This is a genomic window from Acidovorax sp. T1, from assembly GCF_002176815.1.
Classification (GTDB): domain Bacteria; phylum Pseudomonadota; class Gammaproteobacteria; order Burkholderiales; family Burkholderiaceae_C; genus Acidovorax.
The window spans coordinates 112,504-337,259 of the sequence record NZ_CP021648.1 but is presented as its reverse complement, the minus strand read 5'-3'; the positions used below and the strand labels follow the sequence as shown (position 1 = coordinate 337,259).

The 224,756-nt window shown below is 64.2% G+C and carries 217 protein-coding genes, 1 tRNA gene, 4 pseudogenes, 1 riboswitch and 1 other annotated feature (2 of these 224 only partly in view); of the genes and pseudogenes, 82 read left to right on the top strand and 140 right to left on the bottom strand.

Annotated features, from left to right (window positions below):
• From CCX87_RS01585 to istA (CCX87_RS01540), 10 genes and pseudogenes are all read right to left on the bottom strand, one after another.
• Nucleotides 1-1,020 carry the 5' portion of a TRAP transporter large permease gene (locus tag CCX87_RS01585; RefSeq protein WP_087743240.1) on the bottom strand. It extends 300 nt beyond the left edge of the window, so the window shows 1,020 of its 1,320 coding nt (coding positions 1-1,020); the start codon lies at nt 1,018-1,020; the stop codon falls past the left edge of the window.
• A 12-nt stretch (nt 1,021-1,032) separates the two neighbouring features.
• Nucleotides 1,033-1,578, bottom strand: a complete 546-nt coding sequence (locus tag CCX87_RS01580; RefSeq protein ID WP_157667090.1) for a TRAP transporter small permease — start codon at nt 1,576-1,578, stop codon at nt 1,033-1,035.
• A gap of 8 nt (nt 1,579-1,586) precedes the next feature.
• The gene (gene dctP, locus CCX87_RS01575; RefSeq protein WP_087743237.1) at nt 1,587-2,567 is read right to left on the bottom strand and encodes a TRAP transporter substrate-binding protein DctP; all 981 of its coding nucleotides are present in this window, start codon (nt 2,565-2,567) and stop codon (nt 1,587-1,589) included.
• A 44-nt stretch (nt 2,568-2,611) separates the two neighbouring features.
• Complete coding sequence (locus CCX87_RS01570; protein ID WP_087743234.1) at nt 2,612-4,129, bottom strand: AMP-binding protein; 1,518 nt, start codon at nt 4,127-4,129, stop codon at nt 2,612-2,614.
• Between the two features lie 11 nt (nt 4,130-4,140).
• Nucleotides 4,141-4,950: an enoyl-CoA hydratase/isomerase family protein gene (locus CCX87_RS01565; protein WP_087743232.1), complete on the bottom strand. Its 810-nt coding sequence runs from the start codon at nt 4,948-4,950 to the stop codon at nt 4,141-4,143.
• Between the two features lie 457 nt (nt 4,951-5,407).
• A pseudogene (locus tag CCX87_RS01560) lies at nt 5,408-5,819 on the bottom strand (5-carboxymethyl-2-hydroxymuconate isomerase).
• Between the two features lie 10 nt (nt 5,820-5,829).
• On the bottom strand, nt 5,830-6,693 hold the full coding sequence (hpaD, locus tag CCX87_RS01555) for a 3,4-dihydroxyphenylacetate 2,3-dioxygenase (protein WP_087743230.1): 864 nt from the start codon (nt 6,691-6,693) through the stop codon (nt 5,830-5,832).
• Nucleotides 6,694-6,697: 4 nt separating this feature from the next.
• Nucleotides 6,698-7,003: pseudogene (locus tag CCX87_RS01550) on the bottom strand (aldehyde dehydrogenase family protein); the annotation flags it as partial.
• Between the two features lie 359 nt (nt 7,004-7,362).
• Nucleotides 7,363-8,127, bottom strand: coding sequence for an IS21-like element helper ATPase IstB (istB, locus tag CCX87_RS01545; RefSeq protein ID WP_056269326.1), 765 nt, complete (start codon nt 8,125-8,127; stop codon nt 7,363-7,365).
• Nucleotides 8,124-9,749 (bottom strand): IS21 family transposase, encoded by a 1,626-nt coding sequence (istA, locus tag CCX87_RS01540; RefSeq protein ID WP_087743226.1) that lies wholly within the window; start codon nt 9,747-9,749, stop codon nt 8,124-8,126. Before istA (CCX87_RS01540) ends, istB (CCX87_RS01545) begins: the two co-directional genes overlap by 4 nt.
• Nucleotides 9,750-9,781: 32 nt before the next feature.
• On the opposite strand from istA (CCX87_RS01540), the gene CCX87_RS01535 reads away from it, so the two are divergent.
• Entirely contained in the window at nt 9,782-12,769 is a 2,988-nt protein-coding gene (locus CCX87_RS01535) for a Tn3-like element IS1071 family transposase (protein ID WP_232476456.1), read from the top strand.
• 165 nt (nt 12,770-12,934) lie between these two features.
• The gene (locus tag CCX87_RS01530; RefSeq protein ID WP_087748115.1) at nt 12,935-13,888 is read left to right on the top strand and encodes a TauD/TfdA dioxygenase family protein; all 954 of its coding nucleotides are present in this window, start codon (nt 12,935-12,937) and stop codon (nt 13,886-13,888) included.
• Nucleotides 13,889-13,965: 77 nt separating this feature from the next.
• Here the strand turns inward: CCX87_RS01530 and pobA are convergent, their stop codons facing one another.
• Nucleotides 13,966-15,141, bottom strand: a complete 1,176-nt coding sequence (pobA, locus tag CCX87_RS01525) for a 4-hydroxybenzoate 3-monooxygenase (protein WP_087743224.1) — start codon at nt 15,139-15,141, stop codon at nt 13,966-13,968.
• A gap of 129 nt (nt 15,142-15,270) precedes the next feature.
• Here pobA and CCX87_RS01520 point away from each other — a divergent pair, with 129 nt between their 5' ends.
• Complete coding sequence (locus tag CCX87_RS01520; protein WP_087748114.1) at nt 15,271-16,071, top strand: IclR family transcriptional regulator domain-containing protein; 801 nt, start codon at nt 15,271-15,273, stop codon at nt 16,069-16,071.
• Nucleotides 16,072-16,086: 15 nt separating this feature from the next.
• Here the strand turns inward: CCX87_RS01520 and CCX87_RS01515 are convergent, their stop codons facing one another.
• Complete coding sequence (locus CCX87_RS01515; RefSeq protein ID WP_087743221.1) at nt 16,087-16,995, bottom strand: LysR family transcriptional regulator; 909 nt, start codon at nt 16,993-16,995, stop codon at nt 16,087-16,089.
• A 165-nt stretch (nt 16,996-17,160) separates the two neighbouring features.
• Between CCX87_RS01515 and CCX87_RS01510 the strand changes: the two genes are divergently transcribed.
• Entirely contained in the window at nt 17,161-18,162 is a 1,002-nt protein-coding gene (locus CCX87_RS01510) for a Bug family tripartite tricarboxylate transporter substrate binding protein (protein ID WP_087743219.1), read from the top strand.
• An 88-nt stretch (nt 18,163-18,250) separates the two neighbouring features.
• On the opposite strand, the gene CCX87_RS01505 is transcribed toward CCX87_RS01510, so the two are convergent.
• The 10 genes from CCX87_RS01505 to CCX87_RS01460 all read right to left on the bottom strand — a co-directional run bounded on the left by CCX87_RS01505 (nt 18,251) and on the right by CCX87_RS01460 (nt 27,902).
• A complete protein-coding gene (locus CCX87_RS01505; RefSeq protein ID WP_087743217.1) occupies nt 18,251-19,264 on the bottom strand; it encodes an aldo/keto reductase in 1,014 nt (337 codons plus the stop codon).
• A gap of 89 nt (nt 19,265-19,353) precedes the next feature.
• Nucleotides 19,354-20,313, bottom strand: coding sequence for a Gfo/Idh/MocA family oxidoreductase (locus tag CCX87_RS01500; protein WP_087743215.1), 960 nt, complete (start codon nt 20,311-20,313; stop codon nt 19,354-19,356).
• Entirely contained in the window at nt 20,310-21,176 is an 867-nt protein-coding gene (locus CCX87_RS01495; RefSeq protein ID WP_087743213.1) for a class III extradiol dioxygenase subunit beta, read from the bottom strand. Before CCX87_RS01495 ends, CCX87_RS01500 begins: the two co-directional genes overlap by 4 nt.
• Nucleotides 21,177-21,620: a protocatechuate 4,5-dioxygenase subunit alpha gene (gene ligA / locus CCX87_RS01490; RefSeq protein WP_087743211.1), complete on the bottom strand. Its 444-nt coding sequence runs from the start codon at nt 21,618-21,620 to the stop codon at nt 21,177-21,179.
• 2 nt (nt 21,621-21,622) lie between these two features.
• A complete protein-coding gene (locus CCX87_RS01485; protein ID WP_087743210.1) occupies nt 21,623-22,540 on the bottom strand; it encodes an amidohydrolase family protein in 918 nt (305 codons plus the stop codon).
• A 13-nt stretch (nt 22,541-22,553) separates the two neighbouring features.
• Complete coding sequence (gene ligK / locus CCX87_RS01480) at nt 22,554-23,237, bottom strand: 4-carboxy-4-hydroxy-2-oxoadipate aldolase/oxaloacetate decarboxylase (protein ID WP_087743208.1); 684 nt, start codon at nt 23,235-23,237, stop codon at nt 22,554-22,556.
• Nucleotides 23,238-23,266: 29 nt separating this feature from the next.
• Nucleotides 23,267-24,295, bottom strand: a complete 1,029-nt coding sequence (locus tag CCX87_RS01475; protein ID WP_087743206.1) for an amidohydrolase family protein — start codon at nt 24,293-24,295, stop codon at nt 23,267-23,269.
• A gap of 30 nt (nt 24,296-24,325) precedes the next feature.
• The gene (locus tag CCX87_RS01470) at nt 24,326-25,702 is read right to left on the bottom strand and encodes an MFS transporter (protein ID WP_087743204.1); all 1,377 of its coding nucleotides are present in this window, start codon (nt 25,700-25,702) and stop codon (nt 24,326-24,328) included.
• A 72-nt stretch (nt 25,703-25,774) separates the two neighbouring features.
• Complete coding sequence (locus CCX87_RS01465) at nt 25,775-26,893, bottom strand: 4-oxalomesaconate tautomerase (protein ID WP_087743202.1); 1,119 nt, start codon at nt 26,891-26,893, stop codon at nt 25,775-25,777.
• A gap of 85 nt (nt 26,894-26,978) precedes the next feature.
• Nucleotides 26,979-27,902, bottom strand: coding sequence for a LysR family transcriptional regulator (locus tag CCX87_RS01460; RefSeq protein ID WP_087743200.1), 924 nt, complete (start codon nt 27,900-27,902; stop codon nt 26,979-26,981).
• A gap of 75 nt (nt 27,903-27,977) precedes the next feature.
• On the opposite strand from CCX87_RS01460, the gene CCX87_RS01455 reads away from it, so the two are divergent.
• From CCX87_RS01455 to CCX87_RS01440, 4 genes are all read left to right on the top strand, one after another.
• Entirely contained in the window at nt 27,978-28,856 is an 879-nt protein-coding gene (locus CCX87_RS01455) for an HpcH/HpaI aldolase/citrate lyase family protein (RefSeq protein ID WP_087743198.1), read from the top strand.
• 51 nt (nt 28,857-28,907) lie between these two features.
• Nucleotides 28,908-29,903 carry a tripartite tricarboxylate transporter substrate binding protein gene (locus tag CCX87_RS01450; protein WP_087743197.1) on the top strand — a complete coding sequence of 332 codons (996 nt, stop codon included), beginning with the start codon at nt 28,908-28,910 and terminating at the stop codon, nt 29,901-29,903.
• 90 nt (nt 29,904-29,993) lie between these two features.
• On the top strand, nt 29,994-31,166 hold the full coding sequence (locus CCX87_RS01445) for a CoA transferase (protein ID WP_087743195.1): 1,173 nt from the start codon (nt 29,994-29,996) through the stop codon (nt 31,164-31,166).
• An 87-nt stretch (nt 31,167-31,253) separates the two neighbouring features.
• A complete protein-coding gene (locus tag CCX87_RS01440) occupies nt 31,254-31,943 on the top strand; it encodes a hypothetical protein (protein ID WP_087743194.1) in 690 nt (229 codons plus the stop codon).
• 1 nt (nt 31,944) lies between these two features.
• Here the strand turns inward: CCX87_RS01440 and CCX87_RS01435 are convergent, their stop codons facing one another.
• Nucleotides 31,945-32,850 (bottom strand): LysR family transcriptional regulator, encoded by a 906-nt coding sequence (locus CCX87_RS01435; protein ID WP_087743192.1) that lies wholly within the window; start codon nt 32,848-32,850, stop codon nt 31,945-31,947.
• 122 nt (nt 32,851-32,972) lie between these two features.
• Between CCX87_RS01435 and CCX87_RS01430 the strand changes: the two genes are divergently transcribed.
• A complete protein-coding gene (locus CCX87_RS01430; RefSeq protein ID WP_087743191.1) occupies nt 32,973-33,839 on the top strand; it encodes a pirin family protein in 867 nt (288 codons plus the stop codon).
• 86 nt (nt 33,840-33,925) lie between these two features.
• Nucleotides 33,926-34,102: pseudogene (locus tag CCX87_RS01425) on the top strand (hydrolase); the annotation flags it as partial.
• Between the two features lie 198 nt (nt 34,103-34,300).
• On the opposite strand, the gene CCX87_RS01420 reads toward CCX87_RS01425, so the two are convergent.
• From CCX87_RS01420 to CCX87_RS01400, 5 genes are all read right to left on the bottom strand, one after another.
• Nucleotides 34,301-35,860, bottom strand: coding sequence for a transposase (locus CCX87_RS01420; protein ID WP_087743189.1), 1,560 nt, complete (start codon nt 35,858-35,860; stop codon nt 34,301-34,303).
• 108 nt (nt 35,861-35,968) lie between these two features.
• Nucleotides 35,969-37,816 (bottom strand): dihydrolipoyl dehydrogenase, encoded by a 1,848-nt coding sequence (lpdA, locus tag CCX87_RS01415; protein WP_087748113.1) that lies wholly within the window; start codon nt 37,814-37,816, stop codon nt 35,969-35,971.
• A gap of 13 nt (nt 37,817-37,829) precedes the next feature.
• Nucleotides 37,830-39,662, bottom strand: a complete 1,833-nt coding sequence (locus CCX87_RS21195; RefSeq protein ID WP_087743187.1) for a 2-oxo acid dehydrogenase subunit E2 — start codon at nt 39,660-39,662, stop codon at nt 37,830-37,832.
• 67 nt (nt 39,663-39,729) lie between these two features.
• Entirely contained in the window at nt 39,730-40,803 is a 1,074-nt protein-coding gene (locus tag CCX87_RS01405) for a homocysteine S-methyltransferase family protein (RefSeq protein WP_087743186.1), read from the bottom strand.
• Nucleotides 40,804-40,827: 24 nt separating this feature from the next.
• Nucleotides 40,828-41,757 carry a LysR family transcriptional regulator gene (locus CCX87_RS01400; protein ID WP_198314747.1) on the bottom strand — a complete coding sequence of 310 codons (930 nt, stop codon included), beginning with the start codon at nt 41,755-41,757 and terminating at the stop codon, nt 40,828-40,830.
• Between the two features lie 144 nt (nt 41,758-41,901).
• Here CCX87_RS01400 and CCX87_RS01395 point away from each other — a divergent pair, with 144 nt between their 5' ends.
• From CCX87_RS01395 to dld, 4 genes are all read left to right on the top strand, one after another.
• Nucleotides 41,902-43,038, top strand: coding sequence for an iron-containing alcohol dehydrogenase (locus tag CCX87_RS01395; protein ID WP_087743179.1), 1,137 nt, complete (start codon nt 41,902-41,904; stop codon nt 43,036-43,038).
• Nucleotides 43,039-43,127: 89 nt separating this feature from the next.
• A complete protein-coding gene (locus CCX87_RS01390; RefSeq protein ID WP_231940735.1) occupies nt 43,128-44,171 on the top strand; it encodes a tripartite tricarboxylate transporter substrate binding protein in 1,044 nt (347 codons plus the stop codon).
• A 227-nt stretch (nt 44,172-44,398) separates the two neighbouring features.
• Nucleotides 44,399-45,997, top strand: a complete 1,599-nt coding sequence (locus CCX87_RS01385) for an aldehyde dehydrogenase (NADP(+)) (RefSeq protein ID WP_087743177.1) — start codon at nt 44,399-44,401, stop codon at nt 45,995-45,997.
• On the top strand, nt 45,895-47,163 hold the full coding sequence (gene dld, locus CCX87_RS01380; RefSeq protein WP_335622374.1) for a D-lactate dehydrogenase: 1,269 nt from the start codon (nt 45,895-45,897) through the stop codon (nt 47,161-47,163). Before CCX87_RS01385 ends, dld begins: the two co-directional genes overlap by 103 nt.
• A 31-nt stretch (nt 47,164-47,194) precedes the next feature.
• Here the strand turns inward: dld and CCX87_RS01375 are convergent.
• Nucleotides 47,195-48,429 (bottom strand): IS3 family transposase gene (locus tag CCX87_RS01375; RefSeq protein WP_369825307.1). Its coding sequence is split into 2 segments (ribosomal slippage): nt 47,195-48,144 and nt 48,144-48,429, totalling 1,236 coding nucleotides; the frame shifts between segments, so codons are not numbered across the junction.
• Nucleotides 48,038-48,154 (bottom strand) — a sequence feature (AL1L pseudoknot). It overlaps the preceding gene by 117 nt.
• A gap of 118 nt (nt 48,430-48,547) precedes the next feature.
• On the opposite strand from CCX87_RS01375, the gene CCX87_RS01370 reads away from it, so the two are divergent.
• Nucleotides 48,548-49,324, top strand: coding sequence for a hypothetical protein (locus CCX87_RS01370; protein ID WP_143218386.1), 777 nt, complete (start codon nt 48,548-48,550; stop codon nt 49,322-49,324).
• Between the two features lie 47 nt (nt 49,325-49,371).
• Here CCX87_RS01370 and CCX87_RS21045 read toward each other — a convergent pair whose 3' ends face one another.
• The 7 genes from CCX87_RS21045 to CCX87_RS21190 form a co-directional block, all read right to left on the bottom strand.
• The gene (locus CCX87_RS21045; protein WP_198314746.1) at nt 49,372-49,749 is read right to left on the bottom strand and encodes a type II toxin-antitoxin system HicB family antitoxin; all 378 of its coding nucleotides are present in this window, start codon (nt 49,747-49,749) and stop codon (nt 49,372-49,374) included.
• A gap of 346 nt (nt 49,750-50,095) precedes the next feature.
• A complete protein-coding gene (locus CCX87_RS01360; RefSeq protein ID WP_232476455.1) occupies nt 50,096-50,467 on the bottom strand; it encodes a hypothetical protein in 372 nt (123 codons plus the stop codon).
• Between the two features lie 61 nt (nt 50,468-50,528).
• Nucleotides 50,529-51,203 (bottom strand): hypothetical protein, encoded by a 675-nt coding sequence (locus CCX87_RS01355; RefSeq protein WP_232476454.1) that lies wholly within the window; start codon nt 51,201-51,203, stop codon nt 50,529-50,531.
• A gap of 13 nt (nt 51,204-51,216) precedes the next feature.
• The gene (locus tag CCX87_RS20625) at nt 51,217-51,471 is read right to left on the bottom strand and encodes a hypothetical protein (protein ID WP_139285380.1); all 255 of its coding nucleotides are present in this window, start codon (nt 51,469-51,471) and stop codon (nt 51,217-51,219) included.
• Nucleotides 51,472-51,492: 21 nt separating this feature from the next.
• Complete coding sequence (locus tag CCX87_RS01350; RefSeq protein WP_139285381.1) at nt 51,493-52,110, bottom strand: hypothetical protein; 618 nt, start codon at nt 52,108-52,110, stop codon at nt 51,493-51,495.
• Between the two features lie 122 nt (nt 52,111-52,232).
• On the bottom strand, nt 52,233-53,504 hold the full coding sequence (locus CCX87_RS01345; protein WP_087743170.1) for a site-specific integrase: 1,272 nt from the start codon (nt 53,502-53,504) through the stop codon (nt 52,233-52,235).
• Nucleotides 53,497-53,736, bottom strand: coding sequence for a hypothetical protein (locus CCX87_RS21190; RefSeq protein WP_026437435.1), 240 nt, complete (start codon nt 53,734-53,736; stop codon nt 53,497-53,499). The genes CCX87_RS01345 and CCX87_RS21190 overlap by 8 nt, the downstream gene beginning before the upstream one ends.
• A 148-nt stretch (nt 53,737-53,884) precedes the next feature.
• Here CCX87_RS21190 and CCX87_RS01335 point away from each other — a divergent pair, with 148 nt between their 5' ends.
• The 10 genes from CCX87_RS01335 (at nt 53,885) to CCX87_RS01290 (ending at nt 66,568) form a co-directional block, all read left to right on the top strand.
• Nucleotides 53,885-54,106 (top strand): helix-turn-helix domain-containing protein, encoded by a 222-nt coding sequence (locus CCX87_RS01335; protein ID WP_087748112.1) that lies wholly within the window; start codon nt 53,885-53,887, stop codon nt 54,104-54,106.
• A gap of 62 nt (nt 54,107-54,168) precedes the next feature.
• Entirely contained in the window at nt 54,169-55,914 is a 1,746-nt protein-coding gene (locus tag CCX87_RS01330) for a type I restriction-modification system subunit M (RefSeq protein ID WP_087743168.1), read from the top strand.
• Nucleotides 55,911-56,930 carry a PDDEXK nuclease domain-containing protein gene (locus tag CCX87_RS01325; protein WP_087743166.1) on the top strand — a complete coding sequence of 340 codons (1,020 nt, stop codon included), beginning with the start codon at nt 55,911-55,913 and terminating at the stop codon, nt 56,928-56,930. Before CCX87_RS01330 ends, CCX87_RS01325 begins: the two co-directional genes overlap by 4 nt.
• A complete protein-coding gene (locus CCX87_RS01320; RefSeq protein ID WP_087743163.1) occupies nt 56,927-58,321 on the top strand; it encodes a restriction endonuclease subunit S in 1,395 nt (464 codons plus the stop codon). The genes CCX87_RS01325 and CCX87_RS01320 overlap by 4 nt, the downstream gene beginning before the upstream one ends.
• A gap of 362 nt (nt 58,322-58,683) precedes the next feature.
• Entirely contained in the window at nt 58,684-58,983 is a 300-nt protein-coding gene (locus CCX87_RS01315; RefSeq protein ID WP_143218385.1) for a hypothetical protein, read from the top strand.
• Complete coding sequence (locus CCX87_RS01310; protein WP_087743159.1) at nt 58,980-59,510, top strand: DUF6036 family nucleotidyltransferase; 531 nt, start codon at nt 58,980-58,982, stop codon at nt 59,508-59,510. Before CCX87_RS01315 ends, CCX87_RS01310 begins: the two co-directional genes overlap by 4 nt.
• An 83-nt stretch (nt 59,511-59,593) precedes the next feature.
• Nucleotides 59,594-62,758, top strand: a complete 3,165-nt coding sequence (locus tag CCX87_RS01305) for a type I restriction endonuclease subunit R (RefSeq protein WP_087743157.1) — start codon at nt 59,594-59,596, stop codon at nt 62,756-62,758.
• A 383-nt stretch (nt 62,759-63,141) separates the two neighbouring features.
• Complete coding sequence (locus CCX87_RS01300; RefSeq protein WP_087743154.1) at nt 63,142-64,218, top strand: ABC-three component system protein; 1,077 nt, start codon at nt 63,142-63,144, stop codon at nt 64,216-64,218.
• Entirely contained in the window at nt 64,215-64,709 is a 495-nt protein-coding gene (locus CCX87_RS01295; protein ID WP_087743152.1) for an ABC-three component system middle component 2, read from the top strand. The genes CCX87_RS01300 and CCX87_RS01295 overlap by 4 nt, the downstream gene beginning before the upstream one ends.
• Nucleotides 64,700-66,568, top strand: coding sequence for a hypothetical protein (locus CCX87_RS01290; protein ID WP_198314745.1), 1,869 nt, complete (start codon nt 64,700-64,702; stop codon nt 66,566-66,568). The genes CCX87_RS01295 and CCX87_RS01290 overlap by 10 nt, the downstream gene beginning before the upstream one ends.
• Before the next feature lie 507 nt (nt 66,569-67,075).
• Here CCX87_RS01290 and CCX87_RS01285 read toward each other — a convergent pair.
• Nucleotides 67,076-67,151: transfer RNA gene (locus tag CCX87_RS01285), tRNA-Arg, on the bottom strand.
• Between the two features lie 323 nt (nt 67,152-67,474).
• Here CCX87_RS01285 and CCX87_RS01280 point away from each other — a divergent pair.
• The gene (locus CCX87_RS01280; RefSeq protein ID WP_087743150.1) at nt 67,475-68,299 is read left to right on the top strand and encodes a c-type cytochrome; all 825 of its coding nucleotides are present in this window, start codon (nt 67,475-67,477) and stop codon (nt 68,297-68,299) included.
• A gap of 97 nt (nt 68,300-68,396) precedes the next feature.
• Here CCX87_RS01280 and CCX87_RS01275 read toward each other — a convergent pair whose 3' ends face one another.
• Genes CCX87_RS01275 through CCX87_RS20620 form a run of 4 tightly spaced genes read right to left on the bottom strand, consistent with a single transcriptional unit; the run spans nt 68,397 to nt 70,619 of the window.
• On the bottom strand, nt 68,397-68,927 hold the full coding sequence (locus tag CCX87_RS01275; protein ID WP_087743148.1) for a DUF2946 family protein: 531 nt from the start codon (nt 68,925-68,927) through the stop codon (nt 68,397-68,399).
• On the bottom strand, nt 68,920-69,984 hold the full coding sequence (locus CCX87_RS01270; protein WP_198314744.1) for a YheT family hydrolase: 1,065 nt from the start codon (nt 69,982-69,984) through the stop codon (nt 68,920-68,922). The genes CCX87_RS01275 and CCX87_RS01270 overlap by 8 nt, the downstream gene beginning before the upstream one ends.
• Nucleotides 69,985-70,014: 30 nt before the next feature.
• Nucleotides 70,015-70,464 carry a YybH family protein gene (locus CCX87_RS01265; protein WP_087743146.1) on the bottom strand — a complete coding sequence of 150 codons (450 nt, stop codon included), beginning with the start codon at nt 70,462-70,464 and terminating at the stop codon, nt 70,015-70,017.
• On the bottom strand, nt 70,461-70,619 hold the full coding sequence (locus CCX87_RS20620) for a hypothetical protein (protein ID WP_157667089.1): 159 nt from the start codon (nt 70,617-70,619) through the stop codon (nt 70,461-70,463). The genes CCX87_RS01265 and CCX87_RS20620 overlap by 4 nt, the downstream gene beginning before the upstream one ends.
• Here CCX87_RS20620 and CCX87_RS01260 point away from each other — a divergent pair.
• Genes CCX87_RS01260 through CCX87_RS01250 form a run of 3 tightly spaced genes read left to right on the top strand, consistent with a single transcriptional unit; the run spans nt 70,618 to nt 72,653 of the window.
• On the top strand, nt 70,618-71,211 hold the full coding sequence (locus CCX87_RS01260) for a LemA family protein (protein ID WP_087743144.1): 594 nt from the start codon (nt 70,618-70,620) through the stop codon (nt 71,209-71,211). The genes CCX87_RS20620 and CCX87_RS01260 overlap by 2 nt on opposite strands.
• A gap of 15 nt (nt 71,212-71,226) precedes the next feature.
• Complete coding sequence (locus CCX87_RS01255; RefSeq protein WP_087748110.1) at nt 71,227-72,126, top strand: TPM domain-containing protein; 900 nt, start codon at nt 71,227-71,229, stop codon at nt 72,124-72,126.
• Between the two features lie 2 nt (nt 72,127-72,128).
• Nucleotides 72,129-72,653 carry a TPM domain-containing protein gene (locus tag CCX87_RS01250; RefSeq protein WP_087743142.1) on the top strand — a complete coding sequence of 175 codons (525 nt, stop codon included), beginning with the start codon at nt 72,129-72,131 and terminating at the stop codon, nt 72,651-72,653.
• Between the two features lie 257 nt (nt 72,654-72,910).
• Here the strand turns inward: CCX87_RS01250 and CCX87_RS21610 are convergent.
• From CCX87_RS21610 to CCX87_RS01190, 13 genes and pseudogenes are all read right to left on the bottom strand, one after another.
• Nucleotides 72,911-73,042, bottom strand: a pseudogene (locus tag CCX87_RS21610) (group II intron maturase-specific domain-containing protein); the annotation flags it as partial.
• Nucleotides 73,043-73,122: 80 nt separating this feature from the next.
• On the bottom strand, nt 73,123-73,887 hold the full coding sequence (istB, locus tag CCX87_RS01240; protein WP_060983853.1) for an IS21-like element helper ATPase IstB: 765 nt from the start codon (nt 73,885-73,887) through the stop codon (nt 73,123-73,125).
• Nucleotides 73,884-75,524, bottom strand: coding sequence for an IS21 family transposase (gene istA, locus CCX87_RS01235; protein ID WP_087743140.1), 1,641 nt, complete (start codon nt 75,522-75,524; stop codon nt 73,884-73,886). The genes istB (CCX87_RS01240) and istA (CCX87_RS01235) overlap by 4 nt, the downstream gene beginning before the upstream one ends.
• 213 nt (nt 75,525-75,737) lie before the next feature.
• Nucleotides 75,738-75,953 (bottom strand): hypothetical protein, encoded by a 216-nt coding sequence (locus tag CCX87_RS20615; RefSeq protein WP_143218409.1) that lies wholly within the window; start codon nt 75,951-75,953, stop codon nt 75,738-75,740.
• 494 nt (nt 75,954-76,447) lie between these two features.
• Entirely contained in the window at nt 76,448-76,864 is a 417-nt protein-coding gene (locus tag CCX87_RS01230; RefSeq protein WP_087748109.1) for a F0F1 ATP synthase subunit epsilon, read from the bottom strand.
• Nucleotides 76,865-76,939: 75 nt separating this feature from the next.
• Complete coding sequence (gene atpD / locus CCX87_RS01225) at nt 76,940-78,370, bottom strand: F0F1 ATP synthase subunit beta (RefSeq protein ID WP_087743138.1); 1,431 nt, start codon at nt 78,368-78,370, stop codon at nt 76,940-76,942.
• 35 nt (nt 78,371-78,405) lie between these two features.
• Nucleotides 78,406-79,272, bottom strand: coding sequence for a F0F1 ATP synthase subunit gamma (gene atpG, locus CCX87_RS01220; protein WP_087743137.1), 867 nt, complete (start codon nt 79,270-79,272; stop codon nt 78,406-78,408).
• An 18-nt stretch (nt 79,273-79,290) separates the two neighbouring features.
• Nucleotides 79,291-80,844, bottom strand: a complete 1,554-nt coding sequence (gene atpA, locus CCX87_RS01215; protein WP_087743135.1) for a F0F1 ATP synthase subunit alpha — start codon at nt 80,842-80,844, stop codon at nt 79,291-79,293.
• Nucleotides 80,845-80,886: 42 nt separating this feature from the next.
• Nucleotides 80,887-81,429, bottom strand: a complete 543-nt coding sequence (locus CCX87_RS01210; protein WP_087743133.1) for a F0F1 ATP synthase subunit delta — start codon at nt 81,427-81,429, stop codon at nt 80,887-80,889.
• Nucleotides 81,430-81,438: 9 nt separating this feature from the next.
• A complete protein-coding gene (locus CCX87_RS01205; RefSeq protein ID WP_024813794.1) occupies nt 81,439-81,909 on the bottom strand; it encodes a F0F1 ATP synthase subunit B in 471 nt (156 codons plus the stop codon).
• A 34-nt stretch (nt 81,910-81,943) separates the two neighbouring features.
• On the bottom strand, nt 81,944-82,213 hold the full coding sequence (gene atpE, locus CCX87_RS01200) for a F0F1 ATP synthase subunit C (RefSeq protein ID WP_007847749.1): 270 nt from the start codon (nt 82,211-82,213) through the stop codon (nt 81,944-81,946).
• 56 nt (nt 82,214-82,269) lie between these two features.
• On the bottom strand, nt 82,270-83,148 hold the full coding sequence (atpB, locus tag CCX87_RS01195) for a F0F1 ATP synthase subunit A (protein WP_087743131.1): 879 nt from the start codon (nt 83,146-83,148) through the stop codon (nt 82,270-82,272).
• A 19-nt stretch (nt 83,149-83,167) separates the two neighbouring features.
• Complete coding sequence (locus CCX87_RS01190; protein WP_087743128.1) at nt 83,168-83,641, bottom strand: ATP synthase subunit I; 474 nt, start codon at nt 83,639-83,641, stop codon at nt 83,168-83,170.
• 273 nt (nt 83,642-83,914) lie between these two features.
• Here CCX87_RS01190 and CCX87_RS01185 point away from each other — a divergent pair, with 273 nt between their 5' ends.
• The 4 genes from CCX87_RS01185 (at nt 83,915) to CCX87_RS01170 (ending at nt 86,866) form a co-directional block, all read left to right on the top strand.
• Nucleotides 83,915-84,232, top strand: a complete 318-nt coding sequence (locus tag CCX87_RS01185) for a YbeD family protein (RefSeq protein ID WP_087743123.1) — start codon at nt 83,915-83,917, stop codon at nt 84,230-84,232.
• Between the two features lie 3 nt (nt 84,233-84,235).
• Nucleotides 84,236-84,931: a lipoyl(octanoyl) transferase LipB gene (lipB, locus tag CCX87_RS01180; RefSeq protein ID WP_087743119.1), complete on the top strand. Its 696-nt coding sequence runs from the start codon at nt 84,236-84,238 to the stop codon at nt 84,929-84,931.
• A gap of 24 nt (nt 84,932-84,955) precedes the next feature.
• Nucleotides 84,956-85,936, top strand: a complete 981-nt coding sequence (lipA, locus tag CCX87_RS01175; protein WP_087743117.1) for a lipoyl synthase — start codon at nt 84,956-84,958, stop codon at nt 85,934-85,936.
• Between the two features lie 96 nt (nt 85,937-86,032).
• A complete protein-coding gene (locus CCX87_RS01170) occupies nt 86,033-86,866 on the top strand; it encodes a DMT family transporter (protein ID WP_087743116.1) in 834 nt (277 codons plus the stop codon).
• Nucleotides 86,867-86,935: 69 nt separating this feature from the next.
• Here the strand turns inward: CCX87_RS01170 and ptsP are convergent, their stop codons facing one another.
• From ptsP to CCX87_RS01150, 4 genes are all read right to left on the bottom strand, one after another.
• The gene (gene ptsP / locus CCX87_RS01165; RefSeq protein ID WP_087743114.1) at nt 86,936-88,693 is read right to left on the bottom strand and encodes a phosphoenolpyruvate--protein phosphotransferase; all 1,758 of its coding nucleotides are present in this window, start codon (nt 88,691-88,693) and stop codon (nt 86,936-86,938) included.
• Between the two features lie 98 nt (nt 88,694-88,791).
• Nucleotides 88,792-89,061 (bottom strand): HPr family phosphocarrier protein, encoded by a 270-nt coding sequence (locus CCX87_RS01160; protein ID WP_087743112.1) that lies wholly within the window; start codon nt 89,059-89,061, stop codon nt 88,792-88,794.
• Nucleotides 89,030-89,479 carry a PTS sugar transporter subunit IIA gene (locus tag CCX87_RS01155; RefSeq protein WP_087743110.1) on the bottom strand — a complete coding sequence of 150 codons (450 nt, stop codon included), beginning with the start codon at nt 89,477-89,479 and terminating at the stop codon, nt 89,030-89,032. The genes CCX87_RS01160 and CCX87_RS01155 overlap by 32 nt, the downstream gene beginning before the upstream one ends.
• Before the next feature lie 84 nt (nt 89,480-89,563).
• Nucleotides 89,564-90,091 (bottom strand): hypothetical protein, encoded by a 528-nt coding sequence (locus CCX87_RS01150; protein WP_087743107.1) that lies wholly within the window; start codon nt 90,089-90,091, stop codon nt 89,564-89,566.
• Between the two features lie 171 nt (nt 90,092-90,262).
• On the opposite strand from CCX87_RS01150, the gene CCX87_RS01145 reads away from it, so the two are divergent.
• Nucleotides 90,263-90,766: a peroxiredoxin family protein gene (locus CCX87_RS01145; protein WP_087743105.1), complete on the top strand. Its 504-nt coding sequence runs from the start codon at nt 90,263-90,265 to the stop codon at nt 90,764-90,766.
• A gap of 172 nt (nt 90,767-90,938) precedes the next feature.
• Nucleotides 90,939-91,430 (top strand): GNAT family N-acetyltransferase, encoded by a 492-nt coding sequence (locus CCX87_RS01140; protein ID WP_087743103.1) that lies wholly within the window; start codon nt 90,939-90,941, stop codon nt 91,428-91,430.
• 62 nt (nt 91,431-91,492) lie between these two features.
• Here CCX87_RS01140 and CCX87_RS01135 read toward each other — a convergent pair whose 3' ends face one another.
• From CCX87_RS01135 to CCX87_RS01035, 21 genes are all read right to left on the bottom strand, one after another.
• Nucleotides 91,493-91,999 (bottom strand): peroxiredoxin, encoded by a 507-nt coding sequence (locus tag CCX87_RS01135; RefSeq protein WP_087748108.1) that lies wholly within the window; start codon nt 91,997-91,999, stop codon nt 91,493-91,495.
• Nucleotides 92,000-92,115: 116 nt separating this feature from the next.
• Entirely contained in the window at nt 92,116-92,385 is a 270-nt protein-coding gene (gene rpsQ, locus CCX87_RS01130) for a 30S ribosomal protein S17 (RefSeq protein ID WP_086926311.1), read from the bottom strand.
• A gap of 9 nt (nt 92,386-92,394) precedes the next feature.
• The gene (rpmC, locus tag CCX87_RS01125) at nt 92,395-92,589 is read right to left on the bottom strand and encodes a 50S ribosomal protein L29 (protein WP_024813779.1); all 195 of its coding nucleotides are present in this window, start codon (nt 92,587-92,589) and stop codon (nt 92,395-92,397) included.
• A 16-nt stretch (nt 92,590-92,605) separates the two neighbouring features.
• Complete coding sequence (gene rplP / locus CCX87_RS01120) at nt 92,606-93,022, bottom strand: 50S ribosomal protein L16 (protein ID WP_005796975.1); 417 nt, start codon at nt 93,020-93,022, stop codon at nt 92,606-92,608.
• A gap of 2 nt (nt 93,023-93,024) precedes the next feature.
• Entirely contained in the window at nt 93,025-93,906 is an 882-nt protein-coding gene (gene rpsC, locus CCX87_RS01115) for a 30S ribosomal protein S3 (RefSeq protein WP_086911060.1), read from the bottom strand.
• Nucleotides 93,907-93,920: 14 nt separating this feature from the next.
• Nucleotides 93,921-94,253 carry a 50S ribosomal protein L22 gene (rplV, locus tag CCX87_RS01110; protein WP_005796970.1) on the bottom strand — a complete coding sequence of 111 codons (333 nt, stop codon included), beginning with the start codon at nt 94,251-94,253 and terminating at the stop codon, nt 93,921-93,923.
• Nucleotides 94,254-94,262: 9 nt separating this feature from the next.
• Complete coding sequence (gene rpsS / locus CCX87_RS01105; RefSeq protein ID WP_005796963.1) at nt 94,263-94,541, bottom strand: 30S ribosomal protein S19; 279 nt, start codon at nt 94,539-94,541, stop codon at nt 94,263-94,265.
• Nucleotides 94,542-94,551: 10 nt separating this feature from the next.
• Nucleotides 94,552-95,376 (bottom strand): 50S ribosomal protein L2, encoded by an 825-nt coding sequence (rplB, locus tag CCX87_RS01100; RefSeq protein ID WP_026437400.1) that lies wholly within the window; start codon nt 95,374-95,376, stop codon nt 94,552-94,554.
• A 2-nt stretch (nt 95,377-95,378) separates the two neighbouring features.
• Complete coding sequence (gene rplW, locus CCX87_RS01095; protein ID WP_007847815.1) at nt 95,379-95,693, bottom strand: 50S ribosomal protein L23; 315 nt, start codon at nt 95,691-95,693, stop codon at nt 95,379-95,381.
• Nucleotides 95,690-96,310 carry a 50S ribosomal protein L4 gene (rplD, locus tag CCX87_RS01090; protein ID WP_008906425.1) on the bottom strand — a complete coding sequence of 207 codons (621 nt, stop codon included), beginning with the start codon at nt 96,308-96,310 and terminating at the stop codon, nt 95,690-95,692. The genes rplW and rplD overlap by 4 nt, the downstream gene beginning before the upstream one ends.
• Nucleotides 96,310-96,984: a 50S ribosomal protein L3 gene (gene rplC, locus CCX87_RS01085; protein ID WP_007847818.1), complete on the bottom strand. Its 675-nt coding sequence runs from the start codon at nt 96,982-96,984 to the stop codon at nt 96,310-96,312. The genes rplD and rplC overlap by 1 nt, the downstream gene beginning before the upstream one ends.
• A gap of 225 nt (nt 96,985-97,209) precedes the next feature.
• A complete protein-coding gene (gene rpsJ / locus CCX87_RS01080) occupies nt 97,210-97,521 on the bottom strand; it encodes a 30S ribosomal protein S10 (RefSeq protein WP_005796953.1) in 312 nt (103 codons plus the stop codon).
• Nucleotides 97,522-97,547: 26 nt separating this feature from the next.
• Complete coding sequence (gene tuf / locus CCX87_RS01075; protein WP_024813773.1) at nt 97,548-98,738, bottom strand: elongation factor Tu; 1,191 nt, start codon at nt 98,736-98,738, stop codon at nt 97,548-97,550.
• 274 nt (nt 98,739-99,012) lie between these two features.
• Complete coding sequence (gene fusA / locus CCX87_RS01070; RefSeq protein ID WP_087743102.1) at nt 99,013-101,115, bottom strand: elongation factor G; 2,103 nt, start codon at nt 101,113-101,115, stop codon at nt 99,013-99,015.
• Between the two features lie 151 nt (nt 101,116-101,266).
• The gene (rpsG, locus tag CCX87_RS01065) at nt 101,267-101,740 is read right to left on the bottom strand and encodes a 30S ribosomal protein S7 (RefSeq protein ID WP_005798541.1); all 474 of its coding nucleotides are present in this window, start codon (nt 101,738-101,740) and stop codon (nt 101,267-101,269) included.
• 164 nt (nt 101,741-101,904) lie between these two features.
• Nucleotides 101,905-102,282, bottom strand: coding sequence for a 30S ribosomal protein S12 (rpsL, locus tag CCX87_RS01060; protein WP_024813771.1), 378 nt, complete (start codon nt 102,280-102,282; stop codon nt 101,905-101,907).
• A gap of 234 nt (nt 102,283-102,516) precedes the next feature.
• Nucleotides 102,517-103,686 (bottom strand): D-alanyl-D-alanine carboxypeptidase family protein, encoded by a 1,170-nt coding sequence (locus tag CCX87_RS01055; protein ID WP_087743100.1) that lies wholly within the window; start codon nt 103,684-103,686, stop codon nt 102,517-102,519.
• Between the two features lie 112 nt (nt 103,687-103,798).
• Nucleotides 103,799-104,440 carry an alpha/beta hydrolase gene (locus CCX87_RS01050; RefSeq protein ID WP_087743098.1) on the bottom strand — a complete coding sequence of 214 codons (642 nt, stop codon included), beginning with the start codon at nt 104,438-104,440 and terminating at the stop codon, nt 103,799-103,801.
• Nucleotides 104,441-104,524: 84 nt separating this feature from the next.
• Nucleotides 104,525-104,884: a (2Fe-2S) ferredoxin domain-containing protein gene (locus CCX87_RS01045; RefSeq protein WP_087743096.1), complete on the bottom strand. Its 360-nt coding sequence runs from the start codon at nt 104,882-104,884 to the stop codon at nt 104,525-104,527.
• A gap of 9 nt (nt 104,885-104,893) precedes the next feature.
• A complete protein-coding gene (locus CCX87_RS01040) occupies nt 104,894-105,991 on the bottom strand; it encodes a VanZ family protein (protein ID WP_087743094.1) in 1,098 nt (365 codons plus the stop codon).
• Nucleotides 105,992-106,010: 19 nt separating this feature from the next.
• A complete protein-coding gene (locus tag CCX87_RS01035; protein ID WP_087743092.1) occupies nt 106,011-106,439 on the bottom strand; it encodes a CopD family protein in 429 nt (142 codons plus the stop codon).
• Between the two features lie 110 nt (nt 106,440-106,549).
• Here CCX87_RS01035 and hemB point away from each other — a divergent pair, with 110 nt between their 5' ends.
• Nucleotides 106,550-107,557, top strand: coding sequence for a porphobilinogen synthase (hemB, locus tag CCX87_RS01030; protein WP_087743089.1), 1,008 nt, complete (start codon nt 106,550-106,552; stop codon nt 107,555-107,557).
• Nucleotides 107,558-107,618: 61 nt separating this feature from the next.
• Nucleotides 107,619-108,755 (top strand): magnesium transporter CorA family protein, encoded by a 1,137-nt coding sequence (locus tag CCX87_RS01025; RefSeq protein WP_087743087.1) that lies wholly within the window; start codon nt 107,619-107,621, stop codon nt 108,753-108,755.
• Between the two features lie 69 nt (nt 108,756-108,824).
• Here CCX87_RS01025 and CCX87_RS01020 read toward each other — a convergent pair whose 3' ends face one another.
• The gene (locus CCX87_RS01020) at nt 108,825-109,514 is read right to left on the bottom strand and encodes a dienelactone hydrolase family protein (RefSeq protein WP_087743086.1); all 690 of its coding nucleotides are present in this window, start codon (nt 109,512-109,514) and stop codon (nt 108,825-108,827) included.
• A gap of 200 nt (nt 109,515-109,714) precedes the next feature.
• On the opposite strand from CCX87_RS01020, the gene CCX87_RS01015 reads away from it, so the two are divergent.
• Entirely contained in the window at nt 109,715-110,350 is a 636-nt protein-coding gene (locus CCX87_RS01015) for a MarC family protein (RefSeq protein WP_087743084.1), read from the top strand.
• Here CCX87_RS01015 and trhA read toward each other — a convergent pair whose 3' ends face one another.
• Genes trhA through CCX87_RS21465 form a run of 3 tightly spaced genes read right to left on the bottom strand, consistent with a single transcriptional unit; the run spans nt 110,351 to nt 111,264 of the window.
• Entirely contained in the window at nt 110,351-110,989 is a 639-nt protein-coding gene (gene trhA / locus CCX87_RS01010) for a PAQR family membrane homeostasis protein TrhA (RefSeq protein ID WP_087743082.1), read from the bottom strand. It abuts the gene before it with no gap.
• Between the two features lie 7 nt (nt 110,990-110,996).
• On the bottom strand, nt 110,997-111,167 hold the full coding sequence (locus CCX87_RS21040) for a hypothetical protein (protein WP_198314742.1): 171 nt from the start codon (nt 111,165-111,167) through the stop codon (nt 110,997-110,999).
• On the bottom strand, nt 111,130-111,264 hold the full coding sequence (locus tag CCX87_RS21465) for a hypothetical protein (protein ID WP_255378701.1): 135 nt from the start codon (nt 111,262-111,264) through the stop codon (nt 111,130-111,132). The genes CCX87_RS21040 and CCX87_RS21465 overlap by 38 nt, the downstream gene beginning before the upstream one ends.
• Nucleotides 111,265-111,429: 165 nt before the next feature.
• Between CCX87_RS21465 and CCX87_RS01005 the strand changes: the two genes are divergently transcribed.
• Both CCX87_RS01005 and CCX87_RS01000 read left to right on the top strand, forming a co-directional pair.
• On the top strand, nt 111,430-112,443 hold the full coding sequence (locus CCX87_RS01005; RefSeq protein ID WP_232476452.1) for a M14 family zinc carboxypeptidase: 1,014 nt from the start codon (nt 111,430-111,432) through the stop codon (nt 112,441-112,443).
• Between the two features lie 8 nt (nt 112,444-112,451).
• Entirely contained in the window at nt 112,452-113,219 is a 768-nt protein-coding gene (locus CCX87_RS01000) for an alpha/beta fold hydrolase (protein WP_087743078.1), read from the top strand.
• Nucleotides 113,220-113,457: 238 nt separating this feature from the next.
• On the opposite strand, the gene CCX87_RS00995 is transcribed toward CCX87_RS01000, so the two are convergent.
• The 7 genes from CCX87_RS00995 to CCX87_RS00965 all read right to left on the bottom strand — a co-directional run bounded on the left by CCX87_RS00995 (nt 113,458) and on the right by CCX87_RS00965 (nt 119,600).
• Complete coding sequence (locus CCX87_RS00995; RefSeq protein ID WP_087743076.1) at nt 113,458-114,516, bottom strand: GGDEF domain-containing protein; 1,059 nt, start codon at nt 114,514-114,516, stop codon at nt 113,458-113,460.
• 155 nt (nt 114,517-114,671) lie between these two features.
• Nucleotides 114,672-115,250 carry a hypothetical protein gene (locus tag CCX87_RS00990; protein ID WP_087743074.1) on the bottom strand — a complete coding sequence of 193 codons (579 nt, stop codon included), beginning with the start codon at nt 115,248-115,250 and terminating at the stop codon, nt 114,672-114,674.
• A gap of 114 nt (nt 115,251-115,364) precedes the next feature.
• The gene (locus tag CCX87_RS00985; RefSeq protein ID WP_087743072.1) at nt 115,365-115,583 is read right to left on the bottom strand and encodes a CsbD family protein; all 219 of its coding nucleotides are present in this window, start codon (nt 115,581-115,583) and stop codon (nt 115,365-115,367) included.
• A 256-nt stretch (nt 115,584-115,839) separates the two neighbouring features.
• Complete coding sequence (locus tag CCX87_RS00980; protein ID WP_087748107.1) at nt 115,840-116,508, bottom strand: ABC-type transport auxiliary lipoprotein family protein; 669 nt, start codon at nt 116,506-116,508, stop codon at nt 115,840-115,842.
• Between the two features lie 11 nt (nt 116,509-116,519).
• The gene (locus tag CCX87_RS00975) at nt 116,520-117,497 is read right to left on the bottom strand and encodes an MlaD family protein (protein ID WP_087743070.1); all 978 of its coding nucleotides are present in this window, start codon (nt 117,495-117,497) and stop codon (nt 116,520-116,522) included.
• Nucleotides 117,497-118,336 (bottom strand): ABC transporter ATP-binding protein, encoded by an 840-nt coding sequence (locus CCX87_RS00970; protein WP_087743068.1) that lies wholly within the window; start codon nt 118,334-118,336, stop codon nt 117,497-117,499. Before CCX87_RS00970 ends, CCX87_RS00975 begins: the two co-directional genes overlap by 1 nt.
• Nucleotides 118,337-118,478: 142 nt before the next feature.
• Complete coding sequence (locus CCX87_RS00965; protein WP_087743066.1) at nt 118,479-119,600, bottom strand: MlaE family ABC transporter permease; 1,122 nt, start codon at nt 119,598-119,600, stop codon at nt 118,479-118,481.
• Nucleotides 119,601-119,872: 272 nt separating this feature from the next.
• Here CCX87_RS00965 and CCX87_RS00960 point away from each other — a divergent pair, with 272 nt between their 5' ends.
• Nucleotides 119,873-121,552 (top strand): GMC family oxidoreductase, encoded by a 1,680-nt coding sequence (locus CCX87_RS00960; protein WP_087748106.1) that lies wholly within the window; start codon nt 119,873-119,875, stop codon nt 121,550-121,552.
• A gap of 85 nt (nt 121,553-121,637) precedes the next feature.
• On the opposite strand, the gene CCX87_RS00955 is transcribed toward CCX87_RS00960, so the two are convergent.
• From CCX87_RS00955 to CCX87_RS00940, 3 genes are all read right to left on the bottom strand, one after another.
• On the bottom strand, nt 121,638-121,973 hold the full coding sequence (locus CCX87_RS00955; RefSeq protein WP_087743065.1) for a hypothetical protein: 336 nt from the start codon (nt 121,971-121,973) through the stop codon (nt 121,638-121,640).
• Between the two features lie 12 nt (nt 121,974-121,985).
• Nucleotides 121,986-123,368: an ammonium transporter gene (locus CCX87_RS00950; RefSeq protein ID WP_087743063.1), complete on the bottom strand. Its 1,383-nt coding sequence runs from the start codon at nt 123,366-123,368 to the stop codon at nt 121,986-121,988.
• Between the two features lie 563 nt (nt 123,369-123,931).
• Nucleotides 123,932-124,840, bottom strand: a complete 909-nt coding sequence (locus tag CCX87_RS00940) for an SDR family oxidoreductase (protein ID WP_198314741.1) — start codon at nt 124,838-124,840, stop codon at nt 123,932-123,934.
• A gap of 509 nt (nt 124,841-125,349) precedes the next feature.
• On the opposite strand from CCX87_RS00940, the gene CCX87_RS00935 reads away from it, so the two are divergent.
• Nucleotides 125,350-125,682, top strand: a complete 333-nt coding sequence (locus CCX87_RS00935) for a quaternary ammonium compound efflux SMR transporter QacF (protein WP_043876060.1) — start codon at nt 125,350-125,352, stop codon at nt 125,680-125,682.
• A 163-nt stretch (nt 125,683-125,845) separates the two neighbouring features.
• Here CCX87_RS00935 and CCX87_RS00930 read toward each other — a convergent pair whose 3' ends face one another.
• The 3 genes from CCX87_RS00930 to istA (CCX87_RS00920) form a co-directional block, all read right to left on the bottom strand.
• On the bottom strand, nt 125,846-126,469 hold the full coding sequence (locus CCX87_RS00930) for a recombinase family protein (protein ID WP_011222094.1): 624 nt from the start codon (nt 126,467-126,469) through the stop codon (nt 125,846-125,848).
• Nucleotides 126,470-126,931: 462 nt separating this feature from the next.
• Nucleotides 126,932-127,696 (bottom strand): IS21-like element helper ATPase IstB, encoded by a 765-nt coding sequence (gene istB, locus CCX87_RS00925; protein WP_056269326.1) that lies wholly within the window; start codon nt 127,694-127,696, stop codon nt 126,932-126,934.
• A complete protein-coding gene (gene istA / locus CCX87_RS00920; RefSeq protein ID WP_087743060.1) occupies nt 127,693-129,327 on the bottom strand; it encodes an IS21 family transposase in 1,635 nt (544 codons plus the stop codon). Before istA (CCX87_RS00920) ends, istB (CCX87_RS00925) begins: the two co-directional genes overlap by 4 nt.
• A gap of 380 nt (nt 129,328-129,707) precedes the next feature.
• Between istA (CCX87_RS00920) and CCX87_RS00915 the strand changes: the two genes are divergently transcribed.
• The 5 genes from CCX87_RS00915 to CCX87_RS00895 all read left to right on the top strand — a co-directional run bounded on the left by CCX87_RS00915 (nt 129,708) and on the right by CCX87_RS00895 (nt 133,996).
• Nucleotides 129,708-130,466: a sulfite exporter TauE/SafE family protein gene (locus CCX87_RS00915; RefSeq protein ID WP_087743058.1), complete on the top strand. Its 759-nt coding sequence runs from the start codon at nt 129,708-129,710 to the stop codon at nt 130,464-130,466.
• Nucleotides 130,467-130,646: 180 nt separating this feature from the next.
• Nucleotides 130,647-131,408 carry an ABC transporter substrate-binding protein gene (locus CCX87_RS00910; protein WP_086913873.1) on the top strand — a complete coding sequence of 254 codons (762 nt, stop codon included), beginning with the start codon at nt 130,647-130,649 and terminating at the stop codon, nt 131,406-131,408.
• A 27-nt stretch (nt 131,409-131,435) separates the two neighbouring features.
• A complete protein-coding gene (locus tag CCX87_RS00905) occupies nt 131,436-132,218 on the top strand; it encodes an amino acid ABC transporter permease (protein WP_087743056.1) in 783 nt (260 codons plus the stop codon).
• Nucleotides 132,215-132,958 (top strand): amino acid ABC transporter ATP-binding protein, encoded by a 744-nt coding sequence (locus tag CCX87_RS00900; RefSeq protein WP_087743054.1) that lies wholly within the window; start codon nt 132,215-132,217, stop codon nt 132,956-132,958. Before CCX87_RS00905 ends, CCX87_RS00900 begins: the two co-directional genes overlap by 4 nt.
• A gap of 141 nt (nt 132,959-133,099) precedes the next feature.
• Nucleotides 133,100-133,996, top strand: a complete 897-nt coding sequence (locus CCX87_RS00895) for a DMT family transporter (protein ID WP_087743052.1) — start codon at nt 133,100-133,102, stop codon at nt 133,994-133,996.
• Nucleotides 133,997-134,091: 95 nt separating this feature from the next.
• On the opposite strand, the gene mrdA is transcribed toward CCX87_RS00895, so the two are convergent.
• From mrdA to CCX87_RS00875, 4 genes are all read right to left on the bottom strand, one after another.
• Nucleotides 134,092-136,032, bottom strand: coding sequence for a penicillin-binding protein 2 (gene mrdA, locus CCX87_RS00890; protein ID WP_087748105.1), 1,941 nt, complete (start codon nt 136,030-136,032; stop codon nt 134,092-134,094).
• Nucleotides 136,033-136,143: 111 nt separating this feature from the next.
• A complete protein-coding gene (gene mreD / locus CCX87_RS00885) occupies nt 136,144-136,662 on the bottom strand; it encodes a rod shape-determining protein MreD (protein WP_087743050.1) in 519 nt (172 codons plus the stop codon).
• Nucleotides 136,663-136,699: 37 nt separating this feature from the next.
• Complete coding sequence (gene mreC, locus CCX87_RS00880; protein WP_087743048.1) at nt 136,700-137,620, bottom strand: rod shape-determining protein MreC; 921 nt, start codon at nt 137,618-137,620, stop codon at nt 136,700-136,702.
• Between the two features lie 133 nt (nt 137,621-137,753).
• Nucleotides 137,754-138,797 carry a rod shape-determining protein gene (locus CCX87_RS00875; protein WP_005798130.1) on the bottom strand — a complete coding sequence of 348 codons (1,044 nt, stop codon included), beginning with the start codon at nt 138,795-138,797 and terminating at the stop codon, nt 137,754-137,756.
• 216 nt (nt 138,798-139,013) lie between these two features.
• On the opposite strand from CCX87_RS00875, the gene gatC reads away from it, so the two are divergent.
• Genes gatC through gatB form a run of 3 tightly spaced genes read left to right on the top strand, consistent with a single transcriptional unit; the run spans nt 139,014 to nt 142,300 of the window.
• Nucleotides 139,014-139,313, top strand: coding sequence for an Asp-tRNA(Asn)/Glu-tRNA(Gln) amidotransferase subunit GatC (gatC, locus tag CCX87_RS00870; RefSeq protein ID WP_087743046.1), 300 nt, complete (start codon nt 139,014-139,016; stop codon nt 139,311-139,313).
• 7 nt (nt 139,314-139,320) lie between these two features.
• Entirely contained in the window at nt 139,321-140,823 is a 1,503-nt protein-coding gene (gene gatA / locus CCX87_RS00865; protein ID WP_087743044.1) for an Asp-tRNA(Asn)/Glu-tRNA(Gln) amidotransferase subunit GatA, read from the top strand.
• Between the two features lies 1 nt (nt 140,824).
• Nucleotides 140,825-142,300, top strand: coding sequence for an Asp-tRNA(Asn)/Glu-tRNA(Gln) amidotransferase subunit GatB (gene gatB, locus CCX87_RS00860; RefSeq protein ID WP_087743042.1), 1,476 nt, complete (start codon nt 140,825-140,827; stop codon nt 142,298-142,300).
• Between the two features lie 32 nt (nt 142,301-142,332).
• On the opposite strand, the gene CCX87_RS00855 is transcribed toward gatB, so the two are convergent.
• Nucleotides 142,333-143,019 carry a DUF4124 domain-containing protein gene (locus CCX87_RS00855; protein ID WP_369825300.1) on the bottom strand — a complete coding sequence of 229 codons (687 nt, stop codon included), beginning with the start codon at nt 143,017-143,019 and terminating at the stop codon, nt 142,333-142,335.
• On the bottom strand, nt 143,016-143,723 hold the full coding sequence (gene pyrE / locus CCX87_RS00850; protein ID WP_087743039.1) for an orotate phosphoribosyltransferase: 708 nt from the start codon (nt 143,721-143,723) through the stop codon (nt 143,016-143,018). The genes CCX87_RS00855 and pyrE overlap by 4 nt, the downstream gene beginning before the upstream one ends.
• Before the next feature lie 9 nt (nt 143,724-143,732).
• Here pyrE and CCX87_RS00845 point away from each other — a divergent pair, with 9 nt between their 5' ends.
• The 4 genes from CCX87_RS00845 to CCX87_RS00830 all read left to right on the top strand — a co-directional run bounded on the left by CCX87_RS00845 (nt 143,733) and on the right by CCX87_RS00830 (nt 148,675).
• Entirely contained in the window at nt 143,733-144,536 is an 804-nt protein-coding gene (locus CCX87_RS00845; RefSeq protein WP_087743036.1) for an exodeoxyribonuclease III, read from the top strand.
• A 22-nt stretch (nt 144,537-144,558) separates the two neighbouring features.
• Nucleotides 144,559-146,505: a GspE/PulE family protein gene (locus tag CCX87_RS00840; RefSeq protein ID WP_232476451.1), complete on the top strand. Its 1,947-nt coding sequence runs from the start codon at nt 144,559-144,561 to the stop codon at nt 146,503-146,505.
• Nucleotides 146,506-146,789: 284 nt separating this feature from the next.
• Nucleotides 146,790-147,428, top strand: coding sequence for an MBL fold metallo-hydrolase (locus CCX87_RS00835; RefSeq protein WP_087743031.1), 639 nt, complete (start codon nt 146,790-146,792; stop codon nt 147,426-147,428).
• 185 nt (nt 147,429-147,613) lie between these two features.
• The gene (locus CCX87_RS00830; protein WP_087743028.1) at nt 147,614-148,675 is read left to right on the top strand and encodes a GGDEF domain-containing protein; all 1,062 of its coding nucleotides are present in this window, start codon (nt 147,614-147,616) and stop codon (nt 148,673-148,675) included.
• Nucleotides 148,676-148,783: 108 nt separating this feature from the next.
• On the opposite strand, the gene CCX87_RS00825 is transcribed toward CCX87_RS00830, so the two are convergent.
• Entirely contained in the window at nt 148,784-149,653 is an 870-nt protein-coding gene (locus CCX87_RS00825; RefSeq protein ID WP_087743026.1) for a M48 family metallopeptidase, read from the bottom strand.
• 33 nt (nt 149,654-149,686) lie between these two features.
• Here CCX87_RS00825 and CCX87_RS00820 point away from each other — a divergent pair, with 33 nt between their 5' ends.
• The 4 genes from CCX87_RS00820 to CCX87_RS00805 all read left to right on the top strand — a co-directional run bounded on the left by CCX87_RS00820 (nt 149,687) and on the right by CCX87_RS00805 (nt 154,580).
• Nucleotides 149,687-151,093, top strand: a complete 1,407-nt coding sequence (locus CCX87_RS00820) for an AmpG family muropeptide MFS transporter (RefSeq protein WP_369825301.1) — start codon at nt 149,687-149,689, stop codon at nt 151,091-151,093.
• 152 nt (nt 151,094-151,245) lie between these two features.
• Nucleotides 151,246-151,968, top strand: a complete 723-nt coding sequence (locus CCX87_RS00815; protein WP_086911008.1) for a response regulator transcription factor — start codon at nt 151,246-151,248, stop codon at nt 151,966-151,968.
• 206 nt (nt 151,969-152,174) lie between these two features.
• Entirely contained in the window at nt 152,175-153,413 is a 1,239-nt protein-coding gene (locus tag CCX87_RS00810; protein ID WP_087743025.1) for a HAMP domain-containing sensor histidine kinase, read from the top strand.
• Between the two features lie 171 nt (nt 153,414-153,584).
• Nucleotides 153,585-154,580 (top strand): NAD(P)H-dependent flavin oxidoreductase, encoded by a 996-nt coding sequence (locus tag CCX87_RS00805; RefSeq protein ID WP_087748103.1) that lies wholly within the window; start codon nt 153,585-153,587, stop codon nt 154,578-154,580.
• A gap of 106 nt (nt 154,581-154,686) precedes the next feature.
• On the opposite strand, the gene CCX87_RS00800 is transcribed toward CCX87_RS00805, so the two are convergent.
• The 7 genes from CCX87_RS00800 to radA all read right to left on the bottom strand — a co-directional run bounded on the left by CCX87_RS00800 (nt 154,687) and on the right by radA (nt 160,844).
• On the bottom strand, nt 154,687-155,661 hold the full coding sequence (locus CCX87_RS00800) for a glycosyltransferase (RefSeq protein WP_087743023.1): 975 nt from the start codon (nt 155,659-155,661) through the stop codon (nt 154,687-154,689).
• A 14-nt stretch (nt 155,662-155,675) separates the two neighbouring features.
• Complete coding sequence (locus tag CCX87_RS00795; RefSeq protein ID WP_087743022.1) at nt 155,676-156,929, bottom strand: O-antigen ligase family protein; 1,254 nt, start codon at nt 156,927-156,929, stop codon at nt 155,676-155,678.
• The gene (locus CCX87_RS00790; protein WP_087748102.1) at nt 156,929-157,744 is read right to left on the bottom strand and encodes a glycosyltransferase family 2 protein; all 816 of its coding nucleotides are present in this window, start codon (nt 157,742-157,744) and stop codon (nt 156,929-156,931) included. Before CCX87_RS00790 ends, CCX87_RS00795 begins: the two co-directional genes overlap by 1 nt.
• 3 nt (nt 157,745-157,747) lie before the next feature.
• Entirely contained in the window at nt 157,748-157,954 is a 207-nt protein-coding gene (locus tag CCX87_RS00785) for a zinc-finger domain-containing protein (protein WP_087743020.1), read from the bottom strand.
• A 2-nt stretch (nt 157,955-157,956) separates the two neighbouring features.
• Nucleotides 157,957-158,907 (bottom strand): branched-chain amino acid transaminase, encoded by a 951-nt coding sequence (locus tag CCX87_RS00780; RefSeq protein ID WP_087743017.1) that lies wholly within the window; start codon nt 158,905-158,907, stop codon nt 157,957-157,959.
• A 43-nt stretch (nt 158,908-158,950) separates the two neighbouring features.
• Nucleotides 158,951-159,385: a glycerate kinase gene (locus CCX87_RS00775; protein ID WP_086911002.1), complete on the bottom strand. Its 435-nt coding sequence runs from the start codon at nt 159,383-159,385 to the stop codon at nt 158,951-158,953.
• A gap of 79 nt (nt 159,386-159,464) precedes the next feature.
• The gene (gene radA / locus CCX87_RS00770; protein ID WP_087743016.1) at nt 159,465-160,844 is read right to left on the bottom strand and encodes a DNA repair protein RadA; all 1,380 of its coding nucleotides are present in this window, start codon (nt 160,842-160,844) and stop codon (nt 159,465-159,467) included.
• 115 nt (nt 160,845-160,959) lie between these two features.
• Here radA and hpaI point away from each other — a divergent pair, with 115 nt between their 5' ends.
• Both hpaI and CCX87_RS00760 read left to right on the top strand, forming a co-directional pair.
• Complete coding sequence (gene hpaI / locus CCX87_RS00765) at nt 160,960-161,790, top strand: 4-hydroxy-2-oxoheptanedioate aldolase (RefSeq protein ID WP_087743014.1); 831 nt, start codon at nt 160,960-160,962, stop codon at nt 161,788-161,790.
• 198 nt (nt 161,791-161,988) lie between these two features.
• Nucleotides 161,989-162,612 (top strand): glutathione S-transferase family protein, encoded by a 624-nt coding sequence (locus CCX87_RS00760; protein WP_087743011.1) that lies wholly within the window; start codon nt 161,989-161,991, stop codon nt 162,610-162,612.
• A 73-nt stretch (nt 162,613-162,685) separates the two neighbouring features.
• Here the strand turns inward: CCX87_RS00760 and CCX87_RS00755 are convergent, their stop codons facing one another.
• The 3 genes from CCX87_RS00755 to CCX87_RS00745 form a co-directional block, all read right to left on the bottom strand.
• The gene (locus CCX87_RS00755; RefSeq protein ID WP_087743008.1) at nt 162,686-164,266 is read right to left on the bottom strand and encodes an ABC transporter substrate-binding protein; all 1,581 of its coding nucleotides are present in this window, start codon (nt 164,264-164,266) and stop codon (nt 162,686-162,688) included.
• Between the two features lie 147 nt (nt 164,267-164,413).
• Complete coding sequence (locus CCX87_RS00750; RefSeq protein WP_087743006.1) at nt 164,414-165,325, bottom strand: lytic transglycosylase domain-containing protein; 912 nt, start codon at nt 165,323-165,325, stop codon at nt 164,414-164,416.
• A 105-nt stretch (nt 165,326-165,430) separates the two neighbouring features.
• Complete coding sequence (locus CCX87_RS00745) at nt 165,431-166,243, bottom strand: siderophore-interacting protein (protein ID WP_087743004.1); 813 nt, start codon at nt 166,241-166,243, stop codon at nt 165,431-165,433.
• A 73-nt stretch (nt 166,244-166,316) separates the two neighbouring features.
• Here CCX87_RS00745 and CCX87_RS00740 point away from each other — a divergent pair, with 73 nt between their 5' ends.
• Entirely contained in the window at nt 166,317-166,796 is a 480-nt protein-coding gene (locus CCX87_RS00740) for a MarR family winged helix-turn-helix transcriptional regulator (RefSeq protein ID WP_087743002.1), read from the top strand.
• Nucleotides 166,797-167,057: 261 nt separating this feature from the next.
• On the opposite strand, the gene alr is transcribed toward CCX87_RS00740, so the two are convergent.
• Nucleotides 167,058-168,173, bottom strand: coding sequence for an alanine racemase (gene alr / locus CCX87_RS00735; protein ID WP_087743001.1), 1,116 nt, complete (start codon nt 168,171-168,173; stop codon nt 167,058-167,060).
• A gap of 179 nt (nt 168,174-168,352) precedes the next feature.
• Here alr and lplT point away from each other — a divergent pair, with 179 nt between their 5' ends.
• The 3 genes from lplT (at nt 168,353) to CCX87_RS00720 (ending at nt 171,177) form a co-directional block, all read left to right on the top strand.
• Nucleotides 168,353-169,657, top strand: coding sequence for a lysophospholipid transporter LplT (gene lplT, locus CCX87_RS00730; RefSeq protein WP_087743000.1), 1,305 nt, complete (start codon nt 168,353-168,355; stop codon nt 169,655-169,657).
• 56 nt (nt 169,658-169,713) lie between these two features.
• Nucleotides 169,714-170,610: a DMT family transporter gene (locus CCX87_RS00725; protein ID WP_087742999.1), complete on the top strand. Its 897-nt coding sequence runs from the start codon at nt 169,714-169,716 to the stop codon at nt 170,608-170,610.
• A gap of 72 nt (nt 170,611-170,682) precedes the next feature.
• Nucleotides 170,683-171,177, top strand: a complete 495-nt coding sequence (locus CCX87_RS00720; protein ID WP_087742998.1) for a glutathione peroxidase — start codon at nt 170,683-170,685, stop codon at nt 171,175-171,177.
• A 10-nt stretch (nt 171,178-171,187) separates the two neighbouring features.
• Here the strand turns inward: CCX87_RS00720 and CCX87_RS00715 are convergent, their stop codons facing one another.
• Nucleotides 171,188-172,051 (bottom strand): ProQ/FINO family protein, encoded by an 864-nt coding sequence (locus tag CCX87_RS00715; protein WP_087742997.1) that lies wholly within the window; start codon nt 172,049-172,051, stop codon nt 171,188-171,190.
• Between the two features lie 249 nt (nt 172,052-172,300).
• Between CCX87_RS00715 and CCX87_RS00710 the strand changes: the two genes are divergently transcribed.
• A complete protein-coding gene (locus CCX87_RS00710) occupies nt 172,301-172,921 on the top strand; it encodes a phosphoribosyltransferase (protein WP_087748101.1) in 621 nt (206 codons plus the stop codon).
• 24 nt (nt 172,922-172,945) lie between these two features.
• Here CCX87_RS00710 and glcF read toward each other — a convergent pair whose 3' ends face one another.
• From glcF to CCX87_RS00680, 6 genes are all read right to left on the bottom strand, one after another.
• Nucleotides 172,946-174,199 (bottom strand): glycolate oxidase subunit GlcF, encoded by a 1,254-nt coding sequence (glcF, locus tag CCX87_RS00705; protein WP_087742996.1) that lies wholly within the window; start codon nt 174,197-174,199, stop codon nt 172,946-172,948.
• Nucleotides 174,200-174,235: 36 nt separating this feature from the next.
• Entirely contained in the window at nt 174,236-175,021 is a 786-nt protein-coding gene (locus tag CCX87_RS00700; protein WP_087742995.1) for a YoaK family protein, read from the bottom strand.
• Nucleotides 175,022-175,091: 70 nt separating this feature from the next.
• Entirely contained in the window at nt 175,092-176,213 is a 1,122-nt protein-coding gene (gene glcE / locus CCX87_RS00695) for a glycolate oxidase subunit GlcE (protein ID WP_198314740.1), read from the bottom strand.
• A 212-nt stretch (nt 176,214-176,425) separates the two neighbouring features.
• The gene (amt, locus tag CCX87_RS00690) at nt 176,426-177,865 is read right to left on the bottom strand and encodes an ammonium transporter (protein WP_087742994.1); all 1,440 of its coding nucleotides are present in this window, start codon (nt 177,863-177,865) and stop codon (nt 176,426-176,428) included.
• A gap of 42 nt (nt 177,866-177,907) precedes the next feature.
• Nucleotides 177,908-178,246 carry a P-II family nitrogen regulator gene (gene glnK / locus CCX87_RS00685; RefSeq protein WP_086910987.1) on the bottom strand — a complete coding sequence of 113 codons (339 nt, stop codon included), beginning with the start codon at nt 178,244-178,246 and terminating at the stop codon, nt 177,908-177,910.
• A gap of 46 nt (nt 178,247-178,292) precedes the next feature.
• Nucleotides 178,293-179,024, bottom strand: coding sequence for a TorF family putative porin (locus tag CCX87_RS00680; RefSeq protein ID WP_087742993.1), 732 nt, complete (start codon nt 179,022-179,024; stop codon nt 178,293-178,295).
• Between the two features lie 210 nt (nt 179,025-179,234).
• On the opposite strand from CCX87_RS00680, the gene CCX87_RS00675 reads away from it, so the two are divergent.
• Nucleotides 179,235-180,785 (top strand): YifB family Mg chelatase-like AAA ATPase, encoded by a 1,551-nt coding sequence (locus tag CCX87_RS00675; RefSeq protein WP_087742992.1) that lies wholly within the window; start codon nt 179,235-179,237, stop codon nt 180,783-180,785.
• 134 nt (nt 180,786-180,919) lie between these two features.
• Here the strand turns inward: CCX87_RS00675 and CCX87_RS00670 are convergent, their stop codons facing one another.
• From CCX87_RS00670 to CCX87_RS00660, 3 genes are read right to left on the bottom strand one after another with little or no spacing between them, the layout of a single operon-like run.
• Nucleotides 180,920-182,428, bottom strand: a complete 1,509-nt coding sequence (locus CCX87_RS00670) for an ATP-binding cassette domain-containing protein (RefSeq protein ID WP_087742991.1) — start codon at nt 182,426-182,428, stop codon at nt 180,920-180,922.
• A complete protein-coding gene (locus tag CCX87_RS00665) occupies nt 182,425-184,320 on the bottom strand; it encodes an ABC transporter permease (protein ID WP_087742990.1) in 1,896 nt (631 codons plus the stop codon). Before CCX87_RS00665 ends, CCX87_RS00670 begins: the two co-directional genes overlap by 4 nt.
• 39 nt (nt 184,321-184,359) lie before the next feature.
• Nucleotides 184,360-185,565: an ABC transporter substrate-binding protein gene (locus tag CCX87_RS00660; protein ID WP_087742989.1), complete on the bottom strand. Its 1,206-nt coding sequence runs from the start codon at nt 185,563-185,565 to the stop codon at nt 184,360-184,362.
• Nucleotides 185,566-185,750: 185 nt separating this feature from the next.
• On the opposite strand from CCX87_RS00660, the gene CCX87_RS00655 reads away from it, so the two are divergent.
• The 4 genes from CCX87_RS00655 to CCX87_RS00640 all read left to right on the top strand — a co-directional run bounded on the left by CCX87_RS00655 (nt 185,751) and on the right by CCX87_RS00640 (nt 190,044).
• Nucleotides 185,751-186,524: a ferredoxin--NADP reductase gene (locus CCX87_RS00655; protein ID WP_087742988.1), complete on the top strand. Its 774-nt coding sequence runs from the start codon at nt 185,751-185,753 to the stop codon at nt 186,522-186,524.
• Between the two features lie 191 nt (nt 186,525-186,715).
• The gene (locus tag CCX87_RS00650; RefSeq protein ID WP_087742987.1) at nt 186,716-187,267 is read left to right on the top strand and encodes a shikimate kinase; all 552 of its coding nucleotides are present in this window, start codon (nt 186,716-186,718) and stop codon (nt 187,265-187,267) included.
• A 470-nt stretch (nt 187,268-187,737) separates the two neighbouring features.
• Nucleotides 187,738-188,832, top strand: a complete 1,095-nt coding sequence (locus CCX87_RS00645) for a porin (protein WP_087742986.1) — start codon at nt 187,738-187,740, stop codon at nt 188,830-188,832.
• 177 nt (nt 188,833-189,009) lie between these two features.
• The gene (locus CCX87_RS00640; RefSeq protein ID WP_087742985.1) at nt 189,010-190,044 is read left to right on the top strand and encodes a zinc-binding dehydrogenase; all 1,035 of its coding nucleotides are present in this window, start codon (nt 189,010-189,012) and stop codon (nt 190,042-190,044) included.
• A 764-nt stretch (nt 190,045-190,808) separates the two neighbouring features.
• On the opposite strand, the gene metH is transcribed toward CCX87_RS00640, so the two are convergent.
• From metH to urtA, 9 genes are all read right to left on the bottom strand, one after another.
• Nucleotides 190,809-193,523, bottom strand: coding sequence for a methionine synthase (gene metH / locus CCX87_RS00635; protein ID WP_369825313.1), 2,715 nt, complete (start codon nt 193,521-193,523; stop codon nt 190,809-190,811).
• 53 nt (nt 193,524-193,576) lie between these two features.
• Nucleotides 193,577-193,680: riboswitch (S-adenosyl-L-homocysteine riboswitch) on the bottom strand.
• 146 nt (nt 193,681-193,826) lie between these two features.
• Entirely contained in the window at nt 193,827-194,864 is a 1,038-nt protein-coding gene (locus CCX87_RS00630) for an aliphatic amidase (protein WP_087742983.1), read from the bottom strand.
• Between the two features lie 40 nt (nt 194,865-194,904).
• On the bottom strand, nt 194,905-195,267 hold the full coding sequence (locus CCX87_RS00625; RefSeq protein WP_087742982.1) for an FmdB family zinc ribbon protein: 363 nt from the start codon (nt 195,265-195,267) through the stop codon (nt 194,905-194,907).
• Nucleotides 195,268-195,311: 44 nt separating this feature from the next.
• Entirely contained in the window at nt 195,312-196,541 is a 1,230-nt protein-coding gene (gene fmdA / locus CCX87_RS00620; protein WP_087742981.1) for a formamidase, read from the bottom strand.
• A gap of 220 nt (nt 196,542-196,761) precedes the next feature.
• Nucleotides 196,762-197,451 carry an urea ABC transporter ATP-binding subunit UrtE gene (gene urtE, locus CCX87_RS00615; RefSeq protein WP_087742980.1) on the bottom strand — a complete coding sequence of 230 codons (690 nt, stop codon included), beginning with the start codon at nt 197,449-197,451 and terminating at the stop codon, nt 196,762-196,764.
• 40 nt (nt 197,452-197,491) lie between these two features.
• Nucleotides 197,492-198,235 carry an urea ABC transporter ATP-binding protein UrtD gene (gene urtD / locus CCX87_RS00610; RefSeq protein WP_087742979.1) on the bottom strand — a complete coding sequence of 248 codons (744 nt, stop codon included), beginning with the start codon at nt 198,233-198,235 and terminating at the stop codon, nt 197,492-197,494.
• Between the two features lie 19 nt (nt 198,236-198,254).
• Nucleotides 198,255-199,466 (bottom strand): urea ABC transporter permease subunit UrtC, encoded by a 1,212-nt coding sequence (gene urtC / locus CCX87_RS00605; RefSeq protein ID WP_087742978.1) that lies wholly within the window; start codon nt 199,464-199,466, stop codon nt 198,255-198,257.
• Between the two features lie 46 nt (nt 199,467-199,512).
• Nucleotides 199,513-200,427: an urea ABC transporter permease subunit UrtB gene (gene urtB, locus CCX87_RS00600; protein WP_087742977.1), complete on the bottom strand. Its 915-nt coding sequence runs from the start codon at nt 200,425-200,427 to the stop codon at nt 199,513-199,515.
• Nucleotides 200,428-200,556: 129 nt separating this feature from the next.
• Entirely contained in the window at nt 200,557-201,822 is a 1,266-nt protein-coding gene (urtA, locus tag CCX87_RS00595; protein WP_087742976.1) for an urea ABC transporter substrate-binding protein, read from the bottom strand.
• A gap of 260 nt (nt 201,823-202,082) precedes the next feature.
• On the opposite strand from urtA, the gene CCX87_RS00590 reads away from it, so the two are divergent.
• Nucleotides 202,083-205,523: a hybrid sensor histidine kinase/response regulator gene (locus CCX87_RS00590; RefSeq protein ID WP_087742975.1), complete on the top strand. Its 3,441-nt coding sequence runs from the start codon at nt 202,083-202,085 to the stop codon at nt 205,521-205,523.
• Complete coding sequence (locus CCX87_RS00585) at nt 205,520-206,467, top strand: response regulator transcription factor (protein WP_232476450.1); 948 nt, start codon at nt 205,520-205,522, stop codon at nt 206,465-206,467. The genes CCX87_RS00590 and CCX87_RS00585 overlap by 4 nt, the downstream gene beginning before the upstream one ends.
• A gap of 75 nt (nt 206,468-206,542) precedes the next feature.
• Here the strand turns inward: CCX87_RS00585 and CCX87_RS00580 are convergent, their stop codons facing one another.
• Nucleotides 206,543-206,992, bottom strand: coding sequence for a PACE efflux transporter (locus CCX87_RS00580; RefSeq protein ID WP_143218394.1), 450 nt, complete (start codon nt 206,990-206,992; stop codon nt 206,543-206,545).
• Between the two features lie 121 nt (nt 206,993-207,113).
• Here CCX87_RS00580 and CCX87_RS00575 point away from each other — a divergent pair, with 121 nt between their 5' ends.
• The 8 genes from CCX87_RS00575 (at nt 207,114) to CCX87_RS00540 (ending at nt 215,902) form a co-directional block, all read left to right on the top strand.
• Complete coding sequence (locus tag CCX87_RS00575) at nt 207,114-208,052, top strand: LysR family transcriptional regulator (protein ID WP_087742973.1); 939 nt, start codon at nt 207,114-207,116, stop codon at nt 208,050-208,052.
• A gap of 162 nt (nt 208,053-208,214) precedes the next feature.
• Nucleotides 208,215-209,081, top strand: a complete 867-nt coding sequence (locus tag CCX87_RS00570) for a PPK2 family polyphosphate kinase (protein WP_087748098.1) — start codon at nt 208,215-208,217, stop codon at nt 209,079-209,081.
• A gap of 197 nt (nt 209,082-209,278) precedes the next feature.
• Entirely contained in the window at nt 209,279-210,586 is a 1,308-nt protein-coding gene (locus CCX87_RS00565) for a Glu/Leu/Phe/Val family dehydrogenase (RefSeq protein ID WP_087742972.1), read from the top strand.
• Nucleotides 210,587-210,803: 217 nt separating this feature from the next.
• Nucleotides 210,804-211,751: a Bug family tripartite tricarboxylate transporter substrate binding protein gene (locus CCX87_RS00560; RefSeq protein WP_087742971.1), complete on the top strand. Its 948-nt coding sequence runs from the start codon at nt 210,804-210,806 to the stop codon at nt 211,749-211,751.
• A gap of 55 nt (nt 211,752-211,806) precedes the next feature.
• Nucleotides 211,807-213,372 (top strand): class I adenylate-forming enzyme family protein, encoded by a 1,566-nt coding sequence (locus CCX87_RS00555; RefSeq protein ID WP_087742970.1) that lies wholly within the window; start codon nt 211,807-211,809, stop codon nt 213,370-213,372.
• Between the two features lie 264 nt (nt 213,373-213,636).
• On the top strand, nt 213,637-214,101 hold the full coding sequence (locus CCX87_RS00550) for a PaaI family thioesterase (protein WP_087742969.1): 465 nt from the start codon (nt 213,637-213,639) through the stop codon (nt 214,099-214,101).
• Between the two features lie 4 nt (nt 214,102-214,105).
• Nucleotides 214,106-214,735: an IclR family transcriptional regulator domain-containing protein gene (locus CCX87_RS00545; RefSeq protein ID WP_232476449.1), complete on the top strand. Its 630-nt coding sequence runs from the start codon at nt 214,106-214,108 to the stop codon at nt 214,733-214,735.
• A gap of 45 nt (nt 214,736-214,780) precedes the next feature.
• Nucleotides 214,781-215,902, top strand: coding sequence for a CaiB/BaiF CoA transferase family protein (locus CCX87_RS00540; protein WP_087742968.1), 1,122 nt, complete (start codon nt 214,781-214,783; stop codon nt 215,900-215,902).
• A gap of 191 nt (nt 215,903-216,093) precedes the next feature.
• Here the strand turns inward: CCX87_RS00540 and CCX87_RS00535 are convergent, their stop codons facing one another.
• The 6 genes from CCX87_RS00535 to CCX87_RS00510 form a co-directional block, all read right to left on the bottom strand.
• Nucleotides 216,094-216,963, bottom strand: a complete 870-nt coding sequence (locus CCX87_RS00535) for an HpcH/HpaI aldolase/citrate lyase family protein (protein ID WP_087742967.1) — start codon at nt 216,961-216,963, stop codon at nt 216,094-216,096.
• Nucleotides 216,964-216,974: 11 nt separating this feature from the next.
• On the bottom strand, nt 216,975-217,982 hold the full coding sequence (locus CCX87_RS00530; RefSeq protein WP_087742966.1) for a tripartite tricarboxylate transporter substrate binding protein BugD: 1,008 nt from the start codon (nt 217,980-217,982) through the stop codon (nt 216,975-216,977).
• 62 nt (nt 217,983-218,044) lie between these two features.
• Complete coding sequence (locus tag CCX87_RS00525) at nt 218,045-219,412, bottom strand: MmgE/PrpD family protein (RefSeq protein ID WP_087742965.1); 1,368 nt, start codon at nt 219,410-219,412, stop codon at nt 218,045-218,047.
• A gap of 50 nt (nt 219,413-219,462) precedes the next feature.
• Entirely contained in the window at nt 219,463-220,656 is a 1,194-nt protein-coding gene (locus CCX87_RS00520) for a CaiB/BaiF CoA transferase family protein (RefSeq protein WP_087742964.1), read from the bottom strand.
• A gap of 161 nt (nt 220,657-220,817) precedes the next feature.
• On the bottom strand, nt 220,818-221,978 hold the full coding sequence (locus tag CCX87_RS00515; RefSeq protein ID WP_087748097.1) for an acyl-CoA dehydrogenase family protein: 1,161 nt from the start codon (nt 221,976-221,978) through the stop codon (nt 220,818-220,820).
• 71 nt (nt 221,979-222,049) lie between these two features.
• Nucleotides 222,050-222,955, bottom strand: coding sequence for an FAS1-like dehydratase domain-containing protein (locus CCX87_RS00510; RefSeq protein ID WP_087742963.1), 906 nt, complete (start codon nt 222,953-222,955; stop codon nt 222,050-222,052).
• A gap of 195 nt (nt 222,956-223,150) precedes the next feature.
• Here CCX87_RS00510 and CCX87_RS00505 point away from each other — a divergent pair, with 195 nt between their 5' ends.
• On the top strand, nt 223,151-224,068 hold the full coding sequence (locus CCX87_RS00505) for an SDR family NAD(P)-dependent oxidoreductase (RefSeq protein WP_087742962.1): 918 nt from the start codon (nt 223,151-223,153) through the stop codon (nt 224,066-224,068).
• Nucleotides 224,069-224,084: 16 nt separating this feature from the next.
• Nucleotides 224,085-224,756: the 5' portion of a MaoC family dehydratase gene (locus CCX87_RS00500; RefSeq protein ID WP_087742961.1), read on the top strand. The gene runs 222 nt beyond the window's last position; 672 of the gene's 894 nt are visible here — the first part of the coding sequence; it begins with the start codon at nt 224,085-224,087; the stop codon falls past the right edge of the window.

The following is a 224,756-nucleotide window of genomic DNA, read 5'->3' as shown; positions in this document are numbered from 1 at the left end:
AACGAACAGCCCAAGGAAGATCAGAATAGCCAACATGATTGCGACCACACCGGCGGGCGGTAGCCCTGAGGACTGAACAAGATCGACGATACCGTTGGTGGCACCGGAAAAGCTCAACACCTGTGAGAAGGTCGTAGCCGCCACGATGATGAACAAGATCATGCCCGAGATCGCGACTGTGCCTTGAAGAGCTTGGACGAGCGACTGCCACCGCAACGCCCGGTACATCAGGGTGATCGCTAGCGTGGCAGCGCAGCCGATAGCCGCGGCCTCTGTCGGGGTTGCTACACCTCCAGAGATGACGGCGACGATGGCCACAAAGATGAGGCTCAGCGGCAGCACGTAGACGACCAGCTCGCGCCAGCGCTCCCACCCACGGAGCACCACCAGCTCCTCTCGGGGCGCTGACTCTGGGCGCAACTTGGCTGAAGCCACGATGTAGGCAACGAACGAAATGGCTAGCAGCAAGCCCGGCAAGACCCCGCCAATCAGCAGCTTCGATATCGAGATGCCCGCCAAGCTGCCTAGCAACACAGCCAGAGCTGACGGCGGAATCAGCATGTCAACACCGCCGATCGCAATTATCGGCCCCATGCCGAGTTTTGGCTCATAGCCCCTGGCTAGCATCATGGGAAGCATGAGGCTCCCAAGCATCGCGGTGGTCGCAATCGTGGAACCTGAAATGGCTGAAAAGAAGGTTCCAGCGACGACGGCTATGACTGCGAGTCTCCCTGGAAGGCGAGGGATAACCTTGTCGATACCATCGATTGCTCTCTGTGCCAACCCCGTATGGAACAGGAGTTCGCCCATCAGAATAAAAAGAGGAATCGGCGTGAGGGAGAAACTGGCGACAGCCACCAATCCGTTCCGGACGAGCTGCCCCAGTGCGCTATCACCTCCGAGAAAAAGCCAGGCGCCCACCACATTGATGGCAAAGAACGAGTAGGCGACCGGCAGCCCCAAGAAGAGAAGAACCGTAGTCCCACCCAGAAGCAGCCATGCTGCCAATTGCCAGTTCATTTATTGTTCTCCTCAAGCGGCCGAAGTGGCCTCTTCTCTCATCTGGCGCTCACCTTGAACTAGGCGTCGCATACGCAGCAGAAACTCGATTGTCAGAAGCGCGAGTGAGATCGGCATTGGAATGTACAGCCACCACTCCGGAAACATCATCTCGCGCATCACCATCGCAGACTGAGAATAGCTTTGCACCAGGACGTGCACAGAGGATGTCAAGAACAGCCCACTAATTGCCGCACCACAGGCATCCACGGCCCACTCCAGAAGCCATGCCGCTCTGGGCGGCATGGCCCTAAGAACTAGGTCTACCCGAATGTGCTGCCCCTTGCGCAGCAGGAGCGGGGCTGCTAGGAAGGTAATCGCGTAAAGCGAGTACTCTGCCACCGCACTGGCTGAAGTCAGCCCCGATCGCATCGTGGCGCGCAGGGTCACATCAGCACAGATGACGAGCACCATGAGCAGCACGAGACCGCATGCAACTGCAGCGAGAATTTCCTCGGCTCTGCACGTCCAGCCATCGACACGGCTCAGCGCCTCACCGCGCACGGAGATCGGGGCCATCGCTGACTTCATTGGGTGGAAGCCAAATAGCGACGCAGAAGCGGACCATTCTCCGGTGCGCGCGCAATGATGCCCTTCCAACCTTCGTCGTATGCACGACGTACAAACTCTCGACCTTCTTCACCCTCGAACCGAATCACCTGAATGCCCGCGTCAGCCTGCTTCTTTTCTTCGCGGGCATTGATCGTCTTGTAATCCTCATTGAGCCCTTCGGCGTACGCGAGTGCTGGGTCAAGCACGGCTCGTTGCGCTGACGTCAGCCGCTTATACGAGTCGAGATTCATGATGATGCTGGTCTCGGTGTTATAGAACCCCGGCTCAACGCGGTACTTGGTCTTCTCATGCCAACCGAGGTCAAAGATGCTGTAGATCGGCCAGCCATACCCTTCCACTACTCCACGCTCGAGGGCCGTGTAGATTTCACCCGGGGCCACGTTGACGACCTGCACGCCTAGCGCCGACAGAAAGTCACGGTAAAGCGGAGAGATCCGGATCTTCATGCCCGCAAGCTCCGATGGCTTGCTGATCTTTTTGTTGAGGAAAAGGTGGTAGGGCGAGTACGCGTAGATCATCGCCAAGTACTGCATGTTTCCCTTTGCGTTCCAGATGCGGTTGATCGCATCGAAGCCCCCACTGCGGCGCAGCTCCTGAGGCGTAACTTGCATCAGCTTCAGAGCGTCAGCTTCAGGGAACAGATTTGCGTAGTAGCCGCCATGGCAGTTTGCGATATCGACAACGCCGCTCTTGACAGCATTACCCACTTCAAAAGTCGGGATCGCACGAGGACCACCCACATAGTTGATGCGCAGCACGCCCTTGCCGGTAGAGTTGACCCGCTCGATGAACTTCTCGAAGTGAATCGATTGAGAAGTCTTCTCGGGGAAAGCACTAACGGCCCGCAGAACCAACTCTTGTGCCCTTACAGGCAGCGCGGCCGAGGCAACACTTGCGGCGGCGGCGATAGAAAACTGGCGACGATGAATACGCATCTGTTGTCTCCTTGGTGATGTGATAGCGCTAGGTGCGCAGACGGCTAACTTGACACCTGCTGCACCAGCTGGCGCCGCAGTACCTTGTTCAATGCATTCTTCGGTAGCTGATCCAAGATGAAGTAGCGCTTGGGCCGCTTGAAATCAGCAAGCTCACTGGAGCGGCAGAAGGCGTCGAGCGCATCTTCGGATAAGGTCTCTCCAGGCCGAGGGACCACACAGGCGGTCACAGACTGCCCCCACCGCTGGTCTGCGAGGCCAATCACGACTACCTCAGCCACGCCAGGTGCGGCTCCGAGCACGCGCTCGATTTCGGACGGGTGAATGTTCTCGCCGCCGGAGATGATCATGTCGTCCACCCGACCGAGGATTCGAACGGTACCTTCAGGTGTCCACACGGCAGCGTCGCTGGTCCTATACCAGCCGTCCTGCAGCTTTTCCGCAGTGGCTTGGGGCTGATTCAAGTAACCGACGAAGGCTGAATCAGAGGCGGCCACGATCAACTCCCCCTCTTCTCCGTTCGCCATCACCTCGTCGACACCGCCGCCGACACGAACGATCCGCACTTCCGAGAAGAACCCAGGCACCATTTCGGTACCCGTCTTCGGCTGTCGCATGTAGAGCGAGTTCATCGCCTCAGTGGTGCCATAGATGTTCACTTTCTCGCCGGGCAGATGCTGGTGAACGGCCTCGAGCACGGCATCGGGCATAGTCGCACCCGCAAAAGTGATGTGGCGCAACGAATCCAGTTTGAGGCTCGAGCCAGCCTGCGCTGCTGCGGCAGCCAACGCATCGAGGTGCGTCGGCGTCGCGAATAGCGATGTGACCAGCTCCTGCTGCACGAGCTGGAGCGCATCCACGGGTCGGAATTCCTCTACTACGACATAGGTGCCATCGAGAGCGAGTGCGGCGACCAGGACCGCGAAGAAGCCCACCACGTGGTAGAGCGGCATCAGACCCAGCACCACATTGTGCTGTCCATGACGCAGTCCGACCTGCGTCGACATGAACAGCACTCGACTTTCCGCAGCTCGCTGCGGAATGATCGCGGCCTTAGGCAGGCCAGTGGTTCCCGAGGTATAGAAGATGAACGCCGGCTGCGCTGGCTCGCGCTGCGGATCCTCAATCGGCGGACCATAGGAGTCGCAAGGCTCCCCATCTCGTACCAAGTCGCCGAGAAAAATGATCTGCGCTCTGCTGCCGCTCTGGAAAATGGTATCCGCGACCTGCTGGCCGACAGCTATGACGGCAGCCGCCATTTCCCCGCGCTTGATCAGCTCGGCAAGTTCAGCGGACTTCAAACGCGGATTGAGAAGCGCAGGAACTGCGCCGAGCCGATGCAACGCGAGGATTGCAATGACCACGTCGGCGGAGTTGGGGGCGACCACCGCGACCCTCTGCTGCGGCCGAAGCCCGTCTGCATGCAGGCGGGCGGCCACAGCTTCCACCCGCGTCTGTAGCTCTGCGTGCGTTAGACGGAGCCCACGTGCCGGGTCCGCCAACGCACAGTGATCTGGCGCGCGGGTGGCTGCCCGGCGGAGCAACTCATTGACTGTCTGCATCCGCCGCTCCTTCAAAAGCCCGAGGGCAACTCGACCTGCGCGCGATCAGCCTTATCGCCGTCCAGGAATCGCTTGAGCCGCGGCATGAAGTGCGGATGGGTCACAGACGAGATCACGTTCTGAATCTCAAACTCCGTGCATTCCTCGACCGGCTGCATCCAGCCGGCGTGGAACCGCTCCTTGGCCATCACCTGCAGGTGCGTGGGCACCGATGCGAGTTCGCGAGCAGCCTTCCACGCGATGTCTCGGAATTGCGCCTGGGGATAGACGCGATTGACGATGCCCCAGTCGCAGGCCTCCGACGGCTGCAGCGTCCGGTTGGTCAGCATGAGCTCCATTGCTCTGCGCATACCAACTGCGCGCGTGAGGCTGTAGCTCGTCGCCGTGTCATTTCCAATGCCAATGCTGTGCCAGGCGCACACGAATTTGGCGTTATCTGAGCAGATGGCCATATCGCTGGCCAGCAGCACGCCCAGACCGCCGCCGGCTGCGACGCCATTAACGGCCGCCAACACCGGCCTCTTCACACGAATGATCTTGTGGATCATCTGGTGCCACCAGAGGGCAGCGACTCGGAAGTGGTCACGGATGCCGGCGACACCGTTGTCGAGCGGAATCTCGCGCAGGTAGAAGCCAGCGCAGAACGCGTCAGCAGCGCCGGTAATCATCACCGCTCCCACGTTGTCGTCTTCCTCGGCTCGATTCAGCGCGTCGGTGATCTCTTGCATCGCCTTGACCGACAGCGCATTCCGATGGCGCGGCAGGTTGATCGTGATTTCCGCGACGCCGTCCTGAACGCGGTGACCGATGGCTTCGTACATGTGAAATGCTCCTTGTGACGAGTAGTGGAGGCGAACTATAGCGGCCAAAATTCGATTAGTCAATAGATTTTCTATGGACCTATTGATTTCCCTCGTGCGCCCGCATGCTGGCCCAGGGCAGATCCGAGGGCCAGCAGCACCTGGATTGGGGCATTTACCGAGGCGAACTCCTCTTGGATTTGATAGTCGAAGGACCGACAGCAGCAGCAGGCTCGGCAGAAGAAGCAGCGGAAGACCAGCACACGGCGAAGCGCGAAGCCTCCCCGCCGGCTCGATCTACAGGTGAGCAAGACCGCAGACGCTGCCAGATTTCGAGGGCCTTCTTGGAGTCAGAAAACTCTCGCGGATATGGAGTCCCTGGACAGTTCGCACGGTCTTGAGACTAGCTGCGCGCGCGATTTCTCGCTCTATCGCAGTTCGGCGGCGCGCTGCTCGATGAGGTCCTCGTCCTGCATATTCAGTTCTCGTTGGTGAGGTGGGAATGCAGCGTGCTGTGCTTACCGTCATACACCTGGCCGGGGCGTTCGCCCACTTGTACGCTCAGGCCAATCAGGCGGCGCTCGAACGCTGGCGCGAGGCAGGCCTTGGTGCGCTCCAAGATGGTTTCGCCCGCTAGCTTCTTGACCGCATCGCTGCGCCCGGTGCTCATCTGCAGGTTCGTTTAGTTGAGGGCGTAGTCGCCCTCGGCGTCCGCCACCGCGTGATCCGCGGCGGGGTATGCCAGCACGCGCGTGCCGCCGGTCGGGAACCACCTGCCTGCCGCCCTCGTCATTCGCGCCGAGCATGCAGGCGGCCAGCTGCCGGCACAGGGCCAACATGCCGGTATCGAGCTCGACGTTCGGCGTGTAGAGGATCACTAGGTGCGGCATGGGGTGCACCTCAGGCCGGCAGCGGCGTGACCGGGAAGATTGCGTTGATCTGGCCGGTGCCCGAGCTGCCGAAGTAGGGCGTGACGATCTCCACCGGCGCGCGGTAGCGGTCCCAGCCCAGCAGGCCCAGCAGCATGGCGGTGTCGTGCATGCCGCCTTCGCCCCAGCACTTGTCGGCGTACATCGGCAGCATGCCCACGAACGTCTTCCAGTCGCCGGACTTCCACAGGTCCACCACGCGCTGGTCCACCTGCTCCAGGAACGGGTCGTACACCTTGTGCATGAAATCGGGCGCGCGGCCGTTATCGGCGAAGTGGTGCGACAGCGAACCGCTGGCGAACACGGCCACCGTGCCGTGGTGGCGCTCCTCGATGGCCTTGCGCACCGCCAGCCCGAAGCGGCCGGATTCGTGCAGGTCGTGCCAGTCGCACCAGCCGCTGACGCTGACCACCTTGTAGTGCTGGTCGCCGTTCATGTAACGCATGGGCACCAGCGTGCCGTACTCCAGCTCCAGCGTGGTGTCGGAGTGGGCGCGGCTCTTGACTCCCATTTCGTTGGCGACGTCGGCGATCAGGTGCCCGAGCCCGGGATTGCCCGGGTACGAGAAAGGCAAGTTCTTGATGAAGTGCGGCAGCTCGTTGCTGGTGTACACGCCTTCGAACCTCGGCCCGCAGTTGATGTGGTACTCGCTGTTCACCTGCCAGTGCACGTCGAACACCACGATGGTGTCCACGCCCAGCTCCCGGCAGCGGCGGTCAATCTCCTTGTGCCCGTTGATCGCCGCCTCCCGGCATCCCTGGTTGGGTCCCGGGAACTCCGAGAGGTACATCGACGGCACGTGCGTGATCTTGGCCGCCAGCGCGAGCTTGCCCATGTCTTTAGGTCCCCCAGTGCGGAATGTGGTGCGAACCCAGGCATACCGCGATGTTCTTGGGCTCCAGGAACACCTCGTAGCTCCAGGTGCCGCCTTCGCGATTGGTGCCGGAGGCCTTGGCGCGGCCGAACGGCTGGCGCAGGTCGCGCAGCTTTTGGCTGTTGACGATGCACATGCCGGCCTCCGGTGCTGCGGCTAATCGGTGCGCGCGGCCGATGTTCTCGATCCACACGTAACGGCACAAGCCGCAGGCGATGTCGTTGGCGACGCAGATGGCGTCGGCCTCGTTCTCGAACGGGACCAGCAGGGCTCCCCGCAGGAGCTCATGGCGGGAAATTTGCTCTCGCCGGTAAATTGCATCGGCGCGGGAGGGGGCTGCTTCGTCCTTGTGCATGTGGGATCCAGTTAAGGGGTCCCCTCGTTTTCAGTGCAATAAGTGACGGTACGCAAAGCTAGCACTGGCGCGGGGGTGGTCTGGGTAGATCGTTGATTTCATTGACTTTCCTGTTCGCTTTGTAAACGGGTATGGTGGCCTCCCACTTTTGAGGTTCACGATGCAGGGTTGGCACACAACGTTTTTGGGGATGCGTGGGCTCCCCCGCCCCCGATGGCCAGGTCAAATTCCCCCACCCTTGGCCACCCCAAATTCCCCCAGGCAGGACGGTCGGATTATGACGACTCGGGTGTGATGGCGATGCGTGCAGCGGCCTCCTTGAGGCGGTAGCTCTTGCCCTCGAACTCCAGCATCGCGCAGCGGTGCATGAGGCGATCCAGGATGGTGCTGGCCATGGTGGCGTCGCCGAGGTATTTGCCCCAGTCCTGCACCACGCGGTTGGACGTGATGAGAACAGCGCGGCGCAGCTTGTAGCGCTGGTGCACGATGGCCTGTAGGACTTCAGCGGCATGCTCGCTGATGCGTCTGGCCAGGAACAGGTCATCGAGGACGAGCAGGTCCGGCGCGACCCAGTCCTTGAGCAGCTCGGTGCGCTCTGCCGTAGTGGCCAGCGCGTAACGGGCGAACTCGGTGTCGGCTTCCAGGTAACGCACGTCATAGCCCTGCAGCGTGGCCTGGTAGGCCACGGCCTTGGCCACATGGCTCTTGCCGGTGCCCGGCTTGCCGATGATCAGCGCGTTGGCCCCCTCGCCGATGAACTTCAGGGTGTGCAACTCGAAGCAGGCGCTGCGCGGCAGCTTCGGGTTGAAACGCCAGTCGAAGTCAGCCAGCGAGGGGCGCTCATCCAGACCCGAGCGCTTGAAGCGGCGCTCGGTCAGGCGAGAGCGCCGGCGGTCCAGCTCGTCTTGCAGCATGGCGGCGAAGGTCTCCAGGAAAGGCTGCTGGGCGGCCTGGGCCTGCATCACGCGGGTGGACAGGGTCTCGGCGATGCCGGACAGGCGCAGCTCGCGCAGCGCGCGTTCGATCTCGATCATGTTCATGGCTGAACTCCCGGTGCGTTGGTGGTGTTGTTGGTGGTGGTGGTGGTGGTGGTGGTGTTTGCCGTGGCGGCGGCGAGCGCGAAGAGATCGCTGTACTCCTCAGCGTCTCGGATGAGCTCATGCTGCTGCGTCAGCGCGTGGGCACCGGCGGCGGGTGCTTCGCCGCAGGTAGCCTCGATGGCCGCCATCGCCTGGGCAAAGAGGGCTTCGGTCAGCGCCAGCACGCGCTTGTAGCTGTAGACCCCTTGCTCCAGGGCCTGGGCGCAGGCGGCATTGATGCAGTGCGCCGGGTAACGGCGCATGAGTCCCACAATGCCCCAGAGCTTGCGCTGCCCGACACGACCCTCGATGGCAAAGAGCAGCTCACACAGCCGGCTGGCGTGCTCACCAATCTCGCCGGCCTGACGCAGGATCAGGCGGGTCTCGCGAGACGGATTGAACACCCGCTCCTCCATGGGCAGAATCACCGTGCCGGGACGCTCGGCCTTGGCGTGGGTGCGCAGCAAGGCACGGGTGTGCATGTCACGAATCTCGATGCGCTGGGCGTAGATGCGCACCAACACCTTGGAGCCGATGTTCGCCGGGCGAGCGGCGTAGCTGCTGTGATCCACCCGCACACAGCTGTCGTCGCAGACGGTGCGCACCGCCTCGTCGAAATACTGCATTCCCAGCACTGGCAGGGGTTTGAGGTGGCTGCGCTCTTCCTCGAACATGGCCTGCACCTGGCGTCGCTCGGTGCCGTGGATGCGCTTGGATGCCCAGCTCTTCTCCCAGTGCGCCAGGAACTCGTTCTGGGCCTCGATGGACTCAAAGCGCCGGCCCTTCAAGGCCGTGGCCTGGGTATGGCCGATGGCATGCTCCACCGTGCCCTTGCGGTTGGGGTCTCGCACCCGCGCCGGGTCGGCCACCACGCCGTAGTGCGCCAGGGCGGCGGCGTACACCGGGTTGAGATCGGGCTCGTACAGGTCGGGCTTGAGGACGCCTTCCTTCAGATTGTCCAGCACCACGTACTGGGGGCAGCCCCCGAAGTACCGCAGGGCCCGCTCGTGCAGCTCGGCCCAGATCTGCTGGCTGGACTTCCAGACCACGCACCGGAAACTGGCACGGGAATACCGCAAGGTGGCCACGAACAGGCGGGGCTTGCGGTACCGGTCGCTGCCGGGCACGCGGGTGGGCGCGCCCTCGCCGTAGTCCACCTGCATCTCCTCGCCGGGCAGGAAGGACAGGCGATCGAACTGCTCGGGCTCCTTGTGCCGCAACTTTGCACAGAAGCGTTTGACCGAGTTGTACTGGCCATCAAAGCCGTGCTGGTCGACCAGGTCCTGGTAGATGGCCGTGGCGTTTCGCTTCAGCCGCAGCTGGGCTTCGATGAACTCGCGCCAGGGTTCGCACAGGGAGGTGGCCACCGGCCCAGGAGCCGGTGGCCAGGGTGGGGGAATTTGACCTGCCGAGCCGGTGGCCACCCCGGGGGAATTTGACTGCAGTTGCTCCAGCCAGCGCTGGTGGTAGCTCCTGACCGTCTTGCGGTCGATGCCCGTGATGCGGGCGATCTCGCGTTGCGATGTGTTGCGCTCCAGCAGTGTCTCTATGGTGGCGCGTTGGTTGGACTTCAAGACATTCACTCCTTGGCCTTCCCTCGGGGAAGACTGGATCAATGTCCTGCCAACAGGTGCCGACGACGCCGGCGTTAAACCCCTATCCCCGATCAGTTCAGGTGGGGGAGTTTGAGGTGGCCATAGACGGGGGAATTTGGGTGGCCATCAGGGTCCCCCGCGATATCAGCGACTTCGAGATGAAGGCATTTTTCACCTTCGATGGTGCCGAGCGCGACGCAATCAATGCACGCCGAGGTGATTCCCACAAGCTTGGTCTGGCGCTCCATATTGGTTTCCTGCGCATGAGTGGGCGTTTGCTCGGTGCCTTTCGGGTAATTCCAGTAGCCTTGTGGCGCCACCTTGGCAACGAGCTTGGCATTGCAGCACCAGAAGTCGCCTCGCTGAGAGCCATGTATGAACGCGGGCGCACGCTATTCGATCACCAACAAGTAGCCTGCACGGTCCTTGGATTCCAGTGGATGAGCGAGCACCAGCGCCGCTCACTGGTACGTGAACTGCGCGACGAAGTGGCGCGCTGCGCCGACCGCGATCAGCTACTCGTGCGGGCGCGTCAATGGCTGTACAAGAACAAGCTGGTGATCGTGCACGAGCGGGCAATTCGGACACTGATTGCGGCGGCACTTGCCCAGCTTGAAGTTGAAACAGGCACCGCCATCGCCGCCAGCGTTGATCCAGCAACACTTGATCGCTGGCGAGCCTCAGTTTCAGAGCTGCGCCCAGATGGACAAACCCAGCAGAGTTGGCTATGGGCTGCACCGGCGAAACACTCAACCCGCCAAATCAGCGAGGTACTGGAGCGCATCGACCTGCTTTACACGCTGGACGTTCATAAGCACCTGGCAGACATCCCCGATCTCATCTTGCGCCGCTACGCGCGCCGACTTGTCTCCAGGCCGCCCTCAGCCGGAGCCAAGATCAAAGAGCCAGCGCGCACCGTGGAGGTCGCATGCTTTCTTCGGTATTGCCTGTTCACCACCACAGACCAGTTGATCCTTATGGTGCAGCGCCGGATCGCCGATCTGTGGCGTCAGGCTGCCGCCGATGTCCCCGCTACCGTCAATTGGGCCGCAATGTACAAAACGTTGTTGGGAGAATTGGAAGCCTTGAGTGCCAAGGGAGCTGTGCCTGACTCAGAATTGCGTGCACGTCTTGATGCCCTTGTCATTGCGACTCAGAAGCGCAAGCCACCAAGTCGGGCTTCGTTGGTACGGGAGGGATTGATTGATGGAATTCGCCCCGTGCGGTCGTTGCTCGTCGCCATTGCAAAGCTGCCCTGGCAGGCCACCGGCGAGCATCCTGCCATCGAGTACCTTGCCAAGCTGCAAGCTTTATATCTCAAAGGATCCAGAAAGCTGCCAGTTGAAGTGGTGGCACCAAGTCTGGGAATGATCTGGCAGGTTTCGATCTCCAGCCCAGACCGGGAACGGGCGTTTCAGGCGTTGGAGGTGGCCACCCTGTTTGCCCTGCGCCGCGCGGTGCGCAATGGCTCGGTCTGGATTGAGCACAGCCTGAGCTTTCGGGGTCGTGCGCGCTTGTTCTTCACGGACGAGCGTTGGCAGGCAGAGTCCAAGAAACACTATGCCCGTCTATCGTTACCCAGCAAGGCTGCCACTTTCTTGAAGCCTTTGCTGGCCAGAGTAACTGCCGGTGTCGATGCGGTGGCCGCTGCAGCCCGCAGTGGCGTACTGCGCGTGGATGATGAACTCCATTTGTCGCCATTGCCCGCAGAGGACGAAGACCCAGAAGTGACCAAGCTGCGCGCGGCTTTGGATCACCGCATCGGTGAGGTTCAATTGCCGGAAGTGATTCTGGCCGTTGACGCCCAGGTGCGCTTTAGCTGGATCATGCTCGGACGTGAGCCGCGCTCTACCGACGAGCTGCTGATGGTCTATGCCGGCATCATGGCCCACGGCACCAGTCTGACTGCGGTCGAATGCGCGCGCATGATTCCGCAATTGTCTGCCACCAGCATTCGCCAGGCCATGCGCTGGGCGCGGGACGAACGGCGTCTGAGCCAGGCCTGCCAGGCTGTGCTGGAATTCATGCAGCGACACCCGATTGCCGCCACCTGGGGGCGGTCCGATTTGGCATCTTCTGACATGATGAGCATGGAGACCACCAAACGGGTGTGGCAAGCCCGGCTTGATCCTCGGCGCAACACACCTTCCATTGGAATCTACTCCCATGTAAAAGACCGGTGGGGCATCTTCCATGCGCAGCCCTTTGTGCTCAATGAGCGCCAGGCGAGCGTGGCCATTGAAGGTGTCATCCGCCAAGAAAAGCTGGAGACCAGCCAGCTTGCTGTGGATACCCATGGCTACACCGACTTTGCCATGTCACATGCCCGTTTGCTTGGTTTTGATCTTTGCCCGCGGTTGAAGGAACTCAAACAGCGCCACCTCTTTGTGCCACGCGGCACCAAAGTGCCCGCAGAAATCGCTGCGGTGTGCGAAGCCAATGTCGACGTCGCTTTGATCGAAAAGCATTGGGATAGTCTGGTGCACCTGGCAGCCTCGGTCATGAGCGGACATGCCAGTGCGGTGGCAGCTCTTGCGCGGTTCGGTTCTGCCGCCCAGGGCGATCCAATCTATGAGGCTGGCGTGCAATTGGGGCGGTTGCTGCGTACGGCGTTTTTGGCTGACTACTTTGTCAAGGACGCTTTCAGGAACGAGTTGCGCCGGGTGCTCAATCGGGGCGAGGCTGTTAACGCCCTCAAGCGCGCCATTTATACCGGCCGGATCAGCCCGGCGCAGGCCAAACGTGTCGATGAAATGCAGGCTGTGGCCGATGCGTTGAGCCTGATGGCCAACATCGTGATGGCGTGGAATACCTCACAGATGCAGGCGGTCCTGGATCGCTGGTCGAACCGCCGCCAGGTCATTCCACCGGAACTGATCGGGAAGATTGCGCCCACCAGGCTGGAGAGCATCAACTTGCGGGGTGTGTTTCGCTTCCCGGTTGACCGCTATGCTGACCAAATCCTGCCTTCGCGGCCAAATGCATCGATAACTGGCACCAATGGATGAAACCGACCACGGTTTGACGCCACGAATCGCAGATTTGAAAGTGAACAGGAAAGTCAATGAAATCAACGATCTACCAACACCACCTCCGCGCCAGTGCTAGCTTTTCGTACCGTCACTTATTGCACTGAAAACGAGGAGACCCCGAACACCAGCGCCAAAGAGTTGCTGAGCGATCGTCTCGAGACCGCGCTGCAGGCTACGCCGCATATCAGCGCCGTGCCGCAGTCGGCGCATATCGGCGCGCTGATTGGCGGCGTGGATCTGAGCCAGCCGCTGACGCCGGCCGAAGTGCACAGCATCCGTTCGGCGCTGCTGCGCTGGAAGGTGGTGTTCTTTCGCGAGCAGCATCTGAGCCATGAACAGCATGTGGCGTTTGCGCGCCAGTTCGGCGAACTGACCATAGGCCATCCGGTGTTCGGCCATGTCGAAGGCCATCCCGAGCTGTACTCGATTGCCAAGCACCGCCGCGCCAACAGCCATGGAAGCGAACCCGAGCGCCGCCCCTGGACTGGCTGGCATGCCGACGTCACCGCCGCGCACAACCCGCCCGCGGCCTCCATCCTGCGCGGCGTGACCATTCCGCCCTATGGCGGCGACACGCAGTGGACCAATCTGGCCGCCGCCTACGACGCGCTGTCCGAGCCGTTGAAGGCTTTCCTGCAAGGCCTGCGCGGCGAGCACCGCTTCAGCCCGCCCACGGGCGCCAGCCCCACGCCCGAATATCTGCAACTGATCAAAAACAATACGCTGGTCAGCGAGCATCCGCTGGTCACCGTGCACCCCGAGACCGGAGAACAGGTGCTCTACATCAGCCCCGGTTTTCTCAAGACCATCTCCGGCCTGCGCACGCGCGAATCGCGCGTTCTGCTGGAACTGCTGTGGGAACATGCGGTGGCCAGCGAATTCACCGTGCGCTTCAAATGGGAAGCCGGCTCGATTGCCTTCTGGGACAACCGCTCCACCGCCCATGTCGCGCCGCAGGACATCTTCGCGCTCAAATACGACCGCCAGCTCTATCGCAGCACGCTGGTCGGCGAAGTGCCCGTGGGCGCCGACGGCCGCGCTTCGACGGCGCTCCAGGGCGATCCGGTGCTGGCCGCCCATGGTGCGGCCTACTGAGCCGCCGCAACGAATGTCTCTTCCCCTCAGGGAATTCGGGCGCTGCGCATGCAGCGCCTTTTTTTCCTTGCAGCCGCTCAGTTCAACGGCAGGCCGACATAGTTTTCCGCCAGCGCCGTCGAACCGGCGCGCGAATGCACCAGATAGTCGAGTTCGGCTTCCTGCACCTTGCGCTCGAAGTCGCCCGACTCGGGGAAGCGGTGCATCAGCGAAGTCATCCACCACGAGAAGCGCTCGGCCTTCCAGACGCGGCGCAGGCTGACTTCCGAATAGCGGTCTATGCCTTCGCTGCTGCGCTGCTGGTAGTACTCGGCAAACGCGTTCGACAGATAGCCCACGTCGGAGGCCGCCAGGTTGAGCCCCTTGGCGCCCGTGGGCGGCACGATGTGGGCCGCGTCGCCCGCGAGGAACATGCGGCCGAAGCGCATGGGTTCGGACACGAAGCTGCGCAGCGGCGCAATGCTCTTTTCGAGCGAAGCGCCTGTGACCAGGTTGTCGCGCGCCTCGGGGTCCAGGCGCAGGCGCAATTCATCCCAGAACGCCTCATCGCTCCAGTTCTCGACCTTGTCGGTCAGCGGCACCTGCAGGTAATAGCGGCTGCGCGTGGCGCTGCGCTGGCTGCACAAGGCGAAGCCGCGCTCGGTGTGGGCGTAGATCAGCTCATGCGAGACCGGCGGCACATCGGCCAGGATGCCCAGCCAGCCGAACGGGTAGACCTTCTCGTAGTTGCGGATGCTTTCCGCGGGAATGCTCGCGCGGCACACGCCGTGAAAGCCATCGCAGCCGGCAATGAAGTCGCAGCTGATCTCATGCTGCTCGCCGTCCTTGTGATAGCGCACGCGCGGGCGCTCGCTGCCGAATTCAAGCGGCGTCACGTCCTGGGCTTCGTACACCGTGAGCAGGCCCGCGCGTTCGCGCGCTTCCATCAGGTCGCGCGTGACTTCGGTCTGGCCGTAGACCATCACGCGCTTGCCACCCGTGAGTTCATGCAGGTCGATGCGGTGGCGCTTGCCGCCGAACAGCAGTTCGATGCCGTCGTGCGGCAGGCCTTCGGCGCGCATGCGCTTGTCGGCCTTGGCCTGGGTCAGCAGATCGACCGTGACCTGTTCGAGCACGCCGGCGCGGATGCGGCCCAGCACGTAGTCGGGACTGCGCTGCTCGAGGATCACGTTGTCGATGCCTGCTTCATACAGCAGCTGTCCCAGAAGTAGGCCTGCGGGGCCGGCGCCGATGATTGCCACTTGTGTACGCATCTGTCTCTCCACCAAAGTTGTTTGCCGCTAGCGTAGAAGCGATGCTCTGCGCCAGCGCAAACCGGGATCGACTTTTGCGCGATGATCGCGCAAAATGTGCGGCAATCGCGCAATACTTCACGCCTGCCCATGACGCCCTTGCCTTCCTCATCGCCCGGCCCCGGCATTGCCGCGGCCGATTACATCGCCGGCCTGGGCAAGGGCCTGGCCGTGCTCGAATGCTTCGACACGGAGCGCCAGCGGCTCAACGCCACGCTGGCCGCGGAGCGCGCAGGTCTCACGCGCGCCGCCGCGCGCCGCCATCTGCTGACGCTGGCGCACCTGGGCTATCTTGAATCCGACGGCCACCATTTCTGGCTCACGCCCAAGGTGCTGGGCCTGTCGGGCAGCTATCTGGCCAGCGCCCGCCTGCCGCGCACCGTGCAACCCGTGCTCAATCGCCTGAGCGCGCTGGCCGCGTTCTCGTTTTCCGCAGCGATTCTTGCGGGCAGCGAAACCGTGGTGATCGCGTGCAGCACAGCCCAGGGCGCGGCCCAGCAGCTGTTTGCCCACGGCGTGCATCTGGGCAGCCGGCTGCCCGCGCATGCTTCGTCGACCGGCCGCGTGCTGCTGGCCGCCCTGCCCTTGCAGGCGCTGGAGGAATGGCTGGCCTGCCGCACGCTGCACCGGCTGACGCTGCACACGCTGACCCAGCCTCCCGAGCTGCGCGCCTGTCTGGACCAGGTGCGCGCCCAGGACTACTGCATTGCCCAGGAAGAGCACGAGCTGGGTGTGCAGGCGATCGCCGTGCCGCTGCGCAACAGCGCGGGCCAGACCGTGGCCGCGCTCAACGCCGTGATGTCTTCGCAGCACATGACGGCCCAGGCCCTGGAGCGCAATCTGCTGCCGCTGCTGCGCGACGCGGCGCAGGAGTTGCGGCCGTTGCTGTGAGGCCAGGCCTCCCAGTCACTCCCCCTTCAAAGGCCTCACAGCCGCCTCCAGGCACAGGCCACGCAGCAACTCCGAAGTGCGGCGTATCAGCGGCGTGCTTTTCTTCTTTGCCGACTGCGCCATGCACAGCGTGCTCACTATGCCCGGTGACTCGATGGGAATGCAGGCCAGCTCGTCCTGATGGTCATGGCTGCTGAGCGCACTCGCCGTGAGCGCCGCATAGCCGTAGCCGCCACGCACCAGGTCCAGGATGGCGGGGACGCTGGAAACTTCCCAGACCACGTTGAGCTTGACCTGCGACAGCGTCGCCTGGGCTTCCATCAGCTTGCGGAAGATCTGGCCGCGCTGCGGCATGACCAGCGGATAGCCCGAGAGCTCCTCGAAGCGCACTGCAGTGCGATGGCCCATGCTCGCCGGTCCTATAAGGCATAGCCGCTCCTCGAGCACGGGCGTGACCTCGACCTGGGGCTGGGGCTCGGGCGTGTAGACCAGGGCCAGGTCCATGCGCCCCGATGTGAGCCATTCGGCCATGTTGACCGAAAAGCCTTCGACCACGGCCAGGCCCGCCTTGGGCATTTCACGGCTGAAGACATCGATCAGCGGCAGCGTGAGCCGGCGCGCGAGGCTGGGCGGAAGACCGACCACGATGCGCCCCACGGGTTCGTCGCGCTGGCTGCCCAGGTCTTCCTTGGCCAGGGCCACGCGCTGCATGATGGCATGGCCATGCTCGAGCAGGCGCCGGCCCGCGTCGGTAAGCGTCACGCCGCGGCCGGTGCGTATCAGCAAGGTCTCGCGCAGCTCGATTTCCAGGGTGCGCACCTGGCGGCTGAGCGCCGGCTGCGCAATATCGAGCAAGAGCGCGGCCTTGCTGAAGCTGCCGGTCTCGGCCACCTGGACAAAAGTTTCTATCTGCTGAAGATTCATGGCGCACTCAAACTGTAACCATGCCATTTTGCTATAGCTGGTAGAGAGGCGGGCGTCTAGGTAATACCGGCCGGCCTGCCACAATGCAGAATAAGCTGCGTTCGCCCCTAGCCTGCACAAGAGCGAACGCGCTAAAAAACGCGATCAGCCGATAACGGAGACAAAATGACCATAGACACACGTCAAATGAACCGCCGCAGCGCCGGCCTTGCGTTGGGCGCGCTCGCGCTCGGCGCCATGGCCCCGGCACGCGCCCAGACCGCGACCAACTGGCCCACCAAGCAGGTGCGCATCATCAATCCGTTTCCCGTGGGCGGCGGCCCCGACGGCACCTCGCGCCTGGTCGCAGACAAGCTGTCGCGCCTTTGGAACCAGCCGGTGATCGTCGAGAACCGCCCCGGCGGCAACGGTTTCATCGCCATCGATGCGTTCAAGCGCGGCGCGACCGACGGCACGGACATCATCCAGCTGGACAACGTCCACCTCGCGGCCTACCCCCACCTGTTCAAGAAGCTGCCCTACAACATCGACAAGGACTTCGAAGTCGTTCTGCCGCTGTTTCGCACCTTCTTCTTCGTCTGCGTCGCGACCGACAGCCCTTACAAGACCGTCGCCGACCTGATTGCCGATGCCAAGGCGCGTCCCGGCAAGCTCAACTACGGCTCGTGGTCCGTGGGCAATCCCGTGCACCTGGGCTCGGCGCTGCTCGAATCGCTGACCGGCACCAAGATGGAGCATGTGATCTACAAGGAAACCAGCCAGCTCTACACCAGCGTCGCCACGGGCGAGCTCGCGTTCGCGCTGGGATCGTCCGGCACCGCGGGTCCGCTCGCGCGTTCGGGCAAGCTGCGCTTCCTAGCCGTGCTCGCGCCCCACCGCCTCAAGGGCTACGAAGACGTTCCCACGGTCGCCGAATCGGGCGGCCCGGCCAATGCCATCGTCACCGGCTGGAACGCGTTTGCAGTGTCCAAGAGCACGCCCGCGGCCGTGGTCGACAAGATCCGCCGCGACACCATGAAGGCGCTGGCCGAGCCCGATGTGCAGCCCAAGTTCCAGACCTTCGGCTACGAGAACTACTTCCCGACACCGCAGGAATTCAAGACCTTCATGGTCGAAGAGAACAAGCGCTTTGGGGACGTGATCCGGCGCGCGAACCTGGAGCTGTGATCCGGGCGCCCGGTATTGCCGGGTGCTGGAAAAGAAAGCCGCTGCAGGCAACTGCAGCGGCTTTTTACATGGCTTGCACGCCAGGCGCTCAGTCGGCGCGCACGAATTCCTCGGTATCGACTTCGCGGTGCCCCTGCGGCGCGTAGCGGCTGCCGACGATCGCCGATGGCTGGAACAGCGCGTCGAGTTGCTCGAGCTGGGCGCTAGACAGCTTGATTTCGGCGCCATGCAGGTCTTCATCCAGGTGCTTGCGCTGCGTGGTGCCGGGCAGCGCGATCACATGCTCGCCCTGGTGCAACACCCAGGCAATCGCCAGCGCGGCCAGGCTGCAGTCGGCCTGTTCGGCGATCTCGCGCATGGGCGCGAGCAGACGCAGGTTGCGCGGGTAGTTTTCCGCCGAGAAACGCGGCATGGCCGTGCGCACGTCCTTTTCGCCCAGCGTCGCCGCATCGAGCAGATCGCCGCCCAGAAAGCCACGGCCCAGCGGACTGAAAGCCACATAGGCAATGCCCAGCTCGGCGCAGCGCTGCAGCGTGCCGAGTTCGGCGTTGCGCGACCACAGCGAGTACTCGCTTTGCAGCGCGGTGATCGGGTGCTCGCGGTGGGCGCGCGAAAGCGTCTCGGCCGAGACTTCGGACAGGCCCAGCGCGCGCACCTTGCCCTCCTGCAGCAGCCGGCCCATCTCGCCCACCGATTCCTCGATAGGCACCGACTTGTCCCAGCGGTGCAGGTAGTAGAGGTCGATCACGTCGGTGCCCAGGCGGCGCAGGCTGTCCTCGCAATTGCGCCGCAGCGTGGCCGGCCGGCCATCGATCACGCGGCGCGTCACGCCGTCCTCGCCCACCACCCCGGCCATGCCGCCCTTGCTGCACAGCGTGATGCGGTCGCGGTGCGGCGCCAGCACCGGGCCGACCAAGGTTTCATTCGCGCCAAAGCCGTAGAGGGCCGCGGTGTCGAACAGCGTCACGCCCTGGTCGAGCGCATGGGCGAGCAGCTCGCGGCCCTGCTCGGCGCTGGGCGGCGTGCCGTAGGCATGGCTCAGATTCATGCAGCCCAGACCGACGGAAGTGACGTCGAAGGGGCCGATTTTGCGTGTCTGCATGGGTCAATCCTTGAAAAGGCAAAGCCAGCGCCTGCTGTCTGCAGGCGCTGGCCGTGGGGTTGCGAAGTCAGGCAAGCTTGCCCGAAGCTTTAGTTCAATTGCTGCTCAAGCTTATGCAGCGCCTGGTAGCAAGGCAGCACCTGGGCCACGCTGGCATTGGGTTCGCGGCCTTCGCGGATCGCGGCAAAGAACTCGCGGTCCTGCAGCTCGATGCCGTTCATCGACACATCGACCTGGGACACGTCGATCTTTTCATCCTTGCCGTTGAACAGGTCATCGTAGCGCGCCAGATAGGTGCCGGTGTCGCCGATGTAGCGGAAGTAGGTGCCCAGCGGGCCGTCGTTGTTGAACGACAGGCTCAGCGTGCAGATCGCGCCGTTCGCGGCCTTGAGCTGTATGCTCATGTCCATGGCGATGCCCAGCACGGGGTGGATGGGGCCTTGCACGGCATTGGCCTGCACGATGGGGCTGCCCGCCTGGTAGGCAAACAGGTCCACGGTGTGGGCTGCGTGGTGCCACAGCAGGTGGTCGGTCCAGCTGCGTGCCTGGCCCAGGGCGTTGGTGTTGGTGCGGCGGAAGAAATAGGTCTGCACGTCCATCTGCTGCAGGTTCAGCTCGCCTGCGCCGACCTTCTTGTGGATCCACTGGTGGCTGGGATTGAAGCGGCGCGTATGGCCGCACATCGCGACCAGGCCCGATTCCTTTTGCGCTGCGACCACGGCCTCGGCGTCGGCCAGGCTGTCGGCCATGGGAATCTCGACCTGCACATGCTTGCCGGCCTTGAGGCAGGCAATCGCCTGAGAAGCATGCATCTGTGTGGGCGTGCACAGGATCACGGCGTCGACTTCGGCGAGCGCCAGGCTGTCGGCGAGATCGGTGGTCACATGGGCAATGCCGTACTTGGCCGCGACTTCGCGCGTCTTTTCGAGGTCGCGGCTCACCAGCGAGACGACTTCGACGCCGTCTATGTTCTTGATGCCGTCGAGGTGCTTGATGCCGAATGCGCCGGCACCGGCCAGGGCAACTTTGATGGTCTTCTTGTTGTTCATTGGTTCTCCAGGATCAGGTGGCCCACGGCGGTATTCGACGCAGGCACATGGTAGAAGCGGTGGGCGACCTTGGGCACGGGCGCCGGGCTGTCGATGTCGCTCATCGCGCCGCGCGCGATCAGCCACATCACCAGTTCGATGCCTTCCGAGCCGGCTTCGCGCACATAGTCGATGTGCGGCATCTTGGCCAGGCCATGGGGGTTGTCGATCAGGCGGTCCAGGAAGTTCAGGTCCCATTCCTTGTTGATCAGGCCGGCGCGCGCGCCCTGCAGCTGGTGGCTCATGCCGCCCGTGCCCCAGATGTGGACGTTGAGGTCCTCGTCATAGCTTTCCACGGCCTTGCGGATCGCGCGGCCCAGGTTGAAGCAGCGCTGGCCCGAAGGCACGGGGTATTGCACCACGTTGACCGCAAACGGAATCACCGGGCAAGGCCAGCCTTCCTCGGGCGTGGGCTGGCCGCACATCAGCGACAGCGGCACGGTGAGGCCGTGGTCCACGTCCATCTTGTTGACGATGGTCAGGTCGAAATCCTGCTGTATCACCGACTGCGCGATGTGCGACGCCAGATCGGGGTGGCCAACGACGGTGGGCACGGGGCGCGGGCCCCAGCCTTCGTCGGCCGGCGTGAAGGTGTCGGCCGTGCCGATCGCGAACGTGGGAATCATGTCCAGGCTGAACGCCGTCGCGTGGTCGTTGTAGACCAGGAAGATGACGTCGGGCTTGTTGTCCTTCATCCACTGCTTGGAGGGCTCATAGCCCTTGAACAGCGGCTTCCAGTAGTCGTCCTGGTCGCGGCCCAGGTCGAGGGCCGCGCCTATCGCGGGCACATGGGAAGTGAAGACGGAAGCGGTGATGCGGGCCATTCAGTTGCCCTCCTTGCGGGCAGAGTTTCCTTGGGGCTGGCGGTGCGCCTGGGCGTCGCCGTCTTCGCCGACAACGCGGTTGCCGTTGGCCGAGCGGCCGCCGGCAAGCATCATGGCGCGGTATTCGTCTTCGGTCATGCCGGTCATAGAGCCTGCCATCTGCTGGAAGCTCTTGCCGTCGGTCGCGCCGATCTTGGCCAGAAAGTAGATGTTGCCGCCGGTGCGCATGCACCAGTTCAGGTCGCGCGCGAGCACGGCCTGCTTCTGCTCTTCGGTCATCGCCCACTCGTCGAGGTAGGCGCGCTCGTCGGCCTTGAAGCGCGCGCGGTTCTCGGCCTTCATCAGCGACATGCAGAACTGGTTGAGCCAGTAGCCCTTGCGGGACTGCTGGGCGTCAAAGATGATGGTGCCGGGCACATCGGTATAGGGTTTATGCAGAGCCATGATCAGACTTCCTCTGGCCAGTAAAGACGCATGGGATTGTCCACCAGCAGCTTGCGCTGCAGTTCGGCCGTGGGCGCGATGTGGGGAATGAAGTCCACCAGCAGGCCGTCGTCGGGCATATGGTCCTTGAGGTTGGGGTGCGGCCAGTCGGTGCCCCACAGCACGCGATCGGGGAACTCCTCGACCACACGGCGCGCGAACGGCACCACGTCCTGGTAGGCATTCTGTTCGCCATCAAGCGCCTTGGGGCCGGTGATGGACAGGCGCTCGGGGCACGAGACCTTGCTCCAGACATTGGGGTGCTCGCGCATGAACTTGAGAAACAGCTCGAACTCGGGGCCGTCGATGGGCTTGCTCACATCGGGGCGGCCCATGTGGTCCACGACCACCGTGGTCGGCAGGCTGGTGAAGAAATCCCACAGCTCGGGCAGGTCGACGGCCTCGAAGTAGATCACCACATGCCAGCCCAGCTTCTGGATGCGGCCGGCGATTTCGAGCAGCTCGTCCTTGGGCGTGAAGTCGACCAGGCGCTTGACGAAGTTGAAGCGCACGCCGCGCACGCCGGCGTCATGCAGCGCCTGCAGCTCTTCATCACTGATGCTGCGCTTCACGGTGGCCACGCCGCGCGCCTTGCCGCCCGCGGACTTGCAGGCATCGACCATGGCGCTGTTGTCGGCACCGTGGCAGGTGGCCTGCACGATCACATTGCGCGCAAAGCCCAGATGGTCGCGCAGCGCAAACAGCTGCTGCTTGCTGGCGTCGCAGGGCGTGTACTTGCGCTCGGGCGCGAACGGGAATTCGTTGCCCGGGCCAAACACATGGCAATGGGCATCGACCGCGCCCGCGGGCACCTGGAATTTCGGCTTGGCCGGGCCGCTGTACCAGTCGAGCCAGCCGGGGGTCTTTTCAAAATTTGCCATTTTTTGCAGTCCTTCAGTCGATGTAACGCAGGCCTGCCTGGGCCAGCGGCTCGCGCATCTTGTACATGTCGAGGCCCAGCACGCCCGAGGCCAGCTTGGCGCGCTTTTCGCCTTCGAAGCTCTCGCGCTTTTGCGCGGCCTCCAGCGTGGCGACGGCCCTGGCCGCGGGCACGCAGACCACGCCGTCGTCATCGGCGACGATCACGTCGCCGGGAGTGACCCACATGCCGGCGCAGACCACGGGAATGTTGACCGAGCCCAGCGTCGCCTTGATCGTGCCGCGCGACGAGATGGCGCGGCTCCAGACCGGGAAGTTCATTTCCTGCAGTGTCTTCACATCGCGCACGCCGGCGTCGATGATCAGCGCGCGCGCGCCGCGCGCCTGGAAGCTGGTGGCCAGCAGGTCGCCGAAATAGCCGTCCGTGCATTCCGAAGTGATGGCCGCGACGACCACGTCGCCGGGCTGGATCTGCTCGGCAACGACATGCATCATCCAGTTGTCGCCGGGCTGCAGCAGCACGGTGACGGCCGTGCCCGACACCTGCTGACCCGCATAGATGGGACGCATATAGGGCTTGAGCAGGCCCACGCGGCCCATGGCCTCGTGCACCGTTGCCGAGCCCAATGCTGCCAGGCCGTCGGCGGCCGCCTTGTCGGCACGTTCGATATTGCGGTAAACCACACCGAGTTCGTACATTGCTAGTCTCCTGTCTGTTGTCGGCCTGCTTACAGGCCCTTCTTCTTGAGCGCGGCGTCGAGGCGCGTGAACACGCGGCGCGCATTGCCTTCGTAGACCTGGAAGCGCTCTTCCTCGTTGAGGTTCACCGTGTCCTCGATGTAGCGCTTGGTGTCGTCGTAGTAATGGCCCGTGGTCGGATCGATGCCGCGCACCGCGCCAATCATCTCGCTGGCAAACAAAATGTTCTTGACCGGGATCACCTTGGTGAGCAAATCAATGCCCGGCTGGTGGTAGACGCAGGTGTCGAAGAAGATGTTGTTGAGCAGGTGCTCGTCGAGCAGCGGTTTTTTCAGTTCCTGCGCCAGGCCGCGAAAACGGCCCCAGTGGTAGGGCACGGCGCCGCCGCCATGCGGGATCAGGAACTTGAGCGTGGGGAAGTCCTTGAACAGGTCGCTGGTCAGGCATTGCATGAAGGCCGTGGTGTCGGCGTTCAGGTAGTGCGCGCCCGTGGTGTGGAAGCAGCTGTTGCAGCTGGTGCTCACGTGGACCATCGCGGGAATGTCGTACTCGACCATCTTCTCGTAGATGGGATACCAGCTGCGGTCCGACAGCGGCGGCGAAGTCCAGTGGCCGCCCGAGGGATCGGGGTTGAGGTTGATGCCCACGTTGCCGTATTGCTCCACGCATTTCACCAGCTCGGGAATGCAGGTCGCGGGATCGACGCCCGGCGACTGCGGCAGCATGGCCGCGGGAATGAAGTGCTCGGGAAACAGTTCGCTGACGCGATAGCACAGCTCGTTGCAGATCGCCGCCCAGGTCGACGAAGTCTCGAAGTCGCCGATGTGGTGGGCCATGAAGCTGGCGCGCGGGCTGAAGATCGTCAGGTCGGAGCCGCGCTGCTTCATCAGCTTGAGCTGGTTGTTCTCTATGGTGTCGCGGATCTCGTCGTCGCTGATCTTCAGCGAACTGGCCGACGGGGCCTGGCTGGGGTCCTTGAGGCCGGCAATCTGCAGGTCGCGCCAGGCGCCCAGCGCTGCGGGAGCCGTGGTGTAGTGGCCGTGTACGTCAATGATCATCGCAATGTTCTCCTGTAATTCTGAATGGGCTTAATGCGCGGCGGTGCGGCCCACGGTCTCGCCATGGGGCTTGGGACTGAAAACTTCCTTGACGATCAGCGCGCCGGTGGCGACCAGGCCGGCCACCGCAACCACGCTGAAGATCTCGCTGAAACCAAGGTGGCGCGCCGACAGCTCGGCAACCAGGAACGAGCCGGCAATGCCGCCGAAGCGGCCTATGCCCAGCATCCAGGCCACGCCCGTGGCCCGGCCGCGCGTCGGATAGAAGGCCGCAGCCAGCGCCGGCATCGACGACTGGGCGGTGTTCATGATCGTGCCGGCAAGAAACACCGACACCACCAGCCAGCCGAGGTTGCCCGCGGTCTGGCCTATCCACCAGATCGACACCGCAGTCAGCGCATAGCCGACGGCAATGATGCGCGTGGCATTGAAGCGGTCCATCAGCCAGCCGAAGAACACCGCGCCTACGCCGCCCAGCGGGAACAGCGCCGCGACCAGCGCGCCGGTCTTGGGGTCCAGGCCGGCGTCGCGAAACAGGATGGGCATCCAGTTGATCAGCGCATAGAAGATCACCAGGCCCATGAAATAGGCCAGCCACATCATGACCGAGCCCACGCGGTACTGCGCCGACAGCACCACGCCTATGCCGCTCTTGGCGTCCGACTCCGGCGCGGTCTCGGTCAGCACGAAGCGCTGCACGCTCTTGACGCTGTCGCCCGCGATGCGCAGCAGCACGCGGCGCACGCGCTCCATCGGGTAGCCTTTGGCCACCATATAGCGCACCGACTCGGGCAATTGCCACAGCAGCAGCGCGACCAGCACCAGCGGCAGCACGCCACCCAGTATCAGCACGCTGCGCCAGCCCAGCAGTGGAATCATCCAGGCCGCGAGAAAGCCGCCAAACGCCGCGCCCAGCGGAAAGCCGCAGAACATCGCATTGGTCAGCGTCGCGCGCCGGCTGTCGGGGCAGTACTCGCTCATCAGCGTCACCGCGTTGGGCATGGCCGCGCCCAGACCCACGCCGGTGACGAAGCGCAGCGCCGTGAGGGTCCACAGATTGGGCGAAAACGCCGAACCCAGGCAGGCCAGGGCAAACAGCGCCACCGAGCCGACCAGCACCACCTTGCGGCCGAGCTTGTCGGCCAGCGGTCCGGCGCTGAGCGCGCCCGCGGCCAGGCCGAACAAGGCGGCGCTGAGCACCGGCGCGAGATCGGGCTTGCTCACGCCCCACTCGGTCATCAGATGCGGGGCGATGTAGCCGATGGCCGAAGTGTCGAAGCCGTCGAGCAGCACGATGAAGAAACACAGCGCGAAGATGCGCCACTGGAAACCCGAGAACGGGTGTTCGTTGAGCAGGGTCTGCACATTCACGGCAGAGCCTGTCTCACGCGGGGACTTGGAGGACATAACGCTTCACTTCACTCTCGCGGCCGGCGCCCGGATCGACGCTGGCCATTGCAAACATCTTGCGCCCGGCAATCAGCGCTTGCCGTCCCAGGCGCTGCGCGGCACCATCACTTCGCCGCGCATCAGCAGGCGCGCGGTGCGCAGCAGCGCGGCCTTGGTCACGACCGAAGGCTGGTCCGGATCGCTGTCCAGCGTGACGCTGAACTCGCCCGTGGGATGCTCGACCGAGACCGTGACGCTGCCCGCGCCCTGGGGCACCTGGGCCACGCCCTCGCAGACCGTGCCGGGCATCTTCACCGCTGTGCCCACGGTCACCGCCGCAAGCACGCCGATGGCGTCATGGCAGGCGTGGGGAATGAAGCTGCGCGTGGTCAGCGCCCCGCCATGCGCGGGCGGCGCGATCAGCGTCATCTTCGGGTAGTTCTTCTGCGTCACGTCGCCCAGGCCCATGCGCTGCGAGATCTGCAGGCGCAGCGCCTCGATGCGGCGCTTGAGGTCGGTGTCGGCATTGAGTTCGGCAACGCTTTCCTGGCCCGTGCGGCCCACGTCGGCGGCGCGCAGTATGACCAGCGGCATGCCGTTGTCTATGCAGGTCACGTCCAGCGTGAAGTCGTCAAAGCCTTCTCCGGTGACGGTGATGGTGTCCCTGGGCTGGCCCGTGGGCAGCAGGCTGGAGCAGACCGAGCCCGCGGTGTCGAGAAAGCTGATGTCCACGGGTGCCGACTGGCCCGGTGCGCCGTCGATGCGCGCCTGGCCCTCATAGGAAATCTGGCCGCCCGGCGTCTGCACCGTGATGTCGGCCGCCATGTCGGTGTTGAGCGTCAGCACGCGAAAGGTGCTGGTCTCGCCGCGCGCGCTGACCATACCGGTCTCGAGAGCGAACGGCACGACCGCGGCCAGCATGTTGCCGCAGTTGGGCGTGGTGTCTACGGTGTCTTTCTCGGGCTGGAGCTGGGCAAACAGGAATTCGAGATCAATGCCTTCGCGCTGGCTCAGCGACACCATGCCGACCTTGCTGGTCAGCGGGTGGGCGCCGCCAATGCCGTCGATCTGGCGCTTGTCGGGCGAACCCAGCGCCGCGAGCAGCACCTTGTCGCGCGTTGCCAGGTCTTGCGGCAGGTCTTCGGCGCGAAAGAACGGGCCTTTCGAGGTGCCGCCACGCATCAAAAGGCAGGGAATGGCCGTTTGCATTGCTGTTGTCTCTCCTGTGTATTGCTGCACATTCTGAACACTTGCAGCGGACCCCACCAGCCTTATCGCCCGCTAGCAGGTATAGCTATTCGGCATAACCCGCAGAGGGCCTGCTGCCGGGAACGGCATAGCCGCGCTCCAGCACCACCGCCTGGGCGCATTCGACCAGCCGGCGTATGCGTGCCAACCGCGGCGAGGAGCGCAGCCACAGCGTGCCAAAGCGGCGCGACTCGGTCTGTCCGGGCAGCGCCAGCCGCACGACGTTGTGGCCGTCGGGCCAGTCGAGCGCGGTGTCGGGCACGACGGCCACGCCCAGGCCGCGGTCGACCATCATGGAGATCGCCACCAGCGAACTCAGCTCGAAGCGCTCGCGCTGCACCGTGATCTGGTTGGCGCGCAGGTAGCGCTCTATCATCTGCCCGCCGCCCAGGCTGCGGTCGTAGCGTATCAGCGGCTGACTGCGCAGCAGCTCGAACGGCGTCAGGCCGGCGAGATGGCGCGGCGCCAGCAGTATCAGCGACTCCTCGCGCAGCAGCGACCAGTCAAAGGCCTTGGACAGCGCAAACGACGGGTAAAGACAGATCGCCGCGTCGAGCGTGCCCTGCTGCACCGCCTGGTAGACCTGCTGGGTCGTGCCTGACTGCAGGAAAACCTTGACGCCGGGCAGCTCGGCCACGAAGCGCGCCAGGATGTCGGGCAGCAGGCTGTGCAGCGCGGTGTTGATCGTGCCCAGGGTCAGCTCGCCGACCTCGGATTCCTGGTTCACATGGGTGCGCGCATGGGCCAGGTCGCGCAGCAGCTGCGGCGCGGTCGCGGCCAGGCGGTGGCCCGCGGGCGTGGGCGCCACGGTGCGCCCGGCGCGCGCCAGCAGCTCGGTGCCGAACTCGCGCTCCAGCGTGCGCATCTGCTGGGCCACGGCCGCGGCCGTGAGGTGCAGGCGGCGCGCGGCCTCGGCAATCGATCCGGTTTCCATGACCAGCAGGAAGCTGCGCAGATATTGGGTTTCCATTCGATCATTATTTCTTTCTTTTGAAGAAAGATTGCATGTGTTTCTTTTGTTTTTTGCGCGTTCCACAATGGCCGCATGAGAAGCAAACTGTTTGTCCCCGCATCCCGCCCCGAGTTGTTCGCCAAAGCGCTGGTCGGCGCGGCCGACAGCCTGTCCTTCGACCTCGAAGACGCCGTCGCCGAACCGCGCAAGGACGAAGCGCGCGCGCTGCTGCAAGGCTTTCTGCGCAGTCCAGAAGCCCTGGGCGGCCACCGCAAGACGCTGATCGTGCGCATCAACGCGATGGACACGCCACATTTCGAGCGCGATGTCGCGGACATCGTGTGCCCCGCCGTGCACTGGATCAACCTGCCCAAGCCCGAGAGCGCCGCCGACGTGCGCGCCGCCGCCGACGCCGTGGAGCGCGCGGCGCGCGCCGCGGGCATGGCCCGGGCGCCGCGCCTGCTACTGAACATCGAGACACCGCGCGCGCTGCGCCTGGCGCATGAGATTGCCTGCGCCCATCCGCTGGCCGTGGGCCTGCAGGTGGGCCTGGGCGATCTGTTCGAGCCCTATGGCGTGCACCGGCGCGAGCCCGCGGCCATTGCCCAGGTGCTGATGAGCGTGCGCATGGCCGCAGCCGAGGCCGGCATCGCGGCCTACGACGGCGCGTTTGCCAACATCCAGGACGCCGAGGGCTTTCGCGCCGAAGCCCAGCTTGCCGCGCGCCTGGGCTTCACGGGCAAGACCTGCATACATCCCAGCCAGGTGGCGACGGCCAACGAGGTGTTCCAGCCCGGCGCCGCGGAACTGGCCAGCGCGCTCAAGGTGGTCAGCGCCGCGGCGCTGGCCGATGCCGACGGCGTGGGCGCCTATGTGGTCGACGGAAAGATGATAGACAAGCCCTTCGTGCTGCGCGCCCAGGCCATCGTCGCCCAGGCACGGGCGCTGGGACTGATTGCAGACGACAACTGATGGCCAGGGGCCCAAGAGCCCGCCGAGACGAATGACAACCAGGAGACAAAAATGCAGACCTTGAACCGCAACCCCTTGCTGCGCCGCAGCCTGCTGTGCAGCGCCGCCGCGCTGGCCGTCGCCGGCTTCGCGCCGCTGGCCCAGGCCCAGCAATACCCCACCAAGCCGATCACCATGGTCGTGCCCTACCCGCCGGGCGGCTCCAACGATTCGTTTGCGCGCCAGATCGCCAAGGAGCTGGGCGATGTGCTCAAGCAGTCGGTGATTGTCGAGAACCGTCCCGGCGCCAGCGGCAACACCGGCACCGGCCAGGTCGCCAAGGCCCAGGCCGACGGCTATACGCTGGTTGCGGTCTCGTCGAGCATGACGACCAACTCCGCCGTGCAGACCAAGATGCCTTTCGATCCCGTCAAGAGCTTTGCGCCCGTGGCGATGTTCGCGCGCGGCCCGTTCATCGTCGCCGTCAACAATGATTTCGCGGCGCGCACACCGGCCGAGCTGATCAGCGCCGTCAAGGCCAACCCCGGCAAGTTCAACTACGCGTCTTCGGGCACGGGCAGCGTCAACCATTTCGCCACCGAGCTGCTGCGCTCCATGGCGCCGGGCTTCGACATCACCCATGTGCCCTACAAGGGCCAGGGTCCTGCCGTCACCGACGTCATCGGCAACCAGGTGCAGCTGATGATTTCCAGCGGCCCGTCCATCCTGCCCATGGTGCGCAACGGCAAGCTGCGCGCGATCGGCATCACCAGCCTGCAGCCCAGCCCGGTCGCTCCCGACCTGACGCCCATGGCCGCGGCCGTGCCGGGCTACGAGTTCGACCTGTGGTGGGGGCTGCTGGCGCCCGCGGGCACGCCCGCGCCCATCGTCAACCAGCTCAATCAGGCGGTGAACCAGATACTTGCCAGCCCGCAGATCAAGGCCAACTTCCTGCGCGAAGGCGCACTGACGTCATCGATCTCGCCCCAGCAGTTCGGCGAAGTCATCCAGAAGGACGTCGAGCGCTGGAAAAAGCTCGCCAAGGACCGCAACATCGTGGCCGACTGAACGGTCGCCACTTCCCCAGGCAGCGCCGCGGCATGCGGCCTGCCGCCATGGGCTCAAGGCCCATGGCATTCCAGTGAGACACAAGACACCATGCAGCAAGACCTGACAGAACAGCGGCCCGGCCCGCGCGGCCCCCTGAGCGGCATTCGCGTGCTTGATTTGAGCGCCTACATTGCCGGCCCCTATGGCTGTTCACTGCTCGCCGACCAGGGCGCCGAAGTCATCAAGATCGAGCCGCCCACGGGCGACAACCTGCGCAAGTACCCCTCGACGCTCGAGGCCGAAAGCCGCGCCTTTGTCGGCGTCAACCGCAGCAAGTGGGGCATGGTGCTGGACCTCAAGCAATCCGAGGAACTCGCGACGCTGCTGCGCCTGGTGCGCGACGCCGACGTGCTGGTGCACAACTTCCGCCCCGGCGTGCCCGAGCGCCTGGGCATTGCCTTCGAGCAGCTCACGCAGATCAATCCGCGCCTGGTCTACTGCAGCGTCACGGGCTACGGCGCCAGCGGCCCGCTGCGCACCAAGGCCGGCTACGACCAGGTGCTGCAGACCATGACCGGCATGTGTGCCATGCAGGCCAAGGAAGGCGGTCCGCCCGAAATCCTTTATGGCTCGGTGGTCGACTACTACGCTTCGGCGCTGGTTGCCGCGGGCGTATCGTCCGCCTTGTACGAGCGCGCGCAAAGCGGACTGGGTCAGCATGTGGGCGTGTCGCTGCTGCGCGCGGCGCTGACCATGCAGTCGGCGCGCCTGGTGTGGGCCGAAGGCGAGCCGCGCGAGATAGGCCGCGACATGCGCTCGGGCGGCATCACCGGCATCCATCCGACACGCGAAGGTCACCTCTACATCTCGGCCAACACGCCGCATTTCTGGCAGGCGCTGTGCGAGAAGGTCGGCCTGGCCGAACTCGCCGCCGACCCGCGCTATGCGAGCGTGCGCCTGCGCGCCCAGCATGCCGATGAACTGGTGCCGCTGCTGCGCCAGGCGCTGGCCGCGCGCAGCGCGCTGGAATGGGAAGCGCTGTTTGGCGAAGCCGTGCCCTGCGCTGCGGCGCGCGCGGTCGAAGACATGTTCGACCACCCGCAGGTCGCGGCCGAGGAAATGATTGCCGATATTGCCCACCCCACGCTGGGCAGCTACCGCGGCTTCACGCGCGCCATTGCCTTTGACCGCACGCCCGGCCCCGCGCCGTTTGCCGCGCCCACGCTGGGGCAGCACACGCAGTGGCTGCGCGACACGCTGGACTCCCAGCCGCCGCGGTAAACAGCAAGTCAAGCGCTTTGCCGACAAGGCGGCATTCAACCATCTGCTGGAATATACGGCTGGTTGAAATTCCGCCTTCTCGAGACAATGACACAGAACCGTGCACTTTTTTGCCGCCCGCCGACCCGCACGGCCCTGCTGCTTTCCAGCCTGCTGCTGGCCCCCACGCTGCAAGCCGGCAACGGCGCGCTGGATGCAACGTTCAAGGCATTCACCCGCTGCGATGGCACATTCTTCTCCAGCCTGCATGCGCATGCGCCCGCGTGGAAAAAACACGTGGGGCTCAAATCCGCAGGCAGCATCAGCTGGATTCCCGTCGGAGAGCGCGCGTACAACGCGGCCAACTTCGCGCCGCTGCGCAATGCGCCGCAGGTGGGCGGCGTGAAGCTGCTGTCCTATTTCGACAAGAGCATCGATCTCGACCTGCTGGGCAACTACCTGTTCTGGGGCTTTGTGGTCGAAGGCAGCCCCGACAAGGTTGCGCAGCAGCTGCGCCCGCTGATCGATCAGGGCGCGCACCTGAAACCGGTGAAAGCGCTTTATGCCCGGGGCGAAGTGCGCAAGGACGGGCTGTGGCAGCCGGTCGCCACCCTGTCCGGCGACGCGCCTGGCCGCAGCCGCCTGGAGCGGGTGCTCATACTGGAGCCCGATGAAGGCAGCCAGGGCGGCAGGACGCGGGTGACCTGCACGCTGCAAGGCGCGGTGGACAGCGCGGTGATGACCGAGCTCCGGCCCGACATCCCCGCGGCCGACCACCCCCAGCCGCCGCCGCAATAGTTCAATCCTCCTGCAGCGCCGCGAAGCGCTCGGCCAGGAAATCGAGCAAGGCCCTGACCGAAGGCAGCAGGCCGCGGCGCGAAGCGAACACCGCATGGATGATTTCGCTGCGCGGCGCCCAGCCGGGCAGCAATTCAACGAGTTCGCCGCGCGCGCAATGGCCGTTGATCATCATCCGCGGCAACTGCACGATGCCCACGCCGGCAATGGCCGCGGTGCGCAGCGCGAACATGCCCTGCGTGACGAAGCGCGGCGCGTGGGCAATCCTGGCGTGGGCGCCGTCCGGCCCGATCAGCGCCCAGGCATGGTCGGTCTGTGGCTGGCCCAGCCCCATGCTCGGCAGACCGGCCAGATCGGCCGGATTGCGCGGCATGCCGGTCTTCTCCAACAGCCGCGGGCTGGCCACCAGGCACTGGTCGCGCTGGGCGAACACGCGCATCACCAGGTCGCTGTCATCGAGCGGCGGCGGGCGCACGCGTATCGCGAGATCGATGCCTTCGCCCAGCACATCCACACGGCGATTGGTTTCCTCCAGCTGGATCTGCACGCGCGGATACAGCGCCATGAAATCCGCCAGCATCGCGGCGACGCGCGCATCGAGCAGCGCCACGGGACAGGTCATGCGCACCGTGCCGCAGGGCTCGGCCTGGGTCAGGGCAATCGCCTCCTCCGCGGCATCGGCCTCGACCAGCATCGCCTTGCAGTGCTGGTAGTAGGTCTGGCCAATGTCCGTCACGGCGAAGCGCCGCGTCGAGCGCTGTATGAGGCGCACGCCCAGCCGTTCCTCGAGCAGCGCGATGCGCCGGCTGAGCTTGGACTTGGGCACGCCCAGGGCGCGGCCCGCGGGTGCGAAGCCACCCTGCTCCACCACCTGCACGAAGTAATAAAGATCGTTGAGGTCTCTCATGCGCTCATTGTTCCTCAAATAGAACGATGAAGGCAAATATTGCTGACTACCGCCAGAATCGTTCTGGATTTATTCTCTAGCCATGCATTCGAGGCACCGCCTCGTGCCACAGGAGAAAAGCCATGAAGAAGATCCTCGCAACCTACAGCGCGCCCCGCCCGCACTGGGTGGGCAACGGCTTTCCCGTGCGCTCGCTGTTCAGCTACAACAGCCACGGCGCGCATCTGAGCCCGTTCCTGCTGCTCGATCACGCCGGCCCGGCGCAGTTCACGCCCACCGACCAGCCGCGCGGCGTGGGCCAGCACCCGCACCGCGGCTTCGAGACCGTGACCATCGTCTATGAGGGCGAAGTCGAACACCGCGATTCCACCGGCGCCGGCGGCCTGATAGGCCCGGGCGACGTGCAGTGGATGACTGCGGCCGGCGGCATCCTGCATGAAGAGTTCCATTCAAAAGCGTTCGCGCAACGCGGCGGAACGCTGGAAATGGTGCAGCTGTGGGTCAACCTGCCGGCCAGGGACAAGCTGGCCGCGCCGCGCTACCAGACGCTGCAGGACGCGCAGATTCCGTCGGTGGCGCTGCCCGAAGGCGCGGGCCAGGTGCGCGTGATCGCGGGCGAGTTCGACGGCCAGCGCGGCCCGGCGCAGACTTTCACGCCGGTCGATGTGTGGGATGTGCGGCTGCAGCAAGGGCGCGCCGCGCGCTTCGACACGCCCGCGGGCCATACGCTGGCGCTGGTGCTGCTGCACGGCACGGTGCTGGTCAATGGCCAGGAAGTGGTGCGCGAAGGCCAGCTGCTGCAGTTCGAGCGCGACGGCAGCGGCGTGGAAATCGAAGCCAACAGCGATGCCACGCTGCTGCTGCTAGGCGGCCAGCCGATTGACGAGCCCATCGTGGGTCACGGGCCGTTCGTGATGAACACCCAGGCGGAAATCGCCGAAGCGATCACCGACTTCAACAGTGGCCGCTTCGGCCAGATGCACGCCTGATACCGTCGGTGCGACCGGCCATGTCGCCGGCCGCACCGGCTTTTCCCGCCCTGACGGGCTTTGTTTATGAGTTCAAAGGAAATACCATGTCCAAGCCTTATGTGCGCCTCGACAAGAACGACGTCGCCGTGCTGCTCGTCGACCACCAGACCGGCCTGCTGTCGCTGGTGCGCGATATAGACCCCGACAAGTTCAAGAACAACGTGCTTGCACTTGCCGATCTCGCGAGCTACTTCCAGCTGCCGACCATACTGACCACGAGCACGGATAGGCGTTTTAACCGCATGAGGCCAAGTATCGCACCGCGGAAGCGCCATCAAGCCGGCTGAGACACTCGATTTTCCCGCCCAGGTGTCAGGTTCACCACCAGGGTTTGGCGTTCAGGAGAGTGATTTGCGGCGCTCGGCGTGTACCGGGCGCAGAGCCAGTTCGCGGCAAGTCAAAATCGCCGCTTTGTTCATTCACCAACTGATGCGCTGATCGACCTCAAAGTCCGGTGCCGGTTGCGCCGCTAGGTCCCAGTCTGCTGGCTCGGTTTGCGCCCCGTCATCCATCTGCGCATCACTACAGTCATCCCACAGCGGTGGCCCGCGCGCCGGGGAGATGCGGGGTGGCTCTGAATCTGCCCCGATGTGGTCCAGGATGTGCCGGATGTCAGCGCTGTGCGTAATGAACGCGATGATGCGCATATGCCCGCCACACAGCGGACACAAGAGGGGGAACACCTCGTAGATGCGGGCGATCAGCACCGCCCACAGGTAGTGCGCTGCACGCTTGGGCAGCACCGGCTCGCTCTGGGATGGCAGCGCGCTGCTCATCGGTACCACACCAGGCGCGCACTCCCCCGTGCTGATCGACGCGCCCAGCACGGGAGCGGCTTGCGCCGGTGTCGCCAGCGCCGTCACCGCAGCCCTGAGCGGCGAGTTGGGTGCCAACACGCCAAAATAGCGGTGCCGGTGGGTGCGTGGCGGGGGAACCAGCGCGGCAATGCGGTCGATCAGCTCCAGCGGTGTGAGGTGCAGCTCATCAACCTTGGCACCGCGCTTGTCGCTGGTGGGTTCGCTGCGCTGCTTGCCGCAGCGGTACACCAGTTTGCTTCCCTCTTTGCGCAGCCTGTCCATCGCAAAGGGTGGGCGGGCGCAATAGCGCAAGAGCCGCTCAAGGCCTGGACGGTCGTGGGATTCAATGCACACCCCGGCATCCACCGAGAAACCGCTGTGTTTGTACCCCAGCATCTCTTTTGCCTCGAAGTTCTCCAGCAGCCCACGGCCCACAAAGGCGCGCAGGATACGTTTTTGCAGTGTGGTCTGCACTTGTGCCACGGGTGTCGCATCGATGCCGGTGGCAGGGTGGAATACGACACCTGACGCAGAGACTTGCATTGCGGCATCAGCGCTGCCCTCGCCTGCCACCTCCTCAAACACCCCGTCCACCACACAGACGTGGAAGTGGACGTGTTCGTTCAGGCTGGAGCCGAACCTGTGGATGAAGGCCACTGCGCCGATGTGCAGGCTTTCCTTGTCTGCATTGGCCGCGCCAATGCAGTGCGCCTGCAGGCTTTGCGCAATCACCCGCAGGAAGATGCGCAGCACCATATTGAGCACTGGCCCGTCGCGCTGCATGAAGTAACGAAGCCGCTTGGGAACCGACAGCACCCACTGGCGCACCGGCAGGCGGGGGAATACGTGATCGTTCAGGTGCGCTGCTGTCTCCACCATGCGCCGGGTGGTGCACGAGGGGCAGACTCCCCGGCCTTTGCAGGAGAAAGCGACGAAGTAGTCGTGCCCACAGTCGCCGCAGCGAGCGCGGGCAAAGCCATGGGCAAAGATGCCGCACTCAAGATACTTGGCAAACGCTTTGCGCACGAAGGGCTTGGGGGTGTGGTGGTCGCCCTGGCCGTCGAACTGACCCGCGCTGGCCAACTCTAGCCAGGTCTCGTAGTGCTCGGCTACCGTTTGGTAGAGCAGCGTGCGTTCGGGGTGGCGTGGGTTGTAGAGCTTGGGCTTGGAAGTGGCTGACATGAATACTGTACAAATGCACAGTATTCTGCGGCGATTGTTTGGGTACGCAAAGCACAAGGCCCGAACCGTCGCCAGTTCGGGCCTTGTCAGGGTAGCTTGGCTGCGGACTTACTTGCGCGCAGGCGGCACATCCGTGCAGCTGCCATGCGCCACTTCCGCCGCCATGCCGATGCTCTCGCCCAGCGTCGGATGCGGGTGGATGGTCTTGCCGATGTCGACAGCGTCCGCACCCATCTCGATGGCCAGGGCGATCTCGCCGATCATGTCGCCCGCATGCGTGCCGACCATGCCGCCGCCCAGGATCTTGCCGTGGCCCCGGCCAGCATGGCCGTCTCCTGATCCTGCTTCGGGGCTGTCGTCGAACAGCAGCTTGGTGACGCCTTCGTCGCGGCCGTTGGCAATGGCGCGGCCCGAGGCCGCCCAGGGGAACAGGCCCTTCTTGACCTTGATGCCCTGCTGCTTGGCCTGGTCTTCGGTCAGGCCCACCCAGGCCACTTCGGGGTCGGTGTAGGCCACGCTGGGGATCACGCGGGCGTTGAAGGCGGCGCTGGCCAGTTCCTTGTTGCCCTGCAATTCGCCGGCGATCACTTCCGCCGCCACATGCGCCTCGTGCACCGCCTTGTGCGCCAGCATGGGCTGGCCCACGATGTCGCCGATGGCGAAGATGTGCGGCACATTGGTGCGCATCTGGATGTCCACGTTGATGAAACCGCGGTCCGTCACAGACACGCCGGCCTTGTCGGCAGCGATCTTCTTGCCGTTGGGGGTGCGGCCCACGGCCTGCAGCACCAGGTCGTAGGTGCCTTCGCTCTTCGTGCCGTCCAGGCCCTCGAACTGCACCTGGATGCCTTCGGGCGTGGCCTGGGCGCCCACGGTCTTGGTCTTGAGCAGGATGTTGTCGAAGCGGTGCTTGTTCATCTTCTCCCAGACCTTGACGAGGTCGCGGTCCGCGCCCTGCATCAGGCCGTCCATCATCTCGACCACGTCCAGGCGGGCGCCCAGCGTGCTGTACACCGTGCCCATTTCCAGGCCGATGATGCCGCCGCCGACGATGAGCATCTTTTGGGGCACGCCCTGCAGCGCCAGTGCGCCGGTGGAGTCCACCACGCGCGGATCGTCGGGCATGAAGGGCAGGCGCACGGCCTGGCTGCCAGCGGCGATGATGGCCTTCTTGAACGCCACCACCTTTTTGCTGCCGGTCTTGTCCTGGCCGGTGCCGGTGGTTTCTTCCACTTCGAGGTGGTTGGCACCCACAAAGGCGCCGTAGCCACGCACGATGGTGACCTTGCGCATCTTGGCCATCTGGCCCAGGCCGCCGGTGAGCTTGGCGATGACCTTTTCCTTGTGGCCGCGCAGCTTGTCCACGTTTACGGTGGGCGCGCCGAAGTCCACACCCAGGTCGGCCATGTGCGACACTTCGTCCATCACGGCGGCCACATGCAGCAGCGCCTTCGAGGGAATGCAGCCGACATTCAGGCACACGCCGCCCAGCTGGGCATAGCGCTCGACCAGCACGACCTTGAGGCCCAGGTCGGCAGCGCGGAAAGCGGCGCTGTAGCCGCCGGGGCCGCCGCCAAGCACAAGCACGTCGCACTCCAGGTCGGCGCTACCGGCAAAGCTCTTAGCTTCTGTTTTGATAGCTGCTTGCGCTTGCGCTGCGGGCGCTGGAGCTGGTTTTTGCTCCAAAACTGCGGGTGCAGCAGCGGGCGCTGCGGCCTGCGCCGTCTCCAGCGTGAGCAGCACGCTGCCTTCTGCGATCTTGTCGCCGAGCTTCACCTTGAGCTCCTTGACCACGCCCGCGTGGCTGGACGGAATCTCCATGGAGGCCTTGTCGGACTCCACGGTGACCAGGCTTTGCTCGGCCTTGATGGTGTCGCCGGGTTGAACCAGCACTTCGATGACGCCCACTTCGGCGAAGTCGCCAATGTCGGGGACTTGGATATCGATCACTGCCATGTTCATGTTCCTTTCACAGCAGGATGCGGCGGTAGTCCGCCAGGATTTGGCCCAGGTACACGTTGAAGCGTGCAGCGGCAGCGCCGTCGATGACGCGGTGATCCCAGGTGAGCGACAGCGGCAGCATGAGGCGCGGCACAAACTGCTTGCCGTCCCACACGGGCTCCATCTGGCTCTTGCACACGCCCAGAATGGCCACCTCGGGCGCGTTGATGATGGGCGTGAAGTAGCGCCCACCAATGCCGCCCAGGCTGGAGATGGTGAAGCAGGCGCCGCTCATGTCGGCCGGGCCCAGCTTGCCGTCTCTGGCCTTCTTGGCCAGCTCGCTCATTTCCTGGCTGATCTGGAAGATGCCTTTCTTGTCTGCGTCCTTCAGCACGGGAACCACCAGGCCATTGGGCGTATCCGCCGCAAAGCCGATATGGAAGTACTGCTTGTACACCAGGCTGTCGCCGTCCAGGCTGCTATTGAAGTCGGGGAACTTCTTGAGCGCGGCCACGCAGGCCTTGATGAGGAACGCGAGCATGGTGACCTTGATGCCACTCTTCTCGTTTTCCTTGTTGAGCTGGACACGGAACGCCTCCAGATCGGTGATGTCGGCGTCGTCGTGGTTGGTCACGGCGGGAATCACCACCGCGTTGCGCGTGAGGTTGGCGCCGCTGATCTTCTTGATGCGGCCCAGTTCCTTGCGCTCCACCGGGCCGAACTTGCTGAAGTCCACCTTGGGCCAGGGCAGCAGGTCCAGGCCCACGCCCGTGCCGCCACCACCCGCCGGGGCCTTGGCGGCCTGGGCCTTGGTCTGCACGCTGCCGGTCATCACGCGCTGGGTGAAGGCCTGCACGTCAGCAAACAGCTCGGCCAGCACCGCCTGGGCCAGCGGGTGCAGATGGATCTCGGGCTCTTCGAGCAGCACCGTGCTGCCGGGCGGCACGCTGTAGGCCACCGTGAGCACCGGCAGCACCTGCGCCACACCCACCCCCACGTCGCGCAGGTTGGCAGCCACGCCATCCTTGTGCACCAGCAGTTCGTAGCGGCTGGAGCGCCCCAGCTGGCGCACCTCGATGCGGTCGGCCAGGCCCATGCGCTGCAGCCCCGCCGACACGCTGCGCAACACCGCGCCCTGCCCCGCGCCCGGCTGCAAGGCATCGGACAGCAGGGCGTTGATGGCCTGCTGGCCCTCGGCCCCCACAGAGCCCGAACCGCCCTTGTTCCACACCTGGTCGCGCGCGGGCCGCTGGCGCAGCGGGCCCAGGTAAACAATGGCCTCCAGCTCGCGGCGCAGGGCCAGGCTCAGGTCTTGCAGATGGGCGCCATCGGGGCCCAGCAGGGCAATGGCCTCGGCCGAGAATGCAATCGAGCGCTCGGGCGCCAGGTGCAGCCCCTTGCCGCGTGGCCGGGGTTCGCCATCCACCCACACCGCATAGGCCCCGCGCTCCCGGCGCACAGCCCGAAACTCCCGCGCCACGGTGGACAGCGACAGCGCCTGCACCACCACGGCGCCGCTGGCCGTCTGGCCATAGCTGCAGGCAAAGCGGCCCTGGCGCACGCGTTCGCCCTCGGGGCGCTCGAATTCCAGCACGATCTCAAACTGGCGCGGGGTCGCGCCGTGCGCCAGCAACGCGTCAAAGCTGCCCAGGCTGACCATGTCGTGGGCCTCGTCGCCCCCCAGGTTCAGGTGCACCGTGCGATCAGGCGCCGCCGCGGTCTGCTTGAGCAGCAGCAGGCTTTGCAGCAAGGTGGATTTGCCCGACGAATTGCTGCCCAGCAGCATGGTGACCGGCGCCAGCCGCACGCTGCCACTGTCGCGCCAGGCCTTGAGGTTCTTGAGCTGCAGGTGCTTGATCATGTGCGTCGATTCGCCGCCCCAGCGCGGCAGGTGGTGGGCTGCGGGCTAACGCCCGCTTCGGGCCGGTTCAGGCCAATGCGGTGGGCTCGCGGTAGAAAAGTTGCCGCGTCTTCACCGGCGCCACGGCCTTGGCAATGGCGCCAATGTGGTCCGGCGTGGTGCCGCAGCAGCCGCCCAGAATGTTCACCAGCCCCTCGGCGGCGAACTCGTGCACCAGGCGGCTGGTGATCTCCGGCGTTTCGTCAAAGCCCGTGTCGCTCATCGGGTTGGGCAGACCCGCGTTGGGGTAGCAGCTGATGAATGTGTCCTCGGCCACGCGGTTGAGCTCCTGGATGTAGGGGCGCATCAGTGTGGCGCCCAGCGCGCAGTTCAGGCCAATGGCCAGCGGGCGCGCGTGGCGCACGCTGTGCCAGAAGGCCGTCACCGTCTGCCCGCTCAGAATGCGGCCGGAAGCGTCGGTCACGGTGCCGCTGATGATGAGGGGCAGGCGCTCGCCGCTCTTTTCAAAGAATTCGTCAATGGCAAACAGGGCGGCCTTGGCGTTGAGCGTGTCGAAGATGGTTTCGACCAGCAGCACGTCGGCACCGCCTTCGACCAGTGCCTCGGTCTGCTCGTAGTAGGCCGCGCGCAGCTGCTCAAAGTCGATGTTGCGCGCACCGGGGTCGTTCACATCGGGGCTGATGCTGGCCGTCTTGGGCGTGGGGCCCAGGGCGCCCGCCACAAAGCGGGGGTGGTCGGGCGTGCTGAACTTGTCGCAGGCGGCGCGGGCCAACTGGGCCGACTTGAGGTTCATCTCACGCGCCAGCTCAGCCATGCCGTAGTCTTCCTGCGCGATGGTGGTGGCACCAAAGGTGTTGGTCTCGATCAGGTCGGCACCCGCAGCCAGGTAGCGCTCGTGGATGTCGCGGATCACATCGGGGCGCGTCAGGCTCAGCAACTCGTTGTTACCCTTTACATCGCGGGGAAAGTCCTTGAACCGGTCACCTGCACCGTCTGGCCCGGTGTAGCCCTCGCCCCGGTACTGGGCCTCCCCCAGCTTGAAGCGCTGGATCATGGTGCCCATGGCGCCGTCGAGAATGACGATGCGCTGGGCGAGGATGTTGGGAAGCTGCTGGGCGCGGGTGTAGGTGATCTGCTGCATGGCGCAATTGTAAGAAGCGGCGATTCAGGGCGCCGCTGGGGCCTCTTCGGCAACGGCACGCAAGGCCAGCAGCGAATCGATCAGCAGCGTCAGCGCCGGATGGCGGTGCGCGTTGCGCCGCGCGATGAGTTCGTACGGCTCGCTGCGCGACTTGAGCCGCAGCGGCAGGCGGGCGACCATGCCGTGCTGGCAGACGTAGTCGGCCACGTCGTCCGACACCAGGGCCACCAGATTGGGGTTGTGGCTCAGCAGCGAAAGCGTGGCCAGCGCGGATGTGGTCTCGATCAGATGCGTCGGAAATGACAGGTTCTCTTCGAAGAATTCGCGCTCCAGCGTGCGGCGCATTGGCATGTGCGCGCGGTACACCACCCAGCGGCTGGCAGACAGATCTTGCAGCGTGATCGATGCCAGGCCCGCCGCCGGATGCGCCTGGTGCGCGATGACGGCGAGAGACTCATCCTTGACCACGACAGTGTCGTACAGGTGGGGTTTGGGACTGACCGACGAGCGGCAGATGGCCGCGTCCAGCCGCCCCTGGTCGATGAGCGCAAGCAGACTTTCGCTGGTGTCCTCGACGATCTCCACCGAGATGTCCGGCTGCTGGTCCATCAGCTGCGTGAGCGCCCGCGTCAGGAGCGGCACCGCGCCCATGATGGTGCCTACGGCAATGCGGCCACCTGCGCCACTGGCGATGGCGCTCAGCTCCTGCTGCAAGTGGCTGATGTCGGACTGGATCAGCCGCGCGAAGCGCACCGCGCAGGTTCCCGCTTCCGTAGGCACAAGCCCGCGGTTGGTGCGCATGAAGAGCGGCGCGTTGAGCGTGGACTCCAGCTCCTTCAACGCCTTGCTAGCCCCGGGTTGCGTCAGCCCCACGCGGTCCGCCGCCGCCAGCAGCGAGCCCTGCTCCGCCACCGCGATCAGCAACCGCAGCTGCCTGGCATGCAGACGCGACATCACAGAGTTGAGGTTGTAAGGGCCCTGCATTGACTTGGAGTTATAGCTATATCGATAACGGTTAGTTTATTCGACGTCGCCTCACTTATAGAATTCTGCGATTGACGGATGAATATGAAAATTCTTGATATCAGGAGATAAACGATGGCGATGATCAACTACGTGACGGAAATCCGCTTCGGCGCGGGCAGTGCCGCTGAGCTGGCACAGGTGTGCCAGGCACTCGGCTTCAAAAAGCCGCTCTTCATCACCGACAAGGGCGTGGTTGCGGCGGGGTTGATCGAGCGCATCCTTGCCGTGAACGACCTGCCGCACTTTCACGTGTTTGACGGCACGCCCTCCAACCCCACCGAGGCGGCGGCGCGCGAAGGGGTGGCAAGCTTCCATGAAGCAGGCTGCGACGGCATCATCGCCGTGGGTGGCGGCTCGTCCATCGACCTCGCCAAGGCCGTGGCCGTGTCGGCCCGCCATCCGGGGCCGCTGCGCCAGTTCGCGCTGATCGAGGGCGGGCTTGCCCGCATCACGGCGGCCACGGTGCCGGTGGTGGCCATTCCCACTACGGCGGGCACGGGCAGCGAGGTCGGGCGCGGCGCGATCATCATCCTGGACGATGGCCGCAAGGTGGGCATCATCTCGCCCTACGTTATCCCCAAGGTGGCGCTGTGCGACCCGACGCTGACCGTGGGCCTGCCACCGGGCCTGACGGCCGCCACCGGCATGGACGCCGTGGCGCACTGTATCGAGACCTTCCTCGCGCCCAGCTTCAACCCGCCCGCCGAAGGCATCGCCCTGGACGGCCTGCGCCGCGCCTGGAAGAACATCGAAACCGCCTTCCACGAGCCAAGCGACATCGAGGCCCGCACCAACATGATGAGCGCGTCGCTGCAGGGTGCGCTGGCCTTTCAGAAAGGCCTGGGCTGTGTGCACAGCCTCAGCCATTCGCTGGGCGGTATCGACCCGCGCCTGCACCACGGCACCCTCAATGCGGTGCTGCTGCCGGCGGTGGTGCGCTTCAACCGCGAATCCGACACGGTCGTGCGCGACGAGAAGATCGACCGCCTGGCGCAGGCCATGGGCCTGCCGGCGCATGCGTCGGTGGAGGACGCGATCCAGGACATGTCCCGCAGGCTCCGGCTCCCGGCCGGCCTGGGCGCGATGGGCGTGACGGCCGACCTGACGCCGCGCATCGTCACCGGCGCGCTGGCTGACCACAGCCACAAGACCAATCCGCGCGAAGCCAGCGCCGACGATTACGCGCGCCTGGTCGAAGCGGCGATGTAGGCCGCAGCGCCCGGCCGTGCTTCGAAGAAGCCTTCGAACCGCCGCGCCTCTCGGTCATCCGCCAGACATTTCCAATTTTCAGACAGGCCATGGTGAACCTGACCAGTGGGTTTCGCCACGCCGCTCATAGATCGAATGACATGCAGCCCATCCCCGCACCTCTGACCCGTCGCCGCACCTTTGCCTATATTGGCGCTTACGCGAGCATGCTCTCCATCGGCTCGTCTGCGCGCGCTTCCGATCCGGACTACCCCGACCGGAGTGTCGAGCTCATCGTGCCCTACGCTGCGGGCGGTGGCACAGACGCCGTGGCTCGATCCTTCGCTGACGTATCGCGCAAGTATTTCCGCCAGAGCATCATTGCGGTGAACAAGCCAGGCGCGAGCACGTCCATCGGCACGATGGAAGTCATCAACGCGCGGCCCGATGGCTACAAGATCGCGTTGGTGACAGTCGAGCTGACCTTCCTGAACAGTCTGGGGATCGCCCGGTTCACGCATGACCGCCTGGTGCCGATCGCACGGCTGAACTACGACCCCTCCGCCATTACCGTCCGCGCAGATTCGCCATGGAAGACCATTGAGGAATTTCTCGCTGCCGCGAAGAAATCGCCCGGGGAGATGCGTGTTGGAAACGCTGGCCCGGGCTCGATCTGGAACCTCACGGCCTCTGCACTCGAGGACAAGGCACAGGTACGCTTCAATCAAGTGCCTTACCAGGGAGCAGCCCCTGCCGTCCTGGCGCTCATGGGTGGGCATATCGACGCAGTGGCGGTCAGCCCGGCCGAAGTGGGAACCTACGTGGCAGCGGGCAAGCTGCGGTTGCTCGCCGTCATGGCTGAAAAACGCATTCCCGCGTTTGCCGAGGTGCCGACATTCCGGGAGCGGGGCGTCGATCTGGTGCTGGGCGTTTGGCGGGGCCTGGCCGCGCCCAAGGACACCCCTCCCAAAGTCCTGCAGACGCTGCGGGACATGGCGGCGAAGACCGCGCAGGATCCCGCCTTCCTGGCAACGCTCCAGAAGCTCAATCTGGGCTATGCCTATGCCGATGACCGCGTCTTCGGGGCACAGTGGAGCAGCGACAGCACCTACTTCAAGAGCCTCATCGCAAAGCTGAACATGAAGCTCGGTTGACATGCGGAACGCACCGTAAGACCCGTTGCCGCACAGACGATGCCGCCTGGCACGGCCCGAGGGCCCAGGCGGCACGTCGTTCCGCGCGAGGCAAGCCCTATCGATGGCGCGCAACTGCCCGAAGCGGACATGTGGCGCTGCCCACGCGCTCGCCACCGGGCGGCCTGCGATGCACCCCGGCCTGCCCAGTGCCTTTTCCGTTGTCCTCCTTCCATCACGAACCCGCCATGACCTTAATCACCCCCCTCACAGGCAAGATGCTGATCGGCGCCGACGCGGTCGCCGGCACCGACGGAGGCCAGCGTGCCTTCAACCCCGCCACGAATACCGAGATCGCCGAGCCGCATTTCGGCTTCGGCACCCCCGGCGATGTGGACCGCGCCGCCCGCCTGGCGGCCGCGGCCTTCGACGAATACCGCGCGCTGCCACTCGCGCGCCGCGCCGACTTCCTGGAGGCCATCGCCGACCAGATCATGGCGCTGGGCGATGCGCTGCTGGAGCGCGCCCATGCCGAAACCGGCCTGCCGATGGCCCGCCTGACGGGCGAGCGCGGCCGCACCGTGGGCCAGCTGCGCCTGTTCGCCCGCGTGGTGCGCGACGGCCATTTCCTGCACGCCACCATCGACCCCGCCCAGCCGCAGCGCCAGCCGCTGCCGCGCGCGGACCTGCGGCGGGCCAAGGTACCGCTCGGCCCCGTGGCGGTGTTCGGTGCCAGCAACTTTCCGCTGGCGTTTTCGGTCGCGGGGGGCGACACCGCATCGGCACTGGCCGCCGGCGCGCCGGTCGTCGTGAAAGCGCACGGTGCCCACCTGGGCACGTCCGAGCTGGTGGGCCGCGCCATCCAGCAGGCGGTGCGCGAGCAGGGCATGCCCGAAGGCGTGTTCTCGCTCTTGATCGGCGCGGGCCGCAGCATCGGCGAGGCCCTGGTCGCCCACCCCGCCATCCAGGCCGTGGGCTTCACCGGATCGCGCCAGGGCGGCCTGGCGCTGGTGGCCATCGCCAACCGCCGGCCCGAGCCGATTCCCGTCTATGCCGAGATGAGCGCCATCAACCCCGTCTTCCTGCTGCCCGGCGCCCTGGCGCAGCGGGCTGACGCCATCGGACAGGCTTTTGCCGACTCACTCGTCATGGGCGCCGGCCAGTTCTGCACCAACCCCGGCCTGGTGCTGGGCATCGACGGACCGGATCTGGACCGATTCGTGCAATCCGCGGCTGAGGCCCTGGAACACAAGAGCGCGCAGACCATGCTGACCGCTGGCATCCATGGCGCCTACCGCAGTGGCGTGGAGACGATGGCCGCCACGCCAGGCGTGCAGCGGGTGGCCGAGGGCCAGACTGCGAGCACCTTACACAACGCCGCGCAGGCCGCGCTGTTCATCACCGACGCCCGTACCTTGATGGAGCAGCCTGCGCTGTCGTCCGAGGTTTTCGGCCCCGCATCGCTGGTGGTGCGAGCGAAGGACGCGGATGAGCTGATCGCCGTGGCCGAGCAGCTGGAAGGCCAGCTCACTGCCACACTGCATCTTGAAGACGCGGACCATCCGCTGGCCCGCCGCCTGCTGCCGGTGCTAGAGCGCAGGGCCGGCCGGTTGCTGGTCAACGGCTTCCCGACGGGAGTGGAGGTGTGCCATGCCATGGTGCACGGTGGGCCGTATCCGTCGACTTCCAACGCAATGTTCACCTCGGTGGGCGCCAGTGCCATTGACCGCTTCCTGCGACCCGTGTGCTACCAGGACCTGCCCGACGCCCTGCTGCCCGAGGCGCTGCAGCAGGCCAACCCGCTGGGCCTCTGGCGGCTGGTCGACGGCGCGCCCGTCCGCGCATGACGGCCATGCCACCGGCAGCCGCCCTCGCACCCTCCGACCTGCTGGCCCGCCTCAAGGAGATCGTCGGCGGCGGCCATGTGCTGACGGGCGATGCGTCCACGCGCCGCTACCGCAGCGGCTTTCGCTACGGCGGCGGCGACGTGCTGGCCGTGGTGCGCCCCGGCAGCCTGACGCAGCTGTGGCACACGCTGAAGGCCTGCCACGCCGCCGGCACCATCATCCTCTGCCAGGCCGCCAACACAGGCCTCACGGGCGGCTCCACACCGATGGAGGGCGGCTACGACCGCCCGGTAGTGCTCATCAACATGCTGCGGCTCAAGCAGCTGGACCTGCTGCAGCGCGGCGAGCAGGTGCTGGCCCGGCCCGGCGTCACGCTCGAACAGCTCGAACGCAGGCTCAAGCCGCTGGGCCGCGAGCCGCATTCCGTGATCGGGTCGAGTTGCATCGGCGCCTCGGTGACAGGCGGCATCTGCAACAACTCCGGGGGCTCGCTCATCCGGCGCGGTCCTGCCTTCACGCAGTTCTCGCTCTTCGCTTGCATCGACGAGGACGGCCAACTGCGGCTCGTCAACCACCTGGGCATGGCACTCGGCGACGATCCCGAGCAGATCCTCGCCAACCTGGAGAGTGGCCGTTTCGCTCGCGACGACCTGCCGGCCGAACCCGGCCGCATGGCCTCTGACCGCGAGTACTCGCAGCATGTGCGCGACATCGATTCCAGTGAGCCAGCACGCTACAACGCCGACCCGCGCCGCCTCTACGAGGCCTCGGGCTCCGCCGGCAAGATCGCCGTCTTCGCGGTGCGCCTGGACACCTTCGCGGCGGATACGGACACCCGCGTGTTCTACATCGGCACCAACCAGCCGCGCGACCTCGCGGACCTGCGCCGCCACATGCTGGCCCGCTTCGCTTCCCTGCCCGTGGCGGCCGAGTACATGCACCGCTCGGCCTACGATCTGAGCCGCACCTACGGCAAGGACCTGTTCGTCTACATCCGCAAACTGGGCACCGCGCGCGTGCCGCTGGCCTTCGCGCTCAAGAGCCGTTTCGACGCGCTCGCCGAGCGCTGCGGGCTGGGGCGGAACCTGGCCGACCGCCTGCTGCAGCGGCTCGCCAACCGGATGCCCGAACACCTGCCTGCGCGCATGAACGCCTTTCGCGACTGAACCGCCCCGGGTTTCGTGGAGGCCCGTTGGTTTAAGTCAGGCCGCCACCCATGGAGGCCTGACTGGCGAATTGCCGGTAGTAGTTTGCCTCAGCTTCTGCAGGCGGGATATACCCGATAGGCTCCAGCAGTCTGTGGTGGTTGAACCAGGCCACCCATTCCAGGGTGGCCAGCTCCACCGATTCCTTTGTCTTCCAGGGTGCGCGACGGTGGATCAGTTCGGCCTTGTACAGCCCATTGATCGTCTCGGCCAGGGCGTTGTCATAGCTGTCGCCCTTGCTGCCCACAGAGGGGGCGATGCCGGCCTCGGCCAGTCTCTCGCTGTAGCGGATACCGACGTATTGCGACCCCCTGTCCGAGTGATGAATCAATGTTCCGTCACGTTCGGGCTGTCTGGCGTACAGCGCCTGCTCCAACGCGTCCAGCACGAAGTCCGCGCGCATTGAACTGCTCACCCGCCAGCCCACTATGCGCCGCGCGTACACGTCGATCACGAAGGCCACGTACAGCCAGCCCTGCCAGGTCGAAACATAGGTGAAGTCGGAGACCCAGAGCTGGTTCGGCCGGTTCGCTTTGAACTGCCGGTTGACCCGGTCCAGTGGGCATGCCGTCTTGCGGTCACTGACGGTGGTGCGCACTACCTTCCCCCGCATGACGCCACGCAGGCCCAGCCGGCGCATGAGCCGCTCGACGGTACAACGTGCCACGACCGTGCCTTCCCGTCTCAATTGCATCCAGACCTTGTCGGCACCGTACACCTGCAGGTTGGCCTGCCAGACACGTTCGATCTGGGGTGTCAGTTGCGCATCGCGCTTGGCCCGTTGGCCTAGTCGCGTGGCATCGCGCTGTTGCGCTCGGTACCGCCGGTAGCCAGATGGGGCGATCTGCAGCACCTTGCAGATCGGCTCGACCCCATGCGTGTGGCGGTGTTGGTCGATGAAGGCCCTCAAGACTTCAGTCGGCGGTCGAGCTCCGCCTGGGCAAAAAAAGCACTCGCCAGCTTCAGGATTTCGTTGGCTCTGCGCAGCTCCTTGACCTCGCGCTCCAGTGCCTTCACGCGTTCGTGCTCGGACGTGGTGGTGCCTGCCCTCGCGCCCGTATCCACTTCATCGCGTTTGACCCACTCGTTCAACGTTTGCGGCACGCAGCCGATCTTGGGGGCGATGGATTCGATGGCGGCCCACAGCGACGCGTACTCGCCGCGGTGCTCCTGCACCATGCGTACTGCGCGCTCACGCACCTCGGGGGAAAACTTGTTTGACTTCATGGCTCAATCCTCTCAGAGATTTGAGCCTCCTCAAAAGCCGGGGCGGTTCACATGGGATCTTTTCATGGCCTTATGTTTTCCATGGCCGTATGGCACGGCATGATTGGAATGGATGCGCATGAGTAAGCACGAAGAAATATTTCGGGTGTTCATCAACTCGGTGCAAAAGGCCAGAGATCCCGCCAAGGAGCAGCGGGAGATCATGCTCGTGCAGAACACGATGAACACGGTCTTGGGGCAGCTGTCTGAACAGGACCGCCTGTACTACTCTCTGGAGGTAGACCCGTGCAAACTTGACCAGTGGTTAGTGGTTTCCTGCTGTGACAGTCTTCAGCGCAGGCTCTTTGAGGACAGAAAGGCGCCTTACTCAGCATCCTCCACCGAGGATCCGCTTCTCGCTGGAACAGTCATGCAAGCGACTAACGCATTGAAGCACCTGAGAACATTGTCTACCTCGACGGGCTTGAGCCCTGATGACTTCATTGATGCCATACGCACCACTGCGCCAGCATTGATCCGCCTGCTTACGGACCGGGAAGAAACCACGAGCTTCCGGACCAGCGATGGCGTGACTATCTCTGTGGATTCAATCTACCAATCGCGAAGAACAATGCTTCCCGACCCCGTCTCCGTTCGCTTTCGTGTAGACATGGTAGGTCGCGAGAAAGCTGTTATTGAGCCGACCAAGGAACATCGATCACAACTGAAGACCAAGAGCAAGCAGATCCAGCTTCACTGGCTTCCGCTGGAGCATCCATTTCTGTATGAAATTCTCCTGGAATCCATGGAGTCACGAGCACTCGTTGAGGTTGACGCATGCCGCTATGTCAATCGGATAGGCCAAACCGTCAATTTGTCTTTTCTTAGGATGATTGAATCGCCGGATGACTGTTGACATACATGAGGAGCGCTCGAATCTGTGCCTTTGCCTTCGGGTAATGTTTACGTTGGGGTGGCAGGGGCATCCACCGTCATTGCGGGTACGCGGAGTTCGATGCGGATGGCGCGCGGCGTGACCTCGCCTTGCTCCAACCGCTCAGCCAGAACGCGCAACGCTACGGCCTGGGCCTTCGCCATGGCATCTTCAGCCGTGGCTCCCAAGGCACGTGCTCCCGGCAGCTCCGGGACAACCTCGGCCAGAAACCGTCCGTCGTTGTCACGCATGCACTCCAACGTGTAGTTGGCGGCGCAGGGGCCAGAAGGTTGCGTTTGGCTCGTGGCCACATATATGCCGAACCAGGTAATCACGCCGCCGATAAGGCATAGGGTAATTAAGCCCACCATGGCGCATATTCCTTTCATCTTGTAGAGAACTGCCAAGCAGATCTCATGCGATACCGATCAACGCCTGCGCACCAGCATGGGTTGCCTCACTCGCCAACATAGACAGGGGCGCGATGTGTACTTTGCGTCAGGGCCTTCGCGGCGGTCTACCGCGCGAGCGGTTTAGTCCTCCGCTGCACAGCCGACTTCAAGTGAGCCCACTTGCAGTGCCCGCACAAAGATCCTGCAGTCTTGCGTCCAACCTTAAAATCGTCTTGAGCTACAGTCCAATGGCATTGGAGAGCACTTCGTCGGTAAATCCCATGAGCGTGCCAGCGCGAAGCGCACCTTGCGTCAACACATGGTCTTCGATCAACAGCGCCGGGGTAACGAGCCAAAGCGTTCAGACGCCCAAAGCGCTTTCGTCCACTGGCCACTGCAGCTCTCGCGCAACCCTGCGCATGATCCATACGCACTGCGCATCTGTGCACCATCGCTTGGCCAGAAGACCTTTTAACGCAGTCTTCACCGTCGCTTCCTGGCCCCCTTCAAAGGTGGGCAGCTTTCGCTGGCAGTACGGAACCATCTGCGAGACCAGGTCGTCACACATCTGAAAGGCTGCCACGACTTCTGAGGGCGAAGTACCTGGCGCATAGAACTTTCCATCTTCCTCAACGAGGCTCATCTTCGGCTGGGCGCCTCCAATGGCAGAGGGAACCGCAGTCACCGGGAAATCATCCGGCACGCCTGGATAGCTGGCACGGTCAATCGTCATATCAATTCCTTGCGTACTACTTCGCCATACAGCCGGTACTGCCCTGTCCATTCAAGCCTCTTCAGGCCTTCACTTCAGGGGCAGTGTGGTGGGCGGGAGCCAGTACGGCCCGCTCGCGCAGCCAGCTTGCTTTGTCGTATACAAAGTCCGGAAACTCTTGGGTCAAGGTGGTTTTCTGCAAGATGAGTTCTCGGGCCAAGTGCGCCACTTCTGCCAGCTCCTTTTCATTTCTTACTTCAAACGGTGCCACAAGGCTGACACCCATCGCCCAACTGAGACGCTCCCATTTCCATGAGGGCCGAACCTCCAAGTCAATCCCATCCCGGGTCAGCCGTTCTTCAATTTTCTGAAGCTTTGCGTAGTGCTGTGTCTGGGCCTCGGAAGGTGCGCGGCTGGTGAAGCTGCTCAGTTTTTTCCGCTTGCTCGACTTGCCAACCATCTTGTAGCCTTTGGTCCCGCCCTCAAAGAGCCAGTCATCCCGTGGGCCGTCACCCGCCTCGTCCCAAGCCATGGAAGAAATAGCCTCCCCATAGATGTGTCGAGGGTGATGCCACCAGACGATGATGCGCCGCCCGTTGAGGATGAAACCCACGTCATCCCAATACGACAGACTTTCAGGCCCCATGTTCCAGTAGGCGTGCGGGATGAACAGACCGCCATCTGAAAGACGCCACTGTTGCATGCGGTGATACTCACGCATGCGCCTACCCAAATACTCATAATGCGGATTTCTCATGTGGATTCCTTGGTCAACCCTTGGGTGCTAAGGCCCAGGCAGACGTCGACAGGCGCAGCCAGGGACCCAGTGTTTCCTTCAAACAACTGTGGCAAAGATCGATATCCACCCGCGTTCCATCGCCCAGGGGCGATCCCCAGCCCGCGTCGAACCCCAGCTGCAGGAAGTTGTTCAGGCCATCGCCCTCATCGTGTCGCGCCTGCGTTCCACAGCGGTCGCAAATGAGTTCCGCGACGAACGGTGTCGACATCAATTCATGAACTCTCATTTTGTGCACCTTGATTGATAGCTAAGGCATCTGCATCATCACACTGCCAAGCGCAGCCTGTATACGCGCTACCTGCTGCGGGTCAGCCGTGTCGTCATGTTCCATCCCCAGCACTTGAGCAAGTGTGTATCCCAGATCCGCGTGGCAGCGTCGCAGTTGCCTGAGGGGCTCTTCCAGTAACGCTTTGTGTGCCGAGGCTATGCGGCTGCGATAGAAGCGCATGGTTTCGGCATTCTGGGCAGCAGGCCGCCCCAGGACTTGTTGGTAGGCACACCAATAGTAGCCACAGGATTGCACAAAGGCGGCGACTGCTGCCAACTCTCTTTCGTGGCGGTGCAACAGTCTCGGGTAACGGCTCGCTTGGTTTGCGGCGCGTTCGCAAAGGTCCAGAGGCATGGTCGCCGGCTCTCCCGCAGGAGTTGCCACGGGATGAAGATAGGCACGCACCAGGCCATCATCGCCAAAAAGATTGCGAATGAATGCGTTCAGCGCGCCCTGTGCAGCATCGGGCATACGAGCGTAGATCTCGTCGCGATATTGCGTGATCACGTCACAGTCATGTTGCTGCACGCGCTCCGACATGAGCGTGCGGAGGGAGATGCGGTTACGGTTTCGATGCAAGTGAAGTGATGCGGTCATATGAAACTCCTTGGCACTCGAAGTGCAGATTCGGCCAATCGGGCTTACAGGGTGGGCGCAGGCAAGGCTCCGCCCTGCCCTGCGCGTCGGGCACTTGGCGTAGGTTCAAAAAAGCGATGTGGTTAGGTAGTGGTTGCCACTGCCGGTGAAGCCTCAAGCGCCAGGATCACGGGGGTCACGTTCCCCGTGACGGGCGCTAACGAGATGTGCTGCTTGAGCAAGCGCTCCATGGCAGAGCCGTCCCGGCGCGTCAGGTTGGGCACATACCGGCTGTAGACACGGAACAGCATTTCGGTGCTGGTGTGACCCAACTGTCGCGCAATCCATTCCGGCGCTTCCCCGGCAGCAAGCCACAGCGTTGCCGCCGTATGCCGCATCTGGTAGGCCCTGCGGTGCTCCAACCCCAGGTGACGTAGCAGCGGCGCCCAGACCCGGTTGAGGAAGTTCTGGTTATCAATGGGCTTGCCACTGCGCAAGCTGAATACATACTCCGAGTCAGGGTGCCGAGTCTTGAACTGCGCCTGCAGGGCATCGAACACCATCTCGTTCATCTGGATGTCGCGCATGCTGCCATCCGTCTTGAGCTCGTCTTCCTCGTTGAGGACGATCGACTCACGCACCAGGATGAGCCGACGCTCGAAATCGATGTACTTCCATTTGAGGCCATGCGCCTCCCCGGTTCGCATGCCTGTGAAAAAGCGCACGGTGAAGTAGTTGCGATAGTCCGCCCTCGCGGTGGACAGGATGCGCTGCACGTCCTCCAGCGTGAAGGGCATGACGTCGCTGCGCTTCATCTTCAAGGGTTTGATATTGCGGAAGGCGGACGTAAACTCGAATCGGTCGGCCGCTTCGTTGAGGATCTGTCGCAAAGGCTTCATGATGGAGTTGATGCGTCGGTTGGATAAGGTGTTGCTGGACTTTCGGGCGGGAACTTTGGCGAGTGAAGCCCGAAATGCCAGTACGTCTGCCTTGGTGATCTGGCCGACCTCCTTGTCCCCAAAAAAGGGGATCAGGTATTTGTCCAGTGCACCGCGTTGCGTGATGCTGTAGCTACGCCGCCATGTCACCTCGGCCTCTGCGAACCACACCTCGGCGAAGTCGCGAAACAGCGGGGTTGTGCTGGGGGGCTGCTTCAATGCGCCTGGTGCGGGCCCGGCAAGCATGGGCTCCTGCGGGGGTTCGATCTCCGCGACAGGTAGAGGCTTTCCGAAGGTTTTTTGGTAGTCGAAGGCGCCCAGGGCGATTTCTGCTTCGATGCGCTCCAGGACCTTTTGCAAGCGCTTGCGGTTGGCGGAGGTGTCGGTCAACGTGGTGTATTCCCGCAGCCGCTGCCCCGCATATCGGAAGTCCAGGAACAGCGTCCCTTTACTTTCCAGGCGGCGGATACTACCCATGAATCACACCTCCATTAGCCAGCGGTATGCCCTCTGCACATACGGCCGAATACTGAGTCATGTCTGTTTCGATGTGCTCCCAGATATAGAGAGTTTTGCGTCCACCGAACGGGCGGATGTAATGCCGACCCTCAAGTAGGACGCTGTCCTTGAGCCTGTCCCGGATGGTCCTGGCGTCGTACTTGATGCGGTCAGACAACTCGTCAGTAGTCAGATAGGTACACGATGTCATTTCTCTCTCCTTGCGATGGTGGACAATCAGGATCCAAAAAAGTCGCGCACTGCGTTTTTTTGTCATCCTGAATGGCATTATGAGCGCGAAATAACCCTTGTCAATGCTTTTTTGCCATTCTGGGCGATATTTCTACACGGAGAATGTCTTGATCAAGTGCCACCTGTCCAAGCTTATGGGAGAACGAAAGCTCAAGATCAGCGACCTTGCGCGGGACACTGGTCTCCATAGGAACACGATCACGCTGCTCTACCAGGAGACAGCCACACGTGTTGATCTGGATGCGATCAACACCTTGTGCGGCTATTTCAGCGTTCCGGTAGGTGAGTTGTTCGAATACGTCCCAGACCGTACGTCGGTCCAAGAATGAGCACCCGTCCCCCTGCGGAACAACACGAAGTTGCCTCAGAGATCGGCGTATAACCACCATCAATGAACCAACAAACCCTCTCCGCCTTCATCTGGTCCGTCGCCGACCTGCTGCGCGGTGATTACAAGCAATCCGACTACGGCAAGGTCATCCTGCCCTTCACCGTGCTGCGCCGCCTGGACTGCGTGCTGGAGGCCACCAAGCCCGCCGTGCTGGCCGAGCTGGCCGACAAAGAAAAGCTGGGCGTCAACCCCGAGCCCTTCCTGCTGCGCAAGGCGGGCCAGAGCTTCTACAACACCTCCACGCTCGACCTCAAAAAGCTGCTAGGCGACCCGGATCACATCGCGCAAAACCTGTTCAGCTACGTGCAGGCGTTCTCGCCCGCCGTGCGCGATGTGTTCGAGCGCTTTGAATTCCACACCCAGGTCGAGCGCCTGGCCAAGGCCGGGCTGCTGTACCAGGTGGCCGAAAAGTTCGCCCAGATCGACCTGCACCCCGAGGTGGTCAGCAACATGCAAATGGGCCTGGTGTTTGAGGAGCTGATCCGCAAGTTCGCCGAAATCAGCAACGAGACCGCCGGGGAGCACTTCACCCCGCGTGAGGTCATCCGGCTCATGGTCAACCTCATCTTCATTGAAGACGACGCCATCCTCAGCAAACCCGGCGTGGTGCGCACCATTTACGACCCCACAGCGGGCACGGGCGGCATGCTCAGCGTGGCGGGTGAATACCTGGCCGAGCACAACCCCCAGGCGCGCCTCACCGTCTTTGGCCAGGAGCTCAACCCCGAGTCGTACGCCATCTGCAAGGCCGACATGCTCATCAAGGGCCAGGACGTGGGCAACATTGCCTTTGGCAACACCCTCAGTGACGACGGCCACGGGCACAAGAAATTTGACTACATGCTGTCCAACCCACCGTTTGGCGTGGAGTGGAAAAAGGTCGAGAAAGAAGTGCGCAAAGAGCACGAACAACAGGGCTACAACGGCCGCTTTGGCCCCGGCCTGCCCCGCGTGTCGGATGGCTCCATGCTGTTTTTGCTGCACCTGCTCAGCAAAATGCGCCCCACATCAGAAGGCGGCAGCCGCTTCGGCATCGTGCTCAACGGCTCACCCCTTTTCACCGGCGGCGCGGGTTCGGGCGAATCCGAAATTCGCCGCTACGTGCTGGAGAACGACCTGTGCGAAGCCATCGTGGGCCTGCCCACCGACATGTTCTACAACACCGGCATCAGCACCTACGTCTGGATCATCAGCAACCGCAAGCCCGCAGCGCGCAAGGGCAAGGTACAGCTGATTGATGCCAGCGGCATGTGGCAGAAGATGCGCAAAAGCCTGGGCTCCAAGCGCAAAGAACTGAGCGACGCGCACATTGAGCGCATCACCCGCCTGTTTGGCGACTTCGCCGAGGCCCAGGATGACAACGGCACCCCCATCAGCCGCATCTTCGACAACGAAGCCTTTGGCTACCACGCCATCACCGTCGAGCGCCCGCTGCGCGACGAAGCGGGCAACGTGGTGCTGGGCACCAAGGGCAAGCAAAAGGGCAAGCCCCAGCCCGACGCGCAGCTACGCGACACCGAAAACGTGCCCTACACCGAAGACGTGGGCGAGTATTTCAAGCGCGAGGTGCTGCCCCACGCGCCCGACGCCTGGATCGACCCCGAAAAAACCAAGGTGGGCTACGAAATCCCGTTCAACCGGCACTTCTACGTCTTCAAGCCCCCGCGCCCGCTGGCCGAGATCGACGCTGAGCTCAAGCTGACCACCGACCGCATTCTGGACATGATCAAGGGGCTGTCGGCATGAATGCCCCTGTCACACCCACGCAAGACAGCACCTTTGCGCAAGTCACCGAACTCATTGCCACGAGCCGCCAGCGTGCGCTACAGGCGGTCAACACCACCTTGATCGACCTGTATTGGCAGGTGGGCGCCATCATCAGCCGCAAGATTGCCGCTGCCGAATGGGGCGACGGCGTGGTCACGCAACTGGCTGCCCACATTGCCCAGGCGCAGCCAGGCCTGCGCGGCTTTACACGACCCAACCTGTTTCGGATGCGCCAGTTTTACGAGGCCTACCAGGGGGACGAGAAAGTCTCACCACTGGTGAGACAACTGCCCTGGACGCACAACCTCATCATCCTGAGCCAGGGCAAAAGCGCGCAGGAACGCGAGTTCTACCTGCGCATGGCCATACAGGAGCGCTGGAGCAAACGGGAGCTGGAGCGCCAGTTCCGGCTGGCCTTGTTCGAGCGTGCCGTGCTGCAACCGGCCAAAGTGTCACCGCTGGTGGCACAAACCCACCCGGGCGCGGCGCAGGTGTTTCGGGACGCCTACATGGTCGAGTTTCTGTCCCTGCCCGAAGGCCACAGCGAAGCGGACTTGCACCAGGGCCTGCTGAACCAGCTCAAGACCTTTCTGACCGAACTGGGGCGCGACTTCTGTTTTGTGGGCTCGGAAGTTGCGCTGCAGGTGGGCCAGCGCGACTTTGCGCTGGATCTGCTGTTTTTTCACCGGGGCCTGAACTGCCTGGTCGCTATCGAGCTGAAGGTCGGGCGTTTTGAGCCCGAATACCTGGGCAAGCTCTCGTTCTACCTGGAGGCGCTGGACCGCGACGTGCGCAAACCGCATGAGAACCCGGCCATCGGCGTGCTGCTGTGTGCCAGCAAGGACGACGAGGTGGTCGAATACGCTCTCAGCCGCAGCGCATCGCCCGCCCTGATTGCCGAATACCAGACGCAACTGCCCAACAAAGCCTTGCTGCAGGCCAAGCTGCATGAGTTCTACCAACTGAACATGGCCAATGCAGGAGGCACAGCATGAGTTTTCCGAGATACCCGGAGTACAAGGACAGTGGGGTGGCGTGGCTGGGGGAGGTGCCCACACATTGGAACCTCAAGCGGTTGCGCCACGTGGCAACGCTGAATCCATCCAAATCAGAAGTAGCCCATCTGCCACGCGACACCGAGGTTTCATTTTTGCCGATGGAAGCAGTTGGCGACGATGGCACCCTGAATCTCGACCGCACGCGGCCGATCGGTGAAGTGGAATCCGGCTACACGTACTTTCGAGAGGGGGACGTGACGATTGCCAAGATCACGCCCTGTTACGAGAACGGCAAAGGCTCCGTGATGCGGGGCCTTCACAACGGACACGGCTTCGGCACTACCGAGTTAATCGTGGCACGCCCATCTGAGGGAAAGGCAACCAGCGAATACCTGCATCTCCTTTTCACGTCGCACCCGTTCCGTCAACTGGGCGAGGCGTCCATGTATGGCGCGGGTGGGCAAAAACGAGTTCCAGATGACTTCGTCCGGGATTTTGCAGTCGCATTTCCGCCGCTGTGTGAACAAACCGCCATCGCCACCTTCCTCGACCACGAAACCGCCAAGATCGACGCGCTGGTGGCCGAGCAGGAAAAGCTGATCGCCCTGCTGCAGGAAAAGCGCCAGGCCGTCATCTCCCACGCCGTGACAAAGGGGCTGAACCCGAATGTGCCGATGAAGGATTCGGGCGTGGAGTGGCTGGGGGAGGTGCCGGGGCATTGGGAGGTATGTGCGTTAAAGAATATTGTGTCAACGCCCATCACCGACGGGCCGCATGAAACGCCTCAGTTTTTCGATGAAGGTGTTCCTTTCGTCTCGGCGGAAGCCGTTTCGCAAGGGTTCATCAATTTTGAAAAAATACGTGGGCATATTTCACCGGAAGACCATCAACGCTACTCACAAAAGTACCTCCCGCGCCGCGGTGATGTGTACATGGTGAAGTCGGGTGCAACAACGGGGGTGACAGCTATCGTGGAAACCGATCAGGAATTCAATATCTGGTCACCACTGGCTGCCCTGCGTTGTGGCGACAAGATGTTTCCGAAGTATTTACTTCACTACATGCGCTCGCGCCACTTCCAAGAGGCCGTGACCCTGAACTGGAGCTTTGGCACACAACAAAACATTGGAATGGGAGTTATCGGCGATCTTTCTACGCCTGTTCCTCCGCTGGAAGAGCAAACCTCTATTGCTTCTTTCCTCGACCGAGAAACTGCCAAGCTCCACACCCTGATGACCGAAGCCCGCACCGCCATCACCCTCCTGCAAGAACGCCGCACCGCCCTGATCTCCGCCGCCGTCACCGGGCAGATCGACGTGCGCGGACTGGCGGGCAGCGCAAATGCTCCTGATTCAGTAGCTGCCAGTTCTTATCCAGAAAGCGTTTGAGGCCAATTTCGCTTCAAACCCATCCTATACCCTTGCCGCATGAAGCCTTCAAGGCAACAACCGTCACCTTATGGGCAACACACAGAACGGACCGCCATCGCGCCCTTGCAGGGGCAGATGGGTAGTGAACCGGCGGCCAGGAAACTGAGAAAAAAATCGCCCATCCCCGCATTTCTGAAAAGAACCCCCTGGCGCTGAAAATTCTCCCCGCTTGTTCGGGCGCAACGCCAGCGCCAAGCTCTGCGGGCACTGCCCAGGAAGGCGCCGCCGCGCAAACGCCGTCTGACAGCCCTCCTGCTACCATTCAGAAATCTCATTTCCAGGCGGTCCCTCACCCAAGGTTTTTCATGCAAGCGCAAAACATGCAAGCACGCCAAGGCAAGCAAGCGCAGGACGAAGCGCTGCGGACCTTGCACCGCTATGTGTACGAGCAGCTGCAGTCAGACCGCAAGGATGAGATCCTGCAGCATGCGCGCCAGCGCATCGGGCTGTGGAAACAGGGTCGCCTGTGCAGCGATTACTACATCCGGTTTTGGTCTGGTGTGGTGAGCTCGGGCGACAGTGCTGTTTACAAGCAGAAAGTGCTGGAAGCGTCGGAGCGTCGCTCGCTGGGAATGATGCAAAACACGCCCTTTTCGTTCTTGCTGCGGGAACTGCGTTGAACCGCGAACAGCTTCATGCACTGCTGACGCAGGCCAAGGCCATCGTTCACCACACAGACTTTGTGATCGTTGGCTCGCTCTCCATTCTTGGCGCCGTCGTCGATCCACCCCGCACGATGGTGATGTCCATCGACGTGGACACCTATCTGAAGAACGACCCCCAGCGCACCCATGAACTGGCCCAGACGTTGGGCCAGGGCTCTGTGTTCGAGGATGAATTCGGTTATTACCTGGACCCTGTATCCCCCAGCCTGCCCTCGTTCCCGGAGGGGTGGCAGGAGAGGTTGATCCCGCTGGATTTCGGTGACGTGAAGGTTTTTTTTGTTCAGCCTGACGATGTGGCGGTTTCCAAGTACATGCGCGGCGAAGAACGCGACCTGCGTTGGCTGCTCGCTGGACTGAAAAGTGGGCTCCTCGACATGGACACCATTGAACGCCGGATTGCGAGCGCACCGGCACTGGAGGGTGAGCTGCAAGCTGCCCGCAAAAGGATGGCGCGGCATCGCAAGGCATTGAAGCTCACCTGACCCCCGCTGCATCCAAGGCCAGGCATGGAGTGCAGTCACGGTGTCCCAATGAGACAAACAGCATCGGAAGGAACCTGCAGCCCATGAGCTTGCACAACGAAATCGCGTTCGAGATCGACATCTGCAACCACCTGGCAGCGCAGGGCTGGCTCTACGGTGAACCAGGCACCGAGGGCGACGCCAGCGGCTACGACACCCCCCGCGCCCTGTACCCCGCTGACCTGCTGGCCTGGGTGCAGGCCACGCAGCCGGACGCTTGGGCCGCCCTGGTCAAAAACCACGGCACCGCCGCTGAGGCCATGCTGCTCGACCGCCTGCGCAAGGCGCTGGACGACCGGGGCACGCTGGAGGTGCTGCGCGTGGGCATCGACCTGCTGGGCCTCAAAAGCCCGCTCAAGCTCGCGCAGTTCAAGCCCGCGCTGGCCATGAACCCCGATTTGCAGGCGCGCTATGCCGCCAACCGCCTGCGCGTGGTGCGGCAGTGCCGCACCGGGCACGACGACATCATCGACCTGGTGCTGTTCTTGAACGGCATCCCGGTGGCCACGGCCGAGCTCAAAACCGACTTCACGCAGGACATGAACGCGGCGGTGGACCAATACCGCTTTGACCGCATCCCCAAGCCCAAGGGCAAACCGTTTGCCGAGCCGTTGCTGGACTTTCCGCGCGGCGCGCTGGTTCACTTTGCCGTGAGCAACCGTACGGTGATGATGGCCACGCGCCTGCTTGGGCCCGCCACGCGCTTTCTGCCCTTCAACCAGGGCGACCACGGCGGCGCGGGCAACCCGCCCAACCCCGCAGGCCACCGCACCGCCTACCTGTGGGAGCAGGTGTGGCAGCGCGACAGCTGGCTGGAGATCATCGGCCGCTACCTCGTCACCCAGCGCGACAGCAAGAAGAAGGTGACGGGCTTCATCTTCCCGCGCTACCACCAGCTCGATGCGACGCGCAAGCTGCAAGCGGCCGTGCTGGCTGAAGGGGCCGGGCACAAGTATTTGATTCAGCACAGCGCGGGCTCGGGCAAGACCAATTCGATTGCCTGGACGGCGCACTTTCTGGCCGACCTGCACGACGCGCACAACCACAAGCTGTTTGACAGCGTGCTGGTGGTGAGCGACCGCAATGTGCTCGATGCGCAGTTGCAAGAGGCCATCTTCGACTTCGAGCGCACCAAGGGCGTGGTGGCCACCATCAAGGGCGAAGGCGGCAGCAAAAGCGGCGAGCTGGCCGAAGCGCTGGGGGGCAGCAAGAAGATCGTGGTGTGCACGATTCAGACCTTTCCCTTCGCCCTCAAGGCGGTGCAGGAGCTGGCGGCCACGCAGGGCAAGCGCTTTGCTGTGATTGCCGACGAGGCGCACAGCAGCCAGACGGGCGAGGCCGCATCCAAGCTCAAGCAGCTGCTCAGCGCTGAAGAACTGAAAGACCTGGCCGATGGGGGCGAGGTGGGCACCGAAGACCTGCTGGCGGCGCAGATGGCGGCCCGGGCGAGCAACGGCAGTGCAGACACCGGCATCACCTATGTGGCCTTCACCGCCACGCCCAAGGCCAAGACGCTGGAGCTGTTTGGCCGCCGGCCGCAGCCCGACCAGCCTGCCGGGCCGGGCAACCTGCCCGCGCCATTCCACATCTATTCCATGCGCCAGGCCATCGAGGAGGGCTTCATCCTCGACGTGCTGAAGAACTACACCCCGTACAAGCTGGCCTTCAAGCTGGCGAACAACGGCAAGGAGTGGGACGAGAAAGAAGTGGAGCGCAACGAGGCCATGAAGGGCTTGATGCGCTGGGTGCGCCTGCACCCCTACAACATCAGCCAGAAGGTGGCGGTGGTGGTGGAGCACTTCCGTGAGAACGTGCAGCCCCTGCTCGACGGCCACGCCAAGGCCATGGTGGTGGTGGGCAGCCGGCAAGAGGCGGTGCGCTGGCAGCTGGCCATCCAGAACTACATTCAGGACAACGGCTACCAGCTGGGCGCGCTGGTGGCGTTCTCGGGCGAGGTGAACGACCCGCAGAGCCTGCCCGACCCGGTGACGGAGAACAGCACCCAGCTGAACCCGAACCTCAAGGGCCGGGACATGCGCGAAGCCTTTGCCACCGACGAATACAAAATCCTGCTGGTGGCCAACAAGTTCCAGACCGGGTTTGACCAGCCGCTCTTGTGCGGCATGTACGTGGACAAGCGCCTGGGCGGCATTCAGGCGGTGCAGACCCTGAGCCGCCTGAACCGGGCCTACAGCGGGCCGTTTGGCCTGAAAGACACCACGTACATCCTCGACTTTGTGAACGAGCCGGACGACGTTCTGGCGGCGTTCAAGACCTATTACGAGACCGCCGAACTGGCCGGGGTGACCGACCCGCACCTGGTGTACGACCTGCGCGCCAAGCTCGATGCATCGGGTCATTACGACGAGTTCGAGGTCGAGCGCGTGGTGCTCGCTGAAATGAACCCCAAGGCCACGCAGGCCATGCTGGTGGCCGCCATCGAGCCCGTGGCCGACCGGCTGCTCAAGCGCTACAAGGCAGCGCGGCAAAAACAACAGGACGCAGAGAGCGGCGGCATCGTGGATGGCCCGGCCGCGCAAGAAGCCAAGGATGAACTGGCGGCCCTCACTCTGTTCAAGCGCGACCTGGGCACCTTTGTGCGCGTGTACGCCTTCCTGGGCCAGGTATTCGACTACGGCAACACCGCCATCGAAAAACGCGCCCTGTTCTTCAAGCGCCTGCTGCCCCTGCTGGACTTCGGCCGCGAGCGCGAGGGCGTGGACCTGTCCAAGGTGGTGCTGACCCACCACCGGCTGAAAGAACAAGGCCAGCGCAGCCTGGCGCTGCACGACACGGACGGCGACTACAAGCTGCAGCCCCTGACCGACACCGGCGCTGGCGCGGTGCAGGACAAGTTGAAAGTGCTGCTGTCGGAGATCGTGGCCAAGGTGAACGACCTGTTCGAGGGTGAACTGACCGACGACGACAAGCTGGTCTATGTAAACCACGTGAAGGGCAAGCTGCTGGAGTCCGACATCCTGGTGCAGCAGGCCAGCAACAACAGCAAGGGCCAGTTCGACAACTCACCTGATTTGGACAGCGCTCTGACCGACGCCATCATTGATGCCTTTGATGCCTACACCACCATGAGCAAACAGGCGCTGGACAGCGAGCGCGTGCGCACCGGGATCAAAGCCATATTGCTGGGGCCGGCGCAGTTGTATGAGGCATTAAAAGAGCGGGGGGTCAAAAGATTTAATGCTCAGTAGCCATGCCTTGCGCTCGTGAAACGCTACCAGGCTCAGTAGTGTTGGTTTCTATGGGGCTGGCAGGTGATGGTCAACAGCAACCTTCAAGTCTTACGGTCGAACTACCGCTTCAGGCTGGGTGCGGACGTTCGCCTGCGTCTGCTTTGCTGCACCTAAGTGCTGGATAACTAGTCCACGGCTGCACGCCACCGCCCATCCGTAACACGTGACTGTTGATGATGATTGTCGCGACCTCGGCATGGGCCAGTAGTTCCTGCACGATGCGACTGTTTCTGTACCCCTTCAACAAGTGCCGGCGGATGGTGCCCACACTACCGCTACCCTGGCAAAATCCGAGCCTGCGTGATCGCTAAAAATATCGCACCAGGGACAAGTCCAAATCCATGCCACCAAAACCAGGCACGACTCGCAAGTCGCGGAAGACCCAGCATGTAACCGCAGGCGGTGTCATCCAGCCATCCTCGCAAGTTCTTCTGCTGAACCCTGATCAGTGGGAGGAGGTCATTTTGGCAGCCGCGCGCCAGCGAGTGCATTCAGGCGGCGCCCAATATGCGGCGATCAAGCGGCTAGGCGGGGCGGGCGACGGCGGCCGCGACATCGAGGCGCGGTATGGTCCGGCGTTGGTGCATGATGGGTGGGACTTGTACCAGGCCAAGCACTACAAGCAGGGGCTGACGCAGAGCGACGCATTTCCGGAGATGGCGAAGTTCTTCAAGCAGTTGGCCTTGAAGACCTACCCGCGTCCAAATTTCTACTACTTCTGCTGCCCGCATGCGGTGGGCAACGAGCTCCACAACACGATGGCCTCGGGGGCTGCTGCCTTCAAGGCGAAGTTCATCGATGCATGGAAGAACGAGAACACAGGCATGAAAGGCAGAGCCGCCGAGTTGACCAAGGAAGTCCAGGCGGCAATCAACGATTTCGACTTTGACCGCTTCATCGAGTGCCCGGTGCATGACCTGCTGGCCTGGCACGCGCTCGACAAGGCCGCCCACTATCAACTGTTCGGAATCGTGCCAGAACGCGGCGACGATGATCCGATGCCAGCCCAGCCCGCTGGGCACGAGAGCGTATACGTCGACGAACTCTTGCGCGTCTACAGCGAGCACAAAGCGTCGCCCGTCGCCCTTGCTGACCTCCAGGGCAGCGAGTACGAAGACCACTTCGATTCGCATCGACAAGTCTTCTATTGCGCTGAAGGACTGCAACGATTCAGTCGCGACATATACCCCAACGAGCCCGAGTTCGAGCGGCTGTTAGACATGGTCCATGCGGGCATCCGCCCCACGGTCGCCCAACTCCGCCTAAAGACGGGTATGGAACGGGTCGACGCTGCCGTAGAAAAGGCGTCGACGCTGCAGGTCCAGGAGAGCCGTCTGTCTCTCCAGCTTCGTGGGGGGGACCTGCCCGGCACCTGCCATCACCTCGCCAACGCCGGTAGGCTGAAGTGGGTCAAGTGAAAAAGTCCAAGCCTCTCGCCGCTTTCAACTCGCCGTTCGAACTGGGCGTTCGGATGGTGTACCTGCTCAATTCCTTGCAGCCGGCCGGTGCCGACCTCCAAAAACTGGTCCTGCTCGACTACGCCATCGTGTATTCAGACGATCTCGGTGGGCCACCCAGCCTTCACACGCCTGTGCCCTACCGCGGCAGCGAATACATGAGTCGCCGCGACCTCATCGCCCAAGGCCTATACCTGATGAGCACCCGCGGCCTCGTCGCCGTGGTCATGGATGAGGCCGGCATCACCTACTTCGCCGGTGACACCGCTAGAAGCATGGTCGGCGCGTTGACGTCACCCTACCTGCGTGAGTTGGAAGGCCGGTGCCGCTGGGCGGCCACCACCTTCGCCACCCTAAGCTCGAGAGACATGACCGAGAGATTCGCCCAACAAGGCTATCTGTGGGGGGCCGAATTTGAAGGTGCCGCCGCGAGGGAGCACCAATGGCAATAACGCTGAAGCACCTGTCGGTTCATGGTCCGGGCCTCTTGCCCGCCGTTGTCGTCTTTGAAGGTCGACGCACCCTCATCCGCGGCCCGAGTGACACAGGCAAGTCGCACATCTGGAAGTGCATTTGGTTCCTACTGGGCGGCACCGCGACACTCGAACAGTTTCCGGAGTCGCAGGGATACGACTCGCTGGAGCTCGCCTTCCTGCATGGTGAGCATGAATACCTTGTTCGCAAGGCGATGTCCGGCGGCGCCGCGCGCGTTCTGGTGCGGTTGGACGATCTTTGGGTCCCGGACGGTACCCCAAACCCGCTCGAAGACGTCAATCAGGATCTTGGCGAGCTGCTCGTCCAGCTGTCTGGCGCTGCAGGCAAACAGGTGCTTCGCAAGCGAAGTGAAAAAGGCCCCATTACTGGTGACGACCTGCGACATTGGGCGCTCCTCTCCCAGCCCGGAATGATTTCCGAGGACGCGACGAAGGGTAAGGGTCATGGCAAGGACAAGCATGTCTCGTCCTTCTCGCTGTTCCTGAGCGGCCTTGATGACTCCGCGGTCGAGCTCTACAAGACCGCTTCCGAGAAAGACCAGGCCAAGGGAAGATTGGCGGCGGCCGAGGCGGAACTGGCTCGCCTTCAGGGAGTGATTCCAGCGGACACAGATCGAGCATCCGCCGTTGCAGCCTTGGCGCAAGTCGATGAGAGGCTGGACATGTTTGCCACGCAACTCCAGGCGCGTTCTTCTGTTCTGAAGGAGCTGCGGCAGCAGATATTTGCGGAGGGAGAAGCCCTGAGTACCGCGATGACACAACAGGCCAGTGCAGCGTCGATGCGCGAACGCTTCACGCTGCTGGACCTGAAGTATTCGAGCGACCTTGCCCGGCTCGGAGCCACGGACGAAGGCATCCAGTTCTTCGAGGCCTTGGCGGAGACTCCCTGTCCACTCTGCGGCACGTCGGCAGAACAGCACGTCGATCCCGGCAACCTGAAGCCCCGGGCGCCAACAAAGTACCGCGACGCGATCGCGGCCGAGGCGGAAAAGATCCGCGCACTCCGTCGCGGACTGCAGCCATCCCTGGCCCAAGAACAGACGCGTCTCGCCGCCGCAACTGCTGATGTGCAACGGCTTACGACGTCGCTGAAGGCATTGGAGGAACAGGAGAAGGCCGTGCTTCGTAGCGCATCGCTGGAGTTCGACTCAGACCCACGCGAACTCGCCGAGTCCCATACGCGGTTGTCATCACTCATCGACGCATTTGATGAGACCGTTCGGCTGACGGCGGCAATCGACCACATCAAGGAAGCCACGAAACAGAAGCAGACGGCCCTCGTTCGAAACATTGGACAGCACGGCGACGACGTCGGGGCGATCGCACGCCAGATGCTCAACGACTGGGGGTTCACGTCCATCCAGTCTGTATACGTCGACCCGAAGGCCTGCGACCTGGTCATCGATGGCCGCCGACGCCTCAGCTATGGCGCGGGCAAGCGTGGCTTGTTCCTGTCCGCTATGACGATCGCCTTGATGCAGCATGCTCTAAGAAGTGGGCACCCTCACCTCGGCGTCGTCGTGCTGGATTCGCCGCTGAAAGCCTACGCTCAGAAAGAGTCGCCGGACAAGGACCGGGAGATCCCCACGGCCACGGTGAACATGAGCTTTTACGCTTGGCTTTCCCGCTTCCAAGGCCCCGGCCAAATCGTCGTTCTGGAAAACGAACCGGTGGATCCGGTCACGGCCCGCGCGTTGGACGCTATCGAGTTCACCGACGACTACGCCCGCGGACGGCAAGGGTTCTATCCGCCCAGACCGATGATTGCTCCGCCGCCAGGGCCGAGCGACGGGGCCGAGTTCGACGATCTTGCGTAAGTCGCCACTCGTGCCCCCGATCCACGACGCCAGCTGACCAGTGCGCGCCACCATTAGACGTAGGCCTGTCGAGGTCGGAGGAGTCTCAGGCGGTGAAGTGGCTGCGCTTCTGCCCCGAGAGAGTTCGATACGGGGGACTGAACGGCTGCTTCTGGGGGCTCAGTTCGACGAAGCGACGGGCAGCAACCGCTGCTGAACAGTCATTTGATTGCTTATCCCCCAAGTGTGAAGGTTTAGCAGCCAACGGAACATCCATCAAGAGATGACGGCAAGCTGAAGAACTTTCGATGGGCCACGGGCCCAATGGTCAAAAATCCCTTGAAGCTTCATCTCTGCGCTATGGCAGGGCCACGCATGGGCCACAGGCGGGCCATGAACACAGACGTCAGAAAACTGTGACCCTGAGCCTCAAGGCCTTATTGGCTGCTGAGAGCGGTCAACTCTGAGACTTGAACCAAAATTTGACTGTATCGTGGGCCATGGAAAACTCACGTAAGTCCTTGATTTTGGTGCGGCTGGCGGGGATCGAACCCACGACCCTCGGCTTCGGAGGCCGATACTCTATCCACTGAGCTACAGCCGCACTTGATGTACCGAATCAACTCTACGATTATTGCACGAGCACGGCCTTCCAACATCCACATAGCCATGACGAACCGAACGAGGAGCCTCCGCTGCGTGCAGGCTCCGCGCTCGCTCCATCACTCCAGCCTCACATCAGCACCTGCGTTCAGGTCGTTCAGTGGATAGCACGGAACTCCCTCACGCCTCACCCCCCGGGGCCGCGTTTCGCGCACAGCCTCTACGCCTCTACCCGGAAGACGCCACGCTCAGCGCAGGCGTCACATCATCACACCTATAATTAAAGGTTGATTTCATCAAGCCCCCGATACACCTGAGGACGTCATGAGCGATAACAAACATCACGAAGAAGCGCACACCGGCCCGATCAAAAACCCCAAGCAGTTGTTGTTCGCGGTCATTTTTTCGTTTGTGATTCCGATCTTTGCCATCATTGGCCTAGTCTTGTATGTGACCTCTGACAACAAGACGGCGGCTGGCGCGGTCAATCCCGAAAAGGCCATCGCCGAGCGCATTCAGAAGGTTGGCATGGTGGAAATTCGTGATGCCAACCGCCCACTACGCGGCGGCGAGGAAGTCTTCAAGGGCCAATGCGCCGCTTGCCACGCCACAGGAGCAGCCGGCGCACCCAAGCTGGGAGATGCCGCCGCCTGGGGTCCGCGCATCAAGAGTGGATTTGACGCATTGGTTCAGTCCGCACTCAAGGGCAAGAATGCCATGGCGCCCCAAGGTGGCGGCGAATTCAATGACACCGAAATTGCCCGTGCGGTGGCCTTTATGGCAAACGCCGGCGGCGCCACGTTTGCCGAGCCCGCGGCCCCTGGAGCGCCTGCGGCAGCAGCACCTGCAGCAACGGCAACGCCAGCCGCTGCTGCGACAGCACCGGTGGCGGCCGCACCCGCTGCGGCCTCGGCCAATGGCGAAAATTTGTACAAGCAAGCTTGTCAAGTGTGTCATGGTGCCGGGATAGCAGGTGCGCCCAAGTTCGGTGACAAGGCCGCCTGGGCTCCTCGCCTTGCCGCCGGCATTGATGCGACATATGCCAGTGCGGTTCAAGGAAAGGGCGGCATGCCAGCCCGAGGCGGTACACAAGCCTCGGATGCAGACTTGCGTGCAGCAGTGGAATACATGGCTGCTGCAGCCAAGTAAGCACCCATCCCACTCCGAAGACTCGCCCCGAACAATGCCGACCCGAGTGGTCGGCTTTTTTTACCCACGCTGGACGACGACCACCCTCAACGGCAGCTCAAACAAGCGTGCTGCGCACCTTCGGGCTCACCACAAAACCGTATTGCTGGGGAAGATCGGTGCTGCTCACGGCTTGCGGCGACCAGATCCCCTTTTCAACGGCATCCGCAACGGCTTCCATATCCAGGGTGTGAACCAGCCCCACACCGAGGGCGGAGCCGAGATAGACGCGGCCGCACTCATCCTGCAGGCAGCCTGTGGCAATGGTTCTGGCGCCCGTGTGCGCCACCAACGAAAGGTCGGGTTCGATCCGCCACACCCAAGGTGTGCACTCGAGCTCGACATACACCTTCTGAGGGCCGTTCTGAAAAAACCACTGCCCGTGAGGATCGTGCTCGTAATTGCGGTGGATGAATTCAATGAGCTTCTCGTGTTGCAGCAAAGAACCCCTACTTTGGGGGAAGGGGCCTGCCGCCTGCGCAGCATCATCACGCAGGTACCACCGGCCACGCGCATCCAGACCCAGCCAGCCATAGCAATCGGGTACATGGGGCCACTTCGCAAGCGCTTGTTTGACGATGTCATCCATATGCCGATTGTGCTCCGTACGGCGCAATGTCAGAGCCCGGCGCTGCAACGGCATGCTGCACCAGCCATCTTGCAACGATATCCGGCATGGCGCACACATGCCCCGGCATCCGCCCTTGTGCAAAGCCCACATGACCACCGTGCAACGGTTGCCACAAGTGCACATACGATCCCACCTCGTTGGCGACAGGCAGGCTTGCCGCCGGCACGAATGGGTCATTGCGGGCATTAACCACCAATGCCGGGATTCGGATGCAGCGCAGCAGCGGTTTCGCGGAGGCGCGGCGCCAGTAATCCTCGGTGTCTTTGAACCCATGCAGCGGCGCCGTGAACACGTTGTCAAACGCATACAGGTCACGCGCCCTCACCAGGGTTTCACGGTCAAACAGGCCCGGATGCTGTGCAAGCTTTTGCAGGGCTTTGGGAATAAGCGTCCGCATGAACATTCGTGTATACACCTGCCGGTTGAACCCCTGGCCAATCGCCCTGCCCCCTGCTACCAGATCCAGCGGCGAGCTCACCGCGGCCACGGCATCCACACTGCGGCAAGCCTGTGCGCCGGCTTCTGCCGCCCATCGCAACAACGCGTTGCCTCCCAGCGAGACACCCACAGCCATCATCGGCCCTCGATGTGCAGCGCGCAAGCGTTCAAGCATCCAGCCAATCTCTTCGTGGTCGCCCGAATGGTAGGCGCGGGGCGCTCGATTGATCTCACCACTGCACCCACGAAAATGTGGCAGCGCGCAGGCCCAGCCTCGCTCGCGGGACACATCGGCAAAGGCCTCGCCATAGTGGCTGCGGGATGATCCCTCCAGGCCATGAAAGACCACCAGCAACGGACGCAGCACCCCTGGCTGAGCATCATCATCAAGGTAGTCGACATCCACAAAATCCGCATCGGGTGTCGTCCAGCGCTCGCGTCGATAAGGGATCGGCGGCCCCAACACTCGTCGCGAATACAGCGCCGGCCAGATGGTTTGCAGCTGCCCGCCAGGCAACCAGCGTGGCGCCGCATAGTTCAGGTCATCGTGTCCGCTTTCAGCGGGCTTCGCATCCATTGAATTCCCCTGCTTCGGCGTTTGCCATCGTCAGTGCAGCACTGGCCGCGCAATGTCCAGCGCCTGTGCATCCAGTGCCGCACCGGGGCTGGCGTGGTGTGCCACCATGCGCCAGCCTTCCGGTGTCTTGTGATAGACGTTCGTCGCTATGACCACGGCCTGGTGCAGACCATCCGGCAGCATCACCTGGAGCTGTTCAACCACACTGTGCACCGCACTGCCCAGCGCAGCCACACGGTGCACCTGCACAGGCGCCGCCCGCACCACACCGTGGCTGAACATGGACTCAAACGCCGCCCGAATAGCCCCCGCGCCCAACAGGCGCGGCCCACCCGGGTGCACGCAGACGATGTCCTCATCCTGCGCCCAGCAGGACATCAGCAGTTCAATGTCACCTTGCTGCAGCGCTTCGTAAAACGCAGCTTCGATGTCGTCAGCGGAGCCGCCCAGTATGGCGGCCCCAGGGCGTGAACGGGTCATGGGATGGCGGGGATGTGGCGAAGCTGATATTGTGCTTCGTCCTTGTCGGCGCGGGTGCTGGCACGGTCTTGGGGCCATGCCTGCCTTGCGGCAGAATCCACCAGCACATTGCCCTTTTCGCAATCCCGCCTCTTCAAAGACAGGTCCGCCACCATGAAACGTCTTCTTGCCTTTTTCACTGCTGCTCTGCTGCTTACAGGCTGCGGCTACAACGATTTTCAGCGCCTGGACGAACAGTCCAAGGCCGCCTGGAGCGAGGTGCTCAACCAATACCAGCGCCGCGCCGATCTGGTGCCCAACATTGTCGCCACCGTCAAGGGCGAAGCCAGTTTCGAGCAAGACACGCTGACCAAGGTGATCGAGGCCCGCGCCAAGGCCACCTCCATCCAGGTGACCCCGGCAACGCTCAACGACCCCGCAGCATTTTCCAAGTTTCAGGCCGCGCAGGGCGAGCTGTCGAGTGCGCTGTCACGGCTGATGGTGGTGGCCGAGCGCTACCCCACCTTGCAGGCCAATCAGGGTTTTCGCGATCTGCGCGTCACGCTCGAAGGCACGGAAAACCGGATCACGGTGGCGCGTAACCGTTACATCCAGACCGTGCAGGAATACAACGTACTGGCCCGCAGCTTTCCCACCAACCTGACCGCCATGGCGTTCAGCTACGCCCCCAAGCCCAGCTTCAGCGTGCAGAACGAGGCGCAGATCACAGCACCTCCTGCGGTGGATTTCTCGACTTCCAAACCCTGATATTTGGTCATTGCCATGTCTGTAGCTGCCATCCGCCTTGCGCTAGCAGTTATATCTTTTATAGCATTTGGAATTGGCACCGCATACGCCGACACCCTGCTAGCGGTTCCCGCGCTCACCGCCCGCGTGCTGGACCAGACCGGTACCCTGAAAGCCAGCCAGCTGCAGGCACTGGATCAGCAGCTGGCCGCACTCGAACAGTCCGAAGGCTCCCAAGTAGTGGTGCTGATGGTGGCCACCACGGCACCCGAGGACATCGCCAGCTATGCCAACCGCGTCGCCAACGCTTGGAAGATTGGCCGCCGCGAAGTCGGTGATGGTGTGTTGGTCCTCGTGGCCAAAGACGACCGCAAGATGCGCGTGGAGGTCGCCAAGACACTGGAAGGGGCCATTCCTGACATTGCCGCAGCCCGCATCATCGATACCGCCATGAAGCCGCGCTTTCGCGAAGGCGACTTTGCCGGCGGCCTGCAAGCCGCAGTCAGCCAGCTCTCCGCCCGCATTGCCGGCGAAGCCTTGCCCGAACCACAGGCACCTGCCCGCGCATCGGGCGCAAGCGATTCCATAGATTGGGCCGAATGGGCCATCTTCCTGTTTTTGGGGGTTGCGATGGCAGGCCCCTTGGTGCGCTCACTGTTCGGCAACGCACTCGGCACCGTGCTGACGGGCTCTATTGCCGCGGTGCTGGCTTATGTGGCCACGACCAGCATACTGTTGGCGGCATTGGCCGGCTTTGCGGCGTTGGTCTACACACTGCTCAGCGCCTCCTCCCGTGCAATGTCCAGCCGTGGGCGCGGTGGTGGATGGGGTGGCGGCACCGGTGGTGGGTGGAGCGGCGGGTCGCACGGAGGTGGCGGGTTCAGCTCCGGCGGCGGTGGCGATTTTGGGGGTGGTGGCGCCTCGGGAGACTGGTGACGATGACAGGCCCTTTTTCCTTCTTAGCAGGCGTTGCCCGCCTTTTTCGGCACCGCTGGAATGACCTTTTCGTGCGCGGTGCGCTGCCAACCAGCGCCCTGCAGCGCCTGACCACCCGCACCGCCGCCAGCGAACAGCGGCACACCGGACAGATCCGCATCTGCGTCGAAGGCGGTCTACCGTGGAGCTATCTGTACCGCAATGCCCCCGTCCGTGAGCGTGCTCTGATGATGTTCAGCAAGCTGCGCGTCTGGGACACCGAACAAAACAACGGGGTGCTCATTTACCTACTGCTGGCAGAACATTCGATCGACATCGTCGCCGATCGTGGACTGCACGCGCATGTTCACAACACCGAATGGCAGCAGATGGTTGCGCGCATGTCCTCAGCCTTCCGCGCGGGTCAGTTTGAACAAGGCCTGGGGCTGGCAGTAGATGAGGTGACTGATCTGCTGTGCCGCCATTTCCCCGCCGGTCCGGGCACCCAGCGCCCCAACGAATTACCTGACGAACCGCATATTTCATGAGCCTTGTGCGCCCCACAAGGCGCACACGCTTGGATTGTGCAGTGCATCGAGTAGGGTGAGGGGTTACCCCCTCAGCCCTCTCACACCACCGTACGTGCGGTTCCGCATACGGCGGTTCAAACAGAACGCTGGAGATGCTGATGGGTTGCCACCAGCGAGACCAGTCCGAGTCGGCTAAAGAACTTTGGCGGCAAGGCGGCTATCAGGTGCTTGGCCCCGGCATTCCACCACGGGCCGCGCCCATTGACGCTGGACTTTCAGGCACGCTGGGCGTCCAGCCCGAGGGCACGCATTTTCGATGCCTGCGTCTTCGGTCGCTTCCACTGTCGCCACACCAGACAGCGCAGTCGCCTTCGAACCCATGCATCCAATTCCTCGATTGGCCGACGACTCTGGGTAAGGCCCCGATGGCCAGGTCAAATTCCCCCACCCTTGGCCACCCCAAATTCCCCCAGGCAGGACGGTCGGATTATGACGACTCGGGCGTGATGGCGATGCGTGCGGCAGCCTCCTTGAGGCGGTAGCTCTTGCCCTCGAACTCCAGCATTGCGCAGCGGTGCATGAGGCGGTCCAGGATGGTGGTGGCCATGGTGGCGTCGCCCAGATATTTGCCCCAGTCCTGCACCACGCGGTTGGATGTGATGACGATGGAGCGGCGCAGCTTGTAGCGCTGGTGCACGATGGCCTGCAGCACCTCGGCTGCGTGCTCGCTGATGCGTCTGGCCAGGAACAGGTCATCGAGGATGATCAGGTCCGGTGAGACCCAGTCCTTGAGCAGCTCGGTGCGCTCTGAGTCGCTGGCCAACGCGTAGCGAGCAAACTCGGTGTCGGCTTCCAGGTAACGCGCGTCGTATCCCTGCAGCGTGGCCTGGTAGGCCACGGCCTTGGCCACATGGCTCTTGCCGGTACCGGGCTTGCCGATGATCAGCGCATTGGCGCCCTCGCCGATGAACTTCAGGGTATGCAACTCGAAGCAGGCGCTGCGCGGCAGCTTCGGGTTGAAACGCCAGTCGAAGTCAGCCAGCGAGGGCCGCTCATCCAGGCCCGAGCGCTTGAAGCGGCGCTCGGTCAGACGCGAGCGCCGGCGGTCCAGTTCGTCTTGCAGCATGGCCCCAAAGGTCTCCAGGAAGGGCTCCTGCGCGGCCTGGGCCTGCATCACGCGGGTGGACAGGGTCTCGGCAATGCCGGACAGACGCAGCTCGCGCAGCGCGCGTTCGATCTCGATCATGTTCATGGCTGAATTCCAGGTGCGTTGTTGGTGTTGTTGGTGGTGGTGTTCGCCGTGGCGGACTCGAGCGTGCTCGTGGCTGTGACGGCCGCAGCGTGCGCGAACAGATCGGCGTACTCATCGGCGTCGCGGATGAGCTCGTGCTGCTGGGTCAGCGTGCGCCCGCCGCCGGCGGGCGCACCGCTGGACTGGGTCTCGATGGCGTTGAGCGCCTGGGCAAAGATGGCCTCGGTCAAAGCCAGCACGCGCTTGTAGCTGTAAATCCCCTGCTCCAGGGCCTGTGCGCAGGCGGTGTCGACGCAGTGCGCTGGGTATCGCCTGGCCAGGCTGACGATGCCCCAGAGCTTGCGCTGGCCCACCCGACCCTCGATGGCAAAGAGCAGCTCACACAGCCGTTTGGCGTGCTCACCGATCTCGCCAGCCTGACGCAGGATCAGACGGGTCTCGCGCGAAGGATTGAATACCCGCTCCTCCATGGGCAGCACCACCGTGCCGGGGCGCTCGGCTTTGGCGTGGGTGCGCAGCAAGGCGCCGGTTTGCAGATCGCGGATCTCGATGCGCTGGGCATAGATGCGCACCAGCATCTTGGAGCCGATGTTCGCCGGGCGAGCGGCGTAGCTGCTGTGATCCACCCGCACGCAGCTGTCGTCGCAGACGGTGCGCACCGCCTCCTCGAAATACTGCATGCCCAGGAGCGGCAGAGGTTTGAGGTGGCTGCGCTCCTCCTCGAACATGGCCTGCACCTGGCGCCGCTCGGTGCCGTGGATGCGCTTGGCTGCCCAGCTCTTCTCCCAGTGCGCCAGGAACTCGTTCTGGGCCTCGATGGACTCAAAGCGCCGGCCCTTCAAGGCCGTGGCCTGGGTGTGGCCAATGGCATGCTCCACCGTGCCCTTGCGGTTGGGGTCTCGCACCCGCGCCGGGTCGGCCACCACGCCATAGTGCGCCAGGGTGGCGGCGTAGACTTTGTTGAGTTCGGGCTCGTACAGGTCGGGCTTGAAGACGCCTTCCTTCAGATTGTCCAGAACCACGTACTGCGGGCAGCCACCGAAGTACCGCAGAGCCTGCTCGTGCAACTCGGCCCAGATTTGCTGGCTGGACTTCCAGACCACGCAGCGGAAACTGGCGCGCGAGTAGCGCAGCGTGGCCACGAACAGGCGGGGCTTGCGGTACCGCTCGCTGCCCGGCACGCGGGTGGGCGCGCCCTCGCCGTAGTCCACCTGCATCTCCTCCCCAGGCAGAAAGGACAGGCGGTCGAACTGCTCGGGCTCCTTGTGGCGCAGCTTTGCACAGAAGCGTTTGACCGAGTTGTACTGACCAGTAAATCCGTGCTGGTCGACCAGGTCCTGGAAGATGGCCATGGCGTTGCGCTTCAGACGCAACTGGGCTTCGATGAACTCGCGCCAGGGTTCGCACAGGGAGGTGGCCACCGGCACAGCAGCCGGTGGCCAGGGTGGGGGAATTTGCTGGGCCGAGCCGGTGGCCACCCCGGGGGAATTTGACTGCAGTTGCTCCAGCCAGCGTTGGTGATAGCTCCTGACCGTCTTGCGGTCGATGCCCGTGATGCGGGCGATCTCGCGTTGCGATGTATTGCGCTCCAGCAGTGTCTCTATGGTGGCGCGTTGGTTGGACTTCAAGACATTCACTCCTTGGCCTTCCCTCGAGGAAGACCGGATCAATGTCCTGCCAACAGGTGCCGACGGCGCCGGCGTTTAACCCCTATCCCCGATCAGTTCAGGTGGGGGAGTTTGAGGTGGCCATAGACGGGGGAATTTGGGTGGCCATCAGGGGGGTAAGGCTACAGTAGTTTATCCAGCACTCAAAATCGGATTGAGCTTTTCGATGGTTTGAGGCAGTGACTAGCCCCGACCTTGGATGCACACGGTTCGCTCCGACTCTTTCAGGCGCTGGATGCTCGGCGTGGCGATGCGGATTTTGACGGACTGCTTGCCCGTGACACTGTACCCGAGGCACTTGCGCTGCGAGGGTTTCGCCACGGCGCTTTTGGCTTCGTTCACGGCGAGCTTGAGCCGGCTTGCAAGAAACCGCCTCACTTCTGCTTCATCAACTGCCATCGAGTCGCTTCGTCCCTACTTTCGTTTGTGCTTGTTCAGGCCTTCGGTGCCGGCTCTTGTTGGCTCTGCGCCTTGGCCCGCACCTACTGTGCCCTGTGCTGACTTCTGACCGGGCATCCCGTCACCACTCGGTGCCGGTAGCCCTCTCGGGCACCGCAGTCAGATCTCCCCGGGTATTGCGCACCCACCTTCACGCTTATGCCTGTCGGATATACGCCGCACCGTTCCGTGCAAGTTTCGGGCTTTGATGAATTGGGCCATCTCACCCCGATACGACGCCTCGTATCCGCTTCCTGTTCGTCAAGCCAGCGCTTTGCCATCCGGCTTCCTTCAGACTCGCAGTCGCCCGCAAAACCCTTGCCTTCGGCTAACTCTTCCCCTTACCGGGCGAGTAGAGGACTTTCACCTCCAGGTGGGTGCGCCCTGCCGGGCGCACCCATGAAAAAACCCGGCAAAGCCGGGTTTCTGGGGTGCGATCAACCGGGGAGGCTGATTTACCTCTTTTGGCGGTACTTGCGCAATGCGGCAATCTGTGCGGCCATCACAGCCAGTTCGGATTGCGCCTTGGCCAGATCGATCTCGCTCTTGGCATTTTTCAGCGCTTCTTCGGCAGCCGCCTTGGCGGCATTGGCCTTCTCGTCGTCCAAATCCTTGCCACGGATGGCGGTGTCGGACAACACGGTCACGCAGTCGGGCTGAATCTCCAGAATGCCACCGGCCACGAAAACAAACTCTTCGCTGCCATCGGCCATTTCAATGCGCACCGAGCCGGGCTTGATGCGCGTGATCAGCGGAGTGTGGCGTGGGTACACACCCAGTTCGCCCGCTTCACCGGGCAGCGCAATAAAGCGCGCTTCACCGGAGAAGATGGACTCTTCGGCACTGACCACATCAACGTGGATGGTGTTCATCATTGCTCCTGGGAAAAGATGGGTTGCTTGATCGGCGAAAGGCTGGCCGGCCGGAACCGGTCAGCCATTGCGCAATCAGGCCATCTTCTTGGCCTTCTCGAAGGCTTCGTCGATCGTGCCGACCATGTAGAACGCCTGCTCTGGCAGGTGATCGCACTCGCCAGCCACAATCATCTTGAAACCACGGATGGTTTCCGACAGTGGAACGTACTTGCCAGGCGAGCCCGTGAACACTTCGGCCACGTGGAACGGCTGCGACAGGAAACGCTGGATCTTGCGGGCGCGGGCCACGGCCAGCTTGTCTTCAGGCGCCAATTCGTCCATGCCCAGAATGGCGATGATGTCGCGCAGTTCCTTGTAGCGCTGCAGCGTGCCTTGCACGGCGCGGGCCGTGGCGTAGTGATCGTCACCAACCACAGCGGGATCGAGCTGGCGGCTGGTGGAGTCGAGCGGGTCCACGGCAGGGTAGATACCCAGCGAAGCGATGTCCCGCGAGAGCACCACGGTGGAGTCCAGGTGGGCAAAGGTCGTGGCAGGCGAGGGGTCGGTCAAGTCATCGGCTGGAACGTAAACGGCCTGGATGGAAGTGATCGAACCGACCTTGGTCGAGGTGATACGTTCTTGCAGGCGACCCATTTCCTCGGCCAGGGTAGGCTGGTAGCCCACGGCAGATGGCATACGGCCCAGCAGAGCGGACACTTCGGTACCGGCCAGCGTGTAGCGGTAGATGTTGTCCACGAAGAACAGCACGTCACGGCCTTCGTCACGGAAGGACTCGGCAATGGTCAGACCGGTCAGGGCCACGCGCAGACGGTTGCCTGGCGGCTCGTTCATCTGGCCGTACACCATGGCGACCTTGGAGTCCTCAAGCTTCTCCAGGTTCACCACGCCGGAATCGGCCATCTCATGGTAGAAGTCGTTCCCTTCGCGGGTACGCTCGCCCACACCGGCGAACACCGACAGACCGCTGTGGGCCTTGGCGATGTTGTTGATGAGTTCCATCATGTTCACGGTCTTGCCCACACCGGCGCCACCGAACAGACCCACCTTGCCGCCCTTGGCGAACGGGCAGACCAAATCAATCACCTTGATGCCGGTTTCCAGCAGCTCTTGCGATGGCGACAGTTCGTCGTATGCAGGGGCCTTGCGGTGGATGGAGGCGGTGAGTTCCTGGCTCACGGGGCCGCGCTCGTCGATGGGCGAGCCCAGCACGTCCATGATGCGGCCCAGCGTAGCCTTGCCCACGGGCACGGTGATGGAGTTGCCGGTGTTGGTCACCATGATGCCGCGGCGCAGGCCGTCGGAGGAACCGAGCGCAATGGTGCGCACGATGCCATCGCCCAGCTGCTGCTGCACTTCCAGCGTCAGGGAAGAACCTTCGAGCTTCAGAGCATCGTAAATCTTGGGCATCTGGTCGCGCGGGAACTCAACGTCCACCACAGCGCCGATACATTGAACAATCTTGCCCTGAACGCTTGCGTTCACTGGGGTATTTTCTTGAGCCATTTTTCTCGCTCCAATAATGTTGTATGTCGAGCTGCTTACACAGCGGCGGCGCCTGCAACGATTTCCGAAAGTTCTTTCGTAATCGCGGCCTGACGCGTCTTGTTGTAGACCAGCTTCAACTCACCAATGACGCTGCCGGCGTTGTCCGTTGCGGCTTTCATGGCCACCATGCGCGCCGATTGCTCGGACGCCATGTTTTCTGCAACAGCCTGATAAATCAGTGTCTCGACATAGCGCACCAGCAGCTCGTCGATCACGGTTTGTGCATCTGGCTCATAGAGGTATTCCCAGCCATGCACCTTTTCACCAGCCTGCATCTGCTCGGAAGACAGTGGAAGCAACTGTTCCACCACCGACTCTTGCTTCATGGTGTTGATGAACTTGGTGTAGCTCAGATACACCGCATTGATCTTGCCTTCTGCATAAGCATCCAACAGCACCTTGACAGGGCCAATCAGCTTGTCCAGATGTGGCGTATCGCCCAGACCCGTCACGTGAGAAACCACCTTGGCGCCCACCCGGTTGAGGAAACCGAAGCCCTTGTTGCCAATGGCCACTGTTTCCGCCGTGACACCCGCGTTTTGCAACTCGCGCAGCTTTGTCGTCACCGCACGCAGGATGTTGGTGTTCATGCCACCGCACAAACCCTTGTCCGTGGTCACCACGATGACGCCAGCCGCCTTGGCATCATTCACTTGCATGAATGGATGCACGTACTCAGGATGGGCCTTGCTGAGGTTGGCTGCAATGTTGCGGATCTTCTCGCTGTAGGGGCGGGCAGCACGCATCCGTTCCTGCGCCTTGCGCATTTTGGATGCGGCTACCATCTCCATGGCTTTGGTGATCTTCTTGGTGTTTTCCACCGATTTGATCTTGCCGCGTATTTCCTTGCCTGCTGCCATGATGGCTCCTCGTCCGGATTACGCGAACGTCTTCTTGAACGCGGCGATGGCTGCGGTCAATTCGGCTTCAGCATCCTTGTCCATGGCCTTGGCCTGCTCCAGCTTGGCAAGCAATGCGCCATGGCTGGTCTTGAGGAACTGGTGCAGGCCGTGTTCGAAGCCCAGAACCTTTTTGACGTCGATATCGTCCAGGAAACCCTTGTTCACAGCGAACAGCGTGGCACCCATCAACGAGATGGACAACGGGCTGTACTGGGCCTGCTTGAGCAGCTCGGTCACACGGGCACCGCGCTCGAGTTGCTTGCGGGTGGCTTCATCCAGGTCGGAGGCAAACTGCGCGAACGCAGCCAGTTCACGGTACTGGGCCAAGTCGGTACGGATACCGCCGGACAGGTTCTTGATCAGCTTGGTCTGGGCGGCACCACCGACGCGCGACACCGAGATACCGGCGTTGATGGCGGGGCGGATACCGGCGTTGAACAGGCTGGTTTCCAGGAAGATCTGGCCGTCGGTGATCGAGATCACGTTGGTTGGCACGAAAGCGGACACATCACCGGCTTGCGTTTCGATGATGGGCAGTGCGGTCAGCGAACCGGTCTTGCCCTTCACGGCACCCTTGGTGAAGGCTTCGACATAGTCGGCATTCACGCGGGCTGCACGCTCCAGCAGGCGGCTGTGCAGATAGAACACGTCGCCGGGATAGGCTTCGCGGCCTGGCGGGCGGCGCAGCAGCAGCGACACCTGGCGGTAAGCAACCGCTTGCTTGGACAGGTCGTCGTACACGATCAACGCGTCTTCACCGCGGTCGCGGAAGTACTCTCCCATGGTGCAGCCCGAGTAGGCCGAGACGTACTGCATGGCGGCCGATTCGGAAGCCGATGCGGCCACCACAATCGTGTATTCCATGGCACCGGCTTGTTCCAGTGCGCGCACCACGTTCTTGATCGACGAAGCCTTCTGACCGATGGCAACGTAGATGCAGGTCACGCCCTGGCCCTTCTGGGCAATGATGGCGTCGATAGCGACGGCCGTCTTGCCGGTCTGGCGGTCACCGATGATCAGCTCGCGCTGGCCACGGCCCACGGGCACCATCGAGTCGATGGACTTCAGGCCGGTTTGCAGGGGTTGGTCCACCGATTTACGGGCGATCACGCCCGGAGCGACCTTTTCGATCACGTCGGTAAGTTTGGCGTTGATGGGGCCCTTGCCATCGATCGGCTGGCCCAGGGCGTTCACCACACGGCCCACGAGTTCGGGACCCACCGGCACTTCCAGGATGCGGCCCGTGCACTTGACGGTGTCGCCTTCGGAGATGTGCTCGTACTCACCCAGAATCACGGCGCCGACGGAATCGCGCTCAAGGTTCAGTGCCAGGCCGTAAGTGGGCTGACCGTCCTTGGTGGCGGGAAACTCCAGCATTTCGCCTTGCATCACGTCCGACAGGCCATGAACGCGCACGATACCGTCAGACACGGACACCACGGTGCCCTGGTTGCGGATGTCGCTGCTGGCGGCCAGCCCTTCGATGCGGCTCTTGATGAGTTCAGAAATTTCTGCGGGATTGAGTTGCATGACTCTTTCCTTCTTTCTTTGGTTCGCGAAGACCTCGCCGCATTACGCGGTGAGGGCCGCTTTCATTTGTTCAAGACGGGCCTTGACCGAAGTGTCCAGCACCTCGTCACCCACCACTACGCGAATGCCACCGATCAGGGATTCGTCCTGCTGCACGGTGAGATTGAGCTTGCGGCCAAAGCGCTTTTCCAGCGCAACACCGACGTCAGCCAGTGCCGCGCCATCCATGGGGAAGGCGCTGAACACCACAGCATCCGAAAAACCATTGCGGCGGTTCACAAGGGCACGAAATTGATCTGCCACTTCGGGCAGCGCATCGATGCGCCTGTTGTCAATGACAGTGCGCAGGAAGTTTTTCGCCATTTCAGGCAGCGCAGACCGCGCTACACCCATGAAGACTTCAAACACCTGGTCTGCCGTCACCTTGGGGTTGTCCGCCAGCTGGCGCAACTGGGGGTTGGCGGCAATCGCCGCCAGTTCGTCCACCCAGGCAGTAATGCTGCCCAGATCGACGCCCGCACCCGCTGTAGCGGCCTTGAACAAGGCATCGGCGTAAGGGCGTGCAATGGTGGCGAGTTCTGCCATGTTGTCCCCTTACAGCTCGGTCTTCAGGCGGTTGAGCAGGTCGGCATGGACGCCAGCGTTGACTTCCTTGCGGAGAATCTGCTCGGCACCCTTGACGGCCAGTGCTGCCACCTGCTCACGCAGGGATTCGCGGGCCTGCACCGTCTGCTGCTCGGCTTCGGCGCGCGCAGCAGCAACGATCTTGTTGCCTTCCTCGGTGGCACGGGCCTTGGCCTCTTCCACGATGGCCTGGGCACGACGATCGGCGTCCGCAAGACGCGAGGCCGTTTCGTTGCGCGCCTGTGACAGTTCCTTTTCCACGCGCTGGTTGGCAGCGGTCAGTTCGGATTTGGCACGGTCGGCAGCGGCGAGGCCATCGGCGATTTTCTGGGCTCGCTCATCCAGCGCCTTCGCGATCGGCGGCCACACGAATTTCATCGTGAACCACACCAAGATCAGGAAGACAATGGCCTGAACGAACAGGGTCGCATTGATACTCACGGCAACACCTTTCTAGAGTGGCGTTGAACGGGAATTACTTGGGCAGGTTGGCCAAGAACGTCGAAGCGAAGGGGTTGGCGAATGCGAACAGCAGAGCGATAGCCACACCGATCAGGAAAGCCGCATCGATCAGACCAGCCAAGATGAACATCTTGGTTTGCAGTTCGTTGATCAGTTCAGGCTGGCGAGCCGACGATTCGAGGAACTTGCCGCCCATCAGTGCAATACCGATGGAGGCACCGATAGCGCCGAGACCAACGATCAGACCACAAGCCAGAGCGACGAGACCGAGAATGTTTTCCATGATGACTCCTGAGTTAAAAAAGAAAGGTTAAGGAAAGAAACAACGAAAGGGAAAGCTTAGTGGGCGCTGTGCGCCTGACCGAGGTAGATCAATGCCAGCATCATGAAAATGAAGGCCTGCAGTGTGATCACCAGAATGTGGAACAGCGTCCAGATGGTGCCAGCAATCACATGGCCCACAGGAAGCAGCACGCCCGACAGCGACAGCGCAGCCGCACCACCCATCAGGGCGATCAGCATGAACACCAGTTCGCCGGCATACATGTTGCCGAACAACCGCATGCCATGCGACACGGTGTTGGCGACATATTCAATGATCTGCATCAGCAGGTTCACCACGCCCAGAATCAGGGCAAAGATGGGGTTCTTGCTGGTGCCGAACGGAGCGGACACGAGTTCGTGTGCCCAGCCACCAGCACCCTTGACCTTGACGCTGTACCAGAAGCGCAGAATCAGCACGGCGAAAGCAAGGCCGAGCGTCGTGGACAGGTCGGCGGTCGGCACGACGCGCAGATAGGCATGGCTGGGATCATGCCCGGCAGCGCCATAGATCTGGCCCCAGATGGCGGGCAGCAGATCCACGGGCAGCATATCCATGAAATTCATCAGGAAGATCCAGACGAACACCGTAAGCCCCAGGGGCGCAATGAACTTGCGGCTCTCGGCGTTGTGGATGTTGGCCTTGGCCTGGTTATCCACCATTTCGACCAGAATTTCCACAGCCGCCTGGAAACGGCCAGGAACACCCGAGGTTGCCTTGCGGGCGGCCGACCACAGAATCAAAAGCGTGAGAGCACCCAGCACCAGCCCCACGATGATGGAGTCATAGTTGAAGACAGTGAAGTCAACAATCTTGGTCTGGTTGATGTTTTGAAGATGCTGCAGGTGGTGAACGATGTATTCACTTGCAGTCGGAGCGTGCGCTTCTGCGGCCATCGGACAACTCTTCTCTATATCAATCGGTTTTTCGAACACCAGGCCGCACCAACAGTGCCACCCAGTACGTTTTCATTGCGATCACCATACCCGCCAGCAGAGCGATCCAGCTCAATTCCGGCACCAGCCGAGGTGCCGCCGCCAGCAGCGCCACCGTCAACACGATCTTGGCGATTTCCCAGCCAAAGAACCCCACCATGGCGGCACGCGGATTGGCAGACGCCTTGTGGCGCAGCACACCACGGGCAAACAGCGCAGCCGGAGCCACCACCGCCAAAGCACCGTAGGCTGCAGACCAACCCACCGATGCCCTGCCCGTCCACACCCAGGCCACCAGGGCCACCAGCGTTCCGACCAGCGCCTGACCCGCCACCACCTTCCACACCGAGATGGGAGGGTTGCGACTGCGCCACTGCTCAGCCTCTTGGGCCGTCAGGGGCTTGAAGTCAGATTCTTCAGCCTCAGTTTCAATCTCAGGCGCGATTGTTTTCATTGTTGAATGACGCCCGCGTTACAGACCGGAACTTTCACAAAGCCTCTAATTATAAGTACAAACCCGTGACAAACGGCAAAGACCCGCAATGTCGTGGCGAAAGTGGTGCGTGCGCTGCCCGGTTGTAGCCAACGGCCAACGACGCACGGCGCAAAAAGTCCGCCTTTCTGCACCGTCATGATGCACGGGCACCTCGAGAACATCTTGCCTCCAGCAGGCTTTGCCGCACAATGGCAAAGCGTCCATAGCTATTAAAAACGAAGCAAACGAACCATGACCACCCCCCCGATTCCGGCAGCCAACGGCAGCACATCATCAGCCGAGGGTCCCCGCAAGGACTCGCTGATCGAATATCCATCCCGGTTTCCCATCAAGGTCATGGGCGCCAAGGTGGACGGCTTTGTGCATGCGGTCACCGAGGTGGCCCGCCAGTTTGACCCGACCTTCGATGCGGCCACGATTGAGCTGCGCGACAGCCGTGCAGGCAACTACCTCGGCGTCACCATCACCATCACCGCCACCAGCCGCGAGCAGCTCGATGGCCTGTACCGTGCGCTGTCGTCCCACCCACTGGTGAAAGTGGTGCTGTAAGGCATGGCCATCGACATTCGCACGCTGGGGCGGGTCGATTACGCCGCCACCGTGCAGGCCATGCAGGACTACACGGCGAATCGCACGCCAGAGAGTCCCGATGCGCTCTGGATATGTGAGCACGCACCGCTTTACACGCAAGGGCTAGCAGGCAAAAGCGATCACATCCTGCACCCTGGCGACATTCCCGTGCTCGCCACCAACCGCGGCGGGCAGGTCACCTTCCATGGCCCCGGGCAGGTGGTTGCATACCCGCTGATCGACCTGCAGCGCGCCGGCTACTTCGTCAAGGAATACGTTTACCGCGTGGAAGAGGCCGTGATCCGCACGCTGGCGCACTTTGGCGTTACTGGCCACCGCGTGGGCGGCGCACCGGGGATCTATGTGCGCCTGGATGACCCGCACAGCCACGCCCTGCTGCCCCAGCGCCCGCAAAAGCGCATGGGCAATGAAGCACCGATACCCGACTTCGATGGTCTGGGCAAAATTGCGGCACTGGGCATCAAGGTCAGCCGGCACTGCACCTACCACGGCGTGGCGCTCAATGTGGCGATGGACCTCGAACCCTATGAACGCATCAACCCTTGCGGTTACGCAGGATTGAAAACGGTGGACCTTTCTACAATCGGGGTCCACACCACCTGGGACGAAGCCGCGCAGGTGCTGGGCCAGCAGCTCAGCATTCGCCTGGTGCCTTGAACCCCTCTACGCCGCCTACACCCCATGAGCACCCCTGAAGTCGTCCGCGAAGCGCAATCCGCCGAAACCTACAACCCACTGGCAAAGCAGAAGGCAGCGGCCAAGCTGTCGCGCATTCCCATCAAGGTGGAACAAGGCGAGGTACTCAGGAAGCCCGAATGGATCCGCGTGAAAGCGGGCAGCCCCACCACGCGCTTTTACGAGATCAAGGACATCCTGCGCGAGCACAAGCTGCACACCGTCTGCGAAGAAGCGTCGTGCCCCAACATCGGCGAATGCTTTGGCAAGGGCACGGCCACCTTCATGATCATGGGCGACAAGTGCACGCGCCGCTGCCCCTTCTGCGACGTGGGCCACGGCCGCCCCGATCCGCTCGACAAGGACGAGCCGCTGAACCTGGCCAAGACCATTGCCGCACTCAAGCTCAAATACGTGGTGATCACCAGCGTGGACCGCGACGACCTGCGCGATGGCGGCAGCGGCCACTTTGTGGAGTGCATCCAGAACATCCGCGAACTCTCGCCCCAGACGCAAATCGAGATTTTGGTGCCCGACTTCCGCGGCCGCGACGACCGCGCCCTGGAGATCCTGAAAGCCGCCCCGCCCGACGTGATGAACCACAACCTGGAAACCGCGCCCCGCCTGTACAAGGAAGCGCGCCCCGGCTCCGACTACCAGTTCAGCCTGAACCTGCTGAAAAAGTTCAAGGCCCTGCACCCCAATGTGCCTACCAAGAGCGGCATCATGGTCGGCCTGGGCGAGACAGACGACGAGATCCTGCAGGTGATGCGCGACATGCGGTCGCACAACATCGACATGCTGACCATCGGCCAGTACCTGGCGCCCAGCAACAGCCACCTGCCGGTGCGCCGCTACGTGCACCCCGACACCTTCAAGATGTTCGAGGAAGAGGCCTACAAAATGGGCTTCAGCCATGCCGCCGTGGGCGCCATGGTGCGCAGCAGCTACCACGCCGACCAGCAAGCGCACGCCGCCGGCGTGTAAATCCAGCGCAGCGACGCCCACTGGTTGCGAGCCGACCGGCGCTGCCTGCGCCGCCACCCAGCCCGACGCAGCGCGGCGCCCGCCTATAGTCAGCGCATGCAAGCCAATCTGTACGCCTTGGGCGCCATCGCCCTGTGGGCCTCGCTCGCCTCGTTGGGCGTTTCGCTCACGCACATTCCGCCATTCCTGCTCACGGGCATCGCACTCATCATCGGCAGCGTGCCTGCATGGCCTTTTGTGCTGCGCGATCCCTCGCAATGGCGCATTCCCGCGCGCACGCTGGCGCTGGGCGTGTATGGCCTGTTTGCGTACCACTTCCTGCTGTTCATCGCGCTGCGCCATGCCCCGCCGGTCGAGGCCAACCTGGTCAACTACCTGTGGCCGCTGTTCATCGTGGTGCTGGCACCGGTGGTGCTGCCCGGCGTGGCACTGCGCCTGCCGCATGTGCTGGCCGCACTGCTCGGTTTTGCCGGCGCGGCAATTGCCATGGCGGGTGGGCGTGAACTCAGCGGCACGCTCGCCTGGGGCTATCTGCCCGCCCTCGCCGCCGCCTTTATCTGGGCCACCTACTCGCTGCTGACCAAGCGCGTGGCGGTCTTCCCCACCACGGCCATTGGTCTGTTCGGGCTGGTGTCGGGCGTGCTGTCGCTGCTGTGCCATGTGGTGCTGGAGCCGGCCGTGTCGCTGCAGGCGCGCGACTGGGCACTGCTGGCCGTGCTGGGCCTGGGCCCGCTGGGCGCGTCGTTCTTTCTGTGGGACAAGGCGCTCAAGCTCGGGGATGCGCGGCACATCGGCATCCTGAGCTACCTCACGCCGCTGGCCTCCACTGCGCTGCTGCTGGTGGTAAGCGACCGACCGTTCAGCTGGAGCATCGCCGTCGCCACGGCCATGATCATCAGCGCCGCCGTGATGGGCATGCGTGCCCGCTGATGAATTTGAACCAAATAGGCCTCTAGCGCCCGTCCATCAAGCGTAAGCAGCTATCTAATCAATAGCAAATCAAATCATCAGCGAGGCCGCCGGAAGTTCGTCGCCTGTAAGCACCTGCTGCGCCCACGAGGCCAGCTTGCGCGTGTCGGCCCGCAAGATCTCCTGCTTCACGGCAAGGATCTGCGCCGGATGCATGGAAAAACTGCGCAAGCCCAGTCCGAGCAACAGGCGCGTCATGGTCACGTCACCGGCGGTTTCACCGCACACGCACACGCTCTTGCCCTGGCGCTCGCCCTCGGCGATCACGTCGGCCACCAGGCGCAGCACGGCGGGGTGCAAGGGGTCATACAGGTGTGCCACGGCTTCGTCGGCCCGGTCAATGGCCAGGGTGTACTGGATGAGGTCATTGGTGCCGATGGACAGAAAGTCGAAATACCGCAGAAAGCTGCGCACCATCAGCGCGGCTGCGGGCACCTCGATCATGGCACCGAGCTCGACCGGACCATAGGGCACGCCCCGTGCATCCAGCTCGGCACGCGCCAGCTCGACCTGGGCCAGCGTCTGCTCGATTTCGTGCAGGTGCGCCAGCATCGGGAACAACAGCTTGACCTTGCCATAGGCCGCGGCGCGCAACACGGCACGCAGCTGGTTGCGGAACATCGACGGATCGGCCAGGCTCCAGCGGATGGCGCGCAAGCCCAGCGCCGGGTTCAGGTGCGTGTCCTTGAAGCCTTTGTCGAGCGGCTTGTCGGCGCCCACGTCGATGGTGCGGATGGTGACCGGCAGGCCCTGCATGCCATCAATAGCCTCGCAGTACGCGCGGTATTGTTCGTCTTCGTCGGGCAAATTGCCGTTTTTTCCCATAAACAGGAATTCGCTGCGGAACAGCCCCACACCCACGGCGCCAGCGCGCACGGCGGCCGCGGCATCGCCGGGCTGCTCGATGTTGGCCAGCAGCTCCACCTTGTGGCCGTCGAGCGTGACCGCGGGCGTGTGGCGCAGGCGCGCCAGGCGCTCGCGCTCCAGATCAATCTGGCGCTGGCGAAAGCCGTATTCGGCCAGGATGATAGGCGAGGGATCGACAATCATCACCCCGGCATCGCCGTCGATGATGACCCAGTCGTCCTGGCGCACCAGCTGGCTGGCCGAACGCGCCCCCACCACGGCCGGAATGTCCATGCTGCGCGCCACGATAGCGGTGTGCGAGGTCTTGCCGCCCACATCGGTCACGAAGCCGGCGAACACGCTTTGCTTGAACTGCAGCATGTCGGCCGGCGACAGGTCGTGCGCCACCAGCACCAAGGGCACATCCACCGTGTCGTCGAGCAGCAGGTCTTGCTGGGTCTTGCGGCGCGGGCTGCTGGCCGGCGGCGCCACGGGGCTGGCCACGCCCTTCATGTAGCGCAGGATGCGTTCGACCACCTGCTCCAGGTCGGCCTTGCGCTCGCGCAGGTATTCGTCTTCCATCTCGTCGAACTGGCGCGCGATCAGTTCGAACTGCGTGGTCAGCGCCCATTCGGCGTTGTACAGGCGCTCGGAAATCCAGTGCTTGACCCCGCCAGTGAGCATCTCATCCTGCAGCAGCATGAGATGCACGTCCAGCAGCGCAGTCAGCTCAGGTGGCGCATCGGGCGGCATGTCGGCCTGCAGGCGCTGCAATTCCTCGGCCACCGCGTTGCGCCCCTGGCGCACCCGCTCGACTTCCGCCAGCACCTGCTCGGGCTGGATGAAATAGTGCGCCACATCCACGCGGCTCGAAGCCACCAGCACGGCCCGGCCAATGGCGATGCCCCGGGCAACCGCAAGACCGTGGACGGAAAACGTCATCGAAGATCCTTTTCTGGCAACTGTTCTACCACCGCGTCAGCCCAGGCGCATCGCGCCGGGCCAGCACCCCGCGCGATCGGCACGCACGGCAGCCAAGATCACTCGCCCTCGCCGAACTTGTCGGCAATCAACGCAAGCAGTGCATCCATGGCCTCCTGCTCGCGCTCGCCAATGGTCTCGATTTCCACCTCGGTGCCCATGCCGGCGGCCAGCATCATCACGCCCATGATGCTCTTGGCGTTGATGCGGCGCTCGCCCCGGCTCATGAAAACATCGCAGGGGAAACTGCCCGCCAGCTTGGTCAGCTTGGCCGACGCCCGGGCATGCAGGCCCAGCTTATTGTTGATGGTTGTACGGGTCTTGGTCATGGGAGTTTCGTCGAATCTGGTTCTGCGGCGCCGCAATGGCCACCTGCATCACACCCTGGGTGCCGCCCACCACGGCGCGCGATACCACGGCATCCAGGGGTTCAGCCCGGTAGCTCACGGCACGCAGCAGCATGGGCAGGTTCACCCCCGCCACCAGGCGCGAGCCAACGCCGTCCACCAGGCGCTGGGCGATATTGCAGGGCGTGGCGCCAAACAAGTCGGTCAGCACCAGCGTGGAATGGATGCCCAGCTGCTCCAGCAGGCCGTGCGCCTGCGCCAGGCTGTCTTCAGGGGCCGCGTGGGGCTGCACGTCCAGCGCCGCCACGCTGTCGCCACAGTCGGCAAACACATGCAGCGCGCATTCGCGCAAGGCATGCGCCAGCGGGGCGTGGGCAATGATGAGAATGCTGGTGCTCATGGTGTGATGGTTTGCCTTGCATTATGGCGGCCCAAAACGCTGCCGCCACAGTCCGGCCGCGGGCGGTGCGCGGCTGCAACAGGCTCATTGAAGACTCAGGCCGGCAAAAAGGGCGTCGGCCACGTCGGGCCGGGGCTTGGCGGTGTACACCACCGCGTGGTACAGCCGCACTTGCGGGCCCACCGCGCGCGCAAACCACACACCCTGCACGGTGACGGGCGTGCCATCCGCGCGCCGGCCCTGCGCCACCAGACGCACCGACGATGGCTGCGGCAGCATGCCCGGCCGGGCAAACGGCTGCTCGGAGAGCACGGTGGTGGCCCCCACGCGGGCCAGCACGGCAGCCCGCCAATGCGCCAGCGCAGCATCGGCCCGGGCGGGATCGGGCAGTGCGGCAGACGACACGGCAAAGGTGGCGTTGTCGGCTTCGCAGCCTGCCATGGCCAGTTCCACCGGCGCACCGGCCATTTCCACGGTGCGCGTGGCATGGTCGGGCTTGCACGGCAGGGTGGCAATGAGCGCGGCACCGTCGAGCGGCACGCTGCGCCAGTTCAGGGCGGGGCTGCAGGCGGCCAGCAGCAGGGCGACGGGCCAGGTCAATGTCCAGTTCATGGCCCGATTATGGGCAGTGGCATGCAGCGGCGCGGCGCCATGCCCCGCCCGAGCGAACTTTTATGGCCGTACGAAGTCTCTTTTAAATGGTCACACGGGGCGACAGGATGGGCAGGGAGTCCTGCACAATGCAGCCTTGGGCGTGGCCCACAGTTTTTGGATGAGGATGTCATGGGTATCAAGCATTGGGCGGTGGGCGCCGCATTGGTGGCTTTTGTCGGCGTGGGTGCGTGGGTGTATCTGGACGCCGGGCGTTCTGCGGCGCCCGAATCCACGTTCGTGCTGCTGGACGGCTCGCGCCAAACCACTGCCGATCTGCGCGGCAAGGTCACGCTGGTGAATTTCTGGGCCACCAGCTGCACCACCTGCGTGGCCGAGATGCCCGAAATCATCGCCACCCACAACAAATACCACGCCCAGGGCTTTGACACCCTGGCCGTGGCCATGAGCTACGACCCGCCCAGCTACGTGGTGAACTTTGCCGAATCGCGCAAGCTGCCGTTCAAGGTGGCGCTCGACAACACGGGCGCGGCAGCGAAGGCCTGGGGCGACGTGCGCCTGACGCCCTCGACGTTCATCGTCAACAAGCGCGGCGAGATTGTGAAAAGCTATGTCGGGGCCCCCGACTTTCCGGAACTGCACCGGCTGATCGAAAAACTGCTGGCAGAAACCTGATTCACTGCCATCGATAGTTGCCCCGCAGGCTTTGGTCGTGCGTGCGGCCTGCGCCGCAACATCCTGATGGTGGGCACGGGTTGGGAGCTCCGGGTTGGGCTCAGGCCTTCATGCAGTGCTGCCTGCAGGCCAGTGCCGCTACACTGTTCTTTTGCATCAGCCCGCTTGCGTTGTGGAAAAGCTACCTGTCACCCTGCTGACCCCGTCCCAGCCCCATGAGCTGGAGGCGGTGCGAGCCATCTTCCGGGAGTATGCCGACAGCCTGGATGTCGATTTGTGCTTTCAGGATTTCGAAACCGAACTGGCGCAGTTGCCTGGAGAGTACGCAGCACCGCGCGGGCATTTGCTGCTGGCCGAGGTGGACGGTGCCATTGCCGGCTGCTGCGCCTTGCGCCCGATGGACACAGCAGACTACCCCAACGCCGCCGAAATGAAACGCCTGTATGTGCGCAAGGCGTTTCGGGGCTTTGGCCTGGGCCGGCAGCTGGCCGAGGCCGCGCTGGATGCGGCGCGGCAGGCCGGATACGCCTGCGTGCTGCTCGATACGCTGGACGAAATGGAGTCCGCGCGGGCCTTGTATGGCGACCTCGGCTTCGAGGAAATTCCGCCCTACTATCACAACCCCATTGCCGGGGCGCATTACCTCAAGGCGGACATTCTTTGAGTCAAATAGGCTGCAAGCGCTTATATATAAAGCGCCTGCAGCTATTTATTTTATAGCAACCATCAAGCCTTGGCTTGCGCCAGCAACGTATCGGCATCGCTCACGGCGAACTGCCCGGGGGCTTCCACATTGAGCGTAACGACCTTGCCGTCGCGCACCAGCATCGAATAGCGGTTACTGCGCAGACCGAGCCCCTTGCCCGTCAGATCCAGCGTCAGGCCCGTGGCCTTGGCAAAGGCGGCATCGCCGTCGCCGAGCATGCGCACCTTGCCATCGGTCTTCTGGTCGCGCGCCCAGGCACCCATCACAAAGGCATCGTTGACGCTCAAGCACCAGATCTCGTCCACGCCCGCCGCCTTGAACTCCGCCGCCTTCGCCACATAGCCGGGCACATGCTGGGCAGAACAGGTGGGGGTGAAGGCACCCGGCAGGGCAAACAGCGCAATGGTCTTGCCGGCGGTGGCCTTGTCCACGGGCACGGCGTTCGGGCCGATGCTGCAACCTTCGCCCTCCACTTCCGAGTATTCCATCAGGGTGGTGGCGGGCAGGGTATCACCGACTTTGATCATGTTCATCTCCAAAAGGCTGAGGAAATTCCGCCGGGGTGCACATTGCATCCCACAAAGCAAAACGACCCACATTGTGGGTCGTTTTGAAGGGCTTTGCAGCCGTCAGCCTTTAGGGCTTAGAGCAGGCCGGCCTTTTGAACCAGACGGGTAGCAACCCAGTTCTTGGTCTTGGAGAGCGGACGGCTCTCGGTGATTTCGATCGTGTCGCCCAGCTTGTACTCGCCCTTTTCATCATGGGCGTGGTACTTGCTCGACTTGCCGACGATCTTGCCGTAGAGCTCGTGCTTCACACGGCGCTCAACCAGCACAGTCACGGTCTTTTGACGCTTGTCGCTGACCACCTTGCCAATCAAGGTGCGCTTGAGGGATTTTTTAGGTTCCGTCATAGGGGCTCCTTACTTGGCGGCTTGCTTTTCAGCAAGAATGGTCTTGGCGCGAGCGATGTCGCGACGGGTGGTACGCAGCGTGTTGGTGTTACCCAGCTGTTGCGTGGCCTTCTGCATGCGCAGACCGAAATGGGCTTTTTGCAAGGCCTTGATTTCGGTTTCGATGCCGGCGACGTCTTTTTGGCGCAGTTCAGTAGCTTTCATTGCATGTTCTCCTGAATTACGAGCCAATCAGGCGGCTGACAAACGTGGTGCGCAGCGGCAGCTTGGCGGCAGCCAGGCGGAACGCTTCGCGGGCCAGTTCTTCAGGCACGCCCACGATTTCAAAAACGATCTTGCCGGGCTGGATTTCAGCCACGTAGTACTCGGGGTTGCCCTTACCGTTACCCATACGCACTTCTGCGGGCTTGGTAGAGATTGGCTTGTCCGGGAACACGCGGATCCAGATACGGCCGCCACGCTTGACGTGACGGGAAATCGCACGGCGTGCAGCTTCGATCTGGCGGGCCGTCAGACGGCCACGATCGGTGCACTTCAGACCGAAATCACCGAACGCAACGGAGGCACCCCGCGTTGCGACACCGGTATTACGGCCCTTTTGCTCCTTGCGGTACTTGCGGCGAGCAGGTTGCAGCATCTTTATTCTCCTTTGCCGTCCGCTGCTGTAGCGGGCGCGTCAACTTTACGAACGCGCTTAACGGCGGTTGCATCGGCGCCACCGGCGCCGACGGGCTTGTCGCTGCCATCGGCAGGAGCGCTGTTGGCGCCCATGGGACGGCGGGGACCACGACCAGCACCTGGACGGTCGCCACCTGGGCGGCCATCACGGCGCGGGCCACGTGGGCGACGCTCTTCTTCCGGACGTGGGGTTTCCACAGCCGGCAGATCGTTGCGGCCCAGGGTGTCACCCTTGTAGACCCAGACCTTGACGCCGATCACACCGTAGGTGGTCTTGGCTTCGGAGGTACCGTAGTCGATATCGGCACGCAGCGTGTGAAGTGGCACGCGGCCTTCACGGTACCACTCGCAACGCGCGATTTCGATACCATTCAGACGACCGGACGACATGATCTTGATGCCCTGGGCACCCAGACGCATGGCGTTTTGCATGGCGCGCTTCATGGCGCGGCGGAACATGATGCGCTTTTCGAGCTGCTGCGTGATGCTGTCGGCGATCAGCTTGGCATCGATTTCAGGCTTGCGCACTTCTTCGATGTTCACTGCGACCGGCACGCCCAGGCGAGCAGCGAGTTCCTTCTTGAGGTTCTCGATGTCTTCACCCTTCTTGCCGATCACCACGCCCGGACGTGCCGAGTAAATGGTGATGCGGGCGTTCTTGGCGGGGCGCTCGATCAGGATGCGCGACACGGCGGCGTTCTTCAACTTGGCCTTCAGGTACTCGCGCACCTTGATGTCTTCGGCCAGCATGCCCGCGAAATCGCGGTTGCTGGCGTACCAACGGCTAGACCAGTTGCGGCTGACCGCAAGGCGGAAGCCGGTAGGATGGATTTTCTGTCCCATAGTCTTCCTTGGCCTCAGTTACCAACCGTCACGTACACATGGCACGTGGGCTTGCTGATGCGATTGCCGCGGCCTTTGGCGCGCGCGGTGAAGCGCTTGAGCGTGGTGCCTTGTTCGACGTAGATGGTCTTGACCTTCAGTTCGTCGATGTCAGCGCCATCGTTGTGTTCTGCATTGGCGATTGCCGATTCCAGAACCTTCTTGACGATGCCAGCAGCTTTTTTCTGCGTGAACGTCAGGATGTTCAGGGCCTGGTCCACCTTCTTGCCGCGGATCAGATCAGCGACCAGACGGCCTTTGTCGACCGACAGACGGACGCCCCGGAGGACTGCACGTGTTTCAGACATGGTCGTTCCTTATTTCTTCTGGACTTTTTTGTCCGCGGGGTGACCCTTGAAGGTGCGCGTCAGGGCGAATTCGCCCAGCTTGTGGCCCACCATCTGGTCGGTGACGTAGACAGGTACGTGCTGCTTGCCGTTGTGCACGGCAATGGTCAGACCGATGAACTCGGGCAGAACCATGGAGCGACGCGACCAGGTCTTCACTGGTTTCTTATCCTTGGTGGCAACGGCCTTTTCGACCTTGGCCAGCAAGTGATGGTCAACAAATGGACCCTTTTTAAGAGAGCGAGTCATCTGTTACCCCTTACTTCTTGCGACGCGACACAATCATGACCTGTGTGCGCTTGTTGTTACGGGTGCGATAACCCTTGGTCAGATTGCCCCAAGGATCGACTGCATGACGGCCTTCGCCGGTGCGGCCTTCGCCACCACCGTGAGGGTGATCCACCGGGTTCATGGCAACGCCGCGAACCGTAGGACGAATACCCATCCAGCGCTTCACACCGGCCTTGCCCAATTGGCGCAGGCTGTGCTCTTCGTTGGCCACTTCGCCAATGGTGGCGCGGCATTCGATATGAATCTTGCGCACTTCACCGGAACGCATACGCACCTGGGCGTAGATGCCTTCACGGGCCAGCAGCGTTGCCGAAGCACCTGCCGAGCGAGCGATCTGGGCACCGGCACCGGGCTTGAGCTCGATGCAGTGGATCGTCGAGCCCACGGGGATGTTGCGGATCGGCAGCGTGTTGCCTGCGCGGATCGGGGCTTCCGAACCGCTCATCAGCGTTGCGCCAGCTTCCAGACCGCGGGGAGCGATGATGTAGCGACGCTCGCCGTCGGCATAGCACACCAGAGCGATGTGGGCCGTGCGGTTCGGATCGTACTCAATGCGCTCAACCTTGGCTGCAATGCCGTCCTTGTTGCGCTTGAAGTCCACCACGCGGTAGTGGTGCTTGTGACCACCGCCCTTGTGGCGCGTCGTGATGTGACCGTTGTTGTTACGACCGGCCTTCTGGAATTGTGGCTCCAGCAGCGGGGCGTACGCTTCACCCTTGTACAGGTGGTCACGCGTGACCTTCACCACGGCACGTTGGCCGGGCGAAGTGGGTTTCATCTTGATGACAGCCATGATTACGCGGCCTCCCCAGACAGGTTCAGCTCTTGACCAGGCTGCAGCGTGACGTATGCCTTGCGAACGTTGTCGCGGCGGCCGACAGTCTTGCCGAAACGCTTGGTCTTGCCTTTGGTGTTCACCACAGAAACGCCCTTGACCTCGACCTTGAACATCAATTCCACAGCGGCCTTGATTTCTGGCTTGGTAGCGTTCTGCAGCACCTTGAACGTCACAGCATTGGACTTCTCGGCAACCATGGTGGCCTTTTCGGACACGATGGGAGCGACCAGCACTTGCATCAGACGACCTTCGTCAAACTTGAGTGTGCTCATGCGAACATCTCCTTGAGTTTGTCGATTGCACCCTTGGTGACGAGCACTTTCTTGAAACGCACCAGCGACACGGGATCGGCGTAACGCGGCTCGACGACGAGCACGTTCACCAGATTGCGCGAAGCCAGGTACAGGTTTTCGTCCACTTCATCGGCGATCACCATCACCGATTGCAGGTTCATCGCCTTGAACTTGTCGGCCAGGACCTTGGTCTTGGGCGAGTCGAGCTTCAGCGAATCGACCACAGCCAGACGGCCTTCGCGGGCCAGCTGCGACAAGATGGCAGACATACCGGCACGGTACATCTTCTTGTTGATCTTCTGCGTGAAATTTTCGTCAGGCATGTTCGGGAAAATCCGACCGCCCCCGCGCCACAGAGGCGAGGAAGTCATACCTGCACGTGCGTTACCCGTACCCTTTTGCTTGAAAGGCTTCTTGGTCGAGTGACGGACTTGCTCGCGGTCCTTCTGGGCGCGAGTGCCTTGGCGTGCGTTGGCCTGGTAGGCCACCACGATCTGGTGCACCAGATCTTCGTTGTATTCACGACCGAACACGGTTTCAGGAACATCCAGCTTGGATGCGCCCTGGCCTTGGTCATTCAGGAGTTCGAGCTGCATTAGTTCGCTCCTTTGGAGGCTTTGGCCTTGATCGCTGGACGCACCGTCACGAACCCACCCTTGGAGCCCGGAATAGCGCCCTTGATCAAGAGCAGTTGACGCGCTTCGTCGATGCGGATGACATCGAGGTTTTGCGTGGTCTTGGTGACATCGCCCAGGTGGCCCGTCATGCGCTTGCCGGGGAACACGCGACCGGGGTCTTGTGCCATACCGATCGAGCCAGGCACGTTGTGCGAACGGCTATTACCGTGCGACGCGCGCTGCGAGCTCATGTTGTGGCGCTTGATGGTACCGGCGTAGCCTTTACCGATCGAAGTGCCTTGCACGTCGACCTTCTGACCCACGGAAAACACGGACGTCACAGCCACCGATGCGCCAGCTTGGTACTGGGCTGCGGTATCGGCGGTCACGCGGAATTCCTGGATGATTTCACCGGCTTCCACACCTGCCTTGGCAAGGTGACCGGCTTCTGGCTTGGTCACGCGCGATGCTTTGCGCGAACCGAACGTGACCTGCAGGGCCACGTAGCCATCGTTCTCTTGGGTTTTGATCTGGGTTACGCGGTTGTTGGAAACATCCACCACCGTGACAGGCACTGCATCCCCGTCATCGGTGAACAGACGCATCATGCCCACCTTGCGACCCAGCAACCCCAGGGAGTTGCTCAGACTCATTTGTTTCTCCAAAACTTCCACCGCCACAACTTCAATTGGCTGCGGCGTTGCATGCAAGTTTTCACTCACATGCATGAAAGAGGGTTATTAAAACTTCCCCCAACTGGCACCTTTTAAAAGGCGCAAATTGAGCGAAGCCCTAAAGTATAACGCGAACTGCTTTTTCAAGCAAGTTCGCGCCATTTCAGACACTGCAAGGCGGGCGAACCCACCTTGCAACAGCCATTACTGCAGCTTGATTTCGACGTCCACGCCGGCGGGCAGGTCGAGCTTCATCAGGGCGTCCACCGTCTTGTCGGTGGGGTCCACGATGTCCATCAGGCGCTGGTGCGTGCGGATTTCGAGCTGGTCGCGGCTGGTCTTGTTGACGTGCGGCGAGCGCAGGATGTCAAAACGCTTCATGCGCGTTGGCAGGGGCACGGGGCCCTTGACAATGGCGCCAGTGCGCTTGGCGGTGTCAACGATCTCGGCAGCGGACTGGTCGATCAGCTTGTAGTCAAACGCCTTCAGGCGGATGCGAATTTTTTGCTTGGACATGGCAAGTTCCTTGTTCTGCTCAAAAATTAAGCAATGATCTTGGCCACGACGCCAGCGCCCACGGTACGGCCGCCTTCGCGGATAGCGAAGCGCAGACCTTCTTCCATGGCGATGGGGTTGATCAGCTTCACAGTGATCGACACGTTGTCGCCAGGCATGACCATTTCCTTGTCGGCTGGCAGCTCGATGGCGCCGGTCACGTCGGTCGTGCGGAAGTAGAACTGAGGGCGGTAGTTGTTGAAGAATGGCGTGTGACGGCCGCCTTCGTCCTTGCTCAGAACATACACTTCAGCGGTGAAGTGGGTATGTGGCTTGATCGAGCCGGGCTTGCACAGCACTTGGCCGCGCTCCACGTCTTCGCGCTTGGTGCCGCGCAGCAGCAGGCCGACGTTGTCGCCAGCCTGGCCCTGGTCCAGCAGCTTGCGGAACATTTCCACGCCGGTGCAGGTGGTCTTGACGGTGTCCTTGATGCCGACGATTTCGATTTCTTCGCCGACCTTGATGATGCCGCGCTCGATACGACCGGTCACCACGGTGCCACGGCCGGAGATGGAGAACACGTCTTCCACGGGCATCAGGAAGGCACCGTCCACAGCGCGCTCAGGCGTAGGGATGTAGGTGTCCAGTGCTTCGGCCAGCTTCATGATGGCTTCTTCGCCCAGCGGGCCCTTGTCGCCTTCCAGGGCGAGCTTGGCGGAACCACGGATGATGGGGGTGTCGTCGCCAGGGAAGTTGTATTTGTCCAGCAGTTCGCGCACTTCCATTTCGACGAGTTCGAGCAGCTCTTCGTCGTCCACCATGTCGCACTTGTTCAGGAACACGATGATGTAAGGCACGCCCACCTGGCGGGCCAGCAGGATGTGTTCACGGGTCTGGGGCATGGGGCCGTCAGCGGCCGAGCACACCAGGATGGCGCCGTCCATCTGGGCGGCGCCGGTGATCATGTTCTTCACATAGTCGGCGTGGCCGGGGCAGTCCACGTGGGCGTAGTGGCGGTTGGCCGTTTCGTATTCCACGTGGGCGGTGTTGATGGTGATGCCGCGGGCCTTTTCTTCAGGCGCTGCATCGATCTGGTCGTAGGCCTTGGCTTCGCCGCCAAACTTGGCCGACAGCACCGTGGCGATGGCCGCCGTCAGTGTGGTCTTGCCGTGGTCCACGTGACCGATGGTGCCCACGTTGACGTGGGGCTTGGTGCGTTCAAACTTACCTTTTGCCATTTTCAGTTCTCCAAAAGAGCGATGCCTGTGTAGTGGTTTAACGTCTGCATCCGATTGCTGATTCGCCCTGCACAGGCAACGGGGCGGCACCGGATCGCAGATTGCAAAAACAATTTGCTATTCAATCAATAGCTTCTAGCGCTTTCTGGATAAGGGCTAGAGGCCTTTTTTAATCAAATTCAACCTAGTCAGAGGGAACAGAGCAGCGAAGCTGGTTGACCCCAAGACCTGGTCAGAGGGGACAGAGCAGCAAAGCTGGTCTGTCCCCTAGGACTTATTTTGCCCGCGCAGCCATGATGGCTTCCGACACGTTGCGAGGTGCTTCGCTGTAGTGCTTGAATTCCATCGAGTACGTGGCGCGACCTTGCGTTGCGGAACGCAGCGTGGTCGAGTAGCCGAACATTTCCGACAGAGGCACTTCGGCCTTGATGGCCTTGCCGCCGCCAGGAATGTCTTCCATGCCCTGCACCATGCCACGACGGCTGGACAGGTCGCCCATCACGTTGCCGGCGTAGTCTTCAGGCGTTTCCACTTCCACGGCCATCATGGGTTCCAGGATGACCGGGTTGGCCTTGCGGCAGCCTTCCTTGAAGCCGAAGATGGCAGCCATCTTGAACGCCAGTTCGTTCGAGTCCACATCGTGGTACGAACCGAAGTGCAGCGTGACCTTGACGTCCACCACGGGGTAGCCGGCCAGCACGCCTTGCGTGACGGCTTCGTTGATACCCTTTTCCACGGCCGGGATGAATTCGCGAGGAACCACACCGCCCTTGATGGCGTCGACGAACTCGATGCCCTTGCCGGCTTCGTTGGGTTCGATCTTGAGCACCACGTGGCCGTACTGGCCCTTACCACCGGACTGGCGCACGAACTTGCCTTCGGCCTCTTCCACCGTCTTACGGATGGTTTCGCGGTAGGCCACCTGGGGCTTGCCCACGTTGGCTTCCACACCGAATTCACGCTTCATGCGGTCAACAATGATTTCCAGGTGCAGCTCGCCCATGCCGGCGATCAGCGTCTGGCCCGACTCTTCGTCGGTCTTGACGCGGAACGATGGATCTTCGGCAGCCAGACGCTGCAGCGCGATGCCCATCTTTTCCTGGTCGGCCTTGGTCTTGGGTTCGACAGCCTGCGTGATCACGGGCTCGGGGAACACCATGCGCTCCAGAATGATCGGCGAGTCGATGTCGCTCAGCGTTTCGCCGGTGGTCACGTCCTTCAGGCCCACGCAGGCAGCGATGTCGCCGGCGCGGATTTCATCCACTTCGACGCGGTCGTTCGCCATCATCTGCACGATACGGCCGATACGCTCTTTCTTGCCCTTGACCGAGTTGAAGACGGTGTCGCCCTTGGTCAGCACGCCCGAATAAACGCGCACGAAGGTCAGCTGACCAACGAACGGGTCGGTCATCAGCTTGAAGGCCAGTGCCGAGAACTTCTCGCCGTCATCGGCCTTGCGGCTGACAGGCTGCTCGTCTTCATCGGTACCCGTCACGTCCGGAATGTCCGTCGGTGCTGGCAGGTAGTCGATCACGGCGTCCAGCATGCGCTGCACGCCCTTGTTCTTGAACGCCGTGCCGCACAGCATCGGGTGAATTTCGGTCGCGATGGTGCGCTGGCGCAAGCCCGCCTTGATTTCTTCTTCGCTCAAGCTACCTTCTTCCAGGTACTTGTTCATCAGCTCTTCAGAGGCTTCAGCCGCAGCTTCCACCATCTTTTCGCGCCATTCATTGGCGGATTCCACCAGGTCAGCAGGGATCTCCTGGTACTCGAACTTCATGCCTTGCGAAGCTTCGTCCCAGATGATGGCCTTCATCTTCAGCAGATCGACCACGCCCTGGAACTTGTCTTCGGCACCGATCGGGATCACCACGGGCACGGGGTTGGCCTTCAGGCGCAGCTTCATCTGGTCATAGACCTTGAAGAAGTTGGCACCGGTACGGTCCATCTTGTTCACGAAAGCCAGGCGAGGCACCTTGTACTTGTTGGCCTGGCGCCAGACGGTTTCCGACTGGGGCTGCACGCCACCCACGGCGCAATACACCATGCAGGCGCCGTCGAGCACGCGCATGGAACGCTCGACTTCAATCGTGAAGTCCACGTGGCCGGGGGTGTCGATGATGTTGAAGCGGTGCTCGGGGTAGGACAGGTCCATGCCCTTCCAGAAGCAGGTCACGGCAGCCGAGGTGATGGTGATGCCGCGCTCTTGCTCTTGCTCCATCCAGTCCGTGGTGGCTGCGCCGTCATGCACTTCGCCCAGCTTGTGGGTCACGCCGGTGTAGAACAGGATACGTTCGGTGGTGGTGGTCTTGCCAGCGTCAATGTGGGCCGAGATACCGATGTTGCGGTAGCGCTCAATGGGGGTCTTGCGAGCCATGGTGGGTCCTTGGATGGGTCGTGTTATTCAGGGGGCGGGCCCAGCATTCTGGCGCTGCAACCCGTCAATTTTGTGACCGCCTCAATCGCCACAAGGCTGCAGGCAAAAATGCCGGCAGCCTTGCGATAGACGACGAGAGCGATCCGTCGGTTTAGAAGCGGAAGTGGCTGAACGCCTTGTTGGCTTCGGCCATGCGGTGCACTTCGTCACGCTTCTTCATGGCGCCGCCACGGCCTTCAGTGGCTTCGAGCAATTCGTTGGCCAGACGCTGGGCCATCGACTTTTCGCCGCGCTTGCGGGCGGCTTCCTTGATCCAGCGCATGGACAGGGCCAGGCGACGGACAGGACGCACTTCCACTGGCACCTGGTAGTTGGCACCGCCGACGCGGCGGGACTTCACTTCGACCATGGGCTTGACGTTGTTGATGGCAACGGTGAAAGCTTCCAGCGGGTCTTTATCGGGGTGCTTCTTCTCGATCAGTTCCAGGGCACCGTAAATGATGCGCTCTGCAACCGCTTTTTTGCCGCCTTCCATGATCACGTTCATGAATTTGGACAGCTCTACATTGCCGAACTTGGGATCCGGCAGGATTTCACGTTTGGGGACTTCGCGACGACGTGGCATTTTTTCACCTCATTCTTGCTTCAGTTGGCATCTTTTCAGACACCGCGAGAGCCATTCTGGACTCCCACTTACTCGACCCACGCAGACATTTGCGCTTGGGGTCACTACGCTGCATCACCGCGCCACGCGGGAAACAGCACCTTGTATCTCGATCAACCGCAGGCTTATTTGGCCTTTGGCTTCTTGGCGCCGTACTTGGAGCGCGACTGCTTGCGGTCTTTCACGCCTTGCAAGTCGAGCGAACCGCGCACGATGTGGTAACGCACACCGGGCAAGTCCTTGACACGACCGCCGCGAACCAGCACGACGCTGTGTTCCTGCAGGTTGTGGCCTTCGCCGCCGATGTAGGAAATGACTTCGAAGCCATTGGTCAGGCGAACCTTGGCGACCTTCCGCAGAGCGGAGTTAGGCTTCTTTGGCGTCGTGGTGTACACACGGGTGCACACGCCACGGCGCTGTGGAGAGTTTTGCATCGCGGGGCTCTTGGAGTTGGTCGTTTCGACCTGACGCCCCTGACGCACGAGCTGGTTAATGGTTGGCATGAATACGTCCCTAAACGTGAAATGCTTCGTGAAAGCGAAAACGTGAATCCCTTCGGAAATTCCGAAAAGCCTTCTAATGTAGCAGGGCAGCCCGCAATGGGCAAGCCCTGCCCCGCTTGCCCCCGACGTTCTGGCGCCTGCTTGATGGGCACGAATTACGGTCAAATCGGGGTTTTGCGCTTTTGGGCAAAGCGCTGACAGCTATCTTTTTTGACATGCTGCAGCGCAACCCAGTTATTTGATCCAGAGCCGGATCGCATCCCAGGCGCGGCCCATGATGCCGGCTTGCTCGACACCGTCCAGCGCCACCAGCGGCACTTCGACCAGCGGCTGATCCCCCAGCACGACCTTGAGCGATCCAATCGCCTGGCCCTTGGTGAAGGGCGCCACCAGCGGGTCCTGGCGCACGATCTGCGTGGTGACCTTGCCGGCGCTGCCCGAAGGCACAGCCACCACGATGGCCTGGGCGCGGCCGATCTTGATGGTGCTTTCCTTGCCCTTCCACACGGCGGGCGTGGCCACGGGCTGGCCTGCATCGAACAGTTTGACGGCATCAAAGGCGGTGTAGCCCCAGTTCAGCAGCTTCTGGCTTTCGTTGGCGCGGGCGTTCTCGCTGGCGGCGCCGAGCACGATGGACAGCAGGCGGCGCTGGCCCACGTTGGGGAAATCACGCTTGGAAGTGGCCACCAGGCAGTAACCGGCGGCGTCGGTGTGGCCGGTCTTGAGGCCGTCCACGGTGGGGTCGCGGAACAGCAGCGCGTTGCGGTTGTTGCCGTTCGAGGCAGGCGTGCCCGGGTAGCTGTACTGCTTGGTGGCGTAATAGTGCATGTACTCCGGGAAGTCTTTCATCAGCCGGGTGGCCAGGGTGGCCAAGTCGCGCGCCGTGGTGGTGTGGCCGGGTTCCGTCAGCCCCTCTGGATTTTTGTAGGCCGTGCCCTTCATGCCCAGGGCCTTTGCCTGGTCGTTCATGAGCTTGACGAAATTCTCGGCCGTGCCGCCCACGCCCTCGGCCAGTGCCATGGTGGCGTCGTTGCCCGACTGCACGATCATGCCTTTGAGCAGGTCATCCACCGGCACCTGCATCTTGGGGTCGATGAACATGCGCGAGCCGGGCATCTTCCAGGCGCGCACGCTCACGGGCAGCTTCTGCTCCAGCGTGATTTTTTTGGCGCGCAGCGCATCGAACACCAGATAGCCCGTCATGAGCTTGGTGAGCGAGGCCTGCTCGACCGGCGCATCGATGTCTTTCGCCGCCAGCACCTGGTTGGCCGTCACATCGACCAGCATGTAGGTGCGTGCGGCGATCTCGGGGGGCTGGGGCGCCTGGGCGTGGACAAAGAAAGCAGCGGGCGCGACCGCCGCAAAAAGGGCCAGGGATCGCAGCGCGGGCAAGATTCGTTTCATGGGGCAGGAATAAATGGGGCGCAAGGCCCGGGGATGGAAAAAAACAAACCGGTGAGGCCAGGAAGGAGAGCCATGGGTGCGCACGCACCGCAGCCGCTGCCATGACCGGGCCTCACGGCACGGACTGGAGGTGGCGCACCACCAGATTTTTCAGCAACGTCAATTGTCCGTGAAAGAAATGGCCGCCACCGGGGACGACTGTGACAGGCAGTATCTGGGGCCGCGCCCAGTCGAGCACGGCCGACAGCGGCACGGTGTCGTCCTGCTCGCCATGCAGCACCAGGGTGCACAGGTGGGCCTCGGGCGGCACGGGGGCCACCGTGAAGCGGCTCGCCGCGGTGCCGACCAGCACCGCCTGCGCCACCTCGCGCTCATCCCACAGGGCGGCCAGGGCGTGGCTGGTGACAAAGGCGCCAAACGAGAAGCCGGCCAGCGCAATCGGCCCCTGGGGCGCCACCTGCTGCACCACGGCCAGCAGGTCCTGCAACTCGCCACGCCCCTCGTCGTGCACGCCAGCGCTGGCGCCCACGCCGCGAAAGTTGAAGCGCACCGTGGTCCAGCCGCATTGGGTAAAGGCGCGCGCCAGGGTCTGCACCACCTTGTTGTCCATGGTGCCGCCAAACAGTGGATGGGGGTGGGCAATGATGGCCACGCCACGGGGGGCCGCGCCATCGGGCAGGGACGCCGCATCGCGCGCCGCCTCGATGGCACCGGCGGCGCCAGTCAGCGCCAGGCGTTCGGTTTGTGCATTCACGGGTTGCTACTCATTCAATAGCTACTAGCGCTTACCAGATAAGCGCTAGCTGCCAAAATCATTCAAAGAACCGTAGAGCGGCGTTCAGCGCCCAAGTTCCGCTGGCGTGACCAGTCGCTCGACGATCTGGCCGTTTTTGAGGTGCGACTCCACGATTTCATCCACATCGCTGGCGTCCACATAGGAATACCAGGTGCCCTCGGGGTACACCACGGCCACGGGGCCGGCGGCGCAACGGTCCAGGCAGCCGGCCTTGTTCACCCGCACCTTGCCGGGGCCCGCAAGCCCCGCCGCCTTGACCTGCGCCTTGCACCGGTCAAAGGCTTCCTGAGCGCCGTGGTGGGCACAGCTGTTCTCGCCGTTGGCACGGTCGTTCAGGCAAAAAAAGATGTGGCGGGCGTAATAGCCCGGCGCGGCGGCGGGTGTGGAGGGGGTGTCGCTCATGGAGTCATTCTAGTTTTGCGGCTCCCGGCGCGACACCCGAAAGAGCACATACGCCAGTGCGGCATAAGGCCACAGCCAGCCCAGCCACTGACCCAAGCCAAAAAAACGGATGAAACGTCCTTGCTCCCAAATTTGTAGCGTCTGGGCAAAGTACGCACTTGCGGGCGCCTGGTTGAGCAGCCCCAGGTGCCAGGCCAGCGCCAGCAGCAGCAGCGCCGCACTGGCGCGCCGCGGCAAGGCCAGCAGCAGCGCCGCCAGCGCAAGCGCTGCCCCTACCCCGACGCGCGTGGGCAGCTCCAGCCAGCTCCAGGCATGCGACGGCCCCCAGCTCAGCGCCGCCGACAGGGCCGTCACCCCAATGCCCACCCCTGCCACGCCCATGGCAAACACGGCGCGGCGCCCCATGTGGCGAATGACGCAATAGCCCAGCAGGCAGGGAATCAGCAGCCCCAGCGTCACGCACAGCAACTCGCCACCTGGCGACAAGGGCTCCAGCGGCACATCGCGCACCGGCAGCCAATCGAGAAAGGGCGTGTCGGCCAGCAAGTCTTCGAGGGCCTGTTCCAGCCGCTCCAGCACCTGGCCCAAGCCAAACGGCACCGCCGCCGGAAACAGCAGCGCCGCGGGCCACAGCGCCAGCAGCACCAGCGCGCCGCGCGCATCGCGCACAAACCAGCGGGCGCGGAAATCGCTCCAGCGGTCGATGGCACCCCAGCGCTCCAGCAGCGCCGCCGTGCACGCCCCCGCCAGCGCTCCCGCTGCGTTGAGCAGCAGGTCCAGATTGGAGGGCACACGCCGGGGCAGGTAAATCTGCAGGTATTCCATCAGCAGCGACAACAGCGTGCCCGCCAGCGTGGCCAGCAGCACCGGCCCACGCTCGCTGCCCGAGCGCAGCAGGGCCAGCACCAGCAAGAATCCCAGCGGGGCGTAACCGGCCATGTTGATGGCGACATCAAACCCCGTCCAGTAGGGCGGTGGCAGCGGCGCCAACAGGAAAACCCAGGGGTCGATGCCCTGGTCGCGCCAGCCGTCAAACGGGAACAGGCTGGCAAAGACGATCAGCGCTGCATGGATCAGCGCGAGCGGCCAGGCAGAGGTTTTGTGCACCGGCGCGGACTCCCTGGTTTCAGAACGGCTTGACCACCACGAGCACCACGGCAATCAGCAGCAGCACCACGGGCACTTCATTGAACCAGCGGAACCAGACATGGCTCTTGCGGCTGCTGTTGGCAATGAGCTTGCGCAGCAGCACCGCGCAGGCGTGGTGGTAGCCGATCACCAACACCACCACGGCCAGCTTGGCGTGCATCCAGCCGTTGCCCGGGCCGCGGCCGATGCCATAGCCCAGCCACAGCCACAGGCCCAGTGCCACAGCGGGCACCGCCAGCATCGTGGTGAAGCGCAGCAGCTTGCGTGCCATCAGCACCAGGCGCTCGCGCTCGGCCACCGAGCCGGGCGCCACCATCGCCAGATTGACAAAAATGCGCGGCAAATAGAAAAGACCCGCAAACCAGCTGGCCACGAAAACGATGTGAAAGGCTTTGATCCAGAGCATGCCTGCAGTTTAAGGGCCACCGCACGCAGCAGCAGTCGGCAAAAAGCCCAGCAGGTTCGACCACATGGGCGAGGGGCGCAAAGCGACACAGGGGCTTCATAATTGTTTCCATGCACCTCTCCAGCCCCACCCCATTTCCGCAAAGCCGCCCACGCCGCCTGCGCCGTGACAGTTTTACCCGCAACCTGGTGCGCGAGCATGCCGTCACGCCCCACGACCTGATCTACCCCGTGTTCGTACACGAGGGCCAGAACCAGCGCGAGGCCGTGGCCTCCATGCCCGGCGTGGACCGGCTCAGCCTGGATTTGCTGCTGCCCGTGGCCGAGGATTGCGTGAAGCTGGGCATTCCCGTGCTGGCGCTGTTCCCGGCCATTGACCCGGCGCTCAAGACGCCCGATGGCAAGGAAGCGCTGAACCCCGACGGCCTGATCCCGCGCGTGGTGCGCGCCTTGAAAAAAGAGTTTCCCGACCTGGGCGTGATGACCGACGTGGCGCTCGACCCCTACACCAGCCACGGCCAGGATGGCGTGCTCGACGAGACGGGCTACATCATCAATGACGAAACGGTCGAGATTCTGACCGGCCAGGCGCTCACCCATGCCGAAGCGGGCGTGGACATCGTCGCGCCCAGCGACATGATGGACGGACGCATCGGCGCCATCCGCGAGGCGTTTGAAGTGCAGGGCCACATCCACACCCGCATCATGGCCTACAGCGCCAAATACGCCAGCGCCTTCTACGGCCCGTTTCGCGACGCCGTGGGCACGCGTGGCGCCCTGGGCAAGAGCAACAAGTTCGTCTACCAGATGGACCCGGGCAACAGCGACGAAGCCCTGCGCGAAGTGGCCCTCGACATCGCCGAAGGCGCCGACATGGTGATGGTCAAGCCCGGCATGCCGTATCTGGACATCGTGCGGCGCGTGAAGGACGAGTTCCGCGTGCCTACCTTCGCCTATCAGGTGAGCGGCGAATACGCCATGCTCAAGGCCGCCGCCGCCAACGGCTGGCTCGACCACGATGCCGTGATGATGGAAAGCCTGCTGGCCTTCAAGCGCGCAGGCGCCGACGGCGTGCTGACCTACTTTGCCCGCGACGCTGCGCGCTTGCTCCTGAAATAATAGCTTCAAGCGCTTGTCTATAAAGCGCTGGAAGCCATTTTGACCAAGAATTCAGAACGCCATGCGCATTTTTCACCTCCACAACGACGGCGTACTGGAGCTGGCCGACCTGCCCGAGCACATGCCCGCGCAGGGCTTTATCTGGGTCGCCTGCTCACGCCCGACCTTCCAGGCGCGGCTGGGCGAAATCCAGAGCCGACTGCAGGCGCTCGTGGGGCTGCAGCTGGTGGACCTGCATGTGGCCGACCTGCTGAACGCGCAGCTGCCATCGCACTACGACTACACCTCGCAGTACGACCTGCTGGTGTTTCGCCGGCTTGCCTCGATCAATGGCGACACGCCGGATGCGAACGGTGCGGCGGCAAACGCTACCGCCCTGCCACTCAAGCGCAAGGGTCCGCCGGTGCTGCGGCGCATCGACACCAGCCCCGTGGGCTTTGCGATGTTTGACCAGCTGCTGCTCACCGTGCACCCCACCGACTGCGCGGTGCGCGATGCTTACGCCGCGCGCCTGCTCGCCACCGCCCCCCTGGATATACGCGAAGGCCGAGCCACCTTGGCAGCCGGTGTGCGCCATCCGTCCAGCACGGCCGACCTGATGCTGCGCCTGGTCAACCTGATGGTGGACGGCTACCTGGACCTGCGCCGCGAACTCACGCGCCAGCTCGATCACTGGCAGACCGAGCTGCTCAAGCCCCGGGCGCGCTATGTGAACTGGAGCTCGCTGCTCGAAGCGCGCCTGTCGCTGCACCAGCTGGACGACATCTGCGAAGACCAGCGCAGCGCCATGCAAAACTGGATCGACGAGCTGGAAACCTGGGCCACGCCCGAAAGCAGTGCCGGCCAGCGTGACCTGGACCTGCTCAAGGTGCGCAGCCGCGACGTGCTCGAACACATCGAACGCGTGGTGCACCATGTGCGCCGCCTGGAGCAAAGCACCGAAACCGCCGTGCAGATGCACTTTTCAGTGCAGAGCAACCGCACCAACGACATCATGCGCACGCTCACCGCGCTGACCGCGGTATTTTTGCCGCTGAACCTGATTGCGGGCATTTTTGGCATGAACTTCGAGTTCTTGCCGCTCATCCACAAGCAGGACGGATTCTGGTGGGCACTGGGCTCCATGATCACGATTGCCATGGGCCTGGTGGCGCTGTTCTGGCGCAAGCGCTACCTGGCGCGCACCGGCGGGCAGTGAGCATTCGCAGACCGCAGCGCGGATGCGAGACCGGGCCCTTGCCGGCGGACCCGTCCCGCCAACGACAGCCTACCCTACATGCTTGGCAAAGAAGGCCAGGGTGCGGTCACGCGCGACCAGGGCCGAGGCTTCGTCATACGAGCCGCGCTGGTCGCAGTTGAAACCATGGTCGGCGTCGTACACATGCACCTGCACCTCGGGGTGCGCGCGCGCAAAGGCCTGCACGCTGTCCACCGAAATCCAGTGGTCGCGTTGGCCAAAATGCGCCAGCACCGGCACCTGGGGCTGGCGCGCCACCTCGTCTGCCGTGGTCATGCCGCCGCCGTAGTAGCACACCGCCGCTGCCAGGCCCTTAAGGCTGCAGGCCGCGCGCCACGTCAGCAGGCCACCCCAGCAAAAGCCGACGATGCCCACCTTGCCGCCACCGTGCTGGGCGGCGTAGTCGATGGCGGCCTGGATGTCGGGCATGGCACCGTCGCCGGGCAGTGCATCCACCGCCGTCTTGAAACCAAAGCCCGCGCCCATGTCGGCCTCGCTGTAGCCCAGCTCCACATCCGGTTGCACGCGCGCAAAGGTGGCGGGGGCCACCGCCAGATAGCCGCGCGCCGCAAAGCGGTCGGCCACGGCACGGATGTGCGCATTGACCCCGAAAATCTCCTGCAGCACCACGATGGCGCCGCGCGGTGATCCATCGGGCTGCGCCACCCAGGCTGGCACCACAAAACCATCTTTCGACGTCAGATTGACAAACTGGCCCATGCAATTGCTCCTTGAAAAGAAAAAGGCTGTGGCGCAAAGGCACCACCGCCACCCAGCAACGCATTCCGGCCCCGTGCCGGGATGCTGTAATGCACCCCATTCTTGCAGGAGACCGGTTTGGGGCAAAGTGCTGCGCCTGACCGGCACCGTCCGCACCACCACCGCTCCGCCCCCACTTTGCGCATGTCAGGACACCGCCGATGGATCTGAAACCCCTCATCACCTTGCTGGCCATCGTGAACCCGCTGGCCATCGTGCCGTTTTTCATCCACTACACGCAGGGGTTTTCCAACGAACAGCGCCGCCGCACCATCCGCACGGCAGCCCTGGCATCGTTTTGCGTGATTGCGGCCTGTGCCTTGCTGGGCCTGCAAATTCTGGAGTTTTTCAACATCTCGCTGCAGAGCTTTCAGGTGGGCGGCGGCATGCTGCTGCTGATCAGTTCCATGAACATGCTCAACGCGCAGCCGGCCGAGGCCAAGACCCACACGAACGAGCTGGAGGAAGGCGCCGAGAAGGCCGCCGCGGGCAGCAGCATTGCCGTCGTGCCCCTCACGATTCCCCTGCTCACCGGGCCTGCCAGCATGTCCACCGTGGTGATCTACGCCGACCGTGCACAAACCTTCTGGCAGCACGCGGCGCTGGTGGGCTACGGCGTGGTGATTGGCCTGGCCACGGCCCTGTGCTTTTCGCTCGCCGATCCGATCGCGCGCGTGCTGGGCAAGACGGGCATCAACGTGATGACGCGGCTGATGGGTTTGATTCTGGCGGCACTGGCCGTGGAGGTGATGGCCGACGGCCTGGGCAAGCTGTTCCCCATTCTCGTGGCGAGGTAGCTAACCGAGCACCGCCCAGGTGTGGCACGCCGTGCCCGCCGCCACGAAGCCATGCCAGACCGCATGGGCATAGCGGATGCGCGCGTCCAGCACAAAAAAGACGACACCGACGGTGTAGGCGCAGCCCCCGGCCACAAGCCACTGCGCGCCCGCCGGTGATGCGCGCTCCAAAATGGGCACCGCCGCCAGCAACACCAGCCAGCCCATGGCCAGATACCCGCCCGTGGACAGCCAGGGTGATGCCAGACGGCCCATGGCCTTGAGCACCATGCCCGCAGCCGCCACCAGCCAGACCAGCGCCAAGGTGGCGCTACCCCACGGCGCATCAAGATGGCCCGCCGCGAAGGCCGTGTAACTGCCCGCGATGAAGAGATACACCGCGCCGTGGTCCAGCTTCAGAAACACTCGCTTGGCACCGCCTTCCGGCAAAGCGTGGTACACGGTGGACGCCAGGTACAGCCACACCATCGTGGCCACGAAAACGCAGACACCGGCAAAGCCTTCGACACCCCGGCCGCGCCCCCAGGAAACCAGCCAGGGACCGGCCGCGATGGCGGCGACCAGGGCCGCTGCGTGGCTTGCCGCGTTCGCAATTTCCTCGCCCCGGCTTTGTGGACGAGGATGGGTGAGCCCGCTCATCACGCCCCTAGTGCGGGAGCGCGGTCTGCTGGCGGTTGCGCCAGGCGTGGTAGCGCGCCCGCTGCAGGGCAAAGAACTCCACCACACCCCACGCCATGCCACAGCCGACCAGGCCGCACAGCATCAGCCAGCGCAACACGTCAATCCTGCGCTGGCGCCGGGGTGGTGAATTCTTCATGGGAGAAACAGTCGTTGCCCGGCAAATCCAGGAAACGCCAGCGTTCGTCGAACAATTCGTCGAAGAGTCTTTGCAATCCGAGCAGTTTCCAGAGCATACGAGGCCTTTGGAGAAGGTTGTTGGCAGCTGCAAGGTAACTGCGGCGTGTGACAGTTTGGCGTCCGTCGGCGCATTTGCCACACCCAAATACCCGATTGACACGGCAGGCCGATCGGGCGGTATGCTGCGGCGTCCACCCTCTGCTACACCAGCCACCACCACCGTGCCCGAAAACGATCTGCCCGAACTGCGGGGCCTGGAAAAGATCATTGAACAGGGCGGCCCGGACCTGCAGGTCCGCGTGGTGCGCGAGGTCAGCGTGGCGTCGGGCCTGCGCTTTCCCATCTATTCGATCGGCATTGGCAACCCCAGCCCCCACGTTCCCGCGGTCGGTTTTTTTGGTGGCGTGCATGGCCTGGAGCGGATCGGCGCCGAGGTGGTGATTTCCTATCTGCAGAACATCGTCATGCGGCTGCGCTGGGACACCACGCTGCACCAGCAGCTCGAGCATGTGCGCCTGGTGTTCATGCCCATCGTCAACCCCGGTGGCATGTGGGCTGCCACGCGCGCCAACCCGAACGGGGTGGACCTGATGCGCAATGCGCCCGTGGAGGCCCTGGACCGCGTGCCCTTCCTGATGGGTGGCCAGCGGCTGAGCGCAGGCCTGCCCTGGTATCGCGGCCACTTTGGCGAACCGATGGAGATCGAGAGCCAGGCCTTGTGCGAGGTGGTGCGCACAGAGCTGCTGCCCCGGCCCTTCAGCATTGCGCTGGACTGCCATTCGGGCTTCGGCGTGCGCGACCGACTGTGGTTTCCGTTTGCCCATACCCGCAAACCCATCGCACATCTCAACGAGCTGCATGCGCTCAAGACCATCTTCCTGCAGGCGCACAGCCACCACCCGTACATCATCGAGCCCCAAAGCACCCAGTACCTGGCCCACGGCGACCTGTGGGATTACCTGTACCTGCAGTCCTGCGAGCAGGCCGAGCGCATCTTTCTGCCGCTGACGCTGGAGATGGGCTCGTGGATCTGGATCAAGAAGAATCCGCGCCAGCTGTTTTCGCGCATGGGCATCTTCAACCCCCTGATCGACCACCGCCAGCAACGGGTGCTGCGCCGGCATCTGTCGCTGCTCGACTTTTTGTCGCGCGCGGCCTGCAGCCACCAGCGGTGGGTTCCCGGCAAGGAACACTACGAACAACACCGCGCCAATGCACTGGCCGAGTGGTATTAAGCCGCGCCATGGACACCTGGATTCTGTTGCGCGGCCTCACCCGCGAAACCGCCCACTGGGGCCGCTTTGCTAACGATTTCCAGAGCGCATGGTCCGATGCCCAGGTCGTGGCACTCGACCTGCCCGGCAACGGCCAGCTCCATGCCCGGCCCAGCCCGCCCACCGTGCAAGGCATGGTGGCGGCCTGCCGCACCGAACTGGCAAGGCAGGGCGTGCGCCCACCGTTTCGGCTGTTCGCCATGTCGCTGGGCGCCATGGTGGCCACCGAGTGGGCCCGCACGGCACCGGCGGACATCGCGGGCTGCGTGCTGGTGAACACCAGCTTGCGCCCGTTCAGCCCCTTTTTCCAGCGGCTGCGCCCCCGCAACTACGCGGCCTTGCTGGGCCTGGTGCTGCTGCACCGGTCGCCCGAGGCCATCGAACGCACGGTATGGCGGCTGACGAGCAATGCGCCCGACCCGCGCCACGCAGTCATTGGCGATTGGGTGGCCGCCCGCGCCCGCCGCCCGGTGTCCGCCATCAACGCCCTGCGCCAATTGGTGGCCGCAGCCCGCTACAGCGCCCCCACCGTGGCGCCCAGCCCCCCCATCCTGCTGTTGGCCAGCCAGAACGACCGCCTGGTAGACAGCCGTTGCTCGCAGGCCATTGCCAAAAGCTGGCATTGCGCCCTGGCCCTGCACCCGCATGCCGGGCACGATCTGCCACTGGATGCGCCCCTGTGGGTGCTGGAGCAGGTGCAGCAATGGCTGCTGCGGGCTGATCCGTCAAAAATTTAGTAAAAACGGCTTGTAGCCCAATCTCATAAAGCGCTAGTAGCTATTATTAAAATAGCAAATTCAGACGGCAAATCGCCTCAGAGGCTGAGCGTTTTTCGGCCGTGCCCGAAAGGCGCGTCAAAACGCGCCGGGTCTAGGCGCAAAACACAGCCATAGCTCGGCTATGGCGAGTATTTGCAACGACGAGCCGGTGTGTTTTGGCGTGCAAGGCGGGCATGGATGAAAGCCTCTCAGCCTCTCAGACCGTCACCGTGCAGTTGCGCCCCTGATTCTTGGCGGTGTACAGCGCCGCATCCAGGGCGCGCAGAGTGAGGTCGAGCGAGCGCGCGGGGTCGAAATGGGCCAGCCCCACGCTGACCGAAAGGTGCAGTGGCGGCACCACGCCGGGCACGGCGGCGGCGGCCAGCGCGGCGTGCAGCCGCTGCGCCACCACCCGGCCTTCTGCCACGCTGGTGGCGGGCAGCAAGGCCAGAAACTCTTCCCCGCCCCAGCGGCTGACCACATCGGAGGCCCGGAACACATCGCGGCAGGTCGCGGCGAACAGCCGCAGGGCCTCGTCGCCGACATGGTGGCCATAGCGGTCGTTGACCTGTTTGAACCAGTCGATGTCCATCATCAGCAGGCACGCGGCGGCACCCCCGCGCTGCAGCAGGGCCTGCTGCTGGCGCAGGCGCTCGGTGAACGAGCGGCGGTTGGCCAGCCCCGTCAGAACATCGGTATGGGCCAGCGTGGCCATGCGCTGGCGTGCCTCGTCGAGCTCTCGCACCATCTGGCCCTGGCGGTCGTTGGCGAGCTTGAGCTCCAGCAGGCGCATCACCTGGCGCGCCAGCACGTCGAGCATTTCCTGCTGGGGCAGGCCCAACTCGCGCGGCTGATAGTCCAGCACACACACGGTGCCCAGCGCAATGCCGTCCGGGGTGACCAGCGGCGCCCCCGCATAAAACCGCACGCCCTGGGGCCGCGTGACCAGCGGATTAGAGGCAAAGCGCGCATCCTGCAGCAGGTCGGGCACGACGAACACGCCTTGAGCCTGGATGGCGAACCGGCAGACGGACTGGTCGATCGGGGTTTCGCGCCGTCCCAGGCCGATTTCGGCCTTGAACCACTGGCGATCGCGGTCCACCAAACTGATGAGCGCGATGGGTGCAGCGCAAATATGGCGGGCCAGCCGGGCCAGATCGTCGAAGGCCAGCTCCAGGGGCGTATCCAGAATGCCGTAGTGACGCAGCGCCTGCAAGCGCGCACTTTCATCACCGGTCAGATCACCTGGCAGCGCGCAGGCGGCAGTGTCATCCATGGGTCGTGGGCCCGTTGCGCCAGAAGTTGTAGGGGGCGCAGAGCTTGCCACACAACCATGCCCGGCGCATCCCCGGTTACGCACAACCACGGGCCGTGGCGGGGCTTCGGGGGGCGGCAAATCCGCCAGCGCTGCACAGATGCGCGGCTGGCCGTTTATTGGCCGTACATGCGCTTGGCGTCATCCACGCACTTGGACTTGACGTCGCCCTGCATGGTGTCGCAGCGTTCCTTGGCGGCCTTGTAGTTGGCCTCGTTCTTTTCCGCAGCAGCGTCTTTGCGCGCCTCGGCAACGGCAGCGCCCTTGGCGGCGGGCGTGTCGGCGGGTTTGGCCTTCACTTCGGCGACCTTGGCGTTTTCCTTGGCCGTCACATGGGCTGCCTTGGCGTCTTTCACGCAGACGTCCTTGGCGTTACCGCTGAGGTCATCGCATTTTTCCTTGGCGACTGCGTAGTCGGCATCCGCCCGGGCCACGCGGGCCTTGTAGTCGGCTTTCGGGCTGGGTTTGTATTGGGCTTCCAGTTCGGCCTTGGCGACATCTTCATGGCCCTTGGCTTCCTTGACGCAAATGTCCTTGGCGTTGCCGGTCAGGGCATTGCATTTGTCCTTGCTCGCCTTGTATTCGGCCGAGATGGTGTCTTTCGCCGCCTTGTACTCTGGCTGGGTCAGTGCGAAAGCGCTGGTGGCCAACAGGGCGGCGGTAACGGTGGCAATCAGTGTGCGTGCAATTTTCATGGCGTGTTCCTCGGTGGAAATCGGGGGGAAATCAGGGGAAAGGGGCGCAGGCGCAGCAGCGTCTGCAAGCAGGCCAACGGCGTTCTCAGGCCGTTGGCCCAGTGGTTCAAGGCGTCAATCCTTGAAGCGGAAATCAGGGTGGCGGTCCTGCCATTCCTTGAGCTGCTTTTCAGCCGCGTCGCGGGCGATGCCATGGCGTTCCTGGAGCTTGCCCAGAAACTGGTCGCGCCGGCCGGCGATCACATCGAAATCGTCATCGGTCAGCTTGCCCCATTGCTCGACCAACTTGCCCTTGAATTGCTTCCAGTTGCCTTGGATGGTGTCTTCGTTCATGGTGTGCTTCCTCGAAAATTCGCCTCAGCCATCCACCCGGAATGCGTGGAACATGTGCGTGATGCGATGGAGTCCACTGTAGAAACGACAGGCGCCGCGCCGCGTAGTCCATGCCGGGGACCACGCGTCAGCCCAGGCCTACGGGCCTGACAGACAAACACCCTGAATAAGAACGTGTTCACGTTCTAAGCCACCGGCTGGCGGCGTTGCGGCGCCCGGCCCCCATCACGGCAGGCGGCGCGATGGCAGGCGCTGCTCAGCGCCCCAGCTGCTCAAGCCATTGCGTCAGCTCGTGCGCCACCTGGTCGGTGGCTTCGGCCAATGCCCGGGTGCCGCCAGCGGCATCGGCACTGGCCGCAGGGCGCTGCACGATGAAAACCCGCTGGCCCAACAAGATCTCGCCCGCGGCGGCGGGCTCTGCCAGCGTGGCACGCAGGCGCACCAGGCCGGCGCTTTCGGTGGCGCTGGTGAAGACCTGGCTGAACTCCTCCAGCTCCACACGCAACACGACGGGCAGCTTGCCGCTGGCGCGGGCCTGGGCTGCACCGCTTTCGGCCGTCAGCACGGCGCGGCGCTGGCCCAGCTGGTCGCGCAGGCGCTGCTGCACCAGCTGCGCAGGCGGCTGGCTCCAGCGGGCCTGGGTGTAGGGGCGCAGCTGGCGGGCATCGGCGTAGGCCAGGCGGTAGAGCACGGCGGTGCTACCTTCGGCCAAGCCCGGGGCCTCGACATCGGCCAGCGCCAGAGGCGGCAGCGGTGCGCGCCGGTCGGCGGGCACCGGCGCCATGGCGCCCGGGCCAAAGTCGTAGTGCACGGGGCGCGAGGGCGGCGCAGGCAAGGCCGAGCATCCCGCCAGGAATGCAGCAACAAATATGGCTCCAGCGCTTATCCCATAAGCGCTTACAGCTATGTTTTTGATAGTTTTCATGGCGAATTGCATCAGGGTTGAACCTTGGGTGCCTCAAACCCGGGCTCACCCGGACCGGCGTTGACCCGGCCGGGGCCATAAATGAAAAGCTGCGGGTTTTCGTTGATTCCACCGGCCGTGCGCCCGAACTGGCGCGCGGCACGCGAGGCGTCGTCGGCGGCACGGTTGACGCGCGGCAGGGTGCTGTTGCCGAACTGGTCGGCGGCGCGCGCCAGGGCCTGGGTGCCCTGGGTGATCTGGTCCAGGGCGCCGCCTTCGGCGCTCAGGCGCCGGGTGGTCTGGCCGATGTCGCTGGCCAGCGTGGACACCTGGGCGCCGGCCTGCTGCAAGGCCTGCAAGGTCTGGCGTGCATCGCCCGCCAGGGGCGGCAGGGCAGCCAGGGCGGGGTCCAGGCGCTCTTTCACGGTGGTATCCAGCCGCTGGGTCAGGGCCGCCGCGCCACGGGCCGCCTGCCCCAGGCTGTCGAGCACCTTGCTGACCCGCTGCTGGTTGTCGTCGCCCAGCAGCTGGTTGATGCGTTGCGTGGCTTCCTGCACCTGGCCCAGGATGGCGGGGCCCTGCTCTGCCAGGCGCGACAGGGGCGAGCTGCGGAGCGGCAGCCGGGGCAGGCCGCTGGGGCCGGGGGGCTGCACCGCCTGCGCCTCGCCCTCATCGTCCAGCTGCACATGGGCCAGGCCGGTGACGCCCTGGTAGCCCAGCACGGCGAAGGTGCTGGGGGTGATGGGGGCCTGGTCATTGACGGCGATGCGGATCAGCACATTGCCCGGGACCTGGGGGTCAAAGCCGATGCGCGTCACCTTGCCCACGGCCACACCCTTGTAGCGCACGGCGGCCTGGGGTTGCAGGCCGGTGACGCCGTCCTTGCTGGTCATTTCGTATTGCTGGTAGCTGGTGTTGTCGCGGGTGAGCCACATGGCCAGGCCCGCCAGCATGGCGGCCACCACCAGCACGAAGATGCCGGCGGCGAAAGCATGGGATTTGTTTTCCATCAGGGTTCCTTGGCAGTGACCACGGTGTGCGTCGGCGCCATGGCGCGCTGGCCGCGTTCACCCAGAAAAAAGTGTTCAATGAACGGATGAGGGTAGCGCGCAACGTCACGCGGCGCTCCGGTCACCAGGACTTTCTTGTCCGCCAGCACGGCCACGCGCGTGCTGAGGGCAAAGAGGGTGTCCAGGTCGTGCGTGACCATCACCACCGTCAGGCCCAGGGCCTGGTGCAATTCGCGCAGCAGGGCCACGAAGTCGTCGGAGCTACTCGGGTCCAGCCCCGCCGTGGGCTCGTCAAGCAGCAGCAGCGGCGGGTCCATGATGAGCGCCCGCGCCAGCGCCACGCGCTTGATCATGCCGCCCGAAAGGTCGGCAGGCATGCGGGTGGCGTGCTCGGGCTTGAGGCCCGCCATCTGCAGCTTGACCAGCGCCGCATCGCGCACCACATCGGCGGGCAAGGTGCCTTGCTCGCGCAGCGCAAACGCCACGTTGTCGAGCACGTTGAACGCCGAATACAGGGCCCCTTGCTGAAACAGCATGCCCACCCGGCTGGCAGCGCCTTCGCGCCCCATTTCCGAGGCCGGCTGGCCCAGCACCGTGACGCTCCCGCGCGTCGGTCTGGCCAGGCCCAGCATCTGGCGCAGCAGCACGGTCTTGCCGGTGCCCGAGCCGCCCACCAACGCCAGGATCTCGCCACGTTGCACCGACAACTGCAGGTCCTGGTGCACGGTAAAGGCCTCGTCGCCCTTGCCGAACGTGGTCCACAGGCCTTGCACGTCCACGACGGGCGGCTCGCCCGGCGCCATGGCCATGTGCTCGGGCGGCTCGATACGTTCTGTCATGGTCGTGCCTTCTCGGCGACACCAGGACCCCGACCGCCAAAACCGGCTCGGCCCAGGCCAGTGCCACCGTGGAACCGGCTTTGCCGGGCCAGGGGTGGCGTCCCCCCTTGGGGGGAAGGAGCGAAGCGACACAGGGGGGGCTTCATATTCCGATGTTCTTGAACGCCACGGCAAACAGCGCGTCCACGATGATGACCATGGTGATGGATGTCACCACCGAGGCCGTGGTGCCCTCGCCCAGGCTCTGCGTGTTGGGCTTGACGCGCAGGCCCCAGTGGCAGCCGATCAGGGCAATCAGGGCGCCAAACACCACCGACTTGGCCATGGCCAGCCCGAGGTTGCCGATCTTCACCGCAGCGGGCAGCGCCTGGGCAAAGTAGGCCGGCGAAATGCCCATGGCGACATCGGCCGCCAGCATGCCGCCCGCCAGCGCCGCCAGCGTGGTCCACACGCTGATGAGGGGCATGGCCAGCGCCAGCGCCAGCGTGCGCGGCAGCACCAGGCGAAAGCCGTGGGGTATGCCCATCACGCGCATGGCGTCGAGCTCTTCGGTGACCCGCATCACGCCAATCTGCGCCGTGATGGACGAACCCGTCCGTCCCGCCACCAGAATGGCCCCCAGCAAGGGCCCCAGCTCGCGAATCAGCGAAATGCCCAGAATGTTAACGATGAACGACTCGGCCCCGAACTGGCGCAGCTGCAGACTCATCAGGTAGGCCAGCACCACGCCGATCAGAAAACCCACCAGCGCCGTGATGGGCAGTGCGGTGGCGCCCATGCGGTACACATGGCCCGACACATCGCGCCAGGGCCCGCGCTGCGGGGCGCGCGCCAGCCGCACGAGGTCGAGCGACAGCTGCCCGATCAGTTGCATCAGGTGCTTGGCGTGGTCCAGGCCGTGCAGCACCAGCACGCCGAGGTGGTCCATCTGCTCGGACAGGCGCCAGGGTGCTGCCGGCGGCGGGACCACCGTGAGGCTTGCCACGCGTTCCAGCATGGCCCGCTGGGGGTCGGTGAGCTGCACATGGTCGGGCCACTTCTGGCCCCATTGCTTCCAGAGCAACTGCGCGCCCACATGGTCCAGCCATTGCAGGCTGCGCAAATCCCAGCCGCCCGCCGGCGCCGCATGCTCGCGCAACTGGGCCGCGAGCGCGCGCCAGTGCGTGCGCTGGCCCAGCTCGGCCGCGCCCCAGCGTCCCAGCAGCTGCGCCTGGGGCCCTTGGGGTGATTCAGCACGGACGATGCGGGGCGACAGTTCGCTCATGGATGGGGCGGCGTGGGCCGCCATGGTTGGGAAAAATCAGGTGCGCCGCGCCGGCGGCACGCGCCGGGACAACGCACAGCACACAAGCACAGCCGCAAGCCCCGTGCGTGCAATTATTGTCAAATTGGCCGCTAGCGCAACATCAACAAGCGCCATTAGCTACAAATAGCGTAGCAATTCGTGTTTCTACCCTCGACAGGTGGATTACCCACCGCACAATGGCGCCCAACTACTTTCCTGTTCCGCGCACCGCCGCAGCCACCATTCAATCCATGAGCGACACCACGTTTGACTACATCATCATCGGCGGCGGCACGGCCGGCGCCCTGCTCTGCAACCGCCTGAGTGCCGATGGCCGCAACCGCGTGCTGCTCATCGAGGCAGGCCGCAAGGACGATTACCACTGGATCCATATCCCCGTGGGCTACCTTTACTGCATTGGCAACCCGCGCACCGACTGGCTTTACAACACCGAGCCCGACGCCGGACTGAACGGCCGCACCCTGCGCTACCCGCGCGGCAAGACACTGGGCGGCTGCAGCAGCATCAACGGCATGATCTACATGCGCGGCCAGGCCCGCGACTATGACCAGTGGGCCGCGCTGACGGGCGATGACAGCTGGCGCTGGGACAACACCCTGCCCTACTTTCGGCGCCACGAAGACCATTGGCGCCTCGATCAGCCCGGCGGCGTGAACGAAAATTTCAAGCGCCTGCACGGCAGCAAGAGCACCGGCGGCACGGGCGAATGGCGCGTGGAAAAGCAGCGCCTGCGCTGGGATGTGCTCGACGCCTTTGCCCAGGCTGCGCAGCAGGCAGGCATTCCGGCCACCGATGATTTCAACGGCGGCAGCAACGAAGGCGTGGGCTACTTCGAGGTCAATCAGAAAAATGGCTGGCGCTGGAACACGGCCAAGGCCTTCCTGCGCCCTACCTGCTACGGCCGTTCCAACTTCGAGATGTGGACCGCCGCGCAAGCGACCCAGCTCATCATCGAGACGCAGCCGGACGGCAGCCAGCGCTGCACCGGCGTGCAGGTGTGGGACGGCCACGAGATGGTCACTGCCAGCGCCACGCAAGAAGTCATCCTTAGCGCCGGCGCCGTCAACTCGCCCCAGCTGCTGCAGCTGTCGGGCATTGGCCCCGCCGCACTGCTGCGCCAGCATGGCATTGACGTAGTGCACGACCTGCCCGGCGTGGGCGCCAACCTGCAGGACCACCTGCAGATCCGCACCGTGTTCAAGGTGCAGGGCGTGGAAACGCTCAACACCATGGCCAACACGCTGTGGGGCAAGGCCAAGATCGGGCTGGAATACGCTTTCAAGCGCAGCGGCCCCATGAGCATGGCGCCGTCGCAGCTCGGCGCCTTCACGCGCAGCAGCCCCGACCAGCCCTGGCCGAATATCGAATACCACGTGCAGCCGCTGTCGCTCGACGCCTTTGGCGAGCCGCTGCACGGCTTTCCCGCGTTCACGGCCAGTGTCTGCAACCTCAACCCTACCAGCCGGGGCACGGTGCAGATCAAGAGCGGCCGCTTTCAGGACGCACCTGCCATTGCCCCCCACTACCTCAGCACCCCGGAGGACCGCAAGGTGGCGGCCGACAGCCTGCGTGTCACGCGCCGCATCGTTGCGCAATCCGCGCTCGCCAAATACCAGCCCCAGGAATGGAAACCCGGCACGCAATACGAAACCGATGAAGACCTGGCCCGCCTGGCGGGCGACATCGCCACCACCATCTTCCATCCCGTGGGCACGACCAAGATGGGGCGGGACGATGACCCGATGGCGGTGCTCGACGCGCAGCTGCGCGTGCGCGGTATTGGCGGCCTGCGCGTGGTGGATGCGGGCGCCATGCCCACCATCACCAGCGGCAACACCAATTCGCCCACGCTGATGCTGGCCGAGAAGGCTGCCGAGTGGATTTTGCAGGCACGCAAGGCAGCGTCCTGACGCTGGCCAGCCCGTCCCTCTGACCCTGCGGTGGCGGCCGCAGGCATAGGGGCCGTCGCCACAAAGACCCAGGGCAGGACCGGCTTCAGCGGATACCGCCCACGTAGCGCGGTACCTCTGGCGGGGGTTCCGTGGATGGTGGTGGCGCGATGCGCTGGCGCACGGCCTGCGCGGCCACATCCAGCAGCGGGCGGCGCGCTGCGCCAAGGTGCTCGGCATGGAAGGCGCGGTCCAGGCGGTCGGCCCACTCGGCCAATTCGGGCAGGTTGTCTTCCTGGGCATGCTGGCGTGCAAAGCGCACGATCTCCAGCGCATAACCGGCGTTGACCGCCATCCATTCGGTGTCGGTCACGCGCCCCGTCTTGCGACGCAGCAGCACATGCAGATGGGCGGCAATGGCGAGCCTGTCGATGTCTGGCATGGCAAGGCCCTTTCAGCCGCCCAGGCGTTCGCGATGCTGGGCAATGTCGAGTCCGGTCTGCTCGCTCTGCTCGTCCACACGCAAACCCATCACAAAATTGACAAGCCACAGCAGCGCGGCGGTCACCACCAGGCTGTAGGCCATCACCGCGCCCACGCCAATAGCCTGGGTAAGCAGGCTGCCCTGCACGCCCCCCACCGTTTTGCTGGCCAGCACGCCCGTGAGCAACGAGCCCACGATGCCCCCGATGCCATGCACACCGAAGACGTCCAGCGAATCGTCGGCCCGCAGCAGGCGCTTGAGCCCCGTGGCCCCCCAATAGCAGGCCAGCCCGGCCACCAGCCCAATCACGACCGCCGAACGCAGCGTGACAAAACCCGCCGCCGGTGTGATGGCCACCAACCCCGCCACCAGGCCAGAGCACAGCCCCAGCAGGGACGGGCGCCCGCGCACCACCCATTCGCCCAGCATCCACGACAAGGCACCCGCCGCTGCCGCCAGCTGCGTCACCGCCATCGCCAGTCCGGCGCGCCCGTCCGCCGCCACGGCGGAGCCTGCGTTGAAGCCAAACCAGCCCACCCACAGCATGCCGGCGCCCGCCATGGTGAGGCCCAGGTTATAGGGCTCGAAGGGCTCGCGGCCATAGCCCGTGCGGCGACCCAGGAACCAGGCACACACCAGTCCGGCCACGCCCGCATTCACGTGCACCACCGAGCCGCCGGCAAAGTCGAGCGCACCCATCTGGGCCAGCCAGCCGCCGGGTTCCCACACCCAGTGCGCCACGGGGGCGTAGACCACCACGGTCCACAGCCCGATGAAGACCAGCATGGCGGAAAACCGCATGCGCTCCACCAACGCCCCCACCAGCAGCGCGGCCGTGATGATGGCAAACGTGAGCTGAAACATGGCGTACACCGACTCGGGAATGCGCGGGGCCACATGGCTCACGGCCAGCTTGCCCTCAGCGAGCTGGAAATCGAGCCCCGCGAATCCCATGCGGTCCAGCCCCCCCAGCCAGGCGCTGCCCGGCGTGAACGCCAGCGAATACCCCGCCGCAAACCACAACAGGCTGACCAGTGCCGCAATGGCGACCACACTGGCCATGGTGTTGAGCACGTTCTTCTTGCGCACCATGCCGGCATAAAAAAGCGCGATGCCCGGAAGCGTCATCAGCAGCACCAGGGCGGTGGAAGTCATCATCCAGCCGGTGTCGGCCGCGCTCACCGTGTCCTGTGCCACCAGCGTGGGGCGCGTCAGTGGCGCCGCAGCGGCTGGCGCCAGCGCCCCGGTGGCTGGGTTTGTCGTGGCCGGCGGCGCTGTCTGGGCCATCGCACTGACGCATAGCCCCAGGCTCAATGACACGACCGCAATGAACCGGTGCATGAATGACCGCATAAGCGCTCCCTTTCGCATATTGTTACTGTCGTTTTCAGAAGACGGCTGCGCCAAATGTCAGAAGCCGAATGCACTACAGCAGCAAAGGGGGTTGAACCCATCAGGGAATGACGGGCGGCAGGCGGCCAGGAGCGGCCGGTCATCAAGCGCTCCGGATAGCGGCCACCCCGGCGGGAGGATATGCTATACGCCTGTGCCCGGAATCGATCAGACCACACACCATGCCAGCTGCTGCTTTACCTGCGTTGTTATCTTGCCTTGCGCGATATTTCTTATTCTAAACAGAAGGTTGCAGAACATGTTATCCGACATCCCGATGTTATGCGGCAGAACTGTCGCCCTAAACCCCCTTTTGTAAAAGATGATATACTCTCGTTTCGTTTTTAAATCCGCCAACGTGATCAAAAGAAATAAAACAGCCTGAGTCCTTATGTAATTTTAGGTCTCAGGCTGTTAATGTCTGTCTGCGTGACAGGGCTTATTTTCGAACTAAGATAAAGCAGGTCACGAGTTTGCAGTCATTGGATGTTCTGTTTTTTCATTTTATGTCATTTGGTCAATTCTTACATTTTCAGGGCTTGTTTTACGGTTTCCTTCAGAGGGGTCAAGGATCCGATCAGTTTTTGCAGATCATCTGATGTTTTGGACGCTTCTCCTTTGGAAATCGCGTCATAGATCGCTGCCGTAATTTCAGCAAACGGCTCAGGGACACCAGCGTTTACGAGGAAATTTTTCTCTTCTTCGAATGAGACAGGCTGATGCACGACTTTTTTGCCGGAAACCTCGGAGAGAATTTGGGCAAGTTCATCAAAGGTCCACGGTTGATTGGAAACAAGGTTATACGTTTTGTTTTCATGCCCTTCCTCTGTAAGAACCGTTGCGGCAGCCAAAGCAAGTTCATTGCGTGTTACTGAATTAACGATCCCGCTTCCCGCATTCGTAACAATTGCTCCAGACTCTATGGATGCGCGCAGCCCCTCATTTACAAAAAAGTCCGTATATAAGGCATTACGCAGGAAAGTATACGGGATATTGGTCGTACGGATGGCATATTCCGTTGCTAAATGTACGTGTGCAAGGGGAATTATTGATTCCTCAGCAAAGGCATATCCTGTGTAAGCAATATGTTTGACTCCCGCATCTCTGGCAGCTTTTACGACATTTGCATGTTGAACGATAAGAAGCGTATTATCATAATGCGGACCTGAGATAAAGAGCAGCTTGGAGACACCTGCAAAAGCCTTTTGAAGAGATTCCGGTTGATTATAGTCGCCATGGCGAACTTCCACGCCTTGATCGGCAAGAGTAGAGGCTTTTTCAACATTACGCACGATGGCAATGATTTGACTGGCGGGAACTTTTTTGAGCAAATGTTGAATCACAAGCCCACCGAGTTGACCAGTAGCACCTGTAACCGCAATTGACATAATCATTTCTCCTTTTTTTCTAAAAATTTTTTGAATAAATAACATCATCTAGGTGGCGGAAGCCAAAAATAAACGAAGGCGGCCGCAATTGAAGACTGGATTGAGGAATGACTGTTTATTATGTATTTCGGCCATTCTTGCCCACCATTATAATTGCATCAGAAATGTAAATCAAATCTTATGCCTGTGCTGCTAAACAAGGTGAATGCCTCCTATCATTTTGTCGCGCCTATCATAGATAAGGCCGTGCAATCAAAATTTTTACAAGTCAACTCCTCTTTTTAGCTTTTTAATAGTTTGCCGCTGTTGTTCAACTCATGAAAAAGTTATTTTCTCTTTCCCTAAACTAGATAAACCTATGATGCTTCGTGTTTTTTATATATGATAGAGATTTTTTGTGTGAGCGTCAAGTACAATTGAACAAATTTCGCCAAATAAATTTAGATGCCAGATTTGGCGTTGCGTATGCTCACAGAAAATCGATAGCCGCAAGACTGTTTTTGGCAACTCATAGCCACTACAATTTCTCCTTCATACCGTAGAGGAGATTGCGCGTGAAGAACTGGATATTTCTGGCTGTTGCAATCTTTGGCGAGGTCATCGCAACTTCCGCACTGAAGTCTAGCCATGGATTCACTAGGTTAGTTCCTTCCGTTGTAGTTGTGGCTGGCTACGGGCTTGCGTTCTATTTCTTGTCTCTCGCGCTCAAGTCCATTCCGGTCGGTATTGCTTACGCTGTATGGGCTGGGCTTGGCATCGTGCTTGTGGCAGCTATTGCTTGGATTTTCCATGGCCAAAAACTAGACTTCTGGGCGTTCATTGGCATGGGACTTATCGTCAGTGGCGTCGCCGTTCTAAACCTGCTATCCAAGGTCAGCGCACATTGACCGGGTTGGCATCTAACAATTCATTCAAGCCGACGCCGCTTCGCGGCGCGGCTTAATTCAGGCGTTGAACGACAGCTTCCGTCAAAGCTGGACGGCTGCATCGGGTCGACACCGGCAATCGGATCGTTGCCGCACTGAACAGCCTCGTTCCAGGTCGCCGCTACTATGCGGCTGAACCTCGGGAGAGCAGCTTTACGCCGTCTGGTCGCAGCTCTCCCTTGGGTGACACATGCCGGTAGAGCGTCTGCCGGGTAATCCCCAGTTCTTCGCAGAGATCGCCCACCTTGGTTTCCGGTTGCCCCATGCTGGCCATCGCCAGGCGTAGCTTGGCGGCGGTCATCTTGAAGGGGCGCCCCCCTTTCCTGCCGCGAGCGCGCGCCGAGACAAGCCCGGCGACCGTTCGCTCGGAAATCAACTCCCGCTCGAACTCTGCCAGCGCAGCAAAAATGCCGAACACAAGCTTGCCGGCGGCAGTCGTCGTGTCGACCGCTGCACCGTGACCGGTCAGGACCTTCAGTCCCACGCTACGCGCAGTCAGGTCGTGCACGGTATTGATCAGGTGGCGCAGATCGCGGCCGAGCCGATCGAGCTTCCATACGATCAGCGTATCCCCTTCACGAAGCGCCTTCAGGCAAGCAGCCAACCCTGGGCGATCATCGCGTCGGCCTGATGCCAGATCCTCGTAGAGATGGGCAGGACTCACGCCGGCGCCGATGAGCGCATCGCGCTGCAAATTGGTGGATTGGGATCCGTCCGCTTTCGACACCCGCATATAGCCGATCAACATCTCTTCGCCTGTCACATATACGTTCGATTATGTGACAGTGTGAGCCAGAACGTGCCGGTCGTCAAAAATTGTCACTTAACCCGTAATTCTGTCTAAGGCATACAAAGGGTGTTTATGGTTAGTAAAGTGACGGCGCAAGACAGCATCGTGCAGGGGACTCCTGAGCAATCCCATCCCCTCGCGGCGGCTCGTGCATACGACTACTGAACAGGTCGTGTCAGCAGTCCTATGCACTCGGTACGGCCAACCCAATGAACCGGTGCAGTCGCCTTCTGAAAACGACAGTTACAAGCGCGTTGCACAAGCCATGCCAGCCAGAGCCCGCCAATTCGGGGCAAAAGCGGCATTGGAGGCCCTGCAAATGGGTGCGGGAAACTCCCAATGCACCACCGAAGCCCCGATGGCCAGGTCAAATTCCCCCACCCTTGGCCACCCCAAATTCCCCCAGGCAGGACGGTCGGATTATGACGACTCGGGTGTGATGGCGATGCGTGCAGCGGCCTCCTTGAGGCGGTAGCTCTTGCCCTCGAACTCCAGCATCGCGCAGCGGTGCATGAGGCGATCCAGGATGGTGCTGGCCATGGTGGCGTCGCCGAGGTATTTGCCCCAGTCCTGCACCACGCGGTTGGACGTGATGAGAACAGCGCGGCGCAGCTTGTAGCGCTGGTGCACGATGGCCTGTAGGACTTCAGCGGCATGCTCGCTGATGCGTCTGGCCAGGAACAGGTCATCGAGGACGAGCAGGTCCGGCGCGACCCAGTCCTTGAGCAGCTCGGTGCGCTCTGCCGTAGTGGCCAGCGCGTAACGGGCGAACTCGGTGTCGGCTTCCAGGTAACGCACGTCATAGCCCTGCAGCGTGGCCTGGTAGGCCACGGCCTTGGCCACATGGCTCTTGCCGGTGCCCGGCTTGCCGATGATCAGCGCGTTGGCCCCCTCGCCGATGAACTTCAGGGTGTGCAACTCGAAGCAGGCGCTGCGCGGCAGCTTCGGGTTGAAACGCCAGTCGAAGTCAGCCAGCGAGGGGCGCTCATCCAGACCCGAGCGCTTGAAGCGGCGCTCGGTCAGGCGAGAGCGCCGGCGGTCCAGCTCGTCTTGCAGCATGGCGGCGAAGGTCTCCAGGAAAGGCTGCTGGGCGGCCTGGGCCTGCATCACGCGGGTGGACAGGGTCTCGGCGATGCCGGACAGGCGCAGCTCGCGCAGCGCGCGTTCGATCTCGATCATGTTCATGGCTGAACTCCCGGTGCGTTGGTGGTGTTGTTGGTGGTGGTGGTGGTGGTGGTGGTGGTGGTGGTGTTTGCCGTGGCGGCGGCGAGCGCGAAGAGATCGCTGTACTCCTCAGCGTCTCGGATGAGCTCATGCTGCTGCGTCAGCGCGTGGGCACCGGCGGCGGGTGCTTCGCCGCAGGTAGCCTCGATGGCCGCCATCGCCTGGGCAAAGAGGGCTTCGGTCAGCGCCAGCACGCGCTTGTAGCTGTAGACCCCTTGCTCCAGGGCCTGGGCGCAGGCGGCATTGATGCAGTGCGCCGGGTAACGGCGCATGAGTCCCACAATGCCCCAGAGCTTGCGCTGCCCGACACGACCCTCGATGGCAAAGAGCAGCTCACACAGCCGGCTGGCGTGCTCACCAATCTCGCCGGCCTGACGCAGGATCAGGCGGGTCTCGCGAGACGGATTGAACACCCGCTCCTCCATGGGCAGAATCACCGTGCCGGGACGCTCGGCCTTGGCGTGGGTGCGCAGCAAGGCACGGGTGTGCATGTCACGAATCTCGATGCGCTGGGCGTAGATGCGCACCAACACCTTGGAGCCGATGTTCGCCGGGCGAGCGGCGTAGCTGCTGTGATCCACCCGCACACAGCTGTCGTCGCAGACGGTGCGCACCGCCTCGTCGAAATACTGCATTCCCAGCACTGGCAGGGGTTTGAGGTGGCTGCGCTCTTCCTCGAACATGGCCTGCACCTGGCGTCGCTCGGTGCCGTGGATGCGCTTGGATGCCCAGCTCTTCTCCCAGTGCGCCAGGAACTCGTTCTGGGCCTCGATGGACTCAAAGCGCCGGCCCTTCAAGGCCGTGGCCTGGGTATGGCCGATGGCATGCTCCACCGTGCCCTTGCGGTTGGGGTCTCGCACCCGCGCCGGGTCGGCCACCACGCCGTAGTGCGCCAGGGCGGCGGCGTACACCGGGTTGAGATCGGGCTCGTACAGGTCGGGCTTGAGGACGCCTTCCTTCAGATTGTCCAGCACCACGTACTGGGGGCAGCCCCCGAAGTACCGCAGGGCCCGCTCGTGCAGCTCGGCCCAGATCTGCTGGCTGGACTTCCAGACCACGCACCGGAAACTGGCACGGGAATACCGCAAGGTGGCCACGAACAGGCGGGGCTTGCGGTACCGGTCGCTGCCGGGCACGCGGGTGGGCGCGCCCTCGCCGTAGTCCACCTGCATCTCCTCGCCGGGCAGGAAGGACAGGCGATCGAACTGCTCGGGCTCCTTGTGCCGCAACTTTGCACAGAAGCGTTTGACCGAGTTGTACTGGCCATCAAAGCCGTGCTGGTCGACCAGGTCCTGGTAGATGGCCGTGGCGTTTCGCTTCAGCCGCAGCTGGGCTTCGATGAACTCGCGCCAGGGTTCGCACAGGGAGGTGGCCACCGGCCCAGGAGCCGGTGGCCAGGGTGGGGGAATTTGACCTGCCGAGCCGGTGGCCACCCCGGGGGAATTTGACTGCAGTTGCTCCAGCCAGCGCTGGTGGTAGCTCCTGACCGTCTTGCGGTCGATGCCCGTGATGCGGGCGATCTCGCGTTGCGATGTGTTGCGCTCCAGCAGTGTCTCTATGGTGGCGCGTTGGTTGGACTTCAAGACATTCACTCCTTGGCCTTCCCTCGGGGAAGACTGGATCAATGTCCTGCCAACAGGTGCCGACGACGCCGGCGTTAAACCCCTATCCCCGATCAGTTCAGGTGGGGGAGTTTGAGGTGGCCATAGACGGGGGAATTTGGGTGGCCATCAGGGACCGAAGTGCAGCCGCTAAAGTTGCGGCACTCGAAAGCGCGCTTCGGTGTGCCAAGCGAGGGGCCCGAGGAGACATCTCTACCAACAATCAAATCCAAGCACCCAACGAGGTGCATTCTTTTTTCAGGCGCCGGCGATCCCGGCGCCTTTTTCTTGCCTGCTTTGCGCGCACGCCGCACGAAGCACGGCGCATACAAGTTCTAAATTGATAGCAAACCAGGTGCGAGAATCCAGCGATGGAATGGATTTTTATCACCCTGGCCTCGCTGCTCGCAGGCTTTGTGGATGCGATTGTTGGCGGAGGGGGGCTGGTGATGGTGCCGGCGCTGTTTGCGGCTTTTCCGGGCGCGCCACCGGCCACGCTGCTGGGCACCAACAAGGCGGCATCGGTGTGGGGAACGGCCATGGCCACCTGGCAGTACAGCCGGCGCGTGCAGATCCGCTGGCCCGCCATGCTGCCCGCTGCAGCGGCCGGATTCGTGGGCGCATTCGCCGGCGCATGGACGGTCACGGTCATGTCGGCCGACTTCCTGCGCAAGCTGCTACCGCTCGTCCTGCTGGGCGTGCTGGCCTACACGCTTGCCAAAAAGGAGCTGGGTCGGCACCACACACCGCGCTATGCCGGCCGGGCCGAAGTGCTGGCGGCCTGCCTGATCGGTGTGCTCATCGGTTTTTATGACGGCTTCTTCGGGCCCGGCACTGGCAGTTTCTTCGTCTTCCTGTTCGTGCGGCTGCTGGGCTACGACTTTCTGAACGCGTCGGCCTCGGCCAAGTTGCTCAACTGCGCCACCAACATTGCCGCCATTGCGCTGTTTGCCGCCAAGGGCCATGTGTGGTGGCACTACGCCGTGACGCTCGCCGTGGCCAACGTGCTGGGCAGCCTGCTGGGCACGCACATGGCGCTCAAGCACGGCGCGGGCTTTGTGCGGGGCATCTTCATCGTGGTCGTGGGCAGCCTGATCCTCAAGACGGGCTACGACGCCTTCCTGCGCTGAAGCGCCCGCCCGCACTCGCTGCGAAAGCAACAGTCCCTGCGGCAGGGCCTGCCCTCTATAATTGATTGCGACATTTTTGTGACGCCCGCCACCTTTGGGCACTATCATTTTCCTGGCTCCGGTTGCGTGACCCGCAAGCCGGATTTTTTGTATCTGTACCACCCCAAGACAGGATTCACCATGAAGCTCTTCCAGTTCATCGCCTCCGCTGTGGCTCTGTGTGCCGCCTTTTCCGTGCAGGCCCGCTCCCTCGATGAGATCAAGAAGGGTGGCAAGATCATTGTGGCCACTGAAGGACAATTTGCGCCCTTCAATTACTTCAAGGGCACCACGCTGACGGGCTTCGAGGTGGAAGTGGCAGAACTCGCAGCCAAGAAGATGGGACTGAAAATCGAGTGGAAAACCATCGGTTTCGATGCCCTGCTGACCGGCCTGAAGCAGGACCGCTGGGACCTGGTGATCGCATCGCATGGCGTGACCGACGAGCGCGCCAAGGCCGTCACGTTCACCGCGCCGCACTATTGCTCTGGCGGCATGGTGATTGCCATGGACCCCGCAATCCGCAGCGCCAAGGACCTGGCCGGCAAGATCGTCGCCGTGCAGACCGGCACGAGCTACCTGGAAAATGTCCAGAAGGTCACGACCATCAAGGAAATGAAGAACTTCCCCACCGATGTGGATGCGCGCAGCGCGCTCACCTCGCGCCGGGTGGACGCCTGGGTGACCGACCGTTTCGTCGCCAAGGAAGTGGTGGCGAAGAACCCCAAGGCAGGTCTCCAACTGGGTGAAATGGTGTTCATCGAGCGCATCGCCTCGGCGGTTGCCAAGGGCAACCAGCCCCTGGCCGATGCGTGGAGCAAGGCCCTGGCCGAAACCATGGCCGATGGCAGCTACGCCGCCGTGTCGAAAAAGTACTTCAACGAAGACGTACGCTGCAACTGAAAACGGGGCTTCGGCCCTCTCTGATCCATGCTCATAGCCCTTTGGCCGCGCCACTGGAGCCGCCCGCAGCGTAGCAATGCCACGCTGATTGCGGCCCTGGTCCTGATGGTGTTCATGCTGGCCCTCCTCGGCCAGATACTTTCACTTTTTCCCGAACCCATCGGCTCCAACGCACAGGCGTTTTCCGATGGCGCGCGAACCACGCTGTGGTTGACGCTGATCAGCGGCGCGGTGGGCCTGGTGCTGGGCACAGCGGCCGCACTGGCGCGCACCGCCCGCTGGATCGGCTTGCGCTGGCTGGCGGGTTTCTACATCTGGGCCATTCGCGGAACGCCGCTGCTGGTCCAGATCCTGTTTGTTTACTTCGCGCTTCCGGTCCTGGTGCCTGGACTGAACCTGCCCGACTTTGCCGCCGCCGTCGTGGCACTGGGGTTGAACGTGGGCGCCTACAACGCCGAGGCCATTCGCGCGGGCCTGCTGGCGGTGCCCCGGGGGCAGACGGAAGCGGCACGCGCGCTGGGTCTTGGGCACGGCCATGTGTTTTTCGATGTGGTGTTTCCGCAGGCTTTCAAGATATCGCTGCCTCCCCTGGTCAGCAACTTCGTGGCACTGCTCAAGGATTCCTCGCTGGCCTACGCGATTGGCGTGGTCGAACTGACCAATGTGGGCAACCGCATCCAGTCCGCAACCTTTCAGCCCATTGCCACGCTGACCACCGTGGCCCTGACCTACCTGCTGCTGACCACGCTGGTAACGCAGCTTTCCAACGCCATCGAACACCGTTTTGATGTCGAAGGACGCATCCAATGAGCGACCCGACGCCTTACATCGTGGCAGAGAATGTCTGCAAGTCCTTTGGCACGAACCAGGTGCTTAAGGATGTGTCCACGCACTTCAACACTGGCGAGGTGACCGTCATCATTGGCGCGTCAGGCTCGGGGAAAAGCACCCTGCTGCGCGCCATCAACCGGCTGGAACCGCACGACAGCGGCACCATCCGCATCGGTGGCGTGCCCGTCACGGACGATCCCCGCACCCTGCAACAGCAGCGCTGCGAGGTGGGCATGGTGTTCCAGCAGTTCAACCTGTTTGGCCACATGAGCGCACTCGACAACGTTGCCCTGGCCCCGCGGCGCCTGCGCCATCTCGCCAGGGCCCAGGCCAACGAGCAGGCGATGACCCTGCTGCGCCGCGTGGGCATGCAGGACCATGCGCATAAGTACCCCTGGCAGTTGTCCGGGGGGCAGCAGCAGCGCGTGGCCATCGCCCGCGCCCTGGCCATGGCGCCGAAGGTGATGCTCTTTGACGAGCCGACCTCGGCGCTCGACCCCGAGATGGTGCAGGAAGTGCTCGACGTGATGCGCGAACTGGCGCGCGGCGGCATGACCATGATCGTGGTGACCCACGAGATGGGCTTTGCACGCGAGGTGTCGGACCGTGTGCTGTTTTTCGATAAGGGGCGCATTGCGCACGATGCGCCCCCTGCCGAGTTCTTCAACAATCCCGGAAACGACCGTATCCGCGCCTTCATTGGCCGGATGGGTGCCTGAAAAGCCGCGTCCACGCCGAATGGGTGACCGCAAGGCCTCCCGGCGCCGGGGCTGCGGCACGGCCCTCGCGTCGTCTTCCGCTCTTTTCACATCAGCGCACTGGCCCGGCCCGTGCACGCGCTGAAGACTGTCCCGATATTTATGCGATCTGAACGTTTTGGCCTCATCGCCCTGCTGGTGGTGACCACTGTGTGGGGAACCACCTTCCCCGCCATGAAGCTGCTGTCGGCGCACCTCGATGCCCTGCAGATCATCTGGTTGCGTTTTGCCCTGGCCCTTTTGGTGCTGGCCCCGCTGTGGGTGGGCATGCGGCCCCAGGAACGCCTGTGGGGTTGCGCACTGGGGCTGCTGCTGTTTCTGGCGTTCTGGCTCCAGATTGAAGGTCTGGCACGCACCAGCAGCAATCGCAATGCGTTTGTTACCGGACTCAATGTGCTCGTGGTGCCCCTGATCGCCATGGCGGCCCTGGGTCGCCGCTATGGCTGGCGCCTGTGGGCGGCCTGCGCCATGGCCTTCGCCGGCATGGCACTGATGTTCCACGAGAACGAGCCCTGGAATCTGGGCGATTCGCTCACGCTGGCCAGCACGGTGTTCTATGCCATCTATATCTTGGTGCTGGAAGAATGCGCACGCCGCAACTCGGCGCACCCGCTGCGCGCCACGCGCATGGCCGCCGCACAGGCCACCGTGATGTGCGCGGCCGCCACGGTGCTGCTGTTGGCGCGCGATGGCAGCATGGACTGGTTGCAATCACTGGGCAGCCTGCAGACGTCAAGCTGGCTGGCGCTCGTGTACCTGGGTTTCCTGGCCAGCGTGGTCGTGGTGACGTTGCAGGCCTGGGGCCAGCAGCGCGTGGATGCCATGCGCAGTGCCATCGTGTTTGGCCTGGAGCCGGTTTTCGCCGCCCTGACCGCCTGGGCGTTGCTGGGCGAAAGCCTGGGATGGCACGGGCTGAGCGGAGCGGCGTTGATTGTGGCTGCGCTGGTTTTCAGCCAGCTCCAGCCACCCCAACGGACTGCAGCCACCCCGGCCGCCTGAAGCACACGACGGAAGCCAGTGGCGCCCAAATTTTCGATGAAATACGGCTTAAGCGCTTATGCAGCAAGCGCCAATAGCTATCATTTTTAAAGAATCTAAGGTGCCAGCAGCGGAACATCGGCAGCGGCACGCGGCTTGCCGATGGGGGCCGAGGCCTGCCCCTTTTGCACGGCCGCAATGTCTGCCTCGCTCGGATATTCCCCCGTCAACCAGTAATCGAACACCCTGCGCGCAATGGGCGCTGCGTGCGCGGCGCCAAAGCCGGCGTTTTCGACAATCAGTGCCAGAGCAATCGTGGGGGCTTCGGCAGGCGCGAACGCCGTGAAGAGGGAGTGGTCACGCTGGTGTTCCTCCAGCGCCTTGGCGTTGTAGCGCACGTTCTGTCCGAGGCTCACCGCCTGGGCCGTGCCGGTCTTGCCGCCTGCGGTGTAGGGGGCCCCCGCAAACACGCGCGTACCTGTGCCACCCTTGATCACGGCCACCATCGCATTGCGCACGATGTCCACGTTTTTGGGCAGATAGCCGAGGTTTTCACCTGCCGGCTGGACGATCTCGGTCACCACCCCCGTGATCGAATTCTTCACGGCCTTGGCCATGTGCGGGCGATAGCGGATTCCGCCGTTGGCCATGGTGGCCTGCGCCAGCGCCAGCTGCATCATGGTGAAGTTGTTGTAGCCCTGACCGATGCCCAGCGACACAGTTTCGCCAGGGAACCAGCGCTTCATGTCCGGGCGCTTGTAGGCGTTGCGCTTCCACTCGGTGCTGGGCAGCGTGCCGCGCACCTCGCCATTGAGATCAATGCCGGTCGGCTGGCCAAAGCTCAGCGGTTTCATGAAATCGTGAATGGCATCGACGCCCATGTCCACGGCCAGCGAGTAAAAGTAGGTGTTGCTCGAAAACTGGATGGCCCGGTGCATGTCCACGCCGCCCAGCCCCCCTTCGTGGCTGCGAAAGGTGTGGCCGCCAAAAGTGTAGAAACCCGGGTCGTTCATCACCAGGGTGGGCGAGCGCTTATTCAACTGCAGCGCCGCCAGCGCCATGAAGGGCTTGTAGGTGGAGCCAGGCGGGTAGGTGCCGCGCAAGGCGCGGTTGAGCAGCGGCTTGTCGATGGACTCGTTGAGCGCGGCCCAGTTTTCCGAATCGATGCCCTCGACAAACAGGTTGGGGTCGAACGTGGGCTTGCTGACCAGCGCCAGGATTTCGCCGTTGCGCGGGTCGATGGCCACCAGTGCGCCGCGGCGGGATCCATACAACTCTTCAATGAGCTTTTGCAGTTTGATGTCGATCGACAGCATCACGCTGTCGCCGGGCGTGGCCGCGCGGCTGGACAGCTTGCGCACGGCCCGGCCGCCTGCCGATGTCTCCATCTGCTCCACGCCCGTGGTGCCGTGCAATGCCGCTTCGTAACTCTGCTCAATGCCCAGTTTGCCGATGTACTCGGTGCCGCGGTAGTTGGCCTCGTCGTCGGAGTCCTGTATCCGGGCCTTCTCCGCCTGGTTGATGCGCCCGATGTAGCCGATGGCGTGGCTTGCGACTTCCCCCAGGGGATAGTTACGAAAGAGCCGTGCCTTGACGTCCACACCGGGGAATCGGTAGCGCTGCGCCGTAAAGCGCGCCACCTCCTCGTCCGTCAGGCGGGTGCGGATGGGCAGCGATTCGAAATTGCGCGACTCTTCCATCAATCGCTTGAAGCGGCGGCGGTCCCGGGTCTGTATCTCCACCACCTTCGACAAGCCATCAATGGTTTCATCCAGCACTCCCGCCCGCGATGGCGTGATTTCGAGCGTGTAGGCCGCATAGTTGGTTGCCAGCACCACGCCGTTGCGGTCCAGGATGAGACCGCGGTTGGGAACGATGGGAACGATCGCCGTGCGGTTGCTCTCGGCCTGCGCCGCGAGGTCTTCGTGCCGCACTACCTGCAAAAAGAGCAGGCGTGCCACGATCAGGCAGAACGCCAGAAAAACCACTGCACCAATCACCAACACGCGCGTGCGAAAACGCGATGCCTCGGCCTCGACGTTGCGCAGTTCCGTCATGGCATCCAACCTTCGGCCGCGTGCGCACTGCGCGCGCAAGCCGTGGCGCGCAGCGCGTCAGAATCGAATAAGGCGCACGCCGTCATGCTCAAAGAAGGCCTCACAGGGGCCTCACAGGGGCCGGTTCTCATCGCGATCAGGCGGACGACGCTGCGGCGCCAGCAGCACCCAGCTGGCCAAGGGCCAGAGCAAGGCCTCCAACACAGGCGCGAGCAAGCCCCAGAGACCAGGAAAGATTCCGCCACCCACCATGCGCAGCAACAGCTCCACCGCATGGGCCAGCAAAAACAAGAGGAACACCTGCAGCGCCTGGGATGGAACACTGAACCACAGCAGACGGCGATGCATTGCCATCGCGCCAAATGACAGCACCGTATAGACCAGGGCATGCTGACCCAGCCAGGACGACTGGTGGACATCCATGCACAGGCCCAGCACGAAGGCGACTCCCATGCCGACGCGCTGGGGCTGGTGCACCACCCAAAATGCCAGCAGCAGCAACAGGATGTCGGGAGTCCAGACCACCCGTCCGAGCGGCAAAAAGTTGATCGCCAAGCCCACCAGCAGGCTGGCGACAATGAAAACGGGATTGACTGGCAGCAGCAATGGCTGCCCGCGCGGCATGATCATGGCGCGATCCTTTCTGGCGCGACATACCCGCACCCCGTCACTTGCGCGCCCCCTTCTTGCCAGGAAGCGCCGCGTCGGGTTCGGGACGCTCTGGCATGGGCTCTGCCGCCGGCTTGAGCAGCATCACGTGGCGGGCCCCTTGGACCCCGGCGACGGGGGCGCAATAAATACGGGCAAAGGCCGAATCGGCCCGCCGCTCCACACGCACCACCTTGGCGACGGGCAAACCCGGTGGATACAGCCCATCGACACCGCTGGTGGTGAGCAGATCCCCCTCAAGGATGTCGGCGTTCGCCGGCATGAAGCGCAGTTCCATGCCCCCGGCATGGCCCGCCACCGGGTCTCCGTAGGCGACGCCCCGAACACCGGTGCGAATGTTCAGTACCGGGATGGCTTGGTCGCGGTCAATCAGCAAGGTGACCTCGCTCACGAACGGATGCACGCGCGTGACCTGCCCCAGCACCCCCTTCTCGTCGAGCACTGGCGCACCCAGCTCCACCCCTGCCGTTCGGCCCCGGTCCACCACAACCCGCCGGGTGTAAGGATCCGCAGTGTCATAGAGCACCTGTGCCGCCTGGGCGGGGGTTTCCAACCGGGTTCGAAGGTCCAGCAACTGACGCAACCGCGCGTTTTCCTGCATCAGCTGCTCCGCCTGGATCGAGCGCTGTGACATCAGGGTCATTTGCTTGCGCGCCGCATCGGCGTCTTCCTGGGCCTTGCGCAGCGACTGGAAGTAACCACTTCCCTGCGCGATGAATTCGACCGGCTGGAGCATCAGCCATTGCACCGGGTAAATAACAGCAGCCACCGCCTGGCGCAACGCGCCCGTGAGCTGAAAGCGCGCATCCGCCACCATCAAAAACAGCGCCAACGCGCTGTAGAGGGCCAGCTTGGAAAGGGCCGACGGCCCTTGCTTGAAAAATGGCGGCGCACTGCGCTCAAGCGTTCCGAGCGACATGGCAGATCGTTGTTGTCAGGCGGGGCTGCAGGCTCCCCGAGCCACGGATGCGTGCCCACAAGGCCTTGGTGCGAACGCGGTCAGTCATGCAATGGAGACAGGATGCGACCTGTGCAGGCACAGGCGCTCCGTCTTACTCGCTGGTAAAAATGCTGCCCAGGCGGTCCATGCGCTCCAGCGCAATGCCGCAGCCTCGCACCACACAGGTCAGCGGATCTTCGGCCACCAGCACGGGCAGGCCGGTTTCTTCGGCCAGCAGGCGGTCCAAGTCGCGCAGCAGCGCACCACCACCGGTGAGCATCATGCCGCGGTCGGCAATGTCGGCGCCCAGTTCTGGAGGCGTTTGTTCCAGCGCGTTCTTCACGGCCGAAACGATCTGGTTGAGCGGGTCGGTCAGGGCTTCCAGCACTTCGTTGGAAGAAATGGTGAAGCTGCGCGGTACGCCTTCGCTCAGGTTGCGGCCCTTGACTTCCATCTCACGCACTTCAGAGCCGGGGAAGGCCGAGCCGATGTTCTTCTTGATGGCTTCGGCCGTGGGCTCGCCGATCAGCATGCCGTAGTTGCGGCGGATGTAGCTGATGATGGCTTCGTCAAACTTGTCGCCACCCACACGCACACTGCCCTTGTAAACCATGCCGCCCAGCGAGATCACGCCCACCTCGGTGGTGCCACCGCCAATGTCCACGACCATGGAACCGCTGGCCTCGCTAACCGGCAAACCTGCGCCGATACCGGCAGCCATGGGCTCTTCGATCAGATAGACAGCGGTGGCGCCTGCAGCTTCGGCCGCGTCCTTGATGGCGCGGCGCTCGACCTGGGTCGAGCCGCAAGGCACGCAGATAATGATGCGCGGGCTGGGGGTGAACAGTGTGCGCGGGTGCACCATCTTGATGAACTGCTTGATCATCTGCTCGGTGATCACAAAGTCGGCGATCACGCCGTCCTTCATGGGCCGGATGGCTTCGATGTTGCCCGGCACCTTGCCCAGCATGGCCTTGGCTTCACGGCCCACGGCCTGAATCACTTTTTTGCCGTGGGGTCCGCCTTCGTGGCGAATGGCGACGACCGAGGGCTCATCGAGCACAATGCCTTTGTCGCGGGCGAATATGAGGGTGTTGGCGGTGCCAAGATCAATGGCAAGGTCGGTGGAGAAATACCGACGGAAAGCTCCGAACATTCAAAAATCCTCTCAGGCACGGCATGCACTTCGGCCTGCCGTCGCGGGGTGTGTCAGGGAGTGGGTGGGGGTCAAATTTCGCTTTTTTCGCACAATGACCGGCAGGTAGGAGGGCATTGCGGCAAAGCCGGGATAATACCCCATCCCCTGTGAATAACTCCCCTCGGCTTGACCCGTATCACAGGTTTACATCTGGTTTCCCACGAATTTCCCTTTATGGCACTGACACCCCAAGACATCGGCCGCATTGCCAACTTGGCACGGCTTGAGCTGACCCCCGCCGAAAGTGAGCGCATGCTGACTCAGCTGAACGGCTTCTTTGACATTGTGGAAAAAATGCGGGCGGTGGACACATCGGGCCTCACGCCCCTGGCGCACCCCGTCGCCACCATCCAGGACGTGGCCCTGCGCCTGCGCGAGGACGTGGCCAGCGAGCCCAACCAGCGCGAAGCCAATCAAAAAAGCGCACCCGCCGTCGAGCGCGGCCTGTTCCTCGTCCCCAAAGTGATCGAGTGAGGCCCGCATGACCACGACCACCACCAAAGCCCTGCACGACCTGGGCGTTGCCGAACTGGCTGCAGGCCTGCGCGACAGGCAATTTTCTGCCGTCGAAGCCGCCCAGCATTTCCTGGCCCGCGCCAAGGCGCACCAAAACCTGGGCGCCTATGTGGCCCTGAACGAAGAGGCCACCCTCGCCCAGGCCAAGGCGGCCGACGCGCGCATTGCCGCCGGCACCGCCGGCGCGCTGGAAGGCGTGCCCATTGCGCACAAGGACATCTTCGTCACGCGCGACTTCCCCAGCACCGCCGGCTCCAAGATGCTGGCGGGCTACCAGTCGCCTTTTGATGCCACCGTGGTCGCCCGCTTGGCCGACGCGGGCGCAGTGACCCTGGGCAAGCTCAACTGCGACGAGTTCGCCATGGGCTCAGCCAACGAGAACTCAGCCGTGGCGCCCGTGGGCTTTGACGCCCCCGCACCCGTGTGCAACCCCTGGGACACGAGCCGCATCCCAGGCGGTTCGTCCGGCGGCAGCGCCGTGGCAGTGGCCGCGCGCCTGGCGCCGGCCGTCACCGGCACCGACACCGGCGGCTCGATCCGCCAGCCCGCATCGTTTTGCGGCATCACCGGCATCAAGCCCACCTACGGCCGCGCCTCGCGCTACGGCATGATTGCTTTTGCCTCCAGCCTCGACCAGGCCGGCCCCATGGCCCACAGCGCCGAGGATTGCGCCCTGCTGCTGTCAGCGATGTGCGGCCCCGACCCGGACCGCGATTCCACGTCGCTGGATGTGCCGGCCGAAGACTTCAGCGCCAAGTTGAACGACAGCATCGACGGCCTGCGCATTGGCATTCCCGCCGAATTTTTTGGCGAAGGCCTGGCACCCGACGTGCGCGCCGCCGTGGATGGGGCCCTGAAAGAATACGAAAAGCTTGGCGCCAAGCTCGTGCCCATCAGCCTGCCGCGCACTGAGCTGTCCATTCCGGTCTACTACATCATCGCCCCGGCCGAAGCGTCTTCCAACCTCTCGCGCTTTGACGGCGTGAAGTTCGGCCACCGTACCAATCAGTATTCCGACCTGGTGGACATGTACAAGAAGACCCGCGCCGAAGGCTTTGGCGACGAGGTCAAGCGCCGCATCATGATGGGCACCTATGTGCTAAGCCATGGCTACTACGACGCCTACTACCTGCAGGCGCAAAAAATCCGCCGCATGATCGCCGACGACTTCCAGAACGCCTTCCAGCAATGCGACCTGATCGCCGGCCCGGTAGCCCCCACGGTGGCCTGGAAGCTGGGCGAGCACGGCAACGACCCGCTGGCCGACTACCTGGCCGACATCTTCACGCTGCCCGCATCGCTGGCCGGCCTGCCCGGCATGAGCGTGCCGGCAGGCTTTGGCGAAGGCGGCATGCCCGTGGGGCTGCAACTCATCGGCAACTACTTCGCCGAAGCCCGCCTTCTGAACGCTGCGCACCGCCTGCAGCAAGCCACCGATTTCCACCTCCGCCACCCCGGAGGTCTGTGACATGACGACCAGCAAATTGATCCACGGCTACGAAGTCGTCATCGGCTTCGAGACCCACACCCAGCTCGCCACCAAGAGCAAAATTTTCAGCCGCGCGCCCACCGCCTTTGGCGCCGAGCCCAACACCCAGGCCTGCGCGGTGGACCTGGCGCTGCCCGGCACGCTGCCCGTGATGAACCGCGAGGCGGTGGCCTGCGCTATCAAATTAGGACTGGCTCTCGGCTCCCACATTGCGCCAGTGAGTATTTTTGCCCGCAAGAACTACTTCTACCCCGACCTGCCCAAGGGCTACCAGATCAGCCAGTTCGAGATCCCGGTGGTGCAGGGCGGCGAGGTCGAGTTCTTCCTGGAGACAGGAAAAGGCGCCGACGCAACGCGGGAAAAGAAGACCGTGCGCCTGGTGCGCGCCCACCTTGAGGAAGACGCGGGCAAGTCGCTGCACGAGGACTTCATCGGTCAGTCGGGCATCGACCTGAACCGCGCCGGCACGCCGCTGCTGGAGATCGTGACCGAGCCCGACATGCGCTCGTCCGAAGAGGCGGTGGCTTATGCCAAGGAGCTGCACAAGATCGTCACCTGGATCGGCATCTGCGACGGCAACATGCAAGAGGGCAGCTTCCGCTGCGACGCCAACGTGTCGGTGCGCAAGCCCGGCCAGCCGCTGGGCACGCGCCGCGAGATCAAGAACCTGAACAGCTTCAAGTTCATGCAGCAGGCCATCGACTACGAGATCCGCTGGCAGATCGAGCAGATCGAAGACGGCCACGCCATCCAGCAGGCCACCGTGCTGTTCGACCCCGACACCGGCGAAACCCGCGCCATGCGCACCAAGGAAGACGCTGCCGACTACCGCTACTTCCCCGATCCAGACCTGCCACCGCTACACATTTCAGAGCATTGGGTGCAAGAACAGCGCGCGCTGATGGCCGAATTGCCTCGCACCATGGCCACGCGTTTCGTGGCGGACTATGGCCTGCCCGAATACGACGCCACCACGCTCACACAGAGCAAGGCCATGGCCGCCTACTTCGAGGCCGCAGCCAAGGCCTGCGGCCAGCCCAAGCTGGCCAGCAACTGGATCATGGGCGAGGTGTCGCGCCGCCTGAACGCTGGCGAGATCGACATCGAGCAAGCTCCGATAACTTCAACTCAACTGGCAGCACTGATCGCGCGCATCGCCGACGGCACGATTTCCAACAACGCCGCCCGGCAGGTGTTTGAGGCCCTGTGGGCCGGCGAATCAAAGGATGTGGACGCCATCATCGAGTCCAAAGGCCTCAAGCAGATGAACGACACCGGCGCGCTGGAGAAGATCATCGACGAGGTGATCGCCGCCAACGCCGACAACGTGGCCCAGTTCCGTGCGGGCAAGGACAAGGCGTTCAATGCACTCGTGGGCCAGATCATGAAGGCCAGCAAAGGCAAGGCCAATCCGCAGCAGGTCAACGATTTGCTGCGCGCACGGCTGGCCGCTTGAGACTCGGCGCCAGCAACGCCTGCCGGTGCCCTTCAGCGCGCCGCGGCAGGCGGCAACCCGTCAGATGTTGCAAGGGCGGGCGTCAGCTGCACAGCCCACAACCTGCGCAGTTGCGCCAGCTCTGCGTCGAAACGCTGGTGGATGCGGCGTTTTTCCAGCTCCTGGTTGCCGACGAAGCGGCGCTGCTCCTGCATGTCTTCATCGTTTTCAGCGATTTTGCGGCGCAGCGCCATGGGCGCCTTGGTGGGGTCCTTCTGGTAGAACTCCATTTCCGTGTCCAGAGCCTTGCGCTGCAGCTGCAGTTCCACCATGCGTTTCTCGGCGATGGCGGTGATGTCATCGAGTAACTGGATGGCCGCGGCGCGCTCTACGTCGTGGGCTGCCTTGTCGGGGTAGCGCGCGGTAAGAACGCGCTCGCGGCGCCGTTCTTCCTGCAGGCGCGCGCGCTCCTCCGCTTCCTTGCGGCGCTGCGCATCCAGGGCTGCCCGCTCCTGCTCGGTGAGCGACGGGCCAATCTGGCGGCGCATGGTGCCCGTGGGGCTGAGCTCGCGTTGTTCGCGGTCCAGGCATTCGGCAATGGGTCGGTCTGCTGTCAGCCGGCGCCCCTGGCGATCGACACAGGTGTAGATGCTGCCGGCGCCAGGCTGCTGCGCCCATGCGCCTTGCCCCAGCAAGCTGGCCAGCAGCCCCACGCCCATGATCCACGTCCATTTGCTCAACTGAATGGCCCTTCGTTGACTCCGTACCGCTGGCGATAGGCCAGCACCCGTTCGTGGTGTGCGGCCATTTCGACCCCACCTTTTTGGGAGAGATACAGCAATAAGTCTGCCAGCGTGGCAATAGCGCACACCTGCATGCCCAGCTGCTGGCGCACATACTGCACGGCGCTGTGCTCGACGTCCTGGCCATTCTCGGTGGCCTTTTCCTGGCGGTCCAGCGCAATGGCCACGGCATGCGGCACAGCGCCGGCCGCGCGGATGATGGCGATGGACTCACGCGCGGCAGTGCCCGCCGACATCACATCGTCAATGATCAGCACCCGCCCCTGGAGCGGCGCCCCCACCAGCGTGCCGCCCTCGCCATGGTCCTTGGCCTCCTTGCGGTTGTAAGCGAAGGGCACGTTGCGGCCCTGGCGCGCCAGTTCTACGGCCACCGTGGCAGCCAGTGGAATGCCCTTGTAGGCCGGGCCAAACACCATGTCGAATTCGATCCCGCTGGCCAGCAGGGCTTTTGCATAGAATTCTGCGAGGCGGCCCAGCTTGTCTCCGTCGTCGAACAGGCCGGCGTTGAAGAAGTAGGGACTCAGGCGCCCCGCCTTGGTCTTGAACTCCCCGAAACGCAGCACACCCGCCTCGACGGCAAAACGTACAAAATCCTGCGCCAGACGGCCCTGCTCGGGGGTGCGCGCGCCAACATTCACCATGGGAATTCCTTGTTCAAGTTAACCAGCCTCAATCTCAACGGCATCCGATCGGCCACCAGCAAGGGCGTGGAGCGCTGGATCGAAGCTACGCGGCCGGATTGTATTTGCGTGCAGGAAGTGAAGGCCCAGGCGGCCGATGTCGCCACGCGGTTCGAGCAGCTTGCCAGCATGCAGGGGCATTTTCACTTCGCCCAGAAAAAGGGCTATTCCGGCGTGGGCATCTACACGCGCCACGAGCCCAGCGACGTCATCACCGGCTACGGCTCGCCCGAGTTCGATGCCGAGGGCCGCACCATCGAACTGCGTTTTGACACACCCGCGCGCAAGCTGTCCATCATCAGCGCCTATTTCCCCAGCGGCTCGTCGGGCGAAGAACGCCAGTTGGCCAAATACCGCTTCCTCGACACCTTCCACCCGCACCTCATGGCCACCAAGGGAGAGCGGGAGTTCATCCTGTGCGGCGACATCAACATTGCGCACCAGCAGATCGACCTGAAGAACTGGCGCAGCAACCAGAAAAACAGCGGCTTCCTGCCCGAGGAACGCGCCTGGATGACAAAGTTGTTACACACAACTGACCCCGACGGCGGGCTGGTGGACGTTTACCGTCAGTTACAACCCACCGCCACCGACACCGCCTACACCTGGTGGAGCAACCGCGGCCAGGCTTATGCCAACAACGTGGGGTGGCGCCTGGACTACCACCTGGCGACACCCGCGCTGGCGGCCCTGGCGCGCACCGAGCATATCTACAAGGACGAGAAGTTCTCGGACCACGCGCCCATCACCGTGGATTACGACTTCACGCTCTGACCATCGTCTTTACCGCCCTTCCATGCAAATCGCTACCACGCCAGAAACGCTTGTCCCCGCACCGCCCCAGTGCCTCACCCCATCGGACATGGACACTCTCTGGAAACTGGTCACCACCCCCCATCCGGTGGTGGGAAAGGCGCACCACCTTGGCGAAGCCCTTTTGCAGGCCGGTGTCATCAGCGAACACACGCTGCAAGAAGGCCTTCAGGCCCAAAAAGCCGAGCAGGGAATAGGCGTCCGGCGCCAGGTAGGCCAGATTCTGGTGGACCGCGGCGACGTGACGCAAGACCAGCTCAAGCATGTCATTGACAGCTGGCTGGGCGAATACATGGTGAACCCCGACCACCTGACGCCCGATGCTGCCTCGCTGGCGCTGGTACCCCGCGCGGTGGCCGAGCGCGAATCCGTGCTGCCCCTGCTGGCCCGCGAGGACGCGCTGGTGCTGCTCATGGCAGACCCCTGCGACCGCGTGCTGCTCGACGAGCTGCGCTTTCTGACGCAACGGCGGCTGATTCCGCTACAGGCCGCCCCCGGCACCCTGGGGCCTGCCATCGCCAAGGCCTACAGCGTGCACCCGCAGCCCCAGGCGGGCTCGCCAACCGCGGCCGGGGCGCATCCCGGCCCCGCCACCACCTCGCGCGCCACGTCGCAAGAACTGGCCGTCAACCTCACCACGACGGCGCCCGACAGTGAGGCCGAGCAGGCCGACGTGATCAGCGAGTCCGACAACACGCTGGTGCGCCTGATCAATTCGGTGATTGACGAGGCCATCAACCACCGCGCCTCCGACATCCACATTGAAACCGAGCCCGCCCCCCAGAATGTGCGAGTGCGCCTGCGCATCGACGGCGATCTGACGCCCTACCTGGAGCTGCCGGCGCGCTTTCGGTTTGCCATGGTGGCCCGCATCAAGATCATGGCCAACATGGACATCTCGGAGCACCGCAAGCCGCAGGACGGGAAGATCGACTTTGCCCGCTTCGGCGGCCCACCGGTCGAGCTGCGCGTGGTCACCGTGCCCACCTCGCGCGGACTCGAAGACGTGGTGCTGCGCCTGCTGGCCGGTGCCAAGCCCCTGCCGCTGGAAGCCATCGGCCTGAGCCCCGCCAACCTGGTGGCCATGCGCGGTGTGATGAAGAAAAGCTACGGCCTGGTGCTGGTGTGCGGCCCCACGGGCTGCGGCAAGACCACCACGCTGCACTCGGTGGTGCGCGACATCAACACCGCCGGACGCAAGATCTGGACAGCCGAAGACCCGATTGAAATCACCCAGAGCGGGCTGCGCCAGGTGCAGGTGAACCCGCGCATTGGCTGGACCTTTGCCGCCGCCATGCGCACCTTTTTGCGCGCCGACCCGGACGTCATCATGATCGGCGAAATGCGCGACGAGGAAACCGCGCGCATCGCCGTCGAGGCCTCGCTCACGGGGCATCTGGTGCTGTCCACCCTGCACACCAATTCGGCGCCCGAAAGCATTGCGCGGCTGCTTGAAATTGGCCTGGACCCGTTCAACTTCTCGGACTCGCTGCTGGCCATCCTCGCACAGCGCCTGGTGCGGCGCCTGTGCACCGCGTGCCGCGAGCCGCGCGTGGCCGACGATGAAACACTGACCGACCTGGCTTCACAATACCTCGCCAGCGGCACCGGCAACACGCAAGAGGCGCGCTCTGCACAGGTGGCGCAGTGGCGCAAGCTTCATGGCGACGCCTTCGGAAACCTGCGCCTGTGGCGTGCGGTGGGCTGCACGGCGTGCGAAAACCACGGCTACCACGGGCGGCTGGGCATCCACGAGCTGATGCTCAGCGACGACCCCATCCGCCAGCACATCCGCCGCCGCGCACCCGCGTCCGACATCCGCCACTCGGCACTGGCGGCTGGCATGCTCACCCTGCGCCAGGACGGCATCGAAAAGGTGCTTCAGGGCCTGACCGACATGACCGAAGTGGTGGCCGCCACCAACCTGTGACAGGTTTCATGTCAAATATGCTTCTAGCGCTTATCCAACAAGCGCAAGCAGCTATTAAAACAAGAGCACATCAGCGTTAGCCAAGCCGGGGCAGCGCCCCAGTTCCTTGGCGCAGGCGCTGCGCGACCGCAAACTGACCCTGCCCACGGGGGCCACCCCTGGCGCCGCGCCCGCACTGCTGGCTGGCTGGCTGGCTGGCTGGCTGACTGGCTGACTGGCTGACTGGCTGAGCGTTTGCGCTATCGTTCGGGCCTGCCGATGCGGCAACCGAACTGATTTTTTCCATGCTCCAGTACCTCTCCATCCCCGTCACGCCGTTCCAGCAAAACTGCTCCATCGTCTGGTGCGACGCCACCCGCAAGGCCGCCATCATTGATCCCGGCGGCGATCTGGACACCCTGCTGTCGGAGGTTGAGCGCCGGGGCCTCACCCTGGAACAGATCTGGCTCACGCACGCCCACATCGACCACGCCGGGGGCACGGGCGAACTGGCCGAGCGTCTGCAACTTCCCATCGTCGGCCCGCACCCGGCCGACCAGTTCTGGATTGACGGCCTGCCGCAGCAAAGCGCGATGTTCGGCTTTCCACCCGCGCAGCCATTCACGCCCACGCGCTGGCTGCACGACGGCGACCAGGTGCAGATCGGCAACGAAACGCTGAACGTGCGCCACTGCCCCGGCCACACGCCCGGCCATGTGGTGTTCCATGCGCCGCAGATTGACCGGGCCTTTGTGGGCGATGTGCTGTTTGCCGGCAGCATTGGCCGCACCGATTTCCCGCAGGGCAACCACCAGCAGCTCATCGACAGCATCACGCAGCGCCTGTGGCCCATGGGCGACCAGACGGTGTTCATTCCAGGGCACGGACCCGAGAGCACCTTTGGGCGCGAGCGGCGCAGCAACCCGTATGTGGGCAACACCTGAGCCACTGCCGAACTGTCGCCGGCAGGCGGCTTGATCCCGGGTCAATACTTGACTTTATTTGTCGGACAAAGGTTTTGCCTTGTTTCAGGTAACAGAATGCAGTGACCATGCACTCAGCCGCCGCGATGTGCCAGTGATCAATAGCACTCAGCCCCGCGGCACCTGGCCACACCACATCGCCCCACATGCCCACGTCCACCCTCGCCCTTCCCCTGGCCACCTCGCGCGGCTCCAGCATTGCAGGCAAGGCCTATTGGGGCATGGTGGGCCGCATTGCGCTGACGGCTGCAACCATCGATGCGGCCTACATCGTGCTGTTTCTGCTGTTGGGCTCGGTGCCGCTGGCGGCCATCAACGTCATCAGTATCGCGATGTACCTCAGCGCCTATGCGCTGATCCGGCGGCGGCGCAATATGCTGGGGGTGGCGCTGATCTGGGTGGAGGTCATCGTCCATTCGGCACTGGGATCGCTGATGATCGGCTGGGAGAGCGGGTTTCACTATTACCTGCTGTTGTTCATCCCCGCCATCGTGATCGCCAACGCCAAGGGATACACCATGCCCATGGTGCTGGGTCTGCTGGTTTACTACCTGGGACTCAAGGCCTTGTGCGAATACCTGGGGCCCCTGGCGCCATTGCCACCGCACCGCGTTGAGATCGTCAACGCGATCCATGTCTGCCTGATCTTTGGCATGTTCGCGGCGCTGGCCGGTTTCTACCGCCGCACCATCCTCGTGGCCGAAGCCCGTCTGCTCAAGCAGGCCACACTTGACCCATTGACCGGTCTGAACAATCGCAGCCATTTCCAGACACTGGCGGCCAACGAACTGGCACGCTGCCAGCGCTCCGGCGCACCCGTCGCGCTGATGCTGTGCGATATCGACCATTTCAAGCTGGTGAACGACCGTTGCGGGCACGCTGCCGGAGACCGGGCTTTGGTGCATGTGGCGCAGGTGCTGTCGGCCAACCTGCGCGAGTGCGATGTGTTGGCGCGCTGGGGTGGCGAAGAGTTTCTGGCGCTGATGCCCGACAGTTCGCTGCCAGCCGCCCACGCTGCAGCCGAGCGCATCCGCACCGCCATCGAGGCGCACCGGTTCACCATCGACGGGATACCCATTTCCCTCACCTTGTCGTTTGGCGTGGCACAGTTGCACGGTGGCCACGACCTGCAGAACGCCACGGCGCGGGCCGACAAGGCCCTGTATGACAGCAAGCGTGCGGGCCGCAACCGGGTTAGCCTGGGTTAGCGTGCCCCCAGAAGATGCTGGCATGGGGGGTGCCACGGAAATTTGGCAAAAATCGGCTGCAGTGCTTATACAGCAAGCGCCAGCAGCTATTAATAATGCAGCAAAATTTCAACCACCCCGGCGTGCGGCGGCATAAAGCCCCTGCACCTTGGGCACATTGCTTTCGAGCTCGCGGATGCGTTCCGGGCCGCTGGGGTGCGTGGACAAAAATGCCAGCCCCCCTTGCGCGTTGCCGGTGGCATTGCCCATCTTGCGCCACAGGCTCACGGCCGCCTCGGGCTTGTAGCCCGCGCGTGCGGCCAGCTCCAGCCCCACCAGATCGGCGTCGGACTCATCGCCCCGGCTGAACTTGAGCGTGAGCAACTGGGTGCCCAGGTTGGCCGCCATGTTGCCCAAATCGCCCAGGCCCAGCAGCTGCGCCCCCAGCGACAGCCCCAGGCCCGTGGCCCTGCTTTTGGCAATGCGCTCGCGGGCGTGCTCGCGCAGGGCGTGGGCCATCTCGTGGCCCATCACCATGGCGACTTCGTCGTCGGTCAGCTTGAGCTGCTCCAGGATGCCGGTGTAGAAGGCAATCTTGCCGCCGGGCATGCAAAAGGCATTGATCTGCTTGCTGCCGATCAGGTTGACCTCCCAGCGCCACTGGCGTGCCCGGTCGTTCCACTGGGCGGTGTAGGGAACCAGCCGCCGCGCAATGGCGTGCAGCCGCTGCAGCTGAGGGTGGCCGGGGGGCGCCAGGGCATTCTTGGCGCGCGCCTGGGCCAGCAACTGGCTGTATTGCTGGGTGGCCGAGGATTCGAGCGTTTCGGCGGGCACCAGCCGGCGCAAGCCGGAGGCCGCGCCCACATCCACCTGCGCCAACGCCGGGGCCGCCACGAGCACACCCGCGCCTGCGCCGGCGGCCAGCAAAAAGGCGCGGCGGGGCATCCAGGGTGACGAGGGGGCAGCAGTGGGCGGCAACGCCGGGCAGAAAAGACACATGCGGGAATAATAGACAAAAATCCCCACGCGCACATGCCAGACCCCATCCCGACCCCCGCAGCGGCCACGCCTGCCCGCGACATGCATCCCCCACGCACCTCCTGGCTGCAAACCCTGCGCGTTTACCTCGAACCGGCCAGCCTGCGCATGCTGACGCTGGGCTTCTCCGCCGGCCTGCCGCTGCTGCTGGTGCTGGGCACGCTGAGCTTTCGCCTGCGCGAGGCCGGCATCGACCGCAGCACCATCGGATACCTGAGCTGGGTGGGCCTGGCCTATGGCTTCAAGTGGCTGTGGGCGCCGCTGGTGGACCGCATGCCGCTGCCGCTGCTGACGCGCTGGCTGGGGCGGCGGCGCAGCTGGCTGCTGCTGTCGCAGGCCCTCATCGTGGCCGGGCTCGTGGGCATGGCGCTGGCCGACCCGCGCCTCACGCTGGGCCCCATCGTGTGGTGCGCGCTGGCGGTGGCCTTTGGCTCGGCCACGCAGGACATCGCGCTGGACGCGTTTCGCATCGAATCGGCCGATGCCAATCACCAGGCCGCCCTGGCCGCCTCGTACCAGACCGGTTACCGCCTGGCCATGATCTGGGCTGGCGCGGGCGTGCTGTGGATTGCGGCGCGCTCCGAGGTGGCACCCGCTGCAGCACAGGCGGTTGGCCAGGCGGTGGCCCAGGGCACCGCGGCCTACCAGAATGGCGCCTGGCAGGCGGCCTATCTGGCCATGGCCGCGTCGATGGCCGTGGGCGTGGTCACGGTACTGTTCTCGCGCGAGCCGGTGCCCGTGGTGCTGCCACCCGCCAAGAACGCGGCCGAATGGATCAAGGGCGCCGTGGTCGATCCGTTCGCCGATTTTCTGGGCCGTTACGGCTGGCAGGCCGCGCAGATCCTGGCGCTGATCGCCGTGTACCGCATCAGCGACGTGGTGATGGGCATCATGGCCAACCCGTTCTATGTGGACATGGGCTTCACCAAGGACGAGGTGGCGGCGGTCACCAAGATTTACGGCGTCATCATGACGCTGGTGGGCGCCTTTGTGGGCGGCGTGCTGTCGATGCGCCTGGGGGTGATGCGCATCCTGATGCTGGGCGCCGTGCTCAGCGCGGGCAGCAACCTGCTGTTTGCCTGGCTGGCGGGCCATGGGCATGACGTGACGGCGCTGATCGCCGTGGTGTCGGCCGACAACCTGGCCAGCGGCATTGCGTCGGCCGCGTTCATTGCGTATCTGTCGAGCCTGACCAACGTGAGTTATTCGGCCACGCAGTACGCGCTGTTCAGCTCGATGATGCTGCTTCTGCCGAAGTTTGTGGCGGGCTTTTCGGGCGACTATGTCAACAGTTTCGGCTACGCCCATTTCTTTACGGCCACGTCCTTGCTGGGGCTGCCGGTGCTCGGGCTGGTATGGCTGGCCTCACGGGTCAAAACACCCGCTAGTGCCCGACCTTAAAGCGCCAACAGCTATATAAACAATAGCATTTGAGCACCTGCGAGGTTGCACGGTTTACCGGAACTTTACGGCGGCTTCAACGCTGCGCGACGCCTGCGGGTCACGATGGAGCCCTGCCCGAACCGACTCCACTGCCCCACTACACTGCCACGATGAGCTCGCACCTGTTGATGATTGAAGACGACGCCCGCCTTGCACAGATGGTGGGCGAATACCTCGGCCAGTCTGGCCTGCACGTCACGCACCGCGCCGATGGCGCGAGCGGCCTGGCGCAACTGCAGGGCCCTGATGCGGGGCCCTTGCCCGACCTGGTCATCCTCGATCTGATGCTGCCCGACATGGACGGCCTGGACGTCTGCCGGCGCATCCGCGCGCTGCAGGGCCCCGCCGCCCAGGTGCCGGTGCTCATGCTCACCGCCAAGGGCGACCCCATGGACCGCATCATCGGCCTGGAGCTGGGCGCCGACGACTACCTGCCCAAGCCCTTCGAGCCGCGCGAGCTGCTGGCCCGCATCCGCGCCATCCTGCGCCGCCGCACCGATGGCGGCAGCGCTGCGCCGGCCAGCCAGGCGCTGCGGTTTGGCACGCTGGAGATTGACCGCGACGCCCGTACCGTGACCGTGGCCGGCGAGCTGGCCGACCTCACCTCCTACCAGTTCGACCTGCTGGTGGCGCTGGCCGAGCGCGCCGGCCGCGTGCTTACGCGCGACCAGATCATGGAGGCCGTGCGCGGCCGCGAGCTGGAAGCGTTTGACCGCTCCATCGACGTGCACATGGGCCGCATCCGCGCCGCCATCGAAGTGGACGCCAAGAATCCGCGCCGCATCCTAACGGTACGCGGCGTGGGCTATGTGTTCGCCAAACAGCAAGATTGATATGCCCCGCCTGAGTCGCACTGCGCCCGGTGTTGCCGCCAGAGTCGGCAACCCTTCTGAGCCGTCCAAGCCTGCACCGGCAGGCTTCGAGCCGCGGCACCTCAGCCCCCAGGGGGACGCCACCGGTGGCCTGGCAAAGCCAGTTACACGGTGGCACTGGCTTGGGGCGCGCCAATTGCTCAGGCCAAAGTTCACGGGCGTGGGGCATGGCGTTGTTTGATATTTTTTCCCGCCGCCTGTACCTGCGCATCTGGCTGGCGGTGGTCGGCGGCATGGCCGTGCTCACGCTGGCCGTGGGCTGGGCCTGGCGCATCGCCGCAGAGCAGAACACCCAGCCCGCGGCACCCCCCGCCCGCGAAGTGGTGCTGCGCGACGGGGACGGCCACACACTGATCGCCGGGCTGGCCACGCGCGTGCCGGGGCCACCGGGCGAAGGCCTGGAGCTGCGCATCGACAGCGCCGACGGCACCACCTACAACCTGCAGCTCGCTCCGCGCGCCGACCGGGGCAACCACCCCGGCCCCAACCGACGCCCCGAAGCCGCCTTCTGGATGCGTCCGCCCTTTGGTTTCCTGTGGATGCTGGGCCTGGTGGGCCTGGCCGTGGCCGTGGGAGTGTTCCCCATCATCCGTCGCCTGCTGCAGCGGCTGGAGACCCTGCAGCGCAGCGTGCAGCGGTTTGGCGAAGGCGATCTGTCGGTGCGCGTTCCCGAGCACGGGCAGGACGAGGTGGCCGACCTGGCGCGCCAGTTCAATGCGGCCGCGGCGCGCATTGAAACCCTGGTCAAGACCCACAAATCGCTGCTGGCCAACGCCTCGCACGAACTGCGCTCGCCGCTCACACGCATCCGCATGGGCCTGGAGCTGATGGGCGGCCAGCAACCCTCGCCCGCGTTCCGCGAAGAAATCCTGCGCAACATTGCCGAACTCGACCAGCTGGTCGATGAAATCCTGCTGTCCAGCCGACTGGACGCGCGCGAGGCCGATGTGGGCACCGTGGAACTGGTGGACCTGATCGGACTGGCCGCCGAAGAATGCGCACGGGTGGGGGCCGACCTGGATGTGAGCGCCAGCCCCGAGCTGCTGGAGGTGCATGGCGTGGCCAAGCTGCTGCGCCGCGCGCTGCGCAACCTGCTGGAGAACGCACGCCGCTACAGCCAGGGCGACATCACGGTGGTGGTGCAGCGGCGCGATGGCCAGGCCCAGCTGAGCGTGCTCGACCAGGGGCCCGGCGTTCCCCCCGCCTTGCGCGAACGCATCTTCGAGCCCTTCTACCGCCTGCCCGGTGCCAGCGAGCGTGCCGGGGGCGTGGGCCTGGGGCTGGCGCTGGTGCGCTCGATTGCCGAGCGCCACAACGGCACCGTGCGCTGCGAAGACCGGCCCGACGGCGCGCCTGGCGCCTGCTTTGTGCTGCGCCTGCCAGTACAGGCGGGGGCGGGCGGCTAGGGCCATATCAAAAAGATGAGCGCATTGCGCTGATTTCACCTTGCGTTCGGCCGCTTTTCGATTGTGAAGCCAGAAGTGGAAAGCGCTGCCAGCTACGTTTTGTGTAGCGCATCAGCGCCTGCCATCCGCATCCGGTTGGACGGCTGGCAAAGAGCGCAGGACAATGCCCACATGACACTACTCACCCACTCTCGGTTTTCCGCCCGCTTCGACCTGACCACCCCAATCGCGCTTGCACCCATGGCGCTGGCTTCCGGCGGCGCACTGGCCGCAGCCTGCGCGCGGGCCGGAGCCCTGGGGATGGTGGGCGGCGGATATGGTGACCTCGCCTGGACCCAGCGTGAGTACACACTCGCGCTGCAGGCGGCAGAAACCGGCCGCATTGGCTGCGGCTTCATCACCTGGAAGCTCGATGAAGACGCCTCGGCACTGGACTGGGTGCTGGACCATGCCCCGGAGCACCGCCCCCGCGCCGTGATGCTGTCGTTCGGCGACGCCCGCCGGTATGCCGCACGCATTGCAGCCAGTGGGGCCGCGCTGATCTGCCAGATCCAGCGCATGGAACAGGCGCCCCAGGCCGTGGAGGCCGGCGCCACGGTCATCGTGGCGCAAGGCGCCGAGGCGGGCGGCCATGGCATGAACGCCCTCCATGGCCGCGCCACCATGACCTTCGTGCCCGAGCTCGCCGACTGGCTGGCGGCGCATGCCCCCGGCACCCTGCTGCTGGCCGCCGGAGGCATTGCCGACGGCCGCACCCTGGCCGCGGCGATGGTGCTGGGCGCCGATGGCGCGCTGGTCGGCTCGCGCCTGTGGGCCACCGCCGAAAGCCTGGCACCACAAGGCGCCAAAGAGCTGGCCGTGCGCACGGACGGCGACGGCACAGCTCGCAGCGCGGTGTTCGACATCCTGCGGCGCAAGAACTGGCCTGCGCCCTACGACTTTCGCGCCCTACGCAACCCCTTGCATCGGGCATGGGAAGAACGCATCGACGCGCTGCGCAGCGAGCCGGCCGCTGCCCGGGATGCGTATGACGCGGCAGTTTTGGCTGGCGACTACACCGCCGCGCATGTCACCGTGGGGGAAGGGGTGGGACTGGTGCGCGACCTGCCAACCGCCGCCGAGCTGATTGTGCGCATGGACCAGGGGGCCCGCGCGCTGCTGGGTTGAGCCCCCCCCGGAACTGCTATTTTCGATAACTTCTACGACTTGGGCTGGCACGCGGAAGCGGCTTCTTGGGGCAGAATTTTCGATGACTGCCGTCACACAAGGCGCATCAGTTCGCCCAGGGCAGCTCGCGTGCGGGCCCCTGAATCACGGGCGGATGTGCATTCAGTGTTTCGCCGGCCAGCACACGTTCGTACACGCGCAGGTAGTTGCGCGCCATGCGTTGCACACCAAAGTGTTCCACCACATGCGCATGGCATGCGCGAGGATCGAAGTGATTGTTGCGAACTGCTTCGGCCAGCACCGAGGCCTGCGCAGACAGCACACCACAGTGCACCGGCACCAGTTCAGGCAAAGCGCCGTACGGTGTGGCAAAGACGGGGCAGCCAAAGTACAGGCTTTCGATGATGGCCAGACCAAACGGCTCATGCCAGCGCACCGGAAAGATCAGCCCGCGCGATGCGTTGAGCAGGCCCGTCTTTTGCGTGCCGCCCACCATGCCGTGGAAGTGGATCTTGCGCGACAGCGTCCAACGAAATCCACGCTTGAAGTTGATGCGGTTGCCGCCCAGCACATCGAGCTCCACGCCCGCCAGCTTGGCCACGCGAACGGCACCGCGCACGTTCTTCACACCCCAGGCCGCCTTGCCCAGAAAGTGATAGTGCGGGCGCGGGCGGTCAAAGTCCACCGGGCCATAGCTGTCCCAGGCCAGGCCGTTGTAGACGAACTCGGTGGAGCCATAGCGCGACGCATGGTCGCGCGAGAGGAATACCGTGTTGCGCGGCAACGGCTTGAGTTTGCGCGCGTTGCCGTGCTCGGTCACCAGGTAGGGGCGACCGATTTCGCTGCACGGATTGAACTGAAAATGCGTGATGTCTACGTCGGCCGGTATCTGGCCCTCCCAAGGCTCCCCGGGTCGGATGGGAAACACCTGGCCGAAGTCACAGCGAGAGCCTTCAGGAACCAGGTAACTCACGCGGTGGCCTTGCTGCACCAGCGTCTTGCCCAGGTCCCAGATCACGCGCTCGGTGCCACCGTAGCCATAGACGGGAATAGAGGAGTTGTTGACCAGCAGGATGTTCATCGGTAAAGCCCTGGTCAGACCGTACTGAGGCAACCCCTGCGCGCACGTCGCCCATGCAGGGCGGTCAGCACCAGCGGGCACATGAAGAGATAGAACATGTTGCCACTGTTGTGGGCCAGAAATACCTGCGTGAGGCCAAAACCGATGTACGACAGCGGCATCAACACACCAACCAGGCTCAGTGCGAGCGACTCATTGTCCACCTTGCCTGAGCCATCCCGAATCCGCGCAGCCGTGGGCCAGAAAATCGCCAGCGGTATACCGTAGAAAGCCATCAACAGCAGCACACCCATCAGACCCCGCTTGGCAAACAGGTCCAGAACTTCATTGTGCGCATGCCCATATTCCAGAACACTGGGGTAGGCCTGCCCCGCCGCCACGCGCCTCGCCTTCTCCTCTATATAGCCGGCCCGCCCCCAACCAATGAGTGGCCGGTCCCTGCCCATCTCCCATGCCAGGCGCCAGTGCGCGAGCCGTTGCCCCACCGAACTGCTGCCGTCACCGCGTTCCTGGTAGGTTTGCACCTCCTGACGCGCTTCGTCCAGCCTGCGCTCAATAGCTGGCACCTGCGACAGCGCAGCTGCCGCAAACGCCAGCGCAGTCAGCCCCCAGTACAGGCTCCTCTGACCGGTCGTTCGCACCAGAAGCCACACGCATACTGGCAACAGCAGCGCCAGCGCAAGCCAGCCTCCACGGGACTGGGAGAGCACGCAGCCCACCATTCCCAGCGCCACGGCAACGGCTAGCAACCCGCGTTGCCAGGCGTTCCATCGCCGCCATTGCACCACGAGCACAACACCACTCATCAACCCCAGCAGCATGCTCAGATCACCATACTGGATCGCGTTGGTATAGCCGTTGGCACGCTCCAGGCCCCGCATGCCCACCTGGTAGAAACCTATCAGCCCGGCGCCCACGGCGCCCACGGCAATGCCCGCCCACAACCAAGAGACACGGGGCGCAAACGTCAACAGGTAGAACATGCAGGGCAATGCCAGCAGGTACTTCGTCGGGCGCTCCATGCTGCCCATGCCCCAGGCGGTGCCCACATCCAGCGTCCACAGCCCAGCCATGGCCACAAAGGCAGCCGTGAGCCACCAGGCGGCGCGCGGCACAGGGTTGCGCCACCACATCGGGGCACTGGCCAGCGCCGCAAGCAGCAACAAGACTGCACCGTAGGAGTAGCCCGACGGCAACCAGAGCGCCAACCCGGGCACCATGAAAGCGCCAATGCTCGCGCAACGCCCATACCAGCGCTGTGCGGTCATCAGCGAATCACCTTGTCTGTCAGGCTGTCACGGTCGTAGTGCAGGGCCGCGTAACGGAAAAAGCCCTCCAGCGCCACGAACAGGCAGTACAGAAACCCGGGCCCACCACACAAGAACCCCAGGCGGAACACATACAGACGCAGGAACATGGAAAGCCCCGATGCCAGGCCCCGCAGCACGCCGCCCCGCTGGCCTTTTTCGGCGCGTTTGGCGGCCCCCAGCATGACGTACTGGGTGAGCTTTTCCAGGCTTCCCCGCACTGTGGTGCGAGAGTAGTGCAGCAGCCGTGCCTTGATCAGACGGCGCGGCACCGCCCCGCCGCCGGGCAAGGCATGCAGCTGCGCTTGCTCGTGCACCACGCCGGTGTATTCCTTGACAAGTGCCCGCACAAACAGGCGCTCGATCTGTGATTGCGAGCGGAAATACCTGAGTTCGTGCCCGTAGGCGACCATGCGCCAGCGAATCGTCCACACCGCCTGTTCGCCGGAGCGCACGATGGCTTGCAACTCCTGTGCAAACGCGGGCGTCATTACCTCGTCGGCATCCAGAAAGAACACATAATCGCCACGCGAATTGGCCAACAGCCGGTTGCGCTGCACGGCAAACCCTTGCCAGTCGGGGTAGCTGTGCACTTCTGCGCCCAGGCTGCGCGCAATGGCCACTGTGTCATCCGTGCTGCCACTGTCCACCACCAGCAGCTGATCGGCAAAAGCGGCACTGCGCAAGCAGGCTTCAATGCGATGTGCCTCGTTGTGAGACAGTACCGCAACGGTCAATGTGGGTGGTGCAGATCCACGTCCTGCTGCAACAGCCATCAATCAATGACCGCCGTGAGCGACCTCGCCCGCCTTCAACCGGTACACCGTGCCGCAATAAGGGCACTTGGCTTCCCCGGTATGGGCCACGTCGAGATAGACCTTGGGATGGCTGTTCCAGAGCTTCATGTCTGCTTTGGGATTGGGGCAGAACACGCCGCCCTGGGCGTTCAGGTCTTTGGCCAGAAGTTCAATAACGGCTTGCGACATGGTCAGACCTTGGTGAGCCAGTGGGCGTATTGGGGATTGCGGCCGTTGACGATGTCAAAGAAAGCGCTCTGGATTTTTTCGGTAATGGGACCCCGGCGGCCCACATAGTCACCCTTGCCCAGCTCGATGCGGTCCAGTTCGCGAATGGGCGTGACTTCGGCGGCCGTGCCGGTGAAGAAAGCTTCGTCGGCGATGTACACCTCGTCGCGCGTGATGCGCTTTTGCACCACTTCCAGGCCCAGGTCCTTGCAGATATGGAACACGGTGTTGCGCGTGATGCCGTTGAGGGCACCGGCCGACAGGTCGGGCGTGTAAACCACACCGTTCTTGACGATGAACACGTTCTCGCCCGAGCCCTCAGAGACAAAGCCGGCGGCATCGAGCAGCAGCGCCTCGTCGTAGCCATCGTCGGTGGCTTCGGTATTGGCCAGAATGGAATTGGTGTAGTTGCTCACCGCCTTGGCCTGGCTCATGGTGATGTTGACGTGGTGGCGCGTGTAGCTGCTGGTTTTGACGCGGATGCCGCGGGCCATGCCGTCTTCGCCCAGATAGGCGCCCCAGGCCCAGGCCGCCACCATCAGGTGTATGTCGTTGCCCTTGGGCGACACGCCCAGCTTCTTGTCGCCGATCCAGGTCAGGGGGCGCAGGTAGCCCGATTCCAGCCGGTTCTCGCGCATCACCGCGCACTGCGCCTCGTTCACCTGCTCCTGGGTGAAAGGGATCTTCATGCGCAGGATCTTGGCGCTGTTAAACAGGCGCTCGGTGTGGTCCTGCAGACGGAAGATGGCCGTGCCGCCCACGGTGTTGTAGGCGCGCACGCCTTCGAAGGCGCCGCAACCGTAATGCAGGGTGTGGGTCAGCACATGGATCTTGGCATCGCGCCAGTCGACCATCTGGCCGTCCATCCAGATCTTGCCGTCACGATCGGCCATCGAGGGAACTACGGGGCTCATGGGTGTCCTTTGGGTTGCTGGAGGTGTCGCAAAACCACGGATTTTACGGCGCCGCCGACCCTGCATCGCCGCCTTGGGCATCGGCGGGTTCCACCGGACGCTCCAGCGCCCACTTCACCAGCTTGCCATTCTGGAACACGCAGGTCACATGCGATTGGGTGCCATCGGTCCAGCGGTAGACCTCGGGCTGTTCGTTTTCGGGCGACTGCAGCGCCCCCAACGAGCGGGTCATGGCGACCACATGCATCAGGCTCACCCCCGCCTGCAGTTTGGCATTGAGCATGACGGCGCTGCCCACATGGCCGATCGGGCGATCGGCCGCCTTGCGCAGCACATTCATAAGGCGGGTGAAATGCAGCAGGGCCCACATGAGGACGCCCCCGCCGACGGCCGCCACGCCCATCCAGCCATAGGACCGAAAGCCCATCACCACAACAATCACCAGCCCCACGGGCACCAGGATATTTCTAAAATTCATGGCCCCATTGTCTTACGGCGCCACCCGCCCAACCCTGTGGGGAGTGCGTAGGCATGCCTGAGAGGCTGAGCGCTGGCCCTCAGCCCATCCCGCGCACCACGTTCATGGCCTCTTCCACGCGCTCCACGGCGTGGATGGTCAGGCCCTCGATCGGTTTTTTGGGGGCATTGGCCTTGGGCACCACCGCCACGCTGAAGCCCAGCTTGGCCGCCTCGCGCAGGCGCTCCTGGCCGCGGGGCGCGGGGCGCACCTCGCCCGCCAGCCCTACCTCGCCAAAGGCGATGAACCCCTGCGGCAATGCCTTGCCCCGCAGGCTGGAGGTGATGGCCAGCATCACGGCCAGGTCGGCGGCGGGCTCGCTGATGCGCACGCCACCCACGGCATTCACAAACACGTCCTGGTCCATGCAGGCCACGCCCGCATGGCGGTGCAGCACAGCCAGCAGCATGGCAAGGCGATCCTTGTCCAGGCCCACACTCAGGCGCCGCGGGCTGGGGCCGCCACTGTCCACCAGAGCCTGTATTTCGACCAGCAAAGGCCGGGTGCCTTCGAGCGTGACCATCACACAACTGCCCGGCACGGGCTCACTGTGCTGGCTCAGAAAGATGGCGCTGGGGTTACTGACCCCCTTGAGGCCCTTCTCGGTCATGGCGAACACGCCGATCTCGTTGACGGCACCAAAGCGGTTCTTGATGGCGCGCACCAGGCGGAACTGGCTGTGCGTATCGCCTTCGAAATACAGCACCGTGTCCACCATGTGCTCCAGCACGCGGGGCCCGGCCAGCGCACCCTCCTTGGTCACATGGCCCACCAGCACGATGGCCACGCCCGATGCCTTGGCGCAGCGTGTGAGGTGCGCCGCGCACTCGCGCACCTGGGCCACAGAGCCGGGTGCCGACGTGAGCTGGTCGGAATACACCGTCTGGATCGAGTCGATCACTGCCACCGCCGGTTGCATGGATTCGATGGTGGCCAGGATTTTTTCCAGCTGGATCTCTGCCAGCACGTTCACCTGGCTGTGGTCCAGCCCCAGCCGGCGCGAGCGCAGCGCCACCTGGGCGCCGCTTTCTTCGCCGGTCACATACAGGGTGGGCAGGCCGGCGCGCTGCAGCGCGTCCAGCGCCTGCAGCAGCAGCGTGGACTTGCCAATGCCCGGGTCACCACCAATCAACACCACACCGCCTTCGACGATACCCCCGCCCAGCACGCGGTCCAGTTCGTCGATACCACTGGGCGTGCGCGCGATGTCGGTCGCCTCGATGGCCGCCAGCGGCATCACGGCCTGCGCCTGCGCCAGCCCGGCAAACTGTGCGCCGCTGTAGCGGTTTTTGCCGGGCCCGGCATCTGCCACCGATTCGATCAGCGTGTTCCAGGCGTTGCACGATGGGCATTTGCCCAGCCATCGCGGGCTGGTGCCGCCGCACTCGGTGCAGGTGAACGTGGTTTTGTCTTTGGCCATGGCGTATGTCGTTGGAAGCCCCTGGAACGGGGCTGCTGACTATAGCGACCATGCCAACGCGGCCTGGCGACACGCCGTACGATGGCGGGCTTGGCAACGCCGCACGGAGTTCAGATTGCAGACACCCACCAACCGCTTCAAACAGGCCATGGCCCAGGGCCAGGCCCAAATCGGCCTGTGGCTCGGGATGGCCGACGCCTACAGCGCCGAAATCCTCGCCGGCACCGGCTACGACTGGCTGCTGATCGATGGCGAACATGCGCCCAACGACCTGCGCTCCATCCTGCACCAGCTGCAGGCCATTGCCAGTACCACCAGCGCCCTGCCGCCGGGTGCACAGGCGCCCCACCCCATTGCCCGTGTGCCTGTGGGCGACACCGCGCTGATCAAGCAATACCTGGACATCGGCGCGCAAACCCTGCTGGTGCCCATGGTGGACACCGCCGAGCAGGCGCAGCAGCTGGTGCGCGCCACGCGCTATGCGCCCGAAGGTGTGCGCGGCATGGGCAGTGCGCTGGCCCGCTCGTCGCGCTGGCAGGCCTACCCCCAGTATGTGCACGAGGCCAACCAGCAGATCTGCCTGCTGGTACAGGCCGAGACGGTGGAAGCCATGGCCAATCTCGATGCCATCGCCGCCACGCCCGGCGTGGATGGCGTGTTCATCGGCCCGGCCGACCTGTCGGCCTCGATGGGCCACCCCGGCAACCCGGGGCATCCGGAGGTGCAAGCCGCCATTCACGACGGCATTGCGCGCATCCTGCGCGCGGGCAAGGCGCCGGGCATTCTGGCCACCACCGAATCACAAGCGCGCCAATGGCTCGCCGCCGGTGCGCTGTTTGTGGCCGTGGGCGTGGACACCATGCTGCTGGCCAGCGCCGCGCAGGATCTTCTGGCGCGCTTTCGCACCAATGCCGGTGGTACACCCCAGCGCCCTGCGGGCTATTGATGCCCTGGCGAAATCACCCGCATCGAATCAATCAAAACACCCAGGAAGACAAAGGCCCAACACCCATGAAAGCCGGCTTGGAGACCGGTCCGTCACACTGAAATTCGGTGCACTTTGTAGTTGAATTTTCAAACCAAATTGGCCTCAAGTGCTTATCCATAAAGCGCTAACAGCTACTCAATTAATAGCACACCAACCATGACCCCTCTCACGCTTTATTACACCCCCGGCACCTGCGCGCAGGCCGTTCGCATCGCCTTGGAAGAGGCTGGCGCCGAGCACCAGCTGGTGCGTGTGAACTTCACCGCTGGCCAACAGCGAACGCCCGAATACCTCGCCGTCAACCCCAAGGGCCGCGTGCCCGCCCTCGTCACCCACCACGGTACGTTGACGGAAACGCCCGCGCTGCTGGCCTACGTGGCGCAGAGTTTTCCCGAAGCACGCCTTGCACCCGCCGAGGCCCACGGCTTTGCGCGCATGCAGGAGTTCCACAGCTACCTCGCGTCCACAGTGCATATCGCCCACGCCCACCGCCCCCGCGCCAGCCGGTGGGCCGACGAGCCTGAAGCCATTGCCGCCATACAGCGCAAGGTGCCGCAAAACATGACCGACTGTTTCCAGCTGATTGAAACCCACTATCTGGCATACGCGCAGCAGGGTCCCTGGGTCATGGGTGAGCAGTACACCGTGGCGGACGGCTATCTGTTCACCATCGCAGGCTGGCTGAAAAGCGATGGCGTGGACATTGCGCTGTTCCCCAAAGTGTTTGCCCACACACAGCGCATGCTGGAGCGTCCGGCGGTGCAACGCGCACTGGACTGACAACCCGGCGAGCAAATATAAAAAAAGCCCCGACGCTTGCCCAGCACCGGGGCTTTTTGCTGTGTGGGCCTGGTCAGTTGACCTTGAGCGCGCGCCAGTCAATGCGGTTGTCCGCCCGGTGCGGCAGGTCCACCTTTTGCGTGGCGGCCCACGGGATCACCTGGTTGTACAGCGGGATGTGCGAAATGAGCTCGTGGTCCTGCACCAGGGCCTTTTCGATCAGGCTGTTGCGCGTGACCGGGTCGGTTTCCTTCTTGATGCGCTCGATCAGCGCATCCTGCTGCGGGTTGCTGAAGCGGCCCAGGTTGAAGTTGCCGTCGCCGCCCACGCCCGGCGAGCGGATCAGCGACTGCAGCGAATAGAACGCATCAAACGTCGGCACGCCCCAGCCCAGCAAATAGATGCTGGCCTCGTTGCGCTGGATCATGGGGAAATAGGTGGCAAACGGCAGCGAGCGCAGCTTCGCCTTCACGCCCACCTTGGCCCACTGCGAGGTGATGGCCTGGCACAGCTGCTCGTCGTTGATATAGCGGCCCGCGCTGCAGGCAAAGTCCACCTCGAAGCCGCTGGGATAGCCCGCATCGGCCAACAACTTTTGCGCCGCCTTGGCGTCGAACGGCCAGCGCACATCGGCCTTGGGCGTCCAGCCGTTGACTTGGTGGGCAATCAGCGCGCCCGTGGGCTGGGCCAGGCCGCGCAGCACCACGCGCTGGATGGCGTTGATGTTGATCGCCTGGTACAGCGCCTTGCGCACCCGCACATCCTTGAGCGGGTTCTTGCCCTTGACGTCCGAGCCCGGCAGTTCGTCGCGGAACTGGTCCAGCCCCAGAAAAATGGTGCGGTATTCGGCGCCTTCCAGCACCTTCAGGCCCTGCGTCTGGCGCACCCGCGCCAGGTCCTGCAGGCTCGGGTCAATGATGAAATCGATCTCGCCCGACAGCAGCGCCGCCGTGCGCGTGGCGTCGGACTTGATGGGGGTGAAGACCACTTCGGTCACGTTGGTGGCGAACTTGCCCTTGCCCCACCAGTGCGGGTTGGATTCGAGCACCACGCGCTGGTCGGGCGCCCACTGCTTGAGCACGAATGGCCCCGTGCCCAGCGCGTTGCGGTGGGCAAAGGTTTCGTCCTTGCTCTTGATGTCCTTGGGCTCGACCGACTTGTGCTTCTCGGCCCAGGCCTTGCTGAGAATGCGCAGCTCGGTCAGCTGGTTGAGCAGCACCGGGTTGGGCACGTCCGAAAAAATGTCGATGGTGTGGCTGTTGACCTTTTCCACCCGGTCAATGCCCTGGGCATAGACCGCGTAGTTGGAGCTTTTCGACTTGGCACGCTCCAGAGAAAACTTGGCATCGTCAGCGGTGAACTCGCTGCCGTCGCTGAACTTCACGCCCTTGCGCAAGCTCAGGCGCAGCTGGGTGGGGCTCACCAGCTTCCATTCAGTGGCCAGCGATGGTTCAGGCTTGAACGTCTTGCTGTTGTATTCGACCAACGTGTCGTACACGGCGGCGTGCAAGGTGTTGTTCACGCCCACGTTCTGGGCGTGAACGTCCCACGACGACACATCGACAGCACGCGCCCAGTGGAACGTCTTGGCCTGCGTGGCCAGGGGCAAGGTGACAGCCAGCACTGCGGCAAGCAGCAAGGGTTTGAATTGCATGGGTTTGCCCCTCTCAGAAAACAAGACGCTACTGTGACCGAGGGCAGGCATCGCCGGAACCATTTTTTGGCTGTATCCATATGCGTTGTGGGGTCAGCCCCATGCATGCCACCGACGATGTGCGCCCGCGGGTGCACCGCACGGACCTTACTTGCGCCGCAGTGCCAGCCGAATGCGTTCAAGCGCCGGCGATGGCGGGGCCACGGTGCGGTCGAACGGGTGCGCGGTGGCGCCAACGGCCTTCAGGATGCGCTGCACGTAGGCGCGTGTCTCCAGGTAGGGCGGCACGCCGCGGTAGCGCTCGACCTTGCCCTCGCCCGCGTTGTAGGCGGCGGCCACCAGCGCCACGTCGCCCTCGAAATAGGCCAGCAGCCAGCGCAGATAGGTCAGGCCCCCACGGATGTTCTGCGCCGGGTCATACGGGTTCTTGACGTTGAAGCGCTCGCTCGTCTCGGGAATCAGCTGCATCAGGCCCTGCGCGTTCTTGGGCGACAGCGCCTGGGTGTTGAAGTTCGATTCGGCGGCAATGATGGCCAGTGCCAGCTGCGGCTCGACCTGGTATTGCGGCGCCATCTTGAGCACCAGCTCCACGATCTTGCGCGGCGCGGTCAACTGGTAGTTGACCCCCGGCGGGGCTGCCACAAGCTGCGCAGGCGGCGACGGCGGTGGGGGGCGCAGGCACTCGGGCACCTCGTCGGTGGCGCCGCCGACCACCTGCAACATGCGCGCGGCCACGCCCAGCCCCTGCTCGGCGGCGGCCCGGAAGAAGTAGGCGGCCGCCACATCGTCGCGCGCCACGCCGCGCCCATGGGCATACATCCATCCCAAGTTGTATTGCGCCTGCATGTCGCCAAGCCGCGCGCTGGCGCAATACAGGGCCACGGCGCGCAGCGGGTCGCGCGCCACGCCCTCGCCATGCTCGTAGGCAATGGCCTCCTGGCGCAGGCTGGCGGCGCGGTTGCTGTCGGTTTCGCCACCTTGCGCCCGCACCGCACCCGCGCCCAAGGCGCAGGACAACACCACCGACAGCGGCGCAAGGATCGACAGGCTGGCATGCATATTTTCAGTATGCGCGCCTTGGCGCCATCCGTCACGTCCTGTGCGATATGCACCCCGCAGGGGTCATGCGGCAGTGTGCCTTGCCACTGCCGGCACAGGCCCACCTCATGCAGCTGCGGTGGCCAGATCCTCATGGTGATCGGCCACGCCCCGCTTCCAGTAGGCGGCGATGCGCATGCGCCTGGCATCCACCCCCGGCTTGGCCAGCACGGCGCGGCGCACGGCGGCCATGTCGGCATGTTCACCCGCAGCCCAGATGTAGCCCGCGCCGGCAGGAAGCGCCAGTTCTTCCACGGCGGCAGGCAAGGCCGGCACCCATTGCAGGTCCAGCTGCGCCGCGCTGAGCAGCGCTCGCCGGTCGGCAGGGTTTTGCACCTGGATGCGCACGGTGGCCCGTGTATGTGCAGGCAGCTCGGCCAGGCGGCGGGAGATGGCGGGCAGTGCGGTCTCGTCGCCGATGAGCCAGTGCCAGTCAAAACCGGCAGGAATTACCAGGCTGCCGCGTGGCCCCGCAATGCCTACCCACTGGCCGACAAAGGCCGCAGCCGCCCAGTCCGACGCCGGACCGGCCTCGTGCAGCGCGACTTCGATGTCCAGCTCACCCGCGGCGGCGTCAAAGCGCGCCGGGGTGTAGTCGCGCAGCACGGGGCGGGGCCCGGAGAACACGGGACGGCCATCCTGCACGATGGGCAACGATGGGCGCTCCTGCCCGGCCTGCGGCAGGATGAGCTTGAGGTGGTCGTCAAAGCCCGCACTGGCAAAGCCGGCCAGTTCCGGGCCCGCCAATGTGAGCCGCACAAAACCGGGGCTGACCTGGATGCGGCGCACCACCTGAAGATGGCGTGCCTGGATCGGGTGGCGAATGCGTTCGATGGCCAGGTGTGCGGCAGTCGCAGCGATGGAAAGAGGTGTGCTCATGCGTTAAAATGTTGATTTAATCAACCAATCATTCACCATAAAGTTGACTTTGTCAACCTATTACCTTGCTTTTATGACCCAGCGCACCCGCCCCGACGTCTTGGAAGCCATGCACGAGCTGATGCACGCCTACCGGGCGCACATGGTGCGCGCCATGGCGGACGTGCATCCCGGGCTGACATTCAATGAGATGCGTGCGCTCTCCTTCATTGGCCGCCACCCCGGCGCCACGCAAAAGGAGCTGGTGCGCCACAGCGGCGCGGACAAAGCGCAGGTCGCGCGCATGCTTGGCCTGCTGCAGGACAGGGGTTGGCTGGAGCGGCTGCCCCATGCCGAGGACAAACGCAGCCGCTGCCTCACCCTCAGCGCTGAAGGCGCCACCCTGTACCAGGCGCTGCAGGCTTCACGGCAAGCACTGTCAGCATCGGTGCTTGCCGGCTGCGACGAGGCCACGCAGACCCAGTTGCTGGCCTTGCTGGCGCGCGTGCGCGGCAACCTCGATGCCCTGCCCGCTGAGCAGGGCGATCCGGTCGATTGCCAGCGAGGCGATTGAGTGCGCATCCCCGAACATTCGATCAAGCCCCGCCTGAACGGTTGTTTCAAGCATCAAAGATGCCGGCTATATTTAGATGAAATCAGGCTATAGCGCTTATCAATAAAGCGCTAGCAGCTATCAAAAACATAGTATTCAGCCCCGCAGAAACCTCACCGACGCGGGCAGTGACTGCACCTGCACTTGCACCTGCACTTGCACCTTCACTTGCGCCTGGGCGCGGGAAATGGTCAATGGTGGTGCCCCGCAGCGGCTTCCAGGTCAGGCCCCGCCGTCCACCGCCACCGGCACGCGCGGCGCCAGCGCGCACATCAGCTCATAGCCCACGGTGCCAGCGGCCTGCGCCACCTCGTCGATGGGCAGCACGGCGCCGCTGCGGGCGCGCCCCCACAGCGTGACTTCGCTGCCGAAACCGGCGTCCACGCCGGCCGCGATGACCGGGGTCAAGTCCACCGTCACCATGTCCATGCTCACCCGCCCCACCAGGCGCGTGCGCACGCCGTTCACCAGCACGGGCGTGCCGGTGTCGCAATGGCGCGGGTAGCCATCGGCATAGCCACAGGCGGCCACACCAATGGTGAGCGGCCCCTCGGCCGTGAAGCGCGAGCCGTAGCCCACGGTGTCGCCCGCCTGCAGCTGCTGCGTGCCGATGATGCGGCTGGCCAGCGTCATGGTGGGCTGCACGTCCCAGTAGTCGGCGCTGCGGACCGGAAAATCGGGCGCGCTGCCGTACAGCACGATGCCTGCACGCACCCAGTCGCCGCGCACCTGGGCGTCGCTGGCAAAGCGCAGCGTGGCGGCGCTGTTGGACAGGCTGCGTTCGCCGGGCAGGTCTTGCGTGGCGGCGTTGAAGGCCGCCATCTGGTGCGCAACGCCGCGCGGGCCATCGGCATCGCTGAAATGGGTCATGAACGAAATTTCATCCACCTGCGGCAACGCGTTCAGGCGCGCCCAGGCGCTGCGGTAGCGCTGCGGCGTGAAGCCCAGGCGGTTCATGCCCGAGTTCAGCTTGAGGAACACGCGGTGCGGCACCTGCGTCTTGTGGGCGGCCAGCATGTCGATCTGCTCGTCGCAGTGCACGGCATGCCACAGCGAGAGGCGCGAGCACAGCTCCAGGTCGCGCGGCTCGAACACCCCTTCCAGCAGCAGGATGGGGCCGCGCCAGCCCAGCTGGCGCACGCGCTCAGCCTCGGCCAGGTCGAGCAAGGCAAAGCCATCGGCGGCGCGCAGGCCCTCAAAGACCCGCTCAATGCCGTGCCCATAGGCATTGGCCTTGACCACGGCCCAGGTTTTGGCGTCGGGCACGGCCTGGCGCACGCGCTCCAGGTTGTGTTGCAGGGCAGCGGTATGGATGGTGGCGTGGATCGGGCGCGGCATGGCAATGGTGGGAGAAACGAGCGTGGAATTGTGGCATTGCACGCCCGCAAGAGCCTGTTTGCGATCTCGCAAGGGTTCGCAAACAGGCTCTGAACGCGTGATATAACCGCCAGTCACTTGTACGCGGCCTCCCAATCCAATCGGGCATCAGCCTCACTGATGCCCCCTCCAGCCATTCGATGAAGCGCGGTTTCTACACCATCATGTCGGCGCAGTTTTTCAGCTCGCTTGCCGACAACGCACTCTTCGTGGCGGCCGTGGAATTGCTGCGCACCGGCGGTGCCCCCGAATGGCAGCGCGCGGCACTGGTGCCCATGTTTGCCCTGTTCTATGTGGTACTGGCGCCCTTCGTGGGCGCGTTTGCCGATGCCTTGCCCAAAGGCCGGGTGATGTTTGTCAGCAATGCGATCAAGATCGTGGGCTGCCTGATGATGCTGTTCGGCTCGCACCCCCTGATTGCCTACGCCGTGGTGGGGCTGGGCGCGGCGGCCTATTCGCCGGCCAAGTACGGCATCCTCACCGAGCTGCTGCCGGCCTCGCAGCTGGTCAAGGCCAACGGCTGGATCGAGGGGCTGACCATTGCCTCCATCATCCTCGGGGTGCTGCTGGGCGGGCAGCTGGTGGGGCAGCATCTGTCGGCGGCGCTGCTGTCCATCAACCTTCCCATGATCGATACGGGCGTCGACACCGCCGCCGAATCGGCCATCGCCGCGCTCATCGTGGTGTATGCGCTGGCCGCCTGGTTCAACACGCGCATCCCCCACACGGGCGTGGAGATGCGTCCGCTGCGCCAGCACCCGCAACGCAGCATTCTGGCCAGCACGCTGGCCCTGCTGCCCGACTTCTGGGCCTGCAACAGCCGCCTGTGGCGCGACAAGCTGGGGCAGATTTCCCTCTCGACCACCACCCTGTTCTGGGGCGCGGGGGGCAACCTCAAGTTCATCGTGCTGGCCTGGGCCGGCGTGGCCCTGGGCTACGACACCACGCAGGCGTCGGCCCTGACCGGCGTGGTGGCCATCGGCACCGCCGTGGGCGCCGTGGCGGCATCGATGCGCATGCGCCTGGACATGGCCACCCGCGTGATTCCACTGGGCATCGCGATGGGGCTGCTGCTGATCCTGATGGTGTTCATCAGCAACATCTGGCTGGCCATTCCGTTCCTGATCCTTTTGGGCGGGCTGGGCGGCTTTCTGGTGGTGCCCATGAACGCCCTGCTGCAGCACCGGGGCCACAACCTCATGGGCGCTGGGCGGTCGATTGCCGTGCAGAACTTCAACGAGCAGGCCTGCATCCTGGGCCTGGGCGCGTTCTACAGCCTGTCGCTCAAGCTGGGGTTGTCGGTCTTCGGCGCCATCACCGTGTTTGGTGTGGTGGTGGCCGGCATCATGTGGATCATCCAGCGCTGGCATGCCAGCAACTGCCGCAACCACAGCGAGGAATTGACCCACCTGCTGCACATCGCGCGGCAGGATACGCACCACTGAAGCTATTAATTTAATAGCTGCTAGCGCTTACTGCATAAGCGCTAGATGCCGATTTGATGCCTAATCTACTCCCCATACTGGCCCTGCTGCTCAACGCCTTTGTCTGGGGCGTTTCGTGGTGGCCGTTCCGGCAGCTGCACGCGGCCGGGCTGCACCCGCTGTGGGCCACGGCGCTGATGTATGCGCTGGCGCTGGCCTGCCTGCTGCTGGCCCGGCCGCAGGCGCTGCGCAGCGCGCTGCAACACCCCGCCCTGTGGCTGCTGGCGCTGAGCTCGGGCCTGACCAACGTGGCCTTCAACTGGGCCGTGACGGTGGGCGACGTGGTGCGCGTGGTGCTGCTGTTCTATCTCATGCCCGCCTGGTCGGTGCTGCTGGCCTGGAAGGTGCTGGGCGACCGCCCCACCGGCATGGCGCTGGTGCGGCTGCTGCTGGCCTTTGCGGGTGTGGCACTGGTGCTGGTGCCCGCCGATGCCGCGTGGGCCCGGCTGGCGTCCCACCTCTCGGGCGCCGACCTGCTGGCCCTGGCGGGCGGTTTCTGTTTTGCCCTCACCAACGTCACGCTGCGGCGCTTGCATGCGGTGCCCGGCGAGGCGCGCATGCTGGCCATGTTTGCCGGCGGCGTCCTGCTGGCGGGCCTCAGTGCGGCGCTGGGGCTGGCGGCGGGGGCCGTGCCCGCCCTGCCCGCCTTGGCAATGGCCTGGGTCCCGCTGGCCTTGGCGCTGGCGCTGGCCTTTTTGCTGGGCAACTACGCACTGCAATATGGTGCCGCGCGGCTGGCCGCAGGCACCACGGCCCTGGTGATGCTGTCCGAGGTGGTGTTTGCCAGCGTATCGTCGGCCCTGCTCACCGCCGTCTCACTGGCACCTCGCACCCTGCTGGGCGGGGCACTGATCATGCTGGCGGCACTGCTGGCGGCCTTGCCATCCCGGCAACGCACCGGCGCGAGCGCCTGACACACCGGGCAACGCCCGACGCCAGTCGCTACCATGGGCGTTTCGATTTGGTTCGTCCCCAAGGAGTTGCCCATGTCCAGCCTCTACGACTTCGAAGCCCAGCCCATGAGCGGGCCCGCCGTGCCACTGCGGCAGTTTGAGGGCAAGGTATTGCTGATCGTCAACACAGCCAGCGCCTGCGGCTTCACCCCGCAGTTCGGCGGGCTGGAAGAACTGCACAAGCAGTACGGCGACAAGGGGCTGGTGGTGCTGGGGTTTCCGTGCAACCAGTTCGGCCACCAGGACCCGGGCAGCAACGACGAGATCGCCAGTTTCTGCCAGCGCAACTACGGCGTGGGCTTTCCGATGATGGCCAAGATCGACGTGAACGGCGCCAACGCCGCGCCCCTGTACCAGTGGCTTACCGCCGAGGCCCCTGGCCTGCTGGGCAGCAAGGCCATCAAGTGGAACTTCACGAAATTCCTCGTGGGCAAGGACGGCCGCGTGATTCGCCGCTATGCGCCGCAGGATGCGCCAAAAAAGCTGGCAGCGGATATCGAGGCGGCTCTGGCCGCACCTGCCGCCTGAAAAACGGCAATCAGGCCGTTGCGGCGGACGGGCGCTGGCGGCGCGCGCGCTCCAGCATCTGGCCGGTCTGGCGCGGGTCCATGCCGTACATGTCGGCAAAGGCCTCCAGCGTCTGGCCGCTGGCTTCAAAGGCGCGCAGCAGGGCCTCGTCCTTGGCATTGCGGGCCGCCCATTCGGCAAAGGCTTCTTGCAGGATGGCATTGGCCGCTTCGTCGCGGCCGGTGACCAGATCGGTGTAGGCCTCGCGCGTGAGGCCCGAGGCCTCGAAGGCCTGGACCATGCGCTTACGCAGCTTGGGCAACATGTCTTCGCCCGCCCGGGCCTTGCGGCGGCGAAACACCTCCAGCAGCGCATGGTGCACATGCTCGGGCGCCATGTCTTCAACGGGCTGGCCCGCCAGGTCGTGGCGCTTTTCGCCCGCGGCCACGCTTTGCAGGTAGCGGGTGGAACGGGTGTGGATGCCCAGCGCCACCTTGAGCGCATCGCGTTCAAACAGCTCGGGGTGGGCTTCCAGCAGGTCCTGAAAGATGCCGCGCTTGAGTGGCAAAAACACCGCGCCAAACAGATGGGGATAAAGGCCCGCCAACTGCTCCAGTGCCGGGTGGGTGCGCAGGGGCGTGCGCGACGGTGCCGGCTGGCCTGCCGGGGCCTGGCCCTCGGCATGGGCGCGATCGCGGCCACGGCCGTTGTTGCGGCCACCGCGCCCACCACGGGGCGGGCGATCGCCGCGCGGGGAATCCGCAGTGGTCGCGATCGCGGTGGCAGGATCCGTGGCTGCCGGAGCGCTGTCGCCAGTCTCGGGCTGCTGCATGGCCTGCGGGGCGCTGGCGGCGGGCGCCGCGGTAGGTTCTTGTTCTGGCACGTTGTCGGTCATGGCGTAGCGGGTGGAAGGGCAACAAAACCCTCGATCATGCCAGCCTTGGCAAAACGGCCCCCACACGGCGCACCAGAACCACCGCTCGGGAACAGGAATGTTGCAGTGGGCTGGCTGTTTGTCGCGGGGGTGCTGACATGCTCTACCGAAGCCATCCCCGGGATTGACGCCCAGAGCAACGCTCCATAAAGTGGGCCGTTGCGCGCGCAAAACCTGATCGGCAGCGCTGAACCCGCCCAAGGTGACACCATGTTCCAAGACCGCGTTGACGCTGCCCACCAGCTGGCCGACCGCCTGAAGGCCTACGGCGCGCAGCAGCCCCTGGTGTTGGCCATTCCGCGCGGCGCCGTGCCCATCGGCAAAATCGTTGCGCGACAGCTGGGCGGCGATTTCGACGTGGTGCTGGTGCGCAAGTTGCGCGCGCCCTTCGAGCCGGAAGTGGCCATCGGTTCGGTGGCAGAAAGCGGCTGGACCTACCTCGCGCCCTACGCGGCTGCGGTGGGCGCCGACCCGAATTACATCGCCGCCGAAAAGCAAAAACAGCTGGCCACGATCCACGCGCGCCGGGTGCAATACACGCCCATCCGCGCACCGATCGACCCGCACGGGCGCGTCGTCATCGTGGTGGACGATGGCCTGGCCACGGGGGCCACCATGATTTCCGCGCTGCACAGCCTGCGCCAGCGCCAACCCGGCAAGCTGGTCTGCGCTATTCCGGTGGCATCACCCGACGCTCTGGAAAAAATCCGGCCCATGGCCGACGAGGTGGTGTGCCTGCAGGCGCCAGAAAATTTTCAGGCGGTGGGCCAGTTTTACCGCCACTTTCCGCAGGTGGACGACGAGGAAGTGATCGCGCTACTGCGCGCCTGACGCCGGCGCTGCGGGCGCTTGCGTTCAAGCCGCGCCAAGCGCCTCGTCCAGCACTTCCACCCAGTGCCGCACCGGCGTGCCGGTGCCACTTTGCAGGTGGGTGATGCAGCCGATGTTCGCCGACAGGATGACGTCCGGTGGCTGCTCGCCAAAGGCTTCTTTCAGCCCATCCAGTTTGCGGTCGCGCAGCTGGTACGACAGGTCAGGGTTCAGCACCGAATACGTGCCCGCAGAGCCGCAGCACAGGTGCGATTCATTGCGTGCCACGCGCAGCTTGAACCCCAGTTGCGCCAGGTGCGTCTCGACGCCGCCGCGCAGTTGCTGCCCGTGCTGCAGCGTGCAGGGCGGGTGGTAGGCGAACAGCAGCCCAGGGCGCTGCACCCGGCCCGCCAGTTTCTGCGCCAGCTCGGGCAGCAAGGCGGGCAGCAGCTCCGACAGGTCGCGCGTGAGGGCGCTGATGCGCGCGGCCTTGGCGGCGTAGTGCGGGTCGTCCTTCAGGATATGGCCGTATTCCTTGACGGTGACGCCGCAGCCCGAGGCATTCATGACGATGGATTCCACCCCGCCCGCCTGCACCAACGGCCACCAGGCGTCGATGTTGGCGCGCATCTGGGCCTTGCCGCCTTCCTGGTCGTTGAGGTGGAACTTGACGGCGCCACAGCACCCGGCCTGGGGCGCGATCACGGCCTGGATGCCCGCAGCATCGAGCACGCGGGCGGTGGCGGCGTTGATGTTGGGCATCATGGCCGGCTGCACGCAACCGGCCAGCATGAGCACCTTGCGCGCATGTTGGCGGGTGGGCCAGGCACCGGCCGACTGCGGCGCAGGCACCTTGGCCTGGAGGGTTTTGGGCAGCAGGCCGCGCACTGCCTGGCCCACCTTCATGGCCGGGGCAAACAGGGGCGATGGCAGGCCTTCCTTCAGCGCCCAGCGCAGGGCCTTTTCGCCCAGGGGGCGGGGCACCTTTTCATCGACGATCTTGCGGCCGATGTCCACCAGGTGGCCATATTGCACGCCGCTGGGGCAGGTGCTTTCGCAGTTGCGGCAGGTCAGGCACCGGTCCAGGTGCATCTGGGTCTTGCGCGTGGGCGCCTCTCCTTCGAGCACCTGCTTGATGAGGTAAATGCGGCCGCGCGGGCCATCGAGCTCGTCGCCCAGCAGCTGGTAGGTGGGGCAGGTGGCGGTGCAAAAGCCGCAGTGCACGCACTTGCGCAGGATGGATTCGGCCTCCAGGCCGTCAGGGCGGGCGCGGTATTCAGGGGCGAGTTGGGTTTGCATGGGGTGCAGCCTGGACGGGTCAACAAGAAGAAAAATTCAGGGGGCGGGCGGCAGCTGGGCGGGCACGGCTTTGCGCAAGGGATGGCGCAGGCGCGAGCGATCGGCCCACAGCGGGGACAGTGACAGGGCCAGCAGGACCAGCGCCAGCGGCACCACAAACACAAAACCCACATGCTTGAAGCCGGCCGCCCCGGCAATGCCGCCGACAAGAAACATTGCCACCAGGCCAGCAAATAGCCGCAGCCGGGACTGGTTGGCGCGCACCTGATTCTCCACCGCGATGCCGGTGCGGTTCCAATACAGCATTTTGCCCAGCTCGATGCCCAGGTCGGTCACCACGCCCGTCATGTGCGTGGTGCGGATCTGGGACGACGACATCTTGGTCACGGTGGCGTTCTGCAACCCCATGATGAAGGACAGCAGCAGCACCGTCGTGGGCACCGCAAACGGAGTGCGCCAGTCGAGCGTGATGGTGCCCACCAGCCCGAACACCAGCATGAGCAACGCCTCCAGCACCAGCGGCAACGCATAGCTGCTGTGCAGTTTGCGCTGCAGCGCCCAGTTCACCATCACCGCCGTGGTGGCCGCCCCGCTGATGAAGGCCAGCAGGGCACCCAGGGCGCTGAGCACCAGCACCATATTGCCCAGCACCAGGTTGTCGGCCAGCATGGACAGGAATCCGGTCATGTGCGAGGTGTACAGGTGCACCACCAGAAAACCGCCCGCATTCACCGCCCCGGCATTGAAGGCCAACAGCAGGCCCAGCACGCGGTTGCTGGTGCCGGTGCGGTGGTGGCCGGTGAGGTGCCGCAGGCGCCGCATGGTCAGCTTGCGCCGCCGTCAAGGCGCGGCTTGCGGTGCCATTCGGCGGTGGCAGCCATGTGCCCGCCCCTCACCACTGCGGCGCCAGGCGGCCAGGATTGAAGATGCCGGCCGGATCAAAGGCGTGCTTGAGGCGCGCATGGATCTGCGCCACGGCCGGAGATTTCAAGTCGAACTGGCCTGTAGCGCTTACCCCACAAGCGCCATCAGCTATGAATAAAGTAGCACCTCCACCCGCCGCCCGGGCCGCCTCGCGCAGCGCATCGCCCTGCTCCAGCGGCGCCTGCACCCAGCGCAGGGCGCCATGCCATTCGATCAGCGGCGATACACCCGCGGGCAGTGCCAGCACCGGCGCGGTGGCGGGCAGTGACAGGCGCCACAGCGCCTGCCCGGGCCGGGCGCGGCGGGCGGCGAACCAGGGCAAGGTCTGGTCCCGGCAGGCCCGCCAGTCGGGCGCCACGGTGGCGTTGTCGAGCCGCGTGCCGCCCATGCTGCGGCAGGCCGCATCGACCGCCGCCACGGCGCCGCGCAGTCGCACATAAAGCTGGTCCACGCCCGCGTCTTCCACCCAGCAGCTGGCGTTGAGCGGCAGGGGCTGGCCGCCCCAGGCGTGCAGCCGGCGCAGGGCGTCGGCCTGGTGGCATTCAAAGCGCAGCGTGGCCTCGGCGGGCGCCACGGGCAGCACCTTGAGACTGACCTCGGTAAGCAGACCCAGCGTGCCCCAGGCGCCCGCCATGAGGCGCGAGACATCGTAGCCCGCCACATTCTTCATGACCTGGCCGCCAAACGTGAGCAGCTCGGCGCGGCCGTTGAGCAGCACCACGCCCAGCAGGTAGTCGCGCACCGCACCCACGCTGGCGCGGGCAGGGCCGCTCAGGCCGGCGGCCACCATGCCACCCACCGTGGCGCCAGCGCCGAAATGGGGCGGCTCAAAAGGCAGGCACTGGCCTTGTTCGGCCAGCACGGCTTCCAGCTCGGCCAGCGGCGTGCCGGCACGCGCCGTGACCACCAGCTCGCTGGGCTCGTAACTCACGATGCCGGTGAGCACGCGGGTGTCGAGCAGCTCACCGCGCAGGGCCAGGCCATGAAAGTCCTTGGTGCCCCCGCCACGGATGCGCAGGGGAGTTTGCGCGGCGACGGAGGCTTGGACACGATCAACAATCTGGCGCAGGGCGATTTCCATGGCCTGCATGGTAGCGGCTCGCAACCGGGACTGCCGGACGAACCGCATGAATTTTTTGAACAGCGGCCATGCAATCCGCTGGCGCGGCGGCTGGGCAGGCTGCAAGCTGCTGCTTCATCCCATAAAAAAGGCCCGCCGAAAGGGCGGGCCAAAACCTTGAAGAGACACTCACCGAAATTTTAGGGCGCTGCGGCGCCACCAGACGCCGCAGCGGGGGGTTGTCAGCGGTTGTATGCCGTTTCGCCGTGCGAGGTGATGTCCAGACCTTCGCGCTCGGCTTCTTCGGGGACACGCAGGCCCACCAGCAGATCGGCGATCTTGTAGGCGATGAAGGAGACCACGCCCGACCACACGATGGTGAGCAACACGCTCTTGACCTGGATCCACAGCTGCGCACCCATGGCAAAGGTGTCGGGGGTCAGGCCGCCCGTGCCACCCAGGCTTTGCGAGGCAAACACCGCCGTCAGGATGGCGCCGACGATGCCGCCCACGCCATGCACGCCAAACACATCGAACGCATCGTCGGCACCCAGCATCTTCTTGAGGCCACCCACACCCCACAGGCAGATCACGCCAGCAATCAGGCCCAGCACGATGGAACCCATGGGGCCCACGAAACCGGCAGCCGGCGTGACCGCCACCAGACCGGCCACCGCACCCGAGGCCGCACCCAGCATCGAGGCCTTGCCTTTGTGCAGGGCTTCACCAGCCAGCCAGGACAGCGTGGCAGCGCCCGTGGCCAGGATGGTGTTGATGAAGGCCAGGCCGGCCACGCCGTTGGCGGCACCGGCCGAACCGGCGTTGAAGCCGAACCAGCCCACCCACAGCAGCGAGGCGCCCACCATGGTCAGCGTCAGGCTGTGGGGCGTGAGCGCTTCCTTGCCGAAGCCGATGCGCTTGCCCACCATGTAGGCGCCCACCAGGCCGGCGATACCGGCGTTGATGTGCACCACGGTGCCGCCCGCGAAGTCGAGCGCGCCATCCTTGCCCAAAAGGCCGCCGCCCCACACCATGTGGGCCATGGGGATGTAGCTGAAGGTGAACCACAGCACGGCAAAGATCAGCACGGCGGCAAACTTGATGCGCTCGGCGAACGAACCCACGATCAGCGCCACGGTGATGGCGGCAAAGGTGGACTGGAAGGCCACGAACACGTACTCAGGGATGGTCGGCAGCAGGCCCGACAGCGTGTCGGGCGCAATGCCCTTGAGGAAGATCTTGTCAAACCCGCCGAAGAACTGACCCTCGCCGGCGAAGGTCAGGCTGTAGCCGTAAACGGCCCACAGCACGGTGATCAACGCGAAGATCACGAACACCTGCACCAGCACCGACAGCATGTTCTTGGAGCGGGCCAGGCCGCCGTAGAACAGAGCCAGTCCCGGGATCACCATCAGGATCACGAGCATGGTGGAGGTCAGCATCCACGCGGTGTCGCCGGAGTCGAGCTTGGGCGCTGGCGCTGCGGGCGCAGCCTCGGCAGCTGCAGCCGTGGCGGCGGCGGGCGCCGGTGCCGCAGCCGCCTCGGGGGCAGCAGGTGCGGCGGCATCGGCCGCCGGGGCGGCCGTGGTGGTTTCGGCCGGGGCAGGGGCCTGGGCCAGGGACATGGATCCTGCGCAAAGCAGGCTCAGTCCCAGAACGAAGGAGGCAAGCAGTTTTTTCATGGCATGTTCTCTGTGTGGGATGCAGCGGGCCTTGGCCGGCGCTTAAAGGGCTTCCTTGCCGGTTTCACCGGTGCGAATGCGCACCACCTGCTCCAGATGGGTGACGAAAATCTTGCCGTCACCAATCTTGCCGGTGCGTGCCGCGCCTTCGATGGCTTCGATCACGCGGTCCACCAGTTCATCGGCCACGGCGGCCTCGATCTTGACCTTGGGCAGAAAATCGACCACGTATTCCGCGCCGCGGTACAGCTCGGTATGGCCCTTCTGGCGCCCGAAGCCCTTGACCTCGGTCACCGTGATGCCTTGCACCCCGATGTCGGAGAGGGCTTCGCGCACTTCGTCGAGCTTGAAGGGTTTGATGATGGCTGTCACCATTTTCATTTGAGGTTCCTCCGATAGACGGCACCGCAGGGGTGCCTGCCGTTGATTACAGGGTTTTGGTGAGCGTGGCGACCACGCGGGCTTTGTTGACGGGGCCGAAGAAGTCTTTCTTGTTGGCGCCCACGATAGCAGCGCCCAGTGTCAGGCCATCGCCAAAGTCGTAGGCACCGCCGACGCTGTAATCCATGTAGTTGGGCACGCCGGTGTCCTTGATGTCGCCGGAAAAGCGGGTAAAGCCCACCGATGCCTTGAGCGTTACCTTGGGCATCACTTCCTGCGCCAGCGCCAGGTTCAGATAGCCCGTGTTGCGGCCCCGCAGGCCCGATCCGGCCTTGGCGCCTGCCCAGCCGAAATAGTCCTTGGACACCGTGTGCGAATACTTGGCGACGAACGGGCCAAACGTGGCGGCACCATAGAGCTCGACGGTGTTGCCACTGGTGTTGCCGGGGTACAGATAGGCCAACGCGCCCACATCCATATCCACCTCGCCGGCCTTGAATTTGTAGCCGCCGTAGACATCGGATTCCAGCGAGTTGCCGGACAGCCAGTTCACGCTGGAGTTCCAGTTGCCGACATACCAGCCGGTGTCACCGAAGGCATAGTCAAAACCGCCCTGCACTGCTGGCTTGAACGCACTCACCTTGCTGGTGTCCTGGTCCTGCCCCCGGAACTTGTAGTTGCTGGTCATGCTGACATTGCCGGTGAGCTGGGCGCTGGCCAGCAATGGCAGGGCTGCAACAAAGGCGACGCTCAAGAGCTTGATGGATGCGCGGGTCATGTTTCCTCCGGTTGGACAATGATTAGGGACAGTCGTGTTAAGCACGGTCCGTGCCATGTCGCGCATCGCTGTGGCGGCAAGCCACACGCCCACATCGTGCATTCGCTTACATTGGTGGTAGCGCCGCGCCACCGCACCTCCTTGGTGCGCGGCGGGACCGACGGATGACAGCCACCCGCACACCGCACCTATCTGGGGAGAAAACCGTTCATGAGTCTTGCATTGGTGCAAAGCCGCGCGCTTCTGGGGCTGGAGGCGCCCTCCGTCACCGTCGAGGTGCATCTGGCCAACGGGCTTCCCAGTTTCACGCTGGTCGGCCTGGCCGACGTGGAGGTGAAGGAGGCGCGCGAACGGGTGCGCTCGGCGCTGCAGAACGCGGGGCTGGAGTTCCCGCACAACAAGCGCATCACCGTCAACCTGGCGCCGGCCGACCTGCCCAAGGATTCTGGGCGCTTTGACCTGCCCATTGCCCTGGGGCTGCTGGCCGCCAGCGGACAAATCGACGCCAGCCGCCTGGCCGGCCATGAATTCGCGGGCGAGCTGTCGCTATCGGGCCAATTGCGCCCTGTGCGCGGCGCGCTGGCCACCAGCCTGGCGCTGCGCGCCCAGCAGGTGGCGGTGCGCCTGGTGCTGCCGCCGGGCAGCGCCGAAGAAGCCGCCCTGGTGCCCGACGCACAGGTTTACCGCGCCCGCCACCTGCTGGATGTCGTACGGCAGTTCCTGCCGGCAGGCAGCCAGGACCCCATCGACGACGCCAGCGCCACGGACGACGGCTGGTGCCTGCTCCACCCCACGCCGCTGGCCACACAGATGACCTATGCCGACCTGTCGGATGTCAAGGGCCAGGCGGCATCCAAGCGCGCACTCGAAATCGCCGCCGCCGGTGGGCACAGCCTGCTGATGATGGGGCCGCCCGGCTCCGGCAAATCCATGCTGGCCCAGCGCTTTGCCGGGCTGCTGCCGGCCATGACCATGGAGGAGGCCCTGGAGAGCGCCGCCGTGGCCAGCCTGGCCGGGCGCTTCACCCCCGCGCGCTGGGCGCAACGGCCCACCTGCCAGCCCCACCACACGGCATCGGCCGTGGCGCTGGTGGGCGGGGGCTCGCCGCCGCAGCCTGGCGAAATATCGCTGGCCCACCATGGGGTGCTGTTTTTGGATGAGATGCCAGAGTTTCCCCGCGCCGCCCTGGAGGCGCTGCGCGAGCCGCTGGAAACCGGGCGCGTGACCATTGCACGGGCCGCGCGGCGGGCGGAGTTTCCGGCCAGCTTTCAATTGGTGGCGGCCATGAACCCCTGCCCCTGCGGTTTTCTGGGCGCGGCACAGCGTGCCTGCCGCTGCACGCCCGACCAGGTGGCGCGTTACCAGGGCAAGCTCAGCGGCCCCTTGCTGGACCGCATCGACCTGCATGTGGAAGTGCCCGCCCTGCCCGCCAACGACCTGCTGAACGCACCACCGGGCGAGACCAGCGCCGCCGTGCGCGAGCGCGTGGCCCGCGCGCGCCTGGCGGCCATCACCCGCCAGGGCAAAACCAACCAGGCGCTGCAGGGCCAGGAAATCGACACCCACACCGCGCTGGAGCCCTCCGCCGCGCAGTTTCTGCAAACTGCCGCAGCGCGCCTGGGCTGGTCGGCCCGCAGCACGCACCGCACCCTGAAGGTGGCGCGCACCATCGCCGACCTGGCGGGCGCCGCCAGCACCCAGGTGGCCCATGTGGCCGAGGCCGTGCAATACCGGCGCGTGCTGCGCGGGCCTGCGGCCTGAGAGGCTTTCAGCCGCTGCATCTTTCCGGGCAGGTTTTTACTACATTATTGATAGCTTAATTCGCTTGATACATAAGCGCTTTAGGCCATTATTATCAAAATCAACCGCCCGGGTACTGGCGCCGCACGGCCACCTTAAACCCCCAGGTACGCCTGCCGCGCCCCCGCATCGCCCGTGAAATCGGCCATGGGCGCGGTGTGCACGATGCAGCCCTTTTCCAGCACGCAGACGCGGTCGGCTACAGCCTCGGCCAGGGCCAGGTTCTGCTCGCTGAGCAGGATGCCCACGCCTTGGCTCTTGAGCGCGCGGATAGCGTGGGCCATCTGCTCGACGATGACGGGGGCCACGCCTTCGGAGGGCTCGTCGAGCAGCACCATGAAGGGCTGGCCCATGAGCGTGCGCGCCACCGTGAGCATCTGCTGCTCGCCGCCACTCATGCGCCCGCCCAGGCGGCCGGGCATCTCGCCCAGGTTGGGGAAGAGCGTGAACAGGCGCTCCGGCGTCCAGTGCGGCGCCGGTTCGCCATCGGGCCACGCGCGCGGCGGCTGGCGGCCGGCTTCCAGGTTTTCCTGCACGGTCAGGTCCGTGAAGATGCGCCGGTCCTCGGGCACGTAGCCCAGCCCTGCGCGCGCGATCTGGTGCGGGGCCTTGCCGCGCAAAGGCCGCCCCATGAAGTCCACGCGGCCCTCGGTGCGGCCGAGCAGTCCGGCAATGCTCTTGAGCGTAGTGGACTTGCCCGCGCCGTTGCGGCCCATGAGGGCCACAACCTCGCCGCGCCCCACGGAGAGCGAGACGCCGTGCAGGATGTGAGCCGCGCCATACCAGGCATGCAGCCCTTCCACGATGAGTAATGGTGTTTTTGGCACTTCGCGCTTGTCTGGCAAGCGCTGACAGCTATCATTTTCAGAGCCGCCCAGGTACGCGGCCTGCACGCGCGCGTCCTGGCGGATGGCCTCGGGCGTGCCTGCGGCCAGCAACTGGCCGCGCACCAGCACGGCCACGCGGTCGGCTTGGCCGAAGACCACGTCCATGCTGTGCTCGGTGAACAGCACGCCCATGCGCCGCTCGCGCGCGATGCGGCGCACGAGCTGCATGAGGGCCACGCGCTCGGCGGGCGCCATGCCGGCCGTGGGCTCGTCCATGAGCAGCAGGCGCGGCGCGTGCGCGAGAGCGATCGCCAGTTCCACGCGCTTCACGTCGCCATAGGCGAGTTCGCTGCACGGGCGCTGCGCCTGTTCCTGCATGCCCACCTGCGCGAGCAGCGCCAGCGCGTCCTGCGGCCGATGCGCGCCAGCGCGGCGCCACCAGCGCCAGGCGTGGCCGTCGTGGGAAAGCAGCGCCATTTGCACGTTCTCCAGCACGGTGAAGCTCATGAGCGTCTGCGCAATCTGGAAGGTGCGGCCCACACCCAGGCGCCAGATGGCGCGCGGCGACAGGGCGGTGATGTCGCGGCCATCCAGCAACACGCGCCCGCCATCGGGGGCGAGCTGGCCGCCGGCCATGTTGAAGGTGGTGGTCTTGCCCGCGCCGTTGGGGCCGATGAGGGCGAGCAGTTCACCCTCGGCCAGCGCAAACGAGAGCCCCTGCACGGCCTGCACGCCGCCGAAGGATTTGGACAGGTCCTCCACGCGCAGCAGGGTCATATCGCTCCTTTTTTATGAGCTGTCCACGCTTGCCACGCTTGCGCAAAACCCGAAATTCCCTGTGGAAACAGCAACACCAGCAGCAGCATCACGCCGCCCAGCAGCGCGCGCCAATACTCGGTGCTGCGCGCCACGCTGTCGTGCAGCCACGTGAAAGCGCCCGCCCCCACGATGGGGCCTGCGAGCGTCTGCATGCCGCCCAGCAGCACCATGACCAGCGCATCGACCGACTTGGTGACCCACAGCACATCGGGCGCGATGCTGCCCTTGGAATACGCGGCCAGCGCGCCCGCCAGGCCCGCAAACAGGCCTGCCACCACGAAAGCCGCCCACTGCGTGCCGCGCACGTCGATGCCGATGGCCTGCGCGCGCGCGCCGGAGTCGCGCGCAGCGCGCAGCGACCAGCCGAAGGGCGCGAACAGCATGCGCCGCAGCACGTACAGGCCCGCCGCGCACACGGCAAGCACCAGCCAGTAAAAGGCGGCGCCCTGCGTGAACAGCTCGGGCGGCCAGACGCCGGTCAGGCCGTTGCTGCCACCCGTGAGGCCGTCCCACTGGAACGCGATGGCCCAGGTGATCTGCGCGAACGCGAGCGTGAGCATGGTGAGGTAGACGCCCGAGAGGCGCACGCAGAACCAGCCAAAGAGCAGCGCACCCGCCGCCGCCAGCAGCGGCGCGAGCATGAGCACGACGCCGAACGGTGCATCCACCCAGCGTACAAGCAGCGCCGCGCCATAGGCTCCCAGGCCGAAATAGGCCGCATGACCAAAGGAATGCATGCCCCCCGGCCCCAGGATGAAATGCAGGCTGGCAGCGAACAGCGCGGCGATGCAGACATCGGTCAGCAGCACGGCAGCATAGCTGTGCTGGCCCGCCGCGAAGGGCAGCAGCACCAGCACGGCCAGCAGCGCGCACCACGCCACGGTGGCGGCACGGCCCGCGGGGCGCAGGGGCCGTTCGGGCTCGCCCGGCGTGCGCGCAGCGGCCTGCGCGCGGCCCATCAGGCCCCAGGGGCGCCAGATGAGGACGCCGGCCATCACCACAAATTCGACCACCAGCGTCAGCTTGGAAAACGACAGCTCCACGCCCGCCACCTCTTGCACGCCCAGCCACACGCACACGGCTTTCAGCTCGGCAATCACCAGCGCCGCCACAAACGCGCCAGGCAACGAGCCCATGCCGCCCACCACCACCACGACGAAGGCCGCGCCGATGGTGAGCATGTCCAGCTCCAGGCTGGCGGGCTCGCGCGGCAGTTGCAGCGCGCCGCCCAGGCCAGCCAGCAGCGCGCCCAGCGCGAACACGCCGGTGAACAGCCAGGCCTGGTTCACGCCCAGCGCGCCCAGCATCTCGCGGTCTTGCGTGGCGGCGCGCACCAGCGTGCCCCAGCGCGTGCGCGTGAGCAACAGCGTCAGCAGCGCCAGCACCAGCGGCCCCACGGCGATCAGCAGCAGGTCGTAGGCAGGAAAACTCCGACCCAGCAGCTCCACAGCGCCCTCCAGGCCCGGCGCGCGCGGGCCCAGCAGTTCCTCGGGGCCCCACAGCCACAGGACGGCGTCCTTGATGACCAGCACCAGCGCGAAGGTGGCCAGCAGCTGAAACAGCTCGGGCGCGCGGTAAATGCGCCGCAGCAGCAACACCTCGACCAGCGCCCCCAGGGCCGCCGTGGCCAGCGGTGCCAGCAGCAGCGCCGGCCAGAAACCGATGGCGCCGCCCAGGCGCTCCACCAGCGAATACGCCAGGTAGATGCCCAGCATGAAAAACGAGCCGTGGGCGAAATTGACGATGCGCATGACCCCGAAGATCAGCGACAACCCCGCCGACACCAGAAACAGCGACGAGGCCGAGGCCAGCCCGTTGAGCAGCTGCACCAGCAGCCCGGAAAAACTCATGCGCAGACAGCCGAGCGGAACGGCGGAACGTGGTCCATGTCAGTCGGCAGCGCGCAGCTTGCGCACCTCGTCGGCAGGCGGCTGAAAGCGCGCACCGTCGAGATAGCGAAAGTCCGACATCACCCCGGTGCCGTTTTGCACGCGCGTGCGGCCCACAAAGGTGCCCATGGTGGACTGGTGGTCTTCCGGGCGGTAGCGGATGGGGCCGAAGGGCGAAGCCACCTCCAGCCCCGTGAAGGCGGCGATCAGCTTTTCGGTGTCGCTGCCACCGGCCTTGCGCAGGCCTGCGGCCAGCGACTGGATGGCCGTGTAGCCCACCACCGAGCCCAGCCGGGGATGGTCGTTGAAGCGCTCTTTATAGGCCTTCAGAAACGCCTGGTGCTCGGCGGTCTGGATGGCGTACCAGGGGTAGCCGGTGACGATCCAGCCCACCGGCGCCTCGCCCTTGAGCGGGTCCAGGTACTCGGGCTCGCCCGTCAGCAGACTCACCACCTCGCGCCCCTTGAACAGGCCCCGGGTGTTGCCCTCGCGCACCAGGCGCGCCAGATCGGCGGCGAACAGCACGTTGAAGATGGCGTCGGGCTTGGCATCGGCCAGCGCCTGCACCACGCTGCCGGCATCCACCTTGCCCAGGGGCGGCGCCTGCTCGGCCACAAACTCCACGTCGGGCTGCGCGGCCTTGAGCAGCTTTTTGAACGTGGCCGCCGCCGACTGGCCGTATTCATAGTTGGGATAGACGATGGCCCAGCGCTTTTTCTTCAGGGCCGCGGCCTCGGGCACGAGCATGGCCACCTGCATGTAGGTGGAGGCGCGCAGGCGGAAGGTGTAGCGGTTGCCGTTTTCCCAGACGATCTTGTCCGTCAGCGGCTCTGCCGCGAGGAAAAAGACTTTTTTCTGCTTGGCAAAGTCGGTCAGGGCCAGCCCCACATGCGACAGAAAGCTGCCCATGAGCACATCCACCTTCTCGCGCGCCAGCAACTCGTCGGCGGCCCGCACGGCGTCGCCTGGGTTGCCGTTGTCGTCGCGCACCACCAGCGCGAGCTTGCGGCCGTTGATGCCGCCGGCGCTGTTGACCTCGGCCACGGCCAGTTCCATCCCCTTCTTGTAGGGGCCCAGGAAGGCGGGCTGCGCCTTGTAGCTGTTGATCTCACCGATCTTGATCGCGCCCTGGGCGTGCACCGCGCCAGCGGCAAGTGACAGGGTGGCCACACACAGTGCCCCCAGGGCGGCGGAGAAGCTTCGCATTGGTTTTCCTTTGTCCCACATCACGGGGGCCGAAACCACAAAATGTACCGCCCCTCGCATTTGCCGGACAATGTGCGGGTTTGCCCGCCAGTCCGGGGCGCACGCCAGGCCCCAGCCAAGGCTGCGCCGCCGCCCTGAGCCCTGCCCCGTTGGGGCCTTGTTTTTTTCATTCCTGCCAAAAAACCATGAGTGCCTTTCTCGAAGAACGCGTGCTGAGCGTTCACCACTGGACCGACCGGCTTTTCAGCTTCACCACCACCCGCGACCCGGCGCTGCGCTTTTCCAACGGGCACTTCACCATGATCGGCCTGAAGGTGAACGACAAGCCGCTGCTGCGCGCCTACAGCATCGTCAGCGCCAACTACGAAGAGCATCTGGAGTTCCTCTCCATCAAGGTGCCCGACGGCCCGCTGACCTCGCGGCTGCAGCACATCCAGGTGGGCGACTCCATCGTCGTCGGCAAAAAGCCCACAGGCACCCTGCTGATCGACTACCTGCTGCCCGCCAAGCGCCTGTACATGCTGTCCACCGGCACGGGCCTGGCCCCCTTCATGAGCGTGATCCGCGACCCCGAAACCTATGAGAAGTTCGAGGAAGTGGTGCTGGTGCACGGCGTGCGCCAGGTGAGCGAACTGGCTTACCACGACTACATCACGAAGGAGCTGCCCCAGCACGAGTTCCTGGGCGAGCTGATCAGCAAGCAACTCAAGTACTACCCCACGGTGACGCGCGAGCCGTTTCGCAACCAGGGCCGCATCAACGACCTGATTGAAAACGGCAAGCTGTTTGCCGACCTGGGCGTGCCCACCATGAACCCGCTGGAAGACCGTGTCATGCTGTGCGGCAGCCCCGAGATGCTGGCGTCGCTCAAGCACATCCTGGAGCACCGCGATTTCGAGGAAGGCAACACCACCAAGCCGGGCGATTTCGTCATCGAGCGCGCTTTCGTCGAAAAGTAAGCCCTGTTTCAACACCGGCCGGCGGCGGTTTTGCCGCCCGCACCGGCGCTGCAGCAGGCAACTGACCGCCGCGAAATTGCAGCGAACTTGCGGCGATCGCGCGCCTTGTAGCACAGCCTCGCTCCGATGTCCCCGGGCCACCGCCTTACACTCGACTTGCGCTGGGCAGGCAAGAAAACAGGACACCATTTATGCAGATTCGCTGCGCACTGGTCGGCATGCCCGGCTCGGGCAAATCCACCGTCGGCCGGCAGCTGGCCCACCGGGCCGGGGTGCCGTTCATCGACTTGGACCACCGGCTGGAAAAGATGCTCGGCACCACCATCCGCAGCTTCTTCGAGGCGCAAGGCGAAGCACGCTTTCGCGACCTCGAAGCGCAGGTGCTGGCCGATGTGGCGCAGCAGCCCGGCGGCATGGTGCTGTCCACCGGCGGCGGGGCCGTGCTGCGCGCCGACAACCGCGCCGTGCTGCGCCAATTTGGCAACGTGCTGTATCTGCGCGCATCGCCCGAAGAAATCTACAAGCGCGTCAAGCACGACAAGACGCGCCCCCTGCTGCAAGGCGGCAACCCCATGGAAAAGCTGCGCGAGTTGTACGCCCAGCGCGACCCCCTGTACCGCGAAACCGCGCACTACGTCATCGAGACCGGGCGCCCCTCGGTGAGCACGCTGGTCAACATGGTGATGATGCAGCTGGAGATGGCCCAAAGCGCTGCTGCAGCACCTGCAGTACAGCAGCGCTGACCCCGCGGGCCGCAGCCCAGGTGGCCAGCCCCGAGCCATGCAAAGCCCCGCCAGCCTGGACTTCTTTATCGGGTACGCCAAAACGCTGGGCGCCCGTGATGGCGCCTGATGCGAAGGCTCGCCGCATCCCCCTTGAGGCGATCCGGCGCACGCATTTCGCGATGTCTGTTTAAGTAAATATATTTACTTATTTACTCGCGTTGCGAAATCAACAGAACGCACGATCAGATCCATTAGGTTATGTCCTGATAGGGAAAACCATGAGTTTATGCAAAAACGTGCGTGCAGCAACTTGTGCACCCCTTTTGCAATCATGACAACACATTGACTCATTAATGCCAAAAACACGGCGCCTGACCGAACAACAAACAACCTGGCGGGGCACGATGCAACGCTTGGAGAACCGAACTGTCGATGCGCCCCCGTGCCACTTTCCGCTTGAACTGCACCACCCCTAGAAAGAAAGCTTCATGAAACGCACCTCCTTGTCCCTCGCCAGTGCGCTGGCCCTTTGTGCAGGCATCACCGGCACGGCCCAGGCCCAGAGCAACGTCACCCTCTACGGCTTGATCGACGCCGGGGTCGAACAGCTGAATAACGTGAGCACTGGCGGCAGCGTGACGCGCATGCCCAGCATTATCGGCTCTTTCGCCTCGCGCTGGGGTGTGCGCGGCAACGAAGACCTGGGCAACGGCCTGAAGGCCGTGTTCACGCTCGAATCCGGGTTCGGCTCCGACACCGGCACCTTGCAGCAAGGTGGCCGTGGGTTCGGTCGCCAGGCCTTTGTGGGGCTTGCCGGCAATTGGGGCACTTTGACGATGGGTCGCCAGTACTCCATGCTGCTCACCGGCTCTGGCAACACTGACATCTTCCTGGCCCAGATCTACGGTGCCGGCGCGTTCGACACCTACCTGGCCGGGCCGCGCCTGGACAACTCCATCGCCTACCAGGGCAAGTTCAGCGGCTTCACTGTGGGCGGCCTGTACAGCTTCGGCAAAGATGCACTGACCTGCGCCGGCGAGCGCGGCAACGGCAGCGAGTGCACGTCCTGGTCGGCTGTGCTGAAGTACGACGCGCCCACCTGGGGTGTGAGCTCCTGGATTGACGCGCAGTACGGACCCGACGGCAGCCTCAGCACACCGCCCACCGCCGACCTGAGCGACGCAAAGGACCAGCGCGCGGCCCTCGGCGCATACTACATGCTGGGCCAGACCAAGCTGGCGGCCAACTACATGCAACGCAAGAACGACGCGGCGACAGCGGCACAGCGCAAGAGCACGCTGTGGTCCCTGGGTGTGGCGCACCCGATCACGCCGGCCATCCTGCTGGAAGCGCAGTACTACAACCTCTCCTTCAAGGACAGCAGCGACGGCGGCAAGATGTTCGTGGTGCGCGGCACCTATGCGTTCTCCAAGCGCACCGCCGCCTACGCCACCGTCGGCGCCCTGCGCAACGATGGCAACTCCCGCTTCTCGCCCTCTGTTGGCGCGAGCAACACCGCACTGGCGCCTGTTGCCGGCAACAGCCAGACCGGCGTCATGGTCGGCCTGCGCCACAGCTTCTAAGCCGTGCCTAGCCCTCAGGGTGTTGACGCAGGGGCTGCACAGCATCCGGGCTTGTCCTTTTCGGCGCCTCACCGGGCCGCTGCAACGCGGCGCGGCGAGGCACTACCGGCCAGGCTTTAGCGGCCGCAGGCGACCACCGGTAAGGCTACACACGCCACCCTGCAGCGGAGTGAAAAATTGAAAGCAGCATTCATCACCGGCCACGGTGGCAACGAGGTCGTCGAAGTCCGCGATTGCGAGCGTCCCCGCCGCCAATCGGGCGAAGTCCTGGTGCGGGTGCAGGCAGCAACGCTCAACCAGGTCGACCTGTACATGCGCAACAGCGGTGCCGGCATCACCCACCAATTGCCCCAGATCATGGGGCTGGACGCCGCGGGCGTGATTGAAGAGGTGGATGCCTCCGAGCCCTTGTTGCGCGCAGGGCAACGGATCGTCATCCATCCGGGCATCACCTGTGGCCGCTGCGAGTTCTGCCAGCGCGGTGAAGGCGTGCTTTGCACGAAGATGCAACTGCTGGGCGAACACCGCCACGGCACCTTTGCGCAGTGGATCAGCGTACCGGCGCAAAATGTTTTCCCCATGCCGCAGGGCCTTGACTTTGCGCAGGCTGCCGCGCTAGGAGTCAATCACCTGACGGCATGGCGCATGCTGTTCACCAAGGCCCAGGTCAAGCCCTGGGAAACGGTGCTGGTGTTCGGCGTTGGCGGCGGTGTGTCGCTGGCCGCCATGCAGCTGGCAAAAGCCATCGGGGCCAGGGTGATCGTGACCTCTCGCGAGGACACGAAACTGGAGCGCGCCCTGGCCATGGGCGCCGACCATGGCATCCACAGCACGGCGCAGGATGTGGCAAAGGCCGTGATGGCCTACACCGGTGGCCGCGGCGTGGATGTGGTGATCGAAAACGTGGGTGAGGCGGTTTGGCCCATGGCCATGAAGTCCCTGGTGCGCGGCGGGCGCCTTGTTACCTGCGGCGCCACCACGGGCGACCAGCCGCCCGCCGACCTGCGCCGAATCTTCATTCGCCAGTTGCAGATCCTGGGTTCGACCCACGGCGATCTCTCGGAGTTTCGCGCGCTGCTGTCGTTCATTGAGCAAAGTGGCATCGTACCCGTGATCGACAGTGAATACCCGCTCGACCGCATCCACGACGCCTTGGACCGGCTGGAGTCGGGTCAACAGTTTGGAAAAATTGCGCTGAACCTGGCGGCATAGGCACCATCGGTGCTGCGCAGCCGCTTGACGTCCCACGGCGCTGCCTGCCCTTCGCAATCCTGCCGCTGCAAAAAACAGGGGGCCTGGCTCAGGAACCTTGTTGATCGACTCGGCTTTCACCACCATATCCTGGAAGTCATTGTCGGCGCCGTCTTCAAAGGCAAAAATCCAGTTGGTCGATGCGCCAACCGGGAACGCCAGAAAACCGGTCGCTCGGCCCAGGTTCATGCTGTCAATGGAATAGGCGATTTTTCCAGTGCCTGTGGCGAAATAGAAGCCGAAACTGCTGGGGTTGATCAGTGCGTTGGTGAAGAGGCCGCAATTGACCTGTGTGCCGCATGTGCTCTGGAAGGTGGGGCCCGCTGAAATGATCATCTGGCCGTCGCCGATCCCGATGCCGATGCCGATGCCGACGGCACTTTGCTGGAGGGTGTTGGGGAACCCACCGCACCGCCGAAAAACAGGTCAACGGTGTCAATGTTGTTGGCATCGGTACCAAATCACATACCGAATTTCTGGCGGCTGGCACCACGGGTCTGTTCGATGATCACCCTAGGGATGGTGATGGCCGAACCGGTTGCAGAGCCCCAGGTGCTGGAACGTCCGCAGGGGCGCATCGAACCCCCATGCCCATGCGGCACCGCCCCCTCAAAACCGAGCCCTGCGGGCGCCCCAAAGCCCCGCACGCGGGGCCTTCGGTTCTCAAGCCAGGCCTCTGGCGTTATCGGCACGCGCTTTCCGTGCTTTATTTCGGGGTCAGCGCATCACAGATTAGGCGCCAGCAGCCTTGCCAGCACCGCCTCGTCCATGCCGCGGCGCTGGGCCATGTCGTGCAGCTGGTCTTCGCCGATCTTGCCCACGTTGAAGTACACGGCGTCTGGGTGGGCAATGTAGAAGCCGCTCACGCTGGCGGCGGGGGTCATGGCCAGACTCTCGGTCAAAGCCATGCCGATGTCTTCGCAGTGCAACACGCGAAAGAGATCGGTCTTGGCGCTGTGGTCGGGGCAGGCGGGGTAGCCGGGCGCGGGGCGAATGCCACGGTATTTCTCGGCAACCATGTCGTCGTGGCTCAGCGCCTCATCGCTGGCATAGCCCCACAGGTCGGTGCGCACGCGGTGGTGCAGGCATTCGGCAAAGGCCTCGGCCAGGCGGTCGGCCAGGCTCTTGAACATGATGGCCGAGTAGTCGTCGAGCGCGTCGATGAAGGCGCGCTCCTTCTTTTCTATGCCCAAGCCCGCCGTCACGGCGAACATGCCCGCGTAGTCGGCAATGCCGCTGCTCTTGGGCGCCACAAAGTCGGCGAGGCACCGGCTGGGGCGGGTTACGCCGTCGATCACATGCTTTTCAGTCTGCTGGCGCATGCCGTACCAGGTCATGGCGACTTCGGTGCGGGTGTCGTCGGTGTAGAACTCGATGTCGTCATCGTTCACGCTGTTGGCGGGCAACAGGGCCATCACGCCACTGGCGGTGAGCCAGCGGCCTTCGATGATTTTCTTGAGCATGGCCTGGCCGTCGGCAAACACGCGACTGGCTTCCACGCCTACCACCTCGTCCGTGAGGATGGCGGGGTACGGACCGGCCAGGTCCCAGGTCTGGAAGAACGGGCCCCAGTCGATGTACTTAGCCAGCTCGGCCAGGTCGAAGTTCTTGAACACGCGGCGCCCCAGGGCGCGCGGCACGGCCGGCTGGTAAGCAGACCAGTCCACGGGCGTCTTGTTGGCGCGGATCTTGGCCAGCGGCCACAGCGGCGTGGCCTTTTTGTTGGCGTGCTGGATGCGCACCTTGTCGTAGTCGGCGTTGATCTCTGCCACGTAACTGTCCACGCCGTCGCCCAGCAGGCTTTGCGCCACGCTCACGCTGCGCGAGGCATCGGGCACATAGACCACGGGGCCTTCATAGTGCGGTGCAATCTTGACGGCGGTGTGCACGCGCGAGCAGGTGGCGCCGCCGATCAGCAGCGGAATTTTTTTGATGCGGAAATGCTCATCCTTTTGCATCTCGCCGGCCACATACTGCATCTCTTCAAGGCTGGGGGTGATGAGGCCCGACAGGCCCACGATGTCAGCGCCTTCGACCTTGGCGCGCGCCAGAATCTCGTGGCAAGGCACCATCACGCCCATGTTCACCACCTCGAAGTTGTTGCACTGCAAGACCACGGTGACGATGTTCTTGCCGATGTCGTGCACATCGCCCTTGACGGTGGCGATGACGATCTTGCCCTTGCTGCGCACATCGCGGCCCGCAGCTTCATCCTGGCGTTTTTCTTCTTCAATGTAGGGAATCAGGTGGGCCACGGCCTGCTTCATCACGCGGGCGCTTTTCACCACCTGGGGCAAGAACATCTTGCCGGCGCCAAACAGGTCGCCCACCACGTTCATGCCGTCCATGAGCGGGCCTTCGATCACATGCAGCGGGCGGCCGCCCTGGGCCAGAATGGCGCGGTAGGCCTCTTCGGTGTCTTCGGTGATGAAGTCGGTGATGCCGTGCACCAGTGCGTGCGACAGGCGCTCGCCCACGGTCTTGGGGTGCTCAGGGGTGCCGCGCCATTCGAGCTTCTTGCTCTCGTCCTTGGCGCCGCTCTTGGCGGTTTCGGCGATTTCGACCAGGCGCTCTCCGGCGTCGCTGCGGCGGTTGAGCACCACGTCTTCCACGCGCTCGCGCAGCACGGGTTCGAGGTCGTCATAGACGCCCACCATGCCCGCGTTGACGATGCCCATGTCCATGCCGGCCTTGATGGCGTGGTATAGAAACACGGTGTGGATGGCCTCGCGCACCGGATCGTTGCCACGGAAGCTGAAACTGACGTTGCTCACACCGCCTGACACCTTGGCACCCGGCAGGTGCTGCTTGATCCAGCGCGTGGCGTTGATGAAATCGACCGCGTAGTTGTTGTGCTCTTCGATGCCGGTGGCCACGGCAAAAATGTTGGGATCGAAGATGATGTCTTCGGGTGGAAAGCCCACCTCGTCAACCAGGATGCGGTAGGCGCGTTCGCAGATCTCGATCTTGCGCGCGTAGGTGTCGGCCTGGCCTTTTTCGTCAAATGCCATCACCACGGCGGCCGCGCCATAGCGCTTGACCAGCTTGGCCTGGTGCTTGAAGGCGCCCACGCCCTCTTTCATGGAAATCGAGTTGACGATGCCCTTGCCCTGGATGCAGCGCAGCCCGGCCTCGATCACATCCCACTTGGAGCTGTCCACCATGATGGGCACGCGCGCGATGTCGGGCTCGGACGCGATCAGCTGCAGAAAGCGCACCATGGCGGCCTTGCTGTCGAGCATGGCCTCGTCCATGTTGATGTCGATGACCTGCGCGCCGTTTTCCACCTGCTGGCGCGCCACGGCCAGGGCCTCTTCGTACTGGCCATTCAGGATCATGCGCGCGAACGCCTTGGAGCCGGTGACATTGGTGCGTTCGCCAATGTTGACGAACAGCGCACCCTCGCCAATGGACACCGGCTCCAGGCCGGACAGCTTCATGGGGGGCAGCGAAATAGCGGACATAGGGCTCACCTGCAAAAAAACGGCGTGACAACAGGTGAGCGTCGTTGTCAGCAGGGCGCGGCAGTGTGCCTTTGCCGGCGCCTGGCCCAAGCCTGACGCAGCAGGGTGCCGCGTTGCAACGCTCCTTGGACCGGAGCCTGCAATTCTACGGTGACCGGCGCAGCCGACAGGAGACGGCGCGCTCGGGAAATCCGCCCTCCCGCAGGGAGCTCGGTTGGCCGTTTGTGGCGAAGGCCACGGGGCCACCTCCGGCGGCCCGCCAACGCACCGGGCTAGCCCTCAAACGGGCGCAATACCGGGATGGGGAATCCCTTCAATCGGGCACTCTTCCGTGCCGACCATGGGCCTGGTGATGGCCTCCACCGCCGCGCGCGTTCCCTGGGGATCGGCAATCCAGCGCTGGTAGAAGTCATAGGGACACGCGGCCTCGCCCCGGTCACCATCGCCCGAATTGATCATGCCCGTGTAGCCCCGGTGCAGCAGCTTGAACAGGTGGTTCTCGCTCTGGCCGTTCTTGCGGAAGTCGCGGATCAGGCTGGTGGACAGCGCCGCGTACTGCACGCCCATCTCCTCCTCGCCACACTCACCCAGCGTGCGCCCGTCAAAGCCGATGAGCGCGCTGTGGCCAAAGTAGGTGTAGACGCCGTCAAATCCCGCCGCATTGGCCACGGCCACATAGGTGTTGTTGGCAAAGGCCATGGCCTTGCTGATGAGGATCTGCTGCTCCTTGGCCGGGTACATGTAGCCCTGGCAGCGCACGATCAACTCGGCTCCGCGCATGGCACAGTCGCGCCAGATCTCGGGGTAATTGCCATCGTCGCAGATGATGAGGCTGATCTTCAGGCCCTTGGGGCCTTCGCTCACATAGGTGCGATCGCCCGGGTACCAGCCCTCGATGGGCGTCCACGGCATGATCTTGCGGTACTTCTGCACGATCTCCCCCTGGTCATTCATCAGGATCAGCGTGTTGTAGGGCACTTTGCGGGGGTGCTCCTCATGGCGCTCGCCGGTCAGCGAGAACACGCCCCACACCTTGGCCTGGCGGCAGGCCGCGGCGAAGATCTCGGTTTCCTCGCCCGGAATGGTGGCGGCGGTGTCCATCATCTCCTGGCGGTCGTACATGATGCCGTGGGTGCTGTACTCAGGAAAGATGACGAGGTCCATGCCCGGCAGCCCGCTTTTCATGCCCACGATCATGTCGGCGATCTTGCGCGCATTGGCCAGCACCTCTGCCTTGGTGTGCAGGCGGGGCATCTTGTAATTGACCACCGCGACGCCGACGGTGTCCTTGCTGCTCGAAATATCGCCGTGAATCATGGCGTGTTCTCCTGGTTCGTTGGTATGGCCCGGCGCAGCCTCAGTGGCTGATCATCCAGGGCCGTTTGGAAGGGAAGGCTTTGGCACCGCTGGGCGCCGTGACCGTGCCGCCGCGCTTGGCACCGCCTGCGCTGCAGCACCCGCAGCCCGAAGGGTGGCGCAGCCGGCCGTAGCTGCCGGCCTCCGTGTCGCGCGACGAGCGCGGCACGTGCCGGGCGCGCTCGTTGGTGTCGAATGCGCGGCGCTGCTCGGGACTCACGCAGGCCAGGTGCGGCGCGTGGGCGAACACCCGCGCCGCCGCCGCCCCGCAGTCCGGGCACGCGCAGGGTTCATTGCGCAGGGCGATGCTGCGCAATGCATCGAAGTTGCCGCAATCCGGGCAGGCGTAGTCGTAGGTGGGCATGGCAGGGCAGCACGTGGGTTGAAGGGAGGGCGGTAGCGCGGTGGTTATTTGTCTTGCGAGATCGGCATGTCCACGCTGCCGTCGAGCACCTTCACGGGGCCGGCGGCGCTGGGGTTGATGTCGAAGTCGAAAATCTCCGTCGGCAGCCACAGCGTGGCGCAGGCGTTGGGCACGTCCACCACGCCGCTGATGTGCCCTTGCACGGGGGCGGTGCCCAGCAGCGAATAGGCCTGCGCGCCGCTGTAGCCGAACTTCTTGAGGTATTCGATGGCGTTCAGGCAAGCCTGGCGATAGGCAATGGTCACATCCAGGTAATGCTGCTTGCCCTGCTCGTCCACCGAAATGCCCTCGAAGATCAGATAGTCCTTGTAATTAGGCGTGATCGGGCTGGGCTTGAAGATGGGGTTCTTGATGCCGTACTTGGCCATGCCGCCCTTGATGAGGCTGACCTTCATGTGCACCCATCCGGCCATCTCGATGGCGCCGCAGAAGGTGATCTCGCCGTCGCCCTGGCTGAAGTGAAGGTCGCCCACGGAAAGGCCACCGCCTTCCACATACACCGGGAAGTACACCTTGGAGCCGCGCGAAAGATCCTTGATGTCGCAGTTGCCGCCGTGCTCGCGCGGGGGCACGGTGCGCGCACCCTCGGCCGCCGCCTTGGCGCGGGCATCGCCCTGCAGCTTGCCCATGTGGGCCGTGGCCGGTGCGGGCGGATTGGCCAGGCCCGGCACGCGCGTGGGGTTGGTGGCGATGAGCTCGGCCTCGCGGGCGTTCCAGGTGTCCAGCATCTTCTGGTCGGGCAGGCAGCCGATCAGGCCCGGGTGGATCAGGCCCGCGAAGTTCACGCCGGGGATATGGCGGCTGCTGGTGAACATGCCATGAAAGTCCCAGATGGACTTTTGCGCGAGCGGAAAATGCTCATCGAGAAAGCCGCCACCGTTCTGCTTGCTGAAGAAGCCGTTGAAGCCCCACAGGCTGTCGTCACGGGCGCCGATGTCAAGCAGGTCCACCACCAGCAGGTCACCGGGCTCGGCGCCTTTCACGCCCACGGGGCCCGACAGGAAGTGCACGGTGGACAGGTCCACGTCGCGCACGTCGTCAGCGCAGTCGTCGTTCTTAATGGCACCGCCAGTCCAGTCGTAGGTCTCGAGCTTGAACTCTGCGCCCGGCTCCACCCACACAGCCATGGGGATGTCGGGGTGCCAGCGGTTGTGCACCAACGGGTTGTCGTAGGGCGATTGCTTGAGGTCAACCTTGATGAGGGTTTCGGCCATGGTGTGCTCCTAGAAGGGTGGTGAGAAAAAGGTGGAATGGAAAGCAAGCAAAGGAAACGGCGCGTTCCTCCTGGGGTCCGTGGCTGTCGCCCGCCCTTTTCCGGCGCCACCAAACGATGGCGGCCCAGCCGCACGGCCCGTATCCGCTACCGCGCAGGGCGCACAGCAACGCGGAAGAACGGTGAAGGCGCCCAGCGCCACAGTACGGTGTTGCATGCCTTCAGACAGAGAGGTACGCCTTGATGCGATCCTGGTCGGTATCGGCCCGCGCGGTTTCATGCACCAGGCGGCCACCCTCGATGACGAACAGCCGGTCGGCCACGTCCATGGCGAACGAAAGCACCTGCTCGCTCACCACGATGGTGATCTTGCGCAGCTTGCGGATCTCGTTGAGTGCCTTGGCGATGTCCTTGATGATCGAGGGCTGGATGCCTTCGGTGGGCTCATCGAGCAGCAGCACCTTCGGGTCGGTGACGAGCGCACGGGCTATGGCCAGCTGCTGCTGCTGTCCACCAGAAAGGTTGCCGCCCTTGCGCCGCCGCATGTCCCACAGCACCGGGAACAGGGCGTAGATGTCGTCGGGTATCTGGCGTGTCCTGGAGTTTTCCAGTCCGGTCTGGATGTTCTCTTCCACCGAAAGCGTGGGGAAGATCATGCGCCCCTGGGGCACATAGGCGATGCCCTTGGCCACCCGGCGAAAGCTCTCGTCCCGGGTCACTTCCTGGCCTGCCACGGTGATGTGGCCGCTCTTGACGGGCATGACGCCCATGAGGCTCTTGAACAGCGTGGTCTTGCCCATGCCGTTGCGGCCCATGATGGCCACGGTTTCGTTCTCGCGGCCCTCGAAGGTGATGCCGTGCAGCGCTTCGCTCTGGCCGTAGGCCACGAACAGATCCTTGACTTCCAACATGCTGGCGCTCCTGTGGTGGTATGCGTTGTAGTGGGCGAGCTCAGTGGCCCAGATACACCTCGATGACCCGGGGATCGGACTGCACCTTCTCCATAGGGCCCTCGGCCAGGATCTTTCCCTGGTGCATCACCGTGACCTTGTGGGCAATGCGCTTGACGAAGTCCATGTCATGCTCGATCACGATCACCGCGCGGTTCTTGCAGATGCGCTGCAAAAGGTCGGCCGTGAGCTCGCGCTCGCGTGCGCTCATCCCGGCGATGGGCTCGTCGAGCATGAGCAGCTCGGGCTCCTGCATGAGCAGCATGCCGATCTCCAGCCACTGCTTTTGCCCATGGCTGAGCAGCCCCGCTTCGGTGTCGAGTTTGTCGCCCAGGCCAATGTCCTCGGCCACCACCTGCACGCGCGCCTTGACCTCGTCGGTGCACTTGAAGGCCAGCGCCCCTAACACCGAGCGGCCTGCGGGGTAAGACACCTCCAGGTTCTGGAAAACCGACAGGTTCTCGTAGATGGAGGGCGTCTGGAACTTGCGGCCGATGCCCAGCCGCACGCGCTTGTGCTCGGCCATGCGCGTGAGCTCCTCGTTCTTGAACTTGATGCTGCCGCCCGTGGCGCGCGTCTTGCCGCAGATCAGGTCCAGCAGGGTGGTCTTGCCCGCGCCGTTGGGGCCGATGATCACGCGCAGCTCGTTCCTGTCGATGTACAGCGTGAGGGCGTCGATGGCCTTGAAGCCGTCGAACGACACGGTAAGGTCTTCCACGGCCAGGGTGAAGTCGGTATTGCTCATGAAGGGTACTCCGGTGGTTTCAGATGCCCTGGCGGCTCACACCGTCAGGTAACACATCAGAGGGCGCGGTCGACGACGCCACCGCTGGCCCCCCATCCACGGGCGGGCGCGCTACGGGTGGCATGCCTTTCGCGGACGCCTGGCGCAACGCCTCGCGGCGACCCTTCCACCAGGGCACCACATGGCTCTCCCACAGACCGGCCAGCCCCATGGGGAAGGCCATGGTCACGCCGATGAAAAGACCGGCCATGAGGAACAACCACAACTCGGGAAAACTCTCGGAAAAATACGTCTTGCCTGCGTTCACAAGCAAGGTGCCATACACAGCGCCCACTAGGCTCATGCGCCCGCCCACGGCGGCATAGATCACCATCTCAATGGACGGCACGATGCCCACGAAACTGGGCGACATGAAGCCCACCTGCAGCGAGAACATCGCGCCGCCAATACCCGACAGTGCCGCCGCCAGACAGAAGGTGAATACCTTGAAGTTGGCCACGTCGTAACCCGAAAAGCGCACGCGGTCTTCCTTGTCACGCATGGCCAGCAGCAGCGTCCCGACCTTGCCGGTCTGTATCCAGCGGCACAACACAATGGACGCGATGAGCAGGGCCACACACACGTAATAAAGGATGTACTTGGCACTGTCGGTGCGCGTGTCCCAGCCCCAAAGGGTCTTGAGGTCGGTCATGCCGTTCACGCCGCCGGTGTAGCCCTGCTGTCCGATGATGAGCACAGTGAGAATCAGCGCCACAGCCTGCGTAATGATGGCGAAATACACACCGCCGACGCGTCGCTTGAACATCGCAAAGCTGATAACCCAAGCCAGCAGCGTGGGCACCACGATGACCGCTGCCAGCGAAAACGGCAAGCTTTTGAAGGGAATCCAGAAGTTGGGCAGTTCAGTGATCTGATTCCAATCCATGAAGTCGGGAATGCCAGGTGTGGACTGGATCTTGGTACTGACGGGGTCCGATGCTTCCAACTTGAGGAACATGGCCATGGCATAGCCCCCGAGGCCAAAGAACACACCTTGTCCCAGGCTCAACACGCCACCGTAGCCCCACACCATCACCAGGCCAATGGCCACGAAAGCGTAGGTCAGGTATTTGCCCACCAGGTTCAGACGAAAAATATCGAGTGCGAGCGGCAACACCACGGCTAAAAGAACGGTGAGCAGCACCAGGCTGGCAAGCTGGTAGCGCAGGATCCAGGCTTTGAGCGCATTCATGGAAAAACTCCTGTGAACTCGGATTGATTTGGCCGATGCACATTGCTCATCGCCGCACCTTCGAAGCGAATAGCCCCTGTGGCCGCACCATGAGGATCAGCACGATCAACGAGAGCGTAATCATCTTGGCCATGGAGCCCGCCAGGAAGAACTCGGTGATGGACTGCGTCTGCGCAATGCCGAAGGCCGACACCACCGTGCCCAACAGACTGGCCGCGCCACCAAAGGTCACTACCAGGAAGGCATCCACGATGTAGAGGGAGCCCGATGTGGGGCCGGTGGACCCGATGGTGGTGAAGGCAGCCCCTGCCACGCCTGCAATGCCGCAGCCGATGGCAAAGGTGAGGCGATCGGTCTTCTTGGTGTCGATGCCGATCGCGTTGGCCATGACGCGGTTGCTCACCGTGGCGCGCACACGCAGGCCCCAGCGGCTTTTGTGCATGGCCAGCAGCACACCGCCAGTCACCACCGCCGTCAGCGCCAGCACAAAGAGGCCGTTGATCGGAATGTCCAGCCCCTCGGCAGGCGCCCACGAACCCAGCAGCCAGTCGGGCAAGGTGGGGCTGACCTCCTTGGGGCCGATGAAGGTGCGGAACGATTGCTGCAAGGCCAGACTGATGCCCCAGGTGGCCAGCAGGGTGTCGAGCGGGCGCTTGTAGAGGTGGCGAATCAGCCCCCATTCCACCAGCCAGCCCGCCGCAAACGCAAAGCCGAAGGCCGCCACGATCGCCAGCGGGAAGTAATACGAAATCATCTGCGGCGCATGGTTGGCCGCCAAGGTGGAGCCCAGATAGATGGTGTAAGCCCCAATGGTCATGAACTCGCCATGGGCCATGTTGATCACACCCATCTGCCCAAAGATGATGGCCAAGCCCAGCCCCATGAGCAGCAGCACGGCAAAGAGGCTCAAGCCTGCAAAGCCCTGCATCAGGCCAATGTTGAGCATTTCGGAAAAAGTCATGATGCAGCTCCTGCTTGGCGCGGCGATAGAAAATGGACGGCGGGTGACACGGGGCATCCCCTTGCGTGGGCGTCACCCCCTCCCGCACGGCGAGAGAGGGATGAAGCGGCCCAGCCGCTCAGGGGACGATTACTGATATCCCTTCGGGAACGGATCGGGCTTGATCAGTTGCGGCGACTCGGACACCACTTTGAAAGAAGCGTCCGGCATGCCCATGGCAATGCGAGACTTGCTCCACAGGTGGTGGTTGGCGTCCAGCTTCACATAGCCCTCGGGCGCGGTGGTCAGCTCAATGCCTGGCGATGCGGCCACCACCTTGTCCACATCAAAGCTCTTGGCTTTTTCGACCGCGGCCTTCCATAACCAGGGGCCCAGGTACCCGGCCTGGGTTACGTCGCCAATCACGGCATCCTTGCCGTACTTGGCCTTGAAGGCCGCCACAAACTTCTTGTTGTTTTCGTTATCGAGCGACTGGAAGTACTTCATCGACGAATAAAAGCCCGTGAAATTCTCTCCGCCCACACCGGTCATCTCATCCTCGGTCACCGACAGCGTCACGAGCAGTTGCTTGTCGCCCGTGATGCCCGCCGCCTTCAGCGCCTTGTAGAAAGCCACGTTAGAGCCGCCCACCACCGCCACAAACAGGCAGTCGGGCTTTTGCACCTTGATCTTGTTCATCAACGATCCGAAGTTGGTGCTGCCCAGCGGGTAGTACTCCTCGCCTACTACCTTGCCCTTCTGGAAGTTTTCGATGTGCTTGCGCGCAATCTTCATCGAGGTACGAGGCCAGATGTAATCGGAGCCAATGAGGAAGAAGCTTTTGGCCTTCTTCTCGGTCTTGGCCCATTCCAGGCTGTACAGAATCTGCTGCGTGGCTTCCTGGCCGGTGTAGATCACGTTCTTGGATTGCTCCAGGCCTTCATAAAACGTGGGGTAGTAAAGCAGACCGTTTTCCTTCTCAAACACAGGCAACACGGCCTTGCGCGAGGCGCTGGTCCAGCAGCCAAACACGGCCGCACAGCGGTCATTGATAAGCAGCTTCTTGGACTTCTCAGCAAACGTGGGCCAGTCGGAGGCGCCATCTTCCTTGATGACCTTGATCTTGCGGCCTAGTACGCCGCCCATGGCATTGATCTGATCAATGGCCAATTGCTCCGCCTGGATGGAGCCCGTTTCGGAAATCGCCATGGTGCCTGTGGCCGAGTGAAGCTGGCCCACTGTGACTTCCGTGTCGGTAATGGCCAACTTGGTGGTGTTGACCTGGGCCGTTGGCTGGCCAAACGACCAGGCGGGAAGGCCCGCCACAGAGGCAGCACCGATCGCCTGCAGGATGCGACGGCGGCCGGGTTCGGCTTCAACGGGATTGCTGAGGCGGGGGTCGGAGGGGTGGCTCATGAAGACGCTCCTTGCAGGATCGGGGTGAATGAAGGGACGGGACGAAAGCGGGTTGGTTGCGCTGTGGAATGAAGGTTAGGGACAACCCTTGAATGCGCCCATACGTCAATTAACGTAGGCCTGCGTATGCATCGCTTCGCGTGTCTTGCGCACGCCCTGCCCACGCTGTGTCTGCGGCCTTCACGCGCCTTGCCCCCTGCGCACTCGAAAACGCACCAACGAGGTGCACACCTAGAACGCTTCTTGCTTGCAGCCTGCGCATGGCCCTACCGCTCCCACCAGACGCCCAGCCCGCGCCACAAACCATCTTCCGGTTCCGACGTGAGTACAACGCGTGGGTGGCCGACGAGACCATGGAGGACTACGCGCTGCGCTACACGCCCAAGAGCTTTCGGCGATGGAGCGAGTTGCGCGTGGCCAACACGGCGTTCGGTTCGCTGTCGTTCCTGGCACTGGAGGCCATTGGTGGAGCGATTGCACTGAACTACGGCTTCAGCAACGCCATGTGGGCGATCCTCACCGTGGGGTTGCTGATCTTTCTGACCGGCCTGCCCATTGCCTACTACGCCGCACGCTACGGCCTTGACATGGACCTGCTCACGCGTGGAGCGGGCTTTGGCTACCTGGGCTCCACCATCACATCGCTGATCTATGCGGTGTTCACCTTCATCTTCTTTGCGCTGGAGGCGGCCATCATGGCGCTGGCACTGCAGATGGTGGTGGACTGGCCGCTGGAGTGGTGTTACATCGTCTCGTCGCTGGTAATCCTGCCTCTGGCCATGCGCGGCATCACGCTGATCTCGCGCCTGCAGGCTTGGACGCAGCCGCTGTGGCTGTTCTTGCTGCTGCTGCCTTTTGTGTGGATTGCGCTGGCCCAACCGCAGCTGTACCGCGACTTTGCAGGACTCTCGGGCCTCAAAAGCGGCAGCAGCCAGTTCGACCCGCTCATGTTCGGTGCAGCGGCTGCGGTAATCTTTTCGCTGGTGGTACAGATAGGCGAGCAGGTGGACTTTTTGCGCTTTTTGCCCGAGCGTACGCCCGCCAACCGCCTGCGCTGGTGGGGCGCCGTGCTGGTAGCAGGCCCCGGATGGATCATCATGGGCATGCTCAAGATGGCGGGCGGCGCCTTTCTGGCATTCGCCGCACTTCAGTTCGAGGTGGACGCTCAGCGCGCGGCCGAGCCCACGCAGATGTTCCTGGCCGGGTTCCACCAGGTCATGCAGGCTTTGGGCTTACCAGGGCTGGCCGTGGCCGTGACGGTGGTGTTTGTGGTGATTTCGCAGATCAAGATCAATCTCACCAACGCGTATGCGGGCTCGCTGGCGTGGTCCAACTTTTTCGCACGCGTCACGCGCAGCCACCCGGGGCGTGTGGTGTGGTTGGTGTTCAACGTGTTGATTGCCACGCTACTGATGACGCTGGGCGTGTTTGGCGCGCTGGAGAAAGTGCTGGCGGTGTACAGCAACGTGGCCATTGCATGGGTGGGCGCACTGGTGGCGGATCTGGTCATCAACAAGCCACTGGGCTTGTCCCCCAAGGGCATCGAATTTCGACGCGCCCACCTGTATGACTTCAACCCCGTGGGCCTGGGTGCCATGCTGCTGGCTGCCACGGTGGCCTGCGGTGCCTACGCGGGCCTTCTGGGCGAAGAGGCTGCTGCTTTTTCGCCCTTCATCGCGCTGGTGCTGTCGATGGCGCTGGCACCGCTGCTGGCCTGGCTGACGAAGGGCCGCTACTACCTGGCGCGTGCGCCGGGCAATGAGTGGCAGCCCGGCGAGATCGTGCGCTGCGCCGTGTGTGAGAACCAGTTCGAATCCGAAGACATGGCGCGCTGCCCCGCCTATGCCGCGCCCATCTGCTCGCTGTGCTGCTCGCTCGAATCGCGCTGCCACGACCGCTGCAAGACCGGCTCGCGCGCGGCCGACCAGTTACGCAGCGTGGTGATGATTTTGCTGCCGCAGCGCTGGGCCAGCAAGGTGAACTTCCGCCTGGGACAGTACTTGATGGTGATGGTGTCGCTGTGCGCGGTGATGGCATTTCTGGTGGGGGTGGTGTATGTGCAGGAGAGCCTGCAAACCCCGGCGTCCGAGCAGGTGCTGCAGATGCCATTCCTCAAAGTGTTCTCTTTGCTGATGCTGCTGGCCGCCGTGTGTGCCTGGTGGGTGGTGCTAAGTACCGACAGCCGGCGCATGGCACAAGATGAATCGGAGCGGCAGACGCAGCTGCTGCTGCAGGAGATCGAGGCCCACAAACGTACCGATGCCGAGCTGCAGGCCGCCAAGGACCGGGCCGAGTCGGCCAACCAAGCCAAGACACGCTATGTGGCAGGCATGACGCACGAGCTGCGTTCGCCGCTCAACAGCATCCTGGGCTACACACAGATCCTGCTCAAAAACCCGCATACCGAAGGCTGGATACGCGAGATGCTATCCACCATGCAACACAGCGGCCAGCACATGCATGCACTCATTGATGGGTCGCTGGAGCTGGCGCGCATTGAAGCGGGCCGTCTGCGGCTGGACATGGCACCGCTTCCGCTGCCCGAGCTGATCGAGAACATCGAAGCCATGCTCCGTCCGCAGGCCCATGCCAAAGGCCTTCACTTTGTGGTGGAGACGCTCGGCACCATGCCCGGGTGGATACGTGCCGACGCCAAGCGGCTGCGGCAGATCCTTATCAACCTGCTGTCCAACGCGGTGCGGTTTACCGAGCGCGGCGAGGTGAGGCTGCGCATGGACTTTCGCCCGCATGTCTCGCGCATCGAAGTCATTGACACCGGCATCGGCATCGAGCCCCAGGATATGGAACGCATCTTTGTGCCGTTTGAGCGGGGCAGCGCCGGGCGCCGGGCCAGCGAGGCAGGCACAGGTTTGGGCCTCACCATCACGCACCTGCTCACCGAACTGATGGGCGGTCAGCTCACGCTGACCAGCACCCCCGGCCAGGGCAGCACGTTCACCGTACGGTTGTATCTGCCCAGCATTGCGGTGGACCCGGCCTGGACCACGCCCAGCCGGGCCACGCTGCGCGCCGTGATTGGCTACCTGGCGCCGCGGCGCACGCTGTTGGTGGTGGACGACCAGCCCCTGCAGCGCCAATTGCTGGCTGGCCTGCTGGTACCCCTGGGTTTTGTGGTGCGCGAGGCCGCGAGCGGGCGCGAATGCCTGGAGATCGTGCGCCAGGAACCTCCCGACCTGGTGCTGCTCGATATCACCATGGACGACCTGGACGGCTGGCAAACCGCCACGCTATTGCGCGAACTGCGTCCGGCGTCCGAGTTGCCCATCGTGTTCGTGTCTGCCAATCTGTTCGAGCACGAGGCCACCCGGCTGGCGGCGCAGCAGTGCCAGGGCTTTGTAGGCAAACCGGTGATCGAGTCCGAACTGCTGCAGGCACTGGAGCTCGCGCTGCAGCTGGAATGGGTGCGTGACAACACCCCGCTGGCGCTTAGCCCCGAGCCCGCCACCGACCCCGCGAACCCGAACGGCACCCTGGCCACCTTGCCCGACGAACTGCGCGAAGACCTGACCCGGCTGGCGCGGTCCGGCCAGGCCGCCGCACTGCGCGAGCGACTGCGGCGCGCCCGCAGCGAACTGCCGGGCCACGCTGCCATGCTGGCACTGCTGCAGGCCAGTGCCGACCGCTTTGACTTTGAAACCCTGGTCCGCCACCTGCGCGAGCCCGAAGAGGGAACCCCATGACCGACGAACCCCACACGGGCCAGCACAGCAGTGAGCCCACCACTTATCCCACCACCCAGCAGAACTGCCAGCGCGTCATCCTGGTGGTGGACGACGCGCTCGACACCCTGCGCATGTTGTGCGATGCCCTGGCTGCCGAAGGCTACGCCGTGCTGGCCGCGCGAGACGCCGAAGAAGCCCTGCAGCGCTTTGACCTGACCGTACCCGACGGTGTCCTGCTGGACGCCGTGATGCCCGGCATGGACGGCTTTGCGCTGTGCCGCCAGCTCAAGGCCACGCCGCCCTGGTCGCATGTGCCCGTGGTGTTCATGACCGGGCTGTCCGACACCGAGCAGATCCTGCAGGGCTTTGCCTGTGGAGGGGTGGACTACGTGGTCAAGCCCCTGCGCATTCCCGAAGTGCTAGCCCGGCTGGCCACCCATGTGCGCAACGCCCAGGCCACGCGGCTCGCACGCGAAGCGGTAGACGTAGCCGGGTTAGGTGTGGTGGTCCTGGACGGCCAGGGCCGCGTTGCGTGGCGCTCACCCCAGGCATTGCGCTGGCTGGAAGCCGCATTTGGCGCCGACCCCGCCCCCAGCGTGGCAGCAACTGCATGGCTGGTGCGCGCGCAAGCCACGGGCGACCAGACCCTGGCGCTGACCGATGGCCGCCAGTTGCTGGCCCGCCACCTGGGCGCAAGCGGCTTGGCCGAATCCATGCTGCTACTGAGCCACACCACCCCCGAGGCAACCGCTCCACGCTACCTGCAGCAGGTCGCACTGACCCCGCGCGAGACCGAGGTGCTGTCCTGGCTGAGCAAGGGCAAGACCAACCGGGACATCGCCGACATCCTGGGCATGAGCCCGCGCACGGTGAACAAGCACCTGGAGCACATCTTTGAAAAGCTGGGGGTGGAGACGCGCACAGCCGCAGCCGCCATTGCGGGGCAGCTATTGCAGGTCTGACCTTGAATTTTTAACAAAAAGAGCTGCCAGCGCTAGATATACAAGCGCTGGCAGCTCTTTTTTATATAGCACTTGCTAAGACACCACGGATTGCGAATTCACCGCACCCTGTGCCGATGCAGGCAGGCCAAACACGCGGTCAAACACCCAGTTGAAGACAAAGGTGTAGCAAAGAAAAAAGACGATGAGCGCGAGGTCCATCACGAAGGCCTGCCACAGACTCACGTTGAACCACCAAGCGAACAGCGGCACCAGCGTGAACACCAGCCCGCCCTCGAAGCCGATGGCGTGGGCGATGCGGCGGCGCACGCTGCGCCCGCGCACGGCCTGGCGCGATTCCCAGCGCTCAAACGCCCAGTTGAACAGCACATTCCACAGCACGGCAATGGCCGAGGCCACCACAGAAGCCACGCTTGAATGTGCCGCGCTTTGACCCGTGAGCACCGCAAGCCCATAGGTTGCCACCACGATGGCGATCAACTCATACAGCGTGACGAAAAGCACGCGGCGCCACGGGCCCTGCAGGCTGAGGGCTGGCTTGCGGGGAAGGGCGAGAGAAGTCGGGCGAGAGGGCATGGGGCGACTTTATGTGTGCATTGCTGATACATAAAGTCAGCTTGTTTCAGTTTTTCTGATAATTGAGGCCATGGCTTTTTCTTCCGACAGCGTGCAGGTGTTTTTGGCCGTGCTGGACCGGGGCTCGTTTTCGGCGGCCGCGCGGGCGCTGTCGCGGGTGCCTTCGGCCGTGAGCATGACCATCGCCCACCTCGAAGCCGAGCTGAACGTGCCCTTGTTCGACCGCAGCGGCCGCGAGCCCCGCCCCACCGCCGCCGCGCGCGCGCTGGAGCCCCAGGCCCGGCTGCTGGCCGGGCAGCTGCAGCAGCTCAACGCCCAGGCGCTGGCGCTAACGCAAGGGCTGGAAGAGCGCCTGACGCTGGCCATTGCCCCCGAGCTGCTGGCCGCGCGCTGGAGCGGCCCGCTGGCCACGCTGGCGCACGAATACCCGCTGCTGCAGGCAGAGGTGCTGGCCGCGCCGCAAGAGGATGCCCTGGCCCTGCTGCACAGCGGGCGCGCGCAGCTGGCGCTGGTGTTCGAGCGCCCCAGCATCGACGGGCGCGAGGGGTTCCAGGAGGTGGGCAGCGAAACCCTGGTGGCCGTGATGGCCCGTCAGCACCCGGTGCTGGCCGCCGCGCGCGCCGCCGCAGCGGCGCGGGGCGAAGCACCCGAGCGCGCGCAGCTGCGCGAGGAGCACCTCACCACCACGCGCCAGATCGTGGTGGCCAGCCGCGATCTGGCGCAGACCGACCCGCGCTTTGTGTTTGCCCGCCACCACTGGCGCACCGACAACCACCTGGCCGCGCTGGGCCTGATCGAGGCCGGTCTGGGCTGGGGCTGGCAGCCGCGCGCGCTGGTGCAGCCGCGCATCGCGGCGGGCTCGCTGGTGGAGATGCCGTTCGAGAACCTCAGCAACGGCGTGGCGCTGTGGGTGGACGTGGTCTGGTCCAAGGAGCGCCCGCTGGGCCTGGGCGCGCGGCGTTTCGTGCAGCTGATTGCGCAGCAGGGTGCATCGGGTGCGGCGGCGTAATTTGAAACAAAAGTGCCTGTAGCGCTTATTCATCAAGCGCCAATAGCTATATTATCTATAGCAAATGGGCCCGCCCTTCTGCGGAAACCGCGCATTGACCCACCCGCCACATTGCGCCAAGCTGGCAACCCCACCTGGATGACAACCCCCCAAAAAACACCCATGAGCAAATCCCCCTTTCAAACCAACGACAAGGCCCTGGCCAAGCGCTGGGCCGCGTGGCAACCCCGGCCGGCCAATGGCTCCGGCCCCAGACCGGTCTCGCTGAAGGATTTCGACCCTGACGCCACGCCGTTCATGGACGGCGAAAAGGCGCAGGGCAAAGAAGATGTGCAGGCCCTGGCCATTGAACTCGACGCACTGCAAAACCTGCTGTACGCCGACCGGCGCTACAAGCTACTGGTGATACTGCAGGGCACCGATGCCTCGGGCAAGGACGGCACCGTGCGCGGCGTGTTTGGCAGCATGAGCGCCCTGGGTGTGCACGCCGTGGGCTGGAAGGCGCCCACCGAGCCCGAGCGCGCGCACGACTACCTGTGGCGCATCCACCAGCAGGTGCCGGGCGCCGGCGAGCTGACGGTGTTCAACCGCAGCCACTACGAAGACGTGCTGGTGCCGGTGGTCAACGACTGGATCACGCCCGAGCAGCACCGCCAGCGCCTGGCCCACATCAACGACTTCGAGCGCCTGCTCAGCGAGACCGGCACGGTCATCGTCAAGTTCATGCTGCACATCGGCTACGACGAGCAGCGCGAGCGACTGCAGGAGCGCCTGGACGACCCCGCCAAGCACTGGAAATTCGACATGGGCGACATCGCCGTGCGCAAGCAGTGGGCCGATTACCAAAAGGCCTACGAAACGCTGCTGTCGGCCACGCACACCCCCTGGGCGCCCTGGACCATCGTGCCGGCCAACTCCAAGACGCACCGCAACCTGATGATCGCCACCGTGCTGCGCGAGGTGCTGCAGAACCTGGGCCTGAAATACCCGCCCGGCGACCCGGCGCTGGAGCATTTCACGGTGGAGTGAGCAGATTGGATGCCATTCAGGCCTGTAGCGCCCGAATGGCAAGCGCTGACAGCTATCTTTTAGTGAGCAACCGACGCACCCGCGGAGACCGGCCCATCATGCAAACAATGCATAACCCCGTGAAACACCGGCCTTGGACAGCCCGGCGGCACAGGCATAAGCTTCATCCCCTGAACTGATCCCACAAGGAACCCTCCATGTCACACCCCACCGGAACGCCCGCCAGCGCCACCCACACCCTGCCGTCGTACCTGGACCCCAACCACCTCGGCCCCTGGGGCAACTACCTGCAGCAGGTGGACCGCGTCACGCCCTACCTGGGCAGCCTGGCGCGCTGGGTGGAGACGCTCAAGCGCCCCAAGCGCATCCTGATCGTGGACGTGCCGATCGAGCTGGACAACGGCACCATCGCCCACTACGAAGGCTACCGCGTGCAGCACAACCTCAGCCGTGGCCCCGGCAAGGGCGGCGTGCGCTTTCACCAGGACGTGACGCTGTCGGAAGTGATGGCCCTGTCGGCCTGGATGTCGGTCAAGAACGCGGCGGTGAACGTGCCCTACGGCGGTGCCAAGGGCGGCATCCGTGTCGATCCCAAGAAGCTCTCGCTGGGTGAGCTGGAGCGCCTGACGCGCCGCTACACCAGCGAGATCGGCCTGCTGATCGGCCCCTCCAAGGACATCCCTGCGCCTGATGTGAACACCAACGGCCAGATCATGGCCTGGATGATGGACACCTATTCGATGAACACCGGCGCCACCGCCACCGGCGTGGTCACCGGCAAGCCAGTGGACCTGGGCGGCTCGCTGGGCCGCGTCGAGGCCACCGGCCGCGGCGTGTACACCGTGGGCGTGGAAGCCGCCAGGCTGACCGGCCTGCCCATCGAAGGCGCCCGCCTGGCCGTGCAAGGCTTTGGCAACGTGGGCGGCACGGCGGCCAAGCTGTTTGCCGAAGCCGGCGCCAAGGTGGTGGCCGTACAGGACCACACCGGCACCATCGTCAACAGCAACGGCCTCGATGTGCCAGCGCTGCTGGCCCATGTGAAGGCGCGCGGCGGCGTGGGCGGCTTTGCCGGCGCCGAAGCCCTGGCCAATGAGGACTTCTGGGCGGTGGACTGCGAGATCCTGATCCCGGCGGCGCTGGAAGGCCAGATCACCAAGGACAACGCGGGCAAGATCAAGGCCAGGATGGTGATCGAGGGCGCCAACGGCCCCACCACCACCGAGGCCGACGACATCCTGCACGACAAGGGCGTGCTGGTGCTGCCCGACGTGATCGCCAACGCGGGCGGCGTGACGGTGAGCTACTTTGAATGGGTGCAGGACTTCTCCAGCTTCTTCTGGAGCGAGGACGAGATCAACGCGCGCCTGGTGCGCATCATGCAAGAGGCTTTTGCCGGCATCTGGCAGGTGGCCCAGCAGCACCAGGTGAGCCTGCGCACGGCCACCTTCATCGTGGCCTGCCAGCGCATCCTGCATGCGCGCGAAATGCGCGGTCTGTACCCCTGAAGATTGCGGCGCTTGCCAAAAAAGGGCGGCCCACCATGGGCCGCCCTTTTTTCTGCCCGCACCATGCCGCTGCTTTGCGCGTGCGAAAGCGGGGCTTTGCCAATGGCAAAGCCATTCGCTCCCAAACCCTAGGTGCGGATCGGGGTGGGTCTGGCTATCGTTGGACTCCTGCGCCGCAGGCCTCGCCGAGGCCAAGACGCCCCCCCAAGGAGTCCCGATGATTTTTCGACGCTGCATGCTGGCTGCCATGGCCACCCTGCCCCTGGCCGCCTGGGCCGACTGGCCCGAACGCCCCATCACCATGGTCGTGCCGGCCGCAGCCGGCGGCACCACCGACATTGCGGCGCGCGTGCTGGCAGAGAGGATGGGCAAGGACCTGGGCACCTCCATCGTCGTCGAGAACAAGGGCGGTGGCGGCGGCAGCATCGGTACGGCGCACGTAGCGCGCGCCAAGCCCGACGGCTACACGCTGCTGATGGGCAACATCGGCCCGGTGGCCATCAATTTCAGCCTGTACAAGCAGCTCAGCTACAAGGAAAGCGACCTGCGCGGCATCACCAACGTGATCTCGGTGCCCAACATCCTGGTGGTCCATGCTGATTCGCCCGTGCGCAGCGTGCAGGAGCTGGTGGGCCTGGCGAAGACGCGTCGACTGAACGTGTCCACCTCGGGCGTGGGCCAGTCGCCCCACATGTCCTCGGAAATGTTTCGCCAGAAGGCCGGCATTGACGTGACCCTGGTGCCTTTCCCCGGTGCGGCCCCGGCCGTGACGGCGCTGCTGGGGCAGCAGGTGGATTTCATGATCGACAACCTGCCCAGCTCCATGCCGCACATCAAGTCGGGCAAGTTCCGGGCGCTGGCCATCACCAGCGGCACGCGCGCGGCGCAGCTGCCTGACGTGCCCACCATGACCGAGGCCGGCGTGCACATGCAGGTGACGGCATGGTTTGGCCTGCTGGCGCCCGCCGGCACGCCCGATGCGCTGGTCAATCGCCTGCAGCAGTCCGCGCGCAAGGCCATGCAGACGCCCGAGGTGCGCCAGCGCTTTGCCGATCTGGGCGGCGTTCCGGGCGGCGAGACCCCGGCCGAATACGACACCTTCATCGCCCAAGAGCGCAAGAGCTGGGCCCAGATCGTCAAGGCGGCGGGTCTGTCCCTCGAATAACCCCGGCAAGACGGGCGCGCGCACGTCTAAAGCCTTTCACTGCGATCCCGATTCCATGCACCCAGACATCGAACAACTGCTTTCCCAGCCCTTCGGCTCGCTGCCCGAGCTGATTGCGCAGCAGGCCGCGCACCGCCCCCGCCATACCGCCCTGGTCCTTGGTGCACAGAGCCTCGACTACGCCGCGCTGCGCGCGGGCATGGACCGGGTGGCCCGCAGCCTGCAGCAGGGCGGCTTCGGCCCTGGCGATGTGGTGGCGATCTGCGCCGGCACTTCGGTCGAGTATGTGCTGGCCTACCTCGGCGCGCTTCGCGCCGGCGTGGCCGTGGCACCGCTGGCGCCGTCGTCCACGGCCGAGCACCTGAGCGCGATGCTGGACAACTGCGGCGCGCGCCTGGTACTGCGCGACCGCGAGGTGGCCGCGCAATGGCCGTTGCATGCGGGCTCCACACTGCGCTGCGTGGCCCTGGACGATGCGCCCGAGGCCGGCGAGCCCTGGTCGCAATGGCTGGCCTCGGGCGATGCGGCGCCTGCGCCCATCGCGCCGCAGCCCGATTGGCCGTTCAACGTGATCTATTCATCTGGCACCACGGGCGTGCCCAAGGGCATCGTGCAGTCCTGGGCCATGCGCTGGGCGCATGTAAAGCGCGCGGTCACCAACGGCTACGGGCCCGATGCCGTCTCGCTGTGCGCCACGCCGCTGTACTCCAACACCACGCTGGTGGCGGCGCTGCCCACGCTGGCACTGGGCGGCACGCTGGTGCTGATGCGCAGGTTCGACGCAACACATTACCTGGCGCTGGCACAGCAGCACGGCGCCACCCACACCATGCTGGTGCCCGTGCAATACCAGCGCCTGATGGCCTGCCCCGAATTTGACCGCGCGAACCTGGGCCGGCTGCAGCACAAGTTTTGCACCAGCGCGCCGTTCAGCGCCGCACTCAAGACCGAGGTACTGCAGCGTTGGCCGGGCCGGCTCATCGAGTATTACGGCATGACCGAGGGCGGCGTGCGCTGCGAGCTGCACTGCCACGACCACCCCCACAAGCTGCACACCGTGGGCCGCCCCGGCGAGGGCGCCGACATCCGCTTCATCGACGAGCAGGGGCGCGAGCTGCCGCCCGGTGAGCAGGGCGAGATCGTCGGCCGCTCGGCCGGAATGATGAGCGGCTACTACCGCCTGCCCGACAAGACGCGCGAGGCCGAGTGGTTTGACGCGCAAGGGCAGCGCTACATCCGCAGCGGCGACGTAGGTCGCCTGGATGCGGACGGCTTCATCGTGCTGGGCGACCGCAAGAAGGACATGATCATCACGGGTGGCTTCAACGTCTATCCGAGCGACATCGAGGCCGTGCTGTGCCAGCACCCCCAGGTGGCCGAGTGCGCCGTGGTGGGCGTGCCCTCCGAGCAATGGGGCGAAACCCCCGTGGCCTGCGTGGTGGCGCGGCCCGGCACGCAAGCCGCCGCGCAAGAGCTGCGCGACTGGCTCAACGCCCGCGTGGGCAAGACCCAGCGCGTGGCCGACCTGCGGCTGGCCGAGCGCCTGCCGCGCAGCGAGATCGGCAAGGTGCTCAAGCGCACGCTGCGCGAGCAGTACCTGCAGGCCACCGTGGCCCCGTGAGGCGCGTGGCGGGTGCTTCATCTTCCTTGCCGCGCAGATGAACGTCTGAAGGTGGGGCGCTGGATCCCCACGAGCACAAGAATGCCAGTGTTTGCACACGGCAAAGACCTGCGCGTCCGCCAACGGCGGCTCCCCACCTTCGCGGTGATGGCAGACAAGGCAAACGAATAGGTGGTTTGCGCGTTGCCAGGCGGCCAGTCACGTCCACCGCAGTGCCGCGCGCGCAGTACAGTTCTTCCGCGTAATTTTCTTTCGCATGCAACCATGACAAACCAGTCCAGCACCCCCGACATTCCCCTGAGCCCCTTCACTGGCGAGGCACCCGACATGTTCTTCGGCCTGCCCATGGCCATGGCGCGCGCCATGGCGCTGCGCGGCGAGCGCATTGGCAACGACATGGCCCAGGTGCGCATGGGCTTTCAGGCAGAACAGGCCAACAGCCGCGGAGAGGTGCATGGTGGCTCGATCGCCACCTTGCTTGATTGCACGCTGGCTGCGGCTGCGCGCGCCCATGACCCCGCCGCCTATGGCGTGGCCACCATCGACCTGACGCTGCACTACGTCGCCGCGGGCCGCGGGGATCTGATCGCCACCGCGCGTTGCGAGCGGCGCGGGCGATCCATCAGTTTTGCCCGTGGCGAGGTGCGCGCCGAGGACGGTACCCTGGTGGCCCTGGCCACCGGCAGCTTCAAACTGATTGCACGCGCCCCGGCAGCAGCCGGGGCGTGAGAGCATGACGCAGAGCGCCTCAGCTGGGCTGCACGCCTGCGGCCTGCAGCAGGCGCCCCCAGATCGGGGCCTCCTCTGCCCACGCTCGGGCAAATTTTGCGGGCGTATCGTCGTCTACGGGGATAAAGCCGGCAGCGATGATGTGGCCGACCTGACCGAGGGGCAGGTGCAGCTGGCCGTGGGTTTTCGGCGCGAGCTGTGCCTGGTGGAGCAGGCCAACAGCCTGGGCAACCCCGTCTTCCGGCCCGAGGTGGGCGTGCACACCTCGCTGCCGCGCACCGCGTCGGGCCGCGCCTATCTGCTGGGCCTGCCCGATGAGGAACGCGAGGCCTACCTGCGCGACCTGCGCGCCGCCGACCCGCAGCGCGCCACCTGGCTGGATCAGCGGCTGGGCGACGCGCGCCGCGACCTGGCAGAGCACGGCTTTTGCCGCAGCCACGGCGACCTGCACCGCGAGCTGGAGTCGATCGCGGTGGCCATGTCCCGGCCGCAGGACGGCGAGCTGTGGGTGTTTGCGGTGACGCTGCCCATCTACAGCCCGCTGTGCGGCAAGCTGGAAACCGAAGTGGGCCCGCGCCTGCGCACGCTGGTGCGGTCGGTCGAGAGCGTGCTCGGGGCCTCAGGCCTGTCTTGACGCGCTCTCACCAGCAACACACAAAACACAACCCAAGGAGACATCGTGAAGGTTCTGGACAGCGTACGTGTGCTGGAGATTGGTGGCCTGGGCCCGGGGCCGTTTTGTGCCATGCACCTGGCCGACCTGGGGGCCGATGTGATTTCCGTGGTGCGCGAGGCCAAGAGCCAGGCGACCACGGGCCCGCTGCTCAACCGGGGCAAGCGCTCGGTATTCGCCGACCTCAAGACCGAGAAAGGCCGCCAGCTGGTGCTGGCGCTGGTGGCCGAGGCCGATGCGCTCATCGAAGGCATGCGCCCCGGCGTGATGGAGCGCCTGGGCCTGGGCCCCGAGGATTGCTTGGCGCTCAACCCCCGCCTGGTGTACGGACGCATGACCGGCTGGGGCCAGAGCGGGCCGTTGGCGCCGCGTGCCGGGCACGACACCAACTATGCCGCCGTCAGTGGCGCGCTGTGGGGCTGCAGCCCCTTTGACGCGCGGCCCGTGTCGCCCTTTGCCGTGCTGGGCGATATCGGCGGTGGGGCCATGTACCTGATGACGGGGCTGCTGTCGGGCATCGTGCAGGCGCGCGCCACGGGCCGCGGCACGGTGGTGGACGCAGCCATCGTGGACGGCTCGGCCCACATGCTGAATCTGATGCTCAGCGCGCGCCAAAGCGGCCTGGTGGCCGATGTGCGCGGCCAGAGCATCCACGACAGCGCGCCGTTCTACGACACCTATGTCTGCGCCGATGGCCAGCACATCACCGTGGGCGCCATCGAGCCGCAGTTCCATGCCTTGCTGCTGGAGGTTCTGGGGCTGGCCGACGACCCGGATTTCACCGGCCCCCAGTGGGACAAGGCGGCCTGGCCCAAGCGCCGCTCGCGCCTCGCGGCCCTGTTTCTGGCCCAGCCGCGCGCGCACTGGCAGGCGCTGCTGGAGCCCACCGATGCCTGCTTTGGCGCCGTGCTCAGCCCAGTAGAGGCGGCAGCGCACCCGCATATGCAGGCGCGCGGCGTGTACGCCGAGCACCAGGGCGTGCTGCAGGCCGCACCGGCGCCGCGCTTTGACGGCGCGGCCTACGAGCCGGGCGAGGCCTGCGTGCCGGGTACGCACACGCAGGCAGTCATGGAAAGCCTGGGCCAGGCGGGAGCGCAGGCCGTGTGGCGCCAGCGTCCAGCGCTCTAGGCGACGCTGGGTAGAAGGCCCGTCACGGCGTTCTTCGCCTGAGGTGCGTTCAGCGTTGCCTGAACAGCGGCGACGCCGCCAGAAGCCGGAACGCCCGCGAGGCCAACGCCAGACAGGCGACTTTGGCCAGCAGCATTGCTGCGTCAGAACGCGTTCACGATCCAGGAAGCCCTGGGAGAACGGCTCCAACTTCAGCGGGACGCAAGGCGCTGCTGCGCCCGCGCGTGGCGCAGCAAGGTTTGCTGCGCCTGCGCCAGCACCGGTGCATCCACCATGCGGCCATCCAGCACGCAGACGCCGCCACCGGCCTGCTGCAGCGCCTGCTGAACACGCAGCGCGTGGGCTACCGCAGCCTCGTCGGGGTCAAAGGCGGCATGCAGCACCGGCACCTGCGCCGGGTGGATGCACAGCTTGCCGCCAAAGCCCATGCGCCGCGCGCGCTCGGCATCGTGGGCCATGCGCTCGGGGTTGCGCGTGTCCACGGTGACGCCGTCGATGGGAGCGGCACGGCCCGCGCGGCGCGAAGCCAGCACCAGGGCCATGCGCACGGGCAGCAGTTCTTCCTCGCTTTCACCACAGGCCATGCCGGCATCGACCTGGAAGTCCAGGTGCCCGAAGGCCAGGCGCACCACCTGCGGCGCTGCCGCCAGGGCATCGGCGGCGGCCAGGCCAGCCACGCTCTCGACCAGCGGCACCAGCGCGGCCTGCGGCCCGGCGGCCTGGCCCACGGCCTGCAGCGTTTGCGCGTGCTCTGCCTTGGGCACCACGGCGCCAGCCAGGCCCTGCCCCGTGAGCTGTGCCAGGGCCTGCAGGTCAGCGGCGAACCAGGGCGAACCCTCGCTGTTGATGCGCACCAGCAGGCGCGCACGCGCCGCGCCTTCCAGCGCGGCCACGGCCTCGGCCAGGGCGGTGCGGGCACGCTCCTTGTCGGCGGGAGCCACGGCGTCCTCCCAGTCGGCGATCACCAGGTCGGCGCCGCTGGCCAGGGCCTTGGGCAAGCGCTCGGGCTGGGTGGCCGGCACGAAAAGAAAAGAGCAGGCCTGCTGCACCAGATCGGACATGGATGCTTTCCTTATTCGGCCGATACGCCCGCAGCCTTGATGACCTTGTCCCAGCGCGCCACCTCGGCCTCCAGGTGCTTGCGCAGCCCCTCAGGGGTGGCCTTGTCGGGCGAGACGAGATCGGAGCTCAACTCAGCAATGCGCTTTTTCACGTTCTCGTCCTTGATCGCCACGTTCAACGCCTTGTTGAGCTTGGCCATCACGTCTTTGGGCGTGCCCTTGGGAGCGTACATGCCGTGCCACACCTTCACGTCGAAGCCTTTGAGGCCCTGCTCATCCAGCGTGGGGATATTGGGCATGGACGACAGGCGCTGCGGCGTGGTCACGCCAAACACCTTGGCGCGCTTGCCGTCCTGGATCACGGGCGCGGTCTGCGTGGTCTGGTCGCACAGCAGGTCCACCTGCCCGCCCATCAGGTCGTTCATGGCTGGGCCAGCACCTTTGTAGGGGATGGTGGTCAGCTTCACGCCCAGCTGGTGCATGAACAGCATGCCGCACAGCTGCGACACGGCGCCAATGCCGGCGTTGGCCAGCGACACCTTGTCCTGGTTCTTCTTCACGTAGTCCTGCAGCTCCTGGAAGTTGTTCGCCGGAAAGTCCTTGCGCGACAGCAGGGTCATGGGCACGTCCAGCACCTGGCCGACGTACTCGAAGTCCTTGAGCGGGTCATAAGGCAGCTTCTTGTAGAGCGCCGGGGCCGTGGCCATGCCCATGTGATGGATCAGGATGGTGTAGCCGTCGGGTTTGGAGCGGGCGATGCGCGCGGGCGCCAGCGTGCCGCCCGCGCCCACCGTGTTTTCCACCACCACCGTCTGGCCCAGCGACTGGCCCATGGGCACCGCCAGCAGGCGCGCCACCACGTCGGTAGGGCCGCCAGCGCTGTAGGGTACGACCAGGGTGACGGTCTTTTCGGGCCAGGTGTTGGCCAGGGCGTTGCCGCACAGTGCCAGCGTGGCGCAGGCGGCAGCGATGGAGCCGGCAACGGTGCGGCGGGAAATCGGGATGAAGCGTGCTGTCATGGGGGTCTGTCTCCTGTTTGTGGTTTGTGATGAACGGGCGCCTGGCCAGCGCCCTTCGTAGCTTACAGGCCCAGCAGGTGCTGCGTGCGCGGCCAATCCTGCACCTGCCACAGGCGCTGCACGGCGGCGTCGGCCTGCGCGGCAGGCACCGCGCCGCCATAAGCCGCCAGGCGCAGCGCCTTGGCGGTGATTTCCTCGCGCGACAGTGTGTTGCCGGGGTCGCCCTTGGGCTCGTCCACCCGGCCGTGCAGCGTGCGGCCGTCGGTCGTCTGCACGGTGACCTTGCCGATCCAGCGCTGCGGGTAGGCGGCGTCGACCTCGGCGTCCAGCTCCATGCGCACCTTCTCGCGCAAGGCCACCGTGTCGGGGGCCAGGAACTGCGCGTCGAATTCGGTCAAACCCGCATGGCCAAAGCGCGCGGCCAGTGCCAACACCGTGCCCATGGAAAACTTGGACTGGTGCACCGTGCTGGGCGAGACCACCGGCCCCAGCACGTCGATGGCGCCTTGGTGCACATGGCAGGTGACCTGCGCGATGTCGGCGGGCGCCAGGCCGTGCTCGCGCATCACCTGTTGCAGCGCGTCGGCGGCCGGGTGCGTGTGGCGGCACGAGGCATGCCATTTGAACGATGTCTCGGCCGTGGCCCAGCGGGTGCCGAGGCCGTCGGTCAGCCTGGCCGGGTTGGAATCCTGCGACATGCCGGCGGCCAGGCCCTGCGGGCCGGTGAAGATGTCTTGCGCGCCGGTGAAACCGTCCTTGGCAAGATACGCGGCCATCAGCCCTGCGGCGGCGGCGTGCGCGGTGTGCAGCTGCTTGCTGTCGGCTGCGGTGCGCAAAAACTCCCACAGCCCGGCCGATTGCGTGCCGGCCGAGCCAAAGGCGTGCTGCATCTGCGCGGGCGTCAGCTCCAGCAGGCGGCCCACGGCGGCGGCGGCGGCCAGCGTGCCGGCCGTGGCCGTGGTGTGGAACACCTTGTAGTGGCTGCGACCCAAAAATTCGCCCACGCGGATGCCCACCTCGTAGCCGGCCACGCAGGCCGCCATGAGCTGCGCGCCGCTCGCGCCGATGGCCTGCGCCACGGCCAGCGCGGGCGGGAAGACCACAGCCGCCGGGTGGAACACCGAGCCGTTGTGCACGTCGTCCTGCTCGGCCACATGGCTGGCCGCAGCGTTGGTCAGCGCCGCCATCATGGGGCTGCTGGTAACGCCGTGGCCGATGACTTCGCTGGGGCCCGAGGCCGGGCCCTGCGACAACGCAAAGCGCGTGATGCTGGCCACGGGCCGCGCGCGGCAGCCGGCCAGCACCGAGCCGAACCAGTCCACCCACAGGTCTTCGGCGCGGCGCTGTACGGGCGCGGGCACGTCGCTCCACAGCAGCGTGGCGGCAAACTGCGCCAGGGGGTGGATGGCGGCTTGGGTTTCTTGCTTCATTTTGGGCTCCAGTGCAGGCGGGATAAGCGCTGTCAGCTATGGTTTTTGATTCAAACAGATTGCGGGGCCTGCAGTGCGTCGATCTGCTCGGCGCTCCAGCCCAGCGCGGCCAGGATGGCGGCGTTGTGCTGGCCCACGGCGGGCACGGCGTCCATGCGGTAATCGAACGCGCTGTTCACGCCCGGCGGCAACAGCGCGGGCACCGCGCCCGCAGGCGTGCCCACGGTGCGCCAGCGCTGGCGCGCGGCCAGCTGCGGGTGTGCCCACAGGTCAGCCATGTCGTTGACGCGGGCGTTGGCAATGCCAGCGGCCTCCAGGCGCTCGACGACCTGGGCGGCGCTGAGCGTGGAGAACTCTTGCAAGATCAGCGCCTGCAACGCGTCGCGGTGGGCGTTGCGCTGGCCGTTGGAACAGAAGCGCGCGTCCGTGGCCACCTCAGGGCGCTGCAGCACGGTGTCGCAAAAGGCCTTCCATTCGCGCTCGTTCTGCAGGCCCAGCATCACCGTCTTGCCGTCGCCGGCTGCAAACGGTCCGTAGGGATAGATGCTGGCGTGCGACGCGCCGGTGCGCGGCGGCGGCGGGGCGCCATCGTGGGCGTAGTACATCGGGTAGCCCATCCACTCGCCCATGGCTTCGAGCATGGACACGTCGATATGGCTGCCATCGCCCGTCTTGCCGCGCAGCAGCAGGGCCGACAGGATGTTGGTGTAGGCATACATGCCTGCAGCGATGTCGGCCACCGAGATGCCGGATTTGGAGGGTGTCTCGGGCGTGCCCGTCACAGACAGGAACCCCGCCTCGCTCTGGATCAGCAGGTCGTAGGCCTTCTTGTCGCGATACGGCCCGTCGGCGCCATAGCCGCTGATGTCGCACACGATCAGCTTCGGGTTGTGCGCCTTCAGGGCTTCATACGACAGCCCCATGCGCGCGGCCGCGCCGGGCGCCAGGTTTTGCACCAGCACATCGGCGGTCTTCAAGAGCTGCAGCAGCGCGGCCTTGGCCTGCGGCTGCTTCACATCGAGCGCCAGGCTTTCCTTGTTGCGGTTGAGCCAGGTGAAGTGGGACGACTGACCCTTCACCCGCTGGTCATAGCCGCGCGCGAAGTCGCCGCTGCCGGGCCGCTCGACCTTGATGACGCGCGCGCCCAGGTCTGCCAGCTGTCGCGTGCAAAAAGGCGCGGCCACCGCATGTTCCAACGAGACGACGGTGATGCCGTCGAGGGGCCTGAGAGTTTGCTTTGTCATCTTAGTGTTCCATGGCACTTCGCACCACCCGCAGCGCATGCAACTGGCACAACCCAACCCCAGGGACACCGAGGAAGGGCCGCCCCGCACCGAGGGTGTCGTCCCCCTCCCGCGAAGCGAGAGAGGGGGAAGGCGCGCAGCGACTCAGGGGGTGCTTCATTTCAGAAAGAGCGCGGCAGACCGAGGATGTGCTCGGCCACGTAGCTGTAGATCATGTTGGTCGAGATCGGCGCCACCTGGTACAGGCGGGTTTCGCGGAATTTGCGCTCGATGTCGTACTCGCAGGCAAAGCCGAAGCCGCCGTGGGTCTGCAGGCAGACGTTGGCAGCCTCCCAGCTGGCCTTTGCGGCCAGGTACTTGGCCATGTTGGCCTCGGCGCCCGCGTTCTGGTGGGCGTCGATCTTCTCGCAGGCCTTCCAGCGCATCAGGTTGGCGGCTTCCAGCTCGATGAAGGCATCGGCAATCGGGAACTGCACGCCCTGGTTCTGGCCAATGGGGCGGTTGAACACCACGCGCTCGTTCGCGTACTTGGCGGCGCGGTCAATGAACCAGTAGCCATCGCCAATGCACTCGGCGGCAATCAGGGTGCGCTCGGCGTTCAGGCCGTCCAGCAGGGTCTTGAAGCCCTTGCCTTCTTCGCCCAGCAGCGCGTCCTCGGGGATTTCGAGGTTGTCGAAGAACAGCTCGTTGGTCTCGTGGTTGACCATGTTCAGGATGGGCCGCACCGTCAGGCCGTTGCCAATCGCCTGGTGCAGGTCGATCAGGAAGCACGACAGGCCATCGGACTTCTTCTTCACCTGGTCGGCGGGCGTGGTGCGCGCCAGCAAAATCATCAAATCGCTGTGCTGGATGCGCGAGATCCAGACCTTTTGCCCGTTGATGACCCAGCGGCCATCCTTCTTCACCGCCGTGGTCTTGAGCTTGGTGGTGTCGCTGCCGGTGGTGGGCTCGGTCACGCCCATGGACTGGATGCGCAACGCGCCCGAAGCGATCTGGGGCAGGTACTTTTCTTTTTGCGCCTGCGAGCCGCTGCGCACGATGGCGTTCATCACGTACATCTGGCCATGGCAGGCGCCGGAGTTGCCGCCGCTGCGGTTGATTTCTTCCATGATCACCGAGGCCTCGGCCATGGTCAGGCCCGAGCCGCCGTATTCCTGCGGGATCAGCGCGGCCATCCAGCCGGCCTTGGTCAGGGCATCGACAAATTCCTCGGGGTAGGCGCGGGCCTCATCGATTTTGCGGAAATATTCGTCGGGGAACTGGGCACAGAGGGCGCGCACGGCGTCGCGGATTTCCTGGTATTGGTCGGGCTGGTGAATCATGGTGGATTTCAAGTGTTTTGGGGCTCTAGCGCTTATGTAGCAAGCGTGAGCAGCTATTGATTTGGTAGTTTTCAGGCCAAGGTGGCCGTGCCCTGCATGGTGAGGAACCCCTCGTGGTCCTGGGCCCACAGCTCCACGGTCTTGCCGTCGGCCGATGGTTTGCCGTGCACGCTGAACGGGTGCAGGTCGAACGTGGGGCGCACTGCGCGGAAGTCGAACGTGAGCACCTGCGCGCCCGGCAGGCTGCGGCGCAGCAGGTCCAGCAGCAGCGTGGCGATCAGCGGGCCGTGCACGATCAGGCCGGGGTAGCCCTCGACCTCGGTGACGTACTTGCGGTCATAGTGAATGCGGTGGCCGTTGAAGGTGAGCGCCGAGTAGCGAAACAGCAGCACGTCGTCGGGCACGATGGTGCGCGACCAGGCGGCCTGGCCGTCCAGTGGCGGCTTTTGCGGCGCGGGTGCGGGGTCGCCGGGCTGGGCGGCACTGCGGTAAACAATGTCGTGCTCTTCGGTCAGCGCCAGGCCCTGGGCATTGCGGTACTGGTGCTCCACCAGCACAAAGAGCAGCTCGCCGGTGCGCCCGGCCTTGTGCTTGACCGACTGGATGGTGGATGTGCGCTGCACCTGCTGGCCCACGCGCAGCGGGTTGGCGCCATCACCCTGCATTTCCCAGCGCAGGCGCCCGCCCGCCCACATGCGGCGCGGCAGCGGCACGGGCGGCAAAAAGCCCCCGCGCTTGGGGTGGCCGTCGGGGCCGATCTCGCTTTGCCGGGCATGCGGCAAAAAATACAGCCAGTGCCACAGCGGCGGCAGTGCGGTGCCGGCAGCGGGCGCCGGGTCGTCCCTGTCCAGCGTGGCCGACAGGGCGTCCACGGGCGCTGCCGTGAGGGTGTCGCTCAGGGTTTCGCTTTGGCCCTGCCAGGTTTGCAGGTGGGCCAGGGCGGCGGTGTCGATGGTGATGTCTGTCATGGCCGCCATCGTCGCGGCAGGCCCGCGCCCGCGCAATCCACGTTTATGAAAGCATGTCTTTGGCAGCCATGAAGCCCCGATGCGCCAAAGGCCTGCTTTCATGCGGCAAAAGCCTGTCCTCTTGATTGCCGAATAGCGCACCGGGGCCCTTGCGTTCATGCTCGCGGCCATTGATTTCCATATCGCTAACGAAGGACGACAAACATGACGCAAAAGATGGTGCAGGACAAGGTAGTGGTGGTCACGGGGGCTGGCGGCGGCATCGGGCGCGACATGGCGCTGGCCCTGGCGGCGGCGGGCGCCAAGGTGGTGGTGAATGACATCGGCACCTCCACCACGGGCGAGGGCACCGACGCCGGCCCCGCGCAAAAAGTGGTGGACGAGATCAAGGCCGCCGGCGGCCAGGCCGTGGCCAACACCGACAGCGTGGCCGAGGCCACCGCAGCGGGCCGCATCATCCAGTGCGCGCTGGACCACTTCGGCCGCATCGACGGCGTGGTCAACAACGCGGGCATCCTGCGCGACCGGTTCTTTCACAAGATGAGCCTGGACGAGTGGGACGCCGTCATCAAAGTGCACCTGTATGGCAGCTATTTCATGGCGCGCGCCGCCGCCAACCATTTCAAGGAACAGGAAAGCGGTGCCTTCGTGCACATGACTTCCACCTCGGGCCTGATCGGCAACCTGGGCCAAGCCAATTACAGCGCCGCCAAGCTGGGCCTGACGGCCCTGTCCAAGAGCATTGCGCTGGACATGCAAAAGTTCAACGTGCGCTCCAACTGCATCGCGCCGTTTGCCTGGAGCCGCATGATCGGCTCCATCCCCACCGACACGCCCGAGCAGCAGGCGCGCGTGGCCAAGATCCAGCAGATGACGCCCAACAAGATCGCGCCGCTGGCCGTGTACCTGCTGTCCGACCAGGCCAAGGACGTGAACGCCCAGGTGTTTGCCGTGCGCAACAACGAAATCTTTTTGATGAGCCAGCCACGCCCTCTGCGCTCGGTGCACCGCAGCGAGGGCTGGACGCCCGAGTTCATCGCCGAGCACGGCATGCCCGCGCTCAAGGCCTCGTTCGTTCCCATGGACCGCTCGGCCGACGTGTTCAGCTGGGATCCAGTCTGACCCCGGGAGCGGCTCCATGCCCATCAACTACCACCACCTGAAGGCGCGCGACTTTGGCGTGGTCCGCCAGTCGTACACCGAGCGCGACACCATGCTCTATGCGCTCAGCCTCGGACTGGGCAACGACCCGCTGGACGCCGCCGCCCTGCCCTTCGTCTATGAGGGCCTGGAGGGCGGCCTGCGCGCCCTGCCCACGCAGGCCGTGGTGCTGGGCTACCCCGGCTTCTGGGCGCGCGAGCCCGACACCGGCATCGACTGGGTGAAACTGCTGCACGGCGAGCAGCGCGTGCGCTGGCACCAAGCGCTGCCTGCCAGCGGCGACGTCGTGGGCCACAACCGCATCACGCACCTGACCGACAAGGGGGAGGGCAAGGGCGCCATCATGATCACCGAGCGGCGCCTCGAATCCGCCGCCGGCGAACTGCTGGCCACTGTGCAGCAGGCGACCTTCTTGCGCGGCGACGGCGGCTACAGCCAGCAAGGTGGCGGCCAGCCCAGCGACGCGCCGCTGCCCGCGCTGCAGCCCACGCCCGAGGACCGCGCGCCCGACTTCACCGACACCCAGCCCACCCGCCCAGAAGCGGCGCTGCTGTACCGCCTGATGGGCGATTTCAACCCGCTGCACGCCGACCCGGCCGTGGCCACCAAGGCGGGCTTTGAGCGCCCCATCCTGCACGGCCTGGCCAGC

Bases quoted from the DNA above. Each gene is read 5' to 3' on its own strand.
- CCX87_RS01580 (WP_157667090.1), bottom strand. From the start codon at position 1,578: ATGGCCCCGATCTCCGTGCGCGGTGAGGCGCTGAGCCGTGTCGATGGC.
- dctP (WP_087743237.1), bottom strand. From the start codon at position 2,567: ATGCGTATTCATCGTCGCCAGTTTTCTATCGCCGCCGCCGCAAGTGTT.
- CCX87_RS01570 (WP_087743234.1), bottom strand. From the start codon at position 4,129: ATGCAGACAGTCAATGAGTTGCTCCGCCGGGCAGCCACCCGCGCGCCA.
- CCX87_RS01565 (WP_087743232.1), bottom strand. From the start codon at position 4,950: ATGTACGAAGCCATCGGTCACCGCGTTCAGGACGGCGTCGCGGAAATC.
- hpaD (WP_087743230.1), bottom strand. From the start codon at position 6,693: ATGGGCAAGCTCGCGCTGGCGGCCAAGATCACGCACGTGCCGTCGATG.
- istB (WP_056269326.1), bottom strand. From the start codon at position 8,127: ATGAACATGATCGAGATCGAACGCGCGCTGCGCGAGCTGCGCCTGTCC.
- CCX87_RS01535 (WP_232476456.1), top strand. From the start codon at position 9,782: ATGTCCTGCCAACAGGTGCCGACGACGCCGGCGTTAAACCCCTATCCC.
- pobA (WP_087743224.1), bottom strand. From the start codon at position 15,141: ATGCGTACACAAGTGGCAATCATCGGCGCCGGCCCCGCAGGCCTACTT.
- CCX87_RS01520 (WP_087748114.1), top strand. From the start codon at position 15,271: ATGACGCCCTTGCCTTCCTCATCGCCCGGCCCCGGCATTGCCGCGGCC.
- CCX87_RS01515 (WP_087743221.1), bottom strand. From the start codon at position 16,995: ATGAATCTTCAGCAGATAGAAACTTTTGTCCAGGTGGCCGAGACCGGC.
- CCX87_RS01510 (WP_087743219.1), top strand. From the start codon at position 17,161: ATGACCATAGACACACGTCAAATGAACCGCCGCAGCGCCGGCCTTGCG.
- CCX87_RS01505 (WP_087743217.1), bottom strand. From the start codon at position 19,264: ATGCAGACACGCAAAATCGGCCCCTTCGACGTCACTTCCGTCGGTCTG.
- CCX87_RS01500 (WP_087743215.1), bottom strand. From the start codon at position 20,313: ATGAACAACAAGAAGACCATCAAAGTTGCCCTGGCCGGTGCCGGCGCA.
- CCX87_RS01495 (WP_087743213.1), bottom strand. From the start codon at position 21,176: ATGGCCCGCATCACCGCTTCCGTCTTCACTTCCCATGTGCCCGCGATA.
- ligA (WP_087743211.1), bottom strand. From the start codon at position 21,620: ATGGCTCTGCATAAACCCTATACCGATGTGCCCGGCACCATCATCTTT.
- CCX87_RS01485 (WP_087743210.1), bottom strand. From the start codon at position 22,540: ATGGCAAATTTTGAAAAGACCCCCGGCTGGCTCGACTGGTACAGCGGC.
- ligK (WP_087743208.1), bottom strand. From the start codon at position 23,237: ATGTACGAACTCGGTGTGGTTTACCGCAATATCGAACGTGCCGACAAG.
- CCX87_RS01475 (WP_087743206.1), bottom strand. From the start codon at position 24,295: ATGATCATTGACGTACACGGCCACTACACCACGGCTCCCGCAGCGCTG.
- CCX87_RS01470 (WP_087743204.1), bottom strand. From the start codon at position 25,702: ATGTCCTCCAAGTCCCCGCGTGAGACAGGCTCTGCCGTGAATGTGCAG.
- CCX87_RS01465 (WP_087743202.1), bottom strand. From the start codon at position 26,893: ATGCAAACGGCCATTCCCTGCCTTTTGATGCGTGGCGGCACCTCGAAA.
- CCX87_RS01460 (WP_087743200.1), bottom strand. From the start codon at position 27,902: ATGGAAACCCAATATCTGCGCAGCTTCCTGCTGGTCATGGAAACCGGA.
- CCX87_RS01455 (WP_087743198.1), top strand. From the start codon at position 27,978: ATGAGAAGCAAACTGTTTGTCCCCGCATCCCGCCCCGAGTTGTTCGCC.
- CCX87_RS01450 (WP_087743197.1), top strand. From the start codon at position 28,908: ATGCAGACCTTGAACCGCAACCCCTTGCTGCGCCGCAGCCTGCTGTGC.
- CCX87_RS01445 (WP_087743195.1), top strand. From the start codon at position 29,994: ATGCAGCAAGACCTGACAGAACAGCGGCCCGGCCCGCGCGGCCCCCTG.
- CCX87_RS01440 (WP_087743194.1), top strand. From the start codon at position 31,254: ATGACACAGAACCGTGCACTTTTTTGCCGCCCGCCGACCCGCACGGCC.
- CCX87_RS01435 (WP_087743192.1), bottom strand. From the start codon at position 32,850: ATGAGAGACCTCAACGATCTTTATTACTTCGTGCAGGTGGTGGAGCAG.
- CCX87_RS01430 (WP_087743191.1), top strand. From the start codon at position 32,973: ATGAAGAAGATCCTCGCAACCTACAGCGCGCCCCGCCCGCACTGGGTG.
- CCX87_RS01420 (WP_087743189.1), bottom strand. From the start codon at position 35,860: ATGTCAGCCACTTCCAAGCCCAAGCTCTACAACCCACGCCACCCCGAA.
- lpdA (WP_087748113.1), bottom strand. From the start codon at position 37,816: ATGGCAGTGATCGATATCCAAGTCCCCGACATTGGCGACTTCGCCGAA.
- CCX87_RS21195 (WP_087743187.1), bottom strand. From the start codon at position 39,662: ATGATCAAGCACCTGCAGCTCAAGAACCTCAAGGCCTGGCGCGACAGT.
- CCX87_RS01405 (WP_087743186.1), bottom strand. From the start codon at position 40,803: ATGCAGCAGATCACCTACACCCGCGCCCAGCAGCTTCCCAACATCCTC.
- CCX87_RS01400 (WP_198314747.1), bottom strand. From the start codon at position 41,757: ATGTCGCGTCTGCATGCCAGGCAGCTGCGGTTGCTGATCGCGGTGGCG.
- CCX87_RS01395 (WP_087743179.1), top strand. From the start codon at position 41,902: ATGGCGATGATCAACTACGTGACGGAAATCCGCTTCGGCGCGGGCAGT.
- CCX87_RS01390 (WP_231940735.1), top strand. From the start codon at position 43,128: ATGGTGAACCTGACCAGTGGGTTTCGCCACGCCGCTCATAGATCGAAT.
- CCX87_RS01385 (WP_087743177.1), top strand. From the start codon at position 44,399: ATGACCTTAATCACCCCCCTCACAGGCAAGATGCTGATCGGCGCCGAC.
- CCX87_RS01370 (WP_143218386.1), top strand. From the start codon at position 48,548: ATGAGTAAGCACGAAGAAATATTTCGGGTGTTCATCAACTCGGTGCAA.
- CCX87_RS01360 (WP_232476455.1), bottom strand. From the start codon at position 50,467: ATGACGATTGACCGTGCCAGCTATCCAGGCGTGCCGGATGATTTCCCG.
- CCX87_RS01355 (WP_232476454.1), bottom strand. From the start codon at position 51,203: ATGAGAAATCCGCATTATGAGTATTTGGGTAGGCGCATGCGTGAGTAT.
- CCX87_RS20625 (WP_139285380.1), bottom strand. From the start codon at position 51,471: ATGAGAGTTCATGAATTGATGTCGACACCGTTCGTCGCGGAACTCATT.
- CCX87_RS01350 (WP_139285381.1), bottom strand. From the start codon at position 52,110: ATGACCGCATCACTTCACTTGCATCGAAACCGTAACCGCATCTCCCTC.
- CCX87_RS01345 (WP_087743170.1), bottom strand. From the start codon at position 53,504: ATGGGTAGTATCCGCCGCCTGGAAAGTAAAGGGACGCTGTTCCTGGAC.
- CCX87_RS21190 (WP_026437435.1), bottom strand. From the start codon at position 53,736: ATGACATCGTGTACCTATCTGACTACTGACGAGTTGTCTGACCGCATC.
- CCX87_RS01330 (WP_087743168.1), top strand. From the start codon at position 54,169: ATGAACCAACAAACCCTCTCCGCCTTCATCTGGTCCGTCGCCGACCTG.
- CCX87_RS01325 (WP_087743166.1), top strand. From the start codon at position 55,911: ATGAATGCCCCTGTCACACCCACGCAAGACAGCACCTTTGCGCAAGTC.
- CCX87_RS01320 (WP_087743163.1), top strand. From the start codon at position 56,927: ATGAGTTTTCCGAGATACCCGGAGTACAAGGACAGTGGGGTGGCGTGG.
- CCX87_RS01315 (WP_143218385.1), top strand. From the start codon at position 58,684: ATGCAAGCACGCCAAGGCAAGCAAGCGCAGGACGAAGCGCTGCGGACC.
- CCX87_RS01305 (WP_087743157.1), top strand. From the start codon at position 59,594: ATGAGCTTGCACAACGAAATCGCGTTCGAGATCGACATCTGCAACCAC.
- CCX87_RS01300 (WP_087743154.1), top strand. From the start codon at position 63,142: ATGCCACCAAAACCAGGCACGACTCGCAAGTCGCGGAAGACCCAGCAT.
- CCX87_RS01290 (WP_198314745.1), top strand. From the start codon at position 64,700: ATGGCAATAACGCTGAAGCACCTGTCGGTTCATGGTCCGGGCCTCTTG.
- CCX87_RS01280 (WP_087743150.1), top strand. From the start codon at position 67,475: ATGAGCGATAACAAACATCACGAAGAAGCGCACACCGGCCCGATCAAA.
- CCX87_RS01275 (WP_087743148.1), bottom strand. From the start codon at position 68,927: ATGGATGACATCGTCAAACAAGCGCTTGCGAAGTGGCCCCATGTACCC.
- CCX87_RS01270 (WP_198314744.1), bottom strand. From the start codon at position 69,984: ATGGATGCGAAGCCCGCTGAAAGCGGACACGATGACCTGAACTATGCG.
- CCX87_RS01265 (WP_087743146.1), bottom strand. From the start codon at position 70,464: ATGACCCGTTCACGCCCTGGGGCCGCCATACTGGGCGGCTCCGCTGAC.
- CCX87_RS01260 (WP_087743144.1), top strand. From the start codon at position 70,618: ATGAAACGTCTTCTTGCCTTTTTCACTGCTGCTCTGCTGCTTACAGGC.
- CCX87_RS20620 (WP_157667089.1), bottom strand. From the start codon at position 70,619: ATGGTGGCGGACCTGTCTTTGAAGAGGCGGGATTGCGAAAAGGGCAAT.
- CCX87_RS01255 (WP_087748110.1), top strand. From the start codon at position 71,227: ATGTCTGTAGCTGCCATCCGCCTTGCGCTAGCAGTTATATCTTTTATA.
- CCX87_RS01250 (WP_087743142.1), top strand. From the start codon at position 72,129: ATGACAGGCCCTTTTTCCTTCTTAGCAGGCGTTGCCCGCCTTTTTCGG.
- istB (WP_060983853.1), bottom strand. From the start codon at position 73,887: ATGAACATGATCGAGATCGAACGCGCGCTGCGCGAGCTGCGTCTGTCC.
- CCX87_RS20615 (WP_143218409.1), bottom strand. From the start codon at position 75,953: ATGGCAGTTGATGAAGCAGAAGTGAGGCGGTTTCTTGCAAGCCGGCTC.
- CCX87_RS01230 (WP_087748109.1), bottom strand. From the start codon at position 76,864: ATGAACACCATCCACGTTGATGTGGTCAGTGCCGAAGAGTCCATCTTC.
- atpD (WP_087743138.1), bottom strand. From the start codon at position 78,370: ATGGCTCAAGAAAATACCCCAGTGAACGCAAGCGTTCAGGGCAAGATT.
- atpG (WP_087743137.1), bottom strand. From the start codon at position 79,272: ATGGCAGCAGGCAAGGAAATACGCGGCAAGATCAAATCGGTGGAAAAC.
- atpA (WP_087743135.1), bottom strand. From the start codon at position 80,844: ATGCAACTCAATCCCGCAGAAATTTCTGAACTCATCAAGAGCCGCATC.
- CCX87_RS01210 (WP_087743133.1), bottom strand. From the start codon at position 81,429: ATGGCAGAACTCGCCACCATTGCACGCCCTTACGCCGATGCCTTGTTC.
- atpE (WP_007847749.1), bottom strand. From the start codon at position 82,213: ATGGAAAACATTCTCGGTCTCGTCGCTCTGGCTTGTGGTCTGATCGTT.
- atpB (WP_087743131.1), bottom strand. From the start codon at position 83,148: ATGGCCGCAGAAGCGCACGCTCCGACTGCAAGTGAATACATCGTTCAC.
- CCX87_RS01190 (WP_087743128.1), bottom strand. From the start codon at position 83,641: ATGAAAACAATCGCGCCTGAGATTGAAACTGAGGCTGAAGAATCTGAC.
- CCX87_RS01185 (WP_087743123.1), top strand. From the start codon at position 83,915: ATGACCACCCCCCCGATTCCGGCAGCCAACGGCAGCACATCATCAGCC.
- lipB (WP_087743119.1), top strand. From the start codon at position 84,236: ATGGCCATCGACATTCGCACGCTGGGGCGGGTCGATTACGCCGCCACC.
- lipA (WP_087743117.1), top strand. From the start codon at position 84,956: ATGAGCACCCCTGAAGTCGTCCGCGAAGCGCAATCCGCCGAAACCTAC.
- CCX87_RS01170 (WP_087743116.1), top strand. From the start codon at position 86,033: ATGCAAGCCAATCTGTACGCCTTGGGCGCCATCGCCCTGTGGGCCTCG.
- ptsP (WP_087743114.1), bottom strand. From the start codon at position 88,693: ATGACGTTTTCCGTCCACGGTCTTGCGGTTGCCCGGGGCATCGCCATT.
- CCX87_RS01160 (WP_087743112.1), bottom strand. From the start codon at position 89,061: ATGACCAAGACCCGTACAACCATCAACAATAAGCTGGGCCTGCATGCC.
- CCX87_RS01155 (WP_087743110.1), bottom strand. From the start codon at position 89,479: ATGAGCACCAGCATTCTCATCATTGCCCACGCCCCGCTGGCGCATGCC.
- CCX87_RS01150 (WP_087743107.1), bottom strand. From the start codon at position 90,091: ATGAACTGGACATTGACCTGGCCCGTCGCCCTGCTGCTGGCCGCCTGC.
- CCX87_RS01145 (WP_087743105.1), top strand. From the start codon at position 90,263: ATGGGTATCAAGCATTGGGCGGTGGGCGCCGCATTGGTGGCTTTTGTC.
- CCX87_RS01135 (WP_087748108.1), bottom strand. From the start codon at position 91,999: ATGATCAAAGTCGGTGATACCCTGCCCGCCACCACCCTGATGGAATAC.
- rpsQ (WP_086926311.1), bottom strand. From the start codon at position 92,385: ATGACGGAACCTAAAAAATCCCTCAAGCGCACCTTGATTGGCAAGGTG.
- rpmC (WP_024813779.1), bottom strand. From the start codon at position 92,589: ATGAAAGCTACTGAACTGCGCCAAAAAGACGTCGCCGGCATCGAAACC.
- rplP (WP_005796975.1), bottom strand. From the start codon at position 93,022: ATGCTGCAACCTGCTCGCCGCAAGTACCGCAAGGAGCAAAAGGGCCGT.
- rpsC (WP_086911060.1), bottom strand. From the start codon at position 93,906: ATGGGACAGAAAATCCATCCTACCGGCTTCCGCCTTGCGGTCAGCCGC.
- rplV (WP_005796970.1), bottom strand. From the start codon at position 94,253: ATGTCTGAAACACGTGCAGTCCTCCGGGGCGTCCGTCTGTCGGTCGAC.
- rpsS (WP_005796963.1), bottom strand. From the start codon at position 94,541: ATGACTCGCTCTCTTAAAAAGGGTCCATTTGTTGACCATCACTTGCTG.
- rplB (WP_026437400.1), bottom strand. From the start codon at position 95,376: ATGGCTGTCATCAAGATGAAACCCACTTCGCCCGGCCAACGTGCCGTG.
- rplW (WP_007847815.1), bottom strand. From the start codon at position 95,693: ATGAGCACACTCAAGTTTGACGAAGGTCGTCTGATGCAAGTGCTGGTC.
- rplD (WP_008906425.1), bottom strand. From the start codon at position 96,310: ATGCAGCTCGAACTCCTGAATGACCAAGGCCAGGGCGCATCCAAGCTG.
- rplC (WP_007847818.1), bottom strand. From the start codon at position 96,984: ATGAGTCTGAGCAACTCCCTGGGGTTGCTGGGTCGCAAGGTGGGCATG.
- rpsJ (WP_005796953.1), bottom strand. From the start codon at position 97,521: ATGTCCAAGCAAAAAATTCGCATCCGCCTGAAGGCGTTTGACTACAAG.
- tuf (WP_024813773.1), bottom strand. From the start codon at position 98,738: ATGGCAAAAGGTAAGTTTGAACGCACCAAGCCCCACGTCAACGTGGGC.
- fusA (WP_087743102.1), bottom strand. From the start codon at position 101,115: ATGGCTCGCAAGACCCCCATTGAGCGCTACCGCAACATCGGTATCTCG.
- rpsG (WP_005798541.1), bottom strand. From the start codon at position 101,740: ATGCCACGTCGTCGCGAAGTCCCCAAACGTGAAATCCTGCCGGATCCC.
- rpsL (WP_024813771.1), bottom strand. From the start codon at position 102,282: ATGCCAACCATTAACCAGCTCGTGCGTCAGGGGCGTCAGGTCGAAACG.
- CCX87_RS01055 (WP_087743100.1), bottom strand. From the start codon at position 103,686: ATGAAACGAATCTTGCCCGCGCTGCGATCCCTGGCCCTTTTTGCGGCG.
- CCX87_RS01045 (WP_087743096.1), bottom strand. From the start codon at position 104,884: ATGAGCGACACCCCCTCCACACCCGCCGCCGCGCCGGGCTATTACGCC.
- CCX87_RS01035 (WP_087743092.1), bottom strand. From the start codon at position 106,439: ATGCTCTGGATCAAAGCCTTTCACATCGTTTTCGTGGCCAGCTGGTTT.
- hemB (WP_087743089.1), top strand. From the start codon at position 106,550: ATGCACCTCTCCAGCCCCACCCCATTTCCGCAAAGCCGCCCACGCCGC.
- CCX87_RS01025 (WP_087743087.1), top strand. From the start codon at position 107,619: ATGCGCATTTTTCACCTCCACAACGACGGCGTACTGGAGCTGGCCGAC.
- CCX87_RS01020 (WP_087743086.1), bottom strand. From the start codon at position 109,514: ATGGGCCAGTTTGTCAATCTGACGTCGAAAGATGGTTTTGTGGTGCCA.
- CCX87_RS01015 (WP_087743084.1), top strand. From the start codon at position 109,715: ATGGATCTGAAACCCCTCATCACCTTGCTGGCCATCGTGAACCCGCTG.
- trhA (WP_087743082.1), bottom strand. From the start codon at position 110,989: ATGAGCGGGCTCACCCATCCTCGTCCACAAAGCCGGGGCGAGGAAATT.
- CCX87_RS21040 (WP_198314742.1), bottom strand. From the start codon at position 111,167: ATGAAGAATTCACCACCCCGGCGCCAGCGCAGGATTGACGTGTTGCGC.
- CCX87_RS21465 (WP_255378701.1), bottom strand. From the start codon at position 111,264: ATGCTCTGGAAACTGCTCGGATTGCAAAGACTCTTCGACGAATTGTTC.
- CCX87_RS01000 (WP_087743078.1), top strand. From the start codon at position 112,452: ATGGACACCTGGATTCTGTTGCGCGGCCTCACCCGCGAAACCGCCCAC.
- CCX87_RS00995 (WP_087743076.1), bottom strand. From the start codon at position 114,516: ATGGATGACACTGCCGCCTGCGCGCTGCCAGGTGATCTGACCGGTGAT.
- CCX87_RS00990 (WP_087743074.1), bottom strand. From the start codon at position 115,250: ATGAAAATTGCACGCACACTGATTGCCACCGTTACCGCCGCCCTGTTG.
- CCX87_RS00985 (WP_087743072.1), bottom strand. From the start codon at position 115,583: ATGAACGAAGACACCATCCAAGGCAACTGGAAGCAATTCAAGGGCAAG.
- CCX87_RS00980 (WP_087748107.1), bottom strand. From the start codon at position 116,508: ATGAAAACTATCAAAAACATAGCTGTAAGCGCTTATGGGATAAGCGCT.
- CCX87_RS00975 (WP_087743070.1), bottom strand. From the start codon at position 117,497: ATGGAAAACAAATCCCATGCTTTCGCCGCCGGCATCTTCGTGCTGGTG.
- CCX87_RS00970 (WP_087743068.1), bottom strand. From the start codon at position 118,336: ATGACAGAACGTATCGAGCCGCCCGAGCACATGGCCATGGCGCCGGGC.
- CCX87_RS00965 (WP_087743066.1), bottom strand. From the start codon at position 119,600: ATGAGCGAACTGTCGCCCCGCATCGTCCGTGCTGAATCACCCCAAGGG.
- CCX87_RS00960 (WP_087748106.1), top strand. From the start codon at position 119,873: ATGAGCGACACCACGTTTGACTACATCATCATCGGCGGCGGCACGGCC.
- CCX87_RS00955 (WP_087743065.1), bottom strand. From the start codon at position 121,973: ATGCCAGACATCGACAGGCTCGCCATTGCCGCCCATCTGCATGTGCTG.
- CCX87_RS00950 (WP_087743063.1), bottom strand. From the start codon at position 123,368: ATGCGGTCATTCATGCACCGGTTCATTGCGGTCGTGTCATTGAGCCTG.
- CCX87_RS00940 (WP_198314741.1), bottom strand. From the start codon at position 124,840: ATGTTATTTATTCAAAAAATTTTTAGAAAAAAAGGAGAAATGATTATG.
- CCX87_RS00930 (WP_011222094.1), bottom strand. From the start codon at position 126,469: ATGTTGATCGGCTATATGCGGGTGTCGAAAGCGGACGGATCCCAATCC.
- istB (WP_056269326.1), bottom strand. From the start codon at position 127,696: ATGAACATGATCGAGATCGAACGCGCGCTGCGCGAGCTGCGCCTGTCC.
- CCX87_RS00915 (WP_087743058.1), top strand. From the start codon at position 129,708: ATGGAATGGATTTTTATCACCCTGGCCTCGCTGCTCGCAGGCTTTGTG.
- CCX87_RS00910 (WP_086913873.1), top strand. From the start codon at position 130,647: ATGAAGCTCTTCCAGTTCATCGCCTCCGCTGTGGCTCTGTGTGCCGCC.
- CCX87_RS00905 (WP_087743056.1), top strand. From the start codon at position 131,436: ATGCTCATAGCCCTTTGGCCGCGCCACTGGAGCCGCCCGCAGCGTAGC.
- CCX87_RS00900 (WP_087743054.1), top strand. From the start codon at position 132,215: ATGAGCGACCCGACGCCTTACATCGTGGCAGAGAATGTCTGCAAGTCC.
- CCX87_RS00895 (WP_087743052.1), top strand. From the start codon at position 133,100: ATGCGATCTGAACGTTTTGGCCTCATCGCCCTGCTGGTGGTGACCACT.
- mrdA (WP_087748105.1), bottom strand. From the start codon at position 136,032: ATGACGGAACTGCGCAACGTCGAGGCCGAGGCATCGCGTTTTCGCACG.
- mreD (WP_087743050.1), bottom strand. From the start codon at position 136,662: ATGATCATGCCGCGCGGGCAGCCATTGCTGCTGCCAGTCAATCCCGTT.
- mreC (WP_087743048.1), bottom strand. From the start codon at position 137,620: ATGTCGCTCGGAACGCTTGAGCGCAGTGCGCCGCCATTTTTCAAGCAA.
- CCX87_RS00875 (WP_005798130.1), bottom strand. From the start codon at position 138,797: ATGTTCGGAGCTTTCCGTCGGTATTTCTCCACCGACCTTGCCATTGAT.
- gatC (WP_087743046.1), top strand. From the start codon at position 139,014: ATGGCACTGACACCCCAAGACATCGGCCGCATTGCCAACTTGGCACGG.
- gatA (WP_087743044.1), top strand. From the start codon at position 139,321: ATGACCACGACCACCACCAAAGCCCTGCACGACCTGGGCGTTGCCGAA.
- gatB (WP_087743042.1), top strand. From the start codon at position 140,825: ATGACGACCAGCAAATTGATCCACGGCTACGAAGTCGTCATCGGCTTC.
- pyrE (WP_087743039.1), bottom strand. From the start codon at position 143,723: ATGGTGAATGTTGGCGCGCGCACCCCCGAGCAGGGCCGTCTGGCGCAG.
- CCX87_RS00840 (WP_232476451.1), top strand. From the start codon at position 144,559: ATGCAAATCGCTACCACGCCAGAAACGCTTGTCCCCGCACCGCCCCAG.
- CCX87_RS00835 (WP_087743031.1), top strand. From the start codon at position 146,790: ATGCTCCAGTACCTCTCCATCCCCGTCACGCCGTTCCAGCAAAACTGC.
- CCX87_RS00830 (WP_087743028.1), top strand. From the start codon at position 147,614: ATGCCCACGTCCACCCTCGCCCTTCCCCTGGCCACCTCGCGCGGCTCC.
- CCX87_RS00825 (WP_087743026.1), bottom strand. From the start codon at position 149,653: ATGTGTCTTTTCTGCCCGGCGTTGCCGCCCACTGCTGCCCCCTCGTCA.
- CCX87_RS00820 (WP_369825301.1), top strand. From the start codon at position 149,687: ATGCCAGACCCCATCCCGACCCCCGCAGCGGCCACGCCTGCCCGCGAC.
- CCX87_RS00815 (WP_086911008.1), top strand. From the start codon at position 151,246: ATGAGCTCGCACCTGTTGATGATTGAAGACGACGCCCGCCTTGCACAG.
- CCX87_RS00810 (WP_087743025.1), top strand. From the start codon at position 152,175: ATGGCGTTGTTTGATATTTTTTCCCGCCGCCTGTACCTGCGCATCTGG.
- CCX87_RS00805 (WP_087748103.1), top strand. From the start codon at position 153,585: ATGACACTACTCACCCACTCTCGGTTTTCCGCCCGCTTCGACCTGACC.
- CCX87_RS00800 (WP_087743023.1), bottom strand. From the start codon at position 155,661: ATGAACATCCTGCTGGTCAACAACTCCTCTATTCCCGTCTATGGCTAC.
- CCX87_RS00795 (WP_087743022.1), bottom strand. From the start codon at position 156,929: ATGACCGCACAGCGCTGGTATGGGCGTTGCGCGAGCATTGGCGCTTTC.
- CCX87_RS00790 (WP_087748102.1), bottom strand. From the start codon at position 157,744: ATGGCTGTTGCAGCAGGACGTGGATCTGCACCACCCACATTGACCGTT.
- CCX87_RS00785 (WP_087743020.1), bottom strand. From the start codon at position 157,954: ATGTCGCAAGCCGTTATTGAACTTCTGGCCAAAGACCTGAACGCCCAG.
- CCX87_RS00780 (WP_087743017.1), bottom strand. From the start codon at position 158,907: ATGAGCCCCGTAGTTCCCTCGATGGCCGATCGTGACGGCAAGATCTGG.
- CCX87_RS00775 (WP_086911002.1), bottom strand. From the start codon at position 159,385: ATGAATTTTAGAAATATCCTGGTGCCCGTGGGGCTGGTGATTGTTGTG.
- radA (WP_087743016.1), bottom strand. From the start codon at position 160,844: ATGGCCAAAGACAAAACCACGTTCACCTGCACCGAGTGCGGCGGCACC.
- CCX87_RS00760 (WP_087743011.1), top strand. From the start codon at position 161,989: ATGACCCCTCTCACGCTTTATTACACCCCCGGCACCTGCGCGCAGGCC.
- CCX87_RS00755 (WP_087743008.1), bottom strand. From the start codon at position 164,266: ATGCAATTCAAACCCTTGCTGCTTGCCGCAGTGCTGGCTGTCACCTTG.
- CCX87_RS00750 (WP_087743006.1), bottom strand. From the start codon at position 165,325: ATGCATGCCAGCCTGTCGATCCTTGCGCCGCTGTCGGTGGTGTTGTCC.
- CCX87_RS00745 (WP_087743004.1), bottom strand. From the start codon at position 166,243: ATGAGCACACCTCTTTCCATCGCTGCGACTGCCGCACACCTGGCCATC.
- CCX87_RS00740 (WP_087743002.1), top strand. From the start codon at position 166,317: ATGACCCAGCGCACCCGCCCCGACGTCTTGGAAGCCATGCACGAGCTG.
- alr (WP_087743001.1), bottom strand. From the start codon at position 168,173: ATGCCGCGCCCGATCCACGCCACCATCCATACCGCTGCCCTGCAACAC.
- lplT (WP_087743000.1), top strand. From the start codon at position 168,353: ATGAAGCGCGGTTTCTACACCATCATGTCGGCGCAGTTTTTCAGCTCG.
- CCX87_RS00725 (WP_087742999.1), top strand. From the start codon at position 169,714: ATGCCTAATCTACTCCCCATACTGGCCCTGCTGCTCAACGCCTTTGTC.
- CCX87_RS00720 (WP_087742998.1), top strand. From the start codon at position 170,683: ATGTCCAGCCTCTACGACTTCGAAGCCCAGCCCATGAGCGGGCCCGCC.
- CCX87_RS00715 (WP_087742997.1), bottom strand. From the start codon at position 172,051: ATGACCGACAACGTGCCAGAACAAGAACCTACCGCGGCGCCCGCCGCC.
- CCX87_RS00710 (WP_087748101.1), top strand. From the start codon at position 172,301: ATGTTCCAAGACCGCGTTGACGCTGCCCACCAGCTGGCCGACCGCCTG.
- glcF (WP_087742996.1), bottom strand. From the start codon at position 174,199: ATGCAAACCCAACTCGCCCCTGAATACCGCGCCCGCCCTGACGGCCTG.
- CCX87_RS00700 (WP_087742995.1), bottom strand. From the start codon at position 175,021: ATGCGGCGCCTGCGGCACCTCACCGGCCACCACCGCACCGGCACCAGC.
- glcE (WP_198314740.1), bottom strand. From the start codon at position 176,213: ATGCAGGCCATGGAAATCGCCCTGCGCCAGATTGTTGATCGTGTCCAA.
- amt (WP_087742994.1), bottom strand. From the start codon at position 177,865: ATGAAAAAACTGCTTGCCTCCTTCGTTCTGGGACTGAGCCTGCTTTGC.
- glnK (WP_086910987.1), bottom strand. From the start codon at position 178,246: ATGAAAATGGTGACAGCCATCATCAAACCCTTCAAGCTCGACGAAGTG.
- CCX87_RS00680 (WP_087742993.1), bottom strand. From the start codon at position 179,024: ATGACCCGCGCATCCATCAAGCTCTTGAGCGTCGCCTTTGTTGCAGCC.
- CCX87_RS00675 (WP_087742992.1), top strand. From the start codon at position 179,235: ATGAGTCTTGCATTGGTGCAAAGCCGCGCGCTTCTGGGGCTGGAGGCG.
- CCX87_RS00670 (WP_087742991.1), bottom strand. From the start codon at position 182,428: ATGACCCTGCTGCGCGTGGAGGACCTGTCCAAATCCTTCGGCGGCGTG.
- CCX87_RS00665 (WP_087742990.1), bottom strand. From the start codon at position 184,320: ATGAGTTTTTCCGGGCTGCTGGTGCAGCTGCTCAACGGGCTGGCCTCG.
- CCX87_RS00660 (WP_087742989.1), bottom strand. From the start codon at position 185,565: ATGCGAAGCTTCTCCGCCGCCCTGGGGGCACTGTGTGTGGCCACCCTG.
- CCX87_RS00655 (WP_087742988.1), top strand. From the start codon at position 185,751: ATGAGTGCCTTTCTCGAAGAACGCGTGCTGAGCGTTCACCACTGGACC.
- CCX87_RS00650 (WP_087742987.1), top strand. From the start codon at position 186,716: ATGCAGATTCGCTGCGCACTGGTCGGCATGCCCGGCTCGGGCAAATCC.
- CCX87_RS00645 (WP_087742986.1), top strand. From the start codon at position 187,738: ATGAAACGCACCTCCTTGTCCCTCGCCAGTGCGCTGGCCCTTTGTGCA.
- metH (WP_369825313.1), bottom strand. From the start codon at position 193,523: ATGAAGCTGTCCGGCCTGGAGCCGGTGTCCATTGGCGAGGGTGCGCTG.
- CCX87_RS00630 (WP_087742983.1), bottom strand. From the start codon at position 194,864: ATGATTCACGGCGATATTTCGAGCAGCAAGGACACCGTCGGCGTCGCG.
- CCX87_RS00625 (WP_087742982.1), bottom strand. From the start codon at position 195,267: ATGCCCACCTACGACTACGCCTGCCCGGATTGCGGCAACTTCGATGCA.
- fmdA (WP_087742981.1), bottom strand. From the start codon at position 196,541: ATGGCCGAAACCCTCATCAAGGTTGACCTCAAGCAATCGCCCTACGAC.
- urtE (WP_087742980.1), bottom strand. From the start codon at position 197,451: ATGTTGGAAGTCAAGGATCTGTTCGTGGCCTACGGCCAGAGCGAAGCG.
- urtD (WP_087742979.1), bottom strand. From the start codon at position 198,235: ATGAGCAATACCGACTTCACCCTGGCCGTGGAAGACCTTACCGTGTCG.
- urtC (WP_087742978.1), bottom strand. From the start codon at position 199,466: ATGAATGCGCTCAAAGCCTGGATCCTGCGCTACCAGCTTGCCAGCCTG.
- urtB (WP_087742977.1), bottom strand. From the start codon at position 200,427: ATGACTTTTTCCGAAATGCTCAACATTGGCCTGATGCAGGGCTTTGCA.
- urtA (WP_087742976.1), bottom strand. From the start codon at position 201,822: ATGAGCCACCCCTCCGACCCCCGCCTCAGCAATCCCGTTGAAGCCGAA.
- CCX87_RS00590 (WP_087742975.1), top strand. From the start codon at position 202,083: ATGGCCCTACCGCTCCCACCAGACGCCCAGCCCGCGCCACAAACCATC.
- CCX87_RS00585 (WP_232476450.1), top strand. From the start codon at position 205,520: ATGACCGACGAACCCCACACGGGCCAGCACAGCAGTGAGCCCACCACT.
- CCX87_RS00575 (WP_087742973.1), top strand. From the start codon at position 207,114: ATGGCTTTTTCTTCCGACAGCGTGCAGGTGTTTTTGGCCGTGCTGGAC.
- CCX87_RS00570 (WP_087748098.1), top strand. From the start codon at position 208,215: ATGAGCAAATCCCCCTTTCAAACCAACGACAAGGCCCTGGCCAAGCGC.
- CCX87_RS00565 (WP_087742972.1), top strand. From the start codon at position 209,279: ATGTCACACCCCACCGGAACGCCCGCCAGCGCCACCCACACCCTGCCG.
- CCX87_RS00560 (WP_087742971.1), top strand. From the start codon at position 210,804: ATGATTTTTCGACGCTGCATGCTGGCTGCCATGGCCACCCTGCCCCTG.
- CCX87_RS00555 (WP_087742970.1), top strand. From the start codon at position 211,807: ATGCACCCAGACATCGAACAACTGCTTTCCCAGCCCTTCGGCTCGCTG.
- CCX87_RS00550 (WP_087742969.1), top strand. From the start codon at position 213,637: ATGACAAACCAGTCCAGCACCCCCGACATTCCCCTGAGCCCCTTCACT.
- CCX87_RS00545 (WP_232476449.1), top strand. From the start codon at position 214,106: ATGACGCAGAGCGCCTCAGCTGGGCTGCACGCCTGCGGCCTGCAGCAG.
- CCX87_RS00535 (WP_087742967.1), bottom strand. From the start codon at position 216,963: ATGTCCGATCTGGTGCAGCAGGCCTGCTCTTTTCTTTTCGTGCCGGCC.
- CCX87_RS00530 (WP_087742966.1), bottom strand. From the start codon at position 217,982: ATGACAGCACGCTTCATCCCGATTTCCCGCCGCACCGTTGCCGGCTCC.
- CCX87_RS00525 (WP_087742965.1), bottom strand. From the start codon at position 219,412: ATGAAGCAAGAAACCCAAGCCGCCATCCACCCCCTGGCGCAGTTTGCC.
- CCX87_RS00520 (WP_087742964.1), bottom strand. From the start codon at position 220,656: ATGACAAAGCAAACTCTCAGGCCCCTCGACGGCATCACCGTCGTCTCG.
- CCX87_RS00515 (WP_087748097.1), bottom strand. From the start codon at position 221,978: ATGATTCACCAGCCCGACCAATACCAGGAAATCCGCGACGCCGTGCGC.
- CCX87_RS00510 (WP_087742963.1), bottom strand. From the start codon at position 222,955: ATGGCGGCCATGACAGACATCACCATCGACACCGCCGCCCTGGCCCAC.
- CCX87_RS00505 (WP_087742962.1), top strand. From the start codon at position 223,151: ATGACGCAAAAGATGGTGCAGGACAAGGTAGTGGTGGTCACGGGGGCT.